Genomic DNA, 224829 nt, shown 5'->3' on the forward strand with positions numbered 1-224829 from the left:
CCCCTCATGCTGCTATAGCAGCATGAGGGGTCCCACGACCAGCTAGAGCAACGCTGCTGCGACGAGTGCGAGCAGCGGAGGGACCGCCTGGATCAGCCCGGCGCGGACCAGCCGCTGCTCGCTCGCGATCAGCACGGTTCCGGCGCCGACCATGCACACGCAGGTGAAGATCACGAGTGCCTGGCCTGCCTGCTGGAGGCCGGTCTGGAGCAGCCCGACGCCGGTCAGGCAGCCGCCGGCGAACATCAGGTGGTAGAAGCCCTGGTTGAAGGCGAAGGGCCTGGCCACGTCGACCTCGCGGCTGGAGTAGAGCACCCATTCGTGGTAGACGCGCGGCCGGTCGAACCACAGGCTCTCGAACACGAAGAACGCCAGGTGGATCAGCGCGGCGATCACAGCAAGTGTCTGGCTGACTACTGACATTTCGTCATTATGCGCCGGTTTTCTGCCCCGCGTTCTGAGATGGGCACGCGGCCTGCGATGCCAGCCAGGCCTCGTGCTGCCCGGCGGCCTTGCCGTACAGCAGATCAAGATCAAGATCTTCATCTGGTACCCCGAGCGTCGCCATCGCCGCGCGGAAGTCACCGGCGGACTCCAGGACGGAGGACCGCTCGCTCGACGCCTCCCGGGTCAGCAGCGTGAGCCCGCGCAGGATGAGCGCCCGGTCGGCCAGCCGCCGCTGCACGATCAGGGTCTGCGCGAAGCCGGAGTCGCCCGTCCACTGGTGGACGTGGTGCGGGGCGAAGTCCGCCAGCCGCATCGGCGCCGGGTCGAGGTAGAAGCTGGGGACCGTGGCCGGGTTCAGCCCGACGGACCAGTACGGGCCGGACCGCTCCAGTGTGTACGTGAAGCCGTCCTGTTCGTAGCGGCCCTCACGGAACGGGACCGGCGAGAAGAAACCGTCGCCGTACCCGACGTCGGCCAGCCAGTCCTGCCCGTCCTCGCGGACGACGAGCGCGGCGTGCTGGCCCCAGAACCGGCGCGGGCCCTGTTCGAGGCTGAGCGTGGCCCGCAGGTACGTGACCTCGAAGCCCAGCGTTTCGAGGAGGGCGCCGAAGAGGCCGTTGAGCTCGTAGCAGTACCCGCCGCGCCCGCGCGTCACGATCTTGTCGAACAGTGCCGGGGCGGTCAGCGGGACGATCGGGCGGCCGAGCTGGATGTCGAGGTCCTCGTACGGGACGGCCGACAGGTGTGACCGGTGCAGGGCGGCCAGGGTCAGGGGTCCGCTGTGGCCGATCCGGCGCAGGTATGCGGCGACGTCGATCATCGGGCAAGGCTAACGGCTGGGCCGGGCTGCGGGGTGCCCTCGGACCTCCGGGGTGGGGGCGGGCGGGGCTGTACGGGTGCCGGGTGGGGCGGGTGCGGGTAACAGGGAATGATTTTGATCTTTGGTTGTGTGGGTTAGGTTGGCCACCGTGACTGTGCGGAAGGCGCTGGGGGCGCTGGCCTGGGCCGGTGTCGCGGTGATGGGCGCGTTCACGCTGGTCAGGCTGTTCGGCTGGGAGGCCGGCTGGCCGTTGCGGCCGCTGATGGCCTACACGCCGTACATCGCGCTGGGTGTGCTGGCGCCGCTGGCCCTCGCGCTCGCGCTGCGCAACTGGCGGGCGACGGCGGCGGCGCTGGTGGTGGCGGCGACCCTCGCCGTGCTGGTCGTGCCGCGCTGGCTGCCGGGCGGCGGCGGTGAGGCTGCCGGGCCGCGGCTCACCATCCTCAGCATGAACCTGCTCGCCGGGAGCGCCGACCTGGACACGGTCGCCGAGCTGGCGAAACGCGCCGACGTGCTGAGCGTGCAGGAACTCACCCCGCAGGCGGACGCCGTGATCGCCCCGCTCTTCCCCTACCGGGTCGCCCTGCCGGAGGAGCAGGTCAGCGGGACGGGCCTCTACGCCAAACACCCGCTGACCAGGCTGCCTGCCCTGGAACCGCCCGGTACGAGCTTCCGGATGCCCGCCGCGCGGCTCGACGTGCCAGGCGCGCCGCCTGTCGAGCTGCTCGCCGTGCACCCGATCGCCCCGATGCCGGACTACTTCGCGACGTGGGTCGCCGAGCTGGAGAAGCTCCCGGCCGCGACGCCGGACGGTGGCATCAGGATCCTCGCTGGCGACTTCAACGCCACCCTCGACCACGCCCTGCTGCGGGACCTGCTCGGCACCGGCTACCGCGACGCGGCGGCGGCCATCGGCCGGGGCTACGCCTGGACCTGGCCGAACCAGCCGGAGAAGCGGGGCGGCGTGCCGCTGCCGCCCGTGACCATCGACCACGTGCTCATCGACGAGCGCGTGGCCGTCGAGGCCATCGACGTGCTGGAACTCCCGGGCAGTGATCACCGGCCGGTGCTGGCCGGCCTCCGGCTGCCCCGCCGGGCCTGAGTACCCTGTAGCTCGTGTCTGAGCGGCCGGCCTTCCCGAAGCGTGACGACCGTGGTCGGATCACGGTCCTCACCGACATGCTCGCCGCCGTCACGGCCAGCCTGGTGCTCTCGCTCGCCGTCGTGCTGGTGATCGACCTGGTGGCCGTGGCCTTCGGGGCGGCGTTCGGGCAGTCCAGCGGCTGGCTGGGCGTCATCCTGCCTGCCTGGCTGTTCACCGAGGAGTTCCGGGCCTGGCGTGGTACGCCGGGCCGGGGAGCGCTCGCCGCCTTCGGGGTGGTGTTCTCGCTGGTCGCGGGGATGTCGGCCGGGTTCACCGCCGAATACCTGCCGGCCCTGGCCTCTGGTGCGATCGGCGCGGCGGTGTGCGTGCTGGCGTACCTGCTGATCTGGTTTTTCGGAATCCGGTGGCTGGCTCGCCGCGCCGGTGAATAGGGGATAAAGCACGTGAATCCGGTCGTCAAGTACACGCTCGCCCGGCTCGGGGTGTTCGCCGGCGCGTTCGCCGTCATGTTCGCCCTGCCGATCCCGGACAGCATCCTGCTCAAGGCGATGGTGGCCATCATCGTCTCGGTGTTCCTGTCCTTCTGGCTGCTGCGCGGCATGCGCGACGAGATGACCGACTTCATCAACGCGCGGGTCAACGAGCGGGCGGCCCAGAAGGAGCAGCTCCGCCGGGACCTCGCCGGTGAGGACACCACCGAGACCCCGGAAGACCCGAAGAAGGACTAGCAGCTCACCGAGCCCGTGCCGGGCGTCCCGTCCGGGTTGGTCACCACCTGGCCGGACGTGTCGCGGAACTCCCAGTGCAGCGCGCTGCCGGAGACCCGGACGTAGAGCGCGCCCGGTACTCCGCTCGCCTGCCACACGCCCGGCCACGGCATCGGGTCGTCGTGCGGGATGTGCCCGCCGCCGCCCGAGATGAGCTGGACCATGCCGTTGACCGGCTGGTACTCCTGCATGTCGTGCTGGTGGCCGTTGAGCACCAGGTCGCCACCGTTGTGGGCGAGCAGCTTCCACAGGTCGGTCATCGTCTCGTAGGCGATCGGCCCCATCAGTGGCCGGTGCCACGTGGCGACGACGCACTCCTCGGGGCTGGTCTCCAGGATCTTCTTCGCCCAGCGGTACTGCTCGCTGTTCGGCCCGCAGCCGTGGGCGACCTTCGTGCACTCCGAGTTGAGGACCAGGAACCGGACGCCGCCCCAGGAGAACGTCTCCCAGTTGGGCCGCTGGTGCCAGTAGTCGCGCCAGGCGTCCATGTGGTGCGCCTCGTGGTTGCCGAGCGTCGGCTTGGTGTACCGGGCGAGCCTGCCCCAGTTCCGCCCGCCGGCCGGGTCGTCGAAGCTGGCCCGGCCGTAGTTGTAGTCCCACTCGGCCGGGGTACCGCGCTCGTAGATGTCGCCGAGGAAGAGCAGCAGCCCGGCGTTGGAGTCGTGGATCGACTGGGCGACCTCCGCGCTCTCCTTCGTGCCGTCGCCGCCGTCCCCGACCGCTGCGAACACCGGGTCGCCGGAGAACTGCCGGGGCTGGAAGACCGAACCCCAGTCGGCCGGGCTGGCCGCGCGCGCCGGATTGTCGAGGGTGAGCCGGAGCAGCACGGCCTCGCCGAGCTCGCCGCCGCTCGGCTTCACGGACACGCCGAGCCTGCCGCTGCCGTTCGGGTACCGGCTCGTGGGCCACACGAACTCCCACGGCGGCTGGAAGTCGACGAGCAGGTCGTCGTCCTCCCAGGTGAACACCACGTCGAACGGCCGGGGCCCTTCGAGGCTCACCTTGACCGGCACGTCACCGGTCAGCGTGGTGCCCGGTACGGACACGCACACCCGGACGTCGGCGGACCAGCCGCACTTGGAGGTTTCGGGACCTGCGGCCGCGGCGGTGGCCGTGCAGGCGATCAGGAGCACGCCGGCCAGGAGTGCCCGGCGGAGATTCGTTGCTACCACGCCTGCCTAACGCGAGGCGGATCTTGCAGTTATGGCTTTTCTCCGGTTCTCGGCTGGTCTGTCCTGGCCGGACGCATCCGGTCGCCGAGTACCGCAGCGACCCAGCGCAGTGCGCCCGTGCAGGACCGCAGCGCGTGCAGCAGGGCCCGGACGAGCGCGACCGCAGCCCACACCACCCAGAAGATCGTGGCCCTGACCAGGCCGATCACCATCGACACCGTCGACTCGGTCGTCCGCCTGTTCTTCCCCGTGCTCGCCATGTGCTGCACGAACGACCACAGCCGGTCGGCACCACCCGTCAGCCCCGACAGCACCGCGTGCGCGATGAGTAAAGGAGCCGAGAGCCAGGTCAGGACGGCCAGCGGGCCAGCCGGCTCCGCGACCGGCGCCTCGTCGGCCGGGGTGGCCTTGCTGGGTGCCGCCTTGGCCAGGGCGCGCCGGGCGGCGGGGATCGCGAGGATCACCGCCGTCAGCGCCCAGCCTGCCCAGACAGTGAAGCCCGGCCACGTCGTGAACCGCCACACCACCCACACGAGCGGCAGCAGGCACACGAACGCGACCGGCAGCAGCACGACGAACGCGCCGATCAGCGGCAGGACCGGGCTGCGCCCGGCTGCTTCCTGCTCAGGCTCCGGGGCTGCTTTCCGCTCAGGCTCAGGGACCTCTGGGGGTGGTGGCGGGGTGAGTGTCGCGATGGCGGGAGCCGGGGACACCGGTACCGGAAGGGCGTCGGCGTCACCGGCTGGGGCCGGGCCGGCGTCGAGGAAGTCCAGCGGCGGCAGATCCTCTGTGGAGATCGGCCGGCTCCGGTCCGTCCAGTCAGCCCCGTCCCAGTACCGCATGGCTGCGTCGCCCTCAGGGTCGAGGTACCAGCCGGGCGCCCTGCTCATGCCACTGAGAGTACCGCCGGAAGTGGCTCGGAGTGGAGTACGTCCAGCCGGGATACCGCGCGGGTGAGCACGACGTAGAGCCGGTGCAAGCCACGGGGTTCCGCTGAGACGATCGCGGCGGGCTCCGGGACGATCACGTGGTCGTACTCCAGGCCCTTCGCGAGGGTGGCCGGCATGACCGTCACCCGCTCGCCGGCGCCGAGCCCGGCCAGCGCGTCCTCCAGTCCGGCCACTGTGGCGTCCGCGGCGATCACGCCGACCGAGCCCTCGAACTCCAGCGCGGCCTCGACCGCCGCCACGACGTCGGCCAGCAGGTCTTCGGACGGGGCGATCCGCAGCGCGCCGTCCCGGCGGAGCGACACCCCGGCCGGCACGTTGACGCCGAGCGAGGGCAGCAGCCGGTTGGCCAGCTCGATGATCGCCTCAGGTACGCGGAAGCCGATGGTCAGCGGCACCACTGCCGTCCCCGGCTTGCCCAGGTGCGCCAGCGAGTCGGCCCAGTCGGCGGCAGCCCACGGCGTCGTACCCTGCGCGAGGTCGCCGAGCACCGTGATCGACGCGTGCTCGCTGCGGCGGGCGATCGCCCGGCACTGCATCGGCGACAGGTCCTGCGCCTCGTCGAGCACGACGTGGCCGTAGCTGGGCAGCCGGTCGAGCAGCCCGGCCGCCTCGTCGAGCAGCACCAGGTCGGCGCTCGTCCACTTCGCCGACTTCGGGGACTTGGGCGGCTTGGCCCAGCGCAGCGCCTCGTACTCCTCCGGCGGGTCGGTCAGCAGCTCGGCGACCAGGCTCTCCGGCGTCACCTCGGGCCACATCTGCTCCAGGGCGGCCTTGACCTGGGGATGCTTGCCGATCCGGCGCTGCCACGCCTCGCTCGGCGACTCGCCGGACCGGGCCTCGGCCTGGCGGAGCAGCAGGTTGACGATGCGGGAGCGGAGGCGCTCCCGGCCGGTACCGTATGGCAGTTCTGCTCTTCTGACCTCGATGACCGCTGCCTTGAGGTCCTCGGCCGACACCCGCCACCGCCAGGAGCCGTCCGAGATGGTCAGCCCCTCCAGCGGTTTGGTGATCTTCGCGTGGAGCAGCTTCGCGAGCACGCCGGCGATCTCCTCGGAGTGCTTGAGGACCGCGGCCTCCGGCGTGTCCGTGGCCCTCACCGGGTGGCGGCCGATCAGGTCCTCGATCGTGTGCTGGTCGACGTCGACCTCGCCGAGGGCCGGCAGCACGGCGGCGATGTAGCCGAGGAAGGCCTGGTTGGGGCCGACGATCAGCACGCCGGCCCGCTTGAGCCGCTCGCGGTGCGCGTAGAGCAGGTAGGCGGCGCGGTGCAGGCCGACAGCTGTCTTCCCTGTACCCGGCGCGCCCTGCACGCAGATCGACTCGGCCAGCTCCGCCCGCACGAGCACGTCCTGCTCCGGCTGGATGGTGGCGACGATGTCACGCATCGGCCCGACGCGGGGGCGTTCGATCTCGGCGGTGAGCAGGGCCGAGGACGTGCCCAGCTCCTCGCCCTTGTTCAGGTGCTCGTCCTCGAAGCTGGTCAGCTCGCCGCCTGCGAAGCCGAACCGGCGGCGCAGGTCGACGCCCATCGGGTCGGCGGCGCTGGCCCGGTAGAAGGCGGTGGAGACCGGCGCGCGCCAGTCGAGCACCAGCGGCTCGGCCCCGGCCTGCTCGACCACGTGCCTGCGGCCGATGTGCCAGCGCTCGTCCGGCGTGTCCAGCCGGCCGAAGAACAACGGGGTACTCGGGTCGACGTGCAGGTCCTTGAGCCGGTCACGCAGGCTGCGGCCCAGGGTCTCCGCGGTGTAGGCGTCGCCGGCGACGTTCTCGCCGGCCGAGTAGAGCGCGACGGTGCCCTGCTGCATCCGGGCGAGCGCGGCGCGGGAACGGGTGAGGTGGTCTTGTTCGGCAACGAGTTCGTTGTGCATCGGCACGTGCATCGATATTCCTGTCGGTGGAGGCTTTCCCACTGCCCAAGGCCCGTTCCGCCTGTACTCGGCGGCGGGGCCCGGCTACGACGGGGCGCGGGTGGCGACGCGCAGACCGTCCAGCCTAGCTCGCCCAACGCCCGCCGGCTGCCCCTTTACGATCGTTCACCGGCGCGGCGTAGCGTGGGGATCATGGCGCTCTCGCGGCCCCGGGTGGGGCACATCCAGTTCCTGAACTGCCTGCCCCTGTACTGGGGCCTCGGCCGCACCGGCGCCCTCCTCGACATGGACCTGCACAAGGACAGCCCCGACCAGCTCAACGAGGCCCTGGTCGCCGGTCGGCTCGACCTCGGCCCGATCAGCGTCGTCGAGTACCTGCGGGCCGCCGACCAGCTCCTGCTGCTCCCCGGCCTCGCGGTCGGCAGCGACGGGCCGGTGCTGAGCGTGAACCTGGTCTCCCAGGTACCCCTGGCGGAGCTGGACGGCGCGCGCGTCGCTCTCGGCTCGACCAGCCGTACCGGCGTGATGCTGGCCCAGCTGCTGCTGGAGGGCCGGTACGGTGTCCGCCCCACCTACCACCGTTCGGCACCCGACCTGGGCGAGATGCTGCGCGAGGCCGAGGCTGCTGTCGTGATCGGTGACGTGGCGCTCCGGGCGCTGTACGAGGCGCCGTCGCTGGGCCTGCACGTCCACGACCTCGGCAAGGAGTGGCGCGACTGGACGGGCCTGCCGATGGTGTTCGCGGTGTGGGCGGCCCGGCGGGACTTCGCGGCGGCGCACCCGGGAGTGGTGAAGGACATACACGAGGCCTTCCTCCAGTCGCGTGACCTGTCGCTCACCGCGCTTGACGAGATCGCCGCCTCGGCCGCCCGCTGGGAGCCGTTCGACGCGCAGACGCTGGCCTCGTACTTCCGCGCGCTCGACTTCTCCTTCGGTGAGCGCCAGGTGGCCGGGCTGCGCGAGTTCGCGTCCCGGGTCGCGGCGCGCGGGGAGGCGCCGGAGCTGCCGGGCGGCTGGCCCGAGTTCGCATCCGTCTAAATATTCATGACGATTGATATGCGCTCTGATTACCGTTAAGTTACAGACAGTTTCCGGGACACTGCGGACGGCTCCGAATCCCTACTCTGCATCTCAACTCCTCAGTGCAGGGAAGGGTTTCCATGAGTACTCGAGTCGGTATTCGTCTGCGCCGCGCGGGGGCGGTCGCAGCCAGTGCCGTGGTCATCACCGGCGCGTTCGCGACGCCAGCGGTCGCGGCACCCGCCGGTTACCCCGTGCTGTCGCTCACCGGCGGCACGCAGTTCGTCGGGGTCACGGCAGGTTCGGCTGGGAAGGAAGTCAAGGTCCAGCTCTGGAACAAGGGCGGCGGTACCGCCACCGGGGTCAGGCTGGCCTTCGAGACCAAGGACCTGCGGTCAGAGACGGTCGAGTTCACCGCGCCGAAGGGCTGCACCCAGGCCGGGACGGTGTACACCTGCGACCGTAAGGACCTGCCGGCCGACGGCCACGACGCGGTGATCTACACGGTGAAGGCCAGGGACGGCGGGCAGGGCTCGTGGGGCGGGTTCATCCACTACACGCTCACCGCCGACAACCACGGCCAGGTGCCCAGCGGGGCCGGCGTCGCCGTCCAGCCGTCCGGTGTGGACCTCACGGTCGGCGGGGACCAGCGGTTCACCAAGGTCACGCCCGGTCGCGTGATCAAGCCGCTGATCTGGGTGAAGAACCAGGGCGACAGGGCCGCCCGCACCATCACGCTCGTGTTCAGCATGTACTCGCTGAACGCCGTCGAGAAGTACCAGAACTGCTCGGTCCGCCAGGCCAGCGGCGCGCACCTGCTCGACCGGTGGCAGTGCTCCTTCGACATCGACCTGGCTCCGGGCGAGACGGCCGTGCTCGACGAGAAGACCCCGATGACCTTCAAGGCGCGTGCCGACATCCCCGGCCCGGCCGAGATGTTCGAGAACGTGTTCGCGGAGGTGCTCCAGGCCGTCGAGCCGGCCGAGGCGCGCAGGACGGTGGACGTGCCCGCCGGTCAGGCCAGGCTGGTGAAGACCACCGCGGCGGCGCCGAAGGCCGAGGCCGTGCCGGGCAACGACGACCAGGACCAGTCGGACAACTCCGGGACCTACCGCCTGGCCACGACCACCAACCCGCTCGACCTCCAGGTCGGCGGGGTCGAGTTCACCGGCGCGGTCGGGAGCACCCACAAGTTCGCCGTCGCGGCGAAGAACAACGGCCCGGCCCGCCTCTTCCACATCGGGGACTTCGTCGGCGGACCCAACTACCGCGTGGTCGTCACAGCCCCGGACGGCACCGAGCTGACGACGAACGACGGCAGCTGCCACCGGATCGTGGACGGCGTGGTCGAGCCCGGCTACCCGGGCGGCAAGCCGGGCAAGGCGTTCGAGTGCACCGACCAGTACGCCTTCGCCGAGGTCGGCGCCGAGATTGGCCGCAAGTACCCGTTCGAGCTGAAGATCCTCTCCGCCACGGCCGGGAACCAGGGCCAGATCGTCGCGCACGTCGACGGCGGCACCGACCCGAAGCCGGAGAACAACACCGCAGCGATCAAGGTCTCGGTACCGGCTGCCCCGGCCCCGCAGCCCCCGGCCGCCGCGCAGCCGGGCGACAAGCAGCCGGACGGCACCCTGCCGGTCACCGGTTCGCCGGTCACGCTGGTCGCGGCCGGCGGGGCGCTGGCCGTCGCGGCCGGGACGGTGCTGTTCGTCCTGGCCCGCCGCCGTCGCCGGATGACGATCGTCGCCTGACCTGTTGCGCACCACATCGGGGCCGGAGGTGATCCTCCGGCCCCGATGTTGTTCGTCATGGCAAGGGTTACCGTCGGCTTACGGCTGCCTCGCAGGCTCACCATGGACGGTCCGGAGTTCCTACGCTGCGTTCAACTCCTCAACGTAGGGAAGATTCGCATGAGTAAACGAGCCGGTATCCGACTGCGCCGCGCGGGGGCGGTCGCAGCCAGTGCCGCAGTCAACGGCAGCGGGTTCGCGCCGTCACGTCACCTCGGGTTCGCAGGCGTGACGCTGGCGTTGCTGGCCGGGTTCACTGGCTGCACGTCGGCACCAGCGGCCTCGCCACACGCCGCGGCGGCGCAACCGTCACCAGCCGGCAGCGCGGGTGCCACCACCGGGGCGTTCTGCCGGACAGAGCTGCCGCAGTCCTGGAAAACCGTCATCGACGGGGCCGACGCCTCGGTGAAGAAGCTCGGCCAGCCGGGTGAGCAGCTGTCCATACAGACCGGCAGCGCTGATGGCTCGACACTCTTCGCGCAGGTCTCGGCGGGGAACGCCCGCAGTCTGGAGATGTTCCGCGACGGCAGGCGCACGCGTGTCACGGCGCTCGCCTCGTCTCCGGGCACTCAGGGCGCGGCCGACGAGGCCGTGCAGGAGGCGGCTTTCGACGGCCGCTGGCTGGCCTTCGCCGTGGCGCACAGCCCCAGCCGGGTCAACGACTGGACGCTGTACTTGTGGGACTCCCAGGGGCACGACGTGCCGAGCAAGATCGGCGACAGCGGCCCCGCCGGATCGTCGACATACTCTCCGTCGGTGTCGGTACGGGGCGGCAAGGTCGTGTGGCTCCAGAGCCGGCGGAACGGTGGCGCCGGGTCGGACCTGCACATCCATGACATCGCCGCTGGTATCGGCCGGGTCGCCTACAGCGGCGCCGCAGAGCACGCTGCCGTGATCGGCGACACGATCGTCCTCGATGGAGACTCCTCGGCCAGCGTTCCGCCAACCGGGCAGCCCGCCGACCCCGCCAAGCCCTTCCCGGTCACGACCCGGCTCGTCGCGCTGTCGCTGGCGACCGGGGCACCGGCTCCCCTGCCGCAGGGGCTCGTCGCGGACCGGCCGGTCTACTTCTCGGCTGGGGACTCGCTCGCGGCGTGGATGACCGGTGCCGACCGGGGCAACCTGATGGCCTGGTCCCGTGACAGCGGGGCGGTGGCACACGTGTACTCCGCTCCCGCTCGCAAGGCCCTCAACGCGTTCGACTGGCCGCGTGTCGCTGGCAAGTACCACGTCGCCTGGGAGGCTGCTGAGGGCGTGCACATCGCTGACCTGCGGTCCGGCAGTTACGTGGTCCTGGCCGACCGGGTCACCGCACGGACCTGGGGCCAGGTGATGGTCGTGGGCGACAAGGCCAGCCAGGCGGCGCTGAACACGAGCACGCTGCCAGCCCTGCCTGCGTGCACGCGCAAGTGAGCTGCCCGTAGTAGACGGGGCCGGAGTGATCGCTCCGGCCCCGTTGTCCGTTTCCACCCAGCCGGTTGTTACACCTGACTGGTGTTCTTGGTGGATGGGTGTAACACTGGGCTCGTGTACGGCAACGACTTCACCACCGAGCCCCCCGAGCAGCCGGGCGCCCGCAGCCTGCTCGACCAGGTGGCCGACGCTGAGCGCGACCTCCAGGACGCCGCCCGCTCCGACCGGGCCGGCCAGGCTGGCGACGACTACTTCATGTCCGTGATCAACGCCGATCAGAAGATCGAGCCGCGGGACTGGATGCCGGACAAGTACCGGAAGAACCTGATCCGGCAGATCGCCCAGCACGCGCACTCCGAGATCATCGGCATGCAGCCCGAGGGCAACTGGATCTCCCGGGCCCCGAGCCTCAAGCGCAAGGCGATCCTGCTCGCCAAGGTGCAGGACGAGGCCGGCCACGGGCTCTACCTGTACGCGGCGGCCGAGACGCTCGGCATCGACCGCGCCGAGCTGTCCGACATGCTGATCGACGGCAGGCAGAAGTACAGCTCGATCTTCAACTACCCGACCCTGACCTGGGCTGACGTCGGCGCGATCGGCTGGCTGGTCGACGGGGCCGCCATCGTCAACCAGGTGCCGCTGTGCCGGGCCTCGTACGGGCCGTACGCCCGGGCCATGATCCGGGTGTGCAAGGAGGAGTCCTTCCACCAGCGGCAGGGCTACGAGATCCTCTACACCCTCGCGCACGGCACCCCCGAGCAGAAGGCTATGGCGCAGGACGCCGTCGACCGCTGGTGGTACCCGTCGCTGGCCATGTTCGGCCCGCCGGACGGCGACTCGACCCACTCCGAGCAGTCGATGCTGTGGAAGATCAAGCGGTTCAGCAACGACGAGCTGCGCCAGCGTTTCGTGGACATGTGCGTCGGCCAGGCAGAGATCCTCGGGCTCGACCTCCCCGACCCCGGTCTGCGGTGGAACGAGGAGAAGCAGCAGCACGACTACACCCAGCCCGACTACGACGAGCTGTTCCGCGTGATCAAGGGCAACGGGCCGTGTAACCGGGACCGGATCGCCCACCGCCGCGCGGCGCACGAGGGCGGCCAGTGGGTGCGGGACGCCGCCGAGGCGTACGCGAAGAAGAAGACGGGAGTTGCAGCGGCATGAGCAAGACCGACTGGCCACTGTGGGAGGTCTTCATCCGGCCCCGCCGCGGGCTGGCGCACACCCACGCCGGCAGCCTGCACGCTCCGGACGCCGAGATGGCGCTGCGCAACGCCCGCGACCTCTACACCCGCCGTCAGGAGGGCGTGTCGATCTGGGTCGTGCCCGCAGCCGGCATCACCGCGAGCAGCCCCGACGAGAAGGACTCCTTCTTCGAGCCTGCCGCAGACAAGGTCTACCGGCACCCGACCTTCTACGACGTACCAGAAGGGGTGGCCCACCTGTGAGCAAGGCCGACCTCCACCACGGTGACGACGCGCTGATCGCCGCGCAGCGCCTCGCCGAGTGGACCTCGCGCGCCCCGGAGCTGGAAGAGGACGTCGCCCTGGCGAACATCGCCCTGGACCTCCTCGGCCAGGCCCGCATGTTCCTCAGCCGGGCCGGCGACGAGGACCAGCTGGCGTACCTGCGCACCGACCGCGAGTTCACGAACGTCCAGCTCGTCGAGCTGCCCAACGGCGACTTCGGGCACACGATCCTCCGGCTGCTGTTCTTCTCGGTGTACCAGCAGCAGCTGTTCGCGAGCATGCGCGGCGACGAGATCGCGGACAAGGCGGCCAAGGAGGTCGCGTACCACGTCGACCACGCCCGCATGTGGACGCTCCGGCTCGGCGACGGCACGGAGGAGTCCCACGGGCGGATGCAGCGCGCGCTGGACGAGCTGTGGCCGTTCACGCACGAGCTGTTCGAGGGCAACGACCTGCGGGCCGGCTGGCTGTCCGTCGTGGAGCCGATCCTGGCCGAGGCGACCCTGACCAGGCCGGAGGACGGCTGGGCGCCGACCGGCGGCCGGTCAGGCGTCCACACCCAGCACCTGAGCTACCTGCTGGCCGAGATGCAGGTCCTGCACCGGGCACACCCGGGGGCGCGCTGGTGACCAGAGGCGAGTACGAGGCTGTCGCGGCCGTTCCCGATCCGGAGATTCCGACGGTGACGATCGAGGACCTGGGCATCCTGCGGGATGTCGAGGTCGAGGGCAGCCGCGTGGTCGTCACGATCACCCCGACCTACTCCGGCTGCCCGGCGATGGACACGATCCGCACCGACATCCGCCGCGCCCTGCCCGGCCGTGACGTCGAGGTCCGCACGGTGCTGTCCCCGGCGTGGACGACCGACTGGATCACCGACGCCGGCCGCGAGAAGCTGGCCAAGGCGAGGATCGCGCCGCCTTGGCGAAGCGACCAGCGACTCAGCGCGCCGCCGGGCACGCTCATGTTGTCGATCTCGGTGCGCTGCCCGAACTGCGGCTCGCCGGACACCACCGAGCTGAGCCGGTTCGGCTCCACGGCCTGCAAGTCCCTCTGGCGGTGCCGCGCGTGCGGCGACCCGTTCGACCACTTTAAGGCGATTTAAGTGACCGTCACCCTGACCAAGCCCCAGCGCCGCCGCCCGACCTTCCACGAGCTGCCGGTGCAGGCCGTCGACCGGCTCACCGAAGAGGCGGTGGCGGTTTCCTTCCTGGTACCGCAGGAGCTGCGCGAGACCTTCGCGTTCAAGCCTGGCCAGCACCTGACCGTCCGGCTGGACCCGGACGGCGAGGACATCCGCCGGTCCTACTCGATCTCGTCCACTCCGGCCGAGCTGGCTGAGAGCGGGCTGCTCCGGGTCGGCGTCAAGCAGGTACCGGGCGGGGCCTTCTCCAGCTACGCCAACGAGGAACTGGCCGTCGGCCACGCGATCCACGTGATGCCGCCCCTCGGGCACTTCACCACGCCCTTCGAGCCCGGCCGCGCCCAGCACTACGTGGCCGTGGTGGCCGGCTCCGGCATCACGCCGGTCCTGTCGCTGCTCGCCACCGGCCTGGCCACCGAGCCGGAGAGCCAGTGGACGGTCCTCTACGGCAACCGGTACGTCCGCTCGGTCATGTTCCTCGACGAGCTGGCCGACCTGAAGGACCGGTACCCGCAGCGCCTGCACCTCGTGCACGTCCTGTCCCGCGAGCCGCAGGACTCCGAGCTGCTGACCGGCCGGATCGACGCCGACCGGCTGCCGAGGCTGCTGGCTGCCTTCGCGCCGGACGCCGACGAGTACTTCCTCTGCGGCCCGTACGGCATGGTCGTCGCCGCCGAGGACCTGCTGACCGGTGAGAAGGTCCACTCCGAGCTGTTCTTCGCCGAGGAGGCCCCCGCGGCCCCGGTGGAGGCCGACGCCCACGAGGCCGAGGTCACGATCATGCTCGACGGCCGGGCGTCGACGTTCGGCATGCGCAAGGACGAGCGGGTCCTCGACGCGGCCCTGAAGATCCGTGGCGAGCTGCCGTACGCCTGCAAGGGCGGTGTCTGCTCGACCTGCAAGGCCAAGGTCGTCACCGGCGAGGTCCGCATGGCGCGCAACTACGCGCTGGAGCCGGACGAGGTCGCGGCGGGCTTCGTCCTGACCTGCCAGTCCACTCCGGTGACCGACCAGGTGACTGTGGACTTCGACGCCTGATCACGTTCCTCGATCTTCGCGAAACAGCCCTGTGCTCTGGGAGAGCATGGGGCTGTTTGCTCTTTTAGCTCCAGATGCGAGGAAAGCGAGGCCGGGGATGCGATCACGGTGGATAGCCAGGGTGCTGGCCGCTGCGGGGCTGGTGGCCCTGCCGCTCACGGTTCTGCCCGCCTCGCCGGCCGCAGCCGTGCCACCAGCGTTCACCGGGTACGCGGTGGAGGGCCCGAACCTCGTCCGGTTCACCACGGCCAACCCGGCTACGACCACGCTGATCGGGCCGATCACCGGCCTGGCACCAGGCGAGCAGGTCGAGGGCATCGACTTCCGGCCGGCGACCGGCGGCCTCTACGCCCTGGGCGTGCGCGACACCCCGGACCCGATGAACCCGGACCGCGAGGGCAGGCTCTACCAGCTCAGCACGAACAACGCCGTGGCCACCCAGGTGGGATCGTTGTTCCCGCTGCTGCCCGCGACCTTCTTCGGCTTCGACGTGAGCCCCGCCGCCGACCTGATCCGGGTGGTGAGCAACGCCAAGCAGAACCTCCGGCTGAACCCTGTCACGGCGGCCGTCATCCCCGATACCCCGCTGAATCCAGGGGAGCCGTTCCTGGTGGGCAGCGCCTACGCGAACAACCACAAGGGTGCCGCAGCCACCACCCTCTTCGGAGTCGACTACAACTCCGACCAGCTGGTCCGCCAGGGCGGCGTGAACGGCAGCCCGTCACCGAACACCGGCATGCTGACGCCGATCGGCCCGCTGGGCGTGGACGCGTTCATCCTCGGCGGCTTCGACATCGCGTCGCCGCCGTCGGGTGACATCGGGTTCGTGAACATGACGCGGGCTCCCGTCCACGTGGACGAGCTGTTCGCCATCGACCTGGCCACCGGTACGGCGACGCTGCTCGGCCCGCTGGGCGACAGCCCGCACGGCGTCCGGGCGATCGCGATCCAGCTCCAGCCGGGCTGCACGATCACGGGCACGGGCGGCTCGGACTTCCTGACCGGTACCCCGGGCGACGACGTGATCTGCGGCCTGGGCGGCGACGACGTGCTCTCCGGGCTCGGCGGCGACGACCTGCTGCTCGGCGGCGACGGCCGGGACGTCCTGTACGGCGGAGCGGGCAACGACCAGCTCAGCGGCGAGGCCGGCAACGACGCACTGTACGGCCAGGACGGCACCGACTCCCTGACCGGCGGCGCGGGCGCCGATGCCCTCTATGGCAACGCGGGTCCCGACACCCTCCACACCCTCGACGGAGTGAACGGCAACGACTACGCCGACGGCGGCGCGGGCACCGACACCTGCACAACCGACCCCGGCGACCCCAAACTCAGCTGCTGACCGCCGTTTGTCTTGTATAGGTGTACTTATAATAAGTACACCTATACAAGAACCGCCCAGCTCGGCTAAGCCACCGCGTCCTCAAGATGGACCACACCATGAGCGACGGCAAGGTGAAACGTCAGGCCAGTCGCGGCGGTCACGCGTGCCAGGGTCTTCAGGGTCGGGGGCTCGTCGCCGCTCTCCAGCCGGGCGACCGCCGGCTGGGTCATACCGGTGAGCCGGCCGAGTTCCGCCTGCGTGAGGTTGTGCTCCGCCCGGTAGCGAACGATCTGCACTGCCACATCGCGGGCCAGAGTGCTGACCTCCCACAGCTTGCGGAAGTCAGGGTTGGTCCGCCGGGCGTTCTCGATCTCCTGGCCCAGCGGGATCATGTCGGACAGGTTCATGCGCCCTCCTCAAGCTCCTTGAGCCGATGCTCGGCAGTGTGCACTGCCTTGGCGAAACATGTCGCGCGCCGAAGATATACCAAAAAACATATAATGACTAGCCGCCCCAGCGGGACACCCGGGCGCGGTAGGTGTCGTACTCGGTGCCGAAAGCCGGCGCGAGGGCCTGTTCCTCCGCGCGGACCTCGCGGCTGATCCACCAGCACGAGGCTGGCAGGCCTGCGATGGTCCAGGTGGAGCCGGTGGCCAGGCCTGTCCCGAGGTGGATCAGCGCCCAGGCCAGGTACATCGGGTTGCGGCTGCGGGCGTAGGGGCCGGTGGTGACGAGGCGGTCAGGGGCGGCGAGGTGTACGCGGCCGGCGGTGACCCACGACCAGGTCGCCAGGCCGGCGCCGGCCGTGATCAGTGACCAGCCCGCCAGGCGGTGGAGGCGGCGGGAGCCGGGCAGGGGCAGCGGGCGCAGCCGGTGCAGTATGGCCCCGGCGGCGATGACCGCCAGGTTCTGTTCGGGCAACGGGAGGTTGCTGAGCCGTTCGCGCATCCTGTTTCCAGTGTGACCCTGGACCGGGGCGGTCGAGGCTGGGTGATCGTCCCCGTTAGCCTGGGGGGATGAGTACCCGGGACAGCAGCGAGATTCTCCAGCGTGCCGCGGACGGGGGCCGGATCAGCCCCGAGGAGGCGCTCTTCCTCTACACGGAGGCGCCCTTCCACGCGCTGGGTGAGGCGGCCGACACCGTGCGGCGGCGGCGGTACCCCGAGGGCATCGTCACGTACCTGATCGACCGGAACATCAACTACACGAACGTCTGCGTGACGGCGTGCAAGTTCTGCGCGTTCTACCGGGCTCCCAAGCACAAGGAAGGCTGGAGCCACGACACGGACGAGATCCTGCGCCGGTGTGCCGAGGCCGTCGAGCTGGGCGCGACGCAGGTGATGCTCCAGGGCGGGCACCACCCGGACTACGGCGTCGAGTACTACGAAAGCCTGTTCCGTGCCGTCTCGGAGAACTTCCCGCAGCTGGTCATCCACTCGATCGGCCCGTCGGAGATCCTGCACATGGCGAAGGTCTCCGGGGTGAGCCTGGAGGAGGCGGTCCGGCGGATCCACGCGGCTGGCCTGGCCTCGATCGCCGGTGCCGGTGCCGAGATGCTGCCGGCCCGGCCGCGTACGGCGATCGCCCCGCTGAAGGAGTCCGGCGAGCGCTGGCTCGAGGTGATGGGCATCGCGCACAAGCTGGGCGTGGAGTCCACGGCGACGATGATGATGGGTACCGGCGAGACGAACGCCGAGCGGATCGAGCACATGCGCATGGTCCGTGACCTGCAGGACGAGACGGGTGGCTTCCGCGCGTTCATCCCGTGGACGTACCAGCCGGAGAACAACCACCTCAAGGGCCGCACGCAGGCGACGCGGCTGGAGTACCTGCGGCTGATCGCCGTGGCCCGGCTGTTCTTCGACAACATCAACCACCTGCAGTCCTCGTGGCTGACGACCGGCAAGGACGTCGGGCAGCTGTCCCTGCACATGGGCGTGGACGACCTGGGTTCGATCATGCTGGAGGAGAACGTGATCTCCTCCGCCGGCGCCAAGCACCGGTCCAACCTGCACGATCTGGTGTGGATGATCCGTTCGGCAGGCCGGATCCCGGCGCAGCGGAACACGACCTACGAGCACCTCGCCGTGCACTGGACGCCGGAGGACGACCCGACGGATCTCCGGGTCACCTCGCACTTCTCCTCGATCACCAACAAGCGCAAGCCGTTACCGGTACTCGATAACGCTTAGGTAACACTTGTTCCCGCTCGTTCGGCTGTTTGGCCGAGCGGGCGGGACTTTCGGCTCTTCTGCCCGGTACCGGCCGCCGGTAGGGTCCACCGGAGTTTCGTCTATCACTACCCCTCCGGTGGACACATGAAGCGTTCTATCGCCGGCGCGGCCCTCACGGCGCTCGCAGCCAGCACCCTCTCTGCCGTTCTGGCCACTCCGGCCCTGGCAGAAACGCCCGCGGCTCCCGTTGACCTGGCTGTCGGCATCAAGGCCCGCCAGCTCGTCGTGGACTCCCAGGGCAAGACGTTCTTCCTTGAGGTGCAGAACAAGGGTGGCACCACCGCGAAGAACGTGAAGGTCGTCATCGACCTCAGCAAGCTCGGCGCGTACGTGGTCGCCGACCTCCCCGGTACCACCTGCAAGGGTGACCGGACCGCCTACGTCTGTGAGCTGGGCGAGCTGGAGCCCGGGTACCTCGACGGCAGCCTCGGCGTGAACCTCCGCCCGGTGTCGCCGGACGCCCCGCTCGGCCGGACCGGCAAGCTCACGGCCTCGATCAGCTCGGACTACCGCGAGGACGCCGCCCACAAGGGTGACAACTCGACGACGTACAGCGTGGACCTGGCCGCTCCCGGTATCGACTACGGGGTCCTGGCGGGCAACCTGACCGGCCTGGCTCCCGACACCGACACCGAGCTGTGGATCGCTGTCGACAACAACGGCTCCCAGACCGGTTCCGGCCTGTCGCTGGCGCTCACGCTGCCCGACCACGTCGTGTTCAGCGAGGAGGTGCAGGGCTGCTCGTACACGCAGATGCGCGCTGCGGTCTGCGAGTGGTCGTCCTACCTGGACACCGACGGGGTGGAGCGCCCGATCGTGCTGGACCCGGGCGCGAGCTTCGACACGCTGGTCTTCGGCCTGAAGGTCCGCGCGACCCCCGACGCCCCGTCGAACGCGAACCTCGGCGCGGCCACCGTCACCATCGGCACCTACGGTGACTACAAGCCGGACTACGTCCCGTCGAGCGAGACCGTGGTGCGCAAGGCGATGGTGTCCGGCCGCCAGGTCGACATGGACAAGGTCGACAATGCCGCCCGGTTCACGCTGACCACGGCCGCTGCCGCCGCTGACCTGACCGTCGCGGACGCCACGGTGACCGGCAAGGCCGGCGACGTGGTCAAGTTCAAGGTGACCGTGACCAACCAGGGTCCGTGGAACAGCGCCAAGGGTGCCAAGGTCACCGTGACCGCCCCGCAGGGCACGCAGCTGGTGAAGCCGCCGGGCGGCTGCCACGGCATCGTCAGCAAGGTGACCTACGAGTGCTCGCTGCCCGCGCTGGGCGTCGGCAAGAGCGCCGAGATCGAGATGTCGCTGCGGCTGGTCAAGGAGACCACTGTGGCTGGTTCGATGACGGTCAGCGGCGGTGCCAGGTCCGACGCCGTGGCCGGCAACAACGCCGCGGTGCTCGACGCCAAGGTCACGAAGAACTGACCATCTAGTACCTGGCAGGCGATCCGCCCCCGCAGCGCACCCGCTGCGGGGGCGTCGTGCTGTGACCGGGTGCATACTTGCGGGCATGATGTTCCGGGACGACCTGCTGATCGTCGACCACGAGCTGGAGAACAGGCGGCTTCGGCTGCGCGCAGACAAGGAGCGCGACATCTGCCTGACCTGCCTCGGTACCGGGACGATCGGTTACGTCGCCCGGACCGGCCCGTACAAGTCGCCGGGCGTGTGCTCGCCCTGCCACGGCGAGGGCTGGATCGCGGTCGCCGGGCTCAGCAAGGCCGACTGGACGATCCGGGAAGCCACGTGGCGTGGCCTCACGCAGTCCGTCCTGGGTGGACCGTGCCGGTCGTGCGGCGGGAGCGGCGCGCTCTTCGCCGAGGGCTCGTCCCGCCTCGACCCGCGCTTCGTGCCGTGTACCAGCTGCGAGTCGACCGGCCGCCGTGCCCTCGGGTAGCTACTGCAGCTTGGACAATGTGGCGGTGGCCGTCTCCAGCAGGGCGGCCTTGAGCTGGTCGAGTTCGGCCTGCGCCCAGTCCTTGTCCTCGCGGGAGACCCCGAGGTTGAAGTTCAGCATCACGTTGCCGCGGACGACGCTGAGCTGGAGGCTCGCCTGCTTGCCTGCCGGGGCGACCGCGATCGTGGCCTGGTCGCCGAGGTTGGGCAGGCCGGCCGCGCCGGGCAGCGGCTTCGCGCCGTACATCGCGTAGGCCTCGATCGAGGACGGGAAGTACTGGAGCGTGGAGCTGAGCTGACCGGCCCGGTTCAGCGAGACGGGCTTGGCCGTGCCCTGGGCGACCGGGGGAGTGGCGACCGGCGCCTTGTACTCCAGCGCCCAGGCGCAGCCGAGCGGCGGGGTCTGCACGCCGGCCGCGATGCCCGGGTAGAGCGCCCTGAACGGGGCCGGGTCGGACTTGCCGCAGATCTCGGCCAGGGTGACCCGCTGGACGGCCGGGGTGGCCGAGGCGGAGGCGGTGGCCGAGGGGCTGATCACCGACGACTCGGTGACGGCTGCGGCCTTGGGCTGGGTGTCCTTGGCCCCGCTCTTCTTGTCGTCGGCCGGGATCAGGAAGATCAGCGCGAGCACGCCCGCCACGATCAGCGCGATCACGCCGATGGCACTCAGGATCAGCCGGCCAGCGGACATGGTCTTGATCGCCCCGATCACGGGGAGGACCATCGTCGGGCTGTCGTCCGGCCGGGCCTGCGGCTGGGGTGCCGGTGCCGGTTCTGGTTCCGGCTGCGGGGCCGGGGCCTGCTCCTGCTCAGCCTGAGGGAACGGAGCCGCCGGGTACGGGCCGGCGCCGCCGAATGCAGCCTCCGACGTCCAGGCCGGGTCGTCCGTGACCGGCGGAACCGGGGAGGCGGACGGCTGCTCCGGTGCGGGAGCGACCGGTGCTTCCGGGGTGTGGGCCGGTGGCACGGCGGCCGACGCCGAGATCCGCCGCATGTCCGGCGGCAGCTCGGAGCCTTCCGCGTGAATGCCCCGCCGGTGCCTGCCCCCAGGCGGGGGCACGCTGGGGTCGTGAGCCGGCTGCGTCAAGGTCCGTCACTCTCCTTCTGCCCGATCCCCCGCATACCGTAGCCATTCTCGGCCATTGGCGGGATGTTCTCGCGAGCGGTGTACAGCCAATCACTGCTGAGTCACCGTGGACATCTCGCCCGGGAAGTGCGGCACGTTACGCAACCGCCAGCGCGCCGGTACCGGCGGGCGCACGTAGAGTGCCTAGACGTGACGCGTGCATCGCTTGACAAGCAGCCGCATGAGGTAGCCGCCATGTTCGATGGCGTGGCCCGGCGGTACGACCTGACGAACACCGTACTGTCCGCCGGCCAGGACCGTGGCTGGCGGAAGGCGACCCGCAACGCGCTCGGGTTGCAGCCGGGGGAGTTCTGCCTCGACCTCGGTGCCGGGACGGGCGTGTCGACCGAGGAGCTGGCCAAGTCCGGCGCGTACGTGGTCGGCTCGGACATCTCGATCGGCATGCTCCAGGTCGGCGCGCACCGGCAGGTACCGCTGATCGGCGGTGACGCCCTGGCCCTGCCGTTCGCCGACGAGACCTTCGACGCGGTGACGATCTCCTTCGCGATCCGCAACGTGCACGACCACGAGGCCGCGCTGCGCGAGATGGCCCGGGTGACGAAGCCGGGCGGGCGGCTGGTGGTGTGCGAGTTCAGCACCCCGACGAACGGGCTGTTCCGGACCGCGTACATGGAGTACCTGATGAAGGCGCTGCCGGCCGTCGCGAAGAAGGTGGCGAGCAACCCCGAGGCGTACGTGTACCTCGCGGAGTCGATCCGGGCCTGGCCTGCCCAGGCGGAGTGGGCGGAGAAGATCGCCGCGAACGGCTGGAAGAAGGTCGCGTGGCGGAACCTGTCCGGCGGGATCGCCGCCCTGCACCGGGGGTTCAAGCCCTGAGAAGTACTCAATGATCAACTGCGGAGCGCGCCGGGATTCGTTGTCCCGGCGCGCTTTCGCGTCGTGGTACCCGGAGCGGGGCCCGGGATCGCGCAGGCTCGATGCGCACTCTCCGTTACCACGACAGAGGGCCAGGCTGCCAATCCGGCAAAGGGTTCATTACGGGATAATGACCCCTGGATCAAAAGCCCCAATTCGCCTAGCCGACGGATAACCGGGCCGCGAAAACCATCCTTCCGACCGGCAAATCTCTACGAAAAGTACAAACGAAGTTAGGCTCGCCTAACCACCTGTGAGGAAGACAGCAGTTTTAGACTGACGACCGTTAGCGCTCGTGAAAGACTTCACAATCTTGGCGCAGGTACCGCGCCGAGGCTGGGAAGCATGCTCAGGGAGGCCGGGTCGTGACAGTGCCAGGCAGGTCAGACGACGCGGACGTCATTGTTGTGGGTGCCGGCCCTGGTGGCTCGGCCGCGGCGCATCACCTCGCCGCGCACGGGGCAAATGTCCTGTTGCTGGAGAAAACAGAATTCCCCCGGGAGAAGGTCTGTGGCGACGGCCTGACCCCCCGGGCGGTCAAGGAACTCATCCGGATGGGCGTGGACACCTCCGCCCCCGGCTGGGTGCGGAACAAGGGACTGCGGGTGATCGGCGGCGGCATGCGGCTGGAACTCGACTGGCCCGAGCTGGAGAGCTTCCCGGCATACGGGCTGACCCGTACCCGGATGGACTTCGACGACATCCTCGCCCAGCGCGCTGTCGCCGCCGGTGCCGTGCTCAGGACCAGCACGAACATCCAGGGTGCCGTGCTCAACGAGGCCGGCCGGGTGGTCGGGGTCAAGGGCACCGGGCCTGGCAGGGAGCCGGTCGAGTACCGCGCGCCGATCGTGATCGCCGCCGACGGCGTGTCCGGCCGCTTCCCGCTGTCGATGGGCCTGGCCAAGCGGGAGGACCGGCCGATCGGTGTCGCCGTCCGGCGGTACTACAAGTCGGCCGCCAAGCACGACGACGACTACCTGGAGTCGTGGCTGGAGCTGAAGTCCAAGGAGTCGGGCGACAAGCTGCTGCCCGGCTACGGGTGGATCTTCGGGATGGGCGACGGCCGGGTCAACGTCGGCCTCGGCGTGCTGAACAGCTCGGCGGCGTTCGGCAAGACCGACTACCGGCAGATGCTCACCGACTGGCTCGACAACACTCCCGAGGAGTGGGGCCTGCGCGAGGAGAACGCCGAGGGCAAGATCCTCGGCGCCGCGCTGCCGATGGGTTTCAACCGGGTACCCCACTACACCAGGGGCGTGATGCTCGTTGGTGACTCCGGTGGCATGGTCAACCCGTTCAACGGCGAGGGCATCGCGTACGCGATGGAGAGCGGAGCGCTCGCCGCCGAGATCGCGGTGCAGGCGCTCGGCCGGAGCACGACGGCGGAGCGCGAGCGGGCGCTGCGGGCCTATCCGCAGGAGCTCAAGCTGCGCTACGGCGGGTACTACCGGCTGGGCGGCATGTTCGTGAAGCTCATCGGCAACCCGAAGGTGATGCGGCTGGCCACCCGGCACGGCATGCCGCACCCGACGCTGATGCGGTTCGTGCTGAAGCTGCTGGCCAACCTGACCGACCCGCGTGGCGGGGACGCTATGGACAAGATCATCAATGGTTTGACCCGGATCGCGCCGGCGGTCTAGCGCCGCCCCGGCGCGAGATCGGCAATTCGGTCAATTAGGGTAAGTCGCTCGTCGCGGGGCACCAGTCCCGCCGAGAGTCCGAAGTACTAGAGCCTGAAGTCCGGAGAGAGGAACGCGGAGGCAGCAGATGTCGCTCTCCCCCTACGTCCCCATCGTGGGCCTGTTCGCCCTCGCGGCGGCCTTCGCGCTGTTCTCTGTCGCGGCGGCCCCGCTCACCGGGCCGCGCCGCTACAACCGGGCGAAGCTCGACGCTTACGAGTGCGGGATCGAGCCGACCCCGCAGGCAGCTGGCGGTGGAAAGTTCCCGGTCAAGTTCTACCTGACCGCGATGCTGTTCATCGTCTTCGACATCGAAATCATCTTCCTGTACCCGTGGGCGGTGTCCTTCAACGCGCTCGGGCTGTTCGGGTTCGTGGAGATGGTCCTGTTCATCGGCACCGTCTTCGTCGCGTACGCCTATGTCTGGCGGCGCGGCGGGCTGGATTGGGACTGACACATGGGTATCGAAGAGAAACTTCCCGCCGGGGTCCTCCTGACCTCTGTGGAGAAACTTGTCAACTGGACCCGCAAGTCGAGCTTCTGGCCCGCCACGTTCGGCCTGGCCTGCTGCGCGATCGAGATGATGGCCTCGGGTGGCGCCCGCTACGACCTCGGCCGGTTCGGCATGGAGGTCTTCCGGGCCAGCCCGCGCCAGGCGGACCTGATGATCGTGGCAGGCCGGGTGAGCCAGAAGATGGCCCCGGTCCTCCGCCAGATCTACGACCAGATGCCCGAGCCGCGCTGGGTCCTGTCGATGGGCGTGTGCGCCAGCTCCGGCGGCATGTTCAACAACTACGCGATCGTCCAGGGCGTCGACCACGTCGTGCCGGTCGACATGTACCTGCCCGGCTGCCCGCCGCGGCCGGAGATGCTGATGGACGCGATCCTCAAGCTGCACGAGAAGGTCATGCACGAGCCGCTCGGTGAGAAGCGGCGGCTGATCCTGGCCGAGCAGCCCGCCCCGCTCGTCAAGCCGGGTTCCATGCCGTCGAGCTACCGGTTCAACAAGGCCAAGAAGCGCCAGTGGACCGAGGCAGTGGAGCAGGGCACCGAAGAGCAGCTCCGGATCGAGAACTGGATGAAGGAGAGGGCCGGGCTGTGAGCAATCCAGAGCTTGGCACTTCCGGCAAGCAGCAGGGCATGTTCGGCGTCTCCGGTACCGGTGACGTCTCCGGCTACGGTGGCCTCGTCCGCCGCCGCCCGGCCCTGGTCGCGAGCCCGAAGCCCTACGGCGGGTACTTCGACGAGGTCACGGACGCGCTCGAAGAGGCGTACCCGGAGTTCGCCGACGCGATCGAGATGGTCGTCGTGGACCGGGGCGAGCTGACCCTGCACATCAAGCCGGCCCGGATCGCCGAGGTCTGCCAGGTGCTGCGGGACCACGAGGCGCTGCGGTTCGAGATGTGCTCCTCGGTGTCCGGTGTGGACTACCTGGGCTCGGCCGACGACCCGCGCCGCCTGCACGCCGTCTACCACCTGACGTCGATGACCTACCGCCGCCGGATCCGGCTGGAGTGCTCGGTGACAGCGGAGAACCCGCACCTGCCGAGCGTCACCCAGGTCTACCCGACCGCCGACTGGCAGGAGCGGGAGACCTTCGACATGTTCGGCATCGTCTTCGACGGCCACCCCGCACTGACCCGGATCCTCATGCCGGACGACTGGGAGGGCTTCCCGCAGCGGAAGGACTACCCGCTGGGCGGCGTGCCGGTCGAGTACAAGGGCGGCGCCGAGATTCCCCCACCAGACCAGCGGAGGGCGTACAAGTGACCGACACCTACGCACAGGCGCGCGAGACGACCGAGGGCCGGGTCTTCACCGTCACCGGCGGCGACTGGGACGCGGTGCTCGGCGGCGACGACCCGATCCACGACGAGAAGATCGTCGTCAACATGGGCCCGCAGCACCCGTCGACGCACGGCGTGCTCCGCCTGGTCCTGGAGCTGGAGGGCGAGACGGTCCGCGAGGCGCGGACGGTCATCGGCTACCTGCACACCGGGATCGAGAAGAACCTCGAGTACCGGACGTGGACGCAGGGCACCACGTTCGTCACCCGGATGGACTACCTCGCGCCGATCTTCAACGAGACCGGCTACTGCCTGGCCGTCGAGAAGCTGCTGGGCATCGAGGACCAGATCACGGAGCGGGCGAACACGATCCGGGTGCTCATGATGGAGCTGAACCGGATCTCCTCGCACCTGGTGTGGCTGGCGACGACGGGCATGGAGCTCGGCGCGCTGTCCATGATGATCTACGGGTTCCGCGAGCGTGAGTACATCCTGGACATCTTCGAGATGTGCTCCGGCCTGCGGATGAACATGGCGTACGTCCGGCCGGGCGGCCTCGCCCAGGACGTGCCGGACGAGGCGATCGCGAAGATCAGGGAATTCCTCGGCTGGATGCCCGACCGGATCGACATGTACGAGGACCTGCTGTCGGGCTCCCCGATCTGGCAGTCGCGTACCCAGGGCGTTGCCTACCTCAACGTCACCGGCTGCCTCGCGCTCGGCATCACCGGCCCGGTGCTGCGCAGTGCCGGCCTGCCGTGGGACCTGCGCAAGACCCAGCCGTACTGCGGGTACGAGACGTACGACTTCGACGTCCCGACCCACCCGGACGGCGACGTCTGGGGCCGGTACCAGGTCCGGCTGGCGGAGATGCGCGAGAGCCTGAAGATCATCGAGCAGGCGCTGGAGCGGCTCGAGCCCGGCCCGATCATGATCGCGGACCGCAAGATCGCCTGGCCGGCCCAGCTCGCGCTCGGCACCGACGGCCTGGGCAACTCGCTGGAGCACGTCGCGAAGATCATGGGTCAGTCGATGGAGTCGCTGATCCACCACTTCAAGCTGGTCACCGAGGGCTTCCGGGTCCCGCCGGGCCAGGTGTTCACCGAGATCGAGGCCCCGCGCGGCACGCTCGGCGTGCACGCGGTCTCCGACGGCGGCACGCGGCCGATGCGGGTGCACTTCCGCGAGCCGAGCTTCGTGAACCTCCAGGCGATCCCGGCGATGGCCGAAGGTGGCCTGCTGGCCGACGTGATCGCGGGCGGCGCTTCTCTCGACCCCGTGATGGGTGGGTGTGACAGGTAATGGCATTCAGCGAAGAGACCTACAACCGGGCGAAGGAGATCATCTCCCGGTACCCCGAGGGGCACTCCCGCTCGGCGCTGCTCCCGCTGCTGCACCTGGTGCAGGCTGAGGACGGGTATGTGACGCCGGAGGGCATCGCCTTCTGCGCCGAGCAGCTCGGGATCACGAAGGCCCAGGTCAACGCGGTCGCGACGTTCTACACCATGTACAAGCGCCGGCCGACCGGCGAGTGGCTGGTGTCGGTGTGCACGAACACGATGTGCGACCGGATGGGCGGGCAGAAGGCGTACGAGGCGCTCAGCGAGTACCTCGGCGTCGGGCACGAGGAGACCACGGCCGACGGCAGGATCACGCTGGAGCACGCCGAGTGCCTCGCAGCGTGTGACTACGCGCCGGTCATGACGGTCAACTACGACTTCTTCGACGGTACGCAGGCCACCGACGCCCTCCAGATCGTCAAGCAGCTCCAGGACGGGCAGACCCCGGTGCCGTCCCGCGCGCCGCGGCTGTGCTCGTTCCGCGAGGTGCAGCTCCAGCTGGCCGGGTTCCCCGACGAGCGGCCGGGTGCGGTCGCCGAGGGCGTGGCCGGTGACCCGACTCTCGCCGGGGCGCGCCTGGCTGCCGACAACGGCGTAGCGGTCCCGGGCTTCGACCCGAACACCCCGATCGCCCGGAAGGAGGCAACCGCATGAGCGGCCCCATCCACAAGCTCACCCCGGTGCTGACCAAGCGCTGGCTGTCGCCGGACGCGTGGAAGCTCGCGACCTACGAGCGGCTCGACGGCTACGCCGCGCTGCGCAAGGCGCTCAAGGCCCACCCGGACGACCTGATCCAGCTGGTCAAGGACTCCGGCCTGCGCGGGCGGGGTGGCGCGGGCTTCCCCACCGGCATGAAGTGGGGCTTCATCCCGCAGAACGACGGCAAGCCGCACTACCTCGTGGTCAACGCCGACGAGGGCGAGCCGGGTACCTGCAAGGACCTCCCGCTCATGACGCACGACCCGCACTCGCTGATCGAGGGCGTCATCATCGCCTCGTTCGCGATCCGGGCCAGCCACGCGTTCATCTACATCCGCGGTGAGGCTGTTCAGGCGGCGCGCCGGCTGCGCGCGGCCGTGAACGAGGCCTACAGCCGTGGCTACCTGGGGCGGAACATCCTCGGTTCCGGGTACAACCTGGATCTGGTTGTCCATTCTGGAGCCGGCGCCTACATCTGTGGTGAGGAAACGGCTCTGCTGGACTCGCTCGAAGGGTTCCGCGGGCAGCCCCGGCTGCGCCCGCCCTTCCCCGCGACCCACGGCCTCTACTCGCAGCCCACGGTCATCAACAACGTGGGCACCATCGCGAGCGTGCCGTACATCGTGCTCGGCGGGGCCGACTGGTGGAAGAGCATGGGCACGGAGAAGTCCTCCGGGCCGATGATCTACTCGCTGTCCGGCCGGATCAAGAACCCCGGTCAGTACGAGTGCGGCATGGGCATCACCCTCCGCGAGCTGATCGAGCTGGCCGGCGGCATGCAGGACGGCCACGAGCTGAGGTTCTGGACGCCGGGTGGCTCCTCGACCCCGCTGCTGACCCACGAGCACCTGGACATGCCGCTGGACTTCGAGGGTGTGGGCGCGGCGGGCTCGATGCTCGGCACGACGGCCACGCAGCTCTTCTCCCAGCAGGACTGCCCGGTCTACGCCACGTACCGCTGGATCAAGTTCTACGCGCACGAGTCGTGCGGCAAGTGCACGCCGTGCCGTGAGGGCAACTACTGGATGATCCAGGTCCTGCACCGGATCCTGGCCGGCCAGGGCGTCAAGGCCGACCTCGACACGCTGCTGGACGCCTGCGACAACCTGCTGGGCCGGTCGTTCTGTGGCCTGGGCGACGGCGCGACCAGCTCGGTCACGTCCTCGATCAAGTGGTTCGAGCAGGACTACCTCGACTACATCGAGGGCCGCAAGGCCCCGATGCTCAAGCCCGAGCTGGTGGGGGCGCACTAGTCATGACGGATAAAGTCACTCTCACGATCGACGGTATCGAGGTCAGTGTTCCGAAGGGGACGCTGGTCATCCGGGCCGCCGAGCAGCTCGGGATCGAGATCCCGAGGTTCTGTGACCACCCGCTGCTGGAGCCGGCCGGTGCCTGCCGCCAGTGCCTGGTCGACGTGGAGGGCCAGCGCAAGCCGGTCGCCTCGTGTACCCAGACCGTGGCCGAGGGCATGGTCGTCAAGACGCAGCACACCTCGCCGGTCGCCGAGAAGGCCCAGGCGGGGATCATGGAGTTCCTGCTGCTGAACCACCCGCTCGACTGCCCGGTGTGCGACAAGGGCGGCGAGTGCCCCCTGCAGAACCAGGCGATGTCGTCAGGCCGGACCGAGGCCAGGTTCCACGAGGTCAAGCGGGAGTTCCGCAAGCCGCTGCCGATCTCCTCGCAGGTGCTGCTCGACCGCGAGCGCTGCATCCTGTGCCAGCGGTGCACCCGGTTCTCCGAGGAGATCGCCGGTGACCCGTTCATCGACCTGATGGAGCGGGGGGCCGCCGAGCAGATCGGTACCGCCGAGGGCGAGCCGTTCAACTCCTACTTCTCCGGCAACACCGTGCAGATCTGCCCGGTGGGCGCGCTGACCGGTGCGCAGTACCGGTTCCGGGCCCGGCCGTTCGACCTGGTGTCGACGCCGAGCGCCTGCGAGCACTGCGCAGCGGGCTGTGACATGCGGACCGACTCCCGCCGCAACAAGGTGATGCGGCGGCTGGCCGGTGACGACCCGCAGGTCAACGAGGAGTGGAACTGCGACAAGGGCCGGTGGGGCTTCCAGTACGTGACAGCCTTCGACCGGCTCACCGACCCGCTGGTCCGCAGCAAGGAGACCGGCGAGTTCCGCAAGGCCTCCTGGTCGGAGGCGCTGCGGGTCGCGGCTGAGGGCCTGCGGGGCAAGAAGACCGGTGTGCTGACCGGTGGCAGGCTGACCGTCGAGGACGCCTACGCCTACGCGAAGTTCGCCCGGGTCGCCCTGCACACCAACGACATCGACTTCCGCTCCCGGCCGCACTCGGAGGAGGAGGCTCAGTTCCTCGCCGCGTCCGTCGCGGCGGAGGGCGGGGTCACCTACTCCGACATCGACACCGCTCCGGCGGTCGTCATCGCTGGCCTCGAGCCCGAGGAAGAGTGCCCCATCCTCTTCCTGCGCCTGCGCAAGGCCAGTGCCAAGAACAACCTCAAGGTGTACGCCGTCCAGCCGTTCACGACCGGCGTCGTCACCAAGACCGGCGGCACGCTGATCCCGGCGGCTCCCGGTACCGAGGGCGAGGTCCTCGACGCGCTGATCGGTGCCGAGCCGATCCTGCTCGCCGAGGCCGAGGCTGCGCGCGGGGCTCTCCGCCAGGAGGGCGCGATCCTGCTCGTCGGCGAGCGCCTGGCGACCGTGCCGGGCGCGCTGAGCGCCGCTGCGGCTCTGGCCGAGGCGACCGGGTGCAAGCTGGCCTGGGTACCGCGCCGGGCCGGCGACCGTGGCGCGATCGACGCCGGCTGCCTGCCGAACCTGCTGCCCGGTGGCCGCAGCGTCGACGACCTGTCGGCCCGCGCCGACCTGGCCTCGCGCTGGGGAGTCGAGGGGCTGCCGTCCACGCCGGGCCGCGACACGGCCGGGATCCTGGCGGCTGCCGCGAGTGGCGAGATCGAGGCCCTGGTGATCGGTGGCGTCGACCCGGCTGACCTGGCCGACGTACGGGCGGCAGAGGCCGCGCTGGACAACGCCGGGTTCGTCGTCTCGCTGGAGCTGCGGATGAGCGCGGTGTCCCGGCGGGCCGACGTGGTCTTCCCCGTCGCGGCCACGGCAGAGAAGGCCGGGTCCTTCCTGAACTGGGAGGGCCGGGTCCGGACCTTCGAGCAGGTGCTCAACCCCGGCACGATGCCCGACGCCCGCGTCCTGGGCGCCATCGCCGCCGAGCTGGGCGTGAGCCTGGGCGGCGACGTGGTGGCGCTGCGCCGCGAGCTGGGCCAGCTGCCGGCCGTCACGCACCGCCCCTCGGCCCCGGGCTACCAGATCGAGGAGCCGCTGTCGCCCGGCCGGGGCCAGGCGGTCCTCGCCAGCTGGCGTCAGCTCGTCGACCTGGGCTCCATGCTGGACGGTGACGAGTACCTGGGTGGCACGGCCCGCACCCCGGTCGCCCGGCTGTCCGCGGCCACGGCTGCCACGATCGGCGCGACCGACCGGGTGACGGTCGGTACCGCGACCGGCGCGCTCACCCTGCCGCTGGAAGTCACCGACATGCCCGACCACGTGGTCTGGCTGCCCACGAACTCACCCGGCTCCACAGTGCACCGCACGCTGGGCACGATCGCCGGGGATGTGGTCAACATCAGCGCCGGAGGGTCTGAGTGAACCTCGCAGAGAGCCCGAAGCTCGAAGACTTCGGCCACGACGTGTGGTGGATCATCCTGATCAAGGTGGTCGGGATCTTCGCCTTCCTGGTCGTGATGACGCTCTTCACGATCTGGTACGAGCGCAAGGTCGTCGGCCGGATGCAGCACCGGCCCGGCCCCAACCGGGTCGGCCCGATCGGCCTGCTCCAGTCCCTCGCCGACGGCCTCAAGCTGGCCTTCAAAGAGGACATCATGCCGAAGCTGGCCGACAAGGCGGTGTTCTTCATCGCCCCGGTCATCTCGACGGTGTGCGCCTTCACCGCGTTCTCGATCATGCCGCTCGGCGGGATGGTGAGCATCTTCGGCGAGCGCACCCCGCTCCAGCTCACCGACCTGCCGGTCGCCGTGCTGCTGGTGCTGGCCTGCGGCGGCCTCGGTATCTACGGCATCGTGCTCGGTGGCTGGGCCTCCGGCTCGACCTACCCGCTGCTCGGCGGCCTGCGGTCGGCCGCGCAGATGATCTCGTACGAGGTCGCGATGGGGCTGTCCATCGTGGCCGTGTTCATGACGGCCGGCTCGATGTCGACCAGCGAGATCGTCGCCGCCCAGGCCAACGGCAGCCAGCAGGAGATCTTCGGCAGCACGGTGACCCTGCCGGGCTGGTACTTCCTGATGCTGCTGCCCAGCTTCCTGATCTACTTCATCTCCGCCGTCGGTGAGACCAACCGGGCGCCGTTCGACCTCCCGGAGGCCGAGTCGGAGCTGGTCGGTGGCTTCCACACCGAGTACTCCTCGCTGAAGTTCGCGCTGTTCTTCCTCGCCGAGTACATCAACATGGTCACCGTCTCCGCGCTGTGCACCACGCTGTTCCTCGGCGGCTGGCGCGCCCCGGCGCCGATCACCACCTGGTGGGCCGGTGCCAACGAGGGCTGGTGGCCGCTGCTGTGGTTCACGGTCAAGGTGCTGATCCTGCTGTTCGTGTTCGTCTGGCTCCGTGGCACGCTGCCCCGGCTCCGGTACGACCAGTTCATGCGGTTCGGCTGGAAGGTGCTCGTCCCGATCAACCTGGTCTGGATCCTGCTCGTCGCGGGCGTCCGGGTCGCTGCGAACGCGGACAACACCGTGCGGTACGCCATCTACGGCGGCTTCGCTGTCCTCCTCGTCGGGATCATCATGTTCTGGCCGGCCAAGAAGCAGGTCGAGCCGGCCAGCATCGCGCCGGAGAAGCTGCCAGAGGGAAGCTTCCCGATCCCGCCGATGGACCTCGTCGTGCCACCGAGCCCGCGTACCAAGCGGATCGAGCACGCCGCCGCTGCCCCGTCCGCCACTCCGGAACAGGGAGAGTGACCCGATGTTGGAATCAGTGAAGGGTTTCGGCGTCACCTTCGCGCACATGTTCAAGCGAGTGGTGACCGAGGAGTACCCGGAGTACCGCAAGCCGACGGCGCCCCGCTACCACGGCCGCCACATCCTCAACCGGCACCCGGACGGGCTGGAGAAGTGCGTCGGCTGCGAGCTGTGCGCGTGGGCCTGCCCGGCGGACGCCATCTACGTGGAGGGCGCGGACAACACCGACGCCGAGCGGTACTCGCCCGGTGAGCGGTACGCCGGCGTCTACCAGATCAACTACGCGCGGTGCATCTTCTGCGGACTGTGCATCGAGGCCTGCCCGACCCGCTCGCTCACCATGAGCAACGAGTACGAGCTGGCCGCCGACTCCCGGCAGGACCTGATCTTCACGAAGGAACAGCTCCTCGCCCCGCTGCTGCCCGGCATGGAGCAGCCCCCGCACCCGATGCGGCTCGGCGAGACCGAGAAGGACTACTACGTTGGCGCGCTCACCAACCCCGGTACGAGTGCCGGGGCCGAGCGGGTCAAGCCGGGAGGTACGGCATGAGCACTGTTCTGGCCCTGGCTGGCGAGGTGACCACCGGTGAGGCGGCCACCTTCTACATCCTGGCCCCGATCGCGCTGATCGGCGCGATCGGCATGGTGTGGGCGCGCAACGCCGTGCACTCGGCGCTGTTCCTGGTGCTGACCATGCTCTCGCTCGGCGTGTTCTACATCCTGCAGGCCGGGCCGTTCATCGGCATGGTGCAGATCATCGTCTACACCGGCGCGATCATGATGCTGTTCCTGTTCGTGCTGATGCTGATCGGCCGGGACGCCTCGGACTCGCTGATCGAGACCCTGCGCGGCCAGCGCACGGTCGCCCTGCTGCTCGGCATCGGCTTCGCCGGCCTGCTGTGCACCGGCCTCGGCCGGGCGGTGGGCTCGATGACCTCTGTCGGTCTCGACGAGGCCAACGCCGCTGGCAACACGCAGGGCATCGCCAGGGACCTGTTCACCAAGTACGTCTTCGCCTTCGAGGTGACCAGCGCCCTGCTGATCACCGCGGCGGTCGGCGCGATGCTGCTGGCCCACGTGGAGAAGGTGAAGGCGGAGAAGGTCACCCAGCTCGAGATGATGCGGGCCAGGTTCGCGCCCGGCAACTACCCGGCGCCGAAGCCTGGCCCCGGCGTGTTCGCCGCGACGAACTCGGTGGCGGCCCCCGGGCTGCTGCCCGACCGCACGGTCGCAGGCCGCAGCCTCTCCGCGCTGGTCCCGACCCGTGAACTCACCGAGGCCGAGGCCGCGCCGAAGGGGACGGAGAAGTAATGGACCCGAGCTACTACATCGTGCTGTCCGCCGCGCTGTTCACGATCGGCGCCGTGGGCGTGCTGATCCGGCGGAACGCGATCGTCGTGTTCATGTGCATCGAGCTCATGCTGAACGCCGCCAACCTCGCGCTGATCACGTTCAGCCGGATGAACGGCTCGCTCGATGGGCAGATCATGGCGTTCTTCGTCATGGTGGTCGCTGCGGCCGAGGTCGTCATCGGCCTGGCCATCATCATGTCGATCTTCCGGACCCGCCGCTCGGCCTCGGTCGACGACGCCAACCTGCTGAAGTACTAAGAGGTACCGGTGGACAACATTCAGTACTCCGCGGCGGTCGAGTACGCGGCTGCCAGCGGGACGCTGTCGAGCATCTGGTTGCTCTTCGCGATCCCGCTGGCCAGCGCGGCCGTCCTGTTCCTGCTGGGCAGGCGGGCCGACAAGTGGGGACACCTGCTCGGTGTCGCCAGCGTCGTCGCGACCTTCGTCCTGGGCCTGGTGTACTTCTTCCAGCTCAAGGGCCTGTCGGGTAACCGCAGCGCCGAGGTCGACCTGTTCAGCTTCATGCCGGTCGGGTCGCTCAAGGTGGACTTCGGCCTGCTGCTCGACCCGCTCTCTGCGGTGTTCGTGCTGCTGATCACGGGCGTCGGCTCGCTGATCCACATCTACGCCGTCGGGTACATGGCCCACGACCCGGGCCGCCGGCGGTTCTTCGCGTTCTTCAACCTGTTCATCGCCGCGATGTTGCTGCTGGTCCTGGGCAACAACTACGTGATGCTGTACTTCGGCTGGGAAGGCGTCGGTCTCGCCTCGTACCTGCTGATCTCGTTCTTCTTCGACAAGCCTTCGGCGGCCACGGCCGGCAAGAAGGCCTTCCTGATGAACCGGGTCGGCGACGCCGGCTTCGCGATCGCGATGTTCCTGATGTTCGCGCAGCTCGGCTCGGTCAACTACGACGACGTGTTCAACGGGGTCAACCAGCTCACCCAGGGCACCGTCCTGGTGATGGGGCTGCTGCTCCTGCTGGGCGCGTGCGGCAAGTCCGGCCAGTTCCCGCTCCAGGCCTGGCTCCCGGACGCGATGGAGGGCCCGACTCCCGTGTCGGCCCTCATCCACGCGGCCACGATGGTCACGGCCGGCGTGTACCTGATCGCCCGCTCCAACGCCGTCTTCTCCGCCAACGCCACGCTCCAGACGGTCGTGGTGAGCATCGGGGCGCTGACGCTGCTGATCGGGTGCGTCATCGGCTGCGCGAAGGACGACATCAAGCGGGTGCTCGCGTACTCGACGGTGTCCCAGATCGGCTACATGTTCCTGGGCGTCGGGCTGGGCGGGGCCGCGTACGCGCTGGCCATCATCCACCTGCTCGCGCACGGCTTCTTCAAGGCCGGCATGTTCCTCGGCGCGGGTTCCGTGATGCACGGCATGCAGGACCAGGTGGACATCCGCCGGTTCGGCGGGCTGTGGAAGTACATGAAGATCACGTGGATCACGTTCGGGCTCGGGTACGTCGCGATCATCGGCCTGCCGCCGCTGTCCGGCTTCTTCACCAAGGACCCGATCATCCTCGCCGCCTTCAACCGTCCCGGGTGGACGGGCTGGCTGTTCGGCGGGGCGGCGCTCCTCGGTGCCGGGCTGACCGCGTTCTACATGACGCGGCTGTTCGTGCTGACCTTCCACGGCCCCAAGCGGTGGACGGACGGCCAGCACCCGCACGAGTCCCCGGCCGTGATGACCGTGCCGCTGGTGCTGCTGGCGGTCGGCTCCGTGGCTTCCGGTTTCCTGATGTCCACCTCGGTGGTCGACTGGCTCACCCCGGTGCTCGGTAAGCACGCCGAGGAGCACGGCAGGCTCGGGCACTGGACGGTCACCGGCATGACGATGGCCGTGGTCGCCCTCGGCCTCGCAGCCGGTGTGCTGCTGTTCCGCAAGGGCACCGCTCTTGAGGAGCAGCCAGCCGGGCCGGTGGTCACCGCCGCGCGCAACAACCTGTACGCCGACACGTTCAACGAACTTGTCTTCGAGCTGCCGGGCAGGTACCTGACCCGGGCGCTGGTGTTCCTTGACAACCGGGGCATCGACGGCGTGGTCAACGGGCTGGCCGCGATGGTCGGGGGCGGCTCCGGCCGGCTCCGCCGCGCACAGACCGGCTACGTCCGCTCGTACGCCCTGTCGATGCTGGGAGGTGCGCTGCTCGTGGTAGCCGCGCTGATGGCGGTGACGCTCGGATGAGCAAGTTCCCGTTCCTGACTCTGCTGGTCACGCTGCCGCTGCTCGGCGCGCTGATCCTGGCGTTCTTCCCGCGCAGCGCTGGCGAGCTCGCCAAGCGGTTCGCGCTGGTGTGGACGCTGGTGGTCTTCGCGCTGACAGTGGGCGCGTGGCTGGCCTTCAAGGCCGGTGGCGACCGGTTCCAGCTCAAGGACGACTATCCGTGGATCCCGCAGTGGGGTGTGCGGTTCACGTTCGAGGTGGACGGCATCGCGCTGGTGATGGTGGCCCTGATCGGCCTGCTCGTCCCGCTGATCGTGGTGGCGAGCTGGAAGACGGTCGAGGCCCTCGACGGCAACCGGAGCGTCCCGGCGTACTTCGCACTGCTCCTCGCCCTGCAGGGCATGATGATCGGCGTCTTCGCCGCGAGCGACGTGCTGCTGTTCTACGTGTTCTTCGAGGCGATGCTCGTCCCGATGTACTTCCTGATCGGCTCGTACGGCAGCCACCAGCGCCGCCAGTACGCCGCCGTGAAGTTCTTCCTCTACTCCCTGGTCGGCGGCCTGTTCATGCTGGCGGCCGTGATCGGGCTGTGGGTGCTGGGCGGGAACACGTTCGACTGGCACACGCTGGTCGAGGCGGAGTTCACCACCTGGGCAGAGCGCTGGATGTTCCTCGGGTTCTTCGTGGCCTTCGCGATCAAGGCGCCGTTCTTCCCGTTCCACACCTGGCTGCCCGACGCCGGCAGCGCCGCTCCGGCTCCGGCCGCAGCCCTGCTGGTCGCGGTGATGGACAAGGTCGGGACGTTCGGCATCCTGCGGTACTGCCTGTCGCTCTTCCCGAACGCCTCGAAGTACTTCGCTCCGCTGGCGATCGCGCTGGCCCTGGTCGGGATCATCTACGGCGCGCTGCTGGCCGTGGGGCAGAACGACCTCAAGCGGCTGGTGTCCTACACCTCGATCGCCCACTTCGGGTTCATCGGGATCGGCATCTTCGCGTTCACCACCCAGGCCGGCAGTGGTGCCGTGCTGTACATGCTCAACCACGGCCTCGCGACCGGCCTGCTGTTCCTGGTGGTCGGTTTCCTGGTCGCCCGGCGGGGCAGCGCGTCCATCAAGGACTTCGGCGGGGCTGGCAAGCTCGTGCCGTGGCTGTCCGGCGTGTTCTTCATCGCGGGGATGGCCTCGCTGGCGCTGCCGGGTACCTCGCCGTTCGTCAGCGAGTTCCTGGTGCTGCTGGGCGTGTTCGCGGTGAACAAGACGGTCGCCGTGATCGCGACGCTGGGCATCGTCCTCGCCGCCGCGTACGTGCTGTGGATGTACCAGCGGACGATGCAGGGCACTCTCAACCCGGCACTGAACGAGGTGCCGGCGATGAAGAAGGACCTCAGCGTCCGTGAGCTCGCCGTGGTGGCCCCGCTGATCGGGCTGATCCTGTTCCTCGGGTTCTACCCGAAGCCGGTGCTCGACGTGATCAACCCGGCTGTGCAGGCCACGTTCACCCAGGACCTCGGGGTGAGCGACCCGGCTCCGAAATCGGAGGCAAAGAAGTGACCTTCAAGCTGCCGGCGATCGACTACCTCGCGCTGGCCCCGATGCTGGTGCTCTTCGGCGCGGCCTGCGCCGGGGTGCTGGTGGACGCGCTGGTGCCGCGGGAGTGGCGGTACCACGTGCAGGTGCCGCTGTCCCTCGTCGCCCTGCTGGCCTCCGGCGGTTTCGTGGTCGCGCTGGCCAACCGCAAGGAGCACGTGGTGACGGCCGGTTCGGCCGTGGTGATCGACGGCCCGGGGCTGTTCCTCCAGGGTTCGATCGTCGTGCTGGGCATCGTCGCCCTGTTCCTGGTCGCCGAGCGGCGGCTGGAGCCGGGTGGCGCGTTCGTGGCCCAGGCCGCGGTGGTCGCTGGCTCCGAGGCCGACCGCAAGCAGATGCGCAAGCCGGGTGTCACCGAGGTGTACCCGATGATGCTGTTCGCCCTGGCCGGCATGATGCTGTTCTGCTCGGCGAATGACCTGCTGACCATGTTCGTGGCGCTGGAGGTCTTCTCCCTCCCGCTGTACCTGCTGTGCGCGCTGGCCCGCCGCCGTCGTCTGCTCAGCCAGGAAGCGGCCGTGAAGTACTTCCTGCTCGGCGCGTTCGCCTCGGCGTTCTTCCTGTACGGCGTGGCCATGATCTACGGCTACGCGGGCAAGGTGGACTTCCGGGGCATCAACGAGGCGGTGCTCGGCTCGTCGAACAGCAAGACGCTGCTCCTGATCGGCCTGGCGATGCTGGCGATCGGCCTGCTGTTCAAGGTCGCCGCCGTGCCGTTCCACGTGTGGACGCCCGACGTGTACCAGGGCGCGCCGACCCCGATCACCGCGTTCATGGCCGCGTGCACGAAGGTCGCGGCCTTCGGCGGGCTGCTGCGGGTGCTGTACGTGGCCTTCGAGCGGTCGAGCTGGGACTTCCGGCCGACCCTCGGGGTGATCGCGGCGGCGACGATGATCGTGGGCGCGGTGCTGGCCGTGACGCAGACCGACATCAAGCGGCTGCTGGCCTACTCCTCGGTCGCGAACGCCGGCTACCTGCTGACCGGCACGCTGTCGATGAACCGCGACGGGCTCAAGTACACGATGTTCTACCTGGTGGCCTACGGCTTCACCGTGCTGGCCGCCTTCGCGATCGTGATGCTGGTCCGCGACTCGGACGGCGAGGCCACCCATCTGGCCCGCTGGGCCGGGCTGGGCCGCCGCTCGCCGGTGTTCGCCTCGCTGTTCACGTTCCTGATGCTCGCCTTCGCCGGTATCCCGCTGACCAGCGGTTTCACCGCGAAGTTCGGCGTGTTCGCCGCCGCGGTCGGCGGGAACATGACGTGGCTGGTGATCATCGGTGTGCTGAGCAGCATGATCCTGGCGTTCCCGTACCTGCGGGTCGTCGTGCTCATGTGGCTGTCGGTTCCGGGCGACGACACCCCGACGGTGTCGGTACCCGGCGCGTTCACCGCTGCGGCGCTCTTCGTGGGGGTGGCGATGACGCTGGTTCTCGGCGTCGCGCCCAACCAGGCGCTGGAGCTCGTGAACGACGCGGGCGCGTTCCTGAGATAAACGGGGGTATGGCATCGTGGGGGGCGTGGTGACGACGCAGAGCCTGACCAGTGCTATCGGGCTGGAGTTCGCCGACGAGGCGCTGGAGACGGCCGTGCTGGCCGGTCTGGAAGCCGTCGAGGGCGAGCTCCGGTCAGCGGTTGCCAGCGCCGACCCCTTCGTGACCGAGGCCGCCCGCCACCTGGTGGAGGCGGGCGGCAAGCGGGTGCGGCCGATGCTGACCCTGCTCGCCGCGCACTTCGGCGACCCGGAGGCTCCGCTGGTGGTGCCCAGTGCCGTGGTGCTGGAGCTGACCCACCTGGCGACGCTGTACCACGACGACGTGATGGACGAGGCGCTCGTCCGCCGGGGCGCGCCCAGCGCGAACTCCCGGTGGACGAACACGGTGGCCATCCTGACCGGCGACTACCTGTTCGCCAGGGCGGCGTCGATCTCGGCCGGGCTGGGTGTCGAGGCTGTCCGGATCCAGGCGGAGACCTTCGCCCGGCTGGTGCAGGGGCAGATCCGGGAGACGACCGGCCCCCGCGAGGGTGCCGACCCGGTGCAGCACTACCTCGAGGTGCTCGGGGACAAGACCGGTTCGCTGATCGCGACCTGCGCCAGGTTCGGTGCCATGTTCGGCGGGGCCGAGCAGAAGGTGGTCGAGACGATCACCGAGTTCGGCGAGGTGTTCGGGGTGGCCTTCCAGCTCTCCGACGACCTGCTGGACATCGCGTCCGAGTCGGAGTATTCGGGCAAGGTGCCCGGCACCGACCTGCGGGAGGGCATCGCCACCCTGCCGGTGCTGTACGCGCTGGACGGCCCGCCGTCGCGGCTGCGCGACCTGCTCGGCAAGGGCGCGCTGACCGACGACGCCGAGCACGCCGAGGCGCTGGGCCTGCTGCGTTCCTCGCAGGCGATGGCGCAGGCGCGGGCCACGCTCGACGAGTACGCGACCCAGGCTCGTGCCCTGCTGGCCACGCTGCCGGACGTGCCGGCCAGGGCCGCGCTGGAATCGATGTGTGACTTCGTGATCGCCCGGATGGGTTAGAGAAGCTCTTAACGTGGGACCCCTGAAGTCGCTATAGCGACTTCAGGGGTCCCACGTTTACGGAGCATCCGGTACCCGAGGAGCATCCCGCAGGCGGCCAGCCCCATCGAGCAGGCCGCGACGATCCACGCGACCCGGTACGAGGTGGCCGCGGCGACGGTACCGAGCACGACCGGCCCGACGAAGGCCCCGGCGTAGATGCCCATCTGCGTGATGGCGGTGGCCGAGGCTGGTGAGTCGGGGTTGAGCTGCACGACGGCCAGGTTCATCAGGCCGGGCCAGGCCCAGCCGAGGCCGAAGCCGAGCAGCGCGCCGGCGGCGAGCGGCAGCCAGCCCCGCACGGACAGCAGTGCCATGCCGGCGGAGCCGATCGCGAGCATCCCGGCGAGCAGGAAGATCGGCCGCCCGCCACCTGCCGAGGACCGCCGGTCGGCGAGCCAGCCGAGGAAAACGCGCGAGGTCATGCACAACGCGCTGCCTGCGGTGAGCGTGAGTCCTGCGGCTGCCGGGTCGATGCCCTGGTCCACACTGGACGAGACGAGGAACGTGCTCAGTGCGTTGCACGGCCCGGCGGCCAGCATCGCCGCCACCCCGATCACGACGAGCGGCACGGTCGCCGCCCGGGAACGCGGCGGGGCCGGGGTCACCGGCTCGGAAGGCTGCACCAGGAACCACGCGGACAACGCGAGCAGCCCTGCCGCACCCCAGGCCCAGCGCCAGCCGACCGTGAGCGCGAAGAGAGGCACGGCAGCCCCGGCCAGCAGCGTGGACATCGGCACGGCGCACTGCTTGAGGCCGAAGACGAGCCCCTGCCGCCGTTTCGGTACCCGCTGCGCCAGCGCAGTGTTCGCCGCGAGCTGCCCGATCGAGTTGGCCAGGCTGGCGAAGAGCAGGAGGGCGAGCATGTGCCAGTACGAGCGGGCGAACAGGGCCACGGCGAGCATCGAGCTGCCGGCGATCACGATCGCGAGCCGGCTGGCGAAGGCAGCCCCGAACCGTTCGACCAGGGCACCGGCCGGGATGGAGGCGAGCGCGCTGCCGCCGAAGTACGTGGCGACGATGACGCCGAGCCCTGCCGGGTCGAAGTGCAGCTCTGCGGCGAGCTGTACCGCGAGGGCACCCACGAAGAAAACCGGGATCACTGAGGCCACAGTGGTCGAAACAGCCCCGGTAGCGGCCGGTCCCCATCGCGTTGTCACCAGATTGACACTAGGCAGGCGTGTCCTGTTGCGCTGTGGCCCGCATCGCACTGCGTAGCAGCCCCGTTAATAGATAGTGGTGATGGGAGCGGGGACTGGGTGTTCCCCGCGGGTCTTTTGTTCCCTATCGTGGAGGGTGGCGAACCTCACCCTGGAGGCCGTCTGCGGAGGTTGTTGTGAGGGAACTTGGCGACAAGCAGCGGGAAGGACAGCAGGGGCTGACGGTGCCCGGCGAGCACCTTCCGGCCCGTGAAGCTGGCCGGGAGACGCTGCGCTACCACCGGGAGCCGTCCCGCGAGGCGGGCAGCGAGCCGCCGCCGGACCTGATCCGCAGCGTGTCGCGGGCCTTCCGGATCATCGAGGCGGTCGGCGACACCGAGAAGGGGCTGACGCCCAAGCAGATCGCCCGGCGGTGCGAGCTCAACCTCGCCACCGTGTACCACCTGGTGCGCACCCTGTCCTATGAGGGCTATCTGCACCGGCGGGAGAACGGCACCTTCGTGGCCGGGCTCAACTTCTCCGACCGGTACCGGGAGATGACGAAGGCGTTCAGCGCCCCGGCCAACGTCGCGGACGGGCTGCGCCGCGCGGCGGGCCGGACGGGGCACAGCCACTTCCTCGGCCAGTTCATCAACGGCCGGGTCGCGATCACCGGGGTGGCGGAGGGCGCGCGCTCGCCGCACATGGAGGACCTGATCGTCGGCTTCGACGACGGGGCGCACGCCACCGCGCTGGGCAAGGCGCTGCTGAGCTCGCTGTCGGCTCCGGCCCGTGGCCGGTACCTGCGGGAGTCCGGGATGCGCCGGTACACCGCGAAGACGATCACCGAGCACGACAAGCTGGAGTACGAGCTGTCGGTGCAGGGCGGGCGCGGCCTGTTCGTCGAGGTCGAGCAGTACCGGCGGGACGTCGCGTGCGCCGCGACCGTCGTCGCGTACGGGCCGGAGCCCGACCAGGTCGTGGTGCTCGCGACGACGCTGCCGTTGCAGGAGTTCGTCACGACGGCGTCGACGGTCAACCAGCGGATCCGGGCGGCGGCCCAGGGCCTGGCGTCGGCGTTGAGCACGGACGTGCCGGGGATCACCAGGTAGACGGCTGGGGTGTGGCGCCCCGCCGCAGGTACAAAGTCATGGTTTTGTGGCAGCAACGGCCAGAAAGAGTCAAACGGCCAAAGACGAGGCTGGCTGCAACCAGACGGCGTCCACAGTGGTGTCTACAGGTATGGGGTGTCGATGTGTGCCCGGCCGGCGTGTCGCGCGCGACGGCGCTCACACCTGGGCGTGCTCGCCAGCGGGCGGCCGGGCAGGGTGGCGGGCGGGCGCGATACTGTATCGGTTGGCTTTGCCTCCGGACGGGCCGCATAGGGAGAAGAAGTGTTAACGCGCATCAGCTACGTCATTGGCGCACACAACAGCGAAAGCGTCATCAAGGACACGCTGGGTGCGATCGCGGGCCGTCTCGCCGGAATCCCGTCGGAGATTATCATCGTGGAGAACGGCTCCACGGACCGGACACGCGAGGTCCTCGCGGATTTGCGGGCCTCGTGGCCGGAGGGCCCGGTCCAGCTGGTCTGCCTGACCGCGCCGAAGGGCCTCGGCCACGCCATCCGCACCGGCGTGCGCGCTTCGACCGGCGAGACGGTCGTCCTGACCGCTGACGATCTGCCGTTCGGCTTCGACGAGCTCGATGCCGCGGAGCAGGTCGACATCCGCGAGAAGAAGGTGCTGATCGGCTCGAAGGCCCACCCCGAGTCGGCCGTCGACCGTTCCTTCTTCCGGACGTTCATCAGCTTCGGCTACCTCGTGGTGCGCCGGCTGGCGATCGGCCTCAAGACCGGCGACCCGCAGGGCACGTACGTGCTGGACGGCGACTGGGCCCGCCGGGTCGAGCCGGCGCTGGTCGAGGGCGGCTTCCTGGTGACGACGGAGTTGTCGTACGCCGCGGAGCTTGCCGGAATCATGCCGATCGAGGTACCTGTCCGGCTTCGCCGGGCTTCTCACGCAACGCGCATCAGCTTCGCTGACCCGTTCAAGATGGCGCTGGGCCTGGTAGCGTTGCGAGGCCGGCGGAAGCGGCTGAAAGCAGCCGCTGTGACGCCGGACACAGCAGCACCCGGCGGGCGTGCGTCGCGGTCAGAGTGATATCTGGCGATGTTTCCCCGGTCGTGGTCTCCAGTGGCTGCCGGCCGTGAGATGAGGCCCCGAGAGATGGGGCCCATGAGGCGAGGCCCTGGTCCGACCGACAGAAAGTAGTGCCGTGAGTGGTGAGCAGTTAGTGATTGCCGAGACTCAGCAAGCCGCTCCTCCTGCCACGGGACTTCTGAACACCCTCCGTAACTGGGCTGTCACGTTCAAGCCGGTGCTGTCCGTCCTGCGCTACCTGGTGATCGTGGTCGTCGCGGTCGCCGTCGCCTATGCCACTGTCCGGCAGTGGCACGCGGTGAAGAGCACCTTCGGTTCCCTGTCACTCCAGGCGATCCTGCTGTCCTGCGGAGCTGCGGTCGTCGGCTCGGTCGCCAACATGATGGCCTGGCGGAGCATGCTCCGCGAGATGGGTCACCGGATCCCGGTGATCGCCGCGGGGCAGATCTCGTGCGTCGCGCAGCTCGGCAAGTACGTGCCTGGCAGCGTCTGGGCCTACGTCATGCAGACGGAGCTGGGCCGCAAGGCAGGCCTGCCCCGGGACCGCTCGCTGCTCGCCTCCCTGATCGTCGTCGGCCTCGGCATCACCTCCGGCCTGATGGCCGGCGTCCTCGCCGTCCCGGCACTCCGCGCCAACCACTCCGGTGACGCCGTCGTCAGCGTCGCGCTGTGGTCGCTGGCCCTGCTGCTGCCGATCGCCCTGGTCTGCTCGTACCCGCCGGTGCTCAACAAGCTCATCGGCGTGTTCCTCAAGCTCGTCCGCGCCGAGCCGCTGCCCAAGCCGCTGAGCTACGCAGGCGTCGGCCGCGCCTTCGCCTGGACCGCGCTCGCCTGGATCTCCTTCGGCCTGCACGTCTGGCTGCTGATCGGCGCGCTCGCCGACCCCGGCACCAAGGGCATCGGCCTGGCGATCGGCGCGATGTCGATCGCGATGGTGGTCAGCATCTTCGCCGTCATCCTGCCCTCGGGCATCGGCGTCCGCGAGGGCATCCTGGTCGCCTGCCTGATCCCGCTCTTCCCCGGCGACACGGCCACCGCGGCCGGCCTGGCCTTCGGCGTCGCCCTCGCCTCCCGCCTGATCAGCACGGTCAGCGACGTGATCGCGGCAGGCGGCTTCACCGGAGCGGCCCTGTGGCTGCGCCGGTCCATCTAAACCCTTCAGAACCATGATGGTTTACCTGCTGCCACGCTGACCTGATCAGCACCAGCGGCTCTGGCCGCCCCGGACCCTGGCTGCCGGCAGAAGCTATTTCGTCGCCGGGGCCGGCTCAGCCGCCCGGGCCGCGGCAGCCCGCCGGACGTGCCGGATGCCGTCCAAGGTGAACACCGCCAGCGCCAGCCACACCAGCGCGAAGCCGGCCAGCCGCAGCGGCGGCAGCGACTCCCCGAGCAGGAACACCCCGCAACTGAGCTGCAGGACCGGCGCGATGTACTGGAGCATCCCGATCGCGGACAACGGCAGCCGGTTCGCGGCCCCGGCGAACAGCATCAGCGGGACGGCCGTCGCCACGCCACTGCCGATCAGTAGAGCGGTGTGCGCGGCACCCTGGCCGAGCGTGCTCTCACCCTGGGCGCCGACCCAGGCCAGGTACGCGAGGGCCGGCAGGGCGACGACTGCCGACTCGATGAACAGGCCCTCGGCGGCCGGCAGCCCCAGCCGCTTCTTCAGCAGCCCGTACGAGCCGAAGGACACCGCGAGGATGATCGCGATGTACGGCGGGTGCCCGTAGTCGTACGTGAGCACCCCGACGGCGAGCGCCCCGACGCCGATCGCGAACCACTGCCACGGCCGGAGCCGCTCCGACAGCACCAGCACCCCGAGCAGCACGTTCACGAGCGGGGTGATGAAGTACCCGAGCGAGGTCTCGACGACCCGGTGCGTGTTCACGCCGTAGATGTAGAAGCCCCAGTTGGTGGTGAGGAGCAGCGCGCACAGCGTGATCCCGCCGAGGACGCGTGGCTGGAGCTTCCTCAGCCAGCCCCAGTGCCGGGTCACCAGCAGTACCAGGGTCACGAACGCCGCCGACCACACGACCCGGTGCGCGAGGATCTCCACCGGGCCGGCCTTGCTGAGCCACCGCCAGTACAGCGGGAAGGCGCCCCAGATGCCGTAGGCCAGCACCCCGAAGAGGTACCCGCGTCGCAGTTCGTCCACGAGGTCACGCTAGCCCCGCGAGGCCGGGCCGCCCCAGCCGTGTGACCACGGGCATAGCTCAGGCCCGCCCCCGGGGTACGGGAACGGGCCTGAGTCTGGCTCGGTCAGTCGTCGCCACCCGGCGTGACCAGGCTGAGGATCCAGCCCACGATCGCCACGATGATCGCGCCCCAGAAGGCCGGCCAGAAACCGGTCACCTCGAACGGCAGGTTGATCTTCTCGGCGATCCAGTCGGTCAGCAGGAACAGCAGCGCGTTCACCACGAGGCCGATCAGGCCGAGGGTGAGCACGTAGAACGCGCAGCCGATCGTCTTGATGATCGGCTTGAGCACAGCGTTGACGAGGCCGAAGATCAACGCAACGGCGAGCAGTGTGCCGATCTTCTTCGGGGTGGAGTCGCCGCCGACGGTGATCCCGTCGACCAGCCAGGCCGCGACGCCGACCGCGATGGCGGTGACGATGGTCCGGATGATGAATCCCATAGCAGCCATCCTGACACGATCACCCCACCTGGGGCTTCCCTTCCTGCCAACAGGATTCCGGCCGGTTGCCCGCACCGGCCAGCGGGCGCCAGCCAAAGAGGAGCGGGCGGGCCTCGCGGCCCGCCCGCTCCGGTACTAGCTCAGGGTCCACGTGTCGCCGGTGCGGAGCAGGGCGGCGAGGTCGCCGGGGCCTGCGGTCTGGGCCGCGGTGATCTGGTCGCGGACCATGTCGTCGTAGACGGGCCGGGTGACGTTGCGGAAGACGCCGATCGGGGTGTGGCTGAGGTCGGCTTCGGGGAGGCGGGACAGGGCGAAGGCGTACGCGGGCTCTGTGACCGTCTCGTCGTGCTGGATGATCTCGGAGGCGGCGACGGTGTCGGTGGGGACGACGCGGAGGCCGAAGCCGCGCGGGTCCTTCACGACGCACTTGTCGCCGAAGATCAGTGGCTGGCCGTGTTCGAGGCGGATGAGGGCCGCGTCGCGGGTCTCGGGTTCCTTGAGGATGTCGAAGGCGCCGTCGTTGAAGATGTTGCAGTTCTGGTAGATCTCGACGAAGGCTGATCCTCGGTGTTCGGCTGCGGCGCGCAGCACGCTGGTGAGGTGCTTGCGGTCGGAGTCGATGGTGCGGGCGACGAAGGAGGCTTCGGCGCCGAGGGCCAGGCTGATCGGGTTGAACGGCCAGTCGGCGGAGCCCGCGGGGGTGGACTTGGTGACCTTGCCGAGTTCCGACGTCGGGGAGTACTGGCCCTTGGTGAGGCCGTAGATCCGGTTGTTGAACAGCAGGATCTTCAGGTTGACGTTGCGCCGGAGGGCGTGGATGAGGTGGTTGCCGCCGATCGACAGGGCGTCGCCGTCGCCGGTCACGACCCACACGGACAGGTCCGGGCGGGACACCGACAGGCCGGTGGCGATCGCCGGGGCGCGGCCGTGGATGGAGTGCAGGCCGTAGGTCGACAGGTAGTACGGGAAGCGCGAGGAGCAGCCGATACCGGAGACGAAGACGGTGTTCTCGCAGGCGATGCCGAGCTCGGGGAGGAAGCCCTGCATCGCGGCGAGGATCGCGTAGTCACCGCAGCCCGGGCACCAGCGGACCTCCTGGTCGGACTTGAAGTCCTTGGCGGTGAGCCGCAGGGGGAGTTCAGTGCTGGTCATTGAGGACACGCTCCACCTCGGCTTCGAGTTCGTGCGAGGTGAACGGCAGGCCCCGCACCTTGTTGTATCCGACGACGTCGACGAGGTACCTGGCGCGGAGCACGTGGGCCAGCTGCCCCATGTTCATCTCCGGGACGATGACCGTGTCGTAGGCGGCGAGGACGTCGCCGAGGTTGGCCGGGAGCGGGGCGAGGTTGCGCAGGTGGGCGCTCGCCACGTCGAGGCCGCGCTTGCGGAGGGCACGGCAGGCCGCGCCGATCGGCCCGTACGTCGAGCCCCAGCCGAGGACGAGGACGCGGGCGTTGCCGGTCGGGTCGTCGACGGCGACGTCGGGTACCGGGATGCCGTCGATCTTGGCTTGCCGGGTGACGACCATGTGGTGGTGGTTGTCGGGGTCGTAGGAGATGTCGCCGGTACCGTCGGCCTTCTCGATGCCGCCGATCCGGTGCTCCAGCCCCGGTGTCCCGGGCACGGCCCACGGCCGGGCGAGGGTCTCGGGGTCGCGCTGGTACGGGAGGAAGCGGCCGTCGGGCGTGTTCGGCGCGGTCGCGAAGGACACCCGCAGGTCGGGCAGGGCTTCGACGTCGGGCAGCAGCCAGGGCTCGGAGCCGTTGGCCAGGTACCCGTCGGACAGCAGCAGCACCGGCGTCCGGTACGTGATGGCGATCTGCACCGCTTCCAGCGCCGCCATGAAGCAGTCGGCGGGGGACTGGGGCGCGATCACCGCGACCGGGGCCTCACCGTGGCGGCCGAACAGTGCCATGTTGAGGTCGGCCTGCTCGGTCTTCGTCGGCATGCCCGTCGACGGGCCTGCCCGCTGGACGTCCACGACGACGAGGGGCAGTTCGAGGGCGACGGCCAGGCTGATCGTCTCGCCCTTGAGCGCGACACCCGGGCCGGACGTCGTGGTCACGCCGATCGCCCCGCCGTAGGAGGCACCGAGCGCCAGGCCGATCGCGGCGATCTCGTCTTCGGCCTGCACCGTGGTGACGCCGAACTTCTTGTGCTTGGACAGCTCGTGCAGGATGTCGGAGGCCGGTGTGATCGGGTACGCGCCGAGGAACACCGGCAGTTCCGACCGCACCCCGGCCGCGACGAGCCCGTACGCGAGGGCCACGTTCCCGGTGATGTTGCGGTAGTCGCCCTTGGGCATCGGGGCCGGCTTGACCTCGTACTGGACGGTGAAGTCCTCTGTGGTCTCCCCGAACGCCCAGCCGGCCTTGAACGCCGCGATGTTGGCCGCCACCAGCTCCGGGCGCGAGGCGAACTTGCGCTCCAGGAAGGCCAGAGTGGACTCCGACGGCCGGTGGTAGAGCCAGGACAGCAGGCCGAGCGCGAACATGTTCTTCGCGCGCTCCGCGTCCTTCTTCGAGATCGTGTGACCCTCCAGTGCCCGGACCGTCAGCGACGTGAGCGGCACCGGATGCACCGAGTACCCGGCGAGGGAGGCGTCCTCCAGCGGCGAGACCGCGTACCCGACCTTCTGGAGGGCGCGTTTGCTGAACTCGTCGGTGTTCACGATGATCTCGGCACCCGGGGGCAGGTCACCCAGGTTCGCCTTGAGCGCCGCCGGGTTCATCGCGACCAGCACGTCCGGGGCGTCGCCCGGCGTGAGGATGTCGAAGCTGGCGAAGTGCACCTGGAAACTCGACACCCCGGGGAGGGTTCCGGCTGGTGCCCGGATCTCGGCGGGGAAATTGGGCAGTGTCGATAGATCGTTGCCGAACTGTGCCGTTTCGGACGTGAAGCGGTCGCCAGTGAGCTGCATGCCATCACCGGAGTCACCTGCGAAACGGATGACAACGCGATCGAGCTGCTGGAGCTGTTTCGTCACACTTCCTCCTTACCCCCGCTGCACTCGCGATGCTAGTCCTTACGGGGTGGTGACGGTGGGGCCGGTGGCGTGGAGATTCCGCGCAGACTGAGTGAATGAGAAGAGCCCGGGCAGTGGCGGTCGGCCTGGCTGCGGCCGCAGGTGCGCTGGCCATTGCCGAGTTGGTGGCTGTCTGGGTGCGGCCGGAGTCGTCTCCGGTGCTCGCCGCCGGCTCGGCTGTGATTGACGCCGCACCGCACTGGCTCAAGGACTTCGCGGTGCGCGCTTTCGGCACTGCCGACAAACCGGTCCTGCTCGGGGTCATTTATCTCGTACTGGCTGGCTACGCCGCCGCCGTCGGCCTGCTCGCTGCCCGCAGGCTGTGGCTCGGCCAGGCCGGCGTCGCGCTGCTCGGGCTGGCGGGTGTGCTGTTCGCGCTCGGCCGTCCGGGAGCCGGGCCCGCCGACGTGCTGCCCGCCGTCGCCGGGAGCGTCGCGGGGGCGTGGCTGCTGGCGGTGCTCGCGACCCGTACAAAGGAAATGGAGGGACGGCGCACCCTCCTGGTGGCCGGGGCGGTCGCTGGAGTGGCAGTGCTGACCGGAGCCGGCGCACGGGCCTGGTCGGGAGTGCGGTCGGCTGGAACGCGGTCCCGGGCGCAGGTGAAGCTGCCGTCCGGCGCGGCGATGCCCGCTGTCGAAGGCACGGATCTCAAGCTGCCGGGGCTGCCGTCGTTCGTCACGCCGAACGACGAGTTCTACCGGATCGACACGGCGCTGAGCATCCCGCAGGTCGACGCGGAGACCTGGCGGCTCAAGCTGCGCGGCATGGTCGACCGGCCGCGCACGATCACGTTCGCCGAGCTGCTGGCCATGCCGATGGTCGAACGGGACATCACGCTCACCTGTGTGTCCAATGAGGTCGGTGGGCCGCTCATCGGCAACGCCCGGTGGCTGGGCGTGCCGCTCGCCCCGCTGCTGCGCGAGGCAGGCATCCACCCGGCAGCCGACCAGCTGGTCATGCGGTCCTCGGACGGCTGGACCTGCGGCAGCCCCGTCGCGACCCTGCTCGACGGCCGCGACGCGCTGCTCGCCGTCGGGATGAACGGGCAGCCGCTGCCGATCGAGCACGGCTTCCCGGTCCGGGTCGTCGTGCCGGGGCTCTACGGCTACGTGTCGGCCTGCAAGTGGCTGGCGGAACTGGAGGTGTCATCGTTCGCGGAGTTCGACGCGTACTGGGTACGCCGTGGCTGGTCGGCACAGGGCCCGATCAAGACGTCCTCGCGGATCGACACACCGAGAGGCCGGGTACGAGCCGGGCCGGTGCAGGTCGCCGGCGTGGCGTGGGCCCAGCACCGGGGCATAGCCAAGGTCGAGGTACAGGTCGGCGACGGGCCCTGGCAGGAGGCGAGGCTGGCCGCCGTGCCCAGTTCCGACACGTGGCGGCAGTGGGTGCACACCTGGGAGGCGACGCCGGGGGAGCACCGGATCCGGGTACGGGCGACCGACGGGACCGGCCAGGTGCAGACGACGGCCCGCGCGCCGGTCGCCCCGGACGGAGCGACCGGGCTGCACGAGGTCAGCGTGCGCGTGGGATGAACGTGTGCCTGGCCTGGTCCCAGGCGAGCTGCTTTTCCGCCCCGGCGTAGAGGAGGGTCAGGTTCGGGTTCTTCAGGGTCCAGCCGCGCAGGCCCGCCGAGTCCCAGCCGTGCGGGGTGGCCAGCAGCGAGAAGCCGAGGCCGGTGTCGGACAGGTGCAGCAGGAACAGCGCCGTCTCACCGGAGCTGCGGCCCGCCGGCACGCACGTCACCGGGGTCAGCATCTCGCTCATCCCGTCGCCGTCGAGATCGGCGAACTCGGCGATGCCGTGAATGCTGCGGATCTCGTACCGGGCGGTGGCCGTCGTCGCCACGCCACTCGCGAACGTCAGGTCCCCGCCGGCGCAGGCAGCCGAGCCGGGCAGCGAGAGCGTGGTGTTGTTGGCGTCGGCGGTGCCCTGGTACCGCGTCACCTGGCTGAACTGACCATTGTGGAACTCGTAGACCCGCTGCTGCGTCGGGCTCAGCCCCAGCGGATCACCCGGATCGATGCCGACCCTGAGCCGGTGCCCCTCCACAGCCACGCTGTTGTACCGGACGGCGGGCCCCGGATCGAGCTGCCCGAGCCCGGCCACCTGCCCGTCGGCCGCGACCCGCACAGCCATCAGCGGCTGGGTGCTGCCACACGACACGGGCAGCACGGCGTCCGTGCGGCCATCGGCGTCGATGTCGCCGTACCCGAGCGGGCCGGAGCTGGGCCTGGCCACCCCGCCGGGGCAGGAGGCGAGCGGCACGGAGACGGCCTTCCAGTCCACGGCCGGCATGCTGGAGGCCCGGCCGGCCCGGTCGGCGTCGGACTGCCCGCCCGGCCAGTACCAGAACGCTGCCGAAGCGGCGAGCACCAGGCTGAGCATGCCAGCCGCCGCCTGGTACCTGCCGTGGCGCGCGCGGCGGTTGCCGAGCTGGCGGAGCTGGTCGGAGCCGGGACCGGGGACGTGCTCGCGGACCTCGGTACGCAGCGCGGCGAACGCGCCGGCCAGCGGGTCGCGCTCAGACTCCGTCACGAGCCGCCTCCTCGGTGAGCTGGGCTGCCAGTGCGGCCCGGCCACGGTACAGCCAGGACTTCACCGTGCCCTCCGCCGTGCCGAGCTGCCGCGCGATCTCCGCGACCGGCAGGTCGGCCAGGTAGTGCAGGACGAGGGCCTGGCGCTGGCCGGTGGGCAGCGTGCGCAGCGCGGTGACCAGCACGACGCGGTCCGGGCTCATCTCCGGCACGTGCTCGACCCGGCTGCGCTCCAGGAACCGGCGGGCCACCCCTTTGCGCCGCCACCGGCTCGTCGACAGGTTGACGGCCACCCGGCGCAGCCAGGCGACCGGGTCGTCGTAGGTGACCACAGAGGACCAGCGCTGCCAGGCGCGGGCGAAGGTCTCCTGCGCCATGTCCTGCGCGTCGCCGAGGTCTCCGGAGAGCGCGTACAGCATGGCCACCAGCTCACCGTAGTGGGCCGAGTACAAGGAGTGGAAGTCGGCGCCGGCTGCTGCGTCGGTCACCTCACGGCGGGAGCGAAACATCCGCTCCTCCGTGGGAATCAGGGGCAGGGCAGCGGGTACCGCCATCGTAGTCACGCCACAACAGACGCGCAGCCCCGCCCGCTGGTTGCAGTATCGTGTGCGGCGTGGACTACCTCGGCTCGTACCGGCTGCTCGGCCTGCTGCTGATCCTCGGCGCGGCCTTCTTCACGGTCGCCTTCACCGCGAACCGGCTGCTCAGCCGGCGCGCGCCGTCCGCAGGCAAGAACGCGACCTACGAGTGCGGCATCGACCCGGTCGGCGGCGACTGGGCGCAGGCCCAGGTCAGGTACTACGTCTACGCGTACCTCTACGTGCTGTTCGCCGTGGAGAGCGTCTTCCTCTTCCCCTGGGCCGTGACCTACGCGCTGGACGGCTTCGGCATGGTCACCGTCGTCGAGATGGCCATCTTCGTCGCCGTGCTGGCCCTCGGGCTGCTCTACGCCTGGCGCAAGCGCGTTCTCTCCTGGACGTAGGGTGGACTGATGGGTGTAGGTGGCGTACTCGGTGAGCCGATCCGGTTCGTGCTGAACTGGGGGCGGAAGTACTCCCTCTGGGTGTTCAACTTCGGCCTGGCCTGCTGTGCGATCGAGTTCATCGCCGCGTCGATGGGCCGTCACGACTTCATCCGGCTCGGCGTGATCCCCTTCGCGCACGGCCCGCGCCAGGCCGACCTGATGGTCGTGTCCGGCACGGTCACCGACAAGATGGCCCCGGCGATCAAGCGGCTGTACGACCAGATGCCCGAGCCGAAGTACGTGATCTCGTTCGGCGCGTGCTCCAACTCCGGCGGCCCGTACTGGGACTCGTACTCGGTGACCAAGGGCGTCGACCAGCTCATCCCGGTCGACGTCTACGTGCCGGGCTGCCCGCCGCGGCCCGAGGCGCTCCTGCACGGCATCCTGCGTCTCCAGGAGCAGATCGCCCGCGAGCAGGCCGGCTTCGGCGGCGTGAAACGGGACGCGGCGTCCCTGACCGCCCCGCTCGTGCGCAAGCCGTAGTTTCCCAGACTGGCCGACTCGCCGCTGAGCTGCGCATACCCTCAAGGTGAGGGGGCAGCCATGAGCACACCAGCAGGTGCGGGGGCGGAACCGGACAAGGCGGGCAAGAACCCTGAGGCTGAGGCGGAGCCTGGACCGCACGACCCGATCCAGGACGAGGAGCACGCCCCGAAGACGGAGAGCCTGCCCCCGCCTGCCCCGGCCATAGCTCGGGCGCCCGTTCCTGAGAAGAAGAGCAGGACCGGGCTGTACCTCGTCCTCGGCATCCTCGGCGGCCTGCTCGCGCTGCTGCTGATCTGCGCGGTCGCCGGCGTCGTGATCTGGCAGGTGGCCGACCGGGACGACGACAAGCGGTCCTCCGGCAGCCTGAACAACCCAATCGCCGACGAGGGCATGGAGTTCACCGTCACCAAGGTCGACTGCGGGGTGAACCGGGTCGGCAACGAGTACCTGAACCGGATGGCGCAGGGCCAGTTCTGCCTGGTCACCCTCGGCATCCGCAACGTCGGTAAGGACCCGCTGGTGTTCCACGGGCAGTTCCAGCTGGCGCACGGCCCCGGCGGGTACCGGTACGCGCCGGACGGCACGGCCAGCGTCCTCGCCAGCCTGGACACCGCAGCCCCCGGCACGACGGAGATCAACCCTGGCAACGGGATGGAGACCATGATCGCGTTCGACATCCCGAGGTCGGCGACCCTCTCGGAGCTGGAGCTGCACGAGTCGCGCTATTCGCCCGGCGTGCGCGTGAAGGTGACCTAGTGATCGTGGGACCCTTCACGTCGCCATGGCGACCTGAGGGGTCCCACGTTCTTTGAAAAAGGGCGTGTCAACTGCACTATCGAGGTCTGCGAAGTCTTAGAGTCACCAGGTGTGACTTTGATTGATGCCGATGTCGTGACCGGGCTGGCCCCCGCGGGGCTCCGGTTCGTCGAGTTCGATACCGCTGACGACCGGCTGCCGGTCGCGGCCGTCGACGCCGCCCAGAGCTGCCCCGGCAGCGAGGGCCGGATCGACGGCGAGGCTGTCGCCATCACCGACCCCGACCGGGCGGCCCGGCTGAACGCGAGCTGGCACCGGCTCGCGGCCGAGCACGGCCTCTTCGACGCCGAGGGCGAGTTCCTGCTGCTGCTCGCGGGGAGCTGGGCGCGCGTCCGGCTGCTGCCGGAGTGGGACCTCGCCGGAAGCCAGCTGCCGGCGCTCGGTGGCTACGGCGTACCGGAGTTCACGGCACTGTCCCTCGACGGCCGGGTACTCACCCGGGTCACCCGCTGGGCCAACGGGACCGTGGGGGTGCTCGTCATCCGGCGGCCGGGCACGGTGCCGACGATCCGCAGGTACGTGGAGTCGATGGGCCGCAACCGGTACCTGAGCGCTGACGAACGCGCCGCGGCACGCCGTTGGCTCGCCATGTGGTGACGTGACGTGGGCATGACACCGGCCGGCGGGCAGGCCCTAGGATCAGGGCCATGACAGCCGAGGAGTTCGCCGCGCGCTTCGGCGGGGAGGCCAGCGAGAGTGCTGGCGGGCCGTGGTCGAGGCCCGTCGCCGACGTGCCGGCCGAGCGCTGGGCCGAGGCGATGGCAGCAGCGAAGGCCGATGGCCTGACCTACTTCGACTGGCTCAGCGCTGTCGACGAGCTCGACGACGGTTTCCGGGTCGTGGTGCACCTCTGGTCGGTACCGGAGAAGAGGGGCCTGCTGATCCGGACGCTGGTGCCGCGCGACAACCCGGCGGTGGCATCGATCGTCGGCGTCTTCCCTGGTGCCGCGTGGCACGAGCGGGAGACGCACGAGATGTTCGGTGTGGACTTCCCCGGCAACGCGAACCTGGCCAGGCTGCTGCTGCCCGAGGAGTTCGAGGGCACGCCGCTGCGCAAGGAGTTCGTGCTGGCCAGCCGGGTCGCGAAACCGTGGCCCGGCGCGAAGGAGCCAGGCGAGGGCGCTGAGGGCAGCGCCAAGCGCGCGCCCATGCGCCCGCCCGGCGTGCCCACCCCGGAGGAATGGGGGCCGCGCCGGTGATCCTCGACATCGCGATCCGGCTCGCGGCCGTGCTGGTGGCCTTCCTGACCCTCCCGCTGATCGTCGGCCAGATGGAACACAAGGTCATGGCGCACATGCAGGGCCGCCTCGGCCCGATGTACGCCGGTGCCTTCCACGGCTGGGCGCAGCTGATCGCCGACGGCGTCAAGTTCGTGCAGAAGGAGGAGATCGTGCCGGACGCCGCCGACCGGCGCGTCTTCCGGCTGGCCCCGATCCTGGCCCTCCTGCCGTACCTGCTGATCCTGATGGTCATCCCGCTCGGCCCGGACGGCCTGGTCGCGCAGGGCCTCGACATCGGACTGTTCTTCGTCCTCGCCGTCATGGGCGTCGGCGTGGTGGCCGTGCTGATGGCCGCCTGGTCGAGCGGCAGCAAGTACTCGCTGCTCGGCGGGCTGCGTGCCGCCGCACAGCTCCTCGGCTACGAGCTGCCGCTCGTGCTGTCCGCCGCGAGCGTGGCGATGGCCGCCGGCACCCTGTCGCTGAGCGGCATCGTGGAGGCCTGGCAGCCGTGGTGGCTGGCCTGGCAGCTCCCGGCGCTGTTCGTCTTCTTCACCGCCGGCCTCGCCGAGCTGCGCAGGCCGCCCTTCGACGCGCCGATCGCCGACTCGGAACTCGTGTTCGGGTACATGACCGAGTACACCGGGCTGCGGTTCGCGTTCTTCCTGCTCGCCGAGTACGTGGGCATCGTGGTCATCTCCGCCCTGACCACGGTGCTGTTCCTCGGCGGGTGGAAGGGTCCCTTCCTCGACGACTCGCTCGGCTGGGCCTGGACCCTCCTCAAGACGATGGCGGTCGCCTTCGTCATCATCTGGCTGCGCGTGGCGTACCCCCGGCTCCGGGAGGACCAGATCCAGCGGTTCTGCTGGCTGGGCCTCGTACCGCTCGCGCTCGCCCAACTCGTGCTGACGGCGGTGGTGAAGGTTGCCTGAGGATTCTGCGAAGAGTACTCCGGGTAAGGGTCTGCTCCAGGGGCTCGGTGTCACGCTCAAGACGATGCTGAAGCCGGCGCACACCGAGCAGTACCCGGACGTGCAGCCCAAGCTCCCGCCCCGCACGCGCGGCGTCATCGCGCTCCAGGAGGAGAACTGCACCTCCTGCATGCTGTGCGCCCGCGAGTGCCCCGACTGGTGCATCTACATCGACTCCCACAAGGAGACGGTGGAGGTGCCCGGTGCCGCCCGGCCCCGGCAGAAGAACGTGCTGGACCGCTTCGCCATCGACTTCTCGCTGTGCATGTACTGCGGGATCTGCATCGAGGTCTGCCCGTTCGACGCGCTGTACTGGTCGCCGGAGTTCGAGTACGCCGAGCACGACATCCGCAACCTGCTCCACGAGAAGGACCACCTGGGGCAGTGGATGGCCACCGTGCCGCCACCCCCGGCGCACGACCCGAACGGCGAGCCGGCCAAGGAGCAGACGGCGGCGGAGAAGAAGCGGTGACAGTTACCGACATCCTGCTGCTGGCGCTGGGCGCTGTCGCGGCCGGTTCCGCGCTGCGTGTGGTCACCACGACGCACATCGTCCGGGCCGGCCTGTGGCTCGTGGTCGCGCTCGGCGCGATGGCAGCCTGCTACCTGGTGCTCACCGCCGAACTCGTCGCCTGGGTCCAGGTCCTGATCTACGTGGGCGCCGTCGTCGTGCTGCTGCTGTTCGCCACCATGCTCACCCGCGCCCCGATCGGCCCCAGCCCAGAACTGGACCGGGCACGATTCCCCGCGGCGTTGATCGGCCTGGGCTCCGGCGGCGGACTGGCCGCGCTCTTCATTTTCGGTTACCGGTGGGGGAAGGCCGAACTGGCTGCTCCCGGTACGGCCGGCGTCCTCGGCAAGGAGATCTTCTCCGGCTGGGTGCTGCCCTTCGAGGTGCTGTCCATCCTGCTGCTGGCGGCCCTGGTCGGCGCGATTGTCGTATCGAGAGGGGAGCGGAGCTGATGCATCCCGTCATCCCCTACGTGATCGCCGCTGTGCTGTTCGGCATCGGCGTCTACGGCGTACTCGTCCGGCGGAACGCCGTGCTGGTGCTGATGGCCGTCGAGCTGATGCTCAACGCGGTGAACCTGGTGCTCGTGACGGCTGACGTGACGCTGCGCCAGTACACAGGACAGACTTTCGCTCTTTTCGTGATCGTCCTGGCGGCGGCGGAGATCGGCGTCGGCCTGGCACTGGTCCTCCAGCTCTACCGGCTGCGGCGCTCGATCGTCACCGACGACGTCGCTGTGGACTACGACGTGGCTGTGGACAACCCTGTGGATAACTCTGTGGACAACGCCGCCGACCGGGAGGCGGCCCGATGACGACCTTCGCCTGGCTGCTGCCACTGGCCCCGCTGGTGGCTGCGGCGATCGGGTTCTTCCTGCCCCGAGACACGATCAGGCCGGCCGCGATCGTCGGGTCCCTCGGCGCGCTCGTGGCCCTGGTCTCGGCGGTCGTGCTCGTGACGGGCGACGCGTCCGACGTGGTCAGATCCGGGCGGGAGCTGGGCCAGTTCGGCGGGCTGACCGTCCGGCTGGGTATCAGCGCCGGCTCGGTCGCGGCCCTGGTCGCGGTGGCCGTCGGCCTCGTCGCGCTCGCCGTCCAGGTCTACTCGTCGAGCTACCTGCATGGCGACGCGAACTACGCGCCGTACGCCGCGCAGATCAGCCTGTTCACGGCCGCGATGATGACCGTCGTCGTCGCCGACGACCTGCTGCTCCTGCTCATCGGCTGGGAAGTCATGGGCGCGTGCTCGTACCTCCTGATCGCCCACGACCGCAAGCTGCCCGAGGCACCCGGCGCGGCGGTGAAGGCCTTCCTGGTGACCCGGGTCGGTGACATCGGCTTCCTGGTCGGCATCGCGATCCTCGCCGTGCAGGCCGGGACGCTGGACATCGGTTCTGTGATCACGAAGGTGGTCGAGGGCGGGATCTCGGCCGGCTGGATCACGGCTGCCGCGTTGTGCCTGCTGGCTGGCGTGTTCGGCAAGAGCGCCCAGTTCCCGCTGCACTCCTGGCTGCCCGACGCGATGGCAGGCCCGACCCCGATCAGCGCCCTCATCCACGCCGCCACGATGGTCGCGGCCGGTGTCTATGTGGTCGCCAGGCTCAACCCGCTGTTCGCCGCCTCGCAGACGGCGCTGGCCGTCCTGGCGATCGCGGCCAGCATCACCATGCTCTGGGGCGCCTGCTGCGCGATGGCCGCCGAGGACATGAAGAAGGTGCTGGCCTGGTCGACGGTGAGCCAGCTCGGGTACATGACCGGGGCGCTCGCGATCGGATCGAGCAAGGCGGCACTGTTCCACCTGCTCAGCCACGCCGCCTTCAAGGCTCTGCTGTTCCTGTGCGCGGGTGCCGTGATCCACGCGATCAGCTCGAACCTGATCGCCGACGCCGGTGGCCTGCGCAAGCGGATGCCGGTGACGTTCTGGACCATGACGATCGGGCTCGCGGCGCTGGCCGGGCTCCCGCCGGTCAGCGGCTTCTGGAGCAAGGAACTCATCCTCGCCCAGGCCGAGCACGCCCACGGCTGGCAGGGCCGGGTGGTCCTGGTCGCCGGCCTGCTGACCGTCGTCCTCACCGCCTGGTACTCGACGCGGCTGTGGCTGCGCCTGTTCTTCGGCCACTACCGGGGCGAGGCGGCCAAGCCGCACGACCCGCCGGCCGCGATGAGCTGGCCGCTGATCGTCCTGTCAGTACTGGCAGCGGGCTTCGGCCTGTTCGGCGTGCTCAGCCCGGCGTTCCGCGCCCGGCTCGGCGGCGGCGAGCTGGCCAGCCTCGGCCTGCTGACGGCCGTCGTGCTGTTCGGCGTCGCGATCGGCGCGCTGACAGCCCGGCAGGGTGCGGCAGAGCGCGACCCGGCGGCCATGCTCGGCCCGCTGCGTACGGTCTTCGCGAACGGGTTCTACTTCGACGCCGTCCAGGACGCCCTGGTCACCCGGCCGGTCAAGGCTCTGGCCCGCGCGGTCAAGCGCGTGGACGTGTCCGGAGTGGACGGTGTGGTCGAGGGGCTCGGTACGGGTACGTCCTGGATCGCCAAGGGCGTCAACCGGGTGCACGCCGCCGGCCTGCCCCGCTACGCGACTGCCACCCTGGGCGGCGTGCTGCTGATCGCCATCGCGGCGCTGGCCACGGAGGTACTCCGATGATCATGATCGCGCTGCTGGTGGTGTCGGCGCTCGGCGCGCTGGCCGCCTTCCTGCCGGCCCAGTTCGCCCGGTTCGTGAGCACCGGCCTCGCGGCCCTCGCGTTCGGGCTGAGCCTGGCGATGTACGCGACCGGGGCCGGCTTCTGGCACGAGTACGACAAGCCCTGGGTGCCCGGCCTCAACCTCCGCTTCCACCTCGGAGTGGACGGCATCTCCTGGCCGCTGATCGTGCTGACCACGCTGCTGACCCTGCTGTGCTGCGGGTACTCGCTGTGGAAGACCCCGGACAGCCGGCTCATCGGCCTGCTCCTGGCGATGCAGACCGGCATCGTCGGCGCCTTCCTCGCGCTCGACCTCGTGCTGTTCTTCGTGTTCTTCGAGGTCATCCTGCTCCCGATGTACGCGGTCATCGCCGGCTGGGGCGGCCCGGCCAAGCGCGCCGCCGCCCGCAAGTTCGTGCTGTACACACTGTTCGGCTCGATGCTCCTGCTCCTCGGCGTGTACCTCGTCGTCGACCAGACCGGCTCCGCAGACCTCGCTGCCCCGAAGGGCACGGCGACGATGGCGGCCTTCGTCTTCCTCGCGCTGGGCTTCGCGGTCAAGGCTCCGCTGTGGCCGCTCCACACCTGGCTCCCCGACGCGCACAGCGAGGCGCCGACCGTCGGGTCGGTCATGCTGGCCGGGGTGCTGCTGAAGCTGGGCACGTACGGGCTGATCCGCGTCGCGATCCCGGTCGCGCCCGAAGCTGCGGCCAAGGCTGCCCCGGTCCTCGGCGGGCTGGCCGTCGCCGCGATCCTGATCGGTGGCCTGGTCTGCCTGGCGCAGACGGAGCTGAAACGGCTCATCGCGTACTCCTCCGTCGGCCACATGGGCTTCGTGCTGCTCGGCATCGCGACCATGAGCGCGACCGGCCTCCAGGCCGCCCTGATCGGCAACCTCGCACACGGCCTCATCACCGGCCTCCTGTTCTTCCTGGTCGGCGCGATCAAGGACCGCACGCACACCGGGGAGCTGTCCCAGCTCGGCGGGCTGCGGGACAGCTCGCCGTGGCTGGCGGGCATCCTCGGCTTCGCGGCCCTGGCCTCGCTCGGCCTGCCGGGCCTGGCCGGCTTCTGGGGTGAGGCGTTCGCGGTCATCGCTGCCGCCCAGCGCGGCTGGTGGCTCGGCGCGGCCCTGGCTGCCGTTGGCGGGGCGCTCGCCGCGGCGTACCTGCTCCGGATGCTCCGGAAGGTCACGCACGGCTCCTCGCCGCCCCGGCTCACTGGGCCGGCCGGCTACGAGCTGGCCGCCTGGGTACCCCTGGCCGTCCTGACCATCGCTGTCGGGCTCGCCCCGCTGCTGATCACCGACGTGACCGGTCCGGCCGTCGACGCGCTCGTGGAGGCGATCCAGCGATGACCCAGACGATCGACCACGTCGCGCTGCTGCCGCTGTACCTCGCGGCCGGCACGGCACTGCTGGTGTTCATCGCCGACCTCGTCGTACCGAACCGGACGGTGTCACTCGTGGCCGGTGCGGCCGGCTCGGTCGCGACGGCCGCCGGTGCGCTCCTCATCGAGAACAGGTCGTCCTTCTGCTCGGCCCAGGGCTGCTCCTACGTGTTCGACCAGCGGGCCCAGGTCTTCGCCGTGCTGTTCGCCGCCCTGACCGCCGTCGTGTACCTGCTGTCGGCCCGGGTGGAGGCCGAGCCGGGCGAGTACGCCTTCCTGCTCGCCTGCTCGATGGCCGGCGGCGTGACCCTGGGCGCGGCCCGCGACCTGATCACGTTGCTCGTCGCCCTCGAAACCCTGACCCTGCCCCTGTACGCGCTCGTCGCCCTCCGCCGGGGCCGCAAGAGCGCCGAGGGCGCCGTCACGTTCTTCGTCGTGTCGGTGATCGCCACAGCCGTGACGCTCCTCGGCGCGGCCCTCCTCTACGCGACCAGCGGCACGGTCTTCCTCTCCGGCCTCAACCAGCCGGTCACCGGCCAGCTGCTGCCCCTGGCGACCGTGGGCGGCGGGCTGTTCCTGGTCGGCCTGGCGTTCAAGGTCGCCGCGGTGCCGCTGCACGGCTGGGCGCCCCCGACCTACGACGGCGCCCCGCTGCCCGTCGCGCTCTACCTCTCCACAGCGTCCAAGCTGGGCGGCGTCGTAGCCCTGTTCTACGTCGCGCCGCTGCTGCGGGGGAGCGCGCCGCTGCTCGCCATCCTGGCCGTCGTCACGATGACCGTGGGGAACCTGGGGGCGCTCCGGCAGTCGAAGATGGTCCGGCTGCTCGCCTGGTCGTCCATCGCGCAGGCCGGCTACGTCCTGGCCGCGCTGGTCGTGTCGGGCCCGGCGGCCCTGGCCTACATGATCTTCTTCGTGCTGATGGAAGCCGTCGCGTTCGGTGCCGTCCTCGCGGCCCGGGGCAGCGCTGCCGACGGCGGGTCCCTCGACGCGTACCGGGGCCTCGGGCGGCGCTCGCCCTGGATCGCCGGGGCCCTCACCCTGGCCCTGGCCGGCCTGGCTGGCCTGCCGCCGGGCTTCGCCGGGCTGTTCGCGAAGATCACGGTCGTGAAGGCGCTGCTGGGCGGCCAGTACTCCTGGCTGGCCGTCGTCGTCGCCCTCAACGCCGTGGTGGCCCTGGCCTACTACGCCCGGGTCGGCGCGTCTCTCTTCGCCGTGGCCCCCGGCGAGCCGAAGCACCGGGTCGCCTGGCCGGTCGCGACGGGCCTGGCCCTCGCGACGATCGCCACGGTCGTCCTCGGCTTCGCCCCGCAACTGGTCCTCGACGCGGCTGGCCTCTGAGCAGGTACAAGATCAAGATCTTGATCTTGTGCCTGCAGCGCACAAGCCGGACTGCCCGCTACCCGGTCAGAGGCGGCCTCTCTTTCGTGGCATAGATCGCGGAAGGCCGGCCCCCGCCGTACGGTTGTATCAAGTAGCAGCCTGTCGACAGGGGGTTACTCGGTGCACAAGAACGGGCTCAAGACGGCAGTACTTCTCGGCGCCCTCACCGGCATGATCATCCTGGTCGGCGCGTGGCTGGGCGGCACCCGGGGCATCCTGATCGCCGGCGTGGTCTCGCTGGTCATGAACGGCGTGACCTACTTCTTCTCCGACAAGCTCGCGCTCAGGGCGATGCGCGCGGTACCCGTGACAGCCGAGCAGGCCCCCGAGCTGTACTCGATGGTCCGCGAGCTCGCCGACAAGGCAGGCCAGCCGATGCCGAGGCTGTACGTCAGCCCGGCGGCGCAGCCCAACGCCTTCGCGACCGGCCGCAACCCGCAGAACGCCGCCGTGTGCGCCACGCAGGGCATCCTCCAGCTGCTCGACCGGCGCGAGCTGCGCGGGGTGATCGGGCACGAGCTGTCCCACGTCTACAACCGGGACATCCTCATCTCCAGCGTGGCCGCCGCGCTCGCCGGGATCATCACGATGCTCGCCAACCTGGCGATCTTCATCCCGATCGGCCGCTCGGAGGACGACGACGGCCCGGGCATCCTCGGCCTGCTGCTGCTCATGATCCTCGGCCCGATCGCCGCGGCGCTGATCCAGCTCGCGATCAGCCGGAGCCGCGAGTACCAGGCCGACGCCTCCGGTGCCGCGCTCACCCAGGACCCGCTCGCCCTGGCCAGCGCGCTCCGCAAGATCGAAGCGGGGGCGAAGGCGCTGCCGCTGCCGCCGACCGGCCAGCTGGAGAGCACGGCGCACCTCATGATCGCGAACCCGTTCCGCCCCGGCGGCCTGGCCGGCCTGTTCTCGACCCACCCGCCGATGGCCGAACGCATCGCCCGCCTCGAAGCGATGGCCACGGGCACGTCGTACCGCTGACCAAGATCGTGGGACCCCTCACGTCGTCATAGCGACGTGAGGGGTCCCACGAGCCTCAGATCCGCTGCCACAGCGCCGGAGTGTTCGGCGGCTCCCAGCCTGTCATCGAGGTGTGCGCGATCGTGCACCGGTACGACAGCCCGCCGTACGTCACCACCGCGCCGACCTGGTAGTACACCCCGGCCCGCCACGTACCCGTGCTGGTACCGGTAGGTGTGGGCCGCGGGCTCGTCGTACCGGTGGTTGTCGGCGTCGGGCTGGGCGACTGCGGGATGTTCAGCACGAAGTCGAACGTCGCCTCCCGCCCGCCGCCGACGTTGCGCACGTTCATCAGCAGCCTCGGGTCGAACAGCGAGTCGGTGTTGTTGCGCGGCTCGCCGGGGAAGTACAGCTGCGTGGTGAGGATCGGCCGGTTGGGCGCCTGGACCTTCACGTGGATGTGCCGGGTCCGGCCAGGGTAGAGCCCCGGCACGATCGTCGTCAGGCTGAACGCGCCCTGGGCGTTCGTGAACTGGTGGCCGCGGAACCGGTACGTCGTGTTGTCGTAGTTCCCGCCGTTGTCGGCCATCCAGAAGTCCAGCAGCACGTTCGAGATGGCCCGGCAGCCCAGCCCGAACACCCACCCGGTGAGGGTCAGCCGGGTACCGGCCCCGTCCAGCATGGTCGTCCGCTGTGGGGAGTTGGGCTTGAAGTACGGGCCCTCCATCTGCGGGGGAGTGGGATCGTCCCCGTCGTCGCAGAACGGGGTGGGCTCCAGTTCCTGCCCGGCCATCGCCGGCCCGGTCATCGCGGCTGCCCCGACCAGGAACGGTGCCGGGATCGCCGCCGCTGCCGCCTTGAGGAGATTCTTACGGGTGATGGACACCTGTGGCCTCCTAGCTTCTCTCCGGCCGTCGCGGCCCGGCGGGAGGCCCCGCCAGCGCTGACCGGAGAACTCCGGAATACCGGAGGGAACTCCGGTGTACCGAAGCTAAGGCGGCTAATAACGCACGTCGATGGACTCCCCGGGGTAAACGTGGTGTTTTCCGCCGAGCTCCCGCCGGAAGTCCCCGGGGCTGCGGCCGGTCTCCCGCCGGAAGAACCGGCAGAAGTACGCGGGATCCGCGAAGCCCAGCTGCCTGGCCACCTGACCGACCGTCAGGCTCGTGCTGCCCAGCAGCCTGCGCGCCTCCAGCGCCTGGGCCTGCCGGATCAGCTTGCCCGGCGTCCGGCCGGTCACGGCCCGCACCACCTCCGTGAGGTAGCTGGCCGACACGCCCATCTCCGCCGCGAACTCCGGTACGCCCCGCCCGGACCAGCCCGGCTGGGCGAGCAGCCGCGTGAAGCCCTGCGCGACCAGCGTGGCCCGGTCGCCACCACCGGAGGGCAGGCCGTCGCCGGGGAGCCGGCAGGCGCGTACGAGAAAAATGTGCAGCAAGGCCTGCAGGACAGTGAGGAAACCGGCCTCCCGCCGGTCAAGCTCATCCTGCATCTGCTGCATCAATCCACTGAACAACAGGCACTGCTCGGACGTCAGTCCCAGCCAGGGCCGCAAGGCCTGCCAGGCATCCCGGTCCCTCGGGTGCCCGACGAGGAAGTCCTCAGTGAACAGCAGCACCCAGCCATCGAGATCCGTCACATCGTGCCAGTAGTGCACCTGCCCCGGCGTGATGAACCCGAGGTGCGGCGGATCGAGCGGATAACCGGCGAAGTCCAGGACGTGCGACCCGGAACCGCTCGTCACCAGCACGATCTCGTGGAACACGTGCCGATGTGGATGGTCCGCCCGCGACAGTGGCCCGATCGAGTCAAAAGTACCGATCGCGAACGGCACCCGCTCCGGCTCCGGCACGCACAACCGGTGCAGCGGGACGGCAGAGCTCGAGGTCATGGTTCATCATCGGTCATCACTGCCCGATCCGCCCGTGCCAAACCCCTCATACCACCGGCGGAACGGGCTCAGCTGCCCAGTTCCGCCGGTGGCGCGACCACCTACCGGTAGTTGGTGAACTGGAGGGCGATCTCGAAGTCCTTGCCCTTGAGCAGCGCGATCGTCGCCTGGAGATCGTCGAGCTTCTTTCCGGTCACCCGGAGCTGGTCGCCCTGGATCTGGGCCTGCACGCCCTTGGGGCCCTCGTCGCGGATCGCCTTGGAGATCTTCTTCGCCTTCTCCTGGTCGATCCCCTGGACGATCTTGCAGTCCAGCTTGTAGATCTTCCCGGACTGGCGCGGCTCGCCGGCGTCGAGCGCCTTGAGCGAGATCCCCCGCTTGATCAGCTTCTCCTTGAAGACGTCCAGCGCGGCGAGAAGCCGGTCCTCGGTCTCCGCCTGGAGCGCGATCGCGTCCTCACCCGACTTGGTGATCTCCGCGCCGGTACCCCGGAAGTCGAACCGCTGCGACAGCTCCTTGGCCGTCTGGTTCACCGCGTTGTCGACCTCCTGCTGGTCGGTCTTGCTGACGATGTCGAAGGAGGGATTTGCCAACGTTGCTCCCAAATATGCGTATAGCCGGCCGATGGACGAACCTTTAGAAGGTACCCGCTTGCGCGGCCCCCGGGGCTTATGGCTATCCTTGCTTCCGCTGCCTGCTGATGCCGGTAGCGAACACCCGGCGGGTTGCCCGAGCGGCCAATGGGAGCGGACTGTAAATCCGTCGCGAAAGCTACAGAGGTTCGAATCCTCTACCCGCCACGTGGTGTAAGGAAAGGCCCCTGACCTGGGGAAACTCAGGTCGGGGGCCCTTCTCGTGTCCTGGCGGGACAGTCCGGCTGATCATGGCTGTCCACGGCGGACCTGGCGCATGACGGGCAAAGATCGCAGTCTGGGCGCTGACGTCAGCGTGTCGAACGGCTGACTCCTGTGTGAACCGGACCACACAGCGGCTGTAGGGCTAGAGGCGTGAGCGGGTGTGCTGCCGTGGAAGCGGCGGCGACTCAATGTGGGTTGTAACTGTGGGCGGGGCACTCCGTCACGATCCTCAGGCTCTCCGGGTCGAAGCTGAAGGAGCGCGTCTCGCGCGACGACAGACCCCCCGTCACCCGCACTTTGCCCGGTTCGAGGAACACGGCTTTCTCCGGCAGGCGGCCGCAGTGCAGCCGCGTCTGACGGCTCCACCTCCCGGACCGCTCCCGGAGCGTCACCTGCCCGCCATCCACCAGCACCTCGTGCCGGCCGTCCGCCGACTGAGCCAGGACACGGCCGGTCGGCCCGGAGACCAGGTCCACCGTGATGAAGGACAGCGTCAGCAGGGCCAGGACGGCCATGCCCAGCGCCCAGCGCATCCAGCTACGGTCCCTGCGGTGATCGGACCAGCTCGGGCCGCGCCGCTCCCAGCGGAGCCGGAGCAGGTAGACGCCGAACGGTACGGCCAGCAGCACCGCCAGCGGCTGGTCGAGCCAGCGGTCCACCACGACCAGGCGCCAGGGGTTCCACGCGCCGACGACTCCGGTGACGGCGAGCACGGAGGCAGCCAGGAACAAACCCCAGGCGATCCGGCGATGGGCAGGGCTCACCGGCAGCGGGCCGGCGGGGTCATCAAGAGGGGTCATGTGCCGAAGTATCCGGCCCTGACCAGGCATTTGTCTGTCCCGTCGGCTGCGTTGCACGCCACAGAGCCGAGGTCATTGCAGCCGACTCGCAGCCCCGCCAGATGACGCACAGAAAGGCCCCAGCCAGGCAGGGCCTTTCCGGTACCCGGCCGCCTACCCCCGGTACGGCGGCACCGCCCACCGCCACCGCGGCATCGGAGCGTCCACCGAGCCCTCGGCCCCCGGCGCGGAGTAGATGACGGCCATCCGCGTCCCCCACTCCAGGTACCCGACCAGCGAAGCCCGGAACTCCGGGTCGTCCGGCAGCCCAGCCTCGTCGGCCGCGTCCATCATCCGGCCGACCCAGCGCCGGCGCTGTGCCTCGGTGATCCCCTTGCCGAGGTGGTGGCCCACCATGTCGGCGTGCCCGCCCCGTTCCTCGCTGTACCGGGCCGGCCCGCCCAGCACCTCACCCAGCCACATGGCCACGTACCGGGGGTGCGCCGGGTTCATGCTCGCGAACAGCGGCCCGATCAGGTCGTCCTCGCCGACGCTCGCGTAGAAGACGCCCGTCAGCCGTTCCAGGGCGTCCGCGCCGCCGGCCCACTGGTACAGGCTGGGCACGGCCCCGCCATCTCCGGTGACACCGGTGACGACCGCGTAGTGCCGCATCTCCTCGATCGCCTCGACGTACGGCCGGATCTCCGCGAAGAAGCCCGCGAAGTGCGGCCCGCCCCGGAACTTGCTGAGGTGCTCCTCCGCTGACGTCCAGGTGATCCGGAGGACGTACGCCGAGGGCTCGTCCGTGCTGCGGCTCAGCTCGTAGGCCTCGCACTCGGGCGCGGCGGCGAGGAAGGCTGCCGCCCTGCCGTACGCGGCCTCGAACTCCGCGGCGTCCCGGTCACCGAGCTGGTACCGGATGTACTCGACGATCATCCAACACTCTCCTCTGTGGACTGACTTGCAGGCGTAACAGTGTAATCACTGATGATCAGATGTGACCTACGATACAGAACGGTTCCGTATCGAAAACCTCCCCGCAGGCATACGCTGAGCCGTATTGTTTACGGAACAGACTCGTATCGAATAGCGGCCTGCCATGCACGCAGGACCGGATCGCCGGCCCTCCTGCCGGAGTAACGGAGCGAACGTCGTGACACAAACCCCCGCGCCGGCCGGGCACACCGGCCACCCGAAGCGGTGGAGCATCCTGGGCGTCCTCGTGGTCAGCCTGCTGGTCGTGGTGCTCGACAACACCATCCTCAACGTGGCGATGAAGACCATCGCCGACCCGGTCCACGGCCTGGGCGCGACCCAGAGCCAGCTCGAGTGGGCGATCAACTCCTACACGCTGGTCTTCGCCGGCCTGCTGTTCACCTTCGGCATCATCGGCGACCGGATCGGCCGCAAGAAGATGCTCCTGACCGGCCTGGTGCTGTTCGGGATCGCATCGCTGGCCTCTGCCTACGCCCAGGACCCCGGCCAGCTCATCGCGGCACGCGCGCTGATGGGCCTCGGCGGTGCGGCGATCATGCCAGCCACGCTGTCGATCATCTCCAACGTCTTCGACCCGAAGGAACGCCCCAAGGCCATCGGCATCTGGGCCGGGGCCGTGGGCCTCGCCGTCGCGATCGGCCCGGTCCTCGGCGGCCTGCTGCTCGAGAACTTCTGGTGGGGCTCGGTCTTCCTGATCAACGTCCCGATCATCGCCATCGGCCTGGTCGCGGTCTTTTCCCTGGTACCGGAGAGCAGGGACCCAGCCCCCGGCAAGATCGACTTTGTTGGCGTGCTGCTGTCCATCGTCGGCCTGGGGCTGTTCGTGTACGGCATCATCACCGGCGGCGAGTCCGGCGACTGGTCGCACCCCGAGGTCTGGGGCACGATCGCGCTCGGCGCGCTGGTCCTGGCGGCCTTCGTCTACTACGAGAGCCGCATCGACCACCCGGCCCTCGACGTACGCCTCTTCCGCGACCCCCGGTTCGCCGCGGCTGTCTCTGCCGTCGGCCTGGTGTTCTTCGCCGCGATGGGCGTGATGTTCTTCGGGGCGTTCTACCTGCAGATGGTCCGCGGCTTCAGCCCGATCGAGACCGGCCTGCTCTTCCTGCCCTTCGCCGCAGCGCAGCTCATCTTCGCTCCGCGCAGCGCCGGCCTGGTCAGGAAGTACGGCGCCAAGGCGGTCTGCGCCACCGGCATGTTCCTGGTGACCTTCGTCCTCGGCGCGTTCATGTTCGTCGGAGAGTCCACGCCGGTCTGGGTGCTCCTGGCCCTCTGGTTCATCCAGGGCGCCGGCATGGCCAACGTCATCCCGCCGACCACCGAGGCCGTCATGGCCTCGCTGCCCCGGGAGAAGGCCGGCGTCGGCTCCGCCGTCAACAACACGATCCGCCAGGTCGGCGGCGCGCTCGGCGTCGCGGTTCTCGGCTCGGTCCTCTCCCAGGTGTACCGGAGCGAGATGGACAGCCACCTGGCCACCTTTCCGGTCCCTGCGGCTGTCAAGGAACAGGCTTCGGAATCGATCGCAGCGACGTACTCGGTCGCGACCGAACTCGGGCAGGCCGGCCACGCGCTGATCGCCCCGGCCAACAGTTCCTTCGTCGAAGCGATGAACTGGACGGCCGCAGGCTCGGCCCTGGTGGCCCTCCTCGGCGCCCTGGCCGTGCTCCGCTGGCTCCCCGGCCGCCGCCCCGCAGCGGTACCGGAGGCCAAGAGTGAGCCCAGCAAGACGGCCCAGCCAGAACTCGCTGATGTCGGCTAATGTGACCGGCGATGACTGAGACAACGACGCAGAGTGCTCCGCGGCCGCCCGGCCGGCCGCGGAGTGCCCACGCTGACGGAGCGATCATCGACGCCGTCCTCGACCTGCTCGCCGAGGGCACCACGGTCGAGGCGCTGTCGATGGAGGCAGTGGCCGCGCGGGCCGGTGTGGGCAAGGCCACGGTCTACCGGCGGTGGCCGCACAAGGACGCGCTGCTCCTCGACGCGGTGGCCTCGCTCAAGCACCCGCTCGAGGAGCCGCCCGGCCGCAGCCTCCGCGAGGACTTGGTCCTTTTGATGAACAAGGCGTGGGAGGCCCACGACAGCCGGGCAGCGAAGATCATGCCTTGCCTCATTCCCGAACTTCAACGTGAGGGCGCACTCCGCACGCAGTTTCTGGAGTTCATGGACCGGAGGCGCGAAGTCATGCGTGACGTACTCCGCCGCGGCATGGCCTCGGGCGAGCTCCGTCCCGATCTGGAAATTGAGCTGGTGCTTGTACTCCTTTCAGCGCCTATGCTGATGGCTACCGTCGGCAACGCGCCGAAACTGAACGCTGAAGGGCTGGCCGAGCGAGTAGTCGATGCAGTACTAAAGGGCATCGCCTGCTAATTTTTCTGTATAAAACGGACAATGACCTCCCAGTTTCGCCGCGAGTACCGTAGTCTCTGGCTACCACCTCATACCCGCCGCGGCGACGGCTGCTGTGATCGAGCCGTTTCGTACTTCCGTGTGCGCTCTCCTGTATGGCAGGATGGGCAACAACTTCCCTGTCCTCAGGCCGGTCTAGAGGTGCTAGTAATGAAATCTGTGACGGTCGTCCGGCGGAAGGTCGCCGTAGCACTTGCTGGCGCTGCATGCGCCGTTATCGGAGTCCTTGGTGTCACGGCGAGCCCTGCATCGGCCGAGGACGTCATCTGGCTCTCGTCCCAGGACAGCGCGGCGACCTCCGTGTCGACGCCGTCGTTCAAGGACGTGATCTGGTTGTGACCGCGCCCGGCTGCCGCCGGCGCTCTACCGCTTGCCGTAGCTGAGGTCAGCAGTGCGCAACGCGGAGGCGAAGCGGGACACGAGTGAGGGTCGGCTGTGGCTCGCTACGGCCGCCGCGGTTCTGTGCGCTGTGGCGCTGATCCTCCCTGTCGCGTATCGCTCCGAACACGAGGTCGAACCGCTTCTCGCTGTTCTCTTTTTCGTTTTCTTCTCCGTCGCCGAGCGGACCTTCCTGACCGTCGAGTTCCGTCGTCAGGTCTACGGATACAACGCGGTCGAATTCCCCCTTCTGCTCGCGCTCTTCTATCTTCCGCCCATCTGGGTTGTCATCACCCGGGTGCTGGGCGTGGCCGTCTCCTACGGATATCGGCAGCAGCCAGTCAAAGCGCTATTCAACATCGCGCAGCGCGGCGCCGGCACCGCCGTCGCCGGCCTGGTCATCCTTCCGCTGGCAGGCAAACTCGATGTGACGAATCCGGTGCACTGGATCGTCCTGATCGGAGCGGCCGAAGCCGGCAGCCTGGTCAGCATGGCGGCCGTCGCCGGGGTCCTGACCATCGCGCAGGGCTGGATGGGGTTCCGTTCGCTGGCCCGGGTGACGCTGCGCAACCAGATGGTGTGCACGGTCAACGCCATCATCGGCCTGATCGTCCTCCTGGCGCTGAACACCTCGCTGTGGGCCATCGCCTGCCTGATAGTGCTCGGTGGCGTCGTCGGCGCCGCGTACAGGGCGTACCAGCGCTCGCTCCAGCAGCACAGGAGCCTGACAGAGCTGTACGACTTCACGCAGGCCGCCGCCCAGGCGCGCGAGTCCGGCAACCTCGCGGACGTCCTGCTCGTGCGGGCACGCAAACTCCTCAACGCCGAGTACGCGACACTGTGGTTGCCAGAGACCAAGCGGCACCCCGAGGTCCTGCTGACGGCCCGGATCGACGACAAGGGCCTCAGCGACCGGCCCGTCACGCCGACCTTGTTGCGTGCCAGGGCGATGGAGGTCGACAAGACTCTCGTGGTCGGCCCGAAGACCGGCGACGCCGACCTGCGCGCCCTGCTGGTCGAGAACGGCAAGAAGGACGTCATCGCGGTGCCGCTCCGCTCGGGTACGGCTGTGATCGGCACGCTCGAGGTCGTCGACCGGGTCGGTGACCTGAACACTTTCGACCCGCACGAGGTCCGTCTACTGGAGACGCTCGCTGCGCACGTCGCCGTCGCCGTCGAGAACTCGCGGCTCGTTGACCGGCTCCGGTTCGACGCGTACCACGACAGCCTGACCGGCCTGCCCAACCGGCGCCGCATGATCGCGATGCTCGAGGAGGCCGTGAAGATCAGTGCTCCCGACGTCGTGGCCGTCCTGCTGTTCGATGTGGACGGTATGCGCGACGTCAACGAGTCGATGGGCCACCAGGCCGGCGACAAACTGCTCGCCGAGGTGGCGCACCGGCTCCGGGAGCTGGCCCCGGCCGCGGCGCTCGTCGCCCGGGTCGGTGGCGACAAGTTCACCGTGATGCTGCGGGTCGAGACGACGGCCGAGGCTGTCGAGCTGGCCGGCAAGCTCCGGGCGGCTCTCCAGGAGCCCATGCGGCTCGGCACACTCAACCTGGACGTGGACACGGCCGTCGGCCTGGCCATGCACCCGGAGCACGGCAGCGAGCCAGAGGTGCTGCTCCGCCGGGCCGATCTCGCTGTCCACGCGGCCAAGCAGACCAACTCGCACATCCAGCCGTTCCACCTGGCGCTGGAGTCGGGTTCCACCCGGCGGATCGGCCTGGCCGGCGACCTGCGCCGCGCACTGGACTCCGGCGAGCTGGAGGTCTACTTCCAGCCCAAGGTGGCCCTCGCCGACCGCAGGCTGGTCGGCGTCGAGTGCCTGGCCCGCTGGGAGCATCCGGCGCACGGCTCGGTGAGTCCTGGTGACTTCATCGCGGTCGCCGAGCACACGGGCCAGCTCGGCCGCCTGACCGAGGTGGTGCTCCGCGAGGGGCTGCGCCGGTGCCGGGAGTGGGCTGACGAGGGCCGCCCGCTCACCGTCGCGGTGAACCTCTCTCCGCGTACCCTGATCGACCCCGACTTCCCCGCGCAGGTCGGCGAGCTGCTGACCGAGTACGGGGTGCCGCCGGAGCGGCTCACGCTGGAGATCACGGAAGACGGCATGGTGGCCGGCCCTGACCGGCCGATGCCGACCCTGCACCGCCTCCACGATCTCGGCGTCCGGCTCTCCGTCGACGACTTCGGCACCGGCTACTCGTCCCTGTCGTACCTGCGCCGGCTGCCCGTGCACGAGGTCAAGGTCGACCGGATGTTCGTGCAGGGCATGGCGACCGACCCGGGTGACCTGGCGATCGTCCGCGCCGTGGTCGACCTGAGCCGCCACTTCGGGCTCAGCGTCGTCGCCGAGGGTGTGGAGAGCGAGCTCACCCTGGCGCTGCTGGAGGAGATGGGCTGCGACGTCGGGCAGGGCTTCCTGTTCAGCCGTCCGCTGCCGTACGAGCGGCTGGAGACGTGGTTCGCCGCCCAGACCATCACCGAGGAGGCGTCGTTCGGCGGGGCCGTCCGGCGGCTCCGCGCGGTGCCGTAGCCCGCCCAGCCCGTCATAGCGCTCTGACCTGCGGTTTTACCGCGCGTGCCCCCTCGTTTTGCGCGGTGGCGGCGTGGTGTGTATGGTTACCCGTGTTCGCTTCACGAAGCGGAACGCCCCTTTAGCTCAGTCGGCAGAGCGTCTCCATGGTAAGGAGAAGGTCTACGGTTCGATTCCGTAAAGGGGCTCTTCGCTTGCCGGGGTAACCCGGGAAGTTGCAGGCAGGCTCGTTGGCCTGGCTTGGCGGTGTAGCTCAGATGGCAGAGCAAGCGGCTCATAATCGCTGTGTCGCCGGTTCAAGTCCGGCCACCGCTACTGCGGCGGGCGCCACAGGCGCCCGATTTTTATGTCCGCGAGTATGCGGGTAGGCTGTGATACCGGCTAACCCGTGATCCAAGCAGGAAAGGCACTCCCGTGGCCAAGGCGACCGACGTACGACCGAAGATCACTATGGCTTGCGTGGACTGCAAGGAGCGGAACTACATCACGAAGAAGAACCGGCGGAACGACCCCGACCGGATCGAGCTGAAGAAGTTCTGCCCGCGCTGCGGCAAGCACACCGCGCACCGCGAGACGCGCTAACTCTCAGCTCGTCAGCTCAAGCTTCTGGAAGCGCCGCCCACCGGCAAGGTGGGCGGCGCTTTCGCGTTGCCCCCAGTTCCCTAGGATGGTGTGCCATGCCACTCGACCAGTCCCTCGTGGGCACCACATACCCGCCGACCTCGCCGTACGAGGTGGGCCGGGAGAAGATCCGCGAGTTCGCCGACGCGATCGGCGACCCCAGCCCGGCCTTCCGCGAGCCGGAGGCCGCCCGCAAGCTCGGGTACCCGGATGTGATCGCCCCGCCGACCTTCCCGATCGTGCTGACCCTCGACGCCAGCATGGTCGTCCTTGAGCAGCTCGGCGTGCAGCTCCGTGAGGTACTGCACCGTGAGCAGCGCTTCGAGTACGCCCGCCCGGTGACGGCAGGGGACCAGCTGACCTGCGTGGTGGCGGTGGAGAGCATCAAGAGCCTGGCCGGTAACGACATCCTGACCACCCGCACGGACGTGCTGGCCGGCGAGGAGCGCGTCGTGGCGGTCTGGTCCACCCTGGTTGTGCGAGGAGAAGCGTGATGCTGGAGACCGGTGCCGTACTGCCCGAGCGGGCCTTCCGGATCACGCGTGCCGATCTGGTGCGCTACGCCGGCGCCTCTGGTGACTTCAACCCGATCCACTGGAGCGACCGGGTGGCCGCCGAGGCCGGACTGCCGGGTGTCATCGGGCACGGCATGCTGACGATGGCGCTCGCGGCGCGTGCGGTGACCGAGTGGACGGGTGATCCGGGGGCGCTCGTCGCGTACACGGTGAAGTTCACCAAGCCCGTCGAGGTGCCGGACGACGAGCAGGGCGCAGAGCTGGCAGTGTCCGGGGTCGTCAAGAAGGTCGAAGGCGGCGTCGCCCAGGTCGACCTGACTGTCTCCGCGGCTGGCGAGCGGGTCCTGACCGCAGCCCGCGCCCAGGTCAGAGCAGGTTAGTCAGCACACGTTGATCGACTGCTTGGCGCTGTTCAGCGTCCTGCCGTCGGGCAGCGTGGCCTCGACCCACCACAGGGTCGGGACGTAACCCCAGCTCGATTCGGCCCACTGACCGTTCGAGAAGGACATGCTTTCCCGGTACTTGCCGGAGCTGTCCTCCAGCCGCAGGTACATCCGGCTGGCCGTCCCGCCGCTGAGCGTGGCCGTCATGGTGAAGCTCTGCCAGCCGCCCTGGCACTTGCTGGCCGCGACACCCGCGTTCAGCACAGGCCCGGACACGGTGCTCGCCGAGGGTGTGGCGGATGGTGACGTGCCGCTGGGGGAGGCTGAGGGCGGCCTGGTGGCGCTGGGAGCCGCCGAGGGTGTCGCGGACTTCGACGGCGTGGGTTTGGCGCTCTTGCTCGGGCTGGCGCTGGCCCGTGCCGTACCGAGCGCGCCGCTCGGGCTCGGCGCCCGCTCCGGCAGGTAGTCCGGCATCGCCTCGGTGCTCCTGGGGCCGGGCGGCATCTCCTCGGCGGACCGGCTGGCGATCACAGCCCCGGTACCGAGCAGCAGCGTCGCCGCCACGCTCACCCCGATCGCCGTCCAGCGCACTCCTGACCGCCTGGGCCGGGCGCTGGGCTGGCGGGGATACCCGTTCTGGTCGAGCGGGCCGACCCGGCGCGCCACCTCGGCGAGCAGACCCGGCACGGTGTTGTCCCTGGTCCGGCGTAATCGGGTCCACAGTTCGCCGCTGGCTGCCGGGAACGGCAGCGCCGCCCACTCCCCGAACAGCCCGGCCGGCGCGCCCGTCCTGCGGATCTTGCCCATGACCCGGCTCAGCTTCGTACCGGCAGCCGACGGGCTCTGCCCCGTGATCAGGCCGATCTCCGCAGGGGTGAAGCCGTGCCGGACGCTGAGTTCCGCGAGCTCCTGCTCCTCGGCGTTCAGCCCGGCCATCGCCTCGTGCACGGCGGCTGTGACCGCCCCGGCGTGCAGTACCGAGCCGAGTTCAACGGTCGCGGTGCTCAGCCCGCCCGGCTCCCACGCCGCTGCGCGGTGCGGCCGGGCGAGGCACTCGTGCCTGCCGAGCGCGTACAGCCAGGGCCGCAGGTCGGCCGGCGGCTCCAGCTCACCGGCGATCACGAACGCGTCGTGGACGGCGTCGACAGCGGCGGCCGGGTCGGCGGCCACGGTCAGGCAGTACGCGTAGAGGCGGTCCGCGTGTTCCCGGAAGGCCCGTTCGAGGCCTACGGGGTCGGCGAGGTCGCTCATGGGCTCAGACCGTAGCCCGAGTCCGTGCTCAGAAGCCAGGCACGGCATCGTTTCGATCTCGGGTATGGCGGAGTGGCGACCCGAGTTGGGAGAATCGCCGCCGTACCCGTACACTGGTCGACCTAGGGGTGAGTGGCCCCTGCTCCAGCCTGTGCTGAGCAGGAAGATCTCGCCCTTAGACGCGGAGCACGAGTCTCGATGACTCGGGTGACGCGAAGGGGTGTGGCGCAATTGGCAGCGCAGCGGTCTCCAAAACCGCAGGTTGCAGGTTCGAGTCCTGTCGCCCCTGCGTCGAGCACTGTCCGGTGTTGCCTGAGATGGAAACAGCGCAGGCCATGTTGGCCGGCGTGGAGCGCAACGGAGAGAGCAGATGGCCGAGAGCAAGCGGCGCGACAACGACGCCGACCTCAGCGAGGACAACACCCTCGGCGAGACCGCTGAAGCTGAGGCTGCTGGCGAATCTCTCGACGAGAGCGCGGATTCCGGGGACAAGGCTCCCGCTGCCTCGGGCAAGGCGGACAAAGCTCGCAGCTCTTCGGATAAGGTGGACAAGAAGGCCACCGAAGGCCGGGGTAACCCGTTCAGCCGCCTGGGCCGCTTCATCCGTGAGGTCGTCGCCGAGCTGCGCAAGGTGATCTGGCCCACGCGCAAGGAGCTGCTGACCTACACCAGCGTCGTCGTCGTCTTCGTCGCTGTGATGCTGACGATCGTCGCGCTGCTGGACCTCGGCTTCGCCAAGGCCGTGCTGTGGGCCTTCGGCAACGGGACGAAGAAGTAACCGAGAAAGAAGAGAGCCAGCGTGCCTGAGTACGACGAGACCACCGAGATCGCTGCCGAGCAGGCGCCGGTCGAGGAGCCGTCCGAGACCGAAGAGGCCGACGAGGCTGCCGCCGAGCTGGCCGCGCCCGTCGTCTCGGACGACGAGGACGACGAGGACCCGGTCAAGGCGCTGCGCGAGGCTCTGCGGTACGCGCCCGGCGACTGGTATGTCGTGCACTCCTACGCCGGGTACGAGAACAAGGTCAAGACCAACCTCGAGACCCGCATCCAGTCGCTCGACATGGAGGAGTTCATCTTCCAGGTCGAGGTGCCGACCCGTGAAGAGGTCGAGGTCAAGAACGGCAAGCGCCAGCAGGTGATGTCGAAGGTCTTCCCCGGCTACATCCTCGTCCGGATGGAGCTGACGCCGGAGTCGTACTCCTGTGTGCGCAACACGCCTGGTGTGACTGGTTTCGTCGGCGCCACCGACCGGGCGGACCGCCCGGCCCCGCTGTCGCTCGACGAGGTCCTCAAGTGGCTCGCGCCCGCCGTGCAGGAAAAGAAGAAGAAGCCTGAGGTCAAGGTTCTCGACTTCGAGGTCGGTGACTCGGTCACCGTCACCGACGGCGCCTTCTCCTCGATGCCGGCCACGATCTCCGAGATCAACGCCGACCAGCAGAAGCTCAAGGTTCTGGTGTCCATCTTCGGCCGTGAGACCCCGGTCGAGCTGAACTTCAACCAGGTCGCGAAGATCTGACACCAGCTAAGGTAGATGTCCCCGGGCAGTTCAGCCCGGGGGTTATCACAAGCCCAGGAAGTAAGACATGCCTCCGAAGAAGAAGAAGCTCGTCACGACTTTCACGCTCCAGCTTCCCGCTGGCCAGGCCACCCCGGCCCCGCCGGTCGGCCCGGCGCTGGGTCAGCACGGCGTGAACATCATGGAGTTCTGCAAGGCGTACAACGCGCAGAGCGAGAGCCAGCGCGGCGACATCGTGCCCGCCGAGATCAGCGTCTACGAGGACCGGACCTTCTCGTTCGTCCTGAAGACGCCGCCGGCCGCGCGCCTGATCCTGAAGGCCGCCGGTGTGGCCAAGGGTTCCGGCGAGCCGCACAAGACCAAGGTCGCGCAGCTCACGCAGGCCCAGGTCCGGGACATCGCCGAGAAGAAGATGCCCGACCTGAACGCCAACGACATCGACGCCGCCATGAAGATCATCGCGGGCACCGCCCGTCAGATGGGCATCACGGTCGCCGAGTAGTACGCGTTACGTACCGCCCCGCAGTTCGTGGGAGGGCCTCGAAGGCCCGCCAGACACCACAGGAGTTTTGAGAAATGGCGCTTGGAAAGAACTACCGCAAGGCTGCCGAGCAGATCGACAGCTCGAAGCTGTACGTCCCCGCCGAGGCGATCAAGCTGGCCAAGGCTGTCAGCTCCGCCAAGTTCGACGAGACCGTCGAGGTCTCGATGCGGATCGGCGTCGACCCCCGCAAGGCGGACCAGATGGTCCGCGGCACGGTCAACCTGCCGCACGGCACGGGTAAGACCGCCCGCGTGATCGTGTTCGCCGCTGGCGCCAAGGCCGAAGAGGCTGTGGCTGCCGGTGCTGACGAGGTCGGCTCCGACGAGCTCGTCGCCCGGATCCAGGGTGGCTGGCTGGACTTCGACGCCGCGATCGCGACGCCGGACCAGATGGCCAAGATCGGCCGGATCGCGCGGATTCTGGGCCCGCGCGGCCTCATGCCGAACCCGAAGACCGGCACCGTGACGATGGACGTCACCAAGGCGATCAACGAGATCAAGGGTGGCAAGATCACCTTCCGGGTGGACAAGCACTCGAACCTGCACCTGATCATCGGCAAGGCGTCCTTCGACGAGGCCAAGCTCGTCGACAACTACGCCGCCGTGCTCGACGAGGTGCTGCGGGCCAAGCCGTCTGCCGCCAAGGGCAAGTACCTGAAGAAGGTCACCGTCTCCACGACGATGGGCCCGGGCGTTCAGATCGACCCGAACGTGACCCGCAACCTGCACGACGTTCCGGCTGAGGCGTAAGTCTCGCTGTAGCTAGAAAAGGCACCCTGGGCGACCAGGGTGCCTTTTTGGCGCTTGTGGCCTGAATTCTCCGCCCCGGGGGTTCCCTGTACGTGGTGTGATGTGGCACGCTGCCCGAGTGCTCCCGCTGGGTCGACAGTGGAGCGAGTGGTGCGGGAGGGCTGTGGCGGTGGCTCGGAGGCTGGCGGGTGGCGCGGTTCTCGCCGTGCTGATCTCCAGCCTGACGCCGACCCCGGCCGCGGCAGGCCCGATGCAGCCGCCCAACCTGCGTGAGCGCTCGTGGCACCTCGACGCGATGAACGTGACGGCGGCCCAGTCCTACGTCCGGGGCGAGGGTGTCACCGTCGCCGTCATCGACACCGGGGTCGACCCGGACAGCGAGGCGCTCGGCGGCCAGGTCCTGCCCGGTACGGAGATCACGCCCGAGGGCACGGCTGGCGACGGCCGCAAGGACTACGACGGCCACGGCACCGGCATGGCGAATCTGATCGCCGGCAAGGGCCTCCACGAGGACAGCCCGCTCGGCGTGGCCCCGGCAGCCAAGATCCTCCCTGTGAAGATCACCAGGGAGTACGACGGGGCGTTCAGCTCCGAGAGCGTCTACCGGGCGGTGGTCTGGGCCGTCGACCACGGCGCCAAGGTGATCAGCATGTCGCTGGGCGGCCCGCCGACCCCGGAGGCGGACTGGAAGCGCCGCATGGTGCAGTACGCGCTCGATCACGACGTGGTGCTGGTCGCGGCCGCGGGCAACATGATGCAGGGCCAGGACGGGCCGCGCGTCTCCGAACCAGCTGCCATCCCCGGTGTCATCGCGGTCAGCGCGCTGAACAAGCGCGGTGACGTGTGGGCGGGTTCCCAGACCGGGCCGGAGGTCGTGGTGTCCGCGCCGGGGGAGCTGCTGCCGCACACGACGAGCAAGAAGACGACGAACGCCTCGGGTACGTCGGGCGCCGCCGCTCTGGTGGCCGGAGTGGTCGCGCTGATCCGCGCGAGGTACCCGCAGTCGAGCGCCGCCGACGTGGTCAACCGGCTGATCCGCACGGCGAAGGACCGGGGGGAGCGTGGCCGCGACGTCCAGTACGGCTTCGGTACGGTCGACGCGCTGGCGGCCGTGATCGCCGAGGTGCCGAGGGTCGACCGGTACCCGCTGGCGACCACAGCCCAGGCCTCGGCCTCCCCGCAGCCGGAGGCGGCCCCGGAGGACCGGTCGGCACCGCTCGGGCCGTGGCTGGGGATCGGCGGCCTGCTCGCTGCGGTGCTCCTCGCGGGCCTGGTGGCCTGGAGGACGGGCGTCACACGCCCCCGATTTGGCGCCGGCGGGCCCGGGCGGCTAGCATCGGGGAAGTTCACCCAAAGACCGCTGGTCACCGTGCCTGATAACAGGCCGGTCGAAGGTCCCGCATCGAGCGGGCGACCCGCGCAGGATGACGGTTAGCCGACCGGACACTCGTGTCCCGCGACGCCCCGCGCCCTGCGCTGGGGCGTTTTCTCGTTGGTACCCGATTCAGTGGTCCTAGAGCAACGAGAGAGGAGGGACATGGCGGACAAGCCGGTCCGGGCCGACAAGGCCACTGCCGTCGCTGAGCTCGCGGACAAGTTCCGTAGCTCCTCGGCAACCGTTCTGACCGAGTACCGCGGCCTGAAGGTCTCGCAGCTCACCGAGCTGCGGCGGTCGCTCGGCCGTGACACGTCGTACACGGTCGCGAAGAACACCCTGGCGAAGCTTGCGGCGACCGAGGCGGGCCTTGAGGGGCTCGACGCGCTGTTCACCGGTCCTACCGCGCTCGCGTTCGTCGGCGGGGACCCCGTCGAGGCAGCCAAGGGCCTGCGTGACTTCACCAAGGCCAACCCGCTGCTCGTGATCAAGGGCGGCGTCTTCGAGGGCCGGGCCATTTCGGCCGCTGAGGTCCAGAAGCTCGCCGACCTGGAGTCGCGTGAGGTGCTGCTGGCCAAGCTGGCCGGTGCCATGAAGGGCAACCTGAGCAAGGCCGCGGCCGTGTTCCAGGCTCCGCTGTCCAAGATGGCGCGTACGGCTGCTGCTCTGCAGGACAAGAAGGCTTAAGCCTCAAGCGAGCGCCTAGGCGCCACCCGGGACTACGCGGTCTCGGTAACAAACCGATGTTTTGCACACCGAAAGGACGCCTATCATGGCGAAGCTCAGCACCGAGGAGCTGCTCGCGCAGTTCGAGACCATGACCCTGATCGAGCTCTCGGAGTTCGTGAAGGCGTTCGAGGACAAGTTCGAGGTCACCGCCGCTGCTCCGGTCGCCGTCGCCGTTGGTGGCGGGGCTGCCGCTCCGGCCGAGGCCGAGGCTGAGAAGGACGAGTTCACCGTCGTCCTCGAGAGCGCTGGCGAGAAGAAGATCGGCGTCATCAAGGAGGTGCGCGCGCTCACCAACCTCGGCCTGAAGGAGGCCAAGGACCTGGTTGAGGGTGCCCCGGCCAACATCCTCGAGAACGTCGCGAAGGACGTTGCCGAGAAGGCCAAGGCCCAGCTCGAGGGTGCTGGCGCCACCATCTCCCTCAAGTAGTTCTCTCGAACTGCCCGGCGGGGCGGTCACTCCTTGTGAGTGGCCGCCCCGCCGTCGTCTAGCCGACGTGATTGCGCACCGGCGGTGTGTGCCCCTTGACGGGGGCTGCCTGCTCCGGCACGCTATCTACAGCACCATTGCGTCCGTGAGAGCTGCTGCCAGATCCGACAGCCTCCGCGGGCGGGGCCCACACCGGCATTCCAGTCCGGGGGCTGCCGCCAGCGTCGAGGGGTTTCTGGCATCCGCCTGGACAGCCGTGGATCTGTCGGCTACAGTGTTAGTTTGCGCTGCCTTCTGACGTAGCACCCGCCAAGAATGTCCATTTATTGGGTATTTGACTCGGGTTCGTCGGGGTGCGCGAAAACGGCCGTTTGTAGCACAGGTCCTCGGAAGGACGCATCTTGGCAGCTTCCCGCCCTGCGAAGACCAGCTTCACGACGAGCGCATACGCTCCCCGCCGGGTCTCATTCGGCAGGATCACCGAACACCTTGAGGTGCCCAACCTCCTCGCCATCCAGACGGAGTCTTTCGACTGGCTGGTCGGCAACGAGGCGTGGCAGTACCGGACCGCGGACGACAAGGTCGCGCGTGCCGGGCTGGAGGAGATCCTTGAAGAGATCAGTCCGATCGAGGACTTCTCCGGCACGATGTCGCTGTCTTTCTCTTCGCCCCGCTTCGACGAGGTCAAGGCCTCGATCGAGGAGTGCAAGGAGAAGGACCTCACATACTGCGCTCCGCTCTTCGTAACCGCAGAGTTCACCAACCACGGCACTGGCGAGATCAAGAGCCAGACGGTGTTCATGGGTGACTTCCCGATGATGACCCCGAAGGGGACGTTCATCATCAACGGCACTGAGCGTGTCGTCGTCTCCCAGCTCGTCAGGTCTCCCGGTGTGTACTTCGACAAGCAGCCGGACAAGACGTCCGACCGTGACCTGTCCAGCGTCAAGGTGATCCCGAGCCGGGGTGCCTGGCTCGAGTTCGACATCGACAAGCGTGAGACTGTCGGTGTCCGGATCGACCGCAAGCGACGCCAGGCCGTCACCGTCCTCCTCAAGGCCATCGGCTGGTCCGACGAGCAGATCCGGGAGCGTTTCTCCTGGTCGGAGCTCATGATGACCACCCTGGAGAAGGACCACATCGCCACCCAGGACGAGGCGCTGCTCGACATCTACCGCAAGCTGCGGCCGGGCGAGCCGCCGACGCGGGAGAACGCCCAGAACCTCCTGGACAACCTCTTCTTCAACCCGAAGCGGTACGACCTCGCGAAGGTCGGCCGTTACAAGGTCAACAAGAAGCTGACCGTCAGCGAGCCGATCACCACCGGCGTGCTGACGGACGAGGACGTCGTCTCGACCATCGAGTACCTGTGCCGGCTGCACGCCGGTGAGGAGGGCTACGAGGCCGACGACATCGACCACTTCGGCAACCGGCGGCTGCGCACGGTCGGCGAGCTCATCCAGAACCAGGTCCGCGTTGGCCTGAGCCGGATGGAGCGCGTCGTCCGCGAGCGGATGACCACGCAGGACGTCGAGGCGATCACCCCGCAGACCCTGATCAACATCCGTCCCGTCGTGGCGGCGATCAAGGAGTTCTTCGGTACCTCGCAGCTGTCGCAGTTCATGGACCAGAACAACCCGCTGGCCGGCCTCACCCACCGGCGCCGTCTGTCGGCGCTCGGTCCCGGTGGTCTGTCGCGTGAGCGGGCCGGCTTCGAGGTCCGTGACGTGCACCCGTCCCACTACGGCCGGATGTGCCCGATCGAGACGCCCGAAGGCCCGAACATCGGCCTGATCGGCGCTCTGTCGACGTTCGCGCGGGTCAACCCGTTCGGCTTCATCGAGACGCCGTACCGGAAGGTCATCGACGGCCGGGTCACCGAGCAGGTGGACTACCTGACCGCCGACGAGGAGGACCGGCACGTCATCGCCCAGGCGAACGAGCCGCTGAAGTCCGACGGCAACTTCGCCGGTGAGCGCGTGCTCGTCCGGCGTAAGGGCGGCGAGGTCGACTACGTCGTTCCCGCCAGCGTCGACTACATGGACGTCTCGCCGCGCCAGATGACCTCTGTCGCGACCGCGATGATCCCGTTCCTCGAGCACGACGACGCGAACCGGGCACTCATGGGTGCCAACATGCAGCGTCAGGCCGTGCCGCTGATCAAGAGCGACGCGCCGCTGGTCGGTACGGGCATGGAGTACCGTGCCGCCGTCGACGCCGGTGACGTGGTCGTCGCCGAGGTGGCCGGTGTCGTCGAGGACGTGTGCGCCGACTACGTGACGGTGCACCAGGACGACGGCCACCGCCGGACCTACCTGCTGCACAAGTTCCGCCGGTCGAACTCTGGTTCCTGCGTGAACCAGAAGCCGGTGGTGCTGGAGGGCTCGCGGGTCGAGGCCGGTCAGGTCATCGCCGACGGTCCCTGCACCGACGAGGGCGAGATGGCCCTCGGCAAGAACCTGCTCGTGGCGTTCATGCCGTGGGAGGGTCACAACTACGAGGACGCGATCATCCTGTCGCAGCGCCTCGTCCAGGAGGACGTGCTCACCTCGATCCACATCGAGGAGCACGAGGTCGACGCTCGGGACACCAAGCTCGGCCCGGAGGAGATCACCCGCGACATCCCGAATGTCAGCGAGGAGATGCTCGCCGACCTCGACGAGCGCGGCATCATCCGGATCGGTGCCGAGGTCGTGCCGGGCGACATCCTGGTCGGGAAGGTCACGCCGAAGGGCGAGACCGAGCTGACCCCGGAGGAGCGCCTGCTCCGTGCGATCTTCGGTGAGAAGGCCCGTGAGGTCCGTGACACCTCGCTGAAGGTCCCGCACGGCGAGACCGGCACGGTGATCGGTGTCCGCACGTTCTCCCGCGAGGACGGCGACGAGCTGCCTCCGGGCGTGAACGAGCTGGTCCGGGTGTACGTGGCCCAGAAGCGGAAGATCCAGGACGGCGACAAGCTGGCCGGCCGTCACGGCAACAAGGGTGTCATCTCCAAGATCCTGCCCGTCGAGGACATGCCGTTCCTCGAGGACGGCACGCCGGTCGACATCGTGCTCAACCCGCTGGGTGTGCCGGGTCGAATGAACATCGGCCAGGTTCTTGAGATGCACCTGGGCTGGGTGGCCAAGACCGGCTGGAAGGTCGAGGGCGACGACGCCGAGTGGAAGAAGGCTCTCCACGCGATCGGCGCCACCGAGTCCGGCCCGAACACCAACGTTGGTACTCCGGTGTTCGACGGCGCCAAGGAAGAGGAGATCACCGGTCTCCTGTCCTCGACGCTGCGGACCCGCGACGGCCAGCAGCTGGTCGGCTCGAACGGTAAGGCGCAGCTCTTCGACGGTCGCTCCGGTGAGCCGCTGCCGCACCACATCGCCGTCGGGTACGTGTACATCCTGAAGCTGAACCACCTGGTGGATGACAAGATCCACGCGCGGTCGACGGGTCCGTACTCGATGATCACGCAGCAGCCCCTCGGTGGTAAGGCCCAGTTCGGTGGTCAGCGCTTCGGTGAGATGGAGTGCTGGGCCATGCAGGCGTACGGCGCTGCCTACGCCCTGCAGGAGTTGCTCACCATCAAGTCCGATGACGTCCTCGGCCGCGTCAAGGTGTACGAGGCGATCGTCAAGGGTGAGAACATCCCGGAGCCGGGTATCCCGGAGTCCTTCAAGGTGCTCCTCAAGGAACTCCAGTCGCTCTGCCTGAACGTCGAGGTTCTCTCGTCGGACGGCGTGCCGCTGGAGATGCGGGAGACGGACGACGAGGTCTTCCGTGCCGCGGAGGAGCTGGGGATCGACCTGTCGCGGCGCGAGCCGTCCAGCGTCGAAGAGGTCTGAGGTGTCGGGCGGCCCTCCCCGGAGGGCCGCCCAGCCCCGGACGACACTTTTTACCCGAGTCACTAAGTAAGGGACATAGACGAAGTGCTCGATGTCAACTTCTTCGACGAGCTGCGGATCGGCCTGGCGACGGCTGACGACATCCGTCAGTGGTCGCACGGCGAGGTCAAGAAGCCGGAGACCATCAACTACCGCACCCTCAAGCCCGAGAAGGACGGCCTCTTCTGCGAGAAGATCTTCGGCCCGACCCGGGACTGGGAGTGCTACTGCGGTAAGTACAAGCGGGTTCGCTTCAAGGGCATCATCTGTGAGCGCTGCGGCGTCGAGGTGACCCGGGCGAAGGTCCGCCGTGAGCGCATGGGCCACATCGAGCTGGCCGCGTCCGTGACGCACATCTGGTACTTCAAGGGTGTTCCGTCCCGGCTCGGCTACCTGCTGGACCTGGCGCCCAAGGACCTCGAGAAGATCATCTACTTCGCCTCCTACGTCGTCACCAGTGTCGACACCGAGGCTCGTCACCGCGACATGCAGACGATCGAGAACGAGATCCTCGCCGAGAAGCGCCAGCTGGAGAACCGGCGGGACGTCGACGTCGACGGCCGGGCCAAGAAGCTGGAGACCGACCTCGCTGAGCTCGAGGCCGAGGGTGCCAAGGCCGACGTCCGCCGCAAGGTGAAGGAGTCGGGCGAGCGGGAGATGCGCCAGATCCGTGACCGGATCCAGCGCGAGATCGACCGGCTCGACGAGGTGCTGGAGACGTTCCGCAAGCTGGAGCCGAAGCAGCTCGTCCCGGACGAGATGCTGTACCGCGAGCTGCGCGACCGGTTCGAGGACTACTTCACCGGCGGCATGGGTGCCGAGGCGATCAAGTCGCTGCTGGAGAACCTCGACCTGAACGACGAGGCCGAGCTGCTCCGCGAGACGATCCGCTCCGGCAAGGGCCAGCGCAAGATCCGTGCCCTCAAGCGGCTGAAGGTCGTCGCGGCGTTCCTGGCCACCGGCAACTCGCCGCTGGGCATGGTGCTCGACTGCGTGCCGGTGATCCCGCCGGACCTGCGGCCGATGGTGCAGCTCGACGGTGGCCGGTTCGCCACCTCCGACCTGAACGACCTCTACCGCCGGGTCATCAACCGGAACAACCGCCTCAAGCGGCTGATCGACCTCGGCGCGCCCGAGATCATCGTGAACAACGAGAAGCGGATGCTCCAGGAGGCCGTCGACGCGCTGTTCGACAACGGCCGTCGTGGCCGTCCGGTGACCGGTCCGGGTAACCGGCCGCTGAAGTCGCTGAGCGACATGCTGAAGGGTAAGCAGGGCCGGTTCCGCCAGAACCTGCTCGGTAAGCGTGTCGACTACTCCGGCCGTTCCGTGATCGTCGTCGGCCCCCGGCTGAAGCTGCACCAGTGCGGCCTGCCGAAGCAGATGGCGCTGGAGCTGTTCAAGCCGTTCGTGATGAAGCGCCTGGTCGACCTGAACCACGCGCAGAACATCAAGTCGGCCAAGCGGATGGTCGAGCGTCAGCGCCCGGTCGTGTGGGATGTCCTCGAAGAGGTCATCACCGAGCACCCGGTGCTGCTGAACCGTGCACCCACCCTGCACCGCCTGGGTATCCAGGCCTTCGAGCCGCAGCTGGTCGAGGGCAAGGCGATCCAGATCCACCCGCTGGTGTGTACCGCGTTCAACGCCGACTTCGACGGTGACCAGATGGCGGTGCACGTGCCGCTGTCCGCCGAGGCTCAGGCCGAGGCCCGGGTGCTGATGCTGTCCAGCAACAACATCCTCAAGCCGTCGGACGGCAAGCCGGTGACCATGCCCACCCAGGACATGATCATTGGTCTGTACCACCTGACCCACGTCTCGCCGAAGACGCAGCCGGACCCGCGGGTCTTCGCGTCCGACGCCGAGGCCCGGATGGCGTACGACGCCGGCGACCTGCACCTGCAGCAGCCGGTACGGATCCGCCTCGACGGCCTGGCCGGCGTGGACAACGGCGCGTTCCACCCCGCGTGGGAGGCTCCGGAGGGCTTCGAGCCGGGCGACACGGCGATCATCGAGACGACCCTGGGCCGGGTGCTGTTCAACGAGACGCTGCCGGTGGACTACCGGTTCGTGAACTACGAGGTCCGCAAGGGCCAGCTCTCCATGATCGTCAACGACCTGGCGGAGCGGTACCCGAAGGTGCAGCTGGCGGCGACGCTGGACGCGCTGAAGGAGTACGGCTTCCACTGGGCCACCTGGTCCGGCGTCACGATCTCCATCGAGGACGTCGTGCAGCCGCCTGCCAAGTGGGAGATCCTGGGCCGGTACGAGAAGGACGCCGACCGGATCGAGAAGCAGTACCAGCGTGGTCTGATGACCGCCGAGGAGCGGCGCGGCGAGCTGATCGAGATCTGGACCAAGGCGACCAACGAGGTCGCCAAGGAGATGGAGACGGCGCTCCCGCAGGAGAACCCGCTCTGGCAGATGATCCACTCGGGTGCCCGCGGTAACCTGCTGCAGCTGCGGCAGATCTCCGCGATCCGTGGTCTGGTGGCCAACCCGAAGGGCGAGATCATCCCGCGTCCGATCAAGTCCTCCTTCCGTGAGGGCCTGTCGGTGCTGGAGTACTTCATCGCCACCCACGGTGCCCGTAAGGGCCTCGCAGACACCGCCCTGCGTACCGCCGACTCGGGTTACCTGACCCGTCGTCTGGTGGACGTCTCGCAGGACGTGATCATCCGCGAGGAGGACTGCGGCACCGAGCGGGCGATCCGGATGGCGATCGGCCACAACGTGGACGGCGTCATGACGGTCGACGAGCACGCCGAGTCCGGTGTGCACGCCCGTACCCTCGGCGACGACGTCTTCGACGCGAAGGGTGTCCAGCTGGCGAAGGCCGGCCAGGACCTGAACACGCTGCTCACCGAGCAGCTCGTCGAGGCCGGCGTGCTGGAGCTGCGGCTGCGCTCCGTGCTCACCTGTGAGTCCAAGCTCGGCGTCTGCGCTGCCTGCTACGGCCGGTCGCTGCCGACGGGTAAGAGCGTGGACATCGGCGAGGCGGTCGGCATCATCGCCGCCCAGTCGATCGGTGAGCCGGGTACCCAGCTGACGATGCGTACCTTCCACACCGGTGGTGTGGCTGGTGAGGACATCACGCAGGGTCTGCCGCGTGTCCAGGAGATCTTCGAGGCCCGGGTTCCGAAGGGTAAGGCTCCGATCGCGGAGACCGCCGGCCGGATCCGGATCGAGGACGGCGAGCGGATGCGCAAGATCATCATCGTGCCGGACGACGGCAGCGACGAGATCGTGCACGACAAGCTCTCGAAGCGGTCGAAGCTCCGGGTGCACGACGGTGGTCGCGTCGAGGTCGGCGAGAAGCTGACCGAGGGCACCATCGACCCGCACGAGCTGCTGCGCATCATGGGCCCCCGCGCGGTTCAGGTTCACCTGACCGCCGAGGTCCAGAACGTGTACCGCTCGCAGGGTGTGCAGATCCACGACAAGCACATCGAGATCATCATCCGCCAGATGCTCAAGCGGGTCACGATCATCGATTCGGGTGCCACGGAGTTCCTGCCGGGCTCCGTTGTGGACCGTGCGCAGTTCGAGGCCGAGAACCGCCGTCTGGTCTCCGAGGGTGCCGAGCCGGCTTCCGGCCGTCCGGTCCTGATGGGTATCACGAAGGCCTCGCTGGCCACGGACTCGTGGCTGTCGGCTGCCTCCTTCCAGGAGACGACCCGGGTGCTCACCGACGCGGCGATCAACGCCAAGTCGGACTCCCTGATCGGCCTGAAGGAGAACGTCATCATCGGTAAGCTCATCCCGGCCGGTACCGGTATCTCCAAGTACCGCAACATCCGGGTGGAGCCGACCGAGGAGGCCAAGGCCCGCGTCTACTCGATGACCGGCTACACCGAGGTCGACTACGGCTTCGGTCCGGCGAGCGGCCAGGCCGTCCCGCTGGACGACTTCGATCTGGGGTCGTTCCGCTAAATAACATGCAGTTGCTCTGGCCGGGTCCCGCACGGGGCCCGGCCAGAGTGCATGATGGGAGGCGTGGCCTACCCGTTGATCACCGAACCGCCCCGGCATCCCAGGGATCCCGATCCGGCCAGGTCCAGCAAGGCGATGGCAGTGCTGGCCCTCGGGATCGCCGCTGTGGTGACCGGGCCGATGGTGGGTGGCCTGGTCCCGGCCCTGGCGGCCTTCCTGCTCGCCAGACAGGCCTACGCCGACATCGACGCCGCGGAAGGCTTCCTGACCGGCAGGCGGTACGTCAGGCTGGGTCTCGGGCTGGCCTGGGCCGGCGTGGTGCTCGCCGCGACGGCGATCGTGGCCGCCTCGGTGATCGGGCTGCTGCACCTGGCTCCGGTGGGCTCCGGGCCTGATTTCGACTCCAACACCGACTGAGGCGGGCAGGGATGACAGGTCAGCACGATCCTCGGCACTGGTCCAGCCCCACGCCCTGGTCGGTGCCCGCTCCAGGCCCCAAGACCCCCCATCCGGTACCCGCGGGGCACAGCGCCCAGCCCCGGCCTCCTCAGGGCGGCTGGTGGCCGGCCCAGCCGGTCCCCGCGACGGGTGGCATCGCGATGGCGGCCGTCACGCCGGGCCCTGGCGGCGACTTCATGCTGGGGTACCCGTCCATCCGCCCGATCCGCTCCGGCATGGCTGTCGGCAGCCTCGTAGCCGGTGTCGCCTCCTTACTGGCGGCCCTGGTGGCCTGCGGCTTCGGCCTGGTCGGCGGCCCCGAGGTGACCGGGGCCTTCACGCTGCTCGGCTGCCTGGCCGGTGCCGGGGGAGGCGCTGTGGGATTTCTCGCGTTACGTCAGGTCTCCCGGTCCACCGGCGAGCTCGCGGGACGTGGCCTGGCCCTGTCCGGGCTGATCTGCTCGGGGGTCGGATTCGCGTGGGCGGTGGCCAGTCTGGGGCTCGCGATAGTGCTTCCCGCCACGTAGCGGATACCGGCGCGTGCCTGCCCAGGCGACCAGGTACTCTGATATAGAGCATTCACCCGGGTGACCCAGGACTCTCGTTTTGACCTGCGATCCCGTAGTGGGTACTCTTTCCCCTTGTGCCTGGGCATCCCCAGGCCCGTTGTGTGCGCCCTGGCAGCCGCCCGGTCTGACACACAGCCCCCGACCAGGTCGGATTCGTCCGATCTGGTGAGCGCGCCAGGCGACACGCCCGAGCGCGGGGGTCGAAGACAGGGAATTAACTGACAGCGTTGCTTTCAGAGATGTGAACGGCCCGGCCGCGGCGCGCGGCGCCGAGGCCGGAGGGAGCGGAGAGACCCGGTGCCAACAATCCAGCAGCTGGTCCGCAAGGGCCGTCAGGCGAAGACGAGCAAGGTCAAGACGCCTGCGCTCAAGGGCAGCCCGCAGCGGCGTGGCGTGTGCACCCGTGTGTACACCACCACCCCCAAGAAGCCGAACTCGGCCCTGCGGAAGGTCGCCCGTGTGCGGCTCACCAGCGGTGTTGAGGTGACGGCCTACATCCCGGGCGTCGGCCACAACCTCCAGGAGCACTCGATCGTGCTCGTGCGTGGTGGCCGTGTGAAGGACCTTCCCGGTGTCCGTTACAAGATCATTCGCGGTTCGCTGGACACCCAGGGTGTCCGTAACCGTAAGCAGGCGCGTAGCCGCTACGGCGCGAAGAAGGAGAAGAGCTAATGCCGCGTAAGGGCCCCGCCCCGCGCCGGCCGCTGCACGCGGACCCGGTCTACGCCTCCACGCTCGTCACCCAGCTGGTCAACAAGATCCTGCTGGAAGGCAAGCGCGGTCTCGCCGAGCGCATCGTGTACGGCGCCCTCGAAGGTGCCAAGGAGAAGGCGGGCACCGACCCGGTCGTCATCCTGAAGCGCGCCCTGGACAACATCAAGCCGACCCTCGAGGTCCGCAGCCGCCGTGTTGGTGGCGCGACCTACCAGGTGCCGGTCGAGGTCCGTCCCGCCCGTGCGACCACCCTCGGCATGCGCTGGCTCGTCCAGTACAGCCGGGCCCGCCGGGAGAAGACGATGACCGAGCGGCTCATGAACGAGCTGCTGGACGCCAGCAACGGCCTGGGCGCCGCTGTGAAGCGTCGCGAGGACACGCACAAGATGGCCGAGTCGAACAAGGCCTTCGCGCACTACCGCTGGTAGTAGCGCCGCGGGTGCCGGCCTCACCGCCGGTACCCGCATCAGCGCAAGCTCCGCCCTTTACTAGAGACGAAGTAGGGATCACAGTGGCTGCCGCCGACAACGCGCTTGCCAAGGTTCGCAACATCGGGATCATGGCGCACATCGACGCCGGTAAGACGACGACGACTGAGCGCATCCTGTTCTACACCGGCATCACGTACAAGATCGGTGAGGTCCACGAGGGCGCCGCCGTCATGGACTGGATGGAGCAGGAGCAGGAACGCGGGATCACGATCACCTCCGCCGCCACCAAGTGCGAGTGGAAGGGTCACACGGTCCAGATCATCGACACCCCGGGTCACGTTGACTTCACCGTCGAGGTGGAGCGGTCCCTGCGGGTGCTCGACGGCGCTGTCGCGGTGTACGACGGCGTTGCCGGTGTCGAGCCGCAGACGGAGAACGTCTGGCGTCAGGCCGACAAGTACCACGTGCCCCGGATGTGCTTCGTCAACAAGCTCGACCGGACCGGTGCCGACTTCTTCCGCTGCGTCGACATGATGGTCGACCGGCTCAACGCCACCCCGCTGGTGCTCCAGATCCCGATCGGGCTCGAGGGCGACCACATCGGTGTCGTGGACCTCATCGGCATGCGGGCTCTGACCTGGCGTGGCGAGACCCAGAAGGGTGAGGACTACGCGATCGAGGAGATCCCGGCCGACCTCGCCGACCAGGCCGCCGAGTACCGGGAGAAGCTCCTGGAGACGCTCGCGGACGTCGACGACGAGATCGCCGAGAAGTACCTCGAGGGCGAGGAGCTGTCGGTCGAGGAGATCAAGACCGCCATCCGGCGCGTGACGATCGCCTCGAAGGCCAACCCGGTGCTGTGCGGCTCGGCGTTCAAGAACAAGGGCGTCCAGCCCATGCTCGACGCCGTGGTCGACTTCCTGCCGTCGCCGCTGGACATCCCGTCGATCGAGGGCACCGCCACCGACGGCGAGACCCCGGTCTCCCGGAAGCCGGACGAGAAGGAGCCCTTCTCGGCCCTGGCCTTCAAGATCCAGACCGACAAGCACCTCGGCAAGCTCACCTACGTCCGGGTGTACTCGGGCCGGGTCGAGTCCGGCGACCAGGTCAGCAACTCGACCAAGGAGCGCAAGGAGCGGATCGGCAAGATCTACCAGATGCACGCGAACAAGCGCGAGGAGCGCGGTTTCGCGATCGCTGGTGACATCATCGCCGTCCAGGGCCTGAAGCAGACCACCACCGGTGACACGCTCTGCGACGCGGCCAACCCTGTGATCCTCGAGTCGATGACCTTCCCGGCCCCGGTCATCTCGGTGGCCATCGAGCCGAAGTCGAAGGCCGACCAGGAGAAGCTGGGCACCGCGATCCAGCGCCTGGCCGAGGAGGACCCGACCTTCCAGGTGAAGACCGACGAGGAGACCGGCCAGACCGTCATCTCCGGCATGGGCGAGCTTCACCTCGACATCCTGGTCGACCGGATGCGCCGCGAGTTCAACGTCGAGGCGAACATCGGTAAGCCGCAGGTCGCGTACCGTGAGACGATCCGCAAGACCGTCGACAAGTACGAGTACGTGCACAAGAAGCAGACCGGTGGTTCCGGCCAGTACGCGAAGGTGCAGATCGGCCTCGAGCCGCTGCCCATCACCGCGGACGGCCCGACCTACGAGTTCGTGAACGCTGTCACCGGTGGCCGCGTGCCGAAGGAGTACATCCCTTCGGTCGACGCCGGTGCGCAGGACGCCATGCAGTACGGCATCCTCGCTGGTTACCCGCTGGTCGGCGTGAAGGTGACGCTGATCGACGGTGCGTACCACGAGGTTGACTCGTCCGAAATGGCATTCAAGATCGCCGGCTCGATGGCGATGAAGGAAGCGGCCCGCAAGGCCGATCCCGCTCTCCTCGAGCCGATGATGGCCGTCGAGGTCGTCACCCCGGAAGACAACATGGGTGACGTGATCGGCGACCTCAACTCCCGTCGTGGCATCATCCAGGCGATGGAAGAGCGCAGCGGCGCTCGCGTCGTCAAGGCTCTGGTGCCGCTGTCGGAGATGTTCGGCTACGTCGGCGACCTGCGGTCGAAGACCTCGGGCCGGGCTAGCTATTCGATGCAGTTCGACTCCTACGCCGAGGTTCCGGCCTCGGTCGCCAAGGAGATCATCGCGAAGGCCACCGGCGAGTAATCTCCGGTAGCCGCCGGCCCTCAAGGCCAGACCAGTCATACGACGTACCCAGTCCACAGGAGGACACCAGTGGCGAAGGCGAAGTTCGAGCGGACTAAGCCGCACGTCAACATCGGCACCATTGGTCACATTGACCACGGTAAGACGACGCTGACGGCGGCCATCACGAAGGTCCTGCACGACAAGTACCCGGACCTCAACCCGTACACGCCGTTCGACGAGATCGACAAGGCGCCCGAGGAGAAGGCTCGTGGTATCACGATCTCCATCGCGCACGTCGAGTACCAGACCGAGTCGCGGCACTACGCGCACGTTGACTGCCCCGGTCACGCTGACTACATCAAGAACATGATCACCGGTGCCGCCCAGATGGACGGCGCGATCCTGGTGGTTGCCGCGACCGACGGCCCGATGCCGCAGACCAAGGAGCACGTGCTCCTGGCCCGCCAGGTCGGCGTTCCGTACATCGTCGTGGCGCTCAACAAGTCCGACATGGTCGACGACCCGGACCTGCTCGAGCTTGTCGAGATGGAGGTGCGTGAGCTCCTCTCGCAGTACGAGTTCGACGGCGACAACGCCCCGGTCGTTCACGTCTCCGCGCTGAAGGCGCTGGAGGGTGACCCGGAGTGGGCCGGCAAGCTCCTCGAGCTGATGGACGCCGTTGACACGGCGATCCCGGAGCCGGAGCGCGAGGTCGACAAGCCGTTCCTCATGCCGGTCGAGGACGTGTTCACGATCACCGGTCGTGGCACCGTCGCCACCGGTCGTGTCGAGCGCGGCATCATCAAGGTCAACGAGACCGTCGACATCATCGGTATCAAGGAGGGCAAGCAGTCCACCACGGTTACCGGCGTCGAGATGTTCCGCAAGCTGCTCGACGAGGGTCGCGCTGGCGAGAACGTCGGCCTGCTGCTGCGTGGCATCAAGCGTGAGGACATCGAGCGCGGCCAGTGCATCATCAAGCCGGGTTCGACCACCCCGCACACCGACTTCGAGGCTGCTGTCTACATCCTCTCGAAGGACGAGGGCGGCCGTCACACGCCGTTCTTCAACAACTACCGTCCGCAGTTCTACTTCCGGACGACCGACGTGACCGGCGTTGTTACCCTGCCGGCCGGCACCGAGATGGTCATGCCCGGTGACAACACCGAGATGACCGTCGCGCTGATCCAGCCGATCGCGATGGAGGACGGTCTCCGTTTCGCCATCCGCGAGGGCTCCCGCACCGTGGGTGCGGGCCGGGTCACTAAGATTCTGAAGTAACCCGATTTCACTTTGCCGTACGTCGTACGGCATAATGAATAGGTTGTGCTTTGCGGGGCGGCAGGTCTGCCCGGTCTTCGGGTCAGGCCTTCCGCCCCGCACTGCAGTGTCCGGCTCCGCTCGGGCACACCGATTCCCGCGAAGCGGGGGTCCAGTCTTGACGTCCCACGGGGCGGAGCCTGGCCCTTAGGCGCGACACGCCCGAGCGCGGGGGTCGGAAGCAACACGAGGCATCAAGGCCTCGGCCAGCAGCGGCACGAGAGAAGGAAACAGAAGCCACCATGGCGGGACAGAAGATCCGCATCCGGCTCAAGGCCTACGACCACGAGGTCGTGGACTCTTCGGCCCGGAAGATCGTCGAGACCGTGACGCGTACCGGCGCTCAGGTCGCAGGCCCGGTGCCGCTGCCGACGGAGATCAACCGCTACTGCGTCATCCGCTCGCCGCACAAGTACAAGGACTCGCGCGAGCACTTCGAGATGCGCACGCACAAGCGTCTGATCGACATCATCGACCCGACCCCGAAGACGGTTGACTCGCTCATGCGGCTCGACCTTCCGGCGGGCGTCGACATCGAGATCAAGCTGTAGGGACCGGACAATGGACAGGCAAGTCAAGGGCATCCTGGGCGCCAAGCTCGGCATGACCCAGGTCTGGGACAACAATAAGGTTGTCCCGGTGACTGTGGTGCAGGCCGGCCCGTGCGTGGTCAGCCAGGTTCGCAGCACCGAAAAGGACGGCTACGCCGCCGTTCAGCTCGCGTACGGGGCGATCAGCCCGCGCAAGGTGAACAAGCCGCTGGCCGGTCACTACGAGAAGGCCGGGGTCGCGCCTCGCCGTCACATCGTCGAGATCCGGACGACTGACGCCGCTGAGTACGCGCTCGGCCAGGAGATCACCGCGGAAGAGTTCCCCGCTGGTGTGACCGTCGACGTGACGGGCAAGACCAAGGGTAAGGGCTACGCCGGTGTTATGAAGCGGCACGGCTTCCACGGTCTCCGCGCTTCGCACGGTGTGCAGCGTAAGCACCGCTCGCCCGGTTCCATCGGCGCCTGCGCGACCCCCGGTCGCGTCTTCAAGGGCGTCCGCATGGCCGGCCGGATGGGTGGCGTGCGCTTCACGGTGCAGAACCTCGCCGTTCAGGCGGTGGACACCGAGAACAACCTCATCCTGATCAAGGGTGCTGTTCCGGGGCCGAAGGGCGCAGTCGTGCTCATCCGCACCGCGGCCAAGACCACCCTGAAGAAGGGCGGTGTGAAGTAATGACCACCGTTGACATCCGCGACACCGCTGGCGCCACGACCGGTTCGGTCGAGCTGCCCGCCGCGATCTTCGACGTGCAGTCGAACATCCCGCTGATGCACCAGGTCGTCGTCGCCCAGCTCGCCGCGGCCCGCCAGGGTACGCACAAGGTGAAGACCCGTGGCGAGGTCCGTGGTGGCGGCAGGAAGCCGTACAAGCAGAAGGGCACCGGCCGCGCCCGTCAGGGCTCGACCCGCGCGCCTCAGTTCGCCGGTGGTGGCGTCGTGCACGGTCCCGTGCCGCGTGACTACTCGCAGCGGACCCCGAAGAAGATGAAGGCCGCCGCCCTGCGTGGTGCCCTCTCCGACCGGGCCCGCAACGGCCAGGTCTTCGTGGTGGAGTCCTTCGGCGCCGGCGAGAAGCCGTCGACGAAGACCGCCCTGGCGACCCTGAACAAGGTCTCCGAGGCCACCCGCGCGCTGATCGTGCTGAGCCGCAACGAGGAGATCTCGTGGCTGAGCCTGCGTAACGTGCCGACGGTGCACCTGATCGCCGTGGACCAGCTGAACACGTACGACGTGCTGGTCAACGACGACGTCGTCTTCACCGTCGAGGCCCTCAACGAGTTCCTCGGCCGTGGCGCTACCGAGACGGAGGAGGACAAGTGAGCGGCGTGAGCTTCAACGACCCGCGGGACGTCATCCTTCAGCCGGTCGTCTCTGAGAAGAGCTACGGCCTGCTGGACCAGAACAAGTACACGTTCCTGGTTCACCCCGACGCCAACAAGACGCACATCAAGATCGCTATCCAGCAGATCTTCAGCGTCAAGGTCGAGTCGGTGAACACGCTCAACCGCGAGGGTAAGCGCAAGCGCACCAAGTTCGGCTGGGGCAAGCGCAAGGACACCAAGCGCGCGATCGTGACGTTGGCCCCGGGCGACCGGATCGAGGCCTTCGGCGGCCCGGTCAGCTGACGAGGAGTAGGTAAATGGGCATCCGCAAGTACAAGCCGACGACCCCGGGTCGCCGTGGTTCCAGCGTCTCCGACTTCGCTGAGATCACGCGTAGCACCCCGGAGAAGTCGCTGCTGCGCCCCCTGCACTCGAAGGGTGGCCGCAACGCGCAGGGCCGGATCACGGTTCGGCACCAGGGCGGGGGGCACAAGCGCCAGTACCGTCTGATCGACTTCAAGCGGGCGGACAAGGATGGTGTGCCGGCCAAGGTCGCGCACATCGAGTACGACCCCAACCGCACCGCGCGCATCGCGCTCCTGCACTACGCCGACGGCGAGAAGCGTTACATCCTCGCGCCGAAGGACATCAAGCAGGGCGACCGGATCGAGGCCGGCGTCAACGCCGACATCAAGCCGGGTAACAACCTGCCGCTGCGCAACATCCCGACCGGTACCACGGTGCACGCCGTGGAGCTGCGTCCGGGCGGCGGCGCGAAGATGGCCCGCTCGGCCGGCGCTGGCATCCAGCTCCAGGGTAAGGACGGCGCCTACGCCATCCTGCGCCTTCCCTCGGGCGAGATGCGCCGGGTCGACCTGCGCTGCCGCGCGACGGTCGGCGAGATCGGCAACGCTGAGCAGTCCAACATCAACTGGGGTAAGGCCGGCCGTATGCGGTGGAAGGGCAAGCGCCCGACCGTCCGTGGTGTCGCGATGAACCCGGTTGACCACCCGCACGGTGGTGGTGAGGGTAAGACCTCGGGTGGTCGTCACCCGGTCAACCCCAACGGCAAGAAGGAAGGCCGCACCCGCCGTAAGGGCCTGGCCAGCGACAAGCTCATCATTCGTCGTCGCTACGCGACCCGCAAGCGCGGTTAGTCCGGGAGTAACGAGAGATGCCTCGCAGTCTCAAGAAGGGTCCCTTCGTGGACGACCACCTTCAGAAGAAGGTGGATGTCCAGAACGAAAAGGGCACCAAGAACGTGATCAAGACCTGGTCGCGGCGTTCGACCATCACCCCGGACTTCCTGGGTCACACGATCGCCGTGCACGACGGGCGCAAGCACGTGCCTGTTTTCATCTCGGAGGCGATGGTCGGGCACAAGCTCGGCGAGTTCGCCCTGACCCGCACGTTCAAGGGTCACGAGAAGGACGACCGCAAGAGCCGTCGGCGCTAACCGGCCGGGAATCGACGAGTAGGGGTTTACAGCGATGCCAGTTAAGGGCGACGCTCCAGCGCTTCCGGGCGCAAGGGCGGTTGCGCGCCACGTGCGCATCTCGCCGAGTAAGGCGCGGCGGGTGATCAACCTGGTCCGTGGCCTGCCTGCCAACCGGGCGCTCACGGTTCTCAAGTTCGCGCCGCAGGCTGCCAGCGAGCCGATCTACAAGGTGCTCGCCAGCGCGATCGCCAACGCCGAGAACAACGAGCGGCTTGACCCCGACTCGCTGCTCGTGGCTGAGGCTTTCGTGGACGAGGGTCCGACGCTGAAGCGGTTCCGGCCGCGGGCGCAGGGCCGGGCGTACCGGATCCGCAAGCGGACCTGCCACATCACGATCGTGGTGGAGAGCGTGCAGGCCGCGGCGCCGGTCAAGAAGGCCAAGGCCGCAGCGCCGGCTGCCGAGAAGGAGAGCGCGGAGTAATGGGTCAGAAGGTTCACCCGCACGGGTTCCGTCTCGGCATCAGCACCGAGTACAAGTCGCGCTGGTACGCCGACAAGCTCTACAAGGACTACGTCGCGGAGGATGTCAAGATCCGCCGGATGATGTCCAAGGGCCTCGAGCGCGCGGGTATCTCCAAGGTGGACATCGAGCGCACCCGTGACCGGGTCCGCATCGACATCCACACCGCCCGTCCGGGCATCGTCATCGGCCGTAAGGGTGCCGAGGCCGACCGGATCCGTGGCGAGCTCGAGAAGCTGACCGGCAAGCAGGTCCAGCTGAACATCCTCGAGGTGAAGAACCCCGAGTCGGACGCGCAGCTGGTTGCCCAGGGCGTTGCCGAGCAGCTGTCCAGCCGGGTCTCCTTCCGTCGCGCCATGCGCAAGTCGATGCAGTCGGCGATGAAGAACCCGATGGTCAAGGGCATCCGGGTTCAGGTCTCCGGCCGTCTCGGCGGCGCCGAGATGAGCCGCACGGAGTTCTACCGTGAGGGTCGCGTGCCGCTGCACACGCTGCGGGCCGGCATCGACTACGGCTTCTTCGAGGCCCGGACGACCTTCGGCCGGATCGGCGTGAAGGTCTGGATCTACAAGGGCGACCACATCGCCGGCCGCGAGCAGGTCGAGCAGGCGCCCACCGGCCGTCCGCGTCGCGAGCCCCGCTCGGACCGCCCCCGCCGGGGTGGCCGCTCGGGTGCGACCGGCACCACCGGGCACAGCACTGAGGCTGGCCGCGCTGTCGCAGCGGAGCTGGCCAGCGAGAACGCCGCCGGTGCCTCGGCACCGGTAGAGAACAAGGAGGGCTGAGCAGATGTTGATGCCGCGTAAGCCCCCGAAGGGCTTCCGTAAGCCGCACAAGCCGAGCCGTTCCGGCGCGGCCAAGGGTGGCACCCGCGTTGTCTTCGGTGAGTTCGGCATCCAGGCTCTCGAGCCGGCGTACGTGACCAACCGGCAGATCGAGTCCGCTCGTATCGCCATGACCCGTCACATCAAGCGTGGCGGCAAGGTCTGGATCACGATCTTCCCGGACCAGGCCATCACCAAGAAGCCTGCCGAGACCCGCATGGGTTCCGGTAAGGGTTCGCCGGAGTGGTGGGTCGCGAACGTCAAGCCGGGCCGGATCCTGTTCGAGATGGCGTTCCCGAACGAGGCGATCGCGCGTGAGGCCATGCGCCGCGCGATCCACAAGCTGCCGATGAAGTGCCGCATTGTTAAGCGCGAAGTGGGTGAGGCGTGATGACGGCGGTGACGAAGGCTGCCGAGGTGCGTGAGGTCTCCGACGAGGAGCTGAAGACGCGCCTGGCCGAGGCGAAGGCCGAGCTGTTCAACCTGCGGGTTCAGGCCGCGACGGGGCAGCTGGACAACAACCGGCGCCTGAAGGTGGTCCGGCAGGAGATTGCCCGGATCTACACGATCATGCGTGAGCGCGAGCTGGGTCTGAGCGCCGCGCCGACCGAGGTGGCGTCATGAGCGAGACCGTGAACGAGAACGTGGAGGCCGAGGCCCGCAACCGTCGCAAGACGCGTGAGGGCCTGGTCGTCAGCGACAAGATGGACAAGACCGTCACTGTGGCGGTCGAGGACCGCGTCAAGCACCCGCTGTACGGCAAGGTGCTGCGCCGGACCAGCAAGCTCAAGGCCCACGACGAGGCCAACGCCTGCGGCATCGGCGACCGTGTTCTCCTCATGGAGACCCGGCCGCTGTCCGCCACCAAGCGGTGGCGGGTCGTGGAGATCCTCGAGAAGGCCAAGTAAGTAACCGGCTAGTTCCGCCAGGCTCTAGCCCGAGCAGGGTAGAGAACCGGCGAGACAACAGGAGTTGACGTGATCCAGCAGGAGTCGCGACTGCGCGTCGCCGACAACACCGGTGCCAGGGAGATCCTGTGCATCCGTGTTCTCGGCGGCTCCGGTCGGCGCTACGCGAGCATCGGCGACGTCATCGTGGCCACCGTCAAGGACGCGATCCCCGCGGCCGGCGTGAAGAAGGGCGACGTCGTCAAGGCGGTCGTCGTTCGCACGGCCAAGGAGAGGCGCCGCCCGGACGGCTCGTACATCCGCTTCGACGAGAACGCGGCCGTCATCATCAAGGATGGTGGCGACCCCCGCGGTACGCGTATCTTCGGCCCGGTCGGCCGTGAGCTGCGCGACAAGCGGTTTATGAAGATCGTTAGCCTCGCACCGGAGGTGTTGTAGGCCATGAAGATCAAAAAGGGCGACAAGGTCATCGTTCTGGCCGGCAAGGACAAGGGCGTCACGGGCAAGGTCATCGCGGCCTACCCGAAGCTCGACAAGGTCCTGGTCGAGGGCGTGAACCGGGTCAAGAAGCACACCAGCATCCGCACCACCCAGCGTGGCGCGAAGACCGGTGGCATCATCACCCAGGAGGCCCCGATCCACGTGAGCAACGTGGCGGTGGTCGACAGCGACAACAAGCCGACCCGCATCGGTTACCGGATCGACGAGTCCGGTGCCAAGGTCCGGATCGCACGCAGCAACGGTAAGGACCTGTGATGACGACGGCTGAGAAGGTGGCGCCGCGCCTCAAGACGCGGTACCGCGAAGAGGTGAAGGCCGGGCTGCAGGAGCAGTTCAGCTACGCCAACCCGATGCTGATCCCCGGCCTGGTCAAGGTCGTCGTGAACATGGGTGTCGGCGACGCGGCCCGCGACGCCAAGCTCATCGAGGGCGCCCTGCGCGACCTCACCACGATCACCGGCCAGAAGCCGCAGGTTCGTAAGGCCACCAAGTCCATCGCGCAGTTCAAGCTGCGTGAGGGCATGCCGATCGGCGCCAAGGTGACCCTGCGCGGCGACCGGATGTGGGAGTTCCTGGACCGGCTGCTGTCCATCTCGCTGCCGCGTATCCGCGACTTCCGTGGCCTCGACGGCCGCAAGCTCGACGGTAACGGCAACTACACGTTCGGCCTGTCCGAGCAGTCGACCTTCCACGAGATCGACCAGGACAAGATCGACCGCGTCCGGGGTATGGACATCACCGTGGTCACCACCGCGAAGACCGACGACGAGGGCCGGGTGCTGCTCAAGCTCCTGGGCTTCCCGTTCAAGGAGAACTAATGGCTAAGAAGGCGCTGATTCTCAAGGCGGCGGCGAAGCCGAAGTTCGCGGTCCGCGCGTACACCCGCTGCCAGCGGTGCGGCCGGCCGAAGGCCGTGTACCGCAAGTTCGGCCTGTGCCGGGTGTGCATCCGGGAGATGGCCCACCGTGGCGAGCTCCCCGGCGTGACCAAGGCCTCCTGGTAACCGATCTACTTAGCCACTGCGCTTCGCCGTAGGCCCGGCAGGGGAGACCCGGTGGGAACCGCGGCGAGAAAGGCTGATTTAAACCGATGACGATGACCGACCCGATCGCAGACATGCTCACGCGTCTGCGCAACGCCAACCAGGCGTACCACGACCAGGTGAAAATGCCCTACTCGAAGATCAAGGCGAACATCGCCGAGGTCCTCAAGGCCGAGGGCTACATCACCGGTTGGGTCGTCGAGGAGCCCGCTGAGGGCGCCGTTGGCCGCACGCTCCTGGTGGAGCTGAAGTTCGGCCAGAACCGGGAGCGGAGCCTCGCAGGCATCCGCCGCGTGTCCAAGCCCGGTCTCCGGGTGTACGCCAAGTCCCCCGAGCTTCCTCGGGTGCTCGGCGGCCTGGGCGTTGCGATCATCTCGACGTCACAGGGACTGCTCACCGACCGGCAGGCCCGCAAGCGAGGGGTGGGCGGGGAAGTCCTCGCCTACGTCTGGTAAGGGGCACAGACAATGTCGCGTATTGGGCGTAAGCCGATTGACGTCCCCTCCGGGGTGGACATCACCATCGACGGTCAGACCGTCAAGGTGAAGGGCCCGAAGGGCTCACTGGAGCACACCCTCGCCGAGCCGATCACGGCTGAGCGCGAGGACAACGGCCAGATCTCGGTGATCCGGCCCAACGACGAGCGCAAGGCCAAGGAGCTGCACGGGCTGTCCCGTACGCTCGTGGCCAACATGATCGTCGGGGTCACCACCGGGTACAAGAAGACCCTGGAAATTCAGGGCACCGGTTACCGCGTGACGGCCAAGGGCTCGGACCTGGAGTTCGCTCTGGGCTTCTCGCACCCGGTCGTCGTCGCCGCACCGCAGGGGATCACCTTCGCGGTGGAGAAGCCGACCATCTTCTCTGTCGAGGGCATCGACAAGCAGCAGGTCGGCGAGGTGGCCGCGAACATCCGGAAGATCCGCCCGCCGGAGCCGTACAAGGGCAAGGGTGTGCGGTACCAGGGTGAGAACGTCCGCCGCAAGGCTGGAAAGGCAGGTAAGAAGTGACGGCCTCGCTGCTCAAGCGCCGCAACGGTGGTGGCATCAGTGCCACTCGCCGGGTCGCCCGCGCGCGCCGGCACTTCCGGGTGCGCAAGAACGTCAACGGCACCGCCGAGCGTCCTCGCCTGGTGGTCACCCGTTCGCTGCGGCACATCGTCGCCCAGATCGTCGACGACACCAAGGGTGTCACCGTGGCTTCGGCCTCGACGATCGAGGCTTCGCTGCGTACCGCTGAGGGCAGCAAGAGCGCCCTCGCCACCCAGGTCGGTACTCTGGTCGCCGAGCGCGCCAAGGCTGCCGGCATCACCAAGGTCGTCTTCGACCGCGGTGGCGACCGGTACACGGGCCGCATCGCGGCTCTGGCCGACGCCGCCCGTGAAGCCGGGCTCGAGTTCTAACTCGTCACGAGAGGTAGGAGAAGCTGATGGCAGGTCCACAGCGCCGTGGCGGGGGTTCGGGTACCGCTGGCACGGGTAACGAGGGTGGTGGCCAGGGCAACCGTCGTGACAATCGTCGCGAGGGTGGCCGGGGCCAGGCCCAGGAGAAGACGCCGCACCTGGAGCGCGTGGTTGCGATCAACCGCGTCGCGAAGGTTGTGAAGGGTGGTCGTCGGTTCAGCTTCACCGCGCTGGTCGTGGTGGGCGACGGCGACGGCACCGTTGGCGTCGGTTACGGCAAGGCCAAGGAGGTGCCCGCGGCGATCGCCAAGGGTGTCGAGGAGGCCAAGAAGCACTTCTTCAAGGTGCCGCGGATCGCTTCCACGATCCCGCACCCGGTCGAGGGCGAGGACGCCGCTGGTGTCGTGCTCCTGAAGCCGGCCAGCCCCGGTACCGGTGTTATCGCCGGTGGCCCGGTGCGTGCCGTGCTGGAGTGCGTCGGTATCCACGACGTGCTGTCCAAGAGCAAGGGCTCGTCGAACGCGATCAACATCGTGCACGCGACGGTCGCTGCTCTGAAGATGCTGGAATCGCCGGAGCAGGTCGCGGCTCGCCGTGGTCTTCCGGTCGAGGATGTCGCGCCGGCCGCCATGCTGCGGGCGCGTGCGGCTGTGGGGGCATGAGATGGCACGCCTGAAGGTCACCCAGCTCCGGTCCGGGATCGGTGGCAAGCAGAACCAGCGTGAGACGCTGCGGACGCTTGGCCTGAAGCGGATCAACGATGAGGTGGTCAAAGAGGATCGTCCCGAGATCCGGGGCATGATCAACACCGTCCGTCACCTCGTCAAGGTTGAGGAGGTCGAGTAACGATGACGATCAAGATCCACCACCTGCGCCCCGCTCCGGGTGCCAAGACCGACAAGACCCGTGTGGGTCGCGGTGAGGGCTCGAAGGGTAAGACCGCTGGTCGCGGTACGAAGGGCACCAAGGCCCGTCGTTCCATGCACGAGTGGTTCGAGTCCGGTAACGTCCCGCTGCACATGCGGCTGCCGAAGCTCAAGGGCTTCAAGAACAAGTTCCGGGTCGAGTTCCAGGTGGTCAACCTGGGCCGTCTCGCCGAGCTGTTCCCGAACGGCGGCAGCATCGGCCCGGTCGAGCTGGTCAAGGCCGGCGCGGTCCGCAAGGGCCAGCTCATCAAGGTGCTCGGCACCGGTGAGCTCGATGGCGTGAAGCTCGACGTCACGGCGAACGCGTTCAGCGGTTCCGCCAAGGCGAAGATCGAGGCCGCTGGCGGCTCGGTCACCGAGCTGTAACGAGTTGCGGCTGGGCCCTGTCCACAGTTCGCGTTTCCCAGCAAAATGGGGAACGTTCTGAGGACAGGGTCCGCTCTCGCTTGGGGGTCTTTCCGGCTCGCCGGACGGCCGCTGTTTCTCCCACCGCGTAACAGTTCTCTGGACGGCCCCCCTGACCGGAAGGGGCTTGTCCTGTTAGAGTCCGGTCGCAGCTAGGCTTTACACCTCAAAGGCTTTACACCCCCCAACCGGTGGTGCCCGCCCGGGTGCTACCTCACAGGCTTCAGGCCACCCCCCGTGGCCGTTGGCGCAGGAGGAAGTCGTTGCTCTCCGCATTTTTCAGTGCGTTCCGCACGCCTGACCTGCGCAAGAAGATCCTCTTCACGCTCTTCATCGTCGCGGTCTACCGCCTCGGTGCCACGATTCCGAGCCCCGGCGTCTCCTACGGGAACGTGCAGCGGTGCATGGACATCCTTCAGGGCGGCGAGAACAACCAGGTCTTCACCCTGCTGAACCTGTTCTCCGGGGGTGCTCTCCTCCAGCTCACCGTGTTCGCGCTGGGCATCATGCCCTACATCACGGCGAGCATCATCCTCCAGCTGCTCACCGTGGTCATCCCGCGGCTTGAGCAGCTGAAGAAGGAGGGGCAGGCCGGCCAGGCGAAGATCACGCAGTACACGCGGTACCTGACGCTGGGCCTCGCGGTCCTCCAGGCTTCCGGCTTCGTGGCCCTCGCCCGCTCCGGCCAGCTCTTCAACAACCAGTGCACCGCGCCGGACCAGCAGGCCATCCCGGAGAGCACGATGCTCCCGATGTGGCTGACGCTGACCGCGCTGGTGATCACCATGACCGCCGGTACCGGTGTGATCATGTGGCTGGGTGAGATGGTCACCGACCGCGGCGTCGGTAACGGCATGTCCGTCCTCATCTTCACCTCGATCGCTGCCCGGCTGCCCAGCGAGGGCTGGCAGATCTGGCAGAAGAGCAAGGGCATCTTCGCCCTGGTCATGATCATTGGTGTCGTCATCATCGGCCTGGTGGTCTTCATCGAGCAGGCGCAGCGTCGCGTCCCGGTGCAGTACGCCAAGCGGATGGTCGGCCGCCGGATGTACGGCGGTACCTCGACCTACATCCCGCTGAAGGTCAACCAGGCCGGCGTCATCCCGGTCATCTTCGCCTCCTCCCTGCTGTACCTGCCGACGCTCGGCCTGCAGCTGTTCGAGGCGGACAAGATGCCGAAGTGGGCCGTCTGGATCCAGAACAACATCGTGCAGCAGCAGAGCCCGTGGCACATCGGGATCTACTTCGCGATGATCATCTTCTTCACGTACTTCTACGTCGCGATCACGTTCAACCCGACCGAGGTCGCGGACAACATGAAGAAGTACGGCGGCTTCATCCCGGGTATCCGCCCGGGTAAGCCGACCGCCGAGTACCTGGACTTCATCCTGAGCCGGATCACGCTGCCGGGTGCGCTGTACCTGGGCATCATCGCGGTCCTGCCGAACCTGTTCATGGACCTGGTGGGCGGCAACCTGCAGAACTTCCCGTTCGGTGGTACAGCCGTGCTGATCATCGTCGGTGTGGGCCTGGAGACGGTCAAGCAGATCGAGAGCCAGCTCATGCAGCGCAACTACGAAGGATTCCTGCGGTAGTGGCGCGGGGTAAGTGCAGTGAGGTGGCAGTCGCGTGAGACTTGTACTAGTCGGGCCCCCGGGCGCCGGTAAGGGCACCCAGGCAGAGTTCATCGCGGCGCATCTGTCGGTGCCGAAGATCTCGACCGGGGACATCTTCCGGGCGAACGTCTCGCAGGGCACCCCGCTCGGTGTCGAGGCCAAGCGGTACATGGACGCTGGCGGCCTCGTCCCGGACGAGGTCACCATCAACATGGTCCGTGACCGGCTGGCCGAGGCGGACGCCGCGGACGGGTTCCTGCTCGACGGGTTCCCCCGGACGGTGCCGCAGGCCGTGGCGCTGGACAAGATCGTGGCCGACATGGGCGCAGCCCTGGACGTCGTGCTGGAGCTCGTCGTGGACAACGACGAGGTGGTCCGGCGGCTGGCTGGCCGGCGTAACTGCCGCAGCTGCAAGAAGATCTGGCACGTCGAGTTCGACGCGACGGTGAAGCCCGGTGTCTGCGACAACTGCGGCGGCGAGCTGTACCAGCGTGACGACGACAAGCCGGAGACGATCGAGGAGCGGCTGCGGGTGTACGCCCGGGACACCGCGCCACTGGTCGACTTCTACGGCGCGCAGGGCAAGCTGGTGGGCATCGACGCGACCGGCACCGTGGAGGACATCACGATCCGGGCGATCGACGCGCTGCGCTCCTACGGGAGCTAGTCCCCGCACACGACGGGGAGCAAGAGAGCCTAGGGAGCTGAGCAGGTTTGTACGGGGACGAGATCGAATACAAGACCCCGGAGCAGTTCCGCAAGATGCGGGTCGCGGGGCTGCTGGTGGCCGACACCCTGGCGAAGCTGCGGGCGGCGGTCCGGCCGGGCATCTCGACGGGTGAGCTCGACGAGCTGGCCGAGGAGAACATCCGCTCGCAGGGCGGCATCCCCTCGTTCAAGGGCTACCACGGTTTCCCGGCCACGATCTGCGCCTCGGTGAACGAGCAGGTCGTCCACGGCATCCCGCGCAAGACGCAGGTGCTGAAGGACGGCGACCTGATCTCGATCGACTGCGGCGCCATTGTGGACGGCTGGCACGGCGACTCGGCGATCACGGTCCCGGTCGGCGAGGTCCGGCCGGAGCTGCTCACCATGATCGAGGCCGCCGAGGCCGGCATGTGGGCTGGCATCGCCGCGGCGAAGGACGGTGGCCGGCTCTCCGACATCGGGCACGCCGTCGAGACGGGCGTCCGCACCGTCGGTAAGTACGGCACCGTGCGCGGTTACGGCGGCCACGGCATCGGCACCGAGATGCACCAGGACCCGCACGTGCACAACTACGGCCGTCCGGGCCGGGGTCCGGCGCTCAAGGCCGGGATGGCGCTGGCGATCGAGCCCATGATCACGGAGGGTTCGGCGAAGGTCGTCGAGCTGAACGACGGCTGGACCGTCGTCACCAAGGACGCCTCGATGGCCGTGCACGTCGAGCACAGCATCGCCATCCTCGAAGACGGCGTGTGGGTGCTGACGGCCGCTGACGGTGGCGCCAGCCGCCTGCCCGCCGAGCTGCTGAGTGCCGCGGCTCGCGCCTAACCCTCTTTCTCTGGTACCTGCGACGGTACCGGCTGCTGACGCATCGTGGGACCCCTCATGTCGTGATAGCAGCATGAGGGGTCCCACGATCATGGGGTGGCGGTAACCCGTCCCGCGCGGGCAGGATCGCGGGATGAGTGCGCTGACGAGCAGGGAACACAACGCCGCCCAGTACGCGACGAAGAACAACCTGGCCGCCCGCCAGTCGCTGTGGTCGCACTACGGCGGCCGGAGCGTCTTCGACGTGGCGCTCGACCTGGCTGAGCTGTCCGGGGACGAGCTGGTCATCGACGTGGGCTGCGGCAACGGCCGGTACCTGGAGAACCTGCGGGCTCGCGGGCACCGTGGCCTGGTGGCCGGGCTGGACTACTCGGCGGGGATGGCCCGGGCTGCCGGTGAGCACGGGCTGACCGGGGTGGCTGACGCCCAGCGGCTCCCCGTGGGTACCGGAAAATTTGATCTTGCTCTGTGCATGCACATGCTCTACCACGTGCCGGACGTGGACGCGGCGCTGCGCGAACTCCGCCGGGTCGTGAAGCCGGAGGGCCGGGTGCTCGTCGCGACGAACTCGCTGATCCACACCCAGGAGTTCCTGGACATCGTGCGGGAGGCGGCCGAGCGGCTGGACGTCGAGCACGTGCCGGTGTGGTCGCGGGAGTCCTTCACCGCAGAGGCAGCCCCGGCCCACCTGGAGCCGGTCTTCTCGTCGGTCACCGCGCACCACCAGCTGGACGAGGTGCGCGTCCCGGACCTGGAGCCTGTCCTGGCCTACGTCGGGAGCCTCAACTCGATCCAGGGTTACCAGGGCACCGGCGTCCTCGAACTGGCCGGTGACCTCGCGAAGGCGAAGTTCGACGAGCGTGGATACTTCCCGGTGACCCGCGCGATGACCGTTTTCGTGTGCCGTCCCTGACCGGGCGGGCTGTAAGCCCTGACACGCCCGACCGCGTGTACCGGGGGCCGGTTTGGTGTTCGCTCATCGGGTTGGCTAGACTCATCTATCGGCGCGCTGCGTCCACCCTTCCATGCCTTGGAGCGCTTCCCGGGTAGCGAGAATGGGCCGCGGCTGGCAGGACAATGCGTGCCTTGTTGTAACCCTACGTCACGTTAGCGGAGGACATGCCGAAGAAGGACGGGGCCATCGAGATCGAGGGCCGGGTCATCGAGCCACTGCCGAACGCCATGTTCCGGGTGGAGCTCGCGAACGGTCACCGTGTACTGGCTCACATCAGTGGCAAGATGCGGCAGCACTACATCCGTATCCTGCCGGAGGACCGGGTCGTCGTCGAGCTTTCGCCTTATGACCTCACCAGGGGTCGCATTGTCTACCGTTACAAGTGACGGCCTGGGTTGTTCCGTGTCCGTTTCATCAGTAAGGCGCAGCCGTGAAGGTTAAGCCGAGCGTTAAGAAGATCTGCAACAAGTGCCGCGTCATCCGGCGCCACGGCCGGGTCATGATCATCTGTGACGACCCGCGCCACAAGCAGCGCCAGGGTTAGGCACCGCAGAACTCCTACCGCATCAGGTAGTACAGGCTCGTCCCAGCCGCGGGGGACGCCGAAGCGCATCGCGTATCGGTTCCCATGTGGCCGAACCCCCGGTCGGAGGCCGGGGCCCTGTCTGGGCAGGCAGGGATGGGATGGGCGCAGACCTCCGAGACATTGACGAGGAGCACGCCCACACATGGCACGTCTAGTCGGCGTCGATCTCCCCCGCGAGAAGCGGCTTGAGATCGCGCTCACGTACATCTACGGGGTTGGCCGTACCCGCGCTGTCGAGCTCTGCTCGGCCACGGGCATCGACCCCAACAAGCGGACGAAGGACCTCACGGACGAAGAGGTTCTCCAGCTCCGTAACTACATCGAGGCCAACTTCAAGGTCGAGGGTGACCTGCGCCGCGAGGTCGCCGCCGACATCCGGCGCAAGATTGAGATCGGCTGCTACCAGGGCATCCGCCACCGCAAGGGCATGCCTGTGCGGGGTCAGCGGACCCGGACGAACGCGCGTACCCGCAAGGGTCCGAAGCGGACGATCGCGAACAAGAAGAAGCCGGGCAAGAAGTAGCAGCCGAGTTCTAGGAGCGCATAGCTAATGCCACCGAAGGCACGCGCCGGGGCCGCCAAGAAGGTCCGGCGTAAGGAAAAGAAGAACGTTGCCCACGGGCACGCTCACATCAAGAGCACGTTCAACAACACCATTGTCTCGATCACCGACCCGACCGGTGCCGTCATCTCCTGGGCCTCTTCCGGCCAGGTGGGCTTCAAGGGTTCGCGTAAGTCGACTCCGTTCGCCGCGCAGCTGGCCGCCGAGGCCGCCGCTCGCCGCGCGATGGAGCACGGCATGCGCAAGGTGGACGTGTTCGTCAAGGGTCCCGGCTCCGGCCGTGAGACGGCGATCCGGTCTCTGACCGCCGCCGGTCTCGAGGTCGGCACGATCTCCGACGTGACGCCGCAGCCGCACAACGGCTGCCGTCCGCCGAAGCGTCGTCGGGTCTAGGTAGCGGAGGATTTAGTCAACATGGCTCGTTACACAGGTGCCGACTGCCGCCGCTGCCGGCGCGAGAAGGTCAAGCTGTTCCTCAAGGGGAGCAAGTGCGATGGCCCGAAGTGCCCGCTGGAGTCCCGGCCTTACCCGCCCGGCCAGCACGGCCGTGGTCGTCCGAAGGAGACGGAGTACCTGCTCCAGCTTCGTGAGAAGCAGAAGGCCCGCCGTATCTACGGCGTGCTGGAGAAGCAGTTCGTCCGTTACTACGAGGAAGCCAACCGGCGCACCGGCAAGACCGGTGAGAACCTGCTGGTGATCCTCGAGACCCGCCTCGACAACGTCGTGTACCGCGCTGGCCTCGCCCAGTCGCGTGACATGGCCCGTCAGGTCGTCAAGCACGGTCACGTCCTCGTGAACGGCAAGAAGGTCGACATCCCGTCGTACCGGGTCGCCGAGCACGACATCGTCGAGATCCGTGAGAAGTCGCGGGCCCTGACGCCGTTCCAGATCGCCGCCGCCACGGCCGGCGCCCGGACGGTGCCGGCCTGGCTCGAGGTCATCCCGAGCCAGCTCAAGGTGCTCGTGCACAACCTCCCGGCCCGCCAGGTGATCGACACCCAGGTCCAGGAGCAGCTGATCGTCGAGCTCTACTCCAAGTAGTGCTCAACCGGCCGGCTCGGTAACCAGTTACCGGGCCGGCTACCCCAACATTCGGCGTCATATAGCGGACGCCCGTTTTGGAGGATATTGTGCTTATCACCCAGCGGCCGACCCTCTCCGAGGAGTCGATCACCGAGGCGCGGTCGAAGTTCACGATCGAGCCGCTCGAGCCGGGCTTCGGCTACACGCTCGGCAACTCGCTGCGGCGCACCCTGCTCAGCTCGATCCCCGGTGCTGCTGTTACCAGCATCAAGATCGACGGCGTGCTGCACGAGTTCACCACGATCCCCGGTGTCAAGGAGGACGTGGTCGAGCTGGTGCTCAACGTCAAGCAGCTCTGCGTGAGCTCCGAGCACGACGAGCCGGTGACCATGTACCTGCGCAAGCAGGGCCCCGGCCCGGTGACCGCTGGCGACATCCAGCCGCCGGCCGGCGTGTCGATCCACAACCCGGATCTGCACCTGGCCACCCTGAACGGCAAGGGCCGGCTCGACATCGAGCTGACCGTCGAGCGGGGCCGTGGCTACGTGAACGCCGCGCAGAACAAGCAGTCGGGCCAGGAGATCGGCCGGATTCCGGTCGACTCGATCTACACCCCGGTGCTCAAGGTCACCTACCGCGTCGAGGCCACGCGTGTCGAGCAGCGTACTGACTTCGACAAGCTGATCATCGACGTCGAGACCAAGAACTCGATCTCCCCCCGGACGGCGCTGGCCTCGGCCGGTTCCACCCTGGTCGAGCTGTTCGGCCTGTGCCGGGAGCTGGACGAGACCGCCGAGGGCATCGACATCGGCCCGTCGCCGCAGGACGCGCAGCTCGCTGCCGACCTGGCGCTGCCGATCGAGGAGCTGGACCTCACGGTCCGGTCCTACAACTGCCTCAAGCGCGAGGGCATCAACACGGTGGGTGAGCTGATCGGCCGCACTGAGGCTGACCTGCTCGACATCCGTAACTTCGGGCAGAAGTCCATCGACGAGGTCAAGCTGAAGCTGATCGGCATGGGCCTCGGCCTCAAGGACTCGGCGCCGAACTTCGACCCGTCGACGATCGTCGGGGACTACTCCGACGATGTTTACGACGAGTCCCTGGACGCCGCCGGCCCCGTGGCCACGGCGACCGGAGATGACGACGCCGACGACGACGGCGACAAGTACCGCGAAGACGAGCAGCTCTAAAGCGCTGCGGCTTACCTTCTGAGGAGCTATACCCATGCCTACGCCCACCAAGGGTGCCCGTCTTGGCGGCAGCCCGGCGCACCAGCGGCTGATCCTGGCGAACCTGGCCCAGTCCCTGTTCGAGCACGGCAAGATCACCACGACGGAGACCAAGGCCCGCCGGCTGCGTCCGTACGCGGAGAAGCTGATCACCAAGGCCAAGCGCGGTGACCTGCACGCCCGCCGCGAGGTCGCGAAGGTCATCCGCGACAAGGACGTCGTCTACCGCCTGTTCGACGAGCTGGCCCAGTACTGGACCGAGCGTCCCGGCGGCTACACCCGGATCACCAAGGCGGGCAACCGCAAGGGCGACAACGCTCCGATGGCGATCATCGAGCTGGTGACCGAGCCGGTCAGCAGCAACACCAGCAACAAGAAGACCGCGGCCCGCAAGGCCGCCAAGGCCGAGGCCGTCGCGGCTCTGGCCGGCGAGACCGAGGAGACCCCGGCCCCGGCCGAGGCCACCGACGTCGCGGTCGAGGAGAACGTGCAGCACGCTGACGACGCTCCGGCCGAGGAGAAGAAGGACGGCGACAAGTAGTCGTTGCCTTCCGGCACCTGGTTGCTAGACACAGCAGGCCCGTCTTCCCGCTTCGGGGAGGCGGGCCTGTTACTTATGGGGAGTGGGCTGACATGACTGCGGGTGAGCTGGTCCGGCTGCGGCTGGCCGTGGCGTACGACGGCACGGACTTCTCCGGCTGGGCCGCCCAGCCGGAACGCCGGACGGTGGCCGGCGTGCTGGGTACCGAGCTCGCCCGGGTGTTCCGCCACGTGGAGAACCTGACGGTCGCGGGGCGCACGGACGCCGGGGTGCACGCCACGGGGCAGGTCTGCCACATCGACGTACCGGCGGCGGCGTGGGCCGGGCTGGAGCCGACCATCGTGCGCCGGCTGGCCGGGCTGCTGCCGGGGGATGTCCGGGTCACCGAGGTCGTGGCCGCGCCCGAGCACTTCGACGCGCGGTTCGCGGCGCTGCGTCGGCGGTACGAGTACCGGATCTGCGACGCGCCGTCCGGGCCGGATCCGATGGCCCGGCGCAACACGATCGGCTGGCCCCGCAGGCTCGACGTGGAGGCGATGCGGGCCGCTTCGGTACTGCTGCTGGGCGAGCACGACTTCGCGGCGTTCTGCAAGCGCAGGGATGGCGCGACGACCGTCCGGTGCCTGCTGCGGCTCGACTGGCGCCAGGACGGCCCGGACACGCTGGTCGCGACCGTGGAGGCCGACGCGTTCTGTCACTCGATGGTGCGCAGCCTGATCGGTTCGCTGATCGCTGTCGGGGAGGGGCGCAAGCCCGCCGGGTGGCCGGGCGGGCTGCTGTCGAGCACGAGCCGGGCCAGTGGCGTGCTGGTCGCGCCGCCGCACGGGCTCACACTGGTCAATGTGGACTATCCGGAGCCGGGGGAGTACCTGGCGCGGGCCGAGGTGACGCGTAACGTCCGGACGCTGGGTGGCTAGGCTTCGCGCTTCTTGATCTGGCCGCGGAAGTACGTCTCGACGGTGTCGATGAGAAGCTGCTGGACGGCCGGGTCGGCGGGGTCCGGCTTCTTGCCGTCGGCGCGGGCTACGACGCAGTACGCGAGGTAGTGGCCGACGGGTAGCCAGGACAGGTACGTCTCCGAGGCCTCGATGATCGCCGTGGAGCCGCCGGTCGACCAGCCGGCGATCGAGCCCTTGCCCGAGCCCAGCAGGGTCTTCGTCTCGTTCTTCGCGGTGGTCGCCGAGGTGGCGTCCTTGAAGTTGAAGACGCCGATCGTCGCGATGTAGTCCTTCTTCTGCGAGACGACGGTGGCCCGGACGACCTGGGTGCAGCCGAGCTTCTGGTACGCCGGGCCGAGGTCGCTGGTCGTCGCGAGCCGGCAGTCGGTCAGCGACTGGGTCTTCTGCACTGCGTACTGGCGGGTGTCGATCGTGAGCGTAGCGGCGGGGAAGAGCTCGGCCTCGGTCAGCGGGGCCGCGTCGGTCGCCTGGGACGAGATGTCCTTCTTGCCCGCGGCCGTGGTGCCGGGTGGCGCGCCAGCTGGCGGGGCGGGAGCCGCCGAGCCGGAGCCCTGTGCGCCGGGTGCGCCGGCCGGGGCCTCGTCGATCAGGAAGTACGCGCCGACGCCGAAACCGATCAGCAGGAGGACGGCGAGGACGCCGGCCAGGGCACCCAGCCAGCCCTTCTGCGTACGGCGCCGGGGGCGGGCCGGCTCGGGGGCCGGGCTGTAGGGCGGTGGGGCGGAGACAGGGTCGTACTCGGGCTGCGGGTACGGCGTGGAGTCGTACGGCGGCTGCTGCTGCGGGAGCGGGGCGTACGGGTCGGCGGTGTGCTGCCCGAACGGCGTGCCACCCCGGGGCGGCTGAGGCTGCGCAGGTGGCTGTGGCTGGGCCGCCTGGTACCCGTGGGCAGGGTCAGGGGAATAGCCGCCGCGCTGGCCGTACTGGCCCGGGACGTATTCGGGATACTCGTCGTCGTCGCCCGAGTGCCGACCGTAGGTCATGGCCGCCAGACTACCTAAGCCTGGCCATTCGCAGAATCCGCCGAGGATGCCGATAAAGCGTTCCGGAACAATGTCGGGGTGGACCATTACTTCAGCGACGCGCCTGGCACCCCGGAGAAGCGAAGTTCCATTGAATTCACGGTGAATGACACCGGCTACCGGCTGGCCACGTCGTCTGGGGTGTTCTCGGCCGGGCGGCTCGACGCCGGCACGGCCGTGCTGCTGCGCAAGGCACCCCGGCCACGGCGCGGGGTGTACCTCGACCTCGGCTGCGGGTACGGCCCGATCACGTGCGTGCTGGCCAGCGAGGCTCCTGACGTGACGGTGTACGCGGTCGACGTGAACTCGCGCGCGCTGGCGCTGGTACAGGAAAACGCTCTTGCTCTCGGGGTTTCCGACCGGGTGATCGCCGCGAAACCGGAAGACGTGCCCGCCGACGTGGTTTTCGATGGGATCTTCAGTAATCCGGCGATCCGGATCGGCAAGCAGGCGCTGCACGAGATGCTGCTGACCTGGCTGCCCAGGCTGGGCCCGGACGGCGAGGCCTGGCTGGTGGTCGCCAAGCACCTCGGCGGCGACTCGCTGCGCGACTGGCTGGTCGGTCAGGGCTGGGCAGCCGAGAAGGAAGCCAGCCAGAAGGGTTACCGGATCCTGCGGGTCGGCCGGGGCGAGTAGGCCCGGACGGACCAGGGTCTGCGGTTCTGGACGAAAGTCAGTCGCGGCGGGCACGCCCGAGGGCAGAGGATGACTGCGTGGCTGGTTATGTCGATGTTGCAGGGGTTGGGCACACGCTTCCTGACGGGCGTGAGCTGTTCAAGGACGTCTCGTTCCGGGTCGGTGAGGGCGCGAAGGTCGCACTCGTCGGGCCGAACGGCGCGGGCAAGACCACCCTGCTGCGGATGGTGGCCGGTGACCTGCCGGTGAAGACGGGCGGCATCGCGCGGGCCGGCGGGCTCGGCGTGATGCGTCAGTTCTTCCGCCCGGTGACCTCCCGGTATGACGACGACGTGCCGTGGAGCATGGTCGACCGGGAGGAGGCGAGCCTCGCCGAGCTGGCCATGAATCTCGCCCCGGTGCACGTCCGGGCCGCCGGGCTGCGGCTGGCCAGGGCCGAGGCCGCGCTGTCCGGCGACGAGAGGTCCCAGATGCGCTACGCGGAGGCGCTGGCGGCCTGGGGCGAGGCCGGTGGCTACGACACCGAGGTCGTCTTCGACACCGCGAGCGTCGCCGTCCTGGGCCTGCCCTGGGAGCAGGCCAGGCACCGGGAGGTGCGCACGCTGTCCGGTGGCGAGCAGAAGCGCTTCGCACTGGAGCTGCTGCTGCGCGGCCCGGAGGAGGTCCTGCTCCTCGACGAGCCGGACAACTTCCTCGACGTACCGGCCAAGCGCTGGCTGGAGCAACGCCTCCGCGAGACCCCGAAGAGCGTCCTGTACGTCTCCCACGACCGCGAGCTGCTCGCCAACACCGCCGACCGGGTGGTGGCTGTCGAGGGTGGCTCGGCGTGGACGCATGCCGGGGGCTTCGCGAGCTGGCACGAGGCCCGGTACGCCCGCCACGACCGGCTCGAGGAGAACCGCAAGCGCTGGGACGAGGAGCGCGAGAAGCTCCGCCAGATGATGCTGATGTACAAGCAGAAGTCGGCCTACAACTCCGACATGGCCTCGCGGTACCGGGCCGCGCAGACCCGGCTCGCCAAGTTCGAGGCCGACGGCCCGCCCCCGCTGCCGCCGAAGGACCAGGACATCCGGGTCAAGCTCAGCGGCGGCCGGACGGCCAAGCGTGCTGTGGTGTGCACCGAGCTGGAGCTGGAGGATCTGACCTTCCCGTTCGACTTCGAGGTCTGGTACGGCGACCGGGTCGCGGTGCTCGGCGCGAACGGCACCGGCAAGTCCCACTTCCTCCGGCTGCTCGGCCGGGGCGGGACGGACCCGGAGGAGCAGGCGCTGGTCAAGCTCGCCCACGTCGCCCACAACGGCGTCGTGAAGCTCGGCGCCCGTGTGCGCCCCGGTCACTTCTCCCAGAACCACGACCACCCGGAGATGCACGACCGGACCCTGGTCGACCTGCTCTGGCACGGCGACGAGCACCGGCCGGGCAAGACCCGGCACGACGCGATGAAGGTACTGAACCGCTACGAGCTGGCGGCGCAGGGCGACCAGACGTTCGGGACGCTGTCCGGCGGGCAGCAGGCCCGGTTCCTGGTGCTGATGCTGGAGCTGTCCGGCGCCACGCTGCTGCTGCTCGACGAGCCGACCGACAACCTCGACCTGGCTTCGGCGGAGGCGCTGGAGGAGGGGCTGAAGGGCTTCGAGGGCACGGTGATCGCGGTGACCCACGACCGCTGGTTCACCCGGGGCTTCGACCGGTTCCTGCTGTTCAATGTGGACGGTGAGGTCGAGGAAGTGCCGGAGCCTGTCTGGGATGTCAGGTAGCACAGAGGACAGTGGTTTCCACGGCTGGCATCCGCCGAAAGGCGGGTTCCAGCCGTTGTTTTTTCTAGCCTGATGGCCGTGGCGTGTGATTGGCCCGAGCACTACCTTTGCGAACGATCCCGAACGTTTTAGTTTGTATGAACGATGGGATCCCCAGACCTGCCACGGGACGCGGAGGCCACAATGGACACTGTTCCTACCGAGCTCAGCGCGGGGCTGAACAAGCTGCGTGAGGCGGCTGGCGGGCCGTCGTTCACCGAGCTGGTCCGGCGGATCACCCGGGCCCGGGCCGCACGCGGCCTGCCCCGTTCGGAGTGCGAGCCGGGCCGGACCACTGTCTACGACTGCTTCCGCCCCGGCCGCCGCAGGCTCGACGGCGAGCTGGTCGCCGACATCATCCGCGCGCTGGGCGGTACGGATGCCGAGGCGGCGTACTGGCGGGAGTTCTGCCACCGCAGCCAGGTGCCCGCGCCCCGGTCCGGGACGCCCTTCCCCAGTGTCGAGCCCGGATCCTGCCCCGTCTCACGGGTCGTGGCCCAGCTGGCGACGGCGGTCATGAGCCTGCGGAAGGGCGGCCTGGTGAATCTGGTCGGCCCGGTCGGGTCCGGCAAGTCATGGATCATCGAGGCGAGTCAGCTGCCCTGGTACGTGACGGTGATCGACGACGCCGACGAGGTGCCGGCCGGCGTTCTGTGCGCGGAACTGGCCGCGAGCCCGCGCGAGGCTGGCAGTCTGGGCGGGCTCGGTTGCCGGGTGGTGGTCGCGGTGACCCGGTTCCCGGTGCGGGCCCGGCGGGACTGGCCGGTGGATGTGCCCACGGCTGTCGTACGGGTGCCGGCCTGGTCGGATCAGGAGGTCCGCGAGTTCGCCAGGAAGCAGGGCATCACCGAGCAGGAGCAGCTCGACGTCGTGGCGGGCCTGTCCGGTGGGGTTCCGCTGATCGCTGACCGGCTGTGCCGTTCACTCCATGCCGGACAGTCCGCCGAGCATCCGGGTGCGCTCGCTGATGCGGCGAGTACCGAGATTCTCCGCAGGCTCGGGCAGCAGCCGGGCCTGCTGGCCAGGCTGGCGACGATGGGTGCCGCCGACGCGGAGCTGCTGCCGCCGGGGGAGTACGAGGAGCTGGCCGCGCTCAGCATCGTCAGCCGCACGAGACTGGGCCTCGCCGTCCAGGAGCCGTACCGGACGCTGTTCGATCTGGTGCACCGCTGGCGTTCCCCGCAGAGTCACCGCCGGACGGTCGTCGCGACGCTCCGGCACCGCAGGGCGCTGCTGGTCACGAGCCCGCCCGGCGAGCCGCCGTCCGGGCTGGTCGAGCAGGCGCTGTGGCTGAGTGGTGATCCGGTGATCCGCGAGACGCTGTTCCCGGCGCGCGCCGCCCAGCCGCATGTCCGGGCCGCCGTGCCGTCGGACGCCGAGGACATCCTCCGTTTCACCCGCGACTGGGCCAACCGGGGCGGCCTGCATCTCCGGCGCAGTGAGCGGACCGTGGCGAGCTGGCTGGCCAGTGACCCGTCGGGCTTCCGGGTGGTGGTCAACGCGGACGGCCGCACGTCCGGCGCGATCTCCGCGCTGCCGCTGACCGGGCAGAACATCGGGGTGATCGAGCCGCTGCTCCAGCGGGGTGGTGACCGGTTCGCCGGTACGGGAGGGATCTTCGTGGGAATGTCCTATTGCGAGGAAGGGCCCGCGCACGCGGCCCTGCTTCGTGACCTGCTCGGGGTGGGCGTGGCGACGGGGCAGGTGGTGGCGTCGACGTTCTGGCCTGCGTACCAGCGGCTGTGCCGGGCCCTCGGTTTCCAGTACCACGGGGACAGTGTCGACAACGTCTACGGGTCGGCGCGGCCGCTGGAGGTGCACGCGCACAAGTTCACCCGGGCGGAGCTGCCGGGCTGGCTCGACCGGCTGGCGGGGCTCGGGCTCGACACCGGGCCTGACCAGTGGCTGGTCACGCACGTGCGCGACGCGCTCGACAGCATGCACGAGCCGGATCTGCTGGCCCGGAGCCCGCTGCTCGCCTCGCCGGCCACTCCGGTACCCGGGGCGCTCCGCCGCCGGCTCGTCGACGCGATCGGCTCGCTCGACGCCAGCCCGGTGACGGAGCTGGCCGAGGCTGGGCGGCTGCTGCGGCTGCGGTACCTCGACCGGCGGTGCAACGCCGCGGCGGCCCGGCTGCTGTGTGTCAGCCGGGCGACCTACTACCGCCGGCTGCGCCAGGCCGTCGCCGCCGTCGCCCGTGAGCTGCTCGTGGCCTGGTGAGGTGGGACGTGGTGGCGCGCGGTGGGTGCTGGGCAGCGGGTACAAAATAGATTTTCTGGTCTTGGTCTGCCCTTGCGGGCCTGGCATTCGCTGCCCCTGGAATCGGATGCTCGGGGTGGCGTATGGTGGCGGGCAGTAGGGAACGAGAACCCACGGGAGTCCGGTAGACCGGGCTGAGAGGGCGGATGTGAGCCGCCGACCGTTGAACCTGATCCGGATCATGCCGGCGCAGGGAGGAGATCACGGTGCTTGGCCGTCTGCATGTGCTCACCGACGCCCGTCCGGGGCGCGACGCGCTCGCCGTCACCCGCTCAGCTCTCGGGGCCGGTGCCCCGCTGATCCAGGTCAGGGTGGAGGACGGGACCGGCGACCGGCAGTTCCTGGCCTTCGCGGCCGAGGTCCTGGCGCTGTGCCGGGCGCACGGCGCGACCTGCCTGATCAACGACCGGGTCGACATCGCCCTCGCGCTCGGCGCTGACGGCGTGCATCTCGGGGCTGATGACCTGCCGGTGGCGCTCGCCCGGCGGATCCTCGGTCCGGCCGCGATCATCGGCGCCACCTCGAAGACCACAGTGGACGGTGCCGACTATCTCGGTGTCGGCCCGGTCTCCGCCACGGCGATCAAGCCGGAGAAGGCGCCGATCGGGATCGAGGGCATCGCGCGGTCAGCTGGTGAACTTCCGGTGATCGCGATCGGCGGGGTGACGGCCGAGAGTGTTCCGGGCCTGGTCACGGCCGGTGCGCATGGCGTGGCTGTTGTCGGTGCCGTGTCGGGGGCCGCGGATCCGGCTGAGGCGGTCCGCGCGTTCCTGAAGGCGCTCGCGTGAGTGGCGCGGGGGCTTCGCGGACCTCAGGCGCCGGCTCCGCACCCGTACCCGCCGGCCGGCCTCGCCGGAGGATCGCCGTGCACGGTGCCGGGATCATCGGGCTGTCGATCGCCTGGCGTGCGCTGTCCCGTGGCCTGGACGTCACCGTGTACGACCCGGATCCCGGTCGTGGCGCCTCGAACGTGGCGGCCGGCATGCTCGCGCCCGTCGCCGAGGCGTACTTCGGGGAAGCCAGCCTGCTCCAGCTCTCCCTCGCCAGCCTCTCCCGCTGGCCGGCCTTCGCCGCAGGGCTGGGCGATGTCGGGTACCGCACGGACGGCACGCTGCTCGTGGCCCGGACCGGCGACGACCTGCGCGAACTCGTCCGGCTCCGCCAGCTCTACACCGACTGGCGGCTGCCGGCGCACAAGGCGGACCCCCGCGAACTCGAACCCGGCCTGACGCCCAGGCTCCGGGCCGGCCTGCTGATGCCCGGCGATCACCAGGTCGACCCGCGCCGGGTGCTCGCGGCCCTTCGCGAACGGGTACCGGTCACCGGCCAGCTCCCGGACGCCGACGTGACCGTGCTGGCCGGCGGCTGCTGGACGCCGGGGATGCCGGTCCGGCCGGTGCACGGTGAGGTACTCCGGCTGCGCCCCGCCGAGCGAAGCGGCAAGCCGACGATCCGGCACGTCGTACGCGGGTTCCTCGACGGGAAGCATGTGTACGTCGTTCCCAGGTCGGACGGCGAGGTGGTCGTGGGGGCCACGTCGGCCGAGCGCGGTTTCAGCACGGCTGTCACGGCCGAGGGCGTGCGCGACCTGCTGGACACGGCGATCGAGCTGCTGCCGGAGCTGGGGGAGTTCGAGCTGACCGAGGCGCGGGCCGGGCTGCGGCCGGGTACGCCCGACAACGCCCCGCTGCTCGGCTGGCTCGACGAGAAGACGATCGCGGCCACCGGCCACTACCGCCACGGGGTGCTGCTGGCCCCCATCACCGCCGAGGTGATCACGGCACTGCTCCTGGACCAGGAGCCCGCCGTGGACCTCGCACCGTTTGCACCAGGGAGGTTCGAGTGCAGATCATCCTTAATGGACTGACGATGGAGTTCGAGGGCACGGTCTCGCAGCTCACCGGCGACCGGCGCGGGACGGCCGTCGCGGTGAACGGCACCGTCGTGCCACGCAGCGAGTGGCCGGTCACGGAGCTGCGGGACGGCGACTCCGTCGAGCTGCTGACGGCGGTGCAGGGTGGATAGCCTCGTCATCGCTGGTGAGGTGCTGTCCTCGCGGCTCATTCTCGGTACCGGTGGCGCGTCGAGTCACGCAGCGCTGCGGGGTGCGGTCGAGGCCTCGGGCACGGCGATGGTGACCATCGCGCTCCGGCGGCTCGACCCGGGTACGCCGGGCGGCCTGATGGAGATGCTGGACGAGACCGGTGTGCGGATCCTGCCGAACACGGCGGGCTGTTACACCGCCACGGAGGCGATCAAGCTCGCCCACCTGGCCCGCGAGGCCTTCGAGACCAACTGGGTGAAGCTGGAGGTCATCGGCGACGACCGGACCCTGCTGCCCGATGCCGTCGAGCTGGTCGCGGCGGCGGCGAAGCTGGTCGACGACGGTTTCGTGGTCCTGCCGTACACGACGGATGATCCGGTGCTCGCCCGGCGGCTGGCCGACGCCGGCTGTGCGGCGGTGATGCCCGCTGGTGCGCCGATCGGGTCGGGCGCGGGGATTCGCAACCCGTACAACATTGCTTTGATCAGGGAAAACGTGCCAGTGCCCGTCATCCTGGACGCCGGCATCGGCACCGCGTCGGACGCGGCACTGGCGATGGAGCTCGGCTGCGACGCCGTCCTGCTCGCCAGCGCTGTGACCAGGGCCGCCGACCCGATCGCGATGGCGACGGCCATGAAGCACGCGGTCATCGCCGGTCACCTCGCGGCGAACGCCGGCCGGATTCCCCGCCGCGACTACGCTCTCGCCTCGACGACCTTCGACGGCCTGCCGGAATGGTGAGGCTGATCGTGATCCTCGACCGCCCGTCGCTGGCCGCCCCGGTCATCGACGGCGGCGCGAGCCTGCTCGCGACCCTCGACTTCACCGGCGGCTACGCCCGCCACGTCACCTCGCTCGGCGCCCGGCTGCTCAATGTCTGCGATCCCGATTCCCCGCCGGACAATCGCGAAGGCGTGCTCTTCCGCGCGCACGCTCTCTCCGAAGTGGACCATTCTTTCGAGTTCGTTTCGCTGTCCCCGATTTTCGAGACGGAATCCAAGCCTGGATATGGTCCGCCGCTTGGTCTTTCTGGCCTCACCGGCCTCTACGCGCTCGGCGGAATCGACACTCCGGCCAAGGCCCAGCAATGCGTGGAAGCCGGTGCTGCCGGTGTCGTCGTCATGGGCGCGGTCACTCGGTCCGACAATCCAACAAGGACGGTCGCGTCGTTTGTCGAGGCCCTGTCATGACGCAACCTCCTATTGCACTCACCGTCGCCGGTTCTGATTCCGGTGGCGGTGCCGGATTGCAGGCCGACCTCAAGACTTTCGCTTCGCATGGCGTCTTCGGCACGTCGGTGGTCACCGCTCTCACAGCCCAGAACACTGTGGGTGTACGAGGTGTGAGTGTCACCCCCGCCGACTTCGTGGCCGCCCAGCTGGAAGCCGTGCTGAGTGATCTGCCGCCGAAAGCCGTGAAGACCGGCATGCTGGCCTCGGCGGAGACAATCGCCCTGCTCATGGGCTATGACCTGCCCCTGCTCGTCGTCGACCCGGTACTCGTCGCGACGTCGGGAGACGTGCTGTTCGACGGGGCGGCCGAATACTTCGCGTTGTTCGGCCGGGCGGCCGTGATCACGCCGAACATGAGCGAAGCCGCGACCCTTCTGAAAACTCGGATCTCCACTGTGGACGACATGGCGGACGCGGCCCGCGAGCTCGCGAAGAGCGGGCCGGAATGCGTCGTGGTGAAAGGCGGGCATCTCGACGGCGAAGCCATCGACGTCGTGTACCACGGAGGCCGGATCACTTTCCTGAGCGCTCCACGGATCAGTACCAGAAACAGTCACGGCACCGGCTGCACGTTCGCGGCTTCGGTGGCCGCGCAGTTAGCTCTCGGAGCCTCCATTCCGGACGCTCTCTCGCACGCGAAGCACTACGTCACCCGTGCACTGGCGGCCTCGGCAGGCTGGCGCCTGGGTAACGGGCACGGACCCCTCTCCTGGAAGGAAATCGAGAATGCGCCGCAAGGTTTACGTTGAGGGCTCCCGCCCGGACATTCAGGTACCGTTCGCGGAAGTCGACCTGACCAACGACGACGCGCCCGTCCGGCTCTACGACACCTCCGGCCCCGGCTCCGACCCCGAGGTCGGCCTCCCGCAGCTCCGCGCTCACTGGATCATGGAGCGCGGCGACGTCGAGGAGGTACCGGCCGAGGGCACGGCGACCATCGGCCAGACCGTCCGCAAGGCCAAGCCCGGCCACCGCCCGACGCAGCTCTACTACGCCCGGCAGGGCGTCGTCACGCCCGAGATGGAGTACGTGGCGATCCGGGAGGGCGTGGAGCCGGAGTTCGTCCGGGCCGAGATCGAGGCCGGCCGGGCCATCATCCCGAACAACGTGAACCACGCGGAGAGCGAGCCGATGATCATCGGTTCCGGCTTCCTGGTGAAGATCAACGCCAACATCGGTACCTCTGCGGTGTCCTCGTCCATCGCCGAGGAGGTCGACAAGCTCACCTGGGCCACCAAGTGGGGCGCCGACACCGTCATGGACCTGTCGACGGGCAAGCACATCCACGCCACCCGTGAGGCGATCGTCCGCAACTCGGCCGTCCCGATCGGTACCGTGCCGATCTACCAGGCCCTGGAGAAGTGCAACGGCGACCCGCTGGGCCTGACCTGGGAGCTGTACCGGGACACCATCATCGAGCAGGCCGAGCAGGGCGTGGACTACATGACCGTCCACGCGGGCGTGCTGTTGCGGTACGTCCCGCTGGCCGCCGACCGGGTCACCGGCATCGTCTCGCGCGGCGGGTCCATCATGGCGGCGTGGTGCCTCGCCGGGCACCGGGAGAACTTCCTCTACACCCGGTTCCGCGAGCTCTGTGAGATCTTCGCCCAGTACGACATCGCGTTCTCGCTCGGTGACGGCCTGCGGCCCGGCTCGATCGCCGACGCCAACGACGACGCCCAGTTCGGCGAGCTGCGCACCCTCGGCGAGCTGACGAAGATCGCGTGGGAGTACGACGTCCAGGTCATGATCGAGGGCCCCGGCCACGTGCCGATGCACAAGATCAAGGAGAACATGGACCTGCAGAAGGAGCTGTGCTTCGACGCGCCGTTCTACACGCTCGGCCCGCTGACCACCGACATCGCCCCCGGCTACGACCACATCACCTCGGCGATCGGCGCGGCCATCATCGGCAGCCTCGGCACCGCCATGCTCTGCTACGTCACTCCGAAGGAACACCTCGGCCTCCCCAACCGGGACGACGTGAAGGCCGGCGTGATCGCCTACAAGATCGCAGCGCACGCCGCCGACCTCGCCAAGGGCCACCCGACCGCGCAGGCCTGGGACGACGCGCTCAGCAAGGCCCGGTTCGAGTTCCGCTGGCAGGACCAGTTCAACCTGTCCCTCGACCCGGACACCGCCCGCGAGTACCACGACGAGACCCTGCCGGCCGAGCCAGCCAAGACGGCGCACTTCTGCTCGATGTGCGGCCCGAAGTTCTGCTCGATGAAGATCAGCCAGGAGCTCAAGGAATACGCGGCGAAGGGCATGGCCGACAAGTCGGAGGAATTCGTCAACAGCGGCGCACAAGTCTATCTGCCGGTCCTGCCGACCAGCTGAGAACGAATCTGGACGGCGCATCGGGACTTTCCGCGTACAACACCGGTACGAGGAAAGTCCCGATGCTTGCCAGATCCGCCCTCAGCTGGCCACCTCGCCTCAGATCAAAAACAAAGATCAAAAGCCTCTTCTCGTACCCGGTGAGGTTTGTGCTCCTGGCACGCTGGGGAATTCCTGACACGATCCCGCAACAACCCCCGGGCCGCGCGGGCGTTGGACTAGTGGCCGTGCCCATGTCCCGGGCACGGCCGCCCAGCCGGAGAGGGAGTCGGGTCATGGTGGAGCACCCGTTGAAGGGCACCTTCGACGAGAGCCAGGCGGTCTGGCGCTCGGCGACCCCCGGGAGCAGCGTGGGCGTCGCGTTCGTCGGCGACCTGATCGGGATGCGCAATCTCGCCGAGGACGACGGGCCGATCCTGGTGTTCACCCCCACGGAGTGGGAGGCTTTCCTGGCCGGGGTGCGCGACCGCGAGTTCGACCACGGGTAGACCTGGCCGGGGAGTGGCCACGGCTTTCCCGGCCGCTTGCGGTCACAGGCTGTCCTGGCCGTTCCTGTCAACGGTGCCGTGGCCGTTCCGGGCGCAGCTGGCGTGGCCGTAAACGGAACGCCCCAGCCCGGGTAGCGCCCGAACACGGCAGAGTAGTGCCTGTACACAGCAAACGCCCCGCCGAGGGGGCGGGGCGTTTGCTGTGTTGCGTTGTTACCTGACCACCGGGGGCGTGGCCGTTGGCCCGCCGCTCCGGTGGCGTCAGTCCCTGGAGTCCTGGAACAGGACGGTGTCCAGGGCCTCCTCCCGGGTCATGCCCTCCACGGTGTGGAGCCACACCCGGGTGAGGAAGTCGAGCCCGTAGTCCTGGTTCTCGTCACGTGCCGCGATCGCCAGCTTCTCCACGATGCCTCCTGATCGCTCCGCCGCTTGGCTAGGGGGCGCCTAGCGCCGTCACGACTCTCGCTGCCGCCTCCTCCAGGGTAGTGGGGGAAAGCCACTCCGTGGGGCGGGCGACCGGTTGATTCGCGTCACCCGAACAGACATTTCCGATCTGTCACCCACGAAGCGGCTCGTATGGTAAGCCCGGGTGGTAGCGGAGCGTGGTGGAAGCGAACTCGTGCACCAGCGCGCCGAACCCCGGATCCTGGTGGACACGGTGCCCGGCGGGCAGCGTCACGAGCCGGGCTCCCCGTACCAGGGCAGCCATCGCGGCCTGCTCGTCCTGCGGGAGATGGCTGGACGGGCCGCCCGCGACGACCAGCGCCGGGGCGGTGATCCGGCTCAGGGCTTCCGTCCAGGATGGAGCGGGCTGGTTCAGCTCGGCCAGGACGGCCAGCCGGGCGTCCCAGTCGTACCGGAGGCCCCCGGCGGGCCTGGCCGGCACCGGAAGGCCCAGCGGTACGGGCGGCGGGGTCTCGGCGAGCGCGAGGGCCGAGACCAGAGCCGGGTACGCAGCCGCGAAGAGGTACGCGACGACGCCACCCATCGAGTGGCCCACGACGACAGCCCGGGCGATGCCGAGCCCGCGCAGCAGCCCGCGGAGGTCCTCGGCCATCCCAGCCAGCGAGTACTCACCCGGCCGGTCACTCGCCCCGTGGCCGCGCAGGTCGGGCACGCAGACCCGCCAGGTACCGGCGAGGGCCGGAGCCAGCTCGTCCCAGGCGGAGCCGTCGGTGCCGCCACCATGCAGAAGCACGAGTACCGGGGCATCCACGGGCCCTGACATCCGGCAGGCGAGCCGCACGCCACCACCCACGTCGACGATCATCCGACCACCACCCCGCCGCTCCCCGTGTTAACGATCATGGATTCAGCCGGTCGGAGTGTCCCCGGGCCTGCCGGTCAGTGCGCTGTTGACGGGATCGCGGTGGCCGTCGATGTGAATCGCCTCTCGCGGGGCGGCGCGCCCGCGACTCGCCGGCCATACTTGCCCGAGCGGATGGGCACCCTCGTTTTGACCAGGGTACGACCCGCCCGTTATCCTCAACGACTGTTGTGCGACAGTTGCAGGGCGTACCTCCACGGGTACGCTTGTCGCCTATGCGCCGCCGCCGGGTCTCACGCCGGGTCAGCGGTACTCAGGCCCCAGACCGACGACGAGACAAGGTAGACCTGTGCGTACGTACAGCCCGAAGCCGGGTGAGATCGAGCGTCAGTGGCACGTCATTGACGCTACTGACATCGTGCTGGGCCGTCTGGCGACCCACGCGGCCACGCTGCTGCGCGGCAAGCACAAGCCGACTTTCGCCCCGCACGTCGACGGCGGTGACTTCGTGATCGTGATCAACGCCGCGAAGATCGCGCTGACCGGCAACAAGCGTGCCACCAAGATTGCATACCGGCACTCCGGCTACCCGGGCGGTCTGAAGAAGACCAGCTACGAGGAGCTGCTGACGAAGCGCCCCGACCGGGCCATCGAGCTCGCGGTCAAGGGCATGCTGCCGCACAACAAGCTGGGCGCGAAGTTGATCAAGAAGCTGAAGGTGTACGCGGGCGACAACCACCCGCACGCCTCGCAGCAGCCGGTGCCGTTCGAGATTAAGCAGATCGCCCAGTGACCGAGGAAATCATGACTGAGAGCGTCCCGACCCCGGCCGCCGTGGTGGCTGTTGTCGAGCCGGTGACCGAGTCCTTCGAGGCCGCCGTCACCGTCAAGCCGCTGCGCAGCGACCGCCCGGTGCAGACCGTCGGCCGCCGCAAGGAGGCCATCGTCCGCGTCCGCCTCGTGCCCGGCTCCGGCCAGGTCACCTGCAACGGCCGCGCGCTGGACAACTACTTCCCGAACAAGGTGCACCAGCAGCTCGTCAAGGAGCCCCTGGTGATCACCGAGCGCCTGGAGTCGTTCGACGTGTACGCCAACCTCAAGGGTGGCGGCACCAGCGGTCAGGCCGGCGCGCTGCGCCTGGCGATCGCCCGTGCGCTCTGCGAGGTCGAGGCTGACGACCGCCCGGCCCTGAAGAAGGCTGGCTTCCTGACCCGTGACGCCCGCGTCACCGAGCGGAAGAAGTACGGTCTCAAGAAGGCCCGTAAGGCTCCTCAGTACTCGAAGCGTTAATTCTTCTCACCGCGGCCGGGCCGCCCTTCGATGGGCAGCCCGGCCGCGGTGTCTATGCGTAGGGGGTTTCGTCTCCGATGGCACGCTTGTTCGGTACCGACGGGGTCCGTGGCCTCGCCAACGCCACGCTCACGCCGGATCTCGCGATGAAGCTGGCCGCCTCGGCCGCGCACATCCTCGCCGAGCGCGACCGTACCCACCCGCCGGTGGCGCTGGTCGGCCGCGACCCGCGGGCCAGCGGCGAGATGCTGGAGGCCGCGGTGGTGGCCGGGCTGACCAGCGCGGGCGCGACGGTCGTCCGGGTCGGCGTGCTGCCGACGCCGGCCGTGGCGTATCTCGTCGGGCAGACCAAGGCCGACCTCGGCGTGATGATCTCCGCCTCGCACAACCCGATGCCGGACAACGGGATCAAGTTCTTCGCGGCCGGCGGGCACAAGCTCGACGACGAGCTGGAGAACGCCATCGAGGCGCATCTCAGCGAGGACTGGGAGCGGCCGACCGGCCGGAACATCGGCCGGGTGCACGACCTGCTGGACGGCGCTGAGGCCTACATCGAGCACCTGGTGTCCTCGGTGGGCGGGCCGGACTCGCTGACCGGGCTCAAGGTCGTCATCGACTGCGCGAACGGCGCGGCCTTCGAGGTGGCGCCGGAGGCGTACCGGCGGGCCGGCGCAGAGGTCGTCGTGATCCACGGTGAGCCTGACGGGCTGAACATCAACGAGCAGTGCGGTTCGACGCACCTGGACGACCTGGCCGCCGCCGTCGTCGAGCACGGGGCCGACCTCGGGGTCGGGCTCGACGGGGACGCCGACCGGTGCCTGGCGATCGACGCGTCCGGCGAGGTCGTGGACGGCGACCAGCTGATGGCCATCATGGCGGTCGCGATGCGCGACGCTGGCAAGCTGGCCAGCGACACTCTCGTCGCGACGGTGATGAGCAACCTGGGCCTCAAGCTGGCCATGCGCGAGCACGGCATCACCCTGGTCGAGACGAAGGTCGGCGACCGGTACGTGCTGGAGGAGCTGCGCAACGGCGGCTACGCGCTCGGCGGGGAGCAGAGCGGGCACGTGGTGATGCCGGAGTACGCGACGACGGGCGACGGCTCGCTGACGCTGCTCCAGGTGATGGCCACCATGGCCCGGACCGGCAAGCCGCTGGCCCAGCTGGCCTCGATCGTGACCCGGCTGCCCCAGATCCTGATCAACGTGCCGGTGACCGACCGGACGGTGGCAGCCAGCGCGGCTTCCGTGCTCGCCGCCGTCGCCGAGGCGGAGACCGAGCTGGCCGGGGCCGGGCGGGTGCTGCTGCGCCCGTCGGGTACGGAGCAGCTGGTGCGGGTGATGGTGGAGGCGCCGAGCGCCGAGGTGGCCGAGTCGGTCGCCGAGCGGATCGCGGGTGTGGTGCGCGCCGCATAACTACAGCCGCACGGCTACGGACGAACGGAACCGCCCGGAGGGGATCCTCTGGGCGGTTCTTCGTTTTTTCTCAGGAGTTTGGCCACGGCGGCTCGTACAAAATGCGATCTTGATTGGACAGAGGGCTTTGCGAGCAGAAGCGTTGCTCAAAACTGCACCATTTGAGCATGCAATTTGCTTGAAACTCGGCTAGGCTTCTCGGCATGTGTGGCATTGTCGGGTATGCAGGGGGCCGTCAGGCCCTGGGAATCGTCGTGGACGGCCTTCGCCGTCTGGAGTACCGGGGCTATGACTCCGCAGGTGTGGCCATTGTGGACGAAGGTGAGCTGACCGCCCTGAAGAAGGCCGGCAAGCTGGCGAACCTGGAGAAGGTCCTGGCCGACGAGGCCGTGAAGGGCGTGACCGGCATCGGGCACACCCGCTGGGCGACGCACGGCGGCCCGACGGACCGCAACGCGCACCCGCACCTGTCGGTCGACGGCCGGATCGCGATCATCCACAACGGCATCATCGAGAACTTCTCCGCGCTGCGGGCCGAGCTGACCGCCGGGGGCATCGAGTTCGCCTCCGACACCGACTCCGAGGTCGTCGCGCACCTGATCGCCGCCCAGGGTGGCGACCTGACCCAGGCCATGCTGGCCGTCTGCCAGCGGCTCGAGGGCGCGTTCACGCTGCTCGCGGTGAGCGCCGACCAGCCGGGCGTCGTGGTGGGCGCCCGGCGGAACTCGCCGCTGGTCGTGGGCCGTGGCAAGGGCGAGAACTTCCTCGCCTCCGACGTCTCAGCCTTCATCGAGCACACCCGTGAGGCCGTCGAGCTGGGCCAGGACCAGATCGTCACCATCACCCCGGACAGCATCGACGTGATCGGCTTCGACGGTAAGGCGGCTGTCGGCCGCGACTACCACGTCGACTGGGACGCGAGCGCCGCCGAGAAGGGCGGCTACGACTGGTTCATGCTCAAGGAGATCGCCGAGCAGCCCGGCGTGCTCGCCGACACCCTGCGCGGCCGGCTCACCGAGGCCGGCGAGATCGCGCTGGACGAGGTGCGGCTGACCGACCAGGACCTGCGCGACGTCGACAAGATCTTCATCGTGGCGTGCGGGACGGCGTACCACGCCGGCCTCGTCACGAAGTACGCCATCGAGCACTGGACCCGGATCCCGTGCGAGGTCGAGCTGGCCAGCGAGTTCCGGTACCGCGACCCGGTGCTCGACCGCTCGACGCTGGTCATCGCGATCTCGCAGTCCGGCGAGACGATGGACACGATCATGGCGCTCCGGCACGCGAAGACCCAGAAGGCCCGCGTGCTGGCCATCTGCAACACCAACGGATCGACCATCCCGCGCGAGTCCGACGCCGTCCTCTACACCCGGGGCGGGCCGGAGGTGGCCGTCGCGTCCACCAAGGCGTTCCTGACCCAGGTCGCGGCTTGCTACCTGGTCGGCCTGCACCTCGCGCAGGTTCGTGGCATCAAGTTCACCGACGAGGTCGCGGCGATCGTCGCCGAGCTCCAGGCTATCCCGGCCAAGGTCGAGCAGGTGCTGTCCACGATGGAGCCCGTGCGTGAGCTGGCCCGCGAGCTGGCCGGCGCCCCGACCGTGCTGTTCATCGGCCGCCACGTCGGCTACCCGGTGGCACTGGAAGGCGCGCTCAAGCTCAAGGAGCTGGCCTACATCCACGCCGAGGGCTTCGCGGCCGGCGAGCTCAAGCACGGCCCGATCGCGCTGATCGACCAGGGCACGCCCGTCGTGTGCGTGGTGCCCTCGCCGCGCGGCCGGTCGATCCTGCACGACAAGGTCGTGTCGAACATCCAGGAAGTACGGGCGCGGGGCGCGCGGACCATCGTCATCGCCGAGGAGGGTGACGAGGCCGTCGCCCAGTTCGCCGACGACCTGATCTACGTGCCGCAGACCCCGACCCTGCTCGCGCCGCTGGTGACCACGGTGCCGATGCAGGTACTCGCGGCGGAGATGGCCCACACCCTCGGCCACGACGTCGACCAGCCCCGGAACCTGGCGAAGTCGGTGACGGTCGAGTAGTCCTGCACCCGGTTGACGGCGGTCCCTCGAGGCCGCCGTTTTCTTGTCAGCCCGTCACGGCCACGGCTCGCGGGTGAAGGTGAAGATCTCGTGCAGCCGGGCGGGGTCCGCGGCCGGCAGGTGCACGGCGATCAGGCCGTGCGTCTCGGTGACGAGTTCGCTGAGTAGAGCCGCGGCCTCGGCTGGCCGGGCGGTCGCCGCGCGGTTGAGCCGGTCGGCGGCCCGGTGCGGGGTGATGGTCAGGCCTGCGAGAGTCCGGTTCGGCCACTTCGGGCCGGGCCAGTAGCGCCGGTTGAGGCCGCAGAGCATGTGGATGACGGCGCGGGCCACGCTGGCGAAGTGGGCGCGGAGGCCGTGGGGGTCGTCGCGTTCGAGGTACATCCGCCAGCGCCAGAAGTGGTCGATCTGGCCGAGACTGCGGACGACGGCTGCGGCGAGCGCGTCGGGGTACGTGGCGACCCGGGTCGTCAGCGCCGAGAGGTCACCGGCGAGAAGCCGGCCCTGGGTGAGGGCTGCGGCGAAGGTCAGCAGGTCCGGGTCGGGAGTGGGGGAGAACAGCCGGTCGAGGCGGACGTGGGCAGCGGACAGCGGCAGATGGACAACCTCAACGAGGAGCCCTGGCTCGGGGAGGCCGGGTCCGAGGAGACCCGGCTCGGGGAGGCCGCATCCGAGGAGGCCAGGACTGGGGAGGCCGGGGTTCGGGAGGCCCCATCCACGGTGGTCTGGTTCGGGGTGGTCCGGTTGTGGGAGGGCCGGACCAGGGGAGCCGGCTCGGAGGTCGTCGTGCCAGGCGTCGTCCTCCCGGCCGTGGTCGCGGACGTGGCCTGGTACCTCGGTGCGGGCCGGCGGCGGGTCGGCGGGCCAGAAGACGCCCAGCTCCACATCGGACCAGCGGTCGGCGTGGCCCCGGCCGGTCGAGCCGCCGAGCAGCACGGCGGACGCGCCCAGCTCCGAGTACCAGGTGGCGTACTGCTTCGCGATCTCGTGCCGGGCGGCCATCATCTACGCAGAGTACGGGAGTGGTGATCCTAAGTGGAGGGTGTTTCTGCCGGGGGCTGGCCGGCGGGGCGGAGCCAGGCCTCCGAGCCGGCCGCGTGCGGGGCGGCCATCCACGCGATCAGGGCGTCGATGATCGGGGTGAAGTCGCGCCGGGTACGGCGGAAGGTGCGCGCCGACGTGTACAGCAGCCGGGCCTGGGGCAGGCCGGCCTGGGCAGCCTGGGCGTGGAGCCGGCGGAAGTCCTTCACGTTCTCCGTGACGACACACCGGTCCTGGGCGACGCCGTAGGCATACACCTCGGCGTCGGGCAGTGCGCGCAGGTCGGCGCGCTCGGCGACGGCCACCACGTCGTACTGGAGGGCGCGGAGGGCGCGGGCGATCACGGGGGAGTGCATCTCGTCGAGCAGCAGCCGGACTCCGGCGCGCAGCGGACGACTCGTCATCGCCCCGGCCCGCAGGTGTTGGCGTTACTCATGCGAGCAGCCGCTGCTCGGCTTCCCAGGCTGCCTGGGCCGCTTCCGACTCGGCGTCGGCCTCGGCGATCTCCGCGTCGATCTCAGCGGTGAAGTCCGCGTAGTACCGAATGGCGATCTTGATCTGGGGCACCGGCAGGGACAGGATGTCGGCGGTGGCCGCGATCGCTGCCGGGCCGCGCTCGTCGACCTCGCGCAGGACCGTGACGATCTCCCAGATGTCCGGCCCGGCGGCGAGGGCCGCGCGACGCCCGCTCGGCCCGTCCTTGAACACGACGCCCGGGTGCTCCACCAGGCGAAGGCCCTCGTCGACCAGCCGCTGGACCAGCCCGGACACGCTCGCACCCGGCGTGCCAGCCGCCCGGCGGCGCAGCCTGGTGAGCAGATGGTCCTCAAAACGGACAGAGACCGGCGTAGTCATCACTACAGCGTAGTGCAGTCACTACATGATCGGTAGGAGTCGGAAAGGCCCTAAGCTGAGGGCATGATTGTCGGGGTTGGCATAGATGTTGTGCTGGTTGAGCGGTTCACCCGGGCGGTCGCCCGGACCCCGCTGCTCGCCGAGCGGCTGTTCACCGAGGCTGAGCGGCTGACGCCCTCCGGCAACCCCCGTGCGCCGGAGTCGCTCGCCGCGCGGTTCGCCGCGAAGGAGGCCGTGGCCAAGGCCCTCGGCGCCCCGGCAGGCCTGCTCTGGCACGACTGCGAGATCGTCACCGACCCGGAGGGCCGGCCGTGGCTGACCGTCTCCGGCACCGTCGCCGCAGCGGCCAAGGAGCGCGGTATCGCCCGCTGGCACCTGTCCCTCTCCCACGACGGCGGGATCGCCTCGGCGATGGTGGTCGCTGAGGGATGAGAGGCGTGTGGACGGTCGCCGACATCCGGCAGGCCGAGCGGAAACAGGCCCACGAGCCGCTGATGGCCAGGGCGGCAACCGGCCTCGCGCGCCGTTGCACCACCATGCTTTCTTCCGTGTACGGCGCGCGCGTCCTGCTCCTGATCGGCAGCGGTGCCAACGGCGGCGACGCGCTCCTCGCCGGGGCACAGCTCGCCAGGCGCGGCGCCCAGTGCTCGGCGCTGCTCCTCTCCGAGCGGTACCACGCGGAGGGCATGGCGGCCTTCCGTGCGGCTGGCGGCCGGATCGTGTCCACTGTGGTCCCCGCCGACCTGGTCATCGACGGGATCGTGGGCATCGGCGGTACCGGCGGGCTGCGTTCCCCGCTGCCCGAGCTGCCCGAAGCCCCCGTCATCGCCGTCGACCTGCCGAGTGGCGTGGACGCCGACACCGGTGCCGTACCGGGGCTGGCGCTGAAGGCCGACGTCACGGTCACCTTCGGCTGCCTGAAGCCGGGGCTGGTGGCCGGGGAGGGCGCGCAGTACGCCGGGCAGGTCGACGTCGTGGACATCGGCTTCGAGCTGCCCGAGCCGAGGCTGTGGGTCGCGGACATCGGCGACGTCGCCGCGCGGTGGCCGTGGCCGAGGACGGGTGACGACAAGTACAGCCGGGGCGTGGTCGGGATCGCGGCCGGCTCGCGGCGGTACCCGGGGGCCGGCGTCCTCGCGGTCGGCGGAGCCTCGGCCGGGCCCGCCGGCTACATCCGGTACGCGGGCGCCGGGGCCTCGGCCGTCCGCGACCACCACCCGCACGTCGTGACCACCGACCGGCTGGCCGACGCCGGCCGGGTGCAGGCCTGGGTGGTCGGGCCAGGGCTCAGCCTCGACAGCCCGGGGCAGGCCGACCTGCGCACGGCGATCCTGGAACAGGTGCCGTTGTGCCTCGACGCCGACGCGCTCACCCTCATCGCCGCCCACCCGGGCTGGCTGGAAGGCCGGGAGAAGCCGCTGGTGCTCACGCCGCACGACGGGGAGTACGAACGGCTCGCCGGGCACCCACCCGGGCCGGACCGGGTCGCGGCCGCCCGCGACCTCGCCGCCCGCATGAACGCGACAGTCCTGCTGAAGGGACCCCGGACGGTGATCGCCGACCCGGACGGGACGGCGTTCGTCAACCCGACAGGGACGCCTGCGCTGGCCACCGCAGGTACCGGTGACGTGCTGGCCGGGCTCCTCGGCTCCCTGCTCGCCGGTGGAGTCGAGCCGATCTGGGCTGCGGTGTGCGCGGCGTACGTCCACGGCCTGGCTGGCCAGCACGCCGCCCGCTCCGGCCCGGTGACGGCATCGGACGTGGCGGCGGCACTCCGGCCGGTGGTCAGCTCGCTGCTCTCATGATCGTGGGACCCCTCATGCTGCTATAGCGACATGAGGGGTCCCACACCCAGTGGTTGGCGGGTGACACAAGGTCATCCAGTTAGGCTGGAGTGATGTGGCAGGCTGAGGCGAGTATCGAGCTGGATGCGATCACGGCTAACGTCGCCCGGTTGAAGGCAGCTACCTCGGCCGAGGTCATGGCAGTCCTGAAGGCCGACGGCTACGGCCACGGCGCGGTGCAGACCGCCCACGCAGCGCTCGCCGGCGGAGCCACCCGGTTCGGTGTGGCGACGATCGAGGAAGCCCTGAAGCTGCGGGCAGCCGGGATCACCGCGCCGGTCCTCGCCTGGCTCGCCGCGCCGGGCATGCCCCGTGAGCAGGCCATCGCCGCCGACATCGAACTTTCTGCCGCCTCGCTGACCGAGCTGGCCGAGGTGGCGGCCGGCGCGACGGTCGCCGGGAAGACCGCACGGGTGCACCTCAAGGTCGACACCGGGCTCGGCCGGGGTGGCGCGCAGCCGCACGACTGGCTGGAGCTGGTCGAGGCCGCGGCCAAGGCCCAGGCCGGCGGGCACGTCGACATCGTCGGCGTGTGGAGCCACCTGGTCTACGCCGACGTGCCGGACCACCCGACCAACGCCCGGCAGATCAAGGTCTTCGAGGAGGCCCTGGAGGTCGCGACCGCCGCCGGCCTCAAGCCGGCCCAGCGGCACATCGCCAACTCCGCCGCCACGCTCGCGCTGCCGTCTGCGCACTACGACGTGGTCCGGCCCGGCATCGCCGTCTACGGGCTGTCGCCGATCCCCGGCGTCGACTTCGGCCTCCGCCCGGCGATGACCGTGCGGGCCAGGGTGACGATCGCGAAGCGGGTGCCGGCCGGGCACGGCGTGTCCTACGGGCACATCTACGAGACGAAGAACGAGACGACGCTGGCCGTGGTGCCGATCGGGTACGCCGACGGCCTGTCCCGCGCCGCGTCGAACGTCGGCCCGCTGTGGCTGGGCAGCTCGCGCAAGACGATCTCCGGCCGGGTGTGCATGGACCAGGTGATCGTGGACTGCGGCGACGACCCGGTGCAGGCCGGCGACGTGGCGATCCTGTTCGGCCCCGGCGATGACGGGGAACCGACCGCCGACGACTGGGCAAAGGTGCTCGGCACCATCAACTATGAAGTGGTGACGAGTTTCGGAGGACAGGCTCGCATTCCGCGGGTGTACCGGTGACGGGTAAACCGACGAGCCGGAAGAAGAAGGCGACCCTCTTCGGGGCGATCGTCGGTGTGGCCGCGGCCGGGGTGGCTGCCGGGATCGCCGCCGAGCGCGTGCTCGTGGGGCGGACCCGGAAGGCCATCGCGGAGGACCCGCTGGCCGCCGAGCCGTTCGACAAGCTCCCGTACGACGAGCGGCGCATGGTCGTCACCGAGGACGACGTCGACGTCTACGCCGAGATCTGCCGTGGCGGGGACGGCACAGCTCCCACGCTCGTGTTCGTGCACGGGTTCTGCCTGGACATGGGCACGTTCCACTTCCAGCGGCGCGCTTTGCAGGGCACGTACGACATGGTCTTCTACGACCAGCCGGGGCACGGCAAGTCGGGGCGGCAGGCCGCAGGGGACTACGACCTGGCCAGCCTGGCGGCGACCCTGCGCAGAGTGATCGACGAGACCGTGCCGGACGGCCCGCTCGTCCTGGTCGGGCACTCGATGGGCGCGATGGCGATCATGTCCTTCGCCGAGCAGTGGCCTGCCCTGATCAAGAACCGGGTGGCCGGCGTCGCCCTGCTCAACACCTCGGCAGGCAAGCTGGACGAGGTCACGTTCGGCCTGCCGAGGGCCGTCAGCGGCATCCGCAAGCCGATCGTCCCCGTACTGGCCACGGCAGGCCGGCTCACCCCCGGCGTGATCGACAAGGCCCGCCGGGCGTCCTCGGACCTGTTCTGGCTGCTGACCCGGCGGTACGGCTTCGGGACGGCCAAGCCCAGTCCCGCGCTGGTGTCCTATGTGGAACGTATGATTTCCCGGACCTCTGTGGAGATCATGGCCGGGTACGTGAAGACGCTGATGACCCACTCGCGCTCGGCGGCGCTCGCCCGGCTGGTGAAGAAGGAAGTGCTGGTGGTGGCGGGCGACAAGGACCTGTTCACCCCGCCGGAGCACGCGGAGGAGATCTGCCGCATGCTGCCCTCCGCCGAGGTGCTGATCGTCCCCGACGCCGGCCACCTGGCCCTGCTGGAGCATCCCGAGCCGGTCAACCAGGCCCTGATCTCCCTGGTCCGCCGGGCCGCCGGCTGATGACCCAGCCGCCCGGCGAGGAGTGGCGGGAACTCGCCACCCGGATCAAGGGCTGCGTCCGCTGCCGGGAACTCGCCGCCGTCCGCAACACGGTCGTCGTCGGCGAGCACGGCCAGTTCACCCGGCGGCTCGCCCTGGTCGGGGAGGCGCCGGGCGCGCAGGAGGACGCCACCGGCAAGCCGTTCGTCGGCCGGTCAGGGCAGCTCCTCGACCAGCTGCTGTCCGACGCCGGCCTGTCGCGGTCCGAGACGGCGGTACTCGGCGTGATCAAGTGCCGCCCGCCCGGCAACCGCACTCCGAAAGCCCCGGAGATCGCCAACTGCCGGCCCTGGCTCGAGACCCAGCTGACCCTGCTCAACCCGCGGGTGATCGTCGCGCTCGGCCTGACGGCCGCCGCGTGGTTCCTCGGTACCCGGGTGACTTTGGCCCAGGTACGGGGTGCTGTGCACAATATTGGCGGGCGGGCCGTCGTCGTGACGTACCACCCGGCGGCAGCCGCTCGGTTCGGCCCGAACGGCAAGCCCCTCGCGGCGCTCCGCGACGACCTGGCACTCGCTGCCCGGCTGCTCGGCGAGGCCCTGCAACCGGACGGGCAGTAGTACAAGGGAGAGGTGCCTAGTGATCACCCTGCCGACCGTGGCAGACACCCGGGCGTTCGGCGCCCGGATCGCCGCCGTACTCCGGCCCGGGGACCTGGTGGTGCTCACCGGCCCCCTCGGCGCGGGCAAGACGGCCTTCGCGCAAGGCGTCGGGCACGGGCTGGCGGTGGCGGGCGAGGTCACCAGCCCGACCTTCGTGATCGCCCGCGTGCACCACGGCGAGCTGCCGCTCGTGCACGTCGACGCCTACCGGCTCGGGTCCGTCGGTGAGCTGGAGGACCTCGACCTGGAATACTCCCTCGACGAGTCGGTGACCCTCGTCGAATGGGGCCACGGGCTCGTCGGCCGGCTCGCCGAGTCGTACCTGGAGATCACGTTCGCCCGGCTGGACGACGACACCCGCACCGCCCGGCTCGAAGCGCACGGCGCGCAGTGGAAGGAAAGGCTGGCCCATGCTGACCTTGGTGATTGACACCGCGACCCCGTGCGTGACAGCCGGGCTGTACGACACGGCAGACGGCAAGACCGTCGCCAGCCGCACCGTGGTGAACCCGAGGGCGCACGGCGAGTCCCTCTCGCCCTTCGTCGCCGAGTGCCTGTCCGAGGCCGGTGCGGCACCCCGTGACCTCAAGGCGATCGTGGCCGGGGTCGGCCCGGGCCCGTACACGGGGCTGCGCGTCGGGCTGGTCACCGCGATGGCGATGGGCCACGCGCTCGGCATCCCGACCTACGGCGTGTGCACACTGGACGGCATCGCGTACGGCACGCGCGGCCGTCTCCTGATCGCGACCGACGCCCGCCGTAAGGAGCTGTACTACGGCGTGTACGCCGACGGCGTCCGCGTCTCGGGCCCCTCGGTCGGCCGCGCCGCCGACATCGAACCGGACTTCGAAGCGGCAGCCGGAGCCGGAGCCACCCTGTACCCGCTGCCAGTACCCGTCCTCGACGACCCGCTGTACCCGCCGGTCGAAGGCCACGCCGCCCTCGCCCTGCCCCGGATCTCCTCGGCAGCCCCGACCGAGATCCTGACCCCGCTGTACCTCCGCCGCCCCGACGCGGTACCGGCCAGCGAACGCAAGACGGTCAGCCAGTAACGGGCCATGGCCAAGGGAGACCGGCGCAGGTTCATGGCGAGCATGCTCGCCGCCGTGGATGCCTGGCCCGAACTGGCCGGGTGTCCACTGTGCGCGAAAGGGTCGGTCAAGTTCGTGTACTACGGCCATGCGGTGACCCGGATCGGGTACCTGTGGTCGTGGTGCGACGCGTGCCTGCGAGGCGTGTCGATCAGCCGGGCCGCTGCCCCGGAACACGTACCGCTGGTTCCGTTCGGCTCGGAATCTGGGGCCGGGGCACCTCGGTACGCCGAGATCAAGCGCTAGTAGTCCACCGGCGTGAAGTCCCACGCGTGCGGGGGCCGGGCCACGAGCCGGCCCGGTGGGGCCGGCAGCGGGGCTGGCAGGCCGCGCCACCGGGACAGCCAGACGATCCGGTCGTCGGTGGAGGAGAAGACCTCGCTGTCCAGGTGGGACGGATGATGCCGGACGTTGGGTATGGCGTACTCACAGACCCAGTCCAGCAGCTCGTCGAAGGTGTCCGGCTCGGCTCGGACCTCCCACATCCGCACCATCACATCGGCAGACATTAGTGCATCGGCTCCCTTGCGCGCTGATCGTGGACGTTACGGGAACCGGACAGGAGGCGGGGTCGGCACCGGGGACGGCCGGAGCATGACGAGGGCGTCCTTGTTGCTGGGCTGGTAGTAGCGCTTGCGGACGCCGACGATCTCGAAGCCGTACCGGAGGTAGAGCCGCTGGGCCGGGTTGTCCGTCGCCACCTCCAGCCCGACCGTGCGGTTGCCGGCCTCGCGGAGCAGGTCCTCCAGCAGGACGGCACCGATGCCCTTGCCCTGCTGGTCGCGCCGGACGGCGATGTTCTGCACCCAGGCTTCCTCGTCGTCGACGACCGCCAGGCCCGCGTACCCGACGAGCTCGCCGTCCTCNGTGGCCGCCCGGTAGTAGTGGCCGGCGTCGAGCTCGCTCTGGATCATCCAGCGGGTCCAGGCCTCGGAGCCGAACAGGTCGCGTTCGATGACGAGGAGCGCGGGCAGGTGCTCGCTGCCGAGCAACTCAAGGATCACGGCACATAACGTTACGCCCCGGACCGCAGGGAGGTTTCCGCCGCACTCCCGGTACGCCGTCCGTAACGACCCGATGCTAATTAACCCATTACCAGAGTCACCGGAAAAGCAGAGGCGATCACGGTACTGGCAGGCGTAGCGTCGGGGGCGCTATGCGACAACTTCCTGAGGCCGATCCCGGCACACCTGACACCCGGTCCCCGTCCCGCTACCTGGTCTGGGTGGCGCGGATGCAGGCCGGGCGGCTGACCATGCTCATCACGTTCGGCATCCTCTGGATGATCTCGCGGGCGCTGATGCCGTTCGCGGTCGGCAAGACCATCGACGAGGGCGTCGCGGCGAAGGACACCGGCGGGCTGCTGCTCTGGACGGGCGTGATCCTCGGCCTCGGTGCCGCGATCGCGCTGACCGGGCTGATCCGGCACCGGTACGCCGTGCAGAACTGGCTCGCCGCCGCGTACCGGACCATCCAGCTCACCGGCCGCAAGGCCACGGAGCTCGGCGCGACGCTGCCGAAGCGGCTCGCGACCGGCGAGGTGGTCGCGGTCGGCAACTCCGACGTGTCCCGGATCGGCGGGGCGCTGGACATCCTCGGCCGCGGTTCCGGCGCGATCCTGGCGATCATCGTGATCGCCGTGATCATGTTGAGCACGTCCGTGCAGCTCGGCCTGCTGATCCTGCTCGGCGTGCCGGCCGTGATGGCGCTGATCGCCCCGCTGTTCAAGCCGCTGCACCGCCGCCAGTCGGCGAAGCGTGAGCTGGTCGGCGCGCTGACCAGCCGGGCCAACGACATCGTCGCCGGGCTGCGGGTGCTGCGCGGGGTCGGCGGCGAGCAGTCGTTCTCCGAGACGTACCGGGCGGAGTCGCAGCGGGTCCGGCAGTCCGGCGTGCGCGTAGAGCGGGTGCAGTCGATCCTGGAAGCAGCCCAGTACTTCCTGCCGGGCATCTTCCTCGTCCTGGTCACCTGGGCCGCCGCCCGGCTCGCGCTGTCCGGTGAGGTGAGCCCCGGTGAGCTGGTGGCCTTCTACGGGTACGCCGTCTTCCTGGTCTCCCCGATGCGGACGCTGACCGAGATGGCCGACAAGCTGATCAAGGCGAACGTGGCCGCCAAGCGGGTGGTCCGCATCCTCACCCTGGAGCCGGAGATCTCCGGCGGCGGGCAGCCCGAGGCGCCGTCCGGCCCGATGCACGATCCCGAGTCGGGTACGACGATCACGCCGGGGCGGCTGACCGCGATCGCCGCAGCGACTCCCGAGGAGGCGGCTGAGATCGCCGACCGCCTCGGCAGGTACCAGATGAGCGAAGTGACCTGGGGCGGGATCGCCCTCAGGGACGTGGCGCTGGAAACGGTGCGGGAGAAGATCCTGGTGGCCGACAACGACGCCCGGATCTTCGCCGGTGAGCTGCGGCGGGAGCTGGACCCGGCAGGGCTCGCGACCGACGAGCAGATCAACGACGCGCTGTACGCGGCCAGCGCCGCCGACATCGTCGAGGCGCTGCCCGACGGCCTGGCCTCCCGGGTCGCCGAGCGGGGCCGGTCGTTCTCCGGCGGGCAGCAGCAGCGGCTGCGGCTGGTCCGCGCGCTCCTGATCGACCCGGAGGTGCTGGTGCTGGTCGAGCCGACCAGCGCGGTCGACGCGCACACCGAGGCGCGGATCGCCGAACGGCTGCGTGCCGCCCGCGACCAGCGGACCACCGTGGTCTGCACGACCAGCCCGCTGATGCTCGACCGGGCCGACCGGGTGCTCTACGTCGAGGACGGCAAGGTCATCGCGGAGGGCGGCCACCGTGAGCTGCTGGCTGCCGAGCCGCGCTATCTCGCGACCGTGACAAGGGGTGAGCAGTGAAGCAGATCCTGCCGATCGCCGACGGCCCGGCGGTCCGCCGCTATGCCCTGACCCTGCTGCGCAGGCATCCGGGTGCCCTGTCGCTGACGATCGGGCTGTACGCGGCGGCGGCCGTCTCCGGCCTGTTCGCCCCGGCCCTGCTCGGCAACCTGGTCGAGGAGGTGCGCAGCGGCGGGTCCTCGTGGACGGTGGACAAAATCGCACTGACGATCGCCGCCTTCCTGGTCGTCCAGACCCTCCTCATCCGGTACGCCCGGCTGGCGAGCGCCAAGTTCGGCGAGCAGATGCTGGCCGAGCTGCGCGAGGAGTTCATCGACCACACGCTCGCCCTGCCGTTGTCCACTGTGGAGAGCGCTGGCTCGGGTGACCTGCTGACCCGCAGCTCGCGGGACGTGGAGGAGATGTCGGAGGCCGTGCGGTACGCCGTCCCGGCCACCCTCGTCGCCGCCGTCACCGTCGTGCTCACGATCGGCGCGCTGGCACTGGTCAGCCCGATCCTGGCCCTGCCGTGGCTGATCACCGTGCCGCTGCTGTACTTCAGCACCCGCTGGTACCTCAAGCGGGCCACCGCTGGCTACCTCCGCGAGAACGCCAGCTACGCCGAGATCAACGACAGCCTGGCCGAGACGGTCGACGGGGCGCGTACGGTCGAGGCGCTGCGCCTGGCCGCGAGCCGCAAGGTCCGGCTCGACGAGGCGATCGGGGAGTCGTGGGCCGCCGAGCGGTACACGCTGTACCTGCGGTGCTGGTGGTTCCCGATCGTCGAGTTCGGGTACGTGCTGCCCGTGGCCGCCACAGCGTTCGCCGGTGGGCTCTTCTACACCAACGATCTCGTGACACTTGGCCAGGCGACCGCAGCCGTGCTGTACGTCCAGCAGCTCATCAACCCGCTCGACGAGCTGCTGAGCTGGCTCGACCGGCTGCAGGTCGGCGGCGTCTCGCTGGCCAGGCTGCTCGGTGTCGCCCAGGTGCCCGCCGATCGTGAGGCCAGCGGGCGCCAGCCGGCCGGCTCTGAGCTGGCGGCGCGCGACGTGCGGTACTCCTACGGCACCCGCGACGTCCTGCACGGCATCGACCTCGACGTGAGGCCCGGCGAGCGTCTGGCGATGGTCGGCCCGTCCGGGGCCGGCAAGTCCACGCTCGGCCGCCTCCTGGCCGGCATCCACGGGCCGCGCACGGGTTCCGTCGCCGTCGGCGAGGTACCCCTGATCGAGCTGCCGCTCGACGACCTGCGCGGCCAGGTCGCCCTGGTCACCCAGGAGCACCACGTCTTCCTCGGCACCCTGCACGAGAACGTGGTCCTGGCCCGGCCGGACGCGACCCGCGAGCAGGTCAGGGCAGCCCTGTCGGCCGTAGACGCCCTGACCTGGGCCGATGCGCTGCCGGACGGCCTGGACACCCTGGTCGGCTCGGGCGAGCACACGCTGTCCCCGGCGGAGGCCCAGCAGCTCGCGCTGGCCCGCCTCGTGCTGGCCGACCCGCACACGCTGGTCCTCGACGAGGCCACGTCACTGCTCGACCCGCGAGCGGCCCGCCACCTGGAGCGGTCCCTCGCGGCCGTCCTCGAAGGCCGCACGGTGATCGCCATCGCCCACCGGCTGCACACCGCGCACGACGCGGACCGGGTGGCTGTGGTCGAGGACGGCCAGATCGCCGAGCTGGGCAGCCACGCGGAGCTGGTCGCGGCCAAGGGCCCCTACTCGGCCCTCTGGTCCTCCTGGCACGGCGGCAAGTAGGTCCTACGCGGCAGGCGCCGGTTGCGTGATGAGCGCGACCGGCGCCCCAGCCACCCGGGTCAGGATCACCGTCGCCTCCTGCGAGCCCGACAGCCTGAGCTGCCTGCGCAGCGACTCCGGCTCCAGCGCCGAGCCCCGCTTCTTGATCGTCAGCCGCCCGACCTCGCGCTCCCGGAGCGCGGCGCGCAGCCGCTTCAGGGAAAAGGGCAAAACCTCTTCCACGGTGTACCCCCTGGCGAACGGCGTCGCCCGCAGCTCGTCGGCGTAGAGGTACGCGATCGTCGGGTCCGCGATGCGAGCCCCCAGCTCGTCGGCCAGCTCGGCCACGAGATGCGCCCGGATCACGGCACCGTCCGGGTCGTACACGTACCGGCCGACCTCACCGACCTCCGCTTCCCGGTCGCCGGCCCCGGTCATCTGGAGCTCGTCCACCGTGGCGCGCCGGGGTACCTCGGCGAGCCGGTCGCACCACAGGGCCGCCTCGACGACCTCGCCGCCGACGCTCACCCACTCGGCCTCGGCCGTGGCCGGCAGCAGGGCGTGGTCGATGCCCGGCCCGAGTTTGATCACGGCGGGCCGTGTGGTCAGGGAGACGATGAAGTCCCACGGCGGCGAGTAGGCCTTCGGGTCGAAGATCCGCCGGTTACCCGACCGGCGGGCCGGGTCGCAGAACACCGCGTCGTACCCGCTCAGGTCCACCTCGGTCGCGTCCCCGCAGGTCACCGTCACCGGCAGCCCGGCGGTGTTCGCCGTGGCGATCTCCGCTGTCGCCGGGTCGGCCTCGATCGCGTGCACCGTGATCCCGGCCCGGGCGAAGGCCCGCGAGTCGGCCCCGATCCCGCAGCCCAGATCCGCGACGCTGCGCACCCCGGCGGCGGCCAGCCGGGCGGCCCGCCGGGCCGAGACCGATGCCCGGGTGGCCTGCTCCAGGCCCGCCCGGGTGAAATACATCCCATCCGCGTCGGCGCCGAACTTCGCCCGGCCCTTGAGCCGCAGCGCCGCCTGGGTCAGGGCCTCCGAGGCCAGCTCGGGCGGGGTTCCGGCGGTGCGCAGCTGGGCGGCAGCCCGCAGCGGATCCCCTCCTGCCAGGGCCTCAGCCCGGGCCAGCAGGTCCTGTCCGGCGGGGCTGAGCAGGTCGGCGAGACTCACCGGCACAGTGTATGGCTAGCACTCTCCTTGACGGAGTGCCAGAGTCGGCATAACCTTCCGTTAGCACTCTCAGTCTGAGTGTGCCAGCACTCGGCGGTTCCGGACCCGCGACGACGGCGCCGTCGGTGGAGTAGACATACACACCGAGTACCCGCAGGAGGGTATGTCCATGAGCACCGCGACCAAGGTTGCGATCAAGCCTCTCGAGGACCGCATCGTGGTCCAGGCGAACGAGGCTGAGACCACCACCGCCTCCGGCCTCGTGATCCCCGACACCGCCAAGGAGAAGCCCCAGGAGGGCACCGTCCTGGCTGTCGGCCCGGGCCGCTTCGACGACAACGGCGCCCGCGTCCCGCTGGACGTCAAGGTCGGCGACGTGGTCATCTACTCGAAGTACGGCGGCACCGAGGTCAAGTACGCCGGTGAGGAGTACCTGATCCTGTCGGCCCGCGACGTTCTCGCGGTCGTCGAGAAGTAGTCATGAAGGATGGGTCACCCGCACCGGGTGGCCCATCCTTCTTTGCGCTAGCCGCGCGGAAAGGAACCGCAGATCATGGCGAAGATCCTCAGCTTCTCCGACGACGCCCGTCACCTGCTCGAGCACGGCGTGGACACCCTCGCCAACGCTGTCCGGGTGACCCTCGGCCCCAAGGGCCGCAACGTCGTGCTGGACAAGAAGTTCGGTGCCCCGCTCATCACCAACGACGGCGTGACCATCGCCAAGGAGATCGAGCTCACCAACCCGTACGAGAACCTTGGCGCGCAGCTCGCCAAGGAGGTCGCGACGAAGACCAACGACGTCGCGGGTGACGGCACGACCACCGCGACGGTGCTCGCCCAGGCGATGGTCCGCGAGGGCCTGCGCAACGTGGCGGCCGGCGCGAACCCCGGCGGCATCAAGCGCGGCGTCGACGCGGCTGTCGCTGCCGTCTCCAGCGCCCTGCTGGACCGCTCGGTCGAGGTCTCCACCAAGGAGGCCATCGCCAGCGTCGCCACCATCTCCGCCCAGGACTCCACGATCGGCGAGCTGCTGGCCGAGGGCATGGAGCGGGTCGGCCGCGACGGTGTCATCACCGTCGAGGAGGGCTCGACCCTGACCACCGAGCTGGAGGTCACCGAGGGTCTCCAGTTCGACAAGGGCTTCATCTCCCCGCACTTCGTGACGGACCCGGAGGCGGGCGAGGCGGTCCTGGAGGACCCCTACATCCTGCTCACCGGCCAGAAGATCTCCGCGCTGGAGGAACTGCTCCCGCTGCTGGAGAAGGTCATCGGCGCGAACAAGCAGCTCCTGATCGTCGCCGAGGACGTCGAGGGCCAGGCCCTGTCCACCCTCGTGGTGAACGCGGTCCGCAAGACCTTCAAGTCGGTCTCGGTCAAGGCTCCCGGCTTCGGCGACCGCCGCAAGGCGATGCTGGAGGACTTCGCCGTCCTCACCGGCGGCACCGTGATCACCGCCGACCTGGGCCACAAGCTGGACTCGGTCACCCTCGACATGCTGGGCACCGCCCGCCGCGTCGTGGTGACCAAGGACAACACCACGATCGTCGAGGGTGGCGGCACGGCTGAGGCCATCGCAGCGCAGGCCTCGAAGATCAAGGCCGAGATCGAGGCCTCCGACTCCGACTGGGACCGCGAGAAGCTGTCCGAGCGCCTGGCCAAGCTCGGCAAGGGCGTCGCGGTCATCAAGGTCGGTGCCGCGACCGAGGTCGAGATGAAGGAGAAGAAGCACCGGATCGAGGACGCCATCGCGGCGACCAAGGCAGCGGTCGAGGAGGGCATCGTCCCCGGCGGCGGCGCCGCGCTCGTCCAGGCTGCCGAGGTGCTGGAGAAGGACCTCGGCCTCACGGGCGAAGAGGCCATCGGCGTCCGGCTGGTCCGCAAGGCGCTCGACGAGCCGCTGCGCTGGATCGCGGAGAACGCCGGCCACGAGGGCTACGTGGTGGTCGGCAAGGTTCGCGCCCTGCCGTGGGGCCAGGGCCTCAACGCCGCGACCGGTGAGTACGTCGACCTGCTCGCCGCGGGCATCGTCGACCCGGTCAAGGTGACCCGCAGCGCCGTCGCCAACGCCGCCAGCATCGCCAGCCTCCTGATCACCACCGAAGCACTGGTGGTCGAGAAGCCGGCCGAGCAGGAGGCCGCAGCTCACGGGCACGGTCACCACGGCCACTCGCACTAAGAACCTGCCCGGCCGTACCGTCCGGTAACGCAAAGGCGAGGTAAGAAAAAGGGCACCGATCCGGTGCCCTTTTTCCTTGCCCGTACCTATCAGCGGATCAGTGGCACTTTTGCGCCTCGCCCGCGTTCGCTACGGTGCGAGGACATGCCTTGTGCCGGAGGCTGTGCGAGAGGCGCCCCGGCACGCCCGCTCAAGCCGTAACGAAGGGTCCGCTGCTGACGATGTTCGGAGAGGATGCGCTCACCGAGCTGGCCAGCCGTGCGGCAGCCGGGGACTCCCAGGCGACTGCGGACCTGCTCACCCAGTTACGGCCGATGATCGTGCGGTACTGCCGCGCGCGGCTGGGCCGGGTGGGCGGCGGGTTCGTGACCGCCGACGACGTCGCCCAGGAGGTCTGCCTGGCTGTGCTGGCCGCGCTGCCCCGGTACCGGGACATGGGCCGGCCGTTCGCGGCCTTCGTGTTCGGGATCGCCGGGCACAAGGTGACCGACGCGCACCGGGCCGCGACCCGGGCGCTGCAGGTCGCGCCGGTGGAGTCGGTACCGGAACGGCCGGACACCGACGTGGGCCCCGAGGGGCGCGCGCTGGCAGCCGACCTGTCCCGGCAGCTCACCGCGCTGCTGGACCGGCTCTCGCCAGCTCATCGGGAGATCATCCTGCTCCGGGTCGCCGTAGGGCTGACCGCGGAGGAGACGGGGGTGGCGCTCGGCATGAAGCCGGGTGCCGTCCGGGTGGCACAGCACCGGGCTCTGGCCCGGCTGCGGGCCTTCGCTGAGGAGGAGGTGACGGCATGAGCGCGTTCGACGAGGTCACAGCGGACGACTCCGCCCTCGACGCGCTCGGCCGTGGCGAGGCGGCCCCCGAGGGGGACCGGCTGCTCGGCATGCTCGCCACGTGGCGGGCCGACCTGGCCGAGGGCGAAGGAGCCCCGGCGATCCGCCCGGCCGTACCGGTCACGGAAGACGTGCCGGACGTGGCCGAGGTGCTGCCGCTGGCTCCCCGCCGGCACCGCCGCCGCCGGATGCTGGTGGCCGCCGCTGCCGCCGCCGTACTGGCGGCCGGGATCAGCGGGGTCGCAGCGGCAGGCAGCGCCCGGCCCGGCGACACACTCTGGCCCGTCACCAAGCTCGTGTACTCCGACCGGGCAGCCTCCGTGCAGGCCGAGATCGCCACGGAACGCGCCCTGCGCCGTGCGGAGACAGCGGCAGCCGAGGGCCGGACGGCCGAGGCCGCCGAGCACCTGGCCACCGCCGACGAGCAGCTGGGCCGGGTCACGTCCTCCGACGCGGCCAAGCGCCTGCGGGAGCGCGCCGACCGGCTCCGCGAGAACGACCAGCGCGTCGTGGTGCCCCCAGCTCCCGGTACCACGCCCAAGCCCCCGGCCGGCGGCACGGCACCGGCCAGGCCCACCCCCTCCGGGCCTGTGGATAACCCTGGGGACAACCCCGGTGACCCCGGCAACCAGGGCGGCGGCGACAAGGGCAAGGACAAGGGCCGCGACAAGGTGCCGGCCACCCGTACGGCCAGCGTGACGACCACCCCGGTCCTGCCAGGGAACGGCAACGGCAATGGTCACGGCCGCAACCGCGACCAGGACACCGCCCCGCTGGTCGAGCGCGCCAGCCCGGCCGCCACCGTGCTCACCACACCTGCCCAGCACGCCGTCACCAAGCCCCGCGGCCAGCGCCCAGCCTCACCCCGCCGCGCCACCCCACCCCTCACGATCCGCACCCTCGGCCACGCCCCCACCAGTACGCACACAAGCTTCTGATCTTCAGAATTTGATCTTGATCTGAGGCGCGGTGGCCCGGTGTGGGCAAGGAGGCGAAGGCGGATAGTCACCTGAATACCGGTGTTGTATTCAGGTGACTATCCAACGCGCGCATCGTTGCCCACACCGGGTCGGCACTATCCTGAAGGGGTGCATGATGAGCCGATGGACCCCTTCGCCGGCGATCCTGGGGACCCCTCAGCCGGGATGGACCCAGCCGATCCCGCCGACCCGTTGTCCGAGGACGAGAAGCAGGACGTCCTCGAGGACCTGGAGGACCTGGAGCTGTACCAGGCCCTGCTGGAGCCCTCTGGCATCCGGGGCCTGGTCGTCGACTGTGAGGACTGCCGGGAGCCCCACTACTTCGACTGGGAGCTGCTGCGGGCGAACCTGCGGCACCTCCTCGACGACGGCAGGCCACGGGTGCACGAGCCGGCCTTCAATCCGGATCCGGAGCACTACGTGACCTGGGACTACGCCCGGGGGTACGCGGACGGTGTGCAGGACGTCCTCGCCGACACGCCGGGGGACTGAGACCCCTGGCGTGCAGTGAGGGGGTCCACACCGAGCGCTGCCGTCACCCTGGGTACGATTGCGTATGCCGCAGCATCTGGAATCGGACACCTCCGCCATGACCGCTCTGCCACTGGGCCTGACGTTTGACGACGTCCTCCTCCTGCCGGCCGAAGCCGATATCGAACCCGGCTCGACCAGCACGAAGACCCGGCTCACCAAGAATATTTTCCTGGAGATCCCGCTGGTCTCCAGCGCCATGGACACGGTCACCGAGTCCCGGATGGCGATCGCGATGGCCCGCAACGGCGGCATCGGGGTCCTGCACCGCAACCTGTCGGTCGAGGACCAGGCCACCCAGGTCGATCTGGTGAAGCGCTCGGAATCCGGCATGATCACCAACCCGGTGACCTGTTCGCCGGACGACACCCTCCGCGACGTGGACACGCTGTGCGCCAAGTTCCGGATCTCGGGTGTGCCGGTCACCGACGCGAACGGCATCCTGGTTGGCATCGTTACCAACCGGGACATGCGGTTCGTGTCGGACGCGAGCACGCCGGTCCGCGAGATCATGACGAAGATGCCGCTGGTCACCGCGCCGGTCGGCGTGACGAAGGACGTGGCGCTCGGGCTGCTCCAGCAGCACAAGGTCGAGAAGCTCCCGCTGGTCGACGCCTCCGGCAAGCTCGGCGGCCTGATCACGGTCAAGGACTTCACGAAGAGCGAGCAGTACCCGAAGGCCACCAAGGACGACGCCGGCCGCCTGCGGGTCGCTGCGGCCGTCGGGGTCGGCGAGGACGGGTACAAGCGGGCGCGGGCCCTGATCGAGGCCGGCGTGGACGTGGTCATGATCGACGTGGCGCACGGGCACTCCCGGCCGCTGATCGACCTGGTCAAGCAGCTGAAGAAGGAGACGGCCGTCGACATCGTCGCCGGTAACGTCGCCACCTACGCCGGCGCCAAGGCGCTCGCCGAGGCCGGCGCCGACGCGGTGAAGGTCGGGGTCGGCCCCGGCTCGATCTGTACCACCCGGGTCGTGGCCGGCGTCGGTGTGCCGCAGGTCACCGCGATCATGGAGGCAGCCCGGGCCTGCCAGCCGCTCGGCGTGCCGGTGATCGGAGACGGCGGCATGCAGTACTCCGGTGACATCGCCAAGGCCATCGTGGCCGGTGCCGACACCGTGATGCTGGGCTCGCTGCTGGCTGGCTGCGAGGAGTCCCCCGGCGAGCTGATCTTCATCAACGGCAAGCAGTTCAAGTCGTACCGGGGCATGGGCTCGCTGGGCGCGATGCAGAGCCGTGGCGAGCGCCGGTCGTACTCGAAGGACCGTTACTTCCAGCAGGACGTGGCCGAGGACAAGCTGGTCCCGGAGGGTATCGAGGGCCAGGTTCCGTACCGTGGCCCGGTCGCCAGCGTGGCCCACCAGTTGGTTGGCGGGCTGGGGCAGGCCCTCTACTACTGCGGTGCCGTTAGCATCAGTGAGTTGCAGCGGCGGGGCAATCTCATCCGGATCACGTCGGCAGGGCTCAAGGAGTCCCACCCGCACGATATCCAGATGACCGTCGAGGCGCCCAACTACCACTCCCGCTAGAAGGAGCGCTAGCCGTGCGAGACGTCGTCGAGATTGGCCTGGGTAAGGCCGCCCGTCGTGGGTACCACCTGTCGGATGTCGCCATCGTGCCGAGCCGCCGTACCCGGGATGTCGACGACGTCTCCACAGCGTGGCAGCTGGACGCGTACCGGTTCGAGATCCCGTGTGTCGCCCACCCGTCGGACGCCACGATGAGCCCGGCGACCGTGGTGTCGCTGGGCCGCCTGGGCGGGCTGGGTGTGCTCAACGCCGAGGGCCTGTGGTGCCGGTACGAGGACCCGTCGAAGATCCTGGAGGAGCTGGGCGACCTGGACCAGCCGAGCACAGCCCGGCTCCAGGAGATCTACGCCGAGCCGATCAAGCCGGAGCTGATCGCCGAGCGCGTCCGGGAGATCCGGCTGGGCGGGGGCACCGTGGCGGTCCGGGTGTCGCCGCAGCACACCCTGGCCCTCGCGCCGGTCATCCTGGACGCCGGGGTCGACCTGCTGGTCATCCAGGGCACCATCGTGTCCGCCGAGCACGTGTCCACGATGGACGAGCCGCTGAACCTCAAGGAGTTCATCGCGGATCTCGACCTGCCGGTGATCGTGGGCGGCTGCACCAACTACCAGACGGCCCTGCACCTGATGCGGACCGGCGCGGCCGGCGTCATCGTCGGTACCGGTTCCGACGAGTGGTCCACGACGGACCAGGTGCTCGGTATCCGGGTGCCGATGGCCTCCGCGATCGCCGACGCCGCAGCGGCCCGCCGGGACTACCTGGACGAGACGGGTGGCCGGTACGTGCACCTGATCGCCGACGGGGACATCTCCACCTCCGGTGACGTCGCGCGGGCCCTGGCCTGTGGCGCCGACGCCGTGATGCTCGGCCAGCCGCTCTCGCACGCCGAGGGTTCCCCGGCGGGTGGGGCCTGGTGGCACGCCTCGGCCAGCCACCCGAAGCTGCCCCGTGGCATGTACGAGGCCGGGGACGAGCCGCTGGGCACGCTGGAGGAGGTCCTCTACGGCCCGGCCGACGACCCGACCGGCGTGCTGAACCTGTTCGGCGGGCTCAAGCGGGCGATGGCCAAGTGCGGCTACCGGGACGTGAAGGAGTTCCAGAAGGTCGAGCTGGTTCTCGACATCTGATCCGCGTCTGATCCGCCCGGAATATCGTTTCGCATAAATATTCCTTAAGTACGGCAACGAACGGCCGCTTCCTCGCGATGGGTGAGGGAGCGGCCGTTCGCTGTGGGTAGCCAGCTAACTACCCAAAGTGGACATATTGTTTGTATGCCATTAAACCGGCCCGGCTTCCGTTTACTCGGCGGTCGCCGGGCGGCAGCCTCAAGGGCATCCCCAGGCCCGCCTCCTCAGGCGTGCCGTCGTAGCCCCTGGATGGTTTAGATGCGCAGAACTACCGCAGCACTGTCCACAGTGGTCCTGTCAGCCGCGCTCGTGCCCCTGCTGAACGCCTCGCCGGTCCTCGCGGCCAGCGACCGGGTACCCAACGCGCTCGGCCTGCTCAAGTCGCACGCCGGGGAGGCGCGCGCCGACGCCGACCAGACCTTCCTCGTGAAGAACACCGTGGTCGACCCCGACGGGGCCAGCCACGTCCGGATGCACCGGTACTACCGCGGCCTGCCCGTGGTCGGCGGCGACTTCGTCCTGCACCAGGACCGGCGGGGCGGCTGGCGCGGCATCAGCCAGACCCTCAGCCACACCCCGAAGCTGAGCACCCAGCCGGGCATCGCGATCGAGGCCGCCGAGGCCAGGGCCGTCAGCGAGTCGACCGCGTCCGGCAGGCAGGCTGACGGCACGCAGCTCGTGGTGTTCGCGCCGGACGGTACGTCGAAGCTGGCCTACGAGGTCGTCGTGGGTGGCGTGCACGCCGACCAGACCCCGAGCGAGCTGCACGTGATCGTGGACGCGAACAGCGGCTCCGTCCTCGACTCCTGGGAGGGCATCGCGGCCGGTACCGGCCACGGCTACCACGTCGGTACCGTGCCGGTCGGCTCCACGGCGGCCGGCGGCACCTTCGAGCTGCGGGACGGCGCGCGGGGCGGCGGCTACACCACCAACCTGAACGGCGCCACGAACGGCAACGGCTCCATCTACACGTCGGCCAGCGACGTCTTCGGCGACGGCTCGACGACGCACCCGGCTGCCGTCGGTGTCGACGCTCACTACGGCGTGGCCATGACCTGGGACTACTACAAGAACGTGCACGGCCGTAACGGCATCCGCAACGACGGAGTCGGCGCGTACAGCCGGGTGCACTACGGTTCCAAGTACATCAACGCCTTCTGGTCGGACCAGTGCTTCTGCATGACCTACGGCGACGGTGACCTGGCCCAGGGCTGGCACCCACTGACCTCGATCGACGTGGCCGGCCACGAGATGAGCCACGGCGTCACCAGCAACTCGGCCGGCCTGGTCTACCGGGGCGAGCCGGGCGGGCTCAACGAGGCCACCTCCGACATCTTCGGCACGCTCGTCGAGTTCTACGCGAACAACCCGAACGACGCCCCCGACTACCTGATCGGCGAGATGCTGCGGACCAACGGGACCTCGCTGCGCTACATGGACCAGCCCTCGCGGGACGGCCGGTCGGCTGACTGCTGGTACAACAAGGTCGGGCGCCTCGACGTGCACCTGTCCTCCGGCGTGGCCAACCACTTCTTCTACCTGCTCGCGGTCGGCTCCGGCTCCTCGCAGTGGGGCAACAGCCCGACCTGCGACGGCTCGTCGGTCTCCGGGATCGGCAACGACAAGGCCGGCAAGATCTGGTACCGCGCGCTGACCGTGCACATGACCTCCCGCACGGACTACAAGGGTGCCCGCGTGGCGACCCTGAACGCGGCCACGGACCTGTACGGGGCCGGTAGCGCCGAGTACAACGCTGTGGCGGCCGCCTGGTCAGCCGTCAGCGTCAACTAGTACGCACGCTGCACTATCGCGGGGATGCTACCGATCGGTAGCATCCCCGTCATGGCGGAAAAGGCGCACTTCGATGTCGTGATCATCGGCTCGGGCTTCGGTGGCAGCGTCTCGGCGCTCCGGCTGGCAGAGAAGGGCTACTCGGTCGCGGTGCTGGAGGCCGGGCGGCGGTTCGCCGACCACGAGTTCCCGAAGACGTCCTGGCGGCTGCGGAGCTTCCTGTGGGCGCCGAAACTCCGCTTCTTCGGCATCCAGCGGATCAACCTGCTGCGCGACGCGCTGATCCTGTCCGGCTCCGGCGTCGGCGGGGGCAGCCTGGTCTACGCCAACACGCTGTACGAGCCGCTGCCGCAGTTCTTCGCGGACAGGCAGTGGGCTGGCATCACCGACTGGAAGGCCGAGCTGGCCCCGCACTACGACCAGGCCAAGCGGATGCTCGGCGTCACCACCTACGGCCGCCTGACCAGCGCCGACGTCCTGATCAAGGCCGTGGCCGAGGACATGGGCGTCGGGGAGACCTTCCACCCCACGCCGGTCGGCGTCTACTTCGGACAGCCCGGCATCGACCCCTTCTTCGGCGGCGAAGGACCCGCGCGGGACGCCTGCCGGGAGTGCGGCGCCTGCATGACCGGCTGCCGGTTCAACGCCAAGAACACCCTGGTCAAGAATTACCTGTACCTCGCTGAGAAGGCCGGCGTCGTCGTCCATCCCCTCACCACGGTCACCTCGGTGGCCCCGGGGGCCGGGGGCGGCTACACGATCGGGGCGCGGCGCACCGGAGGGTACAAGCGGAAGGGTTTCACCGCCGACCACGTCATCTTCGCCGCAGGGGCGCTGGGGACGCAGCGACTGCTGCACAAGCTGAAGAACAACGGTGAGCTGCCCGGCCTGTCGGACCGGCTCGGCTACCTGACCAGGACCAACTCGGAGTCGCTGATCGGCGCGCGGTCGTTCTCCAAGGACGCGGACTTCACGGACGGCGTGGCGATCACCAGTTCCTTCCACCCCGACGAGCACACGCACATCGAGCCGGTGCGCTACGGCAAGGGCTCCAACGCGATGGGCCTGCTCCAGACCGTGCTGACCGACGGCGGCTCACGCTGGCCGCGCTGGCTGGTCGGCATCGCCACCCTGATCCGCGAGCCGAGGACGCTGCGGGCGCTGTCGATCCGCAAGTGGTCGGAGCGGACCATCATCGCGCTGGTCATGCAGGCCCGGGACAACTCGCTGACCGTCCGGCAGAAGCGGACCTGGTACGGCCGCCGCAAGCTCACCAGCCGCCAGGGCCACGGCGAGCCGAACCCGAGCTGGATCCCGGCGGGCAACGAGGCCGTCCGGCGGCTCGCGGAGAAGATGGGCGGCGTGGCCGGCGGTACATGGAACGACCTGTTCAACATCCCGCTGACGGCGCACATCCTGGGCGGCTGCGCGATCGGGGCGACGGCTGCCGAGGGTGTCATCGACCCCTATCACCGCGTCCACGGCTACGAGGGCCTGCACGTCGTGGACGGCGCGGCCGTGAGCGCCAACCTCGGCGTCAACCCCTCGCTGACCATCGCGGCCCAGGCGGAACGGGCCATGTCCTTCTGGCCGAACAAGGGCGGCGCCGACCCGCGCCCGGAGCCCGGCTCCGCCTACGCGCAGGTGGCGGCGGTGGCCCCGGAGTCGCCGGTCGTGCCAGCCTCGGCCCCGGCCGCATTGAGGCTCATCAAGCGATAGCTTTCCGAGACTGGGGAGTCTAGTTTCTATTCCTAGACTCCTCGGTATCGGAAGTGAGGCGGCGATGGACGCTGCGGTCATCCACCGGCGGCGCTGGGCCACGCTCGGCGTGCTCTGCGTGTCCCTCCTGATCATCGGCCTGGACAACACCGTCCTGAACGTCGCGCTCGCCACCCTGCAACGCGAGCTGAACGCGACAGCCGGCGAGCTCCAGTGGATCGTCGACGCCTACACGCTGGCCTTCGCCGGGCTCCTGCTGCTGGCCGGTGCGTGGGGCGACAAGTACGGCCGCCGCAAGGCACTGGTCGGCGGCCTCCTGATCTTCGGGGCGGCCTCGGTGTGGGCAGCGCTGTGCACCAGTCCCGAGCAGCTCATCGCGGCCCGCACGGTGATGGGCGTCGGCGCGGCCCTGATCATGCCGAGCACCCTGTCCATCCTCACGAACTCCTTCACCGAGCCGAAGGAACGCAAGTCGGCCATCGGCATCTGGGCCGGCGTCTCCGGCCTGGGCATCGCCGCCGGGCCTGCCCTCGGCGGCTACCTGCTCGACCACTACTCCTGGGCCAGCGTCTTCGTCATCAACATCCCGGTCGTCGTGGTAGGCCTGATCGGGACGCTCCTGATCGTCCCCGAGTCGCGGGACGAGAACGCTCCGAAGCTCGACCTGGCCGGCGGCGCGCTGAGCGTCGTCGGGCTCGTCGCCCTCGTGTGGGCGATCATCGAGGCGCCCGGGCACGGCTGGGGCTCGGCGAAGGTCGTGACCGGGTTCGGTGTCGCTGTCGTCGTGCTGACCGCGTTCGCGGTGTGGGAGCTGCGGCACCCGAACCCGATGCTCGACATCCGCTTCTTCGGCAACCGCAGGTTCTCCGTACCGGCCGTGGCGATCACGCTGGTCTTCTTCGTGCTGATGGGCTCGGCGTTCTTCCTGTCGATCTACCTCCAGACCGTGATGGGGTACGACGCCTTCGAGGCCGGGATGCGGATCATGCCGATCGCCGCCGGGCTCGTGCTCGGCGCCCCGCTCGCGATGGCGATCGCCCAGCGGATCGGGGAGAAGATCCCTGCGGTGTTCGGGCTGGTGCTGCTCGGGGCCTCGTTCGTGGTGATCGCGGAGGGGACTGTCCACTCCGGATACGGCCGGGTGCTGGCCAGCGTGCTGCTGATGGGCTTCGGGATGTCGTTCGCGATGGGGCCGGCCACGGAGGCGGTGATGGGCTCGCTGCCCGTCGAGAAGGCCGGAGTCGGCTCCGCCGTCAACGACGCGGTACGCCAGGTCGGCGGGGCGCTCGGCGTCGCGGTCCTCGGCTCGATCATCAACTCCGTCTATCGCGGCGACATGGCCGGGGCAGTGCGGGGCCTGCCTCCCGAGGCCGCCGGGCCAGCCAAGGACAATGTCCAGGGCGCGATGCGGGTCGCGGACAGCCTGCCGGTCGGCGGCGGGCAGCTGCGTACCGTCGCGTTCCAGGCCTTCTTCGAAGGGTTGCAGGTCGTGAGCTGGGTGTCGGTCGGGTTGTGCGCGCTCGGTGCGCTCGTCGCCCTGATCTGGCTACCCCATCACGCGGTACCCGCTACGGAGCAGGCCCCAGCGGACAAGGCAGGCGCGGCGACAGGCGGGTGAACGTGACGGACGACGGAGTCCAGCGGGGGCGGCCCCGCGATCCGGAAGTGGCCGACCGGGTACGCAGGGCCGCGGCGGCACTCCTCTTCGAGGCCGGCTTCGAGGCCACCACGGTCGACGAGGTCGCCCGGCGGGCAGGCGTGGCCAAGGCGACCGTGTACCGCCGCTGGGCCAGCAAGGACGACCTGATCCTCGAAGCCTTCGCGCTCCTCCTCGACGACCAGGTACCCCTCCCCGGCAGCGGCTCGCTCGAAGCCGACCTGCGGGCCATCTACGCCTCGGCCGTCGCCATGATGATGAGCGAGGCCGGGATGGCCTGGGTACGCACCCTCGCGATGGAGTCGGCCCGCAACCCGCAGGTGGCAGCCCTGCTCCGTACCGGCATGGAACGCCGGGCCGAGGCCGCCCAGCGGATGCTCGACCGGGCCGTGGCCGACGGGCAGGCGCGATCAGGAGCCGACGCCCGGCTCCTGATCGAGCTGTTCAACGGGCTGCTGCTCACCAGGGCACTGGGCAGGCTGCCAGCCCCCACCCCCGAAGAGCTGGAGGAAGTCGTCCAGGTCACCCTGCGCGGGATCGGCGTGTGAAGATGCCGGACGCGAAAAACCACAGACTCCGGGGGAGCTGTCCGGCGGCCCGGCCCAGGTGACTAGGCTTTTGCCATGCAGCCCGTTCTCGTCGTTGATTTTGGGGCGCAGTACGCCCAGTTGATCGCCCGCCGGGTCCGCGAGGCCCGGGTGTACTCCGAGATCGTGCCGTCCTCGATGCCGGTCGCCGAGATGCTCGCCAAGAACCCGGCGGCCATCATCCTGTCCGGCGGCCCGTCGAGCGTGTACGAGCCCGGCGCCCCCCAGGTCGACGCCGCACTGTTCGAGGCCGGTACCCCGGTGTTCGGCATCTGCTACGGCTTCCAGGCGATGGCGCTGGCCCTCGGCGGCAAGGTCGCCAAGACCGGGCTGCGCGAGTTCGGCGGTACGCCGCTGGCCGTGACCACGCCCGGCACCCTGTTCGACGGCCTCCCGGCCGAGCTCTCCGTCTGGATGAGCCACGGCGACAGCGTGTCGGAGGCCCCGTCCGGCTTCACGGTCACCGCGACCTCCGACGGCGCGCCGGTCGCTGCCTTCGAGAACGTGGCGCGCGGCTTCGCCGGCGTCCAGTACCACCCGGAGGTCATGCACAGCGCACACGGCCAGACCGTGCTGGAGCACTTCCTCTACGACATCGCCGGCATCGCCCCCGAGTGGACCTCCGCGAACGTGATCGAGGAGCAGGTCGCCCGGATCCGCGAGCAGGTCGGCGACAAGCAGGTGCTGTGCGCGCTGTCCGGCGGCGTGGACTCCGCTGTGGCCGCAGCCCTCGTGCACAAGGCCGTCGGCGACCAGCTCACCTGCGTCTTCGTCGACCACGGGCTGCTGCGGGCCGGCGAGGCCGAGCAGGTCGAGAACGACTACGTGGCCGCCACCGGCATCAAGCTGCGGGTCTTCAACGCTCAGGACCAGTTCCTGGGTGCGCTGGCCGGGGTGACCGACCCCGAGGAGAAGCGCAAGATCATTGGCCGCGAGTTCATCCGGTGCTTCGAGCAGGCCGCACGCGAGCTGGCTGCCGAGGGCGTGGAGTTCCTGGTCCAGGGCACGCTCTACCCGGACGTGGTCGAGTCGGGCGGCGGCACCGGTACCGCGAACATCAAGTCGCACCACAACGTCGGCGGCCTGCCGGACGACCTCAAGTTCGCGCTGGTCGAGCCGCTGCGCACGCTGTTCAAGGACGAGGTCCGCACGATCGGCCTCGAACTGGGCCTGCCGCCGGAGATGATCTGGCGGCACCCGTTCCCGGGCCCCGGCCTGGCGATCCGGATCATCGGCGCCGTCGACCAGGAGCGCCTCGACATCCTGCGGGCCGCCGACCTGATCGCCCGCCAGGAGCTGACCAACGCCGGGCTGGACCGCGACGTGTGGCAGTTCCCCGTGGTGCTGCTCGCCGACGTCCGCTCGGTGGGCGTCCAGGGTGACGGCCGGACCTACGGCCACCCGGTCGTGCTCCGCCCGGTCTCCAGCGAGGACGCGATGACCGCCGACTGGTCGCGCCTGCCCTACGACCTGATCGCCCGGATCTCCACCCGGATCACCAACGAGGTGTCCGAGGTCAACCGGGTGACCCTCGACGTGACGAGCAAGCCGCCGGGCACCATCGAATGGGAGTAACCTGAAAGTCTGCGGAGCCCACCACGCTGCTGAATAGCCGTGGTGGGCTCCGCAGTTTCGGTGCGGGTTACTTCTTCTCGTCCTCCACCTGCGGAAGGACCTTGGTCTCGCTGGCCTCCGGTGTGCCAGCGGCGTTCGCCGGCACCTCCTCAGCCACCGGCTCGGCGGCGACCGGCTCCGGAACGTAGGGCTCCTCCACCACGGGCTCCGGCCTGACCGGCGCGCTCGGGGCGACCGGCTCGCCCGGGGCGAACGGGGCCGGCTGCGTGGCGTAGGCCGGCGGGACGTACGTGCCGGTCGGGTACCAGAGCGGGGCGGCCGCCGGGGCCGGCATGGCCGGCTCGTCGGGCATCACGATCCACGCGCCCAGGTACGCCAGGAGCGACCAGCCGCCGGTGAAGAACACCGAGACGATGAACAGGACGCGGACGGCGGTCGGGTCGATGTCGAAGTACTTGGCCACGCCCGCACAAACTCCGGTCAGTTTCCGGTCGGTGCGAGAGCGGCGGAGCTGCTTCACGGTAGTGGCTGTCATGCCACCAAGAATGCGGCTCTGACCTGCTGAGCTGCATCGGTGCTTGCCCTGAGATCGACCCTGAGCCCCAACCCTGACACCGCGAGTGACCCATCGGACAGCGCTCGGCGTACCGTGTAAGAAAACGGCAATCGCTGTCAAAAGTCCGCCAAACTCTTGACCTTGGGCCATCCGCTGTCGTCAGACTTGTCTTTCATGACCCCCGCGCTGGAGCCGCTGCGCCGCATCGCCGCGTACGGCATTTGCACAGATTCCGCAGGCAGTGTCCTGCTGGTCCGGGCCGCAGCCCACGCGGCGAACCCGGGTTCCTGGTCCCTGCCCGGCGGAGGGGTCGACCACGGCGAGCACCCCGAGGCCGCGGTGATCAGGGAGACCCTCGCCGAGACCGGGCTGGCCATCGCGGTCACCGGCCTCCGCGACGTCCTCTCCGACCTGCGTGCCCTGCCGCACCGCTCGCTCGCCCTGCACACCGACCGCCTGCTCTACGAGGTCAAGGTGACCGGCGGCGGCCTGCGCGACGCGATGGCCGGCGATACCGACCTGGCCCGCTGGGCGACGCCGTCCGAGGTGGAACAGCTGGCCCTGCGCCCCTTCACCGCGATGGCGCTCGGGCTGCCAGCCGCCCGGGCCGACCTCCGGCCGGACAACCCGCCCGAGCTGCCGTCTTTCCTTCTCGTACCCGGACCCGACGGCCGCCCCCGCGCCCAGCGCTTCGCCGCCTACGCCGTCGCCACCGACCCGGGCGGCCGTGTGCTGCTCACCCGGGTGTCCGAGGGGTACCCGGGAGCCGGCCGCTGGCACCTGCCGGGCGGCGGCATCGACTTCGGCGAGCAGCCCGGCCCGGCACTGATGCGTGAGCTGACCGAGGAGACCGGCCAGCGCGGGCGGCTGCTGGCGCTGCTCGGCGTGGCCAGCCACCGCGACGAGGCGCAGATCGGGCCCGAGGGGTACCCGATCGACTGGCACGGCGTCCGCGCCTTCTACCGGGTGATGGTGGACAACCCGGTCGCGCCGAGGGTGTACGACACGGCCGGCTCGACCTGCGAGGCGTGCTGGTTCACGCCCTCGGAGGTCACCGGGCTGCCGCTCACCGAGGTCACCTCGGAGGCGCTGGCTACGCTCTAACGCATGACCTTGCGGCGAGTGCGGCGGATAGCCGCGTACGGGGTGTGCCGGGACGACGACGGGCGGGTCCTGCTGACCCGGGCCTCGGACAAGTCCGACAACACGGGAACCTGGAACCTGCCCGGCGGCGGCATCGACCACGGGGAGGCGCCCGGCCTGGCCGTCGTGCGCGAGTACGCGGAGGAGAGCGGGCTCGTCGTCGAGGTGACTGGCCTGCGCGACGTCTGGTCGGAGTTCGCGGAGTCCGAGCACCGCGGCTTCGTGCAGCACCAGGACACCGTGGTCTACGACGTGCGGATCGTCGGCGGGGAGCTCACCCACGAGACGGAGGAGAGCTCCGACCGGGTCGAGTGGTTCACGCTCGCCGAGATCGAGACCCTGCCGCTCTTCGACCGGGTACGCCGCGCGCTCGGCGTCACCGGTCTGCCGGCCATCCACGCGCCCAGCCAGGCCCCGGACCGGCGGCACCCGGCCGCGAACCCGGATCGCGGCCAGCGGTTCAGCGCGTACGGCGTGGTCACCGACCCCGGCGGCCGGATCCTGTTGACTCTGATCTCTGACAACTACCCGGGGGCCGGCACGTGGCACCTGCCCGGCGGCGGTACCGACTGGGGCGAGGAGCCGGCCGAGGCCCTGGTCCGCGAGATCGCTGAGGAAACCGGACAAGAGGGCAAGGTCACCGAGCTGATTGCGGTCACCAACCAGCACAACCCGGCGGCGTGGGGGCCGGAGGGCCGCCCGATGGACTGGCACAGCGTCCGGGTCACCTACCGGGTCCGGGTGGACGCCCCGACCACCCCGGTTGTGGCGGAAGTCAACGGCTCGACGGCCGACGCCGCCTGGTACACCCCGGAGGAGGCCAGGAACCTGCGGCTCAACCGGCTCGCGAGCGAGACACTGCGCCGGGCCGGCCTGCTGTCAGCCTGACAGGCGGTACCCCTGATACTGGTGGGGACTAAGTGACCTTGGGCAGCCATCGACTACCGTGCGTAAGGTTAATAGCTAGGGGTCCATAAGTAGACACGCTGTGTCGCGGGAATTTATCACGCTTTGATACTTTTGTCCCTAATTCACAAGAAATTTGTGCCACTGGCCGTCGCCAAGCATGGCCTCGGTATGCCATCGTTTAACGCATTGGCTTGACGGCCGCCGTGGCGGCGGAGCAACCCGATCCGGCCCTTGGGAGGGACGCAGAGTGCCGAGAGCACCCTGGCAGAGACGCAGCGCGGACAGCCCGCGACCGGCAGGCCGCCGCTGGACCGGCGCCGTCCGGCGCAGTGGCACCCTGGCCCGCACCGTGCTCGTCCGCACCGCACTGGCCGCACGTCGCAAGCGTGACGACCTCACGGTGCCCGACAGCCCGGCTGGCCTGACCGGCGACCTCGCGCTGCTCGCACCGCGCAGCCCGGCCGTCTCCGCGCTGACGGAAGCGGCCTCGGCGGGCCCGAAGGCGATCCCGCTGCTGCCCGGCGAGCGCACCCTCGACCGGCGGATCAAGTTCGCCCTGGTCAACGCGTGCACGCTGGCGAGCATCATGCTCGGCATGTTCGCCGTGTTCCTCAGCCTGCACGGGCACGTGACCACCGCGGCGCTGTGCATCGTGGCGTGTGTCACATTCGACGGTCTCGACGGTGCGCTGGCCCGCAAGTTCGGGGTCGCCAGCCCGTTCGGCGCCCAGATGGACTCGATGGCTGACATGGCCTCCTTCGGCCTGGCCACCCCGGTCCTCGTCTACTCCTGGCTGAAGAGCGACGCGCCGATCTGGCTGCTCGCCCCGGCCTGCGCCCTCATCGCGGCCTGCGCGGCGATCCGGCTGGCCCGGTTCAACGTCTCGCCGAAGGACGGCCGGTTCTTCTGCGGCGTCCCGACCACGATGGCGGCGGCGATCCTCGCGCTCTCCGCGCTGATCATCGACCCGAAGGGCTGGCAGGCCCCGGTCGTGGCGGTGCTGGCCCTGCTGATGGTGAGCACCTTCCCGTACGCGAAGCTCGCCCGGGTGCTGCGCCTGCCGCGCTGGCTGCTCGTCGTGCCGATCCTCGGCGCGCTGGCCGACTGGCAGATCACCTTCATCGTGCTGATCGGCGCGTACCTGGTCTCCGGGCCCCTCCTCTGGGTCCGCCACCGGGCACTGGCCGTCTGACAGACGACAAAGAAGAACCCCGCCGGGTACGCCCGGCGGGGTTCTTCTTTGTGCTCGTTACAGCCAGCGGGCGATGACCGTGGAACCGCCGACCACCCGGTCGCCCGGGGCCACCAGCGGCTCAGCGGTGCCGGCCGGCAGGTACACGTCGGTGCGGGAACCGAAGCGGATCAGGCCGTAGCGCTCGCCCTTCGCCAGCATCGTGCCGACCGGGGCGCGCCGCACGATCCGCCGGGCGATCAGGCCGGTCCGCTGCGCGACGACCACGCGGCCGTTCACGGTGTCCAGCACGGTGTACGCGGAGACGTTGTGCTCGGCCTCCGGCTTCATCGCCGCGGCGAACCCGCCGTCCTCGATGAACGAGTCGGCGACCCGGCCGGCCACCGGAGCCCGGTTGACGTGCACGTCGAGCACCGACAGGAACACGGCGATCCGCAGCCACTCCGACTGCTCGCCGAACCGGTCGTCGGTCAGCCGCTCCACCGACAGCACCTTGCCGTCGGAGGCCGCGACCACGGAAGCCGGGTCGGTCGGGATGTCGCGCTCCGGGTCACGGAAGAACGCGGCGACCGGCACGGCGGCCAGGGCCGGTACCAGCCACAGCTTCGAGCGGGGCGCGACCTTCTTCGTGGCGAGCGCGAGGCCTGCGCAGATACCGAAGGCTGCGACGCCGTTGGAGTCGATGTTCATGCCGCCGGCCAGCGGGACGCTGCTCGGCCGGTACGCCGGCTGGAGGTCTGCGGCGGTGTCGATGCTGCCGGGGGAGAAGCGCAGCCGGTGCACGCGGACCGGCGGCTTCGAGCGCAGGACGAGGTCGCTGCCGGCCCCGTACGCTGTGACCTGCCGGTTCACCTCGTCGTCTGCGGCCGAGCCCATGCCGGGCAGCGCCGGAACGGCCAGCGACAGCACGCCGCCGGGCGCGACCAGCTCGCGGAGCGTGGACAGCGTGGCGTGCGCCTCGTCAGCCGTACCGGCGAGCGGGGCGCCGACGATCACGACATCAGCGGGCTTCGCCTCAGCCAGGCTGCGGATGAGCTGCACGCCGGGCGCTGCGAACGTGTCCTCGGTCAGCACCGTGAGGGTGTCGTCCGGGCCGAGGCCCTCCAGCACGGCGTCCAGCACGGGTGAGCCGGACTCCACGCCGATCAGCAGGCCGGACTTCGGGCCGGGGTGGCGGGTGAACTCAGCGGCCAGTGAACGGGCGGCGCGGCCACCCAGCCGGGCCGGGCCGAGTGCCAGGTCGGTGATCAGTGACTCGGTCATTCTGTACGGCTCTTCTCGCTTCGTCGCTCTTGCCGGGCTGCGGACGCACACACCACGTGCCGCCCTTTACGGGACCTTCGGTCCAGCATAGGCTCGCCGGCCCGGCAAGCGTTCGGAGGCGGGTCTGGCGGAAGGGGAGACGGCCGGGGACACCGGACCACCGCACCCGGCCGGGCCGGTGGTCACGGAGTACACACTAGGGATTTTGATCTTCGGGGTGGTCCTGGGGAACGGGCAGCGGCTGGCGGCGGCTGGTGGTGAGGGCCGTGACGATGCCGATCACGCCCAGCACCATCAGGGCGATCGCCGCGCACCAGCCGGCCACTGCCGGGCTCAGCTCGATCACCTGCGACAGCCACCACCAGGCGGCCACCCCGCTGAACAGCAGGCCGAAGACCAGGGAGATCGCGTCGGTGCGGTGCGGCTTCATCGGGTCACCTTCGCTCGGCCGTACTTCACGTCCAGGTTGATGGTCAGCTTGCCGCCGCCGGGGCCGTCGGTGCCGTTGTCGGAGATGGGGCCGACCGGGCCCATGCCGTCGGAGAACTTGCGGCCGAGGACGTCAGCCTCGCCGCTGCTCACCGACGGGTTGACCTCGACGTCCACTGTGGGCGGAAGCAGGACGGTCAGCTCGCCCCACTCGCTGTTGGCCGCGAGGACGACGTTCTGGTCGGCGAAGTTGACCTGCCGGAGATCCAGCGTCGCCACGCCGCACGAGGAGGTGTACGCCTTCTCGACCACGCCGGCGCTCTGCGGGATCCAGGTCTGCGAGCCGCTGCAGTGCGCGATGCCCGAGCGGATCGGGTCGGCCGCGACCGCGATGGCCAGGCCGAGGCAGAGCACCAGGCCGAGCAGGATCATCCGGTACGCGCGGCCGAACCACGTGCCCACGACCAGCCCGAGCCCGACAACGCCCAGAGCCGTCGCGAAGAACGCCGCCGGGGCCATGCCCTGCATCGCGGCAGCCGTGAGGCCGAGCGCGCCCATCGCGAACAGCAGCGTGAAGAAGATGAGCTTGCTGAGCTGTGACTTCTCCCGGGGCTTCTTCTGCTTCTTCTGCGGGGGTACTGGCATGGGTGGCTGCGGCACCGGCTGCGGCCACAGCGGCATCGTGGGGCTGGGCCCGGCCGGGTACGGAACTGTCGTCCGCGGCGCCTCGAACGGCCCGCGCGGCGCGAACGGCACCGGCCCCGCCGGCACCTGGAACGGCCCGTGCGGCGCGAACGGTACCTGCGTGCCGGCCTGCTGCGCCGGATCCGGCCCGGGCGGCGGTGGCGGGGGCGGCGGCACGTACGCCGGGGTGCCCCGCCGGTTCGACAGGGCGAAGATGACCGCGATCAGGACTCCGAGCAGGATCCCGAACCGGAAGTCGGTACCGAGGACGAACGTGCTCATCCCCAGCGCCCCGAACCCGACGAACAAGGTGACCAGCGGCGACGTGCTCGACTTGCCCTTGCCGAACAGCGCCTCGATCGGCGAGCCTGTGTCGCCCTCGGCGGGCAGGACGAGCCACGCGGCGGCGTACCCGACGAACCCCGCCCCGCCCACCAGCGCGAACACCGCGAACAGCACCCGCCACAGCACCGGATCGGTACCGGTGGCCCGGCCGATGGCGCCGCAGACCCCCGCGACCTTGCGGTCGGCGCGGGGCCGGGTGTAGCGGGCCTTGAAGTCCGCGTACGCCTGGTGGTGCTGTGGGGACGGGCTGGTCATGCCACCATCCTCACCTGCTGGGGAACCCCCGCGCGTCAGGGAGCGACCCTGACTTTTCTAGGGGTTACCAGGCCGGAAAGATCCGGTGGTCGCCACGCTGCCCGCCATGTGACGATCAACGGCATGGAGACGACGACGGCGCACCCGGCCACGAAGCTGTACCGCCGGGCTGACGGCCGGGTGGTGGCTGGCGTGGCCGGCGGCATCGCCGAGCACCTGCGGCTGCCGGCGGTCGCCGTGCGGGTCGCCTTCGTCGTGCTGCTGGCCTTCTCCGGGCTCGGCGCGATCCTCTACGTCGTGTTCTGGACCGTGCTCCCGCTGACCCCGCGCACGGCGGCCCAGCCGGTGAAGGCGAAGAAGGACACCACGCAGATGGTGGCTTTCGGCGCCCTGGCGCTCGGTGTCCTGCTCGTTGACGGCCTGATCGGCAGCGCGGGCGTGCGGAGCCTGATCGGCTGGCTGGTCGCGCTGGTCGCGCTCGGCGCAGGCATCATCTGGCACCAGGCCGAGCCGGAGCGCTGGCGCAAGTGGAACGGCGGCGGCGACCCGGACCTGCCGTGGCTGGCCGGATTCCTGACCACGAACGACCGGCGCTCGCTGTTCTTCCGCCTGGCCGGCGGCGGTGTGCTTGTCATCGGCGGCATCATCGGCGTCATCGCGATCACCAAGCCGCTGCCGGGCGCGAGCGCCGCCTCGCTGATCAGCGGCCTGCTGTTCGCGCTGATCGCCCTGGCCGGCCTGGCCCTGGCGCTCGGCCCGATGCTGTGGCGGATGTTCGTCCAGCTCCGCGACGAGCGTGAGGGCCGGATCCGGGAGACGGAACGGGCGGAGTTCGCCGCGATCGTCCACGACCAGGTCCTGCACACGCTCGCGCTCGTCCAGCGGCACGCAGAGGACCCGAAGATGGTGCTGCGGCTGGCCCGTGGCCAGGAGCGCACCCTGCGGAACTGGCTCTACAAGCCCTCCGGCTCGCCGGACGAGCGCTTCGCCGCGGCGCTGGAGGCGGCGGCCGCCGAGGTCGAGGACAGTTTCACGCTGAGCGTCGACCTGGTCGTCGTCGGCGACTGCGCGGTCGACGAGCACGTCCGCGCCCTCGTGCACGCCGCACGGGAGGCGATGGTCAACGCAGGCAAGCACGCAGGCGTCGAAACCATTTCCGTGTACGCCGAGGCCGAACCGGACGAGCTGAGCGTCTTCGTCCGCGACCGGGGCGTCGGCTTCGATCCGGACAAGGTGAACGGCGACCGGCACGGCGTACGGGGCTCCATCATCGCCCGGATGGAACGGCACGGCGGGCGGGCCGAGATCAGAAGCACACCGGGGGATGGCACAGAGGTGCGGTTGATCCTGGGCCGGAAGGACAAGGGAGAATAAGCGGATGGATGCGCTGCGGGTGTTCCTGGTCGACGATCACGCCATGTTCCGGGCCGGTGTCCGGGCTGAGCTGGGCAAACGCGTCACGGTGATCGGCGAGGCCGGTACGGTCGCCGACGCGGTCGCCGCGATCACCGCCGAGCTGCCCGACGTCGTCCTGCTCGACGTCCACATGCCCGACGGTGGCGGCCGGGCTGTGCTGGAGGCCGTCCGGCGCTCGCACCCGGACGTCAAGTTCCTCGCGCTGTCGGTCTCCGACGCCGCCGAGGACGTGATCGGGCTGATCCGGGCGGGTGCCCGGGGATACGTGACGAAGACGATCTCGCCGGACGAGCTGGCCGACGCCGTCCGCCGGGTCGCGGAGGGCGACGCGGTGTTCAGCCCGCGGCTGGCCGGGTTCGTGCTGGACGCCTTCGCGTCCCGTTCGCCGGACCCGGTGGCCGACCCGGAGCTCGACCAGCTGACCAACCGGGAGCGCGAGGTGCTGCGGCTGCTGGCCCGCGGGTACGCCTACAAGGAGATCGCGAAAGAGTTGTACATCTCGATCAAGACGGTCGAGACGCATGTGTCCAATGTGCTCCGGAAACTCCAGATGTCAAATCGGTATGAGTTGTCGCGTTGGGCAGCAGATCGGCGTCTCGTCTAGATTTTTTCGTTCGGCGCGTCACAGTGGACATTTCGGGAGAGTCTCGGGCGCTGTCGGATTCTGGTGTGCCAGAAGGGTCGCAATGATCTTCGGCGCGACCCCATAATGCTGCGTCGCCTTACCCTGAATCCGGGAAGGACTTCCCCGCAGTGCTCAACACCAGAATCCGGACCGCCGCGCTCCTGGCTGTGGCTGGTCTGACGACCCTCGCGCTCGCCGCGACTCCCGCTGCGGCAGCCGACCCGCAGCGCGGCAAGGTCGGTACCGTCTCGCACGACGGCGTGTACAAGAACGGCTACCTCAACGGCCAGGTCGCTGGCTCCGCCGCACAGGACTACCCGGTCGGCCTCAGTGGCATCACGCTCGACGGTGAGAAGGACCAGCGCCTCCTCTACTGCATCGACATCAAGCACCCGCTGAACGCCTCGCAGGGCCCGGTCTACGAAGAGGCCACCTGGGCTCGTGCCAAGCACGTCAGCGAGGCAGACCTGCTGAAGATCAACTGGATCCTGCACAACAGCTACCCGGTGAAGACCTCCGAGGAGGTCGTCGCCGCGGCCGACGCCGCGACCCCCGCGATGCGGCTGGCTGTCCCGCGCAAGGACTACGTGGTCTACGCGGCCACCCAGGCCGCGATCTGGCACTTCAGCGACGGCTTCGCCCTCAAGGGCAATGCCGCGACCCACCCGGACCGCAAGTTCACCGATGCCGAGTACAAGGACATCGAGAAGGTCTACAACTACCTCGTCAAGATCGGTGTCGAGGCTCCGAAGGCCCCGAGCCTGAAGATCACGCCCGACAAGGCTGCCGAGAGCAAGGCCGGCGCGAAGGCCGGCCCGTTCACGGTCGCCAGCACCGTCGGCGAGGTCACCGTCACGGCGGCCGGTGGCAAGGTCGTCGACGACAAGGGCACGGAGATCTCCAAGCTCCGTGACGGCTCGGTCTTCTACCTGACCAGCGACAAGCCCGGGCAGGTCACCGTGACCGCCAAGGGCACCGGCGTCGTCGACCTGGCCCGGGTGTTCATCAACACCGAGGGCGCGGACGACACCCAGAAGGTGATCATCCCGGGTACGAAGAAGCAGGACGTCGAGGCCAAGGCGAGCGCCACGTTCGTCGCGGTCCCGCCGGCCACGCCGACCCCGACCCCGTCGGCATCGCCGAAGCCGAGCCCGAGCACCAGCCCGTCGGGCAGCACCCCGGCCACCACGCCGAGCACCGCCCCGCCGGCCACGACGCCGGGAGGTGGCCTGCCGAAGACCGGTGTGGCCGCGCTGGGCATCGTGGGCGCCGGTGTGGTTCTCCTGGGTGCCGGTGGCGCTCTGGTGATGATCCGCCGCCGCAACAAGCTGCGCTTCGACGCGTAGTAGCGACATCCAGCTAGACGAAGCCAGACAATGGCGGGGCCGGGGAGTTGTCTCCCCGGCCCCGTTCGCCGTGTACCGAGAACTCGCTAGAGCCTGCCGCGCCCCGCACGCAGGATCAGCAGCGCGAGCTGGGTGCCATCCTCGCCGAGCTGTGCCTTGAAGTGCTCCAGGATCTCCCGCTCCCTGGCGAGCATCAGCCGGGTGCCGCCGGCCGCGACGCGGACGGTGCCGACCTCCTGGGAGAGTGCCGCGCGTTCGCGCCAGAGACTGATCAGCTGTTCGTCTATGGCGTTGATCCGGCCGCGCAGCTCCGTGATCCGGTCTGCGGAGTCCCCGGTGGCGCCGGTGTCGGTGTTGTCGGTGGGGGCGATGGTGGTGACGTTCATGATGCGTGCTCCTGGTCGGTGTGGGTGAGTTCTCGGCCCGGGAGACGCAAAAACGCCCCGGGCTTGTGAGCCCGGGGCGTTGGCAGGTCAGTTATGCGCGACCTACGGCTGCCGGACTCCCGGTGCCGTAGTAAAAAAATCGAGCGCAGTTCTGCATGGATCCGAGTATGCCACACCCCTGGAGCCCCGGACACCATCTGAGAAGTCGAAGACCACAAACCTTCAAGCCGATTTTGTACTCCGTTATCACCGCCCCCGGCTGCCGTGCGGCGATCCCCAGCCCCCAGCCCCGCTACCGGCACCCACGGTCCGCGCGGAGACGCCCTCACCGGCGCCGAGGGCACCAAAAAGCCCGGCCGGGCGGGAAGAACCCACCCGGCCGGGCCAGCTACCCCAGCTGCGTGCCCGGGGCTGCTAGACGGCCAGCGTCCAGCTGTCGATCTTGCCGGTGTCGTAGGAGTACATGTCCTGCGCCTTCAGCTTCCACGTCCCGTTGGCGGCCTGGGCCGACACGTTGACCGTGTACGTCGTGTTGACGTTCGCCGCGCTGTCGCTGGAGTTCTCGGTCTTCAGCCGGTACGTGGTGCCGTTCGGGCCGACCAGGTCGATCCGGAGGTCACCCCGGTAGGTGTGCGGGATGGTGACGGTCACCTTGGTCGTGGCCGAGGCGTTGCGGTTGCAGCCCGAGATGGTGATCGAGCTGGTCACCGCGGCACCCGCGTCCGGGATCGCCACGTCAGTACCGTTCGTCACGGCCTGGCACGTGCCCCCGGTCGGCGACGGCGTGGGCGAGGACGTCGGGGTACCTGTGCCTGTGCCGGTCGGCGTCGGGGTCGGCGTGCTGCCGGTACCGGTCAGGTTCCACAGGGCGTAGGAGATGACGTCCGCGTGCCGGTCGAGCGACGTGTCGTTGATGTTGTTCGAGTTGTCGCACGAACGGTGGTAACACGGGTCGAACGCGGCGTTGGCCGTCCCGCCCCACTTCGCGGCCTGTGCCGACGTCTTGTAACCCTCAGCTCCGGAGAAGGTACCGCCGGTCGGGATGCCCACGTTGTAGAACGAGCCGTGGTCGCTGCGCCCGTCCACGTCGACGTACTCGGTCTGCACGTTCAGCGCCGTGAAGCCCTGGACGAGCAGGTTCCGCAGGGCGATGCCGTTCGTGTCGTCGTTGTAGACGAAGTAGCCCGGGTTCGGCGAGCCGGTCATGTCGAAGTTCAGGTACGCCTTGATCCGGGTCTTCTCCGCCGAGGACAGCGAGCTGACGTAGGCGCGCGAGCCGAGGATGCCGAGTTCTTCGGCGCCCCACCAGCCGAAGCGGACGGTGACGCCCGGCGTCGGGCGGGCGGCCTTGAAGGCCTTCGCGACGGCGAGCAGCGAGGCGCTGCCGGTGCCGTTGTCGTTGATGCCGGGGCCGGACGACACGCTGTCGAGGTGGCCGCCGAGCATGATGACCTTGCTGGTGTCGGTGCCCGGCAGCTCGGCGAGCACGTTGTAGCTGGTGCCGGCCGAGGTCGAGAACGACTGCTCGCTGACCGTGAACCCGAGCGCGGTCATCTCGGACTTCACGTGGTCGACGGAGGCGCGGTAGCCGCTGCGGCCGGTGTACCGGTTGCCGCCGTTGTTGTTCGCGATGGTCTGCAGGTTGGCGAGCTGTGCCTTCACGTCGGCGACGGCGATGTCCGGTGCGCCGTTCGGCAACGTGGCGGCGGTGCTGGCACTGGCGAAGGGTGCGGCCGCGATGAGCCCGGCCGCGAGTAAGGCTGCCGCGATGGACGCGGTGAGGGGAGCCTTGCGCTTCATGGTGGTACCTCTCCCAGGTAGAGAAAGGGCCGGCCGCTCCAGTGTGGAGTGACCGGCCCCTCTGGTTCCGGTGAATCGCTACTTAGACCGTGAGGGTCCAGCTGTCGATCTTGCCGGTGTCGTACGAGTACAGGTCCTGGACCTTGAGCTTCCAGGCACCGTTGGCGGCGTGGGTCGACACGTTCACCGTGTAGGTGGTGTTGATGTTGGCCGCGCTGTCGTTGATGTTCTCGGTCTTCAGCCGGTACGAGGTGCCGTTCGGGGCGACCAGGTCGATGCGGACGTCACCGCGGTAGGTGTGCGGGATGACGACGGCGACCTTGGTGGTGGCCGAGGCGTTCCGGTTGCAGTTCGAGATCGTGATGGTGCTGGTGACAGCGGCGCCGGCGTCCGGGATCGTGACGTCGGTGCCGTTGGACACGGCCGAGCAGTTCGACGGCGTGGTCGTGCCGGTCGGGGTGCTGGTCGGCGTGCTGGTGGAGGTCGGGCCGGTGGTCGGCGTGGTGCACGGCGCGTCGTTACCGGCGACGTTCACGGCGGTCCAGGCAGCCTGAACCGTCTTGTACTCGGTGGAGCAGGTGCCGTACAGGTCCGTCGCGGCCTTGAGGGTGTAGGCACGCGAGGTGTTGGCCGGGTTCGAGGTGTTCACGTACGACGTGTTCGAGGTGAAGTAGTCGTTGAGCGCCTTGAACCAGATCTTCTCGGCCTTGTTGATGCCGATACCGGTCACGCCGGGAGCCGAGCCACAGACCGGCGAGTTGCCGTACGGGCCGGAGCCGGTGCCCTGCGCCAGGTTGTAGAAGAAGTGGTTACCCACACCCGACGAGTAGTGCACGTCGACGTTCTTGGTGCTGGTCGACCAGCAGCCGTGCGAGGAGCCGTCCTTGGTCGGGTCGTCCATGTACCGCAGCGGGGTGCCGTTGCCGTTGATGTCGATCTTCTCGCCGACCAGGTAGTCCGGGGCGTCGGCGGAGTTGTTCGCGTAGAACTCGACGCCGGCGGCGAAGATGTCGGAGGTCGCCTCGTTCAGGCCGCCGGACTCACCCGAGTAGGTGAGGCCACCGGAGACCACGTTCTCGGTGACGCCGTGCGCCATCTCGTGCGCGGCCACGTCCAGGGAGACCAGCGGGCGGCCCTGGCCGTCACCGTAGGTCATCTGCGAGCCGTCCCAGAACGCGTTCACGTAGTTCGAGCCGTAGTGCACCCGGCTCGGCACGCCGGTGCCGTTGCCGAAGATGCCGTTGCGGCCGTGAACGTTCTTGAAGTAGTCGAAGGTCATGGCCGCGCCGTAGTGGGCGTCCACGCCGGCCGACTGCCGGTTGCTGTTGGAGCCGGTGCCCCAGTTGTTGTCGGCGTCGGTGAAGGTGGTGCAGGTGCCGCTGGTCGAGTTGTTCATGTCGCAGGTACGGCCGTTGCCGTGCGACGGGTCGACCATCGAGTACGTGCTGCCCGACTGGGTGGTGTCGACGGAGACCGTGCCGACGTAGAGGCTCTGGCCGGAGCCGACGACGGTGTGGATCTCGTCGTGCTTGCCCAGGAGCTCACCGGAGTTGGCGTCGGTGATGACGTTCATCCGGACCGGGGTCTGACCCTCCCAGCCGCTGATCACGGTGTTGTAGGCCAGGCGAGGGGTGCCGGCGCTCACCGCGTCGATGAACAGCTGAGGAGCGGCGGTGTGGGTCAGCGCGGTGCCCTCGAAGTGCTTCGGGGCCGCGTCCCACGCCGTGTACTGGTCGATCTTCGGGGTGGTGTTCAGGCTGAGCGGCGCGGCGAGCGCGTTGCTCACACCGGCGTAGGCGCCACCGGGCGCGTTGTGCACGATGAAGTCGCCACCACGGACAGGAAGGCCGTTGTGGAACCGGTCGTACCGAACGTGGGTCGCGCCGCTGGCGTCGATCCGGGTGTTGTAGACCTTGAAGGTGTCGCCGGCGGTGGCGCGGATGGCCGCGCGGTTGCTGGCAAGAGCGGAGTCCGCCTGAGCGACAGCCTGGCGCTGGTTGGGCACGTCGTTGGACGCCGTGGCCATGTTGGCCACGCCCACCGCCAGACCGGCGATCAGCGCTACGGCACCAGCCGCAGCTAGAGACTTCTTCACCCTGAGCCTCCCATTTACTGAGGGGAATGTGACTGCTGTCACGAGGCCCATGTATAACAGGGCTAGTAACTCGAGTAAAGACCTCTGTAACACCTTGAGGGCAGTTGGCAGTGATGGGTTACCGTATGTGTTATGGCGGGTGCGGTTAGGAGTCATGAGTCGCTCGGTGCCCGGCTGCACCGGCTGCGCACCGATCGGGGTCTCACCCAGAAAGATCTCGCGGGTGAGCGCTACACGGCCGCGTACATCTCGACCGTCGAAGCCGAGCGGCGTACGCCGTCCACGGATGCGCTGAGTTACTTCGCGGAGCGACTCGGAGTTACACCAGCCGAGCTGTCCACCGGCCGGCCGAGCGAGCTGCCTGCCGACCTGCTGATCGCCCTGGCCGAGGCTGAGCTGTCGGGTGAGCTGGAACGATTCCGGAGAGTACGGACACTGGCCGCCGACGCGGGCCTGCGCAGGGCCGAGGCGGCCGCGCTGACCGGGCTCGGCCGGATACCCGAGGCCGAGGCGCTGCTGGCCGGCGAACCCCTCACCGTCCGTGTACCGCTGCTGATCGCGAAGGCCCGGCTGATCCCGGCCCGCGACGCCGCGTACCTGCTCGACGGGGCCGTCGCGCAGCTGGAGTCCTCCGGCCTGCCGGACCCGGAGGCCGAGGCGGCCCTGCGGTACGCGCTGGTGGAGATCTACGCCGACCTCGGGTACCCGGAGCGTGCCGTGAGCTCAGCGGAGGCCGCCGAGGCCCTGACCGGCCCGCCCGTCGACTCCAGCGCCCTGATCGAACGGCACCTGACCACGGCGAGGACCCTGCGCGAGCAGAGCCACTGGGCCGACGCCGAGGCGGCAGCCGAGCGGGCCAGGCTGGCGATCCGCCACCGCGGGTACCGGCGGGCCGCGGCGCTCGGCCGGTGGAGCCGTGGCCGGCTGCTCGTCCAGCGCGGGGAGGCCGAGGCGGCGCTCGCCGAGCTGACCGTCGCCCGCGAGGTGCTTGGCGAGATCGTCGCGGGGGAGCTGGCCGAGGTCCTGTGGCAGCTCGGGCGGGCCGCTGACGCGCTGGACGCGGCAGCGGAGGCCGAGCCTGCCACGGCGTACAAAATCCAGGGTCTGATCGCCCGTGAACGCGGTGACCTGGCGACGGCGGAGGAGCTGCTGCGCGCGGCCCTCGAAGCCGCGAGCGGGCTGGCGGCCTGCGCCATCGCCCGCGAGCTGGGCGACATCCTCCGGGCGAGCGGGCAGGAACTGGCGGCGATCGAGGTCTACCGCCGCGGCCTCGCAGAGATCGAAACCGGCCGGGCGTAGCTCGTATCGGGTTCTGTCGGTGGGGCCGCCTAGACTTGCAGGCGTGCAGGCGCTTTTTGAGACTTCTTCTCCCCTCCTTGACGGTTTGAACGAGCAGCAGCGCGCGGCCGTCGAGCATGCAGGCACTCCGCTGCTGATCGTCGCGGGTGCTGGTTCCGGCAAGACGCGGGTGCTGACGCACCGCATCGCGTACCTGCTGGCGCACCGCGACGTGCACCCCGGCGAGATCCTGGCGATCACCTTCACCAACAAGGCGGCCGGCGAGCTCAAGGAGCGGGTCGCGAAGCTGGTCGGCGGCCGGGCCCGGCTGATGTGGGTGTCGACCTTCCACTCGGCCTGCGTGCGGATCCTGCGTGCCGAGCACGCCAACGCCGGGCTCAAGTCGACCTTCTCGATCTACGACGCCGACGACTCGCGCCGCCTGATGGCCCTGGTCGTCCGCGAGCTGGATCTCGACCCGAAGCGCTACCCGGCCCGTGGCCTGGCAGCCCAGGTGTCGAACCTGAAGAACGAGCTGATCGACCCCGAGGACTTCGCGGCCAAGGCCGAGGGCCCGGCCCAGCGCACGCTCGCCGAGGTCTACGCCCTCTACCAGCGCCGGCTGCGCGAGGCCCACGCGCTCGACTTCGACGACCTGATCATGACGACCGTGCACCTGCTGCGTGCCTTCCCGGATGTCGCCGAGCACTATCGGCGGCGGTTCCGGCACGTGCTGGTCGACGAGTACCAGGACACCAACCACGCGCAGTACGCGCTGGTCAAGGAGATCGTGGGGGAGACCGGGGAGCTGTGCGTCGTCGGTGACGCCGACCAGTCGATCTACGCCTTCCGTGGCGCGACGATCCGCAACATCCTGGAGTTCGAGCGCGACTACCCGCAGGCGACCACGATCCTGCTCGAACAGAACTACCGCTCCACCCAGACGATCCTCTCGGCAGCCAACGCCGTCATCTCGCGCAACGCCGACCGCAAGCCCAAGCGGCTGTGGAGCGACGCCGGCGACGGCGAGCAGATCGTCGGCTACGTGGCCGACACCGAGCACGACGAGGCGAGCTGGGTCGCGCGGGAGATCGACAAGCTGGTCGACGCGGATGCCGCCCGGCCCGCCGACATCGCGCTGTTCTACCGGACCAACGCGCAGTCCCGCGTGTTCGAAGAGGTGTTCATCCGGGTCGGCCTGCCGTACAAGGTGGTCGGCGGCGTGCGGTTCTACGAGCGCAAGGAGGTCCGCGACGCCCTCGCGTACCTGCGGGCGCTGGCCAACCCCGACGACCTGGTCAGCCTGCGCCGCATCCTGAACACTCCCAAGCGCGGCATCGGCGAGCGGGCCGAGGCGTGTGTGGAGGCACTGTCCATTCGCGAGCGGATCTCGTTCGGCGCGGCACTGGAGCGCGCCGGTGACGCCCCGGGCATCGCTTCCCGGTCGGCCAACGCGATCGCCGGGTTCGTGGAGCTGATGGGCGAGCTGCGTGCCCTGGCGGCCGAGGCGCCGCCGGAGGAGATCCTGGAGGCCGTGCTCGCCAAGACGGGTTACCTGGAGGAGCTGGAGAACAGCGAGGACCACCAGGACGCCGGCCGAGTGGAGAACCTCCAGGAGCTGGTCAGCGTGGCCAGGGAGTACTCGGAGCGGGCGGAGACGCTGGAGGAGGAGGTCACCCTGGCGGGCTTCCTGGAGCAGGTCGCGCTGGTGGCCGACGCCGACCAGCTGCCCTCCGACGACCCGGAGGACGCTGGCGTGGTCACGCTGATGACCCTGCACACCGCCAAGGGCCTGGAGTTCCCGGTCGTGTTCCTCACCGGCCTCGAAGACGGCGTGTTCCCGCACCTGCGGGCGCTCGGCGACGTGAAGGAGCTGGAGGAGGAGCGGCGGCTCGCGTACGTGGGCATCACCCGGGCCAGGCAGCGGCTCTTCCTGTCGCGGGCGGTGACGCGGAGCGCGTGGGGGCAGCCGCAGTACAACCCGGCGTCCCGGTTCGTGGAGGAGCTGCCGCCGGACCTGCTGCGCTGGGAGCACGGGACGGCGCCGGTCGGCTCGGGGATCGGCTCCGGGTACGTGGAGCGGCCCTCGGCCTCAGGCGGGAACAACGGGCTGGTCTCGCGGCTGGGGCTCGACCCCCGGCTGGTGAAGACGGCTTCCTCGCTGCCGGCCAAGGTGCCGAACCTGGCGCCCGGCGATCGGGTCACCCACGACAAGTGGGGGCTGGGCCGGGTGGTCGTGGTCGAGGGCTCAGGCCCCGGCGCGAAGGCCCAGGTGGACTTCGGCGACCAGCTGCTGTGGCTGATGCTCCGGCACGCCCCGATCCAGAAGCTGTGAGGGACCGGCTGATCAAGGCGGTGCCGGGCCGCGGACGGCCGGGTGGCAGGATGACGGGCCCGGCTCCGGTCCCCAGGAGGAAGACGTGCGGCAGCGGCTCAACATGATCCTGCTCGGTGTGCGCGATGTCGCAGCCTCGGTCGCGTTCTACCAGGCACTGGGCTGGCGGCGGTCCGCTGCGGGCTCGGACGAGTTCGCGTTGTTCGAGCTGGGCGGGGTCGCGGTCGCGTTCCAGTCCCGGGCGGCGTTCGCGGCCGACGCCGGCCTGCCGGACCGGGAGCCGGGCGGTTTCGCTGGCTTCGCCCTGGCGTACGTGGCCCTCAGCGCCGAAGAGGTGTACGAGGTCATGGCCAAGGCGGCCGAGCTGGGCGCCACGGTCACCCGCCCGGCCGGCCAGAATCCGTGGGGACACAGCGGGTACTTCACCGACGCCGACGGGCATCTGTTCGAGGTGCTCTACGAGGACGGCTGGATCTTCGACGAGCAGGACGACCTGGTGCTCTGACCGATCGAGGCCCCGGGCACCGCTCAGGTCCTGCTCAGGCTCGCGATCGCCTCGGCGGCCCGGCCGAGTTCGTCCTCGGTGTTGTAGTAGTGCGGGGAGAGCCGCAGGCACCAGTCGACATCCTTGTCACCGAAGTCGAACTGCGCGAACTCCCGGAAGCTCAGCGCCGAGTTGACGCCCAGCCCGTCGAGCGCGGCCTTGAACGGCTCCGGCTGCCAGCCCCAGATCGTGAAGGTGACCAGCCCGCCCAGCTTCCTGCCCCGGTCGGCCACGCGCACGCCCGGGATCTCGCCCAGCAGGGTGCGCAGCCGGGCCGCGAGCGCGGGCGTCCGGCGTGCGATGGCCTCGATGCCAATCTTTCTCGCGTACCTGACGGCCTCGGCGCACCCCAGCACAGTGGAGTACGGGAACTCCCACTCCTCGAAGCGCGCCGCCGTCGCGGCAGGCTCGTACCGGCCCGGCGCCACCCAGCGCGCCCCGTGCATGTCGACGAACAGCGGCTCGTAGCCGGCGTCGAGCACCCGGTCGGAGACGTACAGGAACCCGGAGCCGCGCGGCCCGCGCAGGAACTTGCGGCAGGTGGCGGTGAGCAGGTCGCAGCCGATCTCGTGCACGTCGAGCGGGTAGTGGCCGGCCGACTGGCAGGCGTCGACCAGGTACAGCAGGCCGAGTTCGCGGCAGTGCGCGCCGATCTCGGCGACCGGCTGGACGAGGCCCGAGTTGGTCGGGATGTGGGTGGCGGCGACGAGGCGCGGCCGGTGCGTCCGCATCAGGGCAGCCATCGCGGCCACGTCCACGCCGCCCTCCGGCAGGTCGGGGGCGTGCACGACGACGACGCCGTACCGCTTCCGCAGTGACAGGAACGCGATCTGGTTGGAGATGAAGTCGTTGCGCGTGGTGAGGATGACGTCCCCTGGCTGGAAGGGGATCGCCGACAACGCTGTCGAGTACGCGTGCGTCGCGCTGCCAGCGAAGGCGATGTTGCGGGGTTCCGCCCCGATCAGCGCGGCGATCTCGGTGTAGAAGCCCTGGACGGCTCCGGCCTGGGCCGCGGCTGCCTCGTACCCGCCGATCGTCGCTTCGAGGTGCAGGTGGTCGACCATAGTGGTCAGTACCGGGGCGGGTAGCAGCCCGCAGCCAGCGTTGTTCAGGTGGATCACGCGCTCGCAGCCGGGCGTGTCGGCGCGCAGGGCGGTGAGGTCGAGTAGTGATTCGGCCAACGGCACAGTAGCGCTATCAAGTGGCTTCATATTGGACAGTAGCACTTGTGTGCTGTCACGGGCTCCGCTCGTAGACGGCTGTCATCGCCGCGTACGCGGGAATGCCCGGCCCCTCGTTGGTCATGGTGATCCGGAGCCCGGCCCCGGCCGGTTCGACGTGGATGGCCCAGCCCCAGTCGCCACCGCCGTACGTCGTGCGGAGGTGAGTACCAGAAGAATCGGCGGTACCGGTCAGCGTCGCAGCCTGCGGAGACTGGTGCCAGCTGTCCAGCCAGGTCGCGGCCGCCGATCCGTCCTCGGCATCGTGCAGGAGCGCGAAGCCCTCCTGAGGGCCGTCGGCCGGATGTGACCAGGTGTAGGCGAGGCTGACGCCGTTACGGGCCACGAGCGTGAGCTCAGCGGTGGTCGCCAGCCGCTCGGCCGGGTCGGCCGGCATCAGCCGGAACTCGTTCGTCCCGGCCCAGCGGCCGGCCAGCTCCCGGAGGGCCTCGATGACGGGCATGGCCTGATCGTAGAGCCGCCACGGGACGCCGGGGGCCTGGTCGCGGATACGGCAACGCCCCGGCCGCTGCGGGCCGGGGCGTTACGCCGTACTACGTGTGTCAGTCCTAGAGCTTCACGCCACGAGCGGCCATGAACGGGACCGGGTCGACCGCGTTGGCGTGCTCGATGCCGTTGCCGCCGACGTGCACCTCGAAGTGGCTGTGCGAGCCCTGCGAGTCGCCGGTGTTGCCCATCAGCGCGATGAGCTGGCCCACGTCCACCTTCTGCCCGACGCTCACCTTGATCGCCGAGTTGTGTGCGTAGAGCGTGCGGACGCCGCCGCCGTGGTTGACGACGACGGTGAAGCCGTAGCCACCCCAGTCGTACGTGGTCGCCAGCTCGACGGTGCCGGCCGCGACGGAACGGATCGGCGTGCCCTCGGGGCCAGCCAGGTCGACGCCCTCGTGCGCGGTACCCCAGCGCGGGCCGAAGGAGCTGGTGAAGTCGTAGTTCACGACGGGGGAGACCCACGCGGGCTTCGGCGGGGGCGGGGGAGCCTGGGTCACCGGCGGGGCGGCGGGAACGGCCGGAGCCGCGGGAGCTGCCGGGGCGGCGGGCGCGGTGGAGGGCGCGGCGGCCGGGACCGGAGCTGCGCTGCTCGGGGCAGCGGAAGGAGCTTCACGGTTGGAGCGGTCCGCGCGCGAGTCGACCTGACGTTCGTCGGCCTTCGCTGCGGCGGACACCGGGGCCGTGGACTCGGCACCGGGCTGGTTCACATATACGAGCGACGCGAGGGCGGCGAGCGTGACGGCGGCGACTCCAACGCCAGCGCCGGTGTACTTGCTGCGCAGCGCGCGGTGGTTTCCGATCGGGTGACGCTTCAGTTTGCCCAGTGTGGCACCGAGTACATTGCTGACTTGCTGGACCTTCGTCGCGAAGAGCGGCTTGTCGCCCTCTTCATCTTTTGTATGTCGCATCCGACAACCTCCGGTATCAGCGGGTGAGCCGTCGACGAGCTAACCCGCTGACATCGGTGACATCCAAGGTTGATCATGTCTTCGTGGCCTTTCGCTCAGCCTTCCTGGCCGACCGGACTAGGTTTGTTGCTGCTGTGACTACATCGCGTTATCGATCGATCACAGTGCAGCAGGCCGATGCGGTGTGGGTCACGCCCGGCGGCCGATGTACCGTCTCCGGCAGGAAAGCTTGACAAGGGAGTCTGCGATGAGCGCACGGATTCGGGTTGTCGTCGCCAAGCCGGGCCTCGACGGGCATGACCGGGGGGCCAAGGTCGTCGCCCGTGCCCTGCGGGACGCCGGCATGGAGGTCATCTACACCGGGCTGCACCAGACCCCGGAGCAGATCGTGGAGACCGCCATCCAGGAGGACGCCGACGTTGTCGGCCTGTCCGTGCTGTCCGGCGCGCACATGACCCTGTTCGCCAAGGTGATCGAGCTGCTCAAGTCGCGCGGCGCCGACGACATCGTCGTCTTCGGCGGCGGGATCATCCCCGACGGCGACATCCCCGAGCTCGAGGGCCTCGGCGTGGCCAAGATCTTCACCCCGGGCGCCACCACCCAGTCGATCGTCGACTGGGTCAAGGACCGCTTCGCGGCGAGCACCACCGCGTAACCAGTCGAGCGAGGAAGGGGCTGCCGGTTTCCCCGGGGCCCCGCCGCGGGTACAAAATCACGCTCTTGATCTTGGCTCTTCGCTCTTGATCTAACGCGAGGTGGCCCGGTGAGCGGAAATCTGACAAGCAGAAAAAACGCCCTAGTACTGATGTACTTGGGCGTTTTTTCTGCGCAGCTCAGATTTTCGCTCACCGGGCCGGCACAACCCATAGGTGAGGGACCGGATGCACCCCTCACACATCCGGTCCCTCTTCGCACGACACCCCGCCGCCACCCCTCGACCGACGAGGCATCGGCCGCTTGCATCAGACCTGTAGGGGAGTCCGTTTCCTGGTGTTTCGTCCCCCTCGTCTGACATCCAGTTCAACGAGGGCCGCTGGTGGGGGTAACGCCCTCGCCGGAAAGTTTTTCTGGCTGCATCCGCAAAAAGTTTGCGAATCAGGTTCGGGTGTGCTGTGGACTTCGGCACACCGTGTACCCGCGTGTTCACCCCTGTGCGGCGGGGCCACTAGTCTGCGACGTTAGGCCCGTCAATCGGCGGGCGCGTCAAGGACGACGGAACGGGACGCGCAAACGTGGACCTGTACGAGTACCAGGGGCGCGAGCTGTTCGAGCGGCACGGGTTGCCGGTTCTGAGCGGCGACGTAGCCACCACTCCGGAAGAAGCCCGCGCGATCGCCGAGAAGCTCGGCGTCGGGGTTGTAGTGAAGGCCCAGGTCAAGGTGGGCGGCCGGGGGAAGGCTGGCGGCGTCAAGCTCGCAGCTGACCCCGCTGAGGCTCAGGCTCGGGCGACGGACATCCTCGGGATGGACATCAAGGGCCACACGGTCCACAAGGTCATGGTGACCACCACGGCCCAGATCGAGGAGGAGTACTACTTCTCCTACCTGCTGGACCGGGCGAACCGTACCTTCCTCTGCATCGCCAGCGTCGCGGGCGGCATGGAGATCGAGACGGTCGCGCACGACGCGCCCGAGAAGGTCGCCAAGGTCGCGATCGACGCCAGCAAGGGTGTCGACCTGGCCCTGGCCCGGGAGATCGTGGCTCTGGCGCAGTTCCCGGCTGAGGTCGCCGATCAGGTGGCCGACATCGCCGTGAAGCTGTGGGCCGCCTTCGTGGCCGAGGACGCCACGCTGGTCGAGGTCAACCCGCTGGCCAAGCTCGACGACGGCCGGGTGCTGCTGCTGGACGCGAAGGTTACCTTCGACGCCAACGCCGACTTCCGCCAGGCCGGGCACGAGGCCTACGAGGACAAGAGCGCCGTGGACCCGCTGGAGCAGGCGGCCAAGGCCAAGGACCTCAACTACGTGAAGCTCGACGGTTCCGTCGGCATCATCGGCAACGGCGCTGGCCTGGTCATGTCCACCCTGGACGTGGTCTCCTACGCCGGTGAGGAGTTCGGCGGCGTCAAGCCGGCCAACTTCCTCGACATCGGCGGCGGCGCCTCGGCCGAGGTCATGGCCGACAGCCTGGAGATCGTCATGTCCGACGCTGACGTGAAGAGCATCTTCGTCAACGTCTTCGGTGGCATCACCGCGTGCGACGCTGTCGCCAACGGCATCGTCTCCGCGCTGCAGCTGCTGCACGACCGGGGCGAGGACGTCACCAAGCCGCTGGTCGTCCGGCTGGACGGCAACAACGCCGAAGAGGGTCGCCGCATCCTCGACACGGCGAACCACCCGCTGGTCCAGCGGGTGGACACTATGGACGGTGCCGCCCGCAAGGCGGCCGAGCTCGCGGCTGCGGGGGTCTGATCATGGCTATCTGGCTGACTGAGGACTCCAAGGTCATCGTGCAGGGCATGACCGGCTCCGAGGGTATGAAGCACACCCGGAAGATGCTGGCCGCCGGTACCAAGATCGTCGGCGGTGTGAACCCGCGCAAGGCCGGCACCACCGTGGACGTCGACGGCACCGAGCTGCCGGTGTTCGCGTCCGTCGCTGAGGCGATGGGCCAGACCGGTGCTGACGTCACCGTCATCTTCGTCCCGCCGGCGCACACCAAGAGCGCCGTTCTCGAGGCGATCGACGCTGGCATCGGCCTCGCCGTCGTGATCACCGAGGGCGTCCCGGTGCACGACACCGCGGAGTTCTGGGCGCACGCCGTCGCCACGGGCAACAAGACCCGGATCATCGGGCCGAACTGCCCCGGCATCGCCTCGCCCGGCAAGTCGAACGCCGGCATCATCCCGGCCTCGATCTCGGGCTCCGGCCGGATCGGTCTCGTGTCGAAGTCGGGCACGCTGACCTACCAGATGATGTACGAGCTGTCGGACATCGGTTTCACGACCGCTGTCGGCATCGGCGGCGACCCGATCATCGGTACCACGCACATCGACGCTCTCGCCGCGTTCCAGGAGGACCCGGAGACCGAGGCGATCGTGATGATCGGCGAGATCGGTGGCGACGCCGAGGAGCGCGCCGCGCTGTACATCAAGGAGCACGTGACCAAGCCGGTCGTCGCCTACATCGCGGGCTTCACCGCCCCCGAGGGCAAGACCATGGGTCACGCGGGCGCGATCATCTCCGGCTCGTCCGGGACGGCCGACGCCAAGAAGGTCGCGCTGGAGGCTGTCGGGGTCAAGGTCGGCAAGACGCCGTCGGAGACCGCGCGCCTGATGCGTGAGGTCATCGAGAGCCTGTAAGTCAGTTCTCCCAAGATCCGAACAGGGCGCTTGCACTGCTCAGCAGTGCGGGCGCCCTATTCGGTTAGACCTGTTCGCTTAGAGTGGACAGTGATGGAAGAGGAGACCTACACCGCCACCCAGCGCGAGACTGTGCTGATCCGGCCTGCCCCGCCGAAGGTGAAGAAGGCGCCGAAGGTCTCCGTGTTCTCCGCGGCACTCGTCACGAGTGGCTGGGCAGCGCTGATCTCCTTCGCCCCCGTGCTGGTGCTCGCTGCGGCTGCCTGGCTGTTCGAGGGGCGCAGCGCCGCTTCCGCCAGCGCCATCGGCCGGTTCAGCGCCGCTGCCTGGCTGCTGGGACACGGGGTGCCGATCTCGGCCGGGGACGTGCGGGTCAGTCTCGCGCCGCTGGCGCTGACAATCCTGATCGTGTACCGGCTGGTGCGAGCCGGCGCCCACACCGCGCGCGGCGTCGGGCTCGGACGGTCCATCGCGGACGCTCCGGCCGACCCCCGGCAGGTGGTGAAGCTGCTGGCTCCGGTGATCGGTGCCGTGGCCGGCGCGTACGGGCTGCTGGGCGGGCTGGCCGCCGTGCTGGCGAGTACGCCGGGCCTGACGATCTCCCCGATTCGCGCTCTGCTGACGACCGGCCTGCTCGCCGCCGCTTCCGCCGGTGCCGGGGCGCTGGCTGAGTCGGGACTGTTCGGCGGGGTGTGGCGTCGCGTACCCAGGCAGTCCCGGCACGCGCTGCGGACGGCCGTGGTCGGTGTGCTGGCCCTGGCCGGTGCTGGCGCGGGTGCCGTGGGCGTGTCCGTCGCGGTGAACGGCGGGGCGGTCGGCGGCGTTCTCCGCAGCTACGACACCGGGGTGCTCGGCCAGGCCGGCCTGACCCTCGTCTGCCTCGTCTACGCGCCGTCGTTGTCGGTCTGGGCCGCCAGTTACCTGGTCGGGCCCGGGTTCCTGCTCGGCGCCGGTACGAGCGTCAGCCTGCTCGACGTCCGGCTGGGCGCGATCCCGGCAGCCCCGGTCTTCGGCGCGCTGCCCGACCGGCCGGTGACGTGGCTGGGCGCGCTGGTGATGCTGGTGCCGCTGCTGGCCACGGCCCTGGCCGGCGCGCTGCTGGCCCGGCGCTCCGACCTGCGCACGCCGAGGCTGGCCAAGTCCGCGATGCTCGCCGGCCTGCCCGCCGGGGTGCTGTGCGCGCTGGCGGCGTTGTTCACCAGCGGCTCCCTCGGTACCGAGGAGATGGCAGACCTGGGCGCTGTGTGGTGGCAGTTCGGCCTCTTCGGCGGGCTCGCGGTGGCGGTGGGCGCCCCGCTCGGCGCCGTCGCGTACCGGCTCGGGCCTCGCCTCTTCCGCCGCTGACCTTCATGAACGTGGGACCCCTCACGTCGCCATAGCGACATGAGGGGTCCCAATGCCTAGCGGTTGTAGTCGTCCATCCGGTCGCGCAGGCCATCCCAGTCCGTCATGCCGCAGGCGATGCACGACGCCACGATGCCGACAGCGCCGAGGATCAGGCCGACGAGGGCGAGCGTCCGGTTGGTCGCCTGGCCCTGCTTGGCCTTCTGCATGCCGATGAAGCCGCACACCACGGCCGGAATGCCGAACAGCAGGCCGATACCGCAGCACCAGAACAGCACCAGGGCCGCGATACCGAAGCCGAGTGCCAGGTAACCCCAGATGTTGCCCTTGTCGCTGGGCTGGTCGCCCTGCATGGACCCGTAGGGCGGCATGCCGGGTGGCACCGCGCCGTACGGGTCGCCCGCGCCGGCGCCGTAGGTCGTTCCGCTGTAGGGCGGGCCGGACGGCGGTGGCGGTACGTATGGCTCGCCCGGCCCGTAGGGTCCGCCCGGCTCGTTCGGTACCGGCGGCGGCGGCGGGGGAGGCGGTGGTGGCGGCTGTGCGCCGTACGGCGGCACCGGCTCGGCACCCGGCCCCGTCATGCCGCCAGGGAACCCGCTCGGCGGCGGGGGTGGCGGTGGCGGCGGGTTGTGCGGGGTATGTGGCACGCCGCCGGGTGGCTCGGGTTGCTCCGGATAGTCCGGCCCGCCGGGTGGCGGGGGCGGTGGCATCGTCATCTGCTGCTCCCCTCAGCGCAGTAGCAGAGCTAGCTTCGGGGTCATCGTATGCCCGTTTCGCTCGTTTAGTGACACTTATCGAGGTCGAAACGGGTCCGAATACGAACCGGGGCCGGTCCTGAGTGGTCTCAGGCCCGGCCCCGGTGGTGGTCGCCGCTTCGGCTACCGCGCTGGCGCTACGCGTTGGCGATCAGCGGGAGGATGAAGAAGCAGACGCAGTTCAGCACGATCAGGATCGGGCCGATGATCGTGGCCAGCTTGGCCCACTTCTTGGCGGCCTCCGACGCGGTCTGCGCGTCGGCGTACCGGCCCTCGGCGATCGCCGGGTTGACCTTCTGCGCGTTGATGATCGCGGGGATCGCCAGCGGCCAGAACAGGAAGATCGAGATGATCGCCCAGGTCATGTAGTTCGGGATCTCACCGGCCGGCGCCTGGCCGTAGGGCTGCCCGTAGGCCGGCTGGCCGTAGCCGGCCGGCTGCTGGGCCTGCGGCTGGCCGTACGCCGGCTGCTGGCCGTAGCCTGCTGGCTGGCCGTACGGCTGCTGCGGCTGCTGGCCATAGGGCTGCTGGCCGTAGGGCTGGGCGGGCTGACCGTAGGGCTGCTGCGGCTGCTGGCCGTACGGCTGCTGCGGGTCCTGGTTCGGGTAACCCATCGGGGGTGACTCCAAGCTTGCAAGGGATGCGAACCCGCGTAGCGTACCGGGAACCACCAAGAAAGTGCCTGGCCCTGGCATGCGGCCGGAGGCGGCCCGATAGGGTTTGGCGCATGACAGCCCGTCTCGTTGTCCTCATCTCCGGCGGCGGCAGCAATCTGGCGGCCCTGATCGAGGCGTGCTCTGATCCCGGTTACGGCGCGCAGGTCGTGGCGGTCGGCGCGGACCGCGCCTCGGCCGGCGGGCTCGAACTCGCGAGGGCCGCGGGCATCCCCACGTTCGTCCAGTCGGTGAAGGCGCACCCGACCCGCGAGGAGTGGGACGTGGCGCTGGCCGCCGACATCGCCGAGCACCAGCCGGACCTGGTCATCTCCGCCGGGTTCCTGAAGCTGACCGGGCCGGCCTTCATGGAACGGTTCGGCGACCGGTACATCAACACGCACAACTCGCTGCTGCCGTCCTTCCCCGGCATCCACGGGCCGCGCGACGCGCTCGAGTACGGGGTGCGGATCACGGGCGCGACACTGTTCTTCGTGGACAGCGGTGTGGACACCGGCCAGATCATCGCGCAGGTCGCGGTGCCGGTCGAGCTGGACGACACCGAGGAGACCCTCACCGAGCGGATCAAGGTCGCCGAGCGGCGGCAGCTCGTTGAGTACACGGGCAGGCTGGTCCGTGAGGGCTGGACCATCTCCGCCCGCAAAGTCCTGATCGGGGTTGTGCCGACCCGGTGAGCGAAAATCTGAGCTGCGCAGAACAAAAGCCCACGTACAAACCAGTACGAGGGCTTTCGTTCTGCTTGTCAGATTTCCGCTCACCGGGCCACCTCGCCTTAGATCAAGAGCCAAAGCAAGAGCTCAAATAGCGTCAGTGCTAGGAAGGTTGGCAGCTGTGAAGAAGGCGATCCGCCGGGCGTTGATCTCCGTGTACGACAAGACCGGCCTCCCCGAGCTGGCCCGCGCGCTGGGCGCGGCCGGTGTGGAGATCGTCTCGACTGGTTCCACCGCTTCCGTGGTGGAGGCCGCCGGGGTCAAGGTGACCCGGGTGGAGGAGCTGACCGGCTTCCCCGAGTGCCTCGACGGCCGGGTGAAGACCCTGCACCCGAAGGTGCACGCCGGGCTGCTGGCCGACCTGCGGCTGGACACGCACACCGCGCAGCTCGCCGAGCTGGGCATCGAGCCGTTCGACCTGCTGGTCAGCAACCTGTACCCGTTCCAGCAGACCGTGGCCTCCGGCGCCGGCCCCGACGACTGCATCGAGCAGATCGACATCGGCGGCCCGGCGATGGTGCGGTCCTCGGCGAAGAACCACGCGAACGTGGCCGTCGTGACCAGCCCGTCCTTCTACCCCGAGCTCGTCGAGGCCATCAACTCCGGCGGCCTGACGCTGGAGCAGCGGCGCAAGCTCGCCACCGAGGCCTTCCGGCACACCGCGTCCTACGACGTGGCCGTCGCCTCCTGGCTGGGCGCGCTGGGCGCCGGGCAGGACTTCCCGGACTGGGCCGGCCGGACCTGGCAGAAGGCCGGCGACCTGCGCTACGGCGAGAACCCGCACCAGAAGGCCGCGCTGTACACGTCCGGCACCGGCGGGCTGGCCACGGCGGAGCAGCTGCACGGCAAGGAGATGTCGTACAACAACTACATCGACACCGACGCGGCGTGGCGGGCGGCCAACGACCACGAGGGCCCGTGCGTCGCGATCATCAAGCACCAGAACCCGTGCGGGATCGCCGTCGGTACCGACATCGCCGAGGCGCACGCGCGCGCCAACGCGTGTGACCCGCAGAGCGCGTACGGCGGCGTGGTCGCGGCGAACGGTACCGTGACGGCGCAGATGGCCCGGCAGATCAACGAGGGGTACACCGAGGTGCTGGTGGCTCCGGAGTTCGAGCCGGAGGCGCTGGAGATCCTGAAGGCCCGGAAGAACATCCGGCTGCTCGTGATCGGTACCGACCCGGCGGCGGAGGTCGAGCTGCGGCCGATCTCCGGCGGCCTGCTCGTGCAGACTCCCGACCACGTGGACGCGCCGGGGGACACCGCTGACGGCTGGCAGCTGGTGGCCGGGGAGGCGGCTGACGCCGGTACCCTCAAAGATCTTGAATTCGCGTGGCGTGCTGTCCGTGCCGTGAAGTCGAACGCCATCCTGCTCGCGAAGGACGGCGCTTCGGTGGGCGTCGGCATGGGCCAGGTCAACCGGGTCGACTCGGCGAAGCTGGCCGTGACCCGGGCCGGCGAGGAGCGCGCGACCGGCTCCGTCGCGGCCTCCGACGCGTACTTCCCGTTCGCTGACGGCCTCCAGGTCCTGATCGACGGCGGCGTGAAGGCTGTCGTGCAGCCGGGCGGCTCGATCCGCGACCCCGAGGTGATCGAGGCGGCCAACGCGGCCGGCATCACGATGTACCTCACCGGCACCCGGCACTTCTTCCACTAGATCGCCGTCTCCGGCGGCTCCTGTGTTGATCATGGAGCCGCCGGGACAGCCGGTCCACTAATCTCGATCATGTGCACGAGCTGGTAACTATCGTCGGCCTGGTCGCGACGGTTGTCGCGGTGGCCGCCCTCGCCCGGCGGCTGGGCGTCCTGGCGCCCATCCTGCTGCTGACGGTCGGCATCGGGATCTCCTACATCCCCGGTGTCCTCGACGTCAGGCTCTCCTCAGAGGTCGTCCTGGTCGGCATCCTGCCCCCGCTGCTGTACGTCGCCGCGGTGGAGACCTCGCTGCCAGCCTTCCTCCGCAACATCCGGCCGATCCTGATGCTCGCGGTCGGGCACGCCCTGTTCATCGCGGCAGCCGTCGGCTTCACCCTGCACTGGATCGTGCCTTCGGTGCCGCTCGCCGCCGCGTTCGCCCTGGGTGCCGTGGTCGCCCCGCCGGACGCCGTCGCCGCGACCTCGATCGCGAGCCGGATCGGCCTGCCCCGCCGGATGGTCACCATCCTCGAAGGCGAGAGCCTGGTCAACGACGCGACAGCCCTCGTCACCCTGCGCGTGGCGGTCGCAGCGGCCACCGGGCAGGCACTGTCCGGCCTCGACATCACCCGGACAGCGGCGATCGCGGTCCTCGGCGGCCTGGCCGTCGGCTTCGCCGGCGCTGCGGTCATCGGTTTCCTGCACCGCCGCACGACGAACCCGCTGCTCGACAACTCGCTGAGCCTGCTGACCCCGTTCCTGGTGTTCATCCCCGCAGAGCAGATCCACGCGTCCGGTGTGGTCGCTGTCGTGGTCAGCGGCCTGGTCCTCGGCCACCAGTGGCCCACGCTGATGTCCGCGGCCTCCCGCCTCCAGATGGAGGCATTCTGGAAGATGGTCCGCTTCCTGCTGGAAGGCTCGGTCTTCCTGCTCGTCGGCCTCCAGATCCGCTGGATCATCGCCGACCTCGACATGGACGTGGCCACCGTCGCCCGCGCGACCGTCGCCGTCGTCGCTGTGGTCATCATCGGGCGTTTCCTCTGGGTGTACCTGGGCACAGCGCTCACCAGCCTGCTCCCCGGCCACCGCCCCCGCGACCCGATCCCCGCAAAGTCCTTCCAGGCCGTGGTGTCGTGGGCTGGCATGCGCGGCGTGGTGACCCTGGCGGCCGCGTCCACGATCACGCTCGCCGAACGGCCACTGCTCGTCTGGCTCGCCTTCGCCGTGATCGTGGCGACCCTGCTGATCCAGGGCCTCACACTGCCCTGGGTCGTCCGCACGATGAAGCTCCCCAGGGACGACCCGCGCGCCGACGCCCTGGCCGAAGCCGGCGTCCAGCACGAGGCGGGCAAGGCAGGCCTCGACCGGCTCTACGAACTCGCCGACAGCGCCCCGGTCACCGTCGTCGAACAACTCCGCAAGGTCGTCGACTACCGCACCAACATCGCCTGGGAACGACTGGGCAAACAGGACGGCGAAACCCCCACCCAGGCGTACTCCCGGCTCCGCCGCGAGATGCTCGAAGCCGAACGCGAAGTCTTCCGGGTCGCCCGCAACACTGGCAGGCTCCCCGAGGAAGTCCTCCGTGCCGCCCAGCGCGACATGGACCTCGAAGAATCCCTCTTGGAACGGAGACACGATGAGTAGCAGCTGCGAGCACCTCGCAGTCGGCGGGGAACTCCCGGGCAACGAGGTCGACGTGTGCGGCGAGTGCGTCGCCGTTGGCCACCGCGACTGGGTACACCTGCGCCAGTGCCTGAGCTGCGGCCACGTGGCCTGCTGCGACTCGTCGCCGTACCGCCACGCCACCGGCCACTTCCACGCCACCAGGCACCCGGTGATGCGCTCAGCCGAACCAGGCGAAGCCTGGCGCTGGTGCTACGTCGACGAGGTATTGGGGTAGGCCAGTGGCGGGGCCGCTGCCCACAGCTCCCAGGCGGCGAGTGATGTCGCGTGGAGCTGGTAGACCGCCCAGCGGTCCAGTGGGTGGCCGCCGGTGATGGTGGGCAGCGATGTCACCGGGCCGCCAGGGCGGTGCAGGCGATAACTGTGGCCGGGCCTGGTCCATTGCCCTCCGGAGACAGTCCACGTCACCGAATCGTGGGCGAGGACGTAGATGTCCCCGTGCCGCATCCAGTGCGTGTGGACCTCGCCCGCGACGTCGTCATAGACCAGCCGCCACACCTCAAAACGGTCACGGGCATTGTTGGCAGGCCGAACGTCATCCGGAACGCCGACTTCATTCTGGTGATCGGCGGGGCCGGCGGCACGCTTCACGAGGTCGAGCTCGGCCTGGCCGCAGGGATGAGCGTGCTTCCCTTTCCTGCGTCCGGTGGTACGGCGCGGACCGCCTACGAGGTGATGGCTGGCCGGCCCGAGTCGCGTGCCTGGCTGTCCGAAGACGAGTTCCTGGCCCTTGGCCGTTGCGCCACCGCCGAGGAGTACACCAGTGTTGTCGATCGGCTACTGACAAGGAGCAAGTGATGACGGATCGGCCGTACGTGTTGCTGAGCTGCGCCATGTCGATCGACGGGCACATCGACGACAACACCGGAGAGCGGCTGCTGCTGTCGAACGCTGAGGACTTCGACCGCGTGGACGCGGTCCGCGCGACGTGTGACGCGATCCTGGTCGGGGCGAACACGATCCGGCGGGACAACCCCAGGCTGCTCGTGCGCTCGGCGGAACGGCGGGCCGCGCGGGTTCGTGACGGGAAGCCCGAGAGTCCGGTCAAGGTGACGATCTCGGCAAGCGGAAACCTCGATCCGGCCAGTAACTTCTTCGCGTCAGGGAACACCGGGAAGCTGGTCTACAGTGGACGACCCGTGCCTGCGCTGGAGGGCGTGGCCACGGTGGTCGAGACGATCGAGTTGCCGCGTATCCTCACTGATCTGGCCGGCCGGGGCGTCGAGCGGCTGATGGTCGAAGGCGGGAGCACGTTGCACACGCAGTTCCTGACCCAGGGGCTCGCTGACGAGGTGCACCTGGTGGTCGCGCCGTTCTTCGTCGGAGATGACGACGCGCCCACGTTTGTGAATCCGGGCAGGTATCCAGCCAGCCGGATGCGGCTTGCCGGGGTGGAGCAGCTGGGGGACTGCGCGCTGCTCCGATACCTGGTCCGGTGATCAGCTTGCTGCGGCCAGGGCTGCCTGGGCTGCTGGTTCGAGGACTCGGTAGCCGGTGGTGGTGATGATGGCCAGGGCTTCCTTGGCGGCGGTGACGGCGCCGGGGTGGTCGCCGAGGGCTGTGCGGGCTTCTGAGATGAGCGTGAGGGTGCGGGCCTCGGAGACGGCGACGCCGGCCTCTCTGGCCACGGCGAGGGCCTGGTCGAGCACAGTGGACGCCGCTGCGGGGTCGCCTTCGCTGAGGTCGAGCATGCCGAGGGTGGCCAGGGCTTCGGCCTTGGTGTAGCCGTTCTGGCTCTCTGTCGCGATGGTGAGTGCGAGTTCGGCCTGGGTGCGGGCTTCGGAGAGGCGGCCGAGGCCTGCGTAGGCCATCGCGAGGCTGTGCCGGGTCATGGCCTCGCCGCGCTGGGTGGCCTGGGCGGCTTGGGCGCCGACCGCCTGGCTCAGATGTTCCGCCGCCAGCTCGTAGTCGCCGCGGTAGATCAGGGTGGTGGCGAGATTGGACCGGCAGTGCGCCTCGCGGCCCTCGGCGCCGATCTCCTGATACCAGGCGAGCGCTGACTCGAAGCCCGCCACCGCCTCGTCGAGGTTGCCGAGCAGGGTGCTCGCGAGGGCCATGTTGTCCCAGTGGACCGTCTCGTAGTGCCGGGAACCGGCGGCCTGCCAGGCGGTCACGCCTTCGAGGTAGTACTGACGGGCCTGGCCGAGCTGGCCGTATACCAGGTGGGCGTTGGCGTAGCCGAGCAGGACGAAGCCCTCCGTGGCAGGGTTGCCGGACTGCCGCGCCGCGACCAGCGCCGGGGCATAGTGCTCGATCGCTTCGGCGTACTTGGCTCGGCTGTAGCGGAGCTGGGCCAGGCTGTTGTGCGCCTCGGCGATGGCTGTCTGGTTGCCGCTGGCCTGGGCGGAACGCAGCGCCGCCTGGCTGGTCAGTTCCCAGTCCTCGAAGGACAGCGAGCGGAACAGGTACGGGCGGACGACTTCGTTGAGCACGTGCACGAGGTCGTGCTGGTTCTCGTTCACGAGGTGGAGCAGGGCCGCTGCCAGGTTGGGGCGCTCGGCTTCGTACCAGGCCATGGCCTCGGGGAGCCCGCCGAGATCCGGCAGCGTCAGGCCGGCGACAGGCTCGGGCAGAGGCGGCAGGATCAGCTGGGAGTTGAGAATCCTGGCCGCCGTGTGGGTCGCGTGCAGGTACCAGCTGACCAGCCGCTCCCGCGCGGCCAGTGAGCCCTCGTCCTCCGCTGCCAGCTCGGCGGCGTAGAGCCGGAGCAGGTCGTGCGGCGCGTACCGGCCGGGCACCGTCTCCTCGACCAGGTGCGCGGTGGCGAGCTGGTCGAGGATCTCGGCAGCCTGGTCCTCGCCGGCCCCGGCCGCAGCGGCCAGAGCGCCGGCCGTGATGTCCGGGCCGGGGAACACCCCGCAGAGACGGAACATCCGGGCGGCCTCGGGGCTGAGTATCGCGTACGACCGCTCGAAGGCTGCCCGGACCGACGCGGCCGGGTCGTCCTCGATGTCGAGAGCGAGGAGGCGGTCGGAGCCGGCGAGTTCGGCGGCGTAACCGGCCAGGTCCCGCTCCGGCAGGTCGGCCAGCAGCGCGCCGGTGATCCGGATGGCGAGCGGCAGGTACCCGCAGAGCCGTGCGATCTCCCCGGCGGCCTCCGCCTCGGCGGCGACCCGGTCCTCGCCGAGCATCCTGGCCAGCAGGGCGGCCGATTCCTCCGGGGTCAGCAGGCCCAGGGTCAGCCGCTGCGCGCCGTCGATGGCGATCAGCCCGGCGAGCCGGTTGCGGCTGGTGATCAGGGTGAGGTTGCCCGGGCCAGCGGTCAGCAGCGGCCTGACCTGCTCGGCGCCGCCCACGTTGTCGAGCACGATCAGCATCCGCCGGCCGGTCGTCAGCTCGCGGAACTGCGCCGCCGCCTCGTCGAGCCCGTCCGGCACCCGCTGAGGCGGCACTCCGAGCGCCCGCAGGAACCGGCCCAGGGCCTCCAGCGGCGTGACCGGCGTGATCATCGAGAAGCCGTGCAGGTTGATGTGCAGCTGCCCGCCGGGGAAGTGCTCACGGGCCTGGTGCGCCCAGTGGATCGCGAGTGCCGTCTTGCCGACACCGCCACTGCCGTCGATCGCCGAGATCACGACCGGGGCAGTGCCATCCTGTACCGAGGGCAGCAGGCCGTCCAGCCAGGACAACGCCGCGACCCGGCCGGTGAAGTCCGCGCTGGACGGCGGGACCTGGTTGGGTACCGGGGACGGGGCCGGGGACGGCTGCGGCTCCGGCGTTCCCGTGCCGAGCTCGTCACGGAGGATCTGCTGTTCGAGGCGGACGAACTCGGGGCCGGGATCGAGCCCGTGTTCCTCGGCGAGCGCCGTCCGGAAGGCACGGGCGGTGGCGAGGGCTTCGGGTTGCCTGCCCGTGCGGTACAGGCTGATCATGAGCTGTTCGGTCAGCCGCGCCCGCAGCGGGTGCTCCGCAGTGAGCACGAAGAGCTCGCCGACCACGTCGGAGTGCCGGCCCAGGTCGAGATCGGCCGCGATCCGGTCCTCGGTGGCTGTCAGCAGCAGCTCGTCGAACTCCGGCCAGATCCGCTGCTTGATCGGCTCGGTGGCCCCGGTACCGAGTACCGGCCCGCGCCACAGGGCCAGCGCCGAGCCGAGCAGCGCGCGGCGCTCGGCCGGGTCGGACAGCCGGCGGCTCTCCTGGTACATCGCGCGGAAGCGCAGCGCGTCCACCTGCTCCGGCGAGCCGGTCAGCAGGTATCCGGAACTCTGGCTCACGATCGCCACACCGGACCGATCCGCGCCGGCGGCGGTGAGCTGTGCGCGCAGCCGGGACACCGCGACCTGGATCGCCGCCCTGGGCTGGCCGGGCAGGTCCTCGCCCCAGATCAGGTCGATCAGCCGGTCGGCTGACACCGGGCCGCCGATGCCGAGCAGGAGAACGCCCAGCACGCAGCGCTCGATCCGCCGGTTGCCGAGCGCGGTGACGACGTCGCCGTCGACCAGCTCGACCCCGCCCAGCACCCGGAACTCCATGCCGCGATCCTATGGGGCCTTACCTGCCCCTGACCTCAGGGTTACCTGCTGCTCTCCCCAAACGAAACGCCCCCGGTGAGTACTCACCGGGGGCGTTTCAACGCAGACCTCTACGCCACGACGTGGCGCAGCTCCGCGAAGTGGCACGCGCTCGGGTGTGCGTCGGCCGAGCGGTCGATCAGGGCCGGCTCCTCCGTCGCGCAGATGTCCTGAGCCTTCCAGCACCGGGTGCGGAAGCGGCAGCCCGACGGCGGGTTGGCCGGGCTGGGCACGTCACCCTCGAGCCGGATGATCTCCCGGTTGGCCCGGGCGGTCGGGTCGGCCACCGGCACCGCGGACAGCAGCGCCTGGGTGTACGGGTGGGTCGGCCGCTCGTAGATCTCCTGCTCGGTGCCGATCTCCACCATCTTGCCCAGGTACATCACGCCGACCCGGTCGGAGATGTGCCGGACGACCGAGAGGTCGTGGGCGATGAAGACGTACGACAGGCCCATCTCCTTCTGGAGACGGCCGAGCAGGTTGATCACCTGGGCCTGGATCGACACGTCGAGCGCCGAAACCGGCTCGTCGCAGACGATCACCTCTGGCCGCAGGGCCAGGGCGCGGGCGATGCCGATCCGCTGGCGCTGGCCGCCGGAGAACTGGTGCGGGTACCGGTTGATGTGCTCCGGGTTGAGGCCGACCAGTTCGAGCAGCTCCTGGACGCGGCGCTGCCGGTCGCCCTTCGGAGCCACCTCCGGGTGGATCTCGTACGGCTCGCCGATGATGTCGCCGACCGTCATCCTCGGGTTGAGCGAGGTGTACGGGTCCTGCATCACCATCTGGATGTTCCGCCGGGTCCTGCGGAGCTCGCCACCCGACTGGCCGAAGATCTGCTGGCCCTTGAAGGTGACGGAGCCGCTGGTCGGCCTCTCCAGCTGCATGATCAGCTTGGCCAGCGTGGACTTGCCACAGCCGGACTCGCCGACGATGCCCAGCGTCTCGCCCTTGTTCAGCTCGAAGGACACGCCGTCGACGGCCTTCACCGAGCCGACCTGGCTCTGGAACAGGATGCCCCGGGTGATCGGGAAGTGCTTCACCAGGTTGCTGACCTGGAGGATCGGCTCAGCCATGGAGGATCTCCTCTGCGAACAGGCAGGCGCTGGTCCGCCCGCCACCCAGGTTCAGCGACGGCGGCACCTTCTCCTGGCACACCTGCTGGGCCATCGGGCACCGCGGGTGGAACGCGCAGCCCGACGGCGGGCGGAGCAGGTTCGGCGGCAGGCCCTTGATGGTGGACAGTTCATGGCCCTTGCTGTCGAGCCGGGGGATCGAGTCGAGCAGGCCCTGGGTGTACGGGTGGGCCGGCTTGGCGTAGATCGAGTGCACGTCGGCGTGCTCGACGATCCGGCCCGCGTACATGACGGCGATCCGGTCGGCCACGTCGGCCACGACGCCCAGGTCGTGCGTGATCAGGATCAGGCCCATGTCGAGCTCGCGGCGCAGTTCGGCCAGGAGGTCCATGATCTGGGCCTGCACGGTCACGTCGAGCGCGGTGGTCGGCTCGTCGGCGATCAGCACCTTCGGGTTCTGGGCCAGCGACATCGCGATCATGACGCGCTGGCGCATGCCGCCGGAGAACTCGTGCGGGTAGTTCTTCAGCCGGTCCTTGGCCGCCGGGATCTTCACGAGATCCATCAGCTCGACGGCGCGCTTCATGGCGACGTCCTTGGCCACGCCCTCGTTCCTGCGGAGGGTCTCGGAGATCTGGAAGCCGACCGAGTACACCGGGTTGAGGGCGGACAGCGCGTCCTGGAAGATCATCGCGATCTCCTTGCCGCGCAGCCGGCGGCGTTCCTCCTCGGGCATGGTGAGGAGGTTGCGGCCCTCGTACCGGATCTCACCGTTGGTGATGACGCCGGGCGGCATGTCGAGGATGCCCATGATCGCCTGGGCGGTCACCGACTTGCCGGAGCCCGACTCGCCGAGGACGGCCAGGGTCTCGCCCGGGTCGAGGTGGTAGGACACCCCGTTGATCACCTTGGCGACGCCGTCGCGGGTGCGGAACTCGATGTGGAGGTTGTCAACCTCCAGCAGGTGGTTGCTCATGATCACCTCAGCCGGGGGTCGAAGGCCTCACGCACGGCGTCGCCGAGCATGATGAACGACAGGACGGTCAGGGACAGGAACGTCGACGGCACCAGCATCGGCACCGCGTTGTCACGGACGCGCTTGGCCGCCTCCGAGATGTCCTTGCCCCACGAGATGATCGGGTCCTGGAGGCCCACGCCGAGGAACGACAGGGTCGCCTCGGCCGTGATGAAGGCGCCCAGCGCGATGGTCAGCACGACGATCACCGGAGCCATCGCGTTCGGCAGGATGTGCCGGACCATGATCCGGCTGTTGGAGGCGCCGAGCATCTTGGCCGCGTGCACGTAGTCCTGCTGCTTCGCCGAGATCACGGAGGAGCGGACGATCCGCGCGGCTGTCGTCCAGCCGAAGATGCCCAGGATGAACACGATCAGCAGCAGCGGGCCCCAGTAACCCTCGCCCTTGCCTGCGCCCTTGAGCGCGACGATCGCGGCGAGCAGCAGCGGGATGCCCAGGATGATGTCGATGATCCGGGCGAGGATCGCGTCGAGGATGCCGCCGTAGAAGCCGGCCAGCATGCCGATCACCACGGCCAGCACGCCGGCCAGGATCGTCGAGTACAGGCCGACCTGGATCGAGGTGCTGGCACCGTGCACGGTACGGGCGAAGACGTCGCAGCCCTGCAGGTTGTAGCCGAAGATCGCGTCCCCGCTCGGGCCCTTCATCGACCGGCCGAGCTCACACGACCGCGGGTCTGCGGAGGTGAACAGCGTCGGGAAGGCCGCCATCACGACCATCACGAGGATGATCAGCGAGGAGATGATGAAGATCGGCTTTCGGCGCAGGTCGTGCCACGCGTCACCGGCCAGGCTGCGCACCTTGCTGGTGTTGTCGGGCTGGCCGGGCGCGCCGGGCTCGCCGGCCGGGCCGGGAGTTGCCGCGTGGTTCTCGGTCGCGGCGACGGTTTCAAAGTCAGACATCGTGAACCGCCCCTCCTACTCGTAACGGATTCGCGGGTCGAGGACGGCGTACAGGATGTCCACGAGCAGGTTGGCCAGCAGGTAGATCACCACGAGGATGCTGACGATCGAGACGACCATCGGGCCGTCCTCGATGTCGATGGCCTTCTTGAGCTCGAAGCCCACGCCCTGGACGTTGAAGATGCCCTCGGTGATGATCGCGCCGCCCATCAGGTTGCCGATCTCGATGCCGAGGAAGGTGACCACGGGGATCAGCGAGTTGCGCAGCACGTGGACGATGGTGATCCGGCGCTTCGCGAGGCCCTTGGCCTTCGCGGTGCGCACGTAGTCGGCGCGCAGGTTCTCGGCGACCGAGGTCCGGGTGAGCCGGACGGCTGTGGCCAGCGCGAGTGAGCCCAGGATGAAGCCGGGCAGGATCAGGCCGAACTGCCCGTCGCGTTCCTCCATGTACGTCACAGGGAAGATGCCGGCCTTCACGCCCAGGCCGAGCTGGAGGGTGAGGCCGAGGACGAAGCTCGGGATGCCGATCACGACGAGGGTGAGCAGCAGGGTGGTGTTGTCGAAGATCCCGCCGCGGCGGATACCGGCGATGACACCGGCCCCGACGCCGAGGATGACGACGAAGATGAAGGCGTACAGCGCCAGGTTGGCCGTGGTGGGCCAGCGCTCGGCGAGGACCTCGGCGATCGGGCGCCCGCCGGAGAGCGAGTTGCCGAGGTCGCCGGTGAGCAGGCCCTTGACGTAGTACCAGTACCGGACGAGGAACGGCTCGTCGAGGTGATACTCCGCGGTGAGCTTGGCCCGGACAGCCTCGTTGACCGGCTTCTCGCCGGCCAGAGCCTGGATCGGGTCACCGCTGGCCTGGAACATCATGTAGTACACGATGAGCGTGGTTCCGAAGAACGCCAGCACCATCTGCAGCAGACGGCGGATTATGTAGCGGAGCATCGTCCCTCCGACGGGAGCCGGGGCCGGTCTGGGCAACAACAAACGACGCTGCCCGGCAGCTCGCGGGGTACGCGAGCTGACCGGGCAGCGTCGGCGATCACTTGGTGTCGATCTTCAGGAGGTCAACCCGGCTGCGGGCGTCGACGAAGACGTCCTTCACCTTGGAGGAGTGACCGAAGACGTTCTGGCCGAAGAACAGCGGGGCGACCGGAACGTCCTTGACCAGGATCTGCTCGGCCTCCTGGTACTTCTTGACCGCGCCCTCGGAGGTGGCCTGCTGGTCACCGGCCGCGACGGTGCTGTCGAACGTCGGGTTGTCGTACCCGTAGTAGTTCGAGGAGCCCTTGGCGGAGTACAGCGGCTGGAGGTACGACTCCATCGACGGGTAGTCCATGGACCAGCCCATGCGGAAGGCACCGATGTCGGTCTTGGCCTGGGCCTTGGTCCGCAGGTCGGCGAACTTCGGCTCAGCGGCGCCGACGCACTTGATGCCCAGGTTCTTCACCAGCTGGTTGCAGATGGCGTCGACCCACTCCTTGTGGCCACCGTCCTGGTTGTACGTGATGGTCAGCGAGCCGGTCGGCAGGCCGCCAGCGGCGTCCAGGATCTCCTTGGCCTTCTTCGCGTCGTACTTGACCGCGTCGCCACCGGAGCCGGCCACGTAACCGGGCACGACCGGGGAGACGAACGAGTCAGCGGCCTTGCGGGTGCCCTTGAAGACGACGTCCACGATCTCCTGGCGGTTGATCGCCATCGAGATCGCCTTGCGGACCTCGGGGTTCGTGAACTTCGGGTTGTAGGCCGGCAGGGCCAGGAAGGTGAAGCTGGAGGACGGGCTCAGCTTGTACCGGTCGCCCAGGTCGCCCTTCGCCGAACCGAGGCTCTCGGTCGGGATGGCGGTCATGACGTCCACGTTGTTGGCCTGCAGGTCCGCGTACTGCGCGGTCGGCTGCTGGTACACGCGGAACTCGACGGTCTTGACCTTGGGCTTGGTGCCCTTGTAGCCGTCGTACGCCTCGACCGTGATCTTCTTGTCGTGCTCCCAGCTGCCCTTCATCTTGAAGGGGCCGTTGCCGATCGGAGCCTCGTTGTACTTCTTGATGTCCGCGAAGGCAGCCTTCGGCATCGGGTAGAAGACGTTGTAGCTCATGACGGCCTTCCACTCAGCGAACGGCTGAGAGAGGGTCACCGTGAAGGTCTTGTCGTCGACCTTCTTGAGCCCGGTCATCTCCTTGGCGGCCGGGGTGGCCTTCTTGTCCGCCGGGTTGAGGGCCTTGTAGCCATCGATCCGGCTGAAGAAGTTGTTGCCTTCCTGGCCGTTCGGCGCGTAGGCACCGAAGTTCCAGGAGTCGATGTAGTCCTGCGCGGTGACCTTGTCGCCGTTGTGGAAGGTGTAACCCTCCTTGAGCGTGATCGTCCACGTCTTGGAGTCCGTGGTGTCGATCTTCTCGGCCGCGTCCAGCACGATCTTGTTGTCGCCCGGGTTGACCTTGGTCAGACCAGCGAACAGCGAGTCGACGACCTGGCCACCGGAACTGTCGTTCACGTTGGTGGGGGTCAGGTGCTTCGGCTCGGCGATACCGATGCTGACGGTGCCGCCACCACCAGCGCCGCTGCCCTTGTCCTCGCCCTTGCCACAGGCAGCCAGTGCCGCGGTGGCAACGACGGGGATGGCAACCAGTGCGGCAATCTTGCGTACTCGCATGGATCCTCCTCGTCTCCCTCAGGCTGTGCACCGCGACGGGGGTCTGCCGGCGGACAGCGACGCAAAGGTATGGGTTGCGTCGCTGCGACAGCAAACCGAAACGGTTACGGGTCCGTAACGACTACTGGCTTAAGTTCTTGTCAATATGTGACCGCCGTGTTATTGAGTCACGCACGGAAATCGCGAACCTATTGCACTGTTCATGGCTTTTGAGCCTAGTCAGCTGAAGTGATGGGAGTCGCAACATCGAAGACTTTCCATCATCGGTAAGGCTGCTTTATCCGCTCATGTCACCACTGTGGGATGGTTTGTCCTGAGTGCGATTACACAGGGTGACCTTTACCACGGCCGCAGGCGAGCGGGGTTGCGACCGGTACGCCCGGAGGATCCCCCGCTCATCCATTGGTCTACCAGGCTCTAAGCCGTTTCGATCTTGATGAGGTCCACTCGGGTGAACGGGTTGATCTCCACGTTCTTCACCTTCGTCGAGTAACCGTAGACGTTCTGCCCGAAGAAGAGCGGAGCCACCGGGAGGTCCTTGGCGAGCATGTCCTCGGCCTCCTGGTACTTCTTGATCGCCGCGTCGGCGGTCGGCTCCCGGTTACCCGCTGCGACCGTCTGGTCGAACGTGGTGTTGGCGTAGCCGTAGTAGTTCGACGACCCGTTCGTGGTGTAGACCGGCGTCAGGTAGTTCTCCATCGACGGGTAGTCCATCGCCCAGCCGAGCCGGAAGGCCCCGATGTCCGTCTTGGCCTTCGCCTTGGTCCGCAGGTCGGCGAACTTCGGCTCACCGGCACCGACGCAGCCGACGCCCAGGTTCTTGATGAGCTGGTTGCAGATGGCGTCGACCCACTCCTTGTGCCCGCCGTCCACGTTGTACGTGATCAGGAGCTGCCCGCCTGGCAGGCCGCCCGCCGCGGTCAGCAGCTCCTTGGCCTTGGCCGGGTCGTACTTGCAGCCGTCGCCGCACGAGTCGGCCCGGTAGCCGGCCACGACGGGGGAGACGAAGGCGTACGCTGGCGAGCGCGAGTCCTTGAAGATCGTCTTCGTGATCTCCTCGCGGTCGATCGCCTTGGAGATCGCCCGCCGCACCTCGGGGTTCTTGAACTTGTCGTTGTACAGCGGCAGCGCGAGGAACGTGAAGGACGAGGACGGGCTGTTCTTGAACCGGTCGCCCAGGTCCTTCTTCGCCGACCCGAGGCTCTCGGTCGGGATGGTCGTCATGACGTCGACGTTGTTGGCCTGCAGGTCGGCGTACTCGGCCGTCGGCTGCTGGTACACCCGGAACTCGATGCCCTTGACCTTGGGCTTCTCGCCCTTGTACCCGTCGTATGCCGAGACGGTGATCTTCTTGTCGTGCTCCCAGGTGCCGTCCATCTTGAACGGTCCCTGGCCGACCGGCGCCTCCTTGTACTTGTTCATGTCGGCGAAGGCGGCCTTCGGCATCGGCACGAAGGTGCTGTAGCCGAGCTTCGCCCGGTACTCGGCGTACGGCGCGTCGAGCGTGACGGTGAACGTCGTGTCGTCCACCTTCTTCAGCCCGGTCAGCTCCTTGGCGGCCGGGGTCGCGCCCTGGAGTGCCGCGTAGCCCTCGATGCCCTCGAAGAAGCTGTTGTTCTCCTGCGCGTTGGGGGCGTATGCGCCGTAGTTCCAGGTGTCGATGTAGTCCTGGGCTGTCACCGGCGTGCCGTCGTGGAAGGTCCAGCCGCTCTTCAGCTTGATCGTCCAGACCTTGCTGTCGCTGGTGGTGATGTCCTCGGCCGCCGCGTTGACCGGCTTGTTGGCCTTGTCGAAGACCACCAGGTTCGTGAACAGCGCCTCGACCACCTGGCCGCCCGGGGTGTCGTTCGCGTTCGTCGGCACGATGTGCTTCGGCTCGCCGATCCCGATACTGATCTTGCCATCACTGCTGCCGCCCCCCGAGCCGCCGCACGCCGCCAGCGCCACCGTGGCGAGGACGGGCACGACGGCCAGCGCGGCAATTCTGCGTGCGCGCATGGCCCCCTCAATCACTAAGGCATGATTTGCCACATATCACCGTAATCCACAGGCCTCTGACCAGGACTTTCCCCCGCCGGCCCAGACCAAGATCAAGATCATGTTTTTCTGGTACCGGCTGTGAGGCCGCAACCGCCCAGCGTGGAACAATCAGCGCTGTGACGGCGAAGACTCTCGACGGCAAGGCCACGGCGGCGGCGATCAAGGAAGAGCTGCGGCAGCGGGTGGCGAAACTGGCCGAGCGGGGCATCGTGCCCGGCCTCGGCACGATCCTGGTCGGCGACGATCCGGGTTCGCACGCGTACGTGGCTGGCAAGCACCGGGACTGTGCCGAGGTGGGCATCGCCTCGATCGCCCGCGAGCTGCCGGCCGACGCCAGCCAGGAGCAGGTGGCCGCGGTGGTCGCGGAGCTGAACGCCGACCCGGCCTGCCACGGGTACATCGTGCAGCTGCCGCTGCCGTCCCAGGTGGACACCCAGGCGATCCTGGAGCTGATCGACCCGGGCAAGGACGCCGACGGGCTGCACCCGGTCAACCTGGGCCGGCTCGTGCTCGGCTTCGAGGCCCCGCTGCCGTGTACGCCGCGCGGGATCGTGGAGCTGCTCACCCGCTACGGCATCGGGCTGCGGGGCGCCGAGGTGACGGTGGTCGGCCGGGGTACGACGGTGGGCCGCCCGCTCGGCCTGCTGCTGACCCGGCGCTCGGAGAACGCGACGGTCACCCTGTGCCACACCGGTACCCGTGACCTGGCAGCCCACACCCGCGCCGCCGACATCGTGATCGTCGCGGCCGGCGTTCCGGGGCTGCTCACGGCGGACATGGTCCGGCCGGGTGCCGTGGTCGTGGACGTGGGCATCACCCGGGTGGTCGGCGAGGACGGCAAGGGCCGGTACACCGGTGACGTCGCCCCCGAGGTCAGCGAGGTGGCCGGCTGGCTGGCCCCGATGCCCGGCGGGATCGGCCCGATGACCCGCGCGATGCTCCTCGCGAACGTGGTGGAGACAGCGGAACGGATGTGACGAGAAGAGGCCCCCGTCCGGGGGCCTCTTCTCACAGCGATCAGGTACCGGAGACGTTCAGTTCCGCTACCGAGGTCCACGCCCCGCCGTTGACTTCGGTCAGCGTGCGCAGCTTCACGTACCGGCCGGTCCTTCCGGTCACGCACGCCGACTGCTCGGTCGCCGCGTTGGTCCACGTACCCGTCGCGGCGGCCGTGCCCCAGTTGGTGCCGTCGGCCGACACGTACACCTCGTAGTTCGCGATGCGGCCGTTGGTGCCGGTCTGCCGGGGCAGGTAGTACAGGCAGCTCACGGCGTAGGACCGGCCGAGGTCGAGAACGATCTCGTGCGGCGGTGGGGTGTCCGGGTCGACCTGCGACCACGCGGTGTGCCACAGGGTCGCGGTGTCGCCGTCGAGAACGTTCGCGCCCCCGCCACTGGTTGCCGTGTCTGCGCTGTCGACCGACACCACCGACATCGAGGACTGGCTGATCCGGGAGGCGGCGGCCACGCCGACGTTCAGCTCGGCGACGGAGGTCCACGCGTTGCCGCCGACCTCGCTCAGCGCGCGGAGCCGCACGTAACGCCCGCTCTTCGCGGTGAAGGAGACGGTCTGCTCGGCTGCCGCGTTCGGGAAGGTGCCGGTCGCGACCGCCGTTCCCCAGTTCGTCCCGTCCGCCGACACGTACACCTCGTAGTTCGCGATGCGGCCGTTGGACTGGGTCTGGCGGGGGAGGTAGTAGAGGTTGCTCACGGAGTACGTGCCGCCGAGGTCAAGCTGGATCTCGTGGGGCATCGGCGCGGTCGTGCCCGACCACTGGGTGTGCCAGATCGTCGACGAGTTGCCGTCGAGGACGTTCGCGCACGGCGCGTTCTCGCCGGAGAGTTCCTGGCTGTCGCAGTACTTGACGGACATAAGCGCCTGGTTGAGCCGGTTCGAGCCGCCACCGCCGCCCGGGCCGGCGTCGTCGATCACGAGGTCGTCGATGACCAGGTCGCGGTCCTGTCCGGAGGTGTTGCTGACCCGGCTCACCCCGATCCACGACTCGCCGGTAGACGACGCGTCGAAGGTCAGGGCGAAGGACTGAGGCGTACGTGCCTGCGCGAAGTTCGTCGTGGACACAGTGGACGAACCGTCGCCGACGACGAAGGCGTAGTCCCCGGCGTACGCCTGCTCGAACTTCAGGCTCACCGAGTACTTCCGCCCCGGCGTGAACCGCACTGTCTGCGGCAGCGTCCGGTACACCAGGCCTGCCGACTCCTCGTGCGTCTTGAGCGAGTTGCTGCCCCCGATCACGTCGTCGATCGGCTTGCCGTTCCAGCCGGCCTGCGTGTACGGGGCGTGCTTCTGGGCGATGTGGCTGCGCGGGTCCTTGTCGTGGCCCGGGCCGCCGGCGAAGGGTCCCCAGCCGCCGGTCGTGTTCTCGAAGTCCTCGACGAGGTGGTGGGTGCCCTGAGCCGTCCGGGCGCCGGCGAAGACGCGCACGTCGTCGAACAGCACGGCGCTGGTGCCCGCTGCGGCGGAGAGGGTGAGGGTGGGGCTTCCTCCGGCGGGTACATCGAAGAAGACCTGCATTTTCTGCATGGTGGAGCCGTATTTCTCGTCGCCACCGATGTTGTTCGTGAAAGTGGAAGAGGTCGTGTAGGCGGAAGTGCCGCCAACGTCCAGAGTGGCCTTCCGGCCGCCAGCGGTCTTCACGTTGACCGAGGCCGAGTAGCTGCCGGCCGGGAGCCCGGTCAGCGGCTGCGAAACCGAGCCCGCGCCGGAACCGAACGACAGCTCGCTCTGGCCGAGGGAGTTACGGACCACGGAGGCGGAGCCGCTGACCGTCCAGTTGTTCAGGTTGCCGGAGTAGAAACGCGGGTCCTTGAGCGGCTGGCCCTCGCCCCACTTCACGTCAGCCACGGCCGGAGCGGTGGTCGGGTAGACGACGTACGCGGTCCTGGCGGTCGCGGTGATCGAAACCTGGCCACCTGTGACCGCGAGATCCGAGACGAGGACGCGGCCCTGGTCGGTGAGCCGGTAGAGCTTCACAGTGGACGATCCGGCCCAGGAGGACGGCAGTGACCAGGTGGTCGTGCCGCCCTGGTCGTTCCAGTGGTAGAGCTTGGTCTCGGCGGCCTGGCTCCACGGCAGCAGGTAGTTCTTGCCGTCGAGGACCGGGTGGCCGTCCTTGCTGATCGTCCGCTTGCTGCCGGACATGGTCACGGAGACGCCGGAGGACAGGTCGATCCGGTTCGCCGCCCACTTCTGGATGGTGAAACCCTGGAGGTACTTGGTCGGCAGATCCGTGCCGAACGTGGTGTTGAGGAAGCTGCCGAAGTTGTTCTTCCCCTGCCAGCCCTCGTACGCCTCGATCTCAGCCCCGCCCAGCATCGGGTCCCGCGCGATCCAGTCGTCGCGCTGGTGGTTACGGATGAACCGCGTGATCTGCGAGTTGATGCCCTTGTAGTCGGAGCCGCCGTAGTTCACGTCGGTGGCCCAGTGGTTCCACAGGGTGTTCTCCTCGAACTTGTCGGGGAACTCGGTGGCGACCTGGTACCCCAGCCCGTTGATCTCCCGCGCGAGTTTCCGCGTCTCCCAGCCGTCCCGGTACCAGACGTCCACGTACAGGAACTTCAGGTCGGGCGCGGCGGTCTTCAGCTCCTGGAGCCGGGCCAGCCGGTTACCGGAGTTGGCGTCGTCGCGGTGCCGGATGACGTACGACTGGTCGAGCCAGTTCCAGCCCTTGGCATTGACGTCCACAAGGGACTCGGAGAACGAGCTGGCGACCGGGTACGACTCCTGAGCGTTGACGTGCACGCCGAAGTCCGCGTTGTACTGCGCCCCGGCCGTGGTCAGCGTCCGCAGGTCGCCGGCACCGCCCTGCCTCGGCCCGACGAAGCCGTAGTCGGGGTGCGCGGAGTCGTGCCCCTCCGACCCGTACCCCTTGAGCAGCACGAACTGCCCGAGCCCGTCCGTGGCCAGCGAGACCCGCTTCGTCTCGTCGAGCGTCTGGAGGAACGGGTGCGTGGCCTGCGAGGCGAAGTTGAACGGGATGCGCTGCACGACCCGGTCCTTCGTCTCCTCCCAGCCGAGCGGGTTCGTCATGATGTCCCGGAAGGCGATCGCCCCGTCCTGCCAGTCGGTGACCGCGTCGCCGTTGCGGTCCGGGGTGACGACGACCTTCGCGAACGGCAGCGGCTCGGTGGCCGGCGCGCCGGACGGGCGGTAGAGCCAGTCGCCGCTCCACAGGCCGGCCCGCCGGTACCCGGACTTGCTCACGACCTGCTTGTAGATGCGCGCGTTCTCGTTCGCCGTGGCCCCCGACGGCGTGTCGTAGTAGGAGTTCGTGGCGATCGACGCGGCGAGCTGGCCGGTGTTCACGATCGCGTACATCTGGCCCTGCGGTGCGGAGTCAGCCGCAGTGCTGGCCGTGAGCGAGGTGAACGTGTCGCCCGTGCCGGTCGTCGCGGTGTGCATGCGCGTCGTGGCCAGCGCGGTCCCGCCCTGCGTACTGCGCACGGAAACGAGATTGTGGCCCGGGATCGCGATCGTCCTGATGGCGGCGTTCGGGTCGGTGATCGAGGTGACCCGGAACTCCACAGTGGAATCCGCGACGGAGATCCGCGCGTGGATGGCCGCGCCGCCGCTCAGCGTGAGCGTGTAGTCGACCCGGTCGGCCGCCGTCGTGCTTGTGACCGCCGGCGTCTGCGTAGCGCCGTTGATGGTGACCTGGCTGAGTGCGTCCTCGTTGCCGTACAGCACATTGCCGGTACCGCGATGGGTGTAGTCGATGACCCGGGGGAAATCGCTGTCCACGCGCACCGACAGCGCGCCGGAGGAGATCGTGACCGGCGTACCGGCCTGGGCGGGAGAGGCCAGCAGGGGGACGGAGAGCGCGCCGCAGGCTAGTGCGGCTGCCATGAGGGGATGACCGCGCATCGAAGGGCTCCTGTGTCCGGGCGTGTCAGAGTGAGTCGAGTCTGAGCGTGTTCTAGCTCACAAGTCAACAGGTTCGATCAGATTTGCTCATGTCGGCGCATCGGAACCCGACACGCCGGGCGCGATCCCGGGGCGACTCGCCGGGATTGTCCATGATCTGACGATGCGGAGACGTATGGCTTTTGCGACGTTACTGATCCTCACCGGCACCCTGGGCGTTCCCGCGCACGCCGCCCCGGCCCCCGCCGCCGGACCCGCCGTCGAAGAGAGCGTGTCCCGGCAGGTCCGCGCGAAACTCCGGCTCGAGAAGACGCATCCGGTGAAGGTGTCCGTGCGGCGCGGCGACAGCGACTCGGGCGCATTCGGCACTGCGGTCGTCCCCGGCGGTACGGAACTCCCGCAAGGCTGGCTCTTCCTCTATTCGGACGGCCGGACGGCACTCGAAGGCGACCCCGACTTCGCGAAACTCGCAACGAAGGTGCCGTCCCTTTCGGACGACGAGAAACGAGTGTTCACGAGCCGCTCGGCACCCGACTACCGCACCGGGATGCGCCTGCCCTTCGCCCTCGGCCAGTCCTGGTACCTGACGGGCGGCCCGCACACGATGGCCGGCGGTCCGCGCAGCTCGATCGACCTGGCCGGCGGCGACGGCAGGGTACTCGCCGCGCGCGGCGGGCTGGCCTACACGATGTGCAACTCGGGGAAGGGCTGGCTGCGCGTCGTCCACGACAACGGTTTCTCCACCGACTACTACCACCTCGAAGGAAACATCGCGGCGGACGGCAAGGCGCTCGCAGAGGGCGATTTTCTCGGCAACATCGGCAACGACGTCTCGTGCGGGGGCCGTAGTTCCGGGAAACACGTCCATTTCGCGCTCCGCCGCGACGGCGCGTACACGCCCATCGACCACTACGCGTTCGGCAAGTGGGTGATCCGCGCGTCGGGCTCAGACTACGACGGCTACGCCCTGCACGGCTCGACCCGCAGGGACGCCGGCCAGACCATCCAGAACCACGGCGTGCTCGGCCCCAGGCAGGGCATCGTGGACACCGACGGCGGCACGGCGCTCAACCGCCGCTCCGGGCCTGGTACCAGCAACCCGGTGGCCGGCACCGTCGCCGACGGGGAGACCGTGGACATCGTGTGCTCCGCGCCGGGCACCGAGCACGCCGGCCGCGACGGGTACCGCAGCAGCATGTGGGACAAGCTCGCCGACGGTACATGGGTGAGTGATGTTTATCTGTGGACGGGCACGGGCGAACCGGTGGCTGGCTACTGCTGATACCGTCCGAAGCTATGGGTAAAAAGGTCACCGTCGTCGGCGCCGGTTTCTACGGGTCCACGACCGCACAGCGACTCGCTGAGTACAACATCTTCGACACGGTCGTCCTGACCGACATCGTCGAGGGCAAGCCCGAGGGCCTGGCTCTCGACCTCAACCAGTCCCGGTCGATCGAGGGCTTCGAGACCAAGGTCGTCGGCCAGACCACCGGCCCGAACGGCGAGGGCTACGAGGCCATCTCTGGTTCCGACATCGTCGTGATCACCGCTGGCCTGCCCCGCAAGCCCGGCATGAGCCGGATGGACCTGATCGAGGTCAACGCCAAGATCGTGCGGAGCGTGGCGGAGAACGTCGCCAAGCACGCCCCCGAGGCCGTGATCATCGTCGTGTCCAACCCGCTGGACGAGATGACCGCCCTGGCCCAGATCGCCAGCCAGTTCCCGAAGAACCGGGTGCTCGGCCAGGCCGGCATGCTGGACACCGCCCGGTTCACGCACTTCGTGGCCGAGGAGCTGAAGGTCCCGGTCGCTTCGGTCAAGACCCTGACGCTCGGCTCGCACGGCGACACGATGGTGCCGGTGCCCTCGCACTGCACCGTCGACGGCAAGCCGCTCTCGGAGCTGCTCCCGGCTGACAAGATCGAGGAGCTGGTCGTCCGGACCCGTAACGGTGGCGCCGAGGTCGTGGCGCTGCTCAAGACCGGTTCGGCCTACTACGCCCCGTCGGCGGCTGCCGCCCGCATGGCCAAGGCCGTCGCCGAGGACTCCGGCGCGGTCATGCCGGTCTGCGCGTGGGTCGACGGCGAGTACGGCATCGAGGGTGTCTACCTCGGTGTCGAGGCCGAGATCGGCGCCGCCGGCGTCCGCAAGGTCGTCGAGACCAAGCTGACCGACGCCGAGGTCGCCGACCTCAAGGCCGCCTCCGAGGCCGTCCGCGCCAAGCAGGCGGACGTCGCCAGCCTCTAAGCACGCCTGACAACGGCCCCGGGAGTCCGCTCCCGGGGCCGTTCGCTGTCAGATCAAGATCATTACTTTGTACCCGCTGCCACCACCCGCCGCCCGCCGGCAGTCCGGCGAACCCGCCGCCGTGGTGCCGTCCGCTGCACCCGCCCCCGAGTCAGCGGTCTCCGGCCTCCTTCCTGTTCACCCGAGTGGCCCGCTCGCCGGGCGTGGCGGGTGTGCCCGGCCGCTCAGCTCCGCGCGGCCCGCTCGCACACGTCGCGGATCGCCTGGACCACGACGTCGGCCCGCTCGAAGATCAGCCGGCTGTGGTCGGTGTCGGTGAGGACGCGGTGCTCGCCGTGGGTGACGGAAGCCGCCATGTCCGCAGCCTGGCGGGTCTTGCCGTCGTGCAGGGCCTGGAGCTGCTCTTCCGGCATCAGCGCCTGCTGGTTGGGGTCGACGGCGAGCGGGGTGACCGTGATCAGCGGGACGTCGGGCAGGGCAGGACCGGCCTTCAGCTCCGCCGCGAGGACGTCCAGGCCGGTGCGCTCGGCGATGCCGGCACTGATCCACCTGTCGCTCACGTGGTACTCGGTCACGGCCTCACGTACGTCCTCGGGGAAGTCCACGAGCGCCAGGCTGACCATCGTGCGGATGAACGGCAGGGCCCCTTCGAGCTGTTCGCGGGTGGGTGCGATGGCCTCGCTCGCCGCCAGGCTGTTGCCGGCCGGCACGTAGTCGTCCCAGTCGTGGTGGAAGGCGTCCAGCCAGACGAACCCGGCCACGTCCTGCGGGTACAGCTGCGCGAACCGGTGGGCGTACGCCCCGCCGAGCGAGTGCGGCACCAGCACGTACGGCCCCGGAACGCCCTGGGCCTCCAGCAGCTCGCGCAGCTCCGTGGCCACCGCCTCGGCAGTACGCGGCAGCGGGACCTCGTCGCTGTACCCGGTGCCGCTGCGGTCGTACACCACGGCCGTGGCGAACTCCGCGACCTCCTGCTGGAGCCCGTAGTAGTCCAGGCCGATCGCGCTGGCACCGGGCAGGAACACGACGACCGGCCCGCCGCTGCCCGACCGGTGCACGAAGAGCCGCCGGCCGCCGACCTCCTGGAACTCGCCGACCGGAGGAGTGAGCTGGGCTGAGGTGGCGCTGGTGTAAGTCATGCGCCTACTCTCAGCGTCCAGCCTTTCACCGCCCTGTCACAGCCCTGACACGTTCCCTGACACCGTGTCCGTGTTCTGCCGCAGGGCCTTCCGGGTGAAGTCTGCGATGAAGTCCCGCAGGGCCAGCCGCCCCTCCTCCGTGCTGGACTCGCCGTTCGTGATCAGGCTGCCCATGACCGGCATCGCGTGCGGCCAGCCGGCCAGTCCGAAGAGGACGAAGAGCAGCCGGGAGGCCTCCGGGCCCGGCGGGATGCCGAGCGCGGCGGCGAGGGTCTCCATCCGTTCCTGGTACATCGCGCGGCGCTCGGCGGCGTCGGGGACGGTGTCCGGCGTGCACTGGAGCCCCTCCCAGACGAGCATCCGGATCAGGTGCGGGTGCCGGGCGTGGAAGTCGAAGATCTTGCCGACGTACGCACCGGGGTCGGAGGCGTCGTGCGGGGTCGCGGCCCTGATCTCGGTGACGCAGTCGGCGAACACCACCTCGTAGAGCCCGTCCTTGCTGCCGAAGTTGGCGTAGATCCGCTCCTTGTTGCAACCGGCGGCCGCCGCGATCCGGTCGACGCGGGCTCCGGCGAGGCCGTGCTCGGAGAACTCGGCCCGGGCGGCGGCGAGCAGTCGCTTGCGGGTGTCTGTGGTGGCGGGGCGCGGCATGGGTCACATCCTAGCCTATTGCCAACCAACTAGTTGGTTGGCTACGGTCACTCCCATGATCAACGTCCCGTTCGGCCGGACCCTCGCCGCCCTCATCGCCTCCGGCATGTTCGCCACCGGCCAGCTCTACCTGGCCATCCCGCTAGCCCCGGCCATGGCGGCCGACTGGGGGAGCCAACCCGGCGCCGTGATGGGCACCATCACGGCCTTCGGGCTCGCGTACGCCGCCGGGTTCCTCGTCTTCGGCCCGCTGTCCGACCGGATCGGCCGCCGCCGCGTGATGGTCTACGGCCTGCTCGGTACCGCGCTCACCACGCTCCTGGTCGCGACAGCCTCCAGCCTCGAGCTGGCGTACCCGCTGCGCATCCTCCAGGGCTTCGCGACAGCCTCCTTCGCCCCCGCCGCGCTCGCGTACCTCGGCGAGCGGATCGTCCCGCACCGCCGCGGTATCGCGATCGCCTCCCTGACCTCGTCGTTCATGGCCTCGGCCAGCCTGGCCCAGCTCGGCGGGCAGGCTCTCGCGGCCCACTGGCGGGCGGCGTTCGTGGCCGGCGGTATCGCGCTGGTCATCGCGGCCGGCATCGTCCGCCTCGTCCTCCAGCCCGACCCGGCGGAGCGGTCGGCGCTGCCCTCGCCGATCGCCGCGCTCGGCCGGCTGGCCCGCGACCGGCGGCTGGTCCTGCTCTACCTGGCGGCGCTCGCCCCGCTCGCCGGCTTCGTCGCGATCTTCACGGCCTTCCAGCTGTCCGGCGACTTCTCCTCCGGAGAGCTGTCCGCGCTCCGGGCCGGAGTCCTGCCAGCCGTCGTCGCCATCCCGTTCGCCGCGAGGTGGCTGGGCCGCATCCCTGCCGTCCGCCGGTACGCGTACCTGATGCTCGTCGCCGCCGTCCTCGCGATCTACCTGGCCGTCGTCCAGCCCGGCGTGGTGGTGACCGGGATCGTGATCGCCGGCTTCGTCTTCGCGATCGGCACGGCGTCCCCGGCCCTCGTCGAGGCGATCGGCGCCCGGGTACCGGAGATCCGTGGCACGGCCGTCTCGGTCTTCACCGCGATGCTCTTCGTCGGCGCGAGCGCTGGCGCCCCGCTGGCGAACGCCGCCGGTACCGGGGTCGGCATCGCTGTGGCCCTGCTCAGCGTGGCGGGGGCCGGCCTGGCGCTCGGATTCACCCGGCGGGCGGCAGTGCCATCCGTCACCCCGCCTGCCACGGCCTGACCGATGCCAGTACGCTCGTACTGTTAGAGGTCACCCATAGACGAGGAGTGCGCCGACGATGGCGAAGATCAAGGTAAAGAACCCGGTCGTCGAGCTCGACGGCGACGAGATGACCCGGATCATCTGGCAGAAGATCAAGGACACCCTGATCCTGCCCTACCTCGACGTGGAGCTGGACTACTACGACCTCGGCATCGAGCACCGTGACGCCACCGACGACCAGGTCACGATCGACGCCGCCAACGCCATCAAGCGGCACGGCGTCGGCGTCAAGTGCGCCACGATCACCCCGGACGAGGCGCGGGTCGAGGAGTTCGGCCTGAAGAAGATGTGGCGGTCCCCGAACGGGACGATCCGTAACATCCTCGGCGGCGTCGTCTTCCGTGAGCCGATCATCATGAGCAACGTGCCGCGGCTCGTCCCCGGCTGGACCAAGCCGATCATCATCGGCCGTCACGCCCACGGCGACCAGTACAAGGCCACCGACTTCGTCGTGCCCGGCCCGGGCAAGCTGACCCTGACCTTCCAGCCCGCCGACGGCGGCGAGCCGATCGAGCACGTCGTCGCCGACTACCCGGGCGGCGGCATCGCGATGGGCATGTACAACTACGACGAGTCGATCCGCGACTTCGCGCGCGCCTCGTTCTCCTACGGCCTGGCCCGCAACTACCCGGTCTACCTGTCGACCAAGAACACGATCCTGAAGGCCTACGACGGCCGGTTCAAGGACCTGTTCCAGGAGGTCTTCGACGCCGAGTTCAAGGCGGACTTCGACGCGGCCGGCCTGACCTACGAGCACCGGCTGATCGACGACATGGTCGCCGCAGCGCTCAAGTGGGAGGGTGGCTACGTCTGGGCCTGCAAGAACTACGACGGTGACGTCCAGTCCGACACCGTGGCCCAGGGCTTCGGCTCGCTCGGCCTGATGACCTCCGTGCTGCTCTCGCCCGACGGCAAGACCGTCGAGGCCGAGGCTGCCCACGGCACCGTCACCCGGCACTACCGCGCCCACCAGCGCGGCGAGAAGACCTCGACCAACCCGATCGCGTCGATCTACGCCTGGACCCAGGGCCTGGCCCACCGGGGCAAGCTGGACGGCACCCCCGAGGTCACCGAGTTCGCCAAGACCCTCGAGCAGGTCTGCGTCGAGACCGTCGAGGGTGGCCAGATGACCAAGGACCTCGCGCTCCTGATCTCCAAGGACGCCCCGTGGCTGAGCACGGACGAGTTCCTGGACGCCCTGGCGACCAACCTGGCGAAGAAGCTCGCCGCCTAAGCATTCCCTGAAAAGGCCCCCGCTCCGGCGGGGGCCTTTTTGTGCTATCAACCTTCACATGTCCACAAAGGAACCGGGCGAGCTGCGCATGCTCAGCATCCGGCACGCGATCGCGATCGGCGTCGGCACCGGAGTCGGCCTGATCGTGCTGCTGTCGGCCGCCGCCTGGGCCGCCGGTGGGTTCCCCTCGCTGCGCCGCGACAGCGAGTTCACGTCCGCGACACTGTTCGAGCTGCTCAAGCTGGTCTTCGCGGTCGTCGGCGGCATCGGGGGCGTCGTAGGGCTCGTCATGCTGTACCGCAAGCAGCGCATCGCCGAAGCCGCCGACGAACGCAGCCACGCGGCGAAACTGCTGGCCGACATCGCCGACGCCCGGGCGGCGCTCGCGGCCGAGCGCGACGTGGTCCGCCTGTTCAACGAACGCTTCGCCAAGGCAGCCGAGCAGCTCGGCTCCGACAAGGCCGCCATCCGCCTCTCCGGCGTGTACGCGATGGCCGGCCTCGCCGACGACTGGACCCACGGCCGCCAGACCTGCATCGAAGTCCTCTGCGCGTACCTGCGCCTGCCGTACACGACCCCGGACGGCGAAGGCGAAGAACAAGACAAAGCCAGAGCGGAACGCCAGGTCCGGTACACGGTGATCCGGATTCTCCGCGACCGGCTCCGCCCGGACGCGAAGGTGTCGTGGCAGGGCCACGACCTGAACTTCACGGGCGCGACCTTCGACGGCGGAGACTTCTCGGGAGCGGAGTTCTCCGCTGGCGATGTCACCTTCCGGGCCTGCCGCTTCGTGGCCGGGGTCGTGGACTTCACCCGGACCCGGTTCACAGGGGCGCGGGTGAGTTTCCTGGAAGCCACGTTCTCCGGAAGTGAGGTGTGGTTCCAGGGTTCGGAGTTCGACAGCGGCGTGGTGGACTTTTCTCTGACCAAAGTCCTGGAGGGGACGCTCGACTTCACTGATGCCAACCTCAGTGGTGGTGAGCTGCGCTGGGAACATGCCCGAATCGAGTCGCTGGTGGCTTTCCGGCGTACGGAGTTCGAGGGTGGGAAGCTGAACTTGGAGCATGCCACTATCACCGGGATGCTCGACTTCGACCAGGCCGCTGTCCACGGTACGGAAATGCGGCTGTCCAGGATCGTCATCACCGAGCAGGGCGGCCTGTTCTTCAATCGCTGCACAGACGTTCACGCTCGCCTGGATCTGAAGGCACTGAACCTGGAGGACGGCCGCCTCGTCTTCCGGGAGTGTGTTCTTGAGACGCAGATCGACTTCTTCGACGCACGGTTGATGGGCGGCAGAGTTGAGTTTCTCCGCTCGACGGTGGGAGAAGTGTTGTTCACCAGTACGCGGCTGCAGGGCGCGAGGCTTTCGTTCGAAGACAGCCAGATCCGTGGTCCGCTGGATTTCAGCCGTGCGGTTCTGAACTCAGGCGCGTTGAGTTTCGCGGGAGCCCGGTTCGACGGCGGACAGGCCACCTTCCACGCCGCTCGTGTTGGCCAGGTCGAACTCCGGGCCGAGGAAAACAGCAAGCTGGACCTCAGCGGAGCGCTGCTGACGCCGGCCGTGCTCAGCCAGCTGCGCGAGCGGAAGCTGCCTGGCGTCCTGCTGCCCTGACACGAACGTTCATGATCGGTTACGGTTGCCGCCATGTCGCAGCCGATCACCACTGTCCTGTTCGACTTCGCCTGGACGCTGTTCGGCCAGGACGCGGAGTTGTGGGTCCGCGAGGCCGCAGCGGTGGTCGGCCGTCCGGTCGCGCCGGGGGAGCCGGAGCGGATCGCCACCGAGTACGCGGACCTGTGCCGGGCGACGGCCACGGATCCGTACCACCGCCGCCGCGATCTGGACCCCGAGGTGTACCGGGAGTCCATTCCCGCGCTCATGGCCCAGGTGGCCGGGGTCGACGAGGTGTTCGCCGCCGCGCTGTACGCCACGCACCTCAGCGCCCTGCGCCCGTACCCGGACGCCGAGCCCACCCTCCGTGCCCTCCACGACCGGGGTGTGCGGATCGGCGTGGTCAGCAACGCCGGCGTGGACATCCGGCCGGCCTGCGTCGAGCACGGCCTCGACCGTTACGTCGACGCGTACGTGATCTCGTACGAGGTGGGACACGTGAAGCCGGACCTGCCGATCTGGGAGGCCGCGCTGAAGGCCCTCGACGCCGATCCGGCCAGCACCCTCATGATCGGTGACCACCCGGCGGGCGACGCGGGCTCGGTGGCGGCCGGGATCGCCGCGCTGATCCTGCCGCCCGTGCCGTCGCTGGCCGAGCGGGGTCTGTCCCGGGTACTGGCGCTCGTCTAGCGACGCTGTCAGACGAGCGCCGCTCCGCCTGAAGGGGTGGCCACGAAGGACACCGGGGCAGTGAAGCCCGCGCGGGCGAAGGCGTTCTCGACGGACTCCGCCACGTTGGCCACGTCGCGGGGTTCGACGAGGGCGATGACGCAGCCGCCGAAGCCGCCGCCGGTCATGCGCGCGCCGTACGCGCCGCCCTCCAGGGCCGCCGTGACGGCGATGTCCAGCTCGGGGACTGTGACCTCGAAGTCGTACCGGAGCGACATGTGCGAGTCCGTCATCAGCGGGCCGATCTCCCGGACCTGGCCGGCGCGCAGCAGCTCCGCGACGGCGAGTACGCGATCGTTCTCGGTCGTGACGTGGCGCGCTCTCCGGAGGAGTACACCATCGAGCTCTGAAAGGCCGGCAGCCTGCCGGAGTGAGGGCACTCCCAGGGCCGAAGCGGCGGCCTCGCAGGCCGAACGGCGCGCGGCGTACTCGCCGTCGACGAGCCGGTGCGGGGCCTTGGTGTCGATGACCAGCACCGTGCCGCCGAAGGGGATGTGCTCGGTCTCCAGCGAGGCGCAGTCGAGCAGCAGCGCGTGGCCGGGCTGGGCGAGGATGGAGGCCGACTGGTCCATGATGCCGCAGGGCACGCCGACGAAGGCGTTCTCGGCGCGCTGGGCCAGTGCTGGACGCGCGCCGAGCGGGATGCCGAGGCCGGCCAGCTCGATCGCGGCGGTGAGCGTGGCGCATTCGAGAGCGGCGGAGGACGACAGGCCCGAGCCGAGCGGTACGTCGGAGGAGACCTCCGCCGCGAACGGCCCGATCTCGTGCCCGGCCTCGTTCAGCGCCCACGCGACGCCCAGGACGTAGTCGGCCCACGTGCCGGTCGGCTCCAGGGCGCCGGCGGTGACCGTCTCGTGGGACGTGACCGACCAGCGGTCAGCCGGGGTCAGCGTGACCGTCGTGCGCTGGGGAAGGGCGAAGGGGAGCACGAAGCCGCCGTTGTAGTCGGTGTGCTCCCCGATCAGGTTGACCCGGCCTGGCGCGCTGGCCGTGACGCTTCTAGCCGCTGAGACGCGCACTGTAGAACTCCCACGCGCTGCGGATGATGTCGTGCAGATCCGGCCGCTGCGGCTCCCAGCCCAGCTCGCGGCGGGCCTTCTCCGAGGAAGCGATGCCGATGACGACGTCGCCGGGGCGGCGCGGCTGGAGGACCACCGGCACCGGGTGCCCGGTGACCGCGCGGACGGCCTCGATGACCTCCAGGTTGCTGAAACCGTTGCCGTTGCCCAGGTTGTACACCTCGTGGCGGCCCGGCTTGATCGTCTCCAGCGCGAGCATGTGCGCGCGGGCCAGGTCCTCGACGTGGATGTAGTCGCGGACGCAGGTGCCGTCGGGGGTGTCGTAGTCGTCGCCGTACAGGGCGAGGTTCTCGCGCTTGCCCGCCGCGACCTGGAGCACGATCGGGATCAGGTGGCTCTCGGGGTCGTGCCGCTCACCGAGACTGCCGGAAGCGCCGGCCGCGTTGAAGTAGCGCAGGCTGACGGCGCCGAGACCGTGGGCACGCGCCTCACCCTCCAGCATCTTGTCCACTGTGTACTTGGTGAGCGCGTAAGGGTTCATCGGCAGCACGGGCGTCTCTTCGGTGGACGGCTTGTCGCTGGCGACGTACAGCGAGCCGGTCGACGAGAAGATCAGCCGGGGCACCCTGGCGGCCCGCACCGCGTCCAGCAGCGCCATCGTGCCGCCGATGTTGTTCGCCCAGAACCGCTCCGGGTACAGGACGGACTCGCCGACCTCGATCTTCGCCGCGAAGTGCAGGACGCCGTCGAACCCGGCCTCCGGGGTCAGCACCGACGCCACGTCCCGCACGTCGAGCTTGTGGAACTCGACGCCCTCCGGCAGCACGTCAGCGTGCCCGCTCGACAGGTCGTCGACCACGACAACGGTGTGCCCGGCGGCGGCCAGCTGATGGACAACCACGCCGCCGATGTACCCAGCCCCGCCCGTGACCAGCAGTTTCATCCCGAAACCTCGACCTCTCGCAGCAGCCGCGCGGCGTCTTCCGGCCGCACGTCGTTGATGAACGCGCCCATGACGGACTCGGTGCCCGCCATGTACTTGAGCTTGCCAGGCGCCCGCAGGATCGTGATCACCTGGAGATGCAGGTACGCCAGGTCCCGGCCGGCCCGCACCGGAGCCTGGTGCCAGCCGGCCATGTACGGCATCGGCTGGCCGTGCAGCCCGTCGAGCCGGCGGAGCACGTCCAGGTACACCGGGCCGAAGGAGTCCCGCTCCTCGGCCGTCAGCGCCGGCAGGTCCGGTACGCGGCGGCGCGGCAGGAGGCGGACCTCGTACGGCCAGCGGCTCGCGTACGGCACGAACGCGACCCAGTGCTCGTTCTCCCCGAGGACCCGGTCGTCAGCGACAGCTGAGGCCAGCTCCTCGGCGTGCACGCCCGGGTTCCGCTCGGCGGCGGCCAGGTGCCTGCGGGTCACCGGGGTGACGAAGGGGAAGGCGTAGATCTGCCCGTGCGGATGGTGCAGCGTGACACCGACCTGCTCGCCACGGTTCTCGAAGACGAAGACCTGCTCGACGCCGGGCAGCGCGGACAGCTCGGCGGTGCGGTCAGCCCACGCCTCCATCACGATCCGCACCCGCTCGGGGTCGAGCCGGGTGAACGACGAGTTGTGCTGGTCGGTGAAGCAGACCACCTCGCACCGGCCGACCCCGGGATGCTCCATGCCCTCGGCCACCCGGTCACTCAGCGAGGGCGACTTGTTCTCGAAGACCGCGACCTCGTAGCTGGCCGCCGGGATCTCGGTCGCCCGTTCCGGGGTGGACGGGCACAGCGGGCACTCGGACGTCGGCGGCAGGAAGGCCCGGGTCTGCCGGTGCGCGGCGATGGCCACCCACTCGTCGAGCAGCGGGTCGTAGCGCAGCTCGGAGGCCGGAGGCAGGGCGGGAAGGTCCCGGGTGTCGGCGGCGTCGCGCACCGTCTCCGTACCGTCGAAGTAGAGCAGCTCCCGGCCGTCGGCCAGCTTGGTCACCGACTTGAAAATCGTCACGGCTCCACCACGACCAGCTCGCCGACCTCGCCAGCCAGGATCGCCTGCGCCTCGGCGGGCAGGCCGGCATCGGTGATCACCACGTCGGCCTCGCCGAGGGCGGCGATGGTGGCGATGCCGACCGTCTCCCACTTCGTGTGGTCGGCGAGGACGACGACCCGGCGGGCCGCTGCGACCAGCAGCCGGTTCGTCTCGGCCTCCATCAGGTTCGGCGTGGTCAGCCCGGCGCGGGCGCTCATGCCGTGGATGCCGAGGAAGAGCAGGTCGACGTTCAGCGAGCGGATCGCGCCGTCGGCGAACGGGCCGGCCAGCGCGTCGGACGGCGTCCGGATGCCGCCGGTCAGCACGACGGTCTGGTCCGGGCGGCCCGCCCGGTACAGCGCGTCGGCGACCGGCACCGAGTTCGTCACGACGGTCAGCCCCGCCACGTCCACCAGCCGCTCGGCCAGCGCCGCCGTCGTCGTACCCGCCGACAGCGCCAGCGCCATCCCCGGCTGCACCAGCTCGACGGCCCGCGCGGCGATGGCGGCCTTCTCTGCCTGCTGGCGGATCGACTTGGCGGCGAAGCCGGGCTCGTCGGTGGAGCCGGGGCCGATCAGCGTCGCCCCGCCGTGCACCTTGGCCAGCAGCCCCCGGTCGGCCAGGGTCTCCAGGTCACGGCGGATCGTCATGTCGGAGACGCCGAACTCGCGGACGAGCTCGCTGACCCGGACGCCGCCGTGCCGGCGGACCAGGTCGAGAATGGCAGCCTGACGTTGCTGGGCGAGCACTACCTGCTCCTGCTGTTCATGCCCTCATTTTCCATCACCAACCAACAAAGTCAAACAGTCGGCCAGTTCGGCCGCGACATCCCGCAGGAGCGTGGCCGGCTCGATCGGTACCCCGGCGAGCGCGGTGAACAGGCTCGGCAGGCCGGGCAGCGGGAAGCCGTCCTCGGTCATGATCGCTTTACCGGCACCGTTGCCGTTCGCGCTCAGCGACAGGGACTCCCGGGTCCGCGCCCAGGCCTCCAGGACCTCCTCCGGCGACGGTACCCCGAAACCGTGCCCGACCGGAGCCGCGTGCCGCAGCCGCACGACCGCCGAGTCGCCGAACTTGAGCGCCGCCGCCGACCGGCGCGCCAGCATCTCGTGCTGCTCCTTGGTCAGCCGCTCCGTCACCGCGCAGACGACCCGGCACTCGGCAGCGCACACCGCCACGGCGTGCGCGACGTTGCTGTGCTGCCGGTCGAGGTACGCCCGCCAGCCGGCCGGGGGCTCGCTGATGACCCGCAGCGCCCGGGCCGCCGAGGACTTCTCGGTCCGGTTGTGCGGGCACTCCCGGTCGTCGAGCTGGCCGAACCGGCTGTGCTGGAAGTGGGTCAGCCGGGCCGGGTCCCCGGCGTGGCCGAGCACCGGCTCCCAAATGAGCAGCGGCAGGTACTCGCTCGCGATGTGGATCGCGGCCACCAGCGCCGCCATCTCCCGCCGCTGCCAGCGCGCGGCGATGACCTCCAGCAGCAGCGAGTACGCAGGGCGCAGCGAGGCCAGCGCCCCGCGCGGCTGCTCCCTCGGCGACTGCGGCATCCGGGCTTCGAGCGCCCGCTGCTTCAGCCTCTCGCTGATCTCCAGCGAGCCGAAGTCCTCGGCGTCGAGCTCGAGCAACCCCTGCCCGAACTCGCAGATCCGCCCGACCTCAGCGTCGTTGACCAGCGCGGCGATGTCCCCGAACGCGTAACGCCGAGCCAACGCCACCAGCACCTCATGCCCCGTCTCCATGAAGGAGTTCTACCAGGACACGTACGCGCCGCCATTCACGTGCACGACAGAACCGGTCGTGTATCCCGCCGCGGGGCTGGCCAGATACTCGACAGCGGCCGCGATCTCGTCCGGCTGGCCCGGGCGTTTCACCATCGTTTCGGAGATCTTGCGCTCCAGGTCGTTCACCGGCCCGGCGAAGAAATCGGTGTCGGCGACGAAGCCGGGGGAGACCACATTGGACGTGATCCCGCGTGGCCCCTGCTCGCGGCCGACGTGAGCGCTCCACGAGGTCAGGGCGGCCTTCGCCGCGCCGTACGCCCCGTTGCCACGGTGTGCGGCGATCGATCCGATGTGGACCAGCCGGCCGCCGGGCGCGGTCACCTTCGGCAGCAGGGCCTCGGTGAGCAGGATCGCCGTCATCGCGTTCAGCTCGAAGACCCGGTGCCACAGGGCGCTCGTCGCGGCCAGCCCGGTGCCGAACTCGCGCCTGTCGAGCCCTCCGGCATTGTTGACCAGGACATCGACCCGGTCCAGCTGGGTCGCGAACGTCTCGATGGCTGCCGGATCCGAAAGATCGATCTGGTACCAGGCCCCGGAGCCGATCTCCTCCACCGCCCGGTTCAGCACCTCCGCCCGCCGGCCGAGCAGGATGACGTGCTCGCCAGCCTTGGCGAACCTGCGGGCGACGGCGAGCCCGATCCCCGTGCCTCCGCCACTGATGACCACTGTGCGCATGGCGCTAGCCTTACATGCATGGGGACCCCTGACGAAGAGCGGATCGTCGACTTCTCCGACGACGACGCGCCACTCCTGCCCGAGCAGACCTCCGACGACACCGACCGGGGGTGGGGCGACCGGCCGTCCCGCGACGCCAACGACTTCCGGCTGCTGGACGATCGCCCGCCGCACTGGGATTAGGGCAGTTTTCCCGTTTTCGGTACCCTGTGCTGATGCTCAAGGGCTTCAAGAACTTCATCATGCGTGGCAATGTCGTCGACCTCGCGGTCGCGGTGGTGATCGGCGCGGCCTTCACGGCCCTGGTCGGCCAGTTCACCAAGTCGTTCCTCGACCCGATGATCAAGGTGATCACCGGGGGTAACGAGATCGGCGGCAAGTTCACGATCAACGACGTCGACTTCGACTACGGCGCCTTCATCGGCGCGATCATCACGTTCCTGCTCACCGCCGCCGTGCTGTACTTCCTGGTCGTGCTCCCGCTGAACAAGTACAACGAGTACCGGCGGCGCAACGAGGAGGCCGCGGCCGAGAAGCTCAGCCACGAGGTCGAACTCCTCACCGAGATCCGCGACCTCCTCCGCCGGGGCTGATCAGACCTTCCCCGCCGGCACTACCCATTGCGTCGGCTGGCCGGTTGCGGCGGCGATGGTGTCGAAGTCATTGTCGTAGTGCAGCACGGTCAGCCGGGCGTGGTGGGCGGTGACCGCGACCACCAGGTCGGCGATCCCCGCCGAGCGGTGCTGCCCTCTGATGGTCAGTTTCTCCTGCACCTCGATGGCTCGCTCCCAGACGTCATCGGGTGTGTCGGTCCACTGCAGGGCCGCCAGGAGCGTTCGCTTGATCTTTGCCCGGTCTTCGAGGTTGCGTGCCGAGAACAGCAGCTCAAGCTCGGTCGGGCCGCAGATGGAGACCAGTCCACGTTCCATGAGGGGAACGAGGACGGCCCGGACGGGCTCAAGGTGAATCCGGGCGAGTGCACTCTTGTCGGCCAGATACTGGGCTACCCCCACATCTGCTCCTCGGCGTCCGGGTCGAGCAGGAACGAGAACGCTCCGTCCTCGGCGAGCGCCACCAGATCACGGACGGCGGCAACACGGATGACCTCTCGGAGGGCCGCGTCGATGGTGTCGCGAATCGTCTCGGTACCAAGGATTTCCTTGGCTTGAGTGAGCCGGTTCATGTCGATGTCAACGCTGGTTTTGGACATGGAACACCTCCGCAGTCTTCTCGCGAAGATATCAAATTTCGGCGAACCCGGATATCTTCAATATGACTACGGAGGTGTATGGGTAGGGCTGGTCAGCCGAACAGCTCGGCCAGCCGGGACCCGATCTCCTTGACGTCGGCCAGCTCGCCGCGCGCCACCGCCATGACCAGCTCGAAGGGCTCTTCCGGGCCCTCGTAACGCGCGGTCATGCCGTTGATCAGCAGGAACGTCTTCGCCGCGACCCAGCCGAGCCGCTTGTTGCCGTCCACGAGCGGATGGTTCGTGACGATCGAGTGCAGGAGCGCGGCGGCCTTGGTCAGCAGATCCGGGTACGCGTCCTCGCCGAACGCCGAGGCCTGCGGGCGCAGCGCGGCAGACTCCAGCAGGCCGGAGTCGCGGATGGCCGGCTCGCCGAGCATGACGGCGAGGTCGAGCAGGGAACGCGGCGACAGGTACCTGACGTCGCTCACGAGTTGCCCAGCCGGTGCAGCAGCTCGGCGTCCTCAGTGAGGATCTGCCCGGCGACGTGGCGGACCTCCTCTTCCTGCCGTTGCTCGATCCAGCTGGAGATCGCCGCCACGGCCGCCGAGTGCGCGGAGACGCCCTCCTGGGCCGCGTAGTGCTTGAGCAGTTCCTGGGTCGCCTCGGGGAGGCGCAGAGTCATCGCCATGCCCCGATGGTATCAACGGGTGATACCAGTTTTTGCCTCAGTGTGACCCGGATGCGGGCTACGCCGAGGCCGGTGTGGTGTGCCGCTGGCGGTAGGCGGTCAGGATCCGGCCGGTGATGGCGACCGGCACGAGGGCGATCGCGAGGATCATGCCCGTGACGCCGAAAAGCATGAGGAACTCTGAGCTGTTCCTGTTCGTCTCGCCGTCTGCGGTGGCGATCAGCGTCGGGTCCGTCGCGTCGACGTACACGATCATCATGTCGCCGGCTTTCGGGTCGCTGATCCGGAGTTTTCCTGACCGTGTGACCCCGCCGAACGTGTAGGAGACGTGAGCGGCGGGCCGTCCCTTGAGCGGGACGCTGACCTTGGTGACCGTCGCCGACACCGGGTGCCCCTGATCGATGATCCGCTGCGCCGAGTTCTGCCGGAGGCCGACGAGGCCGAGTGACGCGGCGAACAACACGACCGCGGCGAGCAGGGTCAGGCCCGTGCGCCGCCAGGTCCAGATGCGCCTGCCCTGGGCGTCACGCGACGGGAACTTGGGCACTGGCTACCCCCGTGGATGATCCAGCGGACCGGGTCCAGCGCTCATTTTCCACGGGACGCGC

Annotated in this window: 231 protein-coding genes, 4 tRNA genes, 1 pseudogene and 1 riboswitch; of the genes and pseudogenes, 172 read left to right on the plus strand and 64 right to left on the minus strand. The window is 69.2% G+C overall.

The genetic code is table 11. The annotated features are described in order from the left end of the window. Positions 1-42 precede the first annotated feature (42 nt). A complete protein-coding gene (locus tag A3G1_RS0101420; protein ID WP_026211702.1) occupies positions 43-423 on the minus strand; it encodes a DUF1304 family protein in 381 nt (126 codons plus the stop codon). Positions 424-430: 7 nt separating this feature from the next. Next, entirely contained in the window at positions 431-1267 is an 837-nt protein-coding gene (locus A3G1_RS37980; protein WP_018347673.1) for an arylamine N-acetyltransferase family protein, read from the minus strand. Between the two features lie 148 nt (positions 1268-1415). Here A3G1_RS37980 and A3G1_RS0101430 point away from each other — a divergent pair, with 148 nt between their 5' ends. Genes A3G1_RS0101430 through A3G1_RS32655 form a run of 3 tightly spaced genes read left to right on the plus strand, consistent with a single transcriptional unit; the run spans position 1416 to position 3100 of the window. Continuing rightward, entirely contained in the window at positions 1416-2369 is a 954-nt protein-coding gene (locus A3G1_RS0101430) for an endonuclease/exonuclease/phosphatase family protein (RefSeq protein ID WP_026211703.1), read from the plus strand. Positions 2370-2383: 14 nt separating this feature from the next. After that, entirely contained in the window at positions 2384-2803 is a 420-nt protein-coding gene (locus tag A3G1_RS0101435; protein WP_018347675.1) for a hypothetical protein, read from the plus strand. A 12-nt stretch (positions 2804-2815) separates the two neighbouring features. After that, the gene (locus A3G1_RS32655; protein ID WP_018347676.1) at positions 2816-3100 is read left to right on the plus strand and encodes a DUF4229 domain-containing protein; all 285 of its coding nucleotides are present in this window, start codon (positions 2816-2818) and stop codon (positions 3098-3100) included. Here the strand turns inward: A3G1_RS32655 and A3G1_RS0101445 are convergent. The 3 genes from A3G1_RS0101445 to A3G1_RS0101455 are packed head-to-tail and all read right to left on the minus strand — an operon-like array spanning position 3097 to position 7141. Beyond that, the gene (locus tag A3G1_RS0101445) at positions 3097-4311 is read right to left on the minus strand and encodes a metallophosphoesterase family protein (RefSeq protein WP_083936685.1); all 1215 of its coding nucleotides are present in this window, start codon (positions 4309-4311) and stop codon (positions 3097-3099) included. The genes A3G1_RS32655 and A3G1_RS0101445 overlap by 4 nt on opposite strands. Before the next feature lie 29 nt (positions 4312-4340). Next, positions 4341-5201 (minus strand): DUF2510 domain-containing protein, encoded by an 861-nt coding sequence (locus A3G1_RS0101450; protein WP_018347678.1) that lies wholly within the window; start codon positions 5199-5201, stop codon positions 4341-4343. Then, positions 5198-7141 (minus strand): HelD family protein, encoded by a 1944-nt coding sequence (locus A3G1_RS0101455; RefSeq protein ID WP_018347679.1) that lies wholly within the window; start codon positions 7139-7141, stop codon positions 5198-5200. The genes A3G1_RS0101450 and A3G1_RS0101455 overlap by 4 nt, the downstream gene beginning before the upstream one ends. A gap of 180 nt (positions 7142-7321) precedes the next feature. Here A3G1_RS0101455 and A3G1_RS0101460 point away from each other — a divergent pair, with 180 nt between their 5' ends. The 9 genes from A3G1_RS0101460 (at position 7322) to A3G1_RS41590 (ending at position 16345) form a co-directional block, all read left to right on the plus strand. Then, the gene (locus A3G1_RS0101460; protein WP_026211704.1) at positions 7322-8167 is read left to right on the plus strand and encodes a menaquinone biosynthetic enzyme MqnA/MqnD family protein; all 846 of its coding nucleotides are present in this window, start codon (positions 7322-7324) and stop codon (positions 8165-8167) included. Between the two features lie 122 nt (positions 8168-8289). Continuing rightward, positions 8290-9900, plus strand: a complete 1611-nt coding sequence (locus tag A3G1_RS0101465) for a hypothetical protein (RefSeq protein ID WP_157640835.1) — start codon at positions 8290-8292, stop codon at positions 9898-9900. Between the two features lie 159 nt (positions 9901-10059). Next, positions 10060-11352, plus strand: a complete 1293-nt coding sequence (locus tag A3G1_RS0101470) for a hypothetical protein (protein ID WP_157640837.1) — start codon at positions 10060-10062, stop codon at positions 11350-11352. Positions 11353-11466: 114 nt separating this feature from the next. After that, positions 11467-12516: a 1,2-phenylacetyl-CoA epoxidase subunit PaaA gene (gene paaA / locus A3G1_RS0101475; protein ID WP_018347683.1), complete on the plus strand. Its 1050-nt coding sequence runs from the start codon at positions 11467-11469 to the stop codon at positions 12514-12516. After that, on the plus strand, positions 12513-12800 hold the full coding sequence (gene paaB, locus A3G1_RS0101480; protein WP_018347684.1) for a 1,2-phenylacetyl-CoA epoxidase subunit PaaB: 288 nt from the start codon (positions 12513-12515) through the stop codon (positions 12798-12800). Before paaA ends, paaB begins: the two co-directional genes overlap by 4 nt. Continuing rightward, positions 12797-13450, plus strand: a complete 654-nt coding sequence (gene paaC, locus A3G1_RS41285) for a 1,2-phenylacetyl-CoA epoxidase subunit PaaC (RefSeq protein WP_018347685.1) — start codon at positions 12797-12799, stop codon at positions 13448-13450. The genes paaB and paaC overlap by 4 nt, the downstream gene beginning before the upstream one ends. After that, positions 13447-13926, plus strand: coding sequence for a 1,2-phenylacetyl-CoA epoxidase subunit PaaD (gene paaD, locus A3G1_RS0101490; protein WP_018347686.1), 480 nt, complete (start codon positions 13447-13449; stop codon positions 13924-13926). The genes paaC and paaD overlap by 4 nt, the downstream gene beginning before the upstream one ends. Next, positions 13927-15003, plus strand: coding sequence for a 1,2-phenylacetyl-CoA epoxidase subunit PaaE (gene paaE, locus A3G1_RS0101495; RefSeq protein WP_018347687.1), 1077 nt, complete (start codon positions 13927-13929; stop codon positions 15001-15003). 97 nt (positions 15004-15100) lie between these two features. Further along, positions 15101-16345 (plus strand): DUF4394 domain-containing protein, encoded by a 1245-nt coding sequence (locus tag A3G1_RS41590; RefSeq protein ID WP_281167820.1) that lies wholly within the window; start codon positions 15101-15103, stop codon positions 16343-16345. 65 nt (positions 16346-16410) lie between these two features. On the opposite strand, the gene A3G1_RS32665 is transcribed toward A3G1_RS41590, so the two are convergent. After that, positions 16411-16734 (minus strand): helix-turn-helix domain-containing protein, encoded by a 324-nt coding sequence (locus A3G1_RS32665; protein WP_018347689.1) that lies wholly within the window; start codon positions 16732-16734, stop codon positions 16411-16413. Between the two features lie 97 nt (positions 16735-16831). Then, positions 16832-17275, minus strand: coding sequence for a methyltransferase family protein (locus A3G1_RS0101510; RefSeq protein ID WP_018347690.1), 444 nt, complete (start codon positions 17273-17275; stop codon positions 16832-16834). Positions 17276-17343: 68 nt separating this feature from the next. On the opposite strand from A3G1_RS0101510, the gene mqnC reads away from it, so the two are divergent. The 3 genes from mqnC (at position 17344) to A3G1_RS0101525 (ending at position 20464) form a co-directional block, all read left to right on the plus strand. Further along, the gene (gene mqnC / locus A3G1_RS0101515; RefSeq protein WP_018347691.1) at positions 17344-18519 is read left to right on the plus strand and encodes a cyclic dehypoxanthinyl futalosine synthase; all 1176 of its coding nucleotides are present in this window, start codon (positions 17344-17346) and stop codon (positions 18517-18519) included. Between the two features lie 126 nt (positions 18520-18645). Further along, positions 18646-19992 carry a DUF11 domain-containing protein gene (locus A3G1_RS0101520; protein WP_018347692.1) on the plus strand — a complete coding sequence of 449 codons (1347 nt, stop codon included), beginning with the start codon at positions 18646-18648 and terminating at the stop codon, positions 19990-19992. An 85-nt stretch (positions 19993-20077) separates the two neighbouring features. Further along, positions 20078-20464, plus strand: a complete 387-nt coding sequence (locus tag A3G1_RS0101525) for a hypothetical protein (protein ID WP_018347693.1) — start codon at positions 20078-20080, stop codon at positions 20462-20464. Here the strand turns inward: A3G1_RS0101525 and A3G1_RS0101530 are convergent, their stop codons facing one another. Further along, a complete protein-coding gene (locus A3G1_RS0101530) occupies positions 20465-21550 on the minus strand; it encodes a hypothetical protein (protein WP_157640840.1) in 1086 nt (361 codons plus the stop codon). Positions 21551-21739: 189 nt separating this feature from the next. Here A3G1_RS0101530 and A3G1_RS0101535 point away from each other — a divergent pair, with 189 nt between their 5' ends. The 17 genes and pseudogenes from A3G1_RS0101535 to A3G1_RS0101615 all read left to right on the plus strand — a co-directional run bounded on the left by A3G1_RS0101535 (position 21740) and on the right by A3G1_RS0101615 (position 40562). Continuing rightward, complete coding sequence (locus tag A3G1_RS0101535) at positions 21740-22426, plus strand: demethylmenaquinone methyltransferase (protein ID WP_026211706.1); 687 nt, start codon at positions 21740-21742, stop codon at positions 22424-22426. Between the two features lie 410 nt (positions 22427-22836). After that, complete coding sequence (locus tag A3G1_RS0101540) at positions 22837-24105, plus strand: geranylgeranyl reductase family protein (RefSeq protein ID WP_040477443.1); 1269 nt, start codon at positions 22837-22839, stop codon at positions 24103-24105. A 127-nt stretch (positions 24106-24232) separates the two neighbouring features. Further along, positions 24233-24598: an NADH-quinone oxidoreductase subunit A gene (locus tag A3G1_RS0101545; protein ID WP_018347696.1), complete on the plus strand. Its 366-nt coding sequence runs from the start codon at positions 24233-24235 to the stop codon at positions 24596-24598. A 3-nt stretch (positions 24599-24601) separates the two neighbouring features. Continuing rightward, a complete protein-coding gene (locus A3G1_RS0101550) occupies positions 24602-25246 on the plus strand; it encodes a NuoB/complex I 20 kDa subunit family protein (protein WP_018347697.1) in 645 nt (214 codons plus the stop codon). Further along, positions 25243-25914, plus strand: a complete 672-nt coding sequence (locus A3G1_RS0101555; protein WP_018347698.1) for an NADH-quinone oxidoreductase subunit C — start codon at positions 25243-25245, stop codon at positions 25912-25914. The genes A3G1_RS0101550 and A3G1_RS0101555 overlap by 4 nt, the downstream gene beginning before the upstream one ends. Continuing rightward, positions 25911-27233 (plus strand): NADH-quinone oxidoreductase subunit D, encoded by a 1323-nt coding sequence (locus tag A3G1_RS0101560; RefSeq protein ID WP_018347699.1) that lies wholly within the window; start codon positions 25911-25913, stop codon positions 27231-27233. Before A3G1_RS0101555 ends, A3G1_RS0101560 begins: the two co-directional genes overlap by 4 nt. Next, a pseudogene (nuoE, locus tag A3G1_RS0101565) lies at positions 27233-27910 on the plus strand (NADH-quinone oxidoreductase subunit NuoE); the annotation flags it as partial. The gene A3G1_RS0101560 and the pseudogene nuoE, both read left to right, overlap by 1 nt. Before the next feature lie 11 nt (positions 27911-27921). Then, positions 27922-29223, plus strand: coding sequence for an NADH-quinone oxidoreductase subunit NuoF (gene nuoF / locus A3G1_RS0101570; RefSeq protein ID WP_018347701.1), 1302 nt, complete (start codon positions 27922-27924; stop codon positions 29221-29223). Positions 29224-29225: 2 nt separating this feature from the next. Next, positions 29226-31604, plus strand: coding sequence for an NADH-quinone oxidoreductase subunit G (locus tag A3G1_RS0101575; RefSeq protein WP_018347702.1), 2379 nt, complete (start codon positions 29226-29228; stop codon positions 31602-31604). Further along, positions 31601-32932, plus strand: coding sequence for an NADH-quinone oxidoreductase subunit NuoH (gene nuoH / locus A3G1_RS0101580; RefSeq protein WP_018347703.1), 1332 nt, complete (start codon positions 31601-31603; stop codon positions 32930-32932). The genes A3G1_RS0101575 and nuoH overlap by 4 nt, the downstream gene beginning before the upstream one ends. A 4-nt stretch (positions 32933-32936) precedes the next feature. After that, the gene (nuoI, locus tag A3G1_RS0101585; protein WP_026211708.1) at positions 32937-33482 is read left to right on the plus strand and encodes an NADH-quinone oxidoreductase subunit NuoI; all 546 of its coding nucleotides are present in this window, start codon (positions 32937-32939) and stop codon (positions 33480-33482) included. Beyond that, positions 33479-34243 (plus strand): NADH-quinone oxidoreductase subunit J, encoded by a 765-nt coding sequence (locus tag A3G1_RS0101590; protein ID WP_018347705.1) that lies wholly within the window; start codon positions 33479-33481, stop codon positions 34241-34243. The genes nuoI and A3G1_RS0101590 overlap by 4 nt, the downstream gene beginning before the upstream one ends. Then, positions 34243-34542 carry an NADH-quinone oxidoreductase subunit NuoK gene (gene nuoK / locus A3G1_RS0101595; protein WP_018347706.1) on the plus strand — a complete coding sequence of 100 codons (300 nt, stop codon included), beginning with the start codon at positions 34243-34245 and terminating at the stop codon, positions 34540-34542. Before A3G1_RS0101590 ends, nuoK (A3G1_RS0101595) begins: the two co-directional genes overlap by 1 nt. A gap of 9 nt (positions 34543-34551) precedes the next feature. Continuing rightward, positions 34552-36474, plus strand: a complete 1923-nt coding sequence (nuoL, locus tag A3G1_RS0101600; protein ID WP_018347707.1) for an NADH-quinone oxidoreductase subunit L — start codon at positions 34552-34554, stop codon at positions 36472-36474. Then, complete coding sequence (locus A3G1_RS0101605) at positions 36471-38003, plus strand: NADH-quinone oxidoreductase subunit M (RefSeq protein ID WP_018347708.1); 1533 nt, start codon at positions 36471-36473, stop codon at positions 38001-38003. Before nuoL ends, A3G1_RS0101605 begins: the two co-directional genes overlap by 4 nt. Before the next feature lie 41 nt (positions 38004-38044). Beyond that, the gene (nuoN, locus tag A3G1_RS0101610; RefSeq protein WP_051110410.1) at positions 38045-39532 is read left to right on the plus strand and encodes an NADH-quinone oxidoreductase subunit NuoN; all 1488 of its coding nucleotides are present in this window, start codon (positions 38045-38047) and stop codon (positions 39530-39532) included. A gap of 25 nt (positions 39533-39557) precedes the next feature. After that, entirely contained in the window at positions 39558-40562 is a 1005-nt protein-coding gene (locus A3G1_RS0101615) for a polyprenyl synthetase family protein (RefSeq protein WP_018347710.1), read from the plus strand. Between the two features lie 8 nt (positions 40563-40570). Here the strand turns inward: A3G1_RS0101615 and A3G1_RS0101620 are convergent, their stop codons facing one another. Further along, on the minus strand, positions 40571-41704 hold the full coding sequence (locus A3G1_RS0101620; protein ID WP_018347711.1) for an MFS transporter: 1134 nt from the start codon (positions 41702-41704) through the stop codon (positions 40571-40573). A 326-nt stretch (positions 41705-42030) separates the two neighbouring features. Here A3G1_RS0101620 and A3G1_RS0101625 point away from each other — a divergent pair, with 326 nt between their 5' ends. From A3G1_RS0101625 to A3G1_RS32670, 3 genes are all read left to right on the plus strand, one after another. Further along, entirely contained in the window at positions 42031-42852 is an 822-nt protein-coding gene (locus A3G1_RS0101625) for an IclR family transcriptional regulator (RefSeq protein WP_051110412.1), read from the plus strand. A 282-nt stretch (positions 42853-43134) separates the two neighbouring features. Continuing rightward, positions 43135-43902, plus strand: coding sequence for a glycosyltransferase (locus A3G1_RS0101630; RefSeq protein WP_018347713.1), 768 nt, complete (start codon positions 43135-43137; stop codon positions 43900-43902). Positions 43903-44035: 133 nt separating this feature from the next. Next, positions 44036-45055: a lysylphosphatidylglycerol synthase domain-containing protein gene (locus A3G1_RS32670; protein ID WP_157640844.1), complete on the plus strand. Its 1020-nt coding sequence runs from the start codon at positions 44036-44038 to the stop codon at positions 45053-45055. 93 nt (positions 45056-45148) lie between these two features. Here A3G1_RS32670 and rarD read toward each other — a convergent pair whose 3' ends face one another. The 4 genes from rarD to A3G1_RS0101655 form a co-directional block, all read right to left on the minus strand. Continuing rightward, positions 45149-46057, minus strand: a complete 909-nt coding sequence (gene rarD / locus A3G1_RS0101640) for an EamA family transporter RarD (protein ID WP_018347715.1) — start codon at positions 46055-46057, stop codon at positions 45149-45151. A gap of 104 nt (positions 46058-46161) precedes the next feature. After that, positions 46162-46539 carry a phage holin family protein gene (locus tag A3G1_RS0101645; protein ID WP_018347716.1) on the minus strand — a complete coding sequence of 126 codons (378 nt, stop codon included), beginning with the start codon at positions 46537-46539 and terminating at the stop codon, positions 46162-46164. 135 nt (positions 46540-46674) lie between these two features. Then, positions 46675-47691 carry a 2-oxoacid:ferredoxin oxidoreductase subunit beta gene (locus A3G1_RS0101650; protein WP_018347717.1) on the minus strand — a complete coding sequence of 339 codons (1017 nt, stop codon included), beginning with the start codon at positions 47689-47691 and terminating at the stop codon, positions 46675-46677. Continuing rightward, positions 47678-49525: a 2-oxoacid:acceptor oxidoreductase subunit alpha gene (locus tag A3G1_RS0101655; RefSeq protein ID WP_018347718.1), complete on the minus strand. Its 1848-nt coding sequence runs from the start codon at positions 49523-49525 to the stop codon at positions 47678-47680. The genes A3G1_RS0101650 and A3G1_RS0101655 overlap by 14 nt, the downstream gene beginning before the upstream one ends. Positions 49526-49620: 95 nt before the next feature. Between A3G1_RS0101655 and A3G1_RS0101660 the strand changes: the two genes are divergently transcribed. Further along, positions 49621-51099, plus strand: coding sequence for a molybdopterin-dependent oxidoreductase (locus A3G1_RS0101660; RefSeq protein ID WP_026211710.1), 1479 nt, complete (start codon positions 49621-49623; stop codon positions 51097-51099). Here A3G1_RS0101660 and A3G1_RS0101665 read toward each other — a convergent pair. Together A3G1_RS0101665 and A3G1_RS0101670 are read right to left on the minus strand one after the other, a co-directional pair. Beyond that, positions 51080-52102, minus strand: coding sequence for a hypothetical protein (locus tag A3G1_RS0101665; protein WP_018347720.1), 1023 nt, complete (start codon positions 52100-52102; stop codon positions 51080-51082). The genes A3G1_RS0101660 and A3G1_RS0101665 overlap by 20 nt on opposite strands. Further along, positions 52089-52610, minus strand: coding sequence for a SigE family RNA polymerase sigma factor (locus A3G1_RS0101670; protein ID WP_051110413.1), 522 nt, complete (start codon positions 52608-52610; stop codon positions 52089-52091). Before A3G1_RS0101670 ends, A3G1_RS0101665 begins: the two co-directional genes overlap by 14 nt. Before the next feature lie 104 nt (positions 52611-52714). Here A3G1_RS0101670 and ndhC point away from each other — a divergent pair, with 104 nt between their 5' ends. The 13 genes from ndhC (at position 52715) to htpX (ending at position 63559) form a co-directional block, all read left to right on the plus strand. Further along, positions 52715-53083 (plus strand): NADH-quinone oxidoreductase subunit A, encoded by a 369-nt coding sequence (ndhC, locus tag A3G1_RS0101675; RefSeq protein WP_018347722.1) that lies wholly within the window; start codon positions 52715-52717, stop codon positions 53081-53083. A 9-nt stretch (positions 53084-53092) separates the two neighbouring features. Further along, the gene (locus A3G1_RS32675; RefSeq protein ID WP_018347723.1) at positions 53093-53608 is read left to right on the plus strand and encodes an NADH-quinone oxidoreductase subunit B; all 516 of its coding nucleotides are present in this window, start codon (positions 53093-53095) and stop codon (positions 53606-53608) included. Positions 53609-53668: 60 nt separating this feature from the next. Further along, positions 53669-54367 (plus strand): DUF4352 domain-containing protein, encoded by a 699-nt coding sequence (locus tag A3G1_RS37990; RefSeq protein ID WP_018347724.1) that lies wholly within the window; start codon positions 53669-53671, stop codon positions 54365-54367. A 111-nt stretch (positions 54368-54478) separates the two neighbouring features. After that, the gene (locus A3G1_RS32685; RefSeq protein WP_211216201.1) at positions 54479-55024 is read left to right on the plus strand and encodes a hypothetical protein; all 546 of its coding nucleotides are present in this window, start codon (positions 54479-54481) and stop codon (positions 55022-55024) included. A gap of 50 nt (positions 55025-55074) precedes the next feature. After that, positions 55075-55626 carry an NADH-quinone oxidoreductase subunit C gene (locus A3G1_RS0101695; RefSeq protein ID WP_018347726.1) on the plus strand — a complete coding sequence of 184 codons (552 nt, stop codon included), beginning with the start codon at positions 55075-55077 and terminating at the stop codon, positions 55624-55626. Further along, positions 55608-56576, plus strand: coding sequence for a complex I subunit 1/NuoH family protein (locus A3G1_RS0101700; protein ID WP_018347727.1), 969 nt, complete (start codon positions 55608-55610; stop codon positions 56574-56576). Before A3G1_RS0101695 ends, A3G1_RS0101700 begins: the two co-directional genes overlap by 19 nt. Continuing rightward, on the plus strand, positions 56569-57087 hold the full coding sequence (locus A3G1_RS0101705) for a NuoI/complex I 23 kDa subunit family protein (RefSeq protein WP_018347728.1): 519 nt from the start codon (positions 56569-56571) through the stop codon (positions 57085-57087). The genes A3G1_RS0101700 and A3G1_RS0101705 overlap by 8 nt, the downstream gene beginning before the upstream one ends. Next, entirely contained in the window at positions 57084-57578 is a 495-nt protein-coding gene (locus tag A3G1_RS32690; protein ID WP_018347729.1) for an NADH-quinone oxidoreductase subunit J family protein, read from the plus strand. The genes A3G1_RS0101705 and A3G1_RS32690 overlap by 4 nt, the downstream gene beginning before the upstream one ends. Continuing rightward, positions 57578-57940 (plus strand): NADH-quinone oxidoreductase subunit NuoK, encoded by a 363-nt coding sequence (gene nuoK / locus A3G1_RS0101715; RefSeq protein WP_018347730.1) that lies wholly within the window; start codon positions 57578-57580, stop codon positions 57938-57940. The genes A3G1_RS32690 and nuoK (A3G1_RS0101715) overlap by 1 nt, the downstream gene beginning before the upstream one ends. After that, positions 57937-59766, plus strand: coding sequence for an NADH-quinone oxidoreductase subunit 5 family protein (locus A3G1_RS0101720; RefSeq protein ID WP_018347731.1), 1830 nt, complete (start codon positions 57937-57939; stop codon positions 59764-59766). Before nuoK (A3G1_RS0101715) ends, A3G1_RS0101720 begins: the two co-directional genes overlap by 4 nt. Further along, a complete protein-coding gene (locus A3G1_RS0101725) occupies positions 59763-61163 on the plus strand; it encodes a complex I subunit 4 family protein (RefSeq protein WP_018347732.1) in 1401 nt (466 codons plus the stop codon). The genes A3G1_RS0101720 and A3G1_RS0101725 overlap by 4 nt, the downstream gene beginning before the upstream one ends. Beyond that, complete coding sequence (locus tag A3G1_RS0101730; protein WP_018347733.1) at positions 61160-62533, plus strand: NADH-quinone oxidoreductase subunit N; 1374 nt, start codon at positions 61160-61162, stop codon at positions 62531-62533. The genes A3G1_RS0101725 and A3G1_RS0101730 overlap by 4 nt, the downstream gene beginning before the upstream one ends. A 162-nt stretch (positions 62534-62695) precedes the next feature. Continuing rightward, on the plus strand, positions 62696-63559 hold the full coding sequence (htpX, locus tag A3G1_RS0101735; protein WP_018347734.1) for a zinc metalloprotease HtpX: 864 nt from the start codon (positions 62696-62698) through the stop codon (positions 63557-63559). 55 nt (positions 63560-63614) lie between these two features. On the opposite strand, the gene A3G1_RS0101740 is transcribed toward htpX, so the two are convergent. The 3 genes from A3G1_RS0101740 to A3G1_RS0101750 all read right to left on the minus strand — a co-directional run bounded on the left by A3G1_RS0101740 (position 63615) and on the right by A3G1_RS0101750 (position 66022). Then, the gene (locus tag A3G1_RS0101740; protein ID WP_018347735.1) at positions 63615-64424 is read right to left on the minus strand and encodes a dioxygenase family protein; all 810 of its coding nucleotides are present in this window, start codon (positions 64422-64424) and stop codon (positions 63615-63617) included. Positions 64425-64538: 114 nt separating this feature from the next. Continuing rightward, positions 64539-65429 carry a helix-turn-helix domain-containing protein gene (locus A3G1_RS0101745; protein ID WP_018347736.1) on the minus strand — a complete coding sequence of 297 codons (891 nt, stop codon included), beginning with the start codon at positions 65427-65429 and terminating at the stop codon, positions 64539-64541. 101 nt (positions 65430-65530) lie between these two features. After that, complete coding sequence (locus A3G1_RS0101750; protein WP_018347737.1) at positions 65531-66022, minus strand: YajQ family cyclic di-GMP-binding protein; 492 nt, start codon at positions 66020-66022, stop codon at positions 65531-65533. A 126-nt stretch (positions 66023-66148) separates the two neighbouring features. On the opposite strand from A3G1_RS0101750, the gene A3G1_RS0101755 reads away from it, so the two are divergent. Continuing rightward, positions 66149-66229 (plus strand) — tRNA-Tyr (locus A3G1_RS0101755). 242 nt (positions 66230-66471) lie between these two features. Here A3G1_RS0101755 and A3G1_RS0101760 read toward each other — a convergent pair. Next, the gene (locus A3G1_RS0101760; protein WP_157640846.1) at positions 66472-67086 is read right to left on the minus strand and encodes a hypothetical protein; all 615 of its coding nucleotides are present in this window, start codon (positions 67084-67086) and stop codon (positions 66472-66474) included. Between the two features lie 153 nt (positions 67087-67239). Then, on the minus strand, positions 67240-68001 hold the full coding sequence (locus tag A3G1_RS0101765; RefSeq protein WP_018347739.1) for a group II truncated hemoglobin: 762 nt from the start codon (positions 67999-68001) through the stop codon (positions 67240-67242). Between the two features lie 217 nt (positions 68002-68218). Between A3G1_RS0101765 and A3G1_RS0101770 the strand changes: the two genes are divergently transcribed. From A3G1_RS0101770 to A3G1_RS0101810, 8 genes are all read left to right on the plus strand, one after another. Beyond that, positions 68219-69820, plus strand: coding sequence for an MFS transporter (locus A3G1_RS0101770; RefSeq protein ID WP_018347740.1), 1602 nt, complete (start codon positions 68219-68221; stop codon positions 69818-69820). 11 nt (positions 69821-69831) lie between these two features. After that, positions 69832-70431 (plus strand): TetR/AcrR family transcriptional regulator, encoded by a 600-nt coding sequence (locus tag A3G1_RS0101775; protein WP_018347741.1) that lies wholly within the window; start codon positions 69832-69834, stop codon positions 70429-70431. A 430-nt stretch (positions 70432-70861) separates the two neighbouring features. After that, on the plus strand, positions 70862-73384 hold the full coding sequence (locus tag A3G1_RS0101785; protein ID WP_018347743.1) for a putative bifunctional diguanylate cyclase/phosphodiesterase: 2523 nt from the start codon (positions 70862-70864) through the stop codon (positions 73382-73384). A 115-nt stretch (positions 73385-73499) separates the two neighbouring features. Then, a tRNA-Thr gene (locus A3G1_RS0101790) sits at positions 73500-73572 on the plus strand. Between the two features lie 54 nt (positions 73573-73626). Then, positions 73627-73699: transfer RNA gene (locus tag A3G1_RS0101795), tRNA-Met, on the plus strand. Between the two features lie 99 nt (positions 73700-73798). Further along, positions 73799-73966 carry a 50S ribosomal protein L33 gene (gene rpmG / locus A3G1_RS0101800; protein ID WP_018347744.1) on the plus strand — a complete coding sequence of 56 codons (168 nt, stop codon included), beginning with the start codon at positions 73799-73801 and terminating at the stop codon, positions 73964-73966. Between the two features lie 95 nt (positions 73967-74061). Then, entirely contained in the window at positions 74062-74499 is a 438-nt protein-coding gene (locus tag A3G1_RS0101805) for a MaoC family dehydratase N-terminal domain-containing protein (RefSeq protein ID WP_018347745.1), read from the plus strand. Next, positions 74499-74900: a MaoC/PaaZ C-terminal domain-containing protein gene (locus A3G1_RS0101810; RefSeq protein WP_018347746.1), complete on the plus strand. Its 402-nt coding sequence runs from the start codon at positions 74499-74501 to the stop codon at positions 74898-74900. The genes A3G1_RS0101805 and A3G1_RS0101810 overlap by 1 nt, the downstream gene beginning before the upstream one ends. On the opposite strand, the gene A3G1_RS0101815 is transcribed toward A3G1_RS0101810, so the two are convergent. Further along, positions 74901-76154 (minus strand): RNA polymerase sigma factor, encoded by a 1254-nt coding sequence (locus A3G1_RS0101815; RefSeq protein WP_026211711.1) that lies wholly within the window; start codon positions 76152-76154, stop codon positions 74901-74903. It lies immediately after the preceding gene. Between the two features lie 216 nt (positions 76155-76370). On the opposite strand from A3G1_RS0101815, the gene A3G1_RS0101820 reads away from it, so the two are divergent. The 49 genes from A3G1_RS0101820 to truA all read left to right on the plus strand — a co-directional run bounded on the left by A3G1_RS0101820 (position 76371) and on the right by truA (position 113737). Continuing rightward, a tRNA-Trp gene (locus A3G1_RS0101820) sits at positions 76371-76443 on the plus strand. An 81-nt stretch (positions 76444-76524) separates the two neighbouring features. After that, a complete protein-coding gene (secE, locus tag A3G1_RS0101825; protein ID WP_018347747.1) occupies positions 76525-76932 on the plus strand; it encodes a preprotein translocase subunit SecE in 408 nt (135 codons plus the stop codon). Between the two features lie 21 nt (positions 76933-76953). Then, positions 76954-77670 carry a transcription termination/antitermination protein NusG gene (gene nusG, locus A3G1_RS0101830; protein WP_018347748.1) on the plus strand — a complete coding sequence of 239 codons (717 nt, stop codon included), beginning with the start codon at positions 76954-76956 and terminating at the stop codon, positions 77668-77670. A gap of 67 nt (positions 77671-77737) precedes the next feature. After that, positions 77738-78172: a 50S ribosomal protein L11 gene (gene rplK, locus A3G1_RS0101835; RefSeq protein WP_018347749.1), complete on the plus strand. Its 435-nt coding sequence runs from the start codon at positions 77738-77740 to the stop codon at positions 78170-78172. A 74-nt stretch (positions 78173-78246) separates the two neighbouring features. Further along, complete coding sequence (rplA, locus tag A3G1_RS0101840) at positions 78247-78963, plus strand: 50S ribosomal protein L1 (RefSeq protein WP_018347750.1); 717 nt, start codon at positions 78247-78249, stop codon at positions 78961-78963. 169 nt (positions 78964-79132) lie between these two features. Further along, positions 79133-80398: a S8 family serine peptidase gene (locus tag A3G1_RS32695; protein WP_157640848.1), complete on the plus strand. Its 1266-nt coding sequence runs from the start codon at positions 79133-79135 to the stop codon at positions 80396-80398. Between the two features lie 102 nt (positions 80399-80500). Beyond that, positions 80501-81025 carry a 50S ribosomal protein L10 gene (rplJ, locus tag A3G1_RS0101850; protein ID WP_018347752.1) on the plus strand — a complete coding sequence of 175 codons (525 nt, stop codon included), beginning with the start codon at positions 80501-80503 and terminating at the stop codon, positions 81023-81025. An 85-nt stretch (positions 81026-81110) separates the two neighbouring features. Then, positions 81111-81494, plus strand: coding sequence for a 50S ribosomal protein L7/L12 (rplL, locus tag A3G1_RS0101855; protein ID WP_018347753.1), 384 nt, complete (start codon positions 81111-81113; stop codon positions 81492-81494). A gap of 401 nt (positions 81495-81895) precedes the next feature. Then, on the plus strand, positions 81896-85327 hold the full coding sequence (gene rpoB, locus A3G1_RS0101860) for a DNA-directed RNA polymerase subunit beta (protein WP_026211712.1): 3432 nt from the start codon (positions 81896-81898) through the stop codon (positions 85325-85327). 84 nt (positions 85328-85411) lie between these two features. After that, positions 85412-89299 carry a DNA-directed RNA polymerase subunit beta' gene (locus A3G1_RS0101865; protein WP_018347755.1) on the plus strand — a complete coding sequence of 1296 codons (3888 nt, stop codon included), beginning with the start codon at positions 85412-85414 and terminating at the stop codon, positions 89297-89299. Positions 89300-89353: 54 nt separating this feature from the next. Beyond that, a complete protein-coding gene (locus A3G1_RS32700) occupies positions 89354-89716 on the plus strand; it encodes a hypothetical protein (protein ID WP_040477295.1) in 363 nt (120 codons plus the stop codon). Between the two features lie 182 nt (positions 89717-89898). Further along, positions 89899-90264, plus strand: a complete 366-nt coding sequence (locus A3G1_RS0101875; RefSeq protein ID WP_018347757.1) for a hypothetical protein — start codon at positions 89899-89901, stop codon at positions 90262-90264. Positions 90265-90603: 339 nt separating this feature from the next. Continuing rightward, positions 90604-90978: a 30S ribosomal protein S12 gene (gene rpsL, locus A3G1_RS0101880; protein WP_018347758.1), complete on the plus strand. Its 375-nt coding sequence runs from the start codon at positions 90604-90606 to the stop codon at positions 90976-90978. Beyond that, on the plus strand, positions 90978-91448 hold the full coding sequence (gene rpsG / locus A3G1_RS0101885) for a 30S ribosomal protein S7 (protein ID WP_018347759.1): 471 nt from the start codon (positions 90978-90980) through the stop codon (positions 91446-91448). The genes rpsL and rpsG overlap by 1 nt, the downstream gene beginning before the upstream one ends. Before the next feature lie 77 nt (positions 91449-91525). Then, positions 91526-93631, plus strand: a complete 2106-nt coding sequence (gene fusA / locus A3G1_RS0101890; protein WP_425411371.1) for an elongation factor G — start codon at positions 91526-91528, stop codon at positions 93629-93631. Between the two features lie 69 nt (positions 93632-93700). Then, positions 93701-94894, plus strand: a complete 1194-nt coding sequence (gene tuf / locus A3G1_RS0101895) for an elongation factor Tu (RefSeq protein ID WP_018347761.1) — start codon at positions 93701-93703, stop codon at positions 94892-94894. A gap of 281 nt (positions 94895-95175) precedes the next feature. Next, positions 95176-95484 (plus strand): 30S ribosomal protein S10, encoded by a 309-nt coding sequence (gene rpsJ / locus A3G1_RS0101900; protein WP_018347762.1) that lies wholly within the window; start codon positions 95176-95178, stop codon positions 95482-95484. 10 nt (positions 95485-95494) lie between these two features. Further along, entirely contained in the window at positions 95495-96157 is a 663-nt protein-coding gene (gene rplC, locus A3G1_RS0101905; RefSeq protein ID WP_018347763.1) for a 50S ribosomal protein L3, read from the plus strand. Next, positions 96157-96804, plus strand: coding sequence for a 50S ribosomal protein L4 (rplD, locus tag A3G1_RS0101910; protein ID WP_018347764.1), 648 nt, complete (start codon positions 96157-96159; stop codon positions 96802-96804). Before rplC ends, rplD begins: the two co-directional genes overlap by 1 nt. A 5-nt stretch (positions 96805-96809) precedes the next feature. After that, a complete protein-coding gene (gene rplW / locus A3G1_RS0101915; RefSeq protein WP_425411372.1) occupies positions 96810-97109 on the plus strand; it encodes a 50S ribosomal protein L23 in 300 nt (99 codons plus the stop codon). A gap of 14 nt (positions 97110-97123) precedes the next feature. After that, on the plus strand, positions 97124-97963 hold the full coding sequence (gene rplB / locus A3G1_RS0101920) for a 50S ribosomal protein L2 (protein ID WP_018347766.1): 840 nt from the start codon (positions 97124-97126) through the stop codon (positions 97961-97963). Positions 97964-97980: 17 nt separating this feature from the next. Next, entirely contained in the window at positions 97981-98262 is a 282-nt protein-coding gene (gene rpsS / locus A3G1_RS0101925) for a 30S ribosomal protein S19 (RefSeq protein WP_018347767.1), read from the plus strand. 34 nt (positions 98263-98296) lie between these two features. Further along, a complete protein-coding gene (gene rplV, locus A3G1_RS0101930; protein ID WP_026211713.1) occupies positions 98297-98725 on the plus strand; it encodes a 50S ribosomal protein L22 in 429 nt (142 codons plus the stop codon). Continuing rightward, complete coding sequence (rpsC, locus tag A3G1_RS0101935) at positions 98725-99549, plus strand: 30S ribosomal protein S3 (protein ID WP_018347769.1); 825 nt, start codon at positions 98725-98727, stop codon at positions 99547-99549. Before rplV ends, rpsC begins: the two co-directional genes overlap by 1 nt. Positions 99550-99553: 4 nt before the next feature. Continuing rightward, on the plus strand, positions 99554-99979 hold the full coding sequence (gene rplP / locus A3G1_RS0101940; protein WP_018347770.1) for a 50S ribosomal protein L16: 426 nt from the start codon (positions 99554-99556) through the stop codon (positions 99977-99979). Continuing rightward, entirely contained in the window at positions 99979-100212 is a 234-nt protein-coding gene (gene rpmC / locus A3G1_RS0101945) for a 50S ribosomal protein L29 (protein ID WP_026211714.1), read from the plus strand. Before rplP ends, rpmC begins: the two co-directional genes overlap by 1 nt. An 8-nt stretch (positions 100213-100220) precedes the next feature. Continuing rightward, complete coding sequence (gene rpsQ / locus A3G1_RS0101950) at positions 100221-100496, plus strand: 30S ribosomal protein S17 (protein ID WP_211216213.1); 276 nt, start codon at positions 100221-100223, stop codon at positions 100494-100496. Between the two features lie 69 nt (positions 100497-100565). Beyond that, a complete protein-coding gene (gene rplN / locus A3G1_RS0101955; RefSeq protein WP_018347773.1) occupies positions 100566-100934 on the plus strand; it encodes a 50S ribosomal protein L14 in 369 nt (122 codons plus the stop codon). A gap of 3 nt (positions 100935-100937) precedes the next feature. Then, on the plus strand, positions 100938-101252 hold the full coding sequence (rplX, locus tag A3G1_RS0101960; RefSeq protein ID WP_018347774.1) for a 50S ribosomal protein L24: 315 nt from the start codon (positions 100938-100940) through the stop codon (positions 101250-101252). After that, positions 101252-101815, plus strand: coding sequence for a 50S ribosomal protein L5 (gene rplE, locus A3G1_RS0101965; RefSeq protein WP_018347775.1), 564 nt, complete (start codon positions 101252-101254; stop codon positions 101813-101815). Before rplX ends, rplE begins: the two co-directional genes overlap by 1 nt. Continuing rightward, the gene (locus A3G1_RS0101970) at positions 101815-102000 is read left to right on the plus strand and encodes a type Z 30S ribosomal protein S14 (protein WP_018347776.1); all 186 of its coding nucleotides are present in this window, start codon (positions 101815-101817) and stop codon (positions 101998-102000) included. Before rplE ends, A3G1_RS0101970 begins: the two co-directional genes overlap by 1 nt. A gap of 86 nt (positions 102001-102086) precedes the next feature. Continuing rightward, on the plus strand, positions 102087-102494 hold the full coding sequence (gene rpsH, locus A3G1_RS0101975; protein ID WP_018347777.1) for a 30S ribosomal protein S8: 408 nt from the start codon (positions 102087-102089) through the stop codon (positions 102492-102494). A 12-nt stretch (positions 102495-102506) separates the two neighbouring features. After that, entirely contained in the window at positions 102507-103049 is a 543-nt protein-coding gene (gene rplF / locus A3G1_RS0101980) for a 50S ribosomal protein L6 (RefSeq protein ID WP_018347778.1), read from the plus strand. Continuing rightward, positions 103046-103441 (plus strand): 50S ribosomal protein L18, encoded by a 396-nt coding sequence (gene rplR / locus A3G1_RS0101985; protein WP_018347779.1) that lies wholly within the window; start codon positions 103046-103048, stop codon positions 103439-103441. The genes rplF and rplR overlap by 4 nt, the downstream gene beginning before the upstream one ends. 26 nt (positions 103442-103467) lie before the next feature. Then, entirely contained in the window at positions 103468-104103 is a 636-nt protein-coding gene (gene rpsE, locus A3G1_RS0101990; protein WP_018347780.1) for a 30S ribosomal protein S5, read from the plus strand. Between the two features lies 1 nt (position 104104). Further along, positions 104105-104287 carry a 50S ribosomal protein L30 gene (rpmD, locus tag A3G1_RS0101995; RefSeq protein WP_026211715.1) on the plus strand — a complete coding sequence of 61 codons (183 nt, stop codon included), beginning with the start codon at positions 104105-104107 and terminating at the stop codon, positions 104285-104287. A 2-nt stretch (positions 104288-104289) separates the two neighbouring features. Continuing rightward, positions 104290-104733: a 50S ribosomal protein L15 gene (rplO, locus tag A3G1_RS0102000; protein ID WP_018347782.1), complete on the plus strand. Its 444-nt coding sequence runs from the start codon at positions 104290-104292 to the stop codon at positions 104731-104733. A 302-nt stretch (positions 104734-105035) separates the two neighbouring features. Then, on the plus strand, positions 105036-106367 hold the full coding sequence (secY, locus tag A3G1_RS0102005; RefSeq protein WP_018347783.1) for a preprotein translocase subunit SecY: 1332 nt from the start codon (positions 105036-105038) through the stop codon (positions 106365-106367). A 34-nt stretch (positions 106368-106401) separates the two neighbouring features. Further along, positions 106402-107055, plus strand: a complete 654-nt coding sequence (locus tag A3G1_RS0102010; protein ID WP_026211716.1) for an adenylate kinase — start codon at positions 106402-106404, stop codon at positions 107053-107055. Positions 107056-107102: 47 nt separating this feature from the next. Continuing rightward, complete coding sequence (map, locus tag A3G1_RS0102015) at positions 107103-107921, plus strand: type I methionyl aminopeptidase (RefSeq protein WP_018347785.1); 819 nt, start codon at positions 107103-107105, stop codon at positions 107919-107921. A gap of 133 nt (positions 107922-108054) precedes the next feature. Then, entirely contained in the window at positions 108055-108834 is a 780-nt protein-coding gene (locus A3G1_RS37995) for a class I SAM-dependent methyltransferase (RefSeq protein ID WP_018347786.1), read from the plus strand. Positions 108835-109040: 206 nt separating this feature from the next. Beyond that, positions 109041-109262, plus strand: coding sequence for a translation initiation factor IF-1 (gene infA, locus A3G1_RS0102025; protein ID WP_018347787.1), 222 nt, complete (start codon positions 109041-109043; stop codon positions 109260-109262). 44 nt (positions 109263-109306) lie between these two features. Further along, positions 109307-109420 (plus strand): 50S ribosomal protein L36, encoded by a 114-nt coding sequence (gene rpmJ, locus A3G1_RS39345; RefSeq protein WP_020520458.1) that lies wholly within the window; start codon positions 109307-109309, stop codon positions 109418-109420. 184 nt (positions 109421-109604) lie between these two features. Beyond that, positions 109605-109985: a 30S ribosomal protein S13 gene (gene rpsM / locus A3G1_RS0102035; protein WP_018347789.1), complete on the plus strand. Its 381-nt coding sequence runs from the start codon at positions 109605-109607 to the stop codon at positions 109983-109985. Between the two features lie 27 nt (positions 109986-110012). Further along, positions 110013-110417 (plus strand): 30S ribosomal protein S11, encoded by a 405-nt coding sequence (gene rpsK, locus A3G1_RS0102040; protein ID WP_018347790.1) that lies wholly within the window; start codon positions 110013-110015, stop codon positions 110415-110417. Positions 110418-110438: 21 nt separating this feature from the next. Then, positions 110439-111065: a 30S ribosomal protein S4 gene (gene rpsD / locus A3G1_RS0102045; RefSeq protein ID WP_018347791.1), complete on the plus strand. Its 627-nt coding sequence runs from the start codon at positions 110439-110441 to the stop codon at positions 111063-111065. A gap of 89 nt (positions 111066-111154) precedes the next feature. Then, positions 111155-112240, plus strand: a complete 1086-nt coding sequence (locus tag A3G1_RS0102050) for a DNA-directed RNA polymerase subunit alpha (RefSeq protein ID WP_018347792.1) — start codon at positions 111155-111157, stop codon at positions 112238-112240. Between the two features lie 34 nt (positions 112241-112274). Continuing rightward, positions 112275-112820 (plus strand): 50S ribosomal protein L17, encoded by a 546-nt coding sequence (gene rplQ, locus A3G1_RS0102055; protein WP_018347793.1) that lies wholly within the window; start codon positions 112275-112277, stop codon positions 112818-112820. A gap of 92 nt (positions 112821-112912) precedes the next feature. Then, positions 112913-113737, plus strand: coding sequence for a tRNA pseudouridine(38-40) synthase TruA (gene truA, locus A3G1_RS0102060; protein WP_018347794.1), 825 nt, complete (start codon positions 112913-112915; stop codon positions 113735-113737). Here the strand turns inward: truA and A3G1_RS0102065 are convergent. Beyond that, positions 113734-114762 (minus strand): hypothetical protein, encoded by a 1029-nt coding sequence (locus tag A3G1_RS0102065; protein ID WP_018347795.1) that lies wholly within the window; start codon positions 114760-114762, stop codon positions 113734-113736. The genes truA and A3G1_RS0102065 overlap by 4 nt on opposite strands. A 78-nt stretch (positions 114763-114840) precedes the next feature. On the opposite strand from A3G1_RS0102065, the gene A3G1_RS0102070 reads away from it, so the two are divergent. The 11 genes from A3G1_RS0102070 to A3G1_RS0102125 all read left to right on the plus strand — a co-directional run bounded on the left by A3G1_RS0102070 (position 114841) and on the right by A3G1_RS0102125 (position 125596). Then, a complete protein-coding gene (locus A3G1_RS0102070; RefSeq protein WP_018347796.1) occupies positions 114841-115437 on the plus strand; it encodes a class I SAM-dependent methyltransferase in 597 nt (198 codons plus the stop codon). Between the two features lie 77 nt (positions 115438-115514). After that, complete coding sequence (locus A3G1_RS0102075; protein ID WP_018347797.1) at positions 115515-117194, plus strand: ABC-F family ATP-binding cassette domain-containing protein; 1680 nt, start codon at positions 115515-115517, stop codon at positions 117192-117194. Positions 117195-117377: 183 nt separating this feature from the next. Next, entirely contained in the window at positions 117378-119453 is a 2076-nt protein-coding gene (locus tag A3G1_RS38000; protein ID WP_018347798.1) for a hypothetical protein, read from the plus strand. Between the two features lie 142 nt (positions 119454-119595). Beyond that, a riboswitch (TPP riboswitch) is annotated at positions 119596-119705 on the plus strand. Beyond that, positions 119693-120280, plus strand: coding sequence for a thiamine phosphate synthase (gene thiE / locus A3G1_RS0102090; RefSeq protein WP_026211717.1), 588 nt, complete (start codon positions 119693-119695; stop codon positions 120278-120280). Its footprint overlaps the riboswitch before it by 13 nt. A 77-nt stretch (positions 120281-120357) precedes the next feature. After that, positions 120358-121359, plus strand: coding sequence for an FAD-dependent oxidoreductase (locus A3G1_RS0102095; protein ID WP_018347800.1), 1002 nt, complete (start codon positions 120358-120360; stop codon positions 121357-121359). Next, positions 121335-121517, plus strand: coding sequence for a sulfur carrier protein ThiS (gene thiS / locus A3G1_RS0102100; RefSeq protein ID WP_026211719.1), 183 nt, complete (start codon positions 121335-121337; stop codon positions 121515-121517). The genes A3G1_RS0102095 and thiS overlap by 25 nt, the downstream gene beginning before the upstream one ends. Next, positions 121510-122277, plus strand: coding sequence for a thiazole synthase (locus A3G1_RS0102105; protein ID WP_040477302.1), 768 nt, complete (start codon positions 121510-121512; stop codon positions 122275-122277). Before thiS ends, A3G1_RS0102105 begins: the two co-directional genes overlap by 8 nt. Before the next feature lie 8 nt (positions 122278-122285). Beyond that, complete coding sequence (locus A3G1_RS38005; protein ID WP_245563421.1) at positions 122286-122726, plus strand: thiamine phosphate synthase; 441 nt, start codon at positions 122286-122288, stop codon at positions 122724-122726. Next, entirely contained in the window at positions 122723-123517 is a 795-nt protein-coding gene (gene thiD / locus A3G1_RS32720) for a bifunctional hydroxymethylpyrimidine kinase/phosphomethylpyrimidine kinase (protein ID WP_051110391.1), read from the plus strand. Before A3G1_RS38005 ends, thiD begins: the two co-directional genes overlap by 4 nt. Next, a complete protein-coding gene (gene thiC / locus A3G1_RS0102120) occupies positions 123495-125108 on the plus strand; it encodes a phosphomethylpyrimidine synthase ThiC (protein WP_018347805.1) in 1614 nt (537 codons plus the stop codon). Before thiD ends, thiC begins: the two co-directional genes overlap by 23 nt. 275 nt (positions 125109-125383) lie before the next feature. Further along, complete coding sequence (locus A3G1_RS0102125; RefSeq protein WP_018347806.1) at positions 125384-125596, plus strand: DUF397 domain-containing protein; 213 nt, start codon at positions 125384-125386, stop codon at positions 125594-125596. A 261-nt stretch (positions 125597-125857) separates the two neighbouring features. Here the strand turns inward: A3G1_RS0102125 and A3G1_RS40280 are convergent, their stop codons facing one another. Further along, on the minus strand, positions 125858-126001 hold the full coding sequence (locus A3G1_RS40280) for a hypothetical protein (RefSeq protein WP_018347807.1): 144 nt from the start codon (positions 125999-126001) through the stop codon (positions 125858-125860). A gap of 151 nt (positions 126002-126152) precedes the next feature. Continuing rightward, positions 126153-126866, minus strand: coding sequence for an alpha/beta fold hydrolase (locus A3G1_RS32725; protein ID WP_018347808.1), 714 nt, complete (start codon positions 126864-126866; stop codon positions 126153-126155). 346 nt (positions 126867-127212) lie between these two features. Here A3G1_RS32725 and rplM point away from each other — a divergent pair, with 346 nt between their 5' ends. The 4 genes from rplM to glmS all read left to right on the plus strand — a co-directional run bounded on the left by rplM (position 127213) and on the right by glmS (position 131607). Beyond that, positions 127213-127656: a 50S ribosomal protein L13 gene (rplM, locus tag A3G1_RS0102140; RefSeq protein ID WP_018347809.1), complete on the plus strand. Its 444-nt coding sequence runs from the start codon at positions 127213-127215 to the stop codon at positions 127654-127656. Positions 127657-127667: 11 nt separating this feature from the next. After that, on the plus strand, positions 127668-128153 hold the full coding sequence (gene rpsI / locus A3G1_RS0102145; protein WP_018347810.1) for a 30S ribosomal protein S9: 486 nt from the start codon (positions 127668-127670) through the stop codon (positions 128151-128153). Positions 128154-128230: 77 nt separating this feature from the next. After that, positions 128231-129568: a phosphoglucosamine mutase gene (glmM, locus tag A3G1_RS0102150; RefSeq protein ID WP_018347811.1), complete on the plus strand. Its 1338-nt coding sequence runs from the start codon at positions 128231-128233 to the stop codon at positions 129566-129568. A gap of 203 nt (positions 129569-129771) precedes the next feature. Next, positions 129772-131607 carry a glutamine--fructose-6-phosphate transaminase (isomerizing) gene (gene glmS / locus A3G1_RS0102155; protein WP_026211721.1) on the plus strand — a complete coding sequence of 612 codons (1836 nt, stop codon included), beginning with the start codon at positions 129772-129774 and terminating at the stop codon, positions 131605-131607. 54 nt (positions 131608-131661) lie between these two features. Here glmS and A3G1_RS0102160 read toward each other — a convergent pair whose 3' ends face one another. The 3 genes from A3G1_RS0102160 to A3G1_RS0102170 are packed head-to-tail and all read right to left on the minus strand — an operon-like array spanning position 131662 to position 133500. After that, the gene (locus tag A3G1_RS0102160) at positions 131662-132609 is read right to left on the minus strand and encodes a DUF4037 domain-containing protein (protein WP_018347813.1); all 948 of its coding nucleotides are present in this window, start codon (positions 132607-132609) and stop codon (positions 131662-131664) included. 26 nt (positions 132610-132635) lie between these two features. Then, on the minus strand, positions 132636-133049 hold the full coding sequence (locus tag A3G1_RS32730; RefSeq protein WP_018347814.1) for a DUF5615 family PIN-like protein: 414 nt from the start codon (positions 133047-133049) through the stop codon (positions 132636-132638). A gap of 28 nt (positions 133050-133077) precedes the next feature. After that, on the minus strand, positions 133078-133500 hold the full coding sequence (locus tag A3G1_RS0102170; RefSeq protein WP_018347815.1) for a hypothetical protein: 423 nt from the start codon (positions 133498-133500) through the stop codon (positions 133078-133080). Positions 133501-133563: 63 nt separating this feature from the next. Here A3G1_RS0102170 and A3G1_RS0102175 point away from each other — a divergent pair, with 63 nt between their 5' ends. The 8 genes from A3G1_RS0102175 to A3G1_RS32735 all read left to right on the plus strand — a co-directional run bounded on the left by A3G1_RS0102175 (position 133564) and on the right by A3G1_RS32735 (position 139552). Beyond that, positions 133564-133932 carry a holo-ACP synthase gene (locus tag A3G1_RS0102175; protein ID WP_026211722.1) on the plus strand — a complete coding sequence of 123 codons (369 nt, stop codon included), beginning with the start codon at positions 133564-133566 and terminating at the stop codon, positions 133930-133932. Next, entirely contained in the window at positions 133929-135305 is a 1377-nt protein-coding gene (locus A3G1_RS0102180) for a bifunctional ADP-dependent NAD(P)H-hydrate dehydratase/NAD(P)H-hydrate epimerase (RefSeq protein ID WP_026211723.1), read from the plus strand. Before A3G1_RS0102175 ends, A3G1_RS0102180 begins: the two co-directional genes overlap by 4 nt. 92 nt (positions 135306-135397) lie before the next feature. Continuing rightward, positions 135398-136507: an alanine racemase gene (gene alr / locus A3G1_RS0102185; RefSeq protein WP_018347818.1), complete on the plus strand. Its 1110-nt coding sequence runs from the start codon at positions 135398-135400 to the stop codon at positions 136505-136507. Then, entirely contained in the window at positions 136504-137574 is a 1071-nt protein-coding gene (locus A3G1_RS0102190; protein WP_018347819.1) for an alpha/beta fold hydrolase, read from the plus strand. Before alr ends, A3G1_RS0102190 begins: the two co-directional genes overlap by 4 nt. Next, a complete protein-coding gene (locus tag A3G1_RS0102195) occupies positions 137574-138173 on the plus strand; it encodes a uracil-DNA glycosylase (protein WP_018347820.1) in 600 nt (199 codons plus the stop codon). Before A3G1_RS0102190 ends, A3G1_RS0102195 begins: the two co-directional genes overlap by 1 nt. Positions 138174-138192: 19 nt before the next feature. After that, complete coding sequence (tsaE, locus tag A3G1_RS0102200; protein ID WP_018347821.1) at positions 138193-138645, plus strand: tRNA (adenosine(37)-N6)-threonylcarbamoyltransferase complex ATPase subunit type 1 TsaE; 453 nt, start codon at positions 138193-138195, stop codon at positions 138643-138645. Continuing rightward, a complete protein-coding gene (tsaB, locus tag A3G1_RS0102205; RefSeq protein WP_026211724.1) occupies positions 138626-139267 on the plus strand; it encodes a tRNA (adenosine(37)-N6)-threonylcarbamoyltransferase complex dimerization subunit type 1 TsaB in 642 nt (213 codons plus the stop codon). The genes tsaE and tsaB overlap by 20 nt, the downstream gene beginning before the upstream one ends. A 6-nt stretch (positions 139268-139273) precedes the next feature. Next, positions 139274-139552, plus strand: coding sequence for a hypothetical protein (locus A3G1_RS32735; RefSeq protein ID WP_040477307.1), 279 nt, complete (start codon positions 139274-139276; stop codon positions 139550-139552). Here the strand turns inward: A3G1_RS32735 and A3G1_RS0102215 are convergent. Then, positions 139549-139803, minus strand: a complete 255-nt coding sequence (locus tag A3G1_RS0102215) for a hypothetical protein (RefSeq protein WP_026211725.1) — start codon at positions 139801-139803, stop codon at positions 139549-139551. The two genes, A3G1_RS32735 and A3G1_RS0102215, sit on opposite strands and share 4 nt — an antisense overlap. A 48-nt stretch (positions 139804-139851) precedes the next feature. Continuing rightward, on the minus strand, positions 139852-140310 hold the full coding sequence (gene rimI / locus A3G1_RS0102220) for a ribosomal protein S18-alanine N-acetyltransferase (RefSeq protein ID WP_018347825.1): 459 nt from the start codon (positions 140308-140310) through the stop codon (positions 139852-139854). 152 nt (positions 140311-140462) lie between these two features. On the opposite strand from rimI, the gene A3G1_RS0102225 reads away from it, so the two are divergent. Both A3G1_RS0102225 and A3G1_RS0102230 read left to right on the plus strand, forming a co-directional pair. Then, the gene (locus A3G1_RS0102225; RefSeq protein WP_026211726.1) at positions 140463-142157 is read left to right on the plus strand and encodes an ABC transporter ATP-binding protein; all 1695 of its coding nucleotides are present in this window, start codon (positions 140463-140465) and stop codon (positions 142155-142157) included. After that, entirely contained in the window at positions 142154-143893 is a 1740-nt protein-coding gene (locus tag A3G1_RS0102230) for an ABC transporter ATP-binding protein (RefSeq protein WP_018347827.1), read from the plus strand. Before A3G1_RS0102225 ends, A3G1_RS0102230 begins: the two co-directional genes overlap by 4 nt. 3 nt (positions 143894-143896) lie before the next feature. Here A3G1_RS0102230 and A3G1_RS0102235 read toward each other — a convergent pair whose 3' ends face one another. Next, on the minus strand, positions 143897-145048 hold the full coding sequence (locus tag A3G1_RS0102235) for a THUMP-like domain-containing protein (protein WP_018347828.1): 1152 nt from the start codon (positions 145046-145048) through the stop codon (positions 143897-143899). A gap of 157 nt (positions 145049-145205) precedes the next feature. Here A3G1_RS0102235 and groES point away from each other — a divergent pair, with 157 nt between their 5' ends. From groES to guaA, 12 genes are all read left to right on the plus strand, one after another. Beyond that, on the plus strand, positions 145206-145520 hold the full coding sequence (gene groES, locus A3G1_RS0102240) for a co-chaperone GroES (protein WP_018347829.1): 315 nt from the start codon (positions 145206-145208) through the stop codon (positions 145518-145520). A 75-nt stretch (positions 145521-145595) separates the two neighbouring features. Further along, positions 145596-147218, plus strand: coding sequence for a chaperonin GroEL (gene groL, locus A3G1_RS0102245; protein WP_018347830.1), 1623 nt, complete (start codon positions 145596-145598; stop codon positions 147216-147218). A gap of 221 nt (positions 147219-147439) precedes the next feature. Next, positions 147440-148012 (plus strand): sigma-70 family RNA polymerase sigma factor, encoded by a 573-nt coding sequence (locus A3G1_RS0102250; RefSeq protein ID WP_018347831.1) that lies wholly within the window; start codon positions 147440-147442, stop codon positions 148010-148012. Continuing rightward, entirely contained in the window at positions 148009-148989 is a 981-nt protein-coding gene (locus tag A3G1_RS38010; protein ID WP_018347832.1) for a hypothetical protein, read from the plus strand. The genes A3G1_RS0102250 and A3G1_RS38010 overlap by 4 nt, the downstream gene beginning before the upstream one ends. A 150-nt stretch (positions 148990-149139) precedes the next feature. After that, a complete protein-coding gene (locus A3G1_RS0102260) occupies positions 149140-149523 on the plus strand; it encodes a DUF5319 domain-containing protein (protein ID WP_026211728.1) in 384 nt (127 codons plus the stop codon). A 64-nt stretch (positions 149524-149587) separates the two neighbouring features. Then, on the plus strand, positions 149588-151093 hold the full coding sequence (gene guaB / locus A3G1_RS0102265) for an IMP dehydrogenase (protein WP_018347834.1): 1506 nt from the start codon (positions 149588-149590) through the stop codon (positions 151091-151093). Between the two features lie 14 nt (positions 151094-151107). Next, on the plus strand, positions 151108-152220 hold the full coding sequence (locus tag A3G1_RS0102270) for a GuaB3 family IMP dehydrogenase-related protein (RefSeq protein WP_018347835.1): 1113 nt from the start codon (positions 151108-151110) through the stop codon (positions 152218-152220). 258 nt (positions 152221-152478) lie between these two features. Then, the gene (locus tag A3G1_RS0102275) at positions 152479-154011 is read left to right on the plus strand and encodes a M4 family metallopeptidase (protein WP_026211730.1); all 1533 of its coding nucleotides are present in this window, start codon (positions 152479-152481) and stop codon (positions 154009-154011) included. A gap of 51 nt (positions 154012-154062) precedes the next feature. Next, positions 154063-155730, plus strand: a complete 1668-nt coding sequence (locus A3G1_RS0102280; RefSeq protein ID WP_018347837.1) for an FAD-dependent oxidoreductase — start codon at positions 154063-154065, stop codon at positions 155728-155730. 64 nt (positions 155731-155794) lie between these two features. Next, positions 155795-157348: a DHA2 family efflux MFS transporter permease subunit gene (locus A3G1_RS32745; RefSeq protein WP_018347838.1), complete on the plus strand. Its 1554-nt coding sequence runs from the start codon at positions 155795-155797 to the stop codon at positions 157346-157348. Between the two features lie 2 nt (positions 157349-157350). After that, on the plus strand, positions 157351-157935 hold the full coding sequence (locus A3G1_RS41070) for a TetR/AcrR family transcriptional regulator (RefSeq protein WP_169437516.1): 585 nt from the start codon (positions 157351-157353) through the stop codon (positions 157933-157935). A 75-nt stretch (positions 157936-158010) separates the two neighbouring features. After that, a complete protein-coding gene (guaA, locus tag A3G1_RS0102295) occupies positions 158011-159549 on the plus strand; it encodes a glutamine-hydrolyzing GMP synthase (RefSeq protein ID WP_026211731.1) in 1539 nt (512 codons plus the stop codon). 67 nt (positions 159550-159616) lie between these two features. Here guaA and A3G1_RS38015 read toward each other — a convergent pair whose 3' ends face one another. Beyond that, a complete protein-coding gene (locus A3G1_RS38015) occupies positions 159617-160084 on the minus strand; it encodes a PspC domain-containing protein (protein WP_083936692.1) in 468 nt (155 codons plus the stop codon). Positions 160085-160279: 195 nt separating this feature from the next. Here A3G1_RS38015 and A3G1_RS0102305 point away from each other — a divergent pair, with 195 nt between their 5' ends. From A3G1_RS0102305 to pssA, 3 genes are all read left to right on the plus strand, one after another. Beyond that, the gene (locus A3G1_RS0102305) at positions 160280-161209 is read left to right on the plus strand and encodes an NUDIX domain-containing protein (protein ID WP_018347842.1); all 930 of its coding nucleotides are present in this window, start codon (positions 160280-160282) and stop codon (positions 161207-161209) included. Between the two features lie 3 nt (positions 161210-161212). After that, entirely contained in the window at positions 161213-162136 is a 924-nt protein-coding gene (locus A3G1_RS0102310) for an NUDIX hydrolase (RefSeq protein ID WP_083936693.1), read from the plus strand. Between the two features lie 370 nt (positions 162137-162506). Then, positions 162507-163349: a CDP-diacylglycerol--serine O-phosphatidyltransferase gene (gene pssA, locus A3G1_RS0102315; protein ID WP_018347844.1), complete on the plus strand. Its 843-nt coding sequence runs from the start codon at positions 162507-162509 to the stop codon at positions 163347-163349. Between the two features lie 57 nt (positions 163350-163406). Here pssA and A3G1_RS0102320 read toward each other — a convergent pair whose 3' ends face one another. The 3 genes from A3G1_RS0102320 to A3G1_RS0102330 all read right to left on the minus strand — a co-directional run bounded on the left by A3G1_RS0102320 (position 163407) and on the right by A3G1_RS0102330 (position 166325). Then, on the minus strand, positions 163407-164612 hold the full coding sequence (locus tag A3G1_RS0102320; RefSeq protein WP_018347845.1) for a phosphatidylserine decarboxylase: 1206 nt from the start codon (positions 164610-164612) through the stop codon (positions 163407-163409). 196 nt (positions 164613-164808) lie between these two features. Further along, positions 164809-165042 carry a hypothetical protein gene (locus tag A3G1_RS32760; protein ID WP_018347846.1) on the minus strand — a complete coding sequence of 78 codons (234 nt, stop codon included), beginning with the start codon at positions 165040-165042 and terminating at the stop codon, positions 164809-164811. Continuing rightward, entirely contained in the window at positions 165039-166325 is a 1287-nt protein-coding gene (locus tag A3G1_RS0102330; protein ID WP_018347847.1) for a PspC domain-containing protein, read from the minus strand. Before A3G1_RS0102330 ends, A3G1_RS32760 begins: the two co-directional genes overlap by 4 nt. A gap of 123 nt (positions 166326-166448) precedes the next feature. Between A3G1_RS0102330 and A3G1_RS0102335 the strand changes: the two genes are divergently transcribed. The 3 genes from A3G1_RS0102335 to A3G1_RS0102345 all read left to right on the plus strand — a co-directional run bounded on the left by A3G1_RS0102335 (position 166449) and on the right by A3G1_RS0102345 (position 169712). After that, positions 166449-167699, plus strand: a complete 1251-nt coding sequence (locus A3G1_RS0102335; RefSeq protein WP_026211734.1) for an ATP-binding protein — start codon at positions 166449-166451, stop codon at positions 167697-167699. Between the two features lie 4 nt (positions 167700-167703). Then, complete coding sequence (locus tag A3G1_RS0102340; protein WP_018347849.1) at positions 167704-168345, plus strand: response regulator; 642 nt, start codon at positions 167704-167706, stop codon at positions 168343-168345. A gap of 149 nt (positions 168346-168494) precedes the next feature. Then, a complete protein-coding gene (locus tag A3G1_RS0102345) occupies positions 168495-169712 on the plus strand; it encodes a thioester domain-containing protein (RefSeq protein WP_018347850.1) in 1218 nt (405 codons plus the stop codon). An 86-nt stretch (positions 169713-169798) separates the two neighbouring features. Here the strand turns inward: A3G1_RS0102345 and A3G1_RS0102350 are convergent, their stop codons facing one another. The 3 genes from A3G1_RS0102350 to A3G1_RS0102360 all read right to left on the minus strand — a co-directional run bounded on the left by A3G1_RS0102350 (position 169799) and on the right by A3G1_RS0102360 (position 173993). Beyond that, complete coding sequence (locus A3G1_RS0102350; RefSeq protein ID WP_018347851.1) at positions 169799-170098, minus strand: chorismate mutase; 300 nt, start codon at positions 170096-170098, stop codon at positions 169799-169801. 414 nt (positions 170099-170512) lie between these two features. After that, positions 170513-171898 carry a M20/M25/M40 family metallo-hydrolase gene (locus tag A3G1_RS0102355; protein WP_018347852.1) on the minus strand — a complete coding sequence of 462 codons (1386 nt, stop codon included), beginning with the start codon at positions 171896-171898 and terminating at the stop codon, positions 170513-170515. A gap of 82 nt (positions 171899-171980) precedes the next feature. Further along, positions 171981-173993: a M4 family metallopeptidase gene (locus A3G1_RS0102360; RefSeq protein ID WP_026211735.1), complete on the minus strand. Its 2013-nt coding sequence runs from the start codon at positions 173991-173993 to the stop codon at positions 171981-171983. A gap of 132 nt (positions 173994-174125) precedes the next feature. On the opposite strand from A3G1_RS0102360, the gene A3G1_RS0102365 reads away from it, so the two are divergent. The 3 genes from A3G1_RS0102365 (at position 174126) to A3G1_RS0102375 (ending at position 178111) form a co-directional block, all read left to right on the plus strand. Further along, on the plus strand, positions 174126-175292 hold the full coding sequence (locus A3G1_RS0102365; RefSeq protein ID WP_018347854.1) for a helix-turn-helix domain-containing protein: 1167 nt from the start codon (positions 174126-174128) through the stop codon (positions 175290-175292). 43 nt (positions 175293-175335) lie between these two features. Beyond that, on the plus strand, positions 175336-177606 hold the full coding sequence (gene pcrA / locus A3G1_RS0102370) for a DNA helicase PcrA (protein ID WP_040477310.1): 2271 nt from the start codon (positions 175336-175338) through the stop codon (positions 177604-177606). An 85-nt stretch (positions 177607-177691) separates the two neighbouring features. Further along, positions 177692-178111 carry a VOC family protein gene (locus A3G1_RS0102375; RefSeq protein WP_018347856.1) on the plus strand — a complete coding sequence of 140 codons (420 nt, stop codon included), beginning with the start codon at positions 177692-177694 and terminating at the stop codon, positions 178109-178111. A 23-nt stretch (positions 178112-178134) separates the two neighbouring features. Here the strand turns inward: A3G1_RS0102375 and A3G1_RS0102380 are convergent, their stop codons facing one another. The 3 genes from A3G1_RS0102380 to A3G1_RS40285 form a co-directional block, all read right to left on the minus strand. Then, a complete protein-coding gene (locus A3G1_RS0102380) occupies positions 178135-179337 on the minus strand; it encodes an aminotransferase class V-fold PLP-dependent enzyme (RefSeq protein WP_245563441.1) in 1203 nt (400 codons plus the stop codon). 49 nt (positions 179338-179386) lie between these two features. After that, a complete protein-coding gene (locus A3G1_RS0102385) occupies positions 179387-179833 on the minus strand; it encodes a hypothetical protein (RefSeq protein WP_018347858.1) in 447 nt (148 codons plus the stop codon). Between the two features lie 106 nt (positions 179834-179939). Then, on the minus strand, positions 179940-180791 hold the full coding sequence (locus A3G1_RS40285) for a M23 family metallopeptidase (RefSeq protein WP_018347859.1): 852 nt from the start codon (positions 180789-180791) through the stop codon (positions 179940-179942). A gap of 247 nt (positions 180792-181038) precedes the next feature. On the opposite strand from A3G1_RS40285, the gene A3G1_RS0102395 reads away from it, so the two are divergent. From A3G1_RS0102395 to A3G1_RS32770, 4 genes are all read left to right on the plus strand, one after another. After that, positions 181039-181446, plus strand: coding sequence for a cobalamin B12-binding domain-containing protein (locus tag A3G1_RS0102395; RefSeq protein ID WP_018347860.1), 408 nt, complete (start codon positions 181039-181041; stop codon positions 181444-181446). Positions 181447-182023: 577 nt separating this feature from the next. Then, positions 182024-183202, plus strand: a complete 1179-nt coding sequence (sucC, locus tag A3G1_RS0102400; RefSeq protein WP_018347861.1) for an ADP-forming succinate--CoA ligase subunit beta — start codon at positions 182024-182026, stop codon at positions 183200-183202. 2 nt (positions 183203-183204) lie between these two features. Further along, the gene (gene sucD, locus A3G1_RS0102405; RefSeq protein WP_018347862.1) at positions 183205-184092 is read left to right on the plus strand and encodes a succinate--CoA ligase subunit alpha; all 888 of its coding nucleotides are present in this window, start codon (positions 183205-183207) and stop codon (positions 184090-184092) included. Positions 184093-184185: 93 nt separating this feature from the next. Then, positions 184186-185436, plus strand: coding sequence for a cell division protein PerM (locus A3G1_RS32770; RefSeq protein ID WP_018347863.1), 1251 nt, complete (start codon positions 184186-184188; stop codon positions 185434-185436). Between the two features lie 56 nt (positions 185437-185492). Here A3G1_RS32770 and A3G1_RS42060 read toward each other — a convergent pair whose 3' ends face one another. Both A3G1_RS42060 and A3G1_RS0102420 read right to left on the minus strand, forming a co-directional pair. Further along, positions 185493-186152 carry a DUF4190 domain-containing protein gene (locus A3G1_RS42060; RefSeq protein WP_157640854.1) on the minus strand — a complete coding sequence of 220 codons (660 nt, stop codon included), beginning with the start codon at positions 186150-186152 and terminating at the stop codon, positions 185493-185495. A gap of 176 nt (positions 186153-186328) precedes the next feature. Next, entirely contained in the window at positions 186329-186805 is a 477-nt protein-coding gene (locus A3G1_RS0102420) for a CD225/dispanin family protein (RefSeq protein WP_018347865.1), read from the minus strand. Positions 186806-186918: 113 nt separating this feature from the next. Between A3G1_RS0102420 and purN the strand changes: the two genes are divergently transcribed. From purN to A3G1_RS32780, 4 genes are all read left to right on the plus strand, one after another. Further along, positions 186919-187539 (plus strand): phosphoribosylglycinamide formyltransferase, encoded by a 621-nt coding sequence (gene purN, locus A3G1_RS0102425; RefSeq protein ID WP_018347866.1) that lies wholly within the window; start codon positions 186919-186921, stop codon positions 187537-187539. Positions 187540-187696: 157 nt separating this feature from the next. Then, the gene (gene purH / locus A3G1_RS0102430) at positions 187697-189235 is read left to right on the plus strand and encodes a bifunctional phosphoribosylaminoimidazolecarboxamide formyltransferase/IMP cyclohydrolase (RefSeq protein WP_018347867.1); all 1539 of its coding nucleotides are present in this window, start codon (positions 187697-187699) and stop codon (positions 189233-189235) included. A gap of 71 nt (positions 189236-189306) precedes the next feature. Then, positions 189307-190860: a Na+/H+ antiporter gene (locus tag A3G1_RS0102435; protein WP_018347868.1), complete on the plus strand. Its 1554-nt coding sequence runs from the start codon at positions 189307-189309 to the stop codon at positions 190858-190860. Beyond that, entirely contained in the window at positions 190853-191116 is a 264-nt protein-coding gene (locus A3G1_RS32780) for a UBP-type zinc finger domain-containing protein (protein ID WP_018347869.1), read from the plus strand. The genes A3G1_RS0102435 and A3G1_RS32780 overlap by 8 nt, the downstream gene beginning before the upstream one ends. Here the strand turns inward: A3G1_RS32780 and A3G1_RS40290 are convergent. Then, positions 191092-191346 carry a hypothetical protein gene (locus A3G1_RS40290; protein WP_157640856.1) on the minus strand — a complete coding sequence of 85 codons (255 nt, stop codon included), beginning with the start codon at positions 191344-191346 and terminating at the stop codon, positions 191092-191094. The genes A3G1_RS32780 and A3G1_RS40290 overlap by 25 nt on opposite strands. 9 nt (positions 191347-191355) lie before the next feature. On the opposite strand from A3G1_RS40290, the gene A3G1_RS0102445 reads away from it, so the two are divergent. Both A3G1_RS0102445 and A3G1_RS0102450 read left to right on the plus strand, forming a co-directional pair. After that, entirely contained in the window at positions 191356-191697 is a 342-nt protein-coding gene (locus tag A3G1_RS0102445) for a hypothetical protein (protein ID WP_018347870.1), read from the plus strand. Continuing rightward, positions 191697-192338, plus strand: a complete 642-nt coding sequence (locus tag A3G1_RS0102450; RefSeq protein WP_018347871.1) for a RibD family protein — start codon at positions 191697-191699, stop codon at positions 192336-192338. The genes A3G1_RS0102445 and A3G1_RS0102450 overlap by 1 nt, the downstream gene beginning before the upstream one ends. Here A3G1_RS0102450 and A3G1_RS32785 read toward each other — a convergent pair whose 3' ends face one another. From A3G1_RS32785 to A3G1_RS0102485, 7 genes are all read right to left on the minus strand, one after another. Then, entirely contained in the window at positions 192339-195368 is a 3030-nt protein-coding gene (locus tag A3G1_RS32785) for an AfsR/SARP family transcriptional regulator (protein WP_018347872.1), read from the minus strand. A 110-nt stretch (positions 195369-195478) separates the two neighbouring features. Further along, positions 195479-196480, minus strand: coding sequence for an ABC transporter ATP-binding protein (locus A3G1_RS0102460; protein WP_018347873.1), 1002 nt, complete (start codon positions 196478-196480; stop codon positions 195479-195481). Then, a complete protein-coding gene (locus A3G1_RS0102465; protein WP_051110392.1) occupies positions 196473-197456 on the minus strand; it encodes an ABC transporter ATP-binding protein in 984 nt (327 codons plus the stop codon). The genes A3G1_RS0102460 and A3G1_RS0102465 overlap by 8 nt, the downstream gene beginning before the upstream one ends. Positions 197457-197458: 2 nt before the next feature. Further along, positions 197459-198418, minus strand: a complete 960-nt coding sequence (locus A3G1_RS0102470) for an ABC transporter permease (protein ID WP_018347875.1) — start codon at positions 198416-198418, stop codon at positions 197459-197461. Positions 198419-198433: 15 nt separating this feature from the next. Then, positions 198434-199366, minus strand: a complete 933-nt coding sequence (locus A3G1_RS0102475; protein ID WP_018347876.1) for an ABC transporter permease — start codon at positions 199364-199366, stop codon at positions 198434-198436. A 97-nt stretch (positions 199367-199463) separates the two neighbouring features. Continuing rightward, positions 199464-201071: a peptide ABC transporter substrate-binding protein gene (locus tag A3G1_RS0102480; protein WP_018347877.1), complete on the minus strand. Its 1608-nt coding sequence runs from the start codon at positions 201069-201071 to the stop codon at positions 199464-199466. Between the two features lie 417 nt (positions 201072-201488). After that, on the minus strand, positions 201489-203069 hold the full coding sequence (locus A3G1_RS0102485; protein WP_018347878.1) for a peptide ABC transporter substrate-binding protein: 1581 nt from the start codon (positions 203067-203069) through the stop codon (positions 201489-201491). A 158-nt stretch (positions 203070-203227) separates the two neighbouring features. Here A3G1_RS0102485 and A3G1_RS0102490 point away from each other — a divergent pair, with 158 nt between their 5' ends. Further along, a complete protein-coding gene (locus tag A3G1_RS0102490) occupies positions 203228-204088 on the plus strand; it encodes a bifunctional methylenetetrahydrofolate dehydrogenase/methenyltetrahydrofolate cyclohydrolase (RefSeq protein WP_018347879.1) in 861 nt (286 codons plus the stop codon). Positions 204089-204128: 40 nt separating this feature from the next. Here the strand turns inward: A3G1_RS0102490 and A3G1_RS0102495 are convergent, their stop codons facing one another. Further along, positions 204129-207974 (minus strand): endo-alpha-N-acetylgalactosaminidase family protein, encoded by a 3846-nt coding sequence (locus A3G1_RS0102495; protein ID WP_018347880.1) that lies wholly within the window; start codon positions 207972-207974, stop codon positions 204129-204131. 181 nt (positions 207975-208155) lie between these two features. Here A3G1_RS0102495 and A3G1_RS0102500 point away from each other — a divergent pair, with 181 nt between their 5' ends. Beyond that, the gene (locus tag A3G1_RS0102500; RefSeq protein WP_245563423.1) at positions 208156-209274 is read left to right on the plus strand and encodes a M23 family metallopeptidase; all 1119 of its coding nucleotides are present in this window, start codon (positions 208156-208158) and stop codon (positions 209272-209274) included. A 14-nt stretch (positions 209275-209288) separates the two neighbouring features. Next, complete coding sequence (gene mdh / locus A3G1_RS0102505) at positions 209289-210239, plus strand: malate dehydrogenase (RefSeq protein WP_018347882.1); 951 nt, start codon at positions 209289-209291, stop codon at positions 210237-210239. A 224-nt stretch (positions 210240-210463) separates the two neighbouring features. Here mdh and A3G1_RS0102510 read toward each other — a convergent pair whose 3' ends face one another. Both A3G1_RS0102510 and A3G1_RS32790 read right to left on the minus strand, forming a co-directional pair. Continuing rightward, the gene (locus tag A3G1_RS0102510; protein WP_018347883.1) at positions 210464-211378 is read right to left on the minus strand and encodes an alpha/beta fold hydrolase; all 915 of its coding nucleotides are present in this window, start codon (positions 211376-211378) and stop codon (positions 210464-210466) included. Between the two features lie 36 nt (positions 211379-211414). Beyond that, entirely contained in the window at positions 211415-212029 is a 615-nt protein-coding gene (locus A3G1_RS32790) for a TetR/AcrR family transcriptional regulator (protein ID WP_018347884.1), read from the minus strand. A 55-nt stretch (positions 212030-212084) separates the two neighbouring features. Between A3G1_RS32790 and A3G1_RS32795 the strand changes: the two genes are divergently transcribed. From A3G1_RS32795 to A3G1_RS0102535, 4 genes are read left to right on the plus strand one after another with little or no spacing between them, the layout of a single operon-like run. Then, complete coding sequence (locus tag A3G1_RS32795) at positions 212085-213242, plus strand: MFS transporter (RefSeq protein WP_018347885.1); 1158 nt, start codon at positions 212085-212087, stop codon at positions 213240-213242. Between the two features lie 58 nt (positions 213243-213300). Then, positions 213301-214518, plus strand: a complete 1218-nt coding sequence (locus tag A3G1_RS0102525) for an NADP-dependent isocitrate dehydrogenase (RefSeq protein ID WP_018347886.1) — start codon at positions 213301-213303, stop codon at positions 214516-214518. A 58-nt stretch (positions 214519-214576) separates the two neighbouring features. Then, a complete protein-coding gene (locus A3G1_RS38025) occupies positions 214577-216133 on the plus strand; it encodes a pentapeptide repeat-containing protein (protein ID WP_157640858.1) in 1557 nt (518 codons plus the stop codon). Positions 216134-216166: 33 nt separating this feature from the next. Continuing rightward, positions 216167-216823, plus strand: a complete 657-nt coding sequence (locus A3G1_RS0102535) for an HAD family hydrolase (protein ID WP_018347888.1) — start codon at positions 216167-216169, stop codon at positions 216821-216823. Between the two features lie 8 nt (positions 216824-216831). Here A3G1_RS0102535 and galK read toward each other — a convergent pair whose 3' ends face one another. The 6 genes from galK to A3G1_RS0102565 are packed head-to-tail and all read right to left on the minus strand — an operon-like array spanning position 216832 to position 222341. Further along, on the minus strand, positions 216832-217881 hold the full coding sequence (galK, locus tag A3G1_RS0102540) for a galactokinase (RefSeq protein ID WP_018347889.1): 1050 nt from the start codon (positions 217879-217881) through the stop codon (positions 216832-216834). Continuing rightward, entirely contained in the window at positions 217862-218824 is a 963-nt protein-coding gene (gene galE / locus A3G1_RS0102545) for a UDP-glucose 4-epimerase GalE (protein WP_018347890.1), read from the minus strand. Before galE ends, galK begins: the two co-directional genes overlap by 20 nt. Further along, positions 218821-219861, minus strand: coding sequence for a galactose-1-phosphate uridylyltransferase (gene galT / locus A3G1_RS0102550; RefSeq protein WP_040477492.1), 1041 nt, complete (start codon positions 219859-219861; stop codon positions 218821-218823). The genes galE and galT overlap by 4 nt, the downstream gene beginning before the upstream one ends. Before the next feature lie 2 nt (positions 219862-219863). Continuing rightward, positions 219864-220637: a DeoR/GlpR family DNA-binding transcription regulator gene (locus tag A3G1_RS0102555; protein ID WP_018347892.1), complete on the minus strand. Its 774-nt coding sequence runs from the start codon at positions 220635-220637 to the stop codon at positions 219864-219866. Between the two features lie 24 nt (positions 220638-220661). Beyond that, positions 220662-221624: a hypothetical protein gene (locus A3G1_RS0102560; protein WP_018347893.1), complete on the minus strand. Its 963-nt coding sequence runs from the start codon at positions 221622-221624 to the stop codon at positions 220662-220664. A 9-nt stretch (positions 221625-221633) separates the two neighbouring features. Beyond that, a complete protein-coding gene (locus A3G1_RS0102565; protein WP_018347894.1) occupies positions 221634-222341 on the minus strand; it encodes an SDR family NAD(P)-dependent oxidoreductase in 708 nt (235 codons plus the stop codon). A gap of 18 nt (positions 222342-222359) precedes the next feature. Here A3G1_RS0102565 and A3G1_RS41080 point away from each other — a divergent pair, with 18 nt between their 5' ends. After that, a complete protein-coding gene (locus A3G1_RS41080; RefSeq protein ID WP_018347895.1) occupies positions 222360-222524 on the plus strand; it encodes a hypothetical protein in 165 nt (54 codons plus the stop codon). Positions 222525-222556: 32 nt separating this feature from the next. Further along, a complete protein-coding gene (gene mscL / locus A3G1_RS0102575; protein ID WP_026211742.1) occupies positions 222557-222934 on the plus strand; it encodes a large conductance mechanosensitive channel protein MscL in 378 nt (125 codons plus the stop codon). On the opposite strand, the gene A3G1_RS0102580 is transcribed toward mscL, so the two are convergent. From A3G1_RS0102580 to A3G1_RS0102600, 5 genes are all read right to left on the minus strand, one after another. After that, positions 222935-223354, minus strand: a complete 420-nt coding sequence (locus A3G1_RS0102580; RefSeq protein WP_018347897.1) for a PIN domain nuclease — start codon at positions 223352-223354, stop codon at positions 222935-222937. After that, on the minus strand, positions 223345-223551 hold the full coding sequence (locus tag A3G1_RS0102585; RefSeq protein ID WP_018347898.1) for a DUF2191 domain-containing protein: 207 nt from the start codon (positions 223549-223551) through the stop codon (positions 223345-223347). The genes A3G1_RS0102580 and A3G1_RS0102585 overlap by 10 nt, the downstream gene beginning before the upstream one ends. Positions 223552-223643: 92 nt before the next feature. Next, positions 223644-224021, minus strand: coding sequence for a type II toxin-antitoxin system death-on-curing family toxin (locus A3G1_RS0102590; RefSeq protein WP_018347899.1), 378 nt, complete (start codon positions 224019-224021; stop codon positions 223644-223646). Continuing rightward, positions 224018-224221 carry a hypothetical protein gene (locus A3G1_RS0102595; protein WP_018347900.1) on the minus strand — a complete coding sequence of 68 codons (204 nt, stop codon included), beginning with the start codon at positions 224219-224221 and terminating at the stop codon, positions 224018-224020. The genes A3G1_RS0102590 and A3G1_RS0102595 overlap by 4 nt, the downstream gene beginning before the upstream one ends. A 58-nt stretch (positions 224222-224279) precedes the next feature. Beyond that, the gene (locus A3G1_RS0102600; RefSeq protein ID WP_018347901.1) at positions 224280-224768 is read right to left on the minus strand and encodes a DUF3592 domain-containing protein; all 489 of its coding nucleotides are present in this window, start codon (positions 224766-224768) and stop codon (positions 224280-224282) included. Between the last annotated feature and the right edge of the window lie 61 nt (positions 224769-224829).

It is taken from the genome of Longispora albida DSM 44784 (assembly GCF_000379825.1).
Taxonomy (GTDB): Bacteria; Actinomycetota; Actinomycetes; order Mycobacteriales; family Micromonosporaceae; genus Longispora; species Longispora albida.

Coding starts and splice junctions, on each gene's coding strand:
- A3G1_RS0101420 (WP_026211702.1), bottom strand. CDS start 423: ATGTCAGTAGTCAGCCAGACACTTGCTGTGATCGCCGCGCTGATCCAC.
- A3G1_RS37980 (WP_018347673.1), bottom strand. CDS start 1,267: ATGATCGACGTCGCCGCATACCTGCGCCGGATCGGCCACAGCGGACCC.
- A3G1_RS0101450 (WP_018347678.1), bottom strand. CDS start 5,201: ATGAGCAGGGCGCCCGGCTGGTACCTCGACCCTGAGGGCGACGCAGCC.
- A3G1_RS0101455 (WP_018347679.1), bottom strand. CDS start 7,141: ATGCACGTGCCGATGCACAACGAACTCGTTGCCGAACAAGACCACCTC.
- A3G1_RS0101460 (WP_026211704.1), top strand. CDS start 7,322: ATGGCGCTCTCGCGGCCCCGGGTGGGGCACATCCAGTTCCTGAACTGC.
- A3G1_RS0101465 (WP_157640835.1), top strand. CDS start 8,290: ATGAGTACTCGAGTCGGTATTCGTCTGCGCCGCGCGGGGGCGGTCGCA.
- A3G1_RS0101470 (WP_157640837.1), top strand. CDS start 10,060: ATGAGTAAACGAGCCGGTATCCGACTGCGCCGCGCGGGGGCGGTCGCA.
- paaB (WP_018347684.1), top strand. CDS start 12,513: ATGAGCAAGACCGACTGGCCACTGTGGGAGGTCTTCATCCGGCCCCGC.
- A3G1_RS41590 (WP_281167820.1), top strand. CDS start 15,101: ATGCGATCACGGTGGATAGCCAGGGTGCTGGCCGCTGCGGGGCTGGTG.
- A3G1_RS32665 (WP_018347689.1), bottom strand. CDS start 16,734: ATGAACCTGTCCGACATGATCCCGCTGGGCCAGGAGATCGAGAACGCC.
- A3G1_RS0101510 (WP_018347690.1), bottom strand. CDS start 17,275: ATGCGCGAACGGCTCAGCAACCTCCCGTTGCCCGAACAGAACCTGGCG.
- mqnC (WP_018347691.1), top strand. CDS start 17,344: ATGAGTACCCGGGACAGCAGCGAGATTCTCCAGCGTGCCGCGGACGGG.
- A3G1_RS0101520 (WP_018347692.1), top strand. CDS start 18,646: ATGAAGCGTTCTATCGCCGGCGCGGCCCTCACGGCGCTCGCAGCCAGC.
- A3G1_RS0101525 (WP_018347693.1), top strand. CDS start 20,078: ATGATGTTCCGGGACGACCTGCTGATCGTCGACCACGAGCTGGAGAAC.
- A3G1_RS0101545 (WP_018347696.1), top strand. CDS start 24,233: ATGTCGCTCTCCCCCTACGTCCCCATCGTGGGCCTGTTCGCCCTCGCG.
- A3G1_RS0101550 (WP_018347697.1), top strand. CDS start 24,602: ATGGGTATCGAAGAGAAACTTCCCGCCGGGGTCCTCCTGACCTCTGTG.
- nuoF (WP_018347701.1), top strand. CDS start 27,922: ATGAGCGGCCCCATCCACAAGCTCACCCCGGTGCTGACCAAGCGCTGG.
- A3G1_RS0101575 (WP_018347702.1), top strand. CDS start 29,226: ATGACGGATAAAGTCACTCTCACGATCGACGGTATCGAGGTCAGTGTT.
- nuoI (WP_026211708.1), top strand. CDS start 32,937: ATGTTGGAATCAGTGAAGGGTTTCGGCGTCACCTTCGCGCACATGTTC.
- A3G1_RS0101590 (WP_018347705.1), top strand. CDS start 33,479: ATGAGCACTGTTCTGGCCCTGGCTGGCGAGGTGACCACCGGTGAGGCG.
- nuoK (WP_018347706.1), top strand. CDS start 34,243: ATGGACCCGAGCTACTACATCGTGCTGTCCGCCGCGCTGTTCACGATC.
- A3G1_RS0101605 (WP_018347708.1), top strand. CDS start 36,471: ATGAGCAAGTTCCCGTTCCTGACTCTGCTGGTCACGCTGCCGCTGCTC.
- nuoN (WP_051110410.1), top strand. CDS start 38,045: ATGCTGGTGCTCTTCGGCGCGGCCTGCGCCGGGGTGCTGGTGGACGCG.
- A3G1_RS0101645 (WP_018347716.1), bottom strand. CDS start 46,539: ATGGGATTCATCATCCGGACCATCGTCACCGCCATCGCGGTCGGCGTC.
- A3G1_RS0101650 (WP_018347717.1), bottom strand. CDS start 47,691: ATGACCAGCACTGAACTCCCCCTGCGGCTCACCGCCAAGGACTTCAAG.
- A3G1_RS0101660 (WP_026211710.1), top strand. CDS start 49,621: ATGAGAAGAGCCCGGGCAGTGGCGGTCGGCCTGGCTGCGGCCGCAGGT.
- A3G1_RS0101670 (WP_051110413.1), bottom strand. CDS start 52,610: ATGTTTCGCTCCCGCCGTGAGGTGACCGACGCAGCAGCCGGCGCCGAC.
- A3G1_RS32675 (WP_018347723.1), top strand. CDS start 53,093: ATGGGTGTAGGTGGCGTACTCGGTGAGCCGATCCGGTTCGTGCTGAAC.
- A3G1_RS37990 (WP_018347724.1), top strand. CDS start 53,669: ATGAGCACACCAGCAGGTGCGGGGGCGGAACCGGACAAGGCGGGCAAG.
- A3G1_RS0101695 (WP_018347726.1), top strand. CDS start 55,075: ATGACAGCCGAGGAGTTCGCCGCGCGCTTCGGCGGGGAGGCCAGCGAG.
- A3G1_RS0101700 (WP_018347727.1), top strand. CDS start 55,608: ATGGGGGCCGCGCCGGTGATCCTCGACATCGCGATCCGGCTCGCGGCC.
- nuoK (WP_018347730.1), top strand. CDS start 57,578: ATGCATCCCGTCATCCCCTACGTGATCGCCGCTGTGCTGTTCGGCATC.
- A3G1_RS0101720 (WP_018347731.1), top strand. CDS start 57,937: ATGACGACCTTCGCCTGGCTGCTGCCACTGGCCCCGCTGGTGGCTGCG.
- A3G1_RS0101725 (WP_018347732.1), top strand. CDS start 59,763: ATGATCATGATCGCGCTGCTGGTGGTGTCGGCGCTCGGCGCGCTGGCC.
- A3G1_RS0101730 (WP_018347733.1), top strand. CDS start 61,160: ATGACCCAGACGATCGACCACGTCGCGCTGCTGCCGCTGTACCTCGCG.
- A3G1_RS0101745 (WP_018347736.1), bottom strand. CDS start 65,429: ATGACCTCGAGCTCTGCCGTCCCGCTGCACCGGTTGTGCGTGCCGGAG.
- A3G1_RS0101760 (WP_157640846.1), bottom strand. CDS start 67,086: ATGACCCCTCTTGATGACCCCGCCGGCCCGCTGCCGGTGAGCCCTGCC.
- A3G1_RS0101765 (WP_018347739.1), bottom strand. CDS start 68,001: ATGATCGTCGAGTACATCCGGTACCAGCTCGGTGACCGGGACGCCGCG.
- A3G1_RS0101775 (WP_018347741.1), top strand. CDS start 69,832: ATGACTGAGACAACGACGCAGAGTGCTCCGCGGCCGCCCGGCCGGCCG.
- A3G1_RS0101805 (WP_018347745.1), top strand. CDS start 74,062: ATGCCACTCGACCAGTCCCTCGTGGGCACCACATACCCGCCGACCTCG.
- A3G1_RS0101810 (WP_018347746.1), top strand. CDS start 74,499: ATGCTGGAGACCGGTGCCGTACTGCCCGAGCGGGCCTTCCGGATCACG.
- A3G1_RS0101815 (WP_026211711.1), bottom strand. CDS start 76,154: ATGAGCGACCTCGCCGACCCCGTAGGCCTCGAACGGGCCTTCCGGGAA.
- secE (WP_018347747.1), top strand. CDS start 76,525: ATGGCCGAGAGCAAGCGGCGCGACAACGACGCCGACCTCAGCGAGGAC.
- rplK (WP_018347749.1), top strand. CDS start 77,738: ATGCCTCCGAAGAAGAAGAAGCTCGTCACGACTTTCACGCTCCAGCTT.
- rplA (WP_018347750.1), top strand. CDS start 78,247: ATGGCGCTTGGAAAGAACTACCGCAAGGCTGCCGAGCAGATCGACAGC.
- rplJ (WP_018347752.1), top strand. CDS start 80,501: ATGGCGGACAAGCCGGTCCGGGCCGACAAGGCCACTGCCGTCGCTGAG.
- rplL (WP_018347753.1), top strand. CDS start 81,111: ATGGCGAAGCTCAGCACCGAGGAGCTGCTCGCGCAGTTCGAGACCATG.
- A3G1_RS32700 (WP_040477295.1), top strand. CDS start 89,354: ATGGGAGGCGTGGCCTACCCGTTGATCACCGAACCGCCCCGGCATCCC.
- A3G1_RS0101875 (WP_018347757.1), top strand. CDS start 89,899: ATGGCGGCCGTCACGCCGGGCCCTGGCGGCGACTTCATGCTGGGGTAC.
- rpsG (WP_018347759.1), top strand. CDS start 90,978: ATGCCGCGTAAGGGCCCCGCCCCGCGCCGGCCGCTGCACGCGGACCCG.
- rpsJ (WP_018347762.1), top strand. CDS start 95,176: ATGGCGGGACAGAAGATCCGCATCCGGCTCAAGGCCTACGACCACGAG.
- rplC (WP_018347763.1), top strand. CDS start 95,495: ATGGACAGGCAAGTCAAGGGCATCCTGGGCGCCAAGCTCGGCATGACC.
- rplD (WP_018347764.1), top strand. CDS start 96,157: ATGACCACCGTTGACATCCGCGACACCGCTGGCGCCACGACCGGTTCG.
- rplB (WP_018347766.1), top strand. CDS start 97,124: ATGGGCATCCGCAAGTACAAGCCGACGACCCCGGGTCGCCGTGGTTCC.
- rpsS (WP_018347767.1), top strand. CDS start 97,981: ATGCCTCGCAGTCTCAAGAAGGGTCCCTTCGTGGACGACCACCTTCAG.
- rplV (WP_026211713.1), top strand. CDS start 98,297: ATGCCAGTTAAGGGCGACGCTCCAGCGCTTCCGGGCGCAAGGGCGGTT.
- rpsC (WP_018347769.1), top strand. CDS start 98,725: ATGGGTCAGAAGGTTCACCCGCACGGGTTCCGTCTCGGCATCAGCACC.
- rplP (WP_018347770.1), top strand. CDS start 99,554: ATGTTGATGCCGCGTAAGCCCCCGAAGGGCTTCCGTAAGCCGCACAAG.
- rpmC (WP_026211714.1), top strand. CDS start 99,979: ATGACGGCGGTGACGAAGGCTGCCGAGGTGCGTGAGGTCTCCGACGAG.
- rplX (WP_018347774.1), top strand. CDS start 100,938: ATGAAGATCAAAAAGGGCGACAAGGTCATCGTTCTGGCCGGCAAGGAC.
- rplE (WP_018347775.1), top strand. CDS start 101,252: ATGACGACGGCTGAGAAGGTGGCGCCGCGCCTCAAGACGCGGTACCGC.
- A3G1_RS0101970 (WP_018347776.1), top strand. CDS start 101,815: ATGGCTAAGAAGGCGCTGATTCTCAAGGCGGCGGCGAAGCCGAAGTTC.
- rpsH (WP_018347777.1), top strand. CDS start 102,087: ATGACGATGACCGACCCGATCGCAGACATGCTCACGCGTCTGCGCAAC.
- rplF (WP_018347778.1), top strand. CDS start 102,507: ATGTCGCGTATTGGGCGTAAGCCGATTGACGTCCCCTCCGGGGTGGAC.
- rpsE (WP_018347780.1), top strand. CDS start 103,468: ATGGCAGGTCCACAGCGCCGTGGCGGGGGTTCGGGTACCGCTGGCACG.
- rpmD (WP_026211715.1), top strand. CDS start 104,105: ATGGCACGCCTGAAGGTCACCCAGCTCCGGTCCGGGATCGGTGGCAAG.
- rplO (WP_018347782.1), top strand. CDS start 104,290: ATGACGATCAAGATCCACCACCTGCGCCCCGCTCCGGGTGCCAAGACC.
- A3G1_RS37995 (WP_018347786.1), top strand. CDS start 108,055: ATGAGTGCGCTGACGAGCAGGGAACACAACGCCGCCCAGTACGCGACG.
- infA (WP_018347787.1), top strand. CDS start 109,041: ATGCCGAAGAAGGACGGGGCCATCGAGATCGAGGGCCGGGTCATCGAG.
- rpsM (WP_018347789.1), top strand. CDS start 109,605: ATGGCACGTCTAGTCGGCGTCGATCTCCCCCGCGAGAAGCGGCTTGAG.
- rpsK (WP_018347790.1), top strand. CDS start 110,013: ATGCCACCGAAGGCACGCGCCGGGGCCGCCAAGAAGGTCCGGCGTAAG.
- rpsD (WP_018347791.1), top strand. CDS start 110,439: ATGGCTCGTTACACAGGTGCCGACTGCCGCCGCTGCCGGCGCGAGAAG.
- rplQ (WP_018347793.1), top strand. CDS start 112,275: ATGCCTACGCCCACCAAGGGTGCCCGTCTTGGCGGCAGCCCGGCGCAC.
- truA (WP_018347794.1), top strand. CDS start 112,913: ATGACTGCGGGTGAGCTGGTCCGGCTGCGGCTGGCCGTGGCGTACGAC.
- A3G1_RS0102065 (WP_018347795.1), bottom strand. CDS start 114,762: ATGACCTACGGTCGGCACTCGGGCGACGACGACGAGTATCCCGAATAC.
- A3G1_RS38000 (WP_018347798.1), top strand. CDS start 117,378: ATGGACACTGTTCCTACCGAGCTCAGCGCGGGGCTGAACAAGCTGCGT.
- thiD (WP_051110391.1), top strand. CDS start 122,723: ATGACGCAACCTCCTATTGCACTCACCGTCGCCGGTTCTGATTCCGGT.
- thiC (WP_018347805.1), top strand. CDS start 123,495: ATGCGCCGCAAGGTTTACGTTGAGGGCTCCCGCCCGGACATTCAGGTA.
- A3G1_RS0102125 (WP_018347806.1), top strand. CDS start 125,384: ATGGTGGAGCACCCGTTGAAGGGCACCTTCGACGAGAGCCAGGCGGTC.
- A3G1_RS32725 (WP_018347808.1), bottom strand. CDS start 126,866: ATGATCGTCGACGTGGGTGGTGGCGTGCGGCTCGCCTGCCGGATGTCA.
- rpsI (WP_018347810.1), top strand. CDS start 127,668: ATGACTGAGAGCGTCCCGACCCCGGCCGCCGTGGTGGCTGTTGTCGAG.
- glmM (WP_018347811.1), top strand. CDS start 128,231: ATGGCACGCTTGTTCGGTACCGACGGGGTCCGTGGCCTCGCCAACGCC.
- glmS (WP_026211721.1), top strand. CDS start 129,772: ATGTGTGGCATTGTCGGGTATGCAGGGGGCCGTCAGGCCCTGGGAATC.
- A3G1_RS0102160 (WP_018347813.1), bottom strand. CDS start 132,609: ATGATGGCCGCCCGGCACGAGATCGCGAAGCAGTACGCCACCTGGTAC.
- A3G1_RS32730 (WP_018347814.1), bottom strand. CDS start 133,049: ATGACGAGTCGTCCGCTGCGCGCCGGAGTCCGGCTGCTGCTCGACGAG.
- A3G1_RS0102170 (WP_018347815.1), bottom strand. CDS start 133,500: ATGACTACGCCGGTCTCTGTCCGTTTTGAGGACCATCTGCTCACCAGG.
- A3G1_RS0102175 (WP_026211722.1), top strand. CDS start 133,564: ATGATTGTCGGGGTTGGCATAGATGTTGTGCTGGTTGAGCGGTTCACC.
- A3G1_RS0102180 (WP_026211723.1), top strand. CDS start 133,929: ATGAGAGGCGTGTGGACGGTCGCCGACATCCGGCAGGCCGAGCGGAAA.
- alr (WP_018347818.1), top strand. CDS start 135,398: ATGTGGCAGGCTGAGGCGAGTATCGAGCTGGATGCGATCACGGCTAAC.
- A3G1_RS0102195 (WP_018347820.1), top strand. CDS start 137,574: ATGACCCAGCCGCCCGGCGAGGAGTGGCGGGAACTCGCCACCCGGATC.
- tsaB (WP_026211724.1), top strand. CDS start 138,626: ATGCTGACCTTGGTGATTGACACCGCGACCCCGTGCGTGACAGCCGGG.
- A3G1_RS32735 (WP_040477307.1), top strand. CDS start 139,274: ATGGCCAAGGGAGACCGGCGCAGGTTCATGGCGAGCATGCTCGCCGCC.
- A3G1_RS0102225 (WP_026211726.1), top strand. CDS start 140,463: ATGCGACAACTTCCTGAGGCCGATCCCGGCACACCTGACACCCGGTCC.
- groES (WP_018347829.1), top strand. CDS start 145,206: ATGTCCATGAGCACCGCGACCAAGGTTGCGATCAAGCCTCTCGAGGAC.
- groL (WP_018347830.1), top strand. CDS start 145,596: ATGGCGAAGATCCTCAGCTTCTCCGACGACGCCCGTCACCTGCTCGAG.
- A3G1_RS0102250 (WP_018347831.1), top strand. CDS start 147,440: ATGTTCGGAGAGGATGCGCTCACCGAGCTGGCCAGCCGTGCGGCAGCC.
- A3G1_RS38010 (WP_018347832.1), top strand. CDS start 148,009: ATGAGCGCGTTCGACGAGGTCACAGCGGACGACTCCGCCCTCGACGCG.
- guaB (WP_018347834.1), top strand. CDS start 149,588: ATGCCGCAGCATCTGGAATCGGACACCTCCGCCATGACCGCTCTGCCA.
- A3G1_RS0102275 (WP_026211730.1), top strand. CDS start 152,479: ATGCGCAGAACTACCGCAGCACTGTCCACAGTGGTCCTGTCAGCCGCG.
- A3G1_RS0102280 (WP_018347837.1), top strand. CDS start 154,063: ATGGCGGAAAAGGCGCACTTCGATGTCGTGATCATCGGCTCGGGCTTC.
- A3G1_RS32745 (WP_018347838.1), top strand. CDS start 155,795: ATGGACGCTGCGGTCATCCACCGGCGGCGCTGGGCCACGCTCGGCGTG.
- guaA (WP_026211731.1), top strand. CDS start 158,011: ATGCAGCCCGTTCTCGTCGTTGATTTTGGGGCGCAGTACGCCCAGTTG.
- A3G1_RS38015 (WP_083936692.1), bottom strand. CDS start 160,084: ATGACAGCCACTACCGTGAAGCAGCTCCGCCGCTCTCGCACCGACCGG.
- A3G1_RS0102305 (WP_018347842.1), top strand. CDS start 160,280: ATGACCCCCGCGCTGGAGCCGCTGCGCCGCATCGCCGCGTACGGCATT.
- A3G1_RS0102310 (WP_083936693.1), top strand. CDS start 161,213: ATGACCTTGCGGCGAGTGCGGCGGATAGCCGCGTACGGGGTGTGCCGG.
- A3G1_RS0102320 (WP_018347845.1), bottom strand. CDS start 164,612: ATGACCGAGTCACTGATCACCGACCTGGCACTCGGCCCGGCCCGGCTG.
- A3G1_RS32760 (WP_018347846.1), bottom strand. CDS start 165,042: ATGAAGCCGCACCGCACCGACGCGATCTCCCTGGTCTTCGGCCTGCTG.
- A3G1_RS0102330 (WP_018347847.1), bottom strand. CDS start 166,325: ATGACCAGCCCGTCCCCACAGCACCACCAGGCGTACGCGGACTTCAAG.
- A3G1_RS0102335 (WP_026211734.1), top strand. CDS start 166,449: ATGGAGACGACGACGGCGCACCCGGCCACGAAGCTGTACCGCCGGGCT.
- A3G1_RS0102340 (WP_018347849.1), top strand. CDS start 167,704: ATGGATGCGCTGCGGGTGTTCCTGGTCGACGATCACGCCATGTTCCGG.
- A3G1_RS0102350 (WP_018347851.1), bottom strand. CDS start 170,098: ATGAACGTCACCACCATCGCCCCCACCGACAACACCGACACCGGCGCC.
- A3G1_RS0102355 (WP_018347852.1), bottom strand. CDS start 171,898: ATGAAGCGCAAGGCTCCCCTCACCGCGTCCATCGCGGCAGCCTTACTC.
- A3G1_RS0102365 (WP_018347854.1), top strand. CDS start 174,126: ATGGCGGGTGCGGTTAGGAGTCATGAGTCGCTCGGTGCCCGGCTGCAC.
- A3G1_RS0102385 (WP_018347858.1), bottom strand. CDS start 179,833: ATGCCCGTCATCGAGGCCCTCCGGGAGCTGGCCGGCCGCTGGGCCGGG.
- A3G1_RS40285 (WP_018347859.1), bottom strand. CDS start 180,791: ATGCGACATACAAAAGATGAAGAGGGCGACAAGCCGCTCTTCGCGACG.
- A3G1_RS0102395 (WP_018347860.1), top strand. CDS start 181,039: ATGAGCGCACGGATTCGGGTTGTCGTCGCCAAGCCGGGCCTCGACGGG.
- sucD (WP_018347862.1), top strand. CDS start 183,205: ATGGCTATCTGGCTGACTGAGGACTCCAAGGTCATCGTGCAGGGCATG.
- A3G1_RS32770 (WP_018347863.1), top strand. CDS start 184,186: ATGGAAGAGGAGACCTACACCGCCACCCAGCGCGAGACTGTGCTGATC.
- A3G1_RS42060 (WP_157640854.1), bottom strand. CDS start 186,152: ATGACGATGCCACCGCCCCCGCCACCCGGCGGGCCGGACTATCCGGAG.
- A3G1_RS0102420 (WP_018347865.1), bottom strand. CDS start 186,805: ATGGGTTACCCGAACCAGGACCCGCAGCAGCCGTACGGCCAGCAGCCG.
- purN (WP_018347866.1), top strand. CDS start 186,919: ATGACAGCCCGTCTCGTTGTCCTCATCTCCGGCGGCGGCAGCAATCTG.
- A3G1_RS32780 (WP_018347869.1), top strand. CDS start 190,853: ATGAGTAGCAGCTGCGAGCACCTCGCAGTCGGCGGGGAACTCCCGGGC.
- A3G1_RS40290 (WP_157640856.1), bottom strand. CDS start 191,346: ATGCGGCACGGGGACATCTACGTCCTCGCCCACGATTCGGTGACGTGG.
- A3G1_RS0102450 (WP_018347871.1), top strand. CDS start 191,697: ATGACGGATCGGCCGTACGTGTTGCTGAGCTGCGCCATGTCGATCGAC.
- A3G1_RS32785 (WP_018347872.1), bottom strand. CDS start 195,368: ATGGAGTTCCGGGTGCTGGGCGGGGTCGAGCTGGTCGACGGCGACGTC.
- A3G1_RS0102460 (WP_018347873.1), bottom strand. CDS start 196,480: ATGGCTGAGCCGATCCTCCAGGTCAGCAACCTGGTGAAGCACTTCCCG.
- A3G1_RS0102465 (WP_051110392.1), bottom strand. CDS start 197,456: ATGAGCAACCACCTGCTGGAGGTTGACAACCTCCACATCGAGTTCCGC.
- A3G1_RS0102470 (WP_018347875.1), bottom strand. CDS start 198,418: ATGTCTGACTTTGAAACCGTCGCCGCGACCGAGAACCACGCGGCAACT.
- A3G1_RS0102475 (WP_018347876.1), bottom strand. CDS start 199,366: ATGCTCCGCTACATAATCCGCCGTCTGCTGCAGATGGTGCTGGCGTTC.
- A3G1_RS0102480 (WP_018347877.1), bottom strand. CDS start 201,071: ATGCGAGTACGCAAGATTGCCGCACTGGTTGCCATCCCCGTCGTTGCC.
- A3G1_RS0102485 (WP_018347878.1), bottom strand. CDS start 203,069: ATGCGCGCACGCAGAATTGCCGCGCTGGCCGTCGTGCCCGTCCTCGCC.
- A3G1_RS0102495 (WP_018347880.1), bottom strand. CDS start 207,974: ATGGCAGCCGCACTAGCCTGCGGCGCGCTCTCCGTCCCCCTGCTGGCC.
- A3G1_RS0102500 (WP_245563423.1), top strand. CDS start 208,156: ATGCGGAGACGTATGGCTTTTGCGACGTTACTGATCCTCACCGGCACC.
- mdh (WP_018347882.1), top strand. CDS start 209,289: ATGGGTAAAAAGGTCACCGTCGTCGGCGCCGGTTTCTACGGGTCCACG.
- A3G1_RS0102510 (WP_018347883.1), bottom strand. CDS start 211,378: ATGACTTACACCAGCGCCACCTCAGCCCAGCTCACTCCTCCGGTCGGC.
- A3G1_RS32790 (WP_018347884.1), bottom strand. CDS start 212,029: ATGCCGCGCCCCGCCACCACAGACACCCGCAAGCGACTGCTCGCCGCC.
- A3G1_RS32795 (WP_018347885.1), top strand. CDS start 212,085: ATGATCAACGTCCCGTTCGGCCGGACCCTCGCCGCCCTCATCGCCTCC.
- A3G1_RS0102525 (WP_018347886.1), top strand. CDS start 213,301: ATGGCGAAGATCAAGGTAAAGAACCCGGTCGTCGAGCTCGACGGCGAC.
- A3G1_RS38025 (WP_157640858.1), top strand. CDS start 214,577: ATGTCCACAAAGGAACCGGGCGAGCTGCGCATGCTCAGCATCCGGCAC.
- A3G1_RS0102535 (WP_018347888.1), top strand. CDS start 216,167: ATGTCGCAGCCGATCACCACTGTCCTGTTCGACTTCGCCTGGACGCTG.
- galE (WP_018347890.1), bottom strand. CDS start 218,824: ATGAAACTGCTGGTCACGGGCGGGGCTGGGTACATCGGCGGCGTGGTT.
- A3G1_RS0102560 (WP_018347893.1), bottom strand. CDS start 221,624: ATGGAGACGGGGCATGAGGTGCTGGTGGCGTTGGCTCGGCGTTACGCG.
- A3G1_RS0102565 (WP_018347894.1), bottom strand. CDS start 222,341: ATGCGCACAGTGGTCATCAGTGGCGGAGGCACGGGGATCGGGCTCGCC.
- A3G1_RS41080 (WP_018347895.1), top strand. CDS start 222,360: ATGGGGACCCCTGACGAAGAGCGGATCGTCGACTTCTCCGACGACGAC.
- mscL (WP_026211742.1), top strand. CDS start 222,557: ATGCTCAAGGGCTTCAAGAACTTCATCATGCGTGGCAATGTCGTCGAC.
- A3G1_RS0102585 (WP_018347898.1), bottom strand. CDS start 223,551: ATGTCCAAAACCAGCGTTGACATCGACATGAACCGGCTCACTCAAGCC.
- A3G1_RS0102595 (WP_018347900.1), bottom strand. CDS start 224,221: ATGGCGATGACTCTGCGCCTCCCCGAGGCGACCCAGGAACTGCTCAAG.